General features: G+C 71.1%; 221 protein-coding genes, 1 pseudogene and 1 riboswitch. Of the genes and pseudogenes, 144 read left to right on the forward strand and 78 right to left on the reverse strand.

Translation table 11 applies throughout. From position 1 onward, the window contains the following. Nucleotides 1-113 precede the first annotated feature (113 nt). The gene (locus ABD340_RS39730; protein WP_344596345.1) at nt 114-3,986 is read left to right on the forward strand and encodes a DNA-directed RNA polymerase subunit beta'; all 3,873 of its coding nucleotides are present in this window, start codon (nt 114-116) and stop codon (nt 3,984-3,986) included. Nucleotides 3,987-4,030: 44 nt separating this feature from the next. Here ABD340_RS39730 and ABD340_RS39735 read toward each other — a convergent pair whose 3' ends face one another. Both ABD340_RS39735 and ABD340_RS39740 read right to left on the reverse strand, forming a co-directional pair. Continuing rightward, nucleotides 4,031-5,101: a hypothetical protein gene (locus tag ABD340_RS39735; protein ID WP_344596346.1), complete on the reverse strand. Its 1,071-nt coding sequence runs from the start codon at nt 5,099-5,101 to the stop codon at nt 4,031-4,033. A 45-nt stretch (nt 5,102-5,146) separates the two neighbouring features. Next, on the reverse strand, nt 5,147-5,530 hold the full coding sequence (locus ABD340_RS39740) for an ATP-binding protein (RefSeq protein ID WP_344596348.1): 384 nt from the start codon (nt 5,528-5,530) through the stop codon (nt 5,147-5,149). Between the two features lie 160 nt (nt 5,531-5,690). On the opposite strand from ABD340_RS39740, the gene ABD340_RS39745 reads away from it, so the two are divergent. From ABD340_RS39745 to ABD340_RS39755, 3 genes are read left to right on the forward strand one after another with little or no spacing between them, the layout of a single operon-like run. Further along, nucleotides 5,691-6,503 carry a helix-turn-helix domain-containing protein gene (locus tag ABD340_RS39745; RefSeq protein ID WP_344596350.1) on the forward strand — a complete coding sequence of 271 codons (813 nt, stop codon included), beginning with the start codon at nt 5,691-5,693 and terminating at the stop codon, nt 6,501-6,503. Beyond that, nucleotides 6,494-6,676, forward strand: coding sequence for a DUF397 domain-containing protein (locus ABD340_RS39750; protein WP_344596352.1), 183 nt, complete (start codon nt 6,494-6,496; stop codon nt 6,674-6,676). Before ABD340_RS39745 ends, ABD340_RS39750 begins: the two co-directional genes overlap by 10 nt. A 27-nt stretch (nt 6,677-6,703) precedes the next feature. Continuing rightward, nucleotides 6,704-6,889 (forward strand): DUF397 domain-containing protein, encoded by a 186-nt coding sequence (locus ABD340_RS39755; RefSeq protein ID WP_344596353.1) that lies wholly within the window; start codon nt 6,704-6,706, stop codon nt 6,887-6,889. A gap of 87 nt (nt 6,890-6,976) precedes the next feature. On the opposite strand, the gene ABD340_RS39760 is transcribed toward ABD340_RS39755, so the two are convergent. From ABD340_RS39760 to ABD340_RS39770, 3 genes are all read right to left on the reverse strand, one after another. Further along, nucleotides 6,977-7,831, reverse strand: a complete 855-nt coding sequence (locus ABD340_RS39760) for an immunity 49 family protein (RefSeq protein ID WP_344596355.1) — start codon at nt 7,829-7,831, stop codon at nt 6,977-6,979. A gap of 135 nt (nt 7,832-7,966) precedes the next feature. Then, a complete protein-coding gene (locus tag ABD340_RS39765) occupies nt 7,967-8,140 on the reverse strand; it encodes a hypothetical protein (protein ID WP_344596356.1) in 174 nt (57 codons plus the stop codon). Between the two features lie 29 nt (nt 8,141-8,169). Then, on the reverse strand, nt 8,170-9,360 hold the full coding sequence (locus ABD340_RS39770) for a serine hydrolase domain-containing protein (RefSeq protein WP_344596357.1): 1,191 nt from the start codon (nt 9,358-9,360) through the stop codon (nt 8,170-8,172). A gap of 294 nt (nt 9,361-9,654) precedes the next feature. Between ABD340_RS39770 and ABD340_RS39775 the strand changes: the two genes are divergently transcribed. After that, nucleotides 9,655-9,882, forward strand: a complete 228-nt coding sequence (locus tag ABD340_RS39775; RefSeq protein ID WP_344596359.1) for a hypothetical protein — start codon at nt 9,655-9,657, stop codon at nt 9,880-9,882. 80 nt (nt 9,883-9,962) lie between these two features. Here ABD340_RS39775 and ABD340_RS39780 read toward each other — a convergent pair whose 3' ends face one another. After that, nucleotides 9,963-10,085 (reverse strand): hypothetical protein, encoded by a 123-nt coding sequence (locus tag ABD340_RS39780; RefSeq protein WP_344596360.1) that lies wholly within the window; start codon nt 10,083-10,085, stop codon nt 9,963-9,965. A 65-nt stretch (nt 10,086-10,150) separates the two neighbouring features. Here ABD340_RS39780 and ABD340_RS39785 point away from each other — a divergent pair, with 65 nt between their 5' ends. The 31 genes from ABD340_RS39785 to ABD340_RS39935 all read left to right on the forward strand — a co-directional run bounded on the left by ABD340_RS39785 (nt 10,151) and on the right by ABD340_RS39935 (nt 30,975). After that, on the forward strand, nt 10,151-11,131 hold the full coding sequence (locus ABD340_RS39785; protein WP_344596361.1) for an aldo/keto reductase: 981 nt from the start codon (nt 10,151-10,153) through the stop codon (nt 11,129-11,131). 238 nt (nt 11,132-11,369) lie between these two features. Beyond that, on the forward strand, nt 11,370-12,743 hold the full coding sequence (locus tag ABD340_RS39790) for a hypothetical protein (protein WP_344596363.1): 1,374 nt from the start codon (nt 11,370-11,372) through the stop codon (nt 12,741-12,743). 524 nt (nt 12,744-13,267) lie between these two features. Continuing rightward, nucleotides 13,268-13,642, forward strand: coding sequence for a 30S ribosomal protein S12 (gene rpsL, locus ABD340_RS39795; RefSeq protein WP_117398359.1), 375 nt, complete (start codon nt 13,268-13,270; stop codon nt 13,640-13,642). Further along, a complete protein-coding gene (gene rpsG / locus ABD340_RS39800) occupies nt 13,642-14,112 on the forward strand; it encodes a 30S ribosomal protein S7 (protein WP_344596365.1) in 471 nt (156 codons plus the stop codon). The genes rpsL and rpsG overlap by 1 nt, the downstream gene beginning before the upstream one ends. 43 nt (nt 14,113-14,155) lie before the next feature. Further along, entirely contained in the window at nt 14,156-16,267 is a 2,112-nt protein-coding gene (fusA, locus tag ABD340_RS39805; protein WP_344596367.1) for an elongation factor G, read from the forward strand. Nucleotides 16,268-16,348: 81 nt separating this feature from the next. Further along, on the forward strand, nt 16,349-17,542 hold the full coding sequence (gene tuf / locus ABD340_RS39810) for an elongation factor Tu (RefSeq protein WP_344596369.1): 1,194 nt from the start codon (nt 16,349-16,351) through the stop codon (nt 17,540-17,542). Between the two features lie 100 nt (nt 17,543-17,642). Continuing rightward, complete coding sequence (gene rpsJ, locus ABD340_RS39815; RefSeq protein ID WP_018657599.1) at nt 17,643-17,951, forward strand: 30S ribosomal protein S10; 309 nt, start codon at nt 17,643-17,645, stop codon at nt 17,949-17,951. A gap of 14 nt (nt 17,952-17,965) precedes the next feature. Continuing rightward, entirely contained in the window at nt 17,966-18,616 is a 651-nt protein-coding gene (gene rplC / locus ABD340_RS39820; RefSeq protein ID WP_344596371.1) for a 50S ribosomal protein L3, read from the forward strand. Further along, nucleotides 18,613-19,251, forward strand: coding sequence for a 50S ribosomal protein L4 (rplD, locus tag ABD340_RS39825; RefSeq protein WP_344596372.1), 639 nt, complete (start codon nt 18,613-18,615; stop codon nt 19,249-19,251). Before rplC ends, rplD begins: the two co-directional genes overlap by 4 nt. Continuing rightward, a complete protein-coding gene (rplW, locus tag ABD340_RS39830; protein ID WP_344596374.1) occupies nt 19,248-19,547 on the forward strand; it encodes a 50S ribosomal protein L23 in 300 nt (99 codons plus the stop codon). Before rplD ends, rplW begins: the two co-directional genes overlap by 4 nt. A 43-nt stretch (nt 19,548-19,590) precedes the next feature. After that, entirely contained in the window at nt 19,591-20,424 is an 834-nt protein-coding gene (rplB, locus tag ABD340_RS39835; RefSeq protein ID WP_344596375.1) for a 50S ribosomal protein L2, read from the forward strand. A 12-nt stretch (nt 20,425-20,436) separates the two neighbouring features. Further along, entirely contained in the window at nt 20,437-20,718 is a 282-nt protein-coding gene (rpsS, locus tag ABD340_RS39840) for a 30S ribosomal protein S19 (protein ID WP_344596377.1), read from the forward strand. Between the two features lie 35 nt (nt 20,719-20,753). Continuing rightward, the gene (gene rplV, locus ABD340_RS39845; RefSeq protein WP_344596378.1) at nt 20,754-21,137 is read left to right on the forward strand and encodes a 50S ribosomal protein L22; all 384 of its coding nucleotides are present in this window, start codon (nt 20,754-20,756) and stop codon (nt 21,135-21,137) included. Continuing rightward, the gene (gene rpsC, locus ABD340_RS39850) at nt 21,137-22,003 is read left to right on the forward strand and encodes a 30S ribosomal protein S3 (protein WP_344596379.1); all 867 of its coding nucleotides are present in this window, start codon (nt 21,137-21,139) and stop codon (nt 22,001-22,003) included. The genes rplV and rpsC overlap by 1 nt, the downstream gene beginning before the upstream one ends. An 8-nt stretch (nt 22,004-22,011) precedes the next feature. Then, on the forward strand, nt 22,012-22,431 hold the full coding sequence (gene rplP, locus ABD340_RS39855) for a 50S ribosomal protein L16 (protein ID WP_344596381.1): 420 nt from the start codon (nt 22,012-22,014) through the stop codon (nt 22,429-22,431). Next, nucleotides 22,431-22,688 carry a 50S ribosomal protein L29 gene (gene rpmC, locus ABD340_RS39860; protein ID WP_344596382.1) on the forward strand — a complete coding sequence of 86 codons (258 nt, stop codon included), beginning with the start codon at nt 22,431-22,433 and terminating at the stop codon, nt 22,686-22,688. Before rplP ends, rpmC begins: the two co-directional genes overlap by 1 nt. Further along, nucleotides 22,681-22,953: a 30S ribosomal protein S17 gene (gene rpsQ, locus ABD340_RS39865; protein ID WP_344596384.1), complete on the forward strand. Its 273-nt coding sequence runs from the start codon at nt 22,681-22,683 to the stop codon at nt 22,951-22,953. Before rpmC ends, rpsQ begins: the two co-directional genes overlap by 8 nt. Nucleotides 22,954-23,051: 98 nt before the next feature. Next, nucleotides 23,052-23,420 (forward strand): 50S ribosomal protein L14, encoded by a 369-nt coding sequence (gene rplN, locus ABD340_RS39870; protein WP_344596386.1) that lies wholly within the window; start codon nt 23,052-23,054, stop codon nt 23,418-23,420. Continuing rightward, the gene (gene rplX, locus ABD340_RS39875) at nt 23,420-23,728 is read left to right on the forward strand and encodes a 50S ribosomal protein L24 (RefSeq protein WP_344596388.1); all 309 of its coding nucleotides are present in this window, start codon (nt 23,420-23,422) and stop codon (nt 23,726-23,728) included. The genes rplN and rplX overlap by 1 nt, the downstream gene beginning before the upstream one ends. 1 nt (nt 23,729) lies before the next feature. Continuing rightward, on the forward strand, nt 23,730-24,305 hold the full coding sequence (rplE, locus tag ABD340_RS39880) for a 50S ribosomal protein L5 (RefSeq protein WP_344596390.1): 576 nt from the start codon (nt 23,730-23,732) through the stop codon (nt 24,303-24,305). A gap of 5 nt (nt 24,306-24,310) precedes the next feature. Continuing rightward, nucleotides 24,311-24,496: a type Z 30S ribosomal protein S14 gene (locus ABD340_RS39885; protein ID WP_018657585.1), complete on the forward strand. Its 186-nt coding sequence runs from the start codon at nt 24,311-24,313 to the stop codon at nt 24,494-24,496. Between the two features lie 125 nt (nt 24,497-24,621). Then, complete coding sequence (gene rpsH, locus ABD340_RS39890; protein ID WP_344596391.1) at nt 24,622-25,020, forward strand: 30S ribosomal protein S8; 399 nt, start codon at nt 24,622-24,624, stop codon at nt 25,018-25,020. Between the two features lie 16 nt (nt 25,021-25,036). Then, nucleotides 25,037-25,573, forward strand: a complete 537-nt coding sequence (gene rplF / locus ABD340_RS39895; RefSeq protein WP_344596393.1) for a 50S ribosomal protein L6 — start codon at nt 25,037-25,039, stop codon at nt 25,571-25,573. Nucleotides 25,574-25,575: 2 nt separating this feature from the next. Then, nucleotides 25,576-25,962: a 50S ribosomal protein L18 gene (gene rplR / locus ABD340_RS39900; RefSeq protein WP_344596395.1), complete on the forward strand. Its 387-nt coding sequence runs from the start codon at nt 25,576-25,578 to the stop codon at nt 25,960-25,962. Nucleotides 25,963-25,999: 37 nt separating this feature from the next. Continuing rightward, entirely contained in the window at nt 26,000-26,620 is a 621-nt protein-coding gene (rpsE, locus tag ABD340_RS39905; protein ID WP_425547514.1) for a 30S ribosomal protein S5, read from the forward strand. Next, complete coding sequence (rpmD, locus tag ABD340_RS39910; protein WP_344596397.1) at nt 26,620-26,802, forward strand: 50S ribosomal protein L30; 183 nt, start codon at nt 26,620-26,622, stop codon at nt 26,800-26,802. Before rpsE ends, rpmD begins: the two co-directional genes overlap by 1 nt. Nucleotide 26,803: 1 nt before the next feature. After that, nucleotides 26,804-27,283 carry a 50S ribosomal protein L15 gene (gene rplO / locus ABD340_RS39915; protein WP_344596399.1) on the forward strand — a complete coding sequence of 160 codons (480 nt, stop codon included), beginning with the start codon at nt 26,804-26,806 and terminating at the stop codon, nt 27,281-27,283. Nucleotides 27,284-27,491: 208 nt separating this feature from the next. After that, nucleotides 27,492-28,787: a preprotein translocase subunit SecY gene (gene secY / locus ABD340_RS39920; protein ID WP_344596785.1), complete on the forward strand. Its 1,296-nt coding sequence runs from the start codon at nt 27,492-27,494 to the stop codon at nt 28,785-28,787. Continuing rightward, nucleotides 28,787-29,437, forward strand: a complete 651-nt coding sequence (locus ABD340_RS39925; protein WP_344596400.1) for an adenylate kinase — start codon at nt 28,787-28,789, stop codon at nt 29,435-29,437. Before secY ends, ABD340_RS39925 begins: the two co-directional genes overlap by 1 nt. Before the next feature lie 73 nt (nt 29,438-29,510). Next, nucleotides 29,511-30,326, forward strand: coding sequence for a type I methionyl aminopeptidase (gene map, locus ABD340_RS39930; RefSeq protein ID WP_344596401.1), 816 nt, complete (start codon nt 29,511-29,513; stop codon nt 30,324-30,326). Nucleotides 30,327-30,522: 196 nt separating this feature from the next. Next, the gene (locus ABD340_RS39935) at nt 30,523-30,975 is read left to right on the forward strand and encodes a DUF1707 SHOCT-like domain-containing protein (RefSeq protein WP_344596403.1); all 453 of its coding nucleotides are present in this window, start codon (nt 30,523-30,525) and stop codon (nt 30,973-30,975) included. On the opposite strand, the gene ABD340_RS39940 is transcribed toward ABD340_RS39935, so the two are convergent. Continuing rightward, nucleotides 30,976-31,785, reverse strand: coding sequence for a phosphodiesterase (locus ABD340_RS39940; protein WP_344596404.1), 810 nt, complete (start codon nt 31,783-31,785; stop codon nt 30,976-30,978). It lies immediately after the preceding gene. A gap of 254 nt (nt 31,786-32,039) precedes the next feature. Next, the gene (locus ABD340_RS39945) at nt 32,040-32,597 is read right to left on the reverse strand and encodes a hypothetical protein (RefSeq protein WP_344596405.1); all 558 of its coding nucleotides are present in this window, start codon (nt 32,595-32,597) and stop codon (nt 32,040-32,042) included. Between the two features lie 286 nt (nt 32,598-32,883). Here ABD340_RS39945 and infA point away from each other — a divergent pair, with 286 nt between their 5' ends. From infA to truA, 8 genes are all read left to right on the forward strand, one after another. Beyond that, nucleotides 32,884-33,105, forward strand: coding sequence for a translation initiation factor IF-1 (gene infA, locus ABD340_RS39950; protein WP_197009446.1), 222 nt, complete (start codon nt 32,884-32,886; stop codon nt 33,103-33,105). 75 nt (nt 33,106-33,180) lie between these two features. Then, nucleotides 33,181-33,294, forward strand: coding sequence for a 50S ribosomal protein L36 (gene rpmJ, locus ABD340_RS39955; protein ID WP_021596712.1), 114 nt, complete (start codon nt 33,181-33,183; stop codon nt 33,292-33,294). A 203-nt stretch (nt 33,295-33,497) separates the two neighbouring features. Continuing rightward, complete coding sequence (rpsM, locus tag ABD340_RS39960; protein WP_344596407.1) at nt 33,498-33,878, forward strand: 30S ribosomal protein S13; 381 nt, start codon at nt 33,498-33,500, stop codon at nt 33,876-33,878. A 61-nt stretch (nt 33,879-33,939) separates the two neighbouring features. Continuing rightward, nucleotides 33,940-34,341, forward strand: a complete 402-nt coding sequence (gene rpsK, locus ABD340_RS39965; RefSeq protein ID WP_344596409.1) for a 30S ribosomal protein S11 — start codon at nt 33,940-33,942, stop codon at nt 34,339-34,341. Nucleotides 34,342-34,438: 97 nt separating this feature from the next. Beyond that, nucleotides 34,439-35,065 (forward strand): 30S ribosomal protein S4, encoded by a 627-nt coding sequence (rpsD, locus tag ABD340_RS39970; protein ID WP_344596411.1) that lies wholly within the window; start codon nt 34,439-34,441, stop codon nt 35,063-35,065. A gap of 126 nt (nt 35,066-35,191) precedes the next feature. Next, on the forward strand, nt 35,192-36,205 hold the full coding sequence (locus tag ABD340_RS39975) for a DNA-directed RNA polymerase subunit alpha (RefSeq protein WP_131944806.1): 1,014 nt from the start codon (nt 35,192-35,194) through the stop codon (nt 36,203-36,205). 95 nt (nt 36,206-36,300) lie between these two features. After that, on the forward strand, nt 36,301-36,825 hold the full coding sequence (gene rplQ / locus ABD340_RS39980) for a 50S ribosomal protein L17 (protein ID WP_344596413.1): 525 nt from the start codon (nt 36,301-36,303) through the stop codon (nt 36,823-36,825). A 136-nt stretch (nt 36,826-36,961) separates the two neighbouring features. After that, on the forward strand, nt 36,962-37,849 hold the full coding sequence (gene truA, locus ABD340_RS39985; RefSeq protein ID WP_344596415.1) for a tRNA pseudouridine(38-40) synthase TruA: 888 nt from the start codon (nt 36,962-36,964) through the stop codon (nt 37,847-37,849). A 229-nt stretch (nt 37,850-38,078) separates the two neighbouring features. Here truA and ABD340_RS39990 read toward each other — a convergent pair whose 3' ends face one another. From ABD340_RS39990 to ABD340_RS40000, 3 genes are all read right to left on the reverse strand, one after another. Then, nucleotides 38,079-39,647: a hypothetical protein gene (locus ABD340_RS39990; RefSeq protein ID WP_344596417.1), complete on the reverse strand. Its 1,569-nt coding sequence runs from the start codon at nt 39,645-39,647 to the stop codon at nt 38,079-38,081. Between the two features lie 24 nt (nt 39,648-39,671). After that, nucleotides 39,672-40,889, reverse strand: coding sequence for a hypothetical protein (locus ABD340_RS39995; RefSeq protein WP_344596419.1), 1,218 nt, complete (start codon nt 40,887-40,889; stop codon nt 39,672-39,674). Between the two features lie 117 nt (nt 40,890-41,006). After that, complete coding sequence (locus ABD340_RS40000; RefSeq protein WP_344596420.1) at nt 41,007-42,113, reverse strand: CAP domain-containing protein; 1,107 nt, start codon at nt 42,111-42,113, stop codon at nt 41,007-41,009. 465 nt (nt 42,114-42,578) lie between these two features. Between ABD340_RS40000 and rplM the strand changes: the two genes are divergently transcribed. The 3 genes from rplM (at nt 42,579) to glmM (ending at nt 45,287) form a co-directional block, all read left to right on the forward strand. Continuing rightward, on the forward strand, nt 42,579-43,022 hold the full coding sequence (gene rplM / locus ABD340_RS40005; RefSeq protein ID WP_344596422.1) for a 50S ribosomal protein L13: 444 nt from the start codon (nt 42,579-42,581) through the stop codon (nt 43,020-43,022). 115 nt (nt 43,023-43,137) lie between these two features. After that, a complete protein-coding gene (rpsI, locus tag ABD340_RS40010; protein ID WP_425547515.1) occupies nt 43,138-43,656 on the forward strand; it encodes a 30S ribosomal protein S9 in 519 nt (172 codons plus the stop codon). Between the two features lie 287 nt (nt 43,657-43,943). Next, the gene (gene glmM, locus ABD340_RS40015) at nt 43,944-45,287 is read left to right on the forward strand and encodes a phosphoglucosamine mutase (protein ID WP_344596423.1); all 1,344 of its coding nucleotides are present in this window, start codon (nt 43,944-43,946) and stop codon (nt 45,285-45,287) included. 22 nt (nt 45,288-45,309) lie between these two features. Here the strand turns inward: glmM and ABD340_RS40020 are convergent, their stop codons facing one another. Continuing rightward, nucleotides 45,310-45,627, reverse strand: a complete 318-nt coding sequence (locus tag ABD340_RS40020) for a hypothetical protein (protein ID WP_344596425.1) — start codon at nt 45,625-45,627, stop codon at nt 45,310-45,312. A gap of 19 nt (nt 45,628-45,646) precedes the next feature. Continuing rightward, entirely contained in the window at nt 45,647-46,282 is a 636-nt protein-coding gene (locus tag ABD340_RS40025) for an HNH endonuclease family protein (protein WP_344596427.1), read from the reverse strand. A 65-nt stretch (nt 46,283-46,347) separates the two neighbouring features. On the opposite strand from ABD340_RS40025, the gene ABD340_RS40030 reads away from it, so the two are divergent. From ABD340_RS40030 to ABD340_RS40070, 9 genes are all read left to right on the forward strand, one after another. Beyond that, a complete protein-coding gene (locus ABD340_RS40030; RefSeq protein WP_344596429.1) occupies nt 46,348-47,343 on the forward strand; it encodes a DUF389 domain-containing protein in 996 nt (331 codons plus the stop codon). A 2-nt stretch (nt 47,344-47,345) separates the two neighbouring features. Next, complete coding sequence (locus ABD340_RS40035; RefSeq protein ID WP_344596430.1) at nt 47,346-48,293, forward strand: ABC transporter ATP-binding protein; 948 nt, start codon at nt 47,346-47,348, stop codon at nt 48,291-48,293. Continuing rightward, entirely contained in the window at nt 48,290-49,168 is an 879-nt protein-coding gene (locus tag ABD340_RS40040) for an ABC transporter permease (protein ID WP_344596431.1), read from the forward strand. Before ABD340_RS40035 ends, ABD340_RS40040 begins: the two co-directional genes overlap by 4 nt. Further along, nucleotides 49,165-50,076, forward strand: coding sequence for an ABC transporter ATP-binding protein (locus ABD340_RS40045; RefSeq protein WP_344596433.1), 912 nt, complete (start codon nt 49,165-49,167; stop codon nt 50,074-50,076). The genes ABD340_RS40040 and ABD340_RS40045 overlap by 4 nt, the downstream gene beginning before the upstream one ends. Beyond that, nucleotides 50,073-50,789 (forward strand): ABC transporter permease, encoded by a 717-nt coding sequence (locus ABD340_RS40050; protein WP_344596435.1) that lies wholly within the window; start codon nt 50,073-50,075, stop codon nt 50,787-50,789. Before ABD340_RS40045 ends, ABD340_RS40050 begins: the two co-directional genes overlap by 4 nt. Nucleotides 50,790-50,990: 201 nt before the next feature. Then, entirely contained in the window at nt 50,991-52,349 is a 1,359-nt protein-coding gene (locus tag ABD340_RS40055) for a sulfatase family protein (RefSeq protein ID WP_344596436.1), read from the forward strand. A 61-nt stretch (nt 52,350-52,410) separates the two neighbouring features. Then, the gene (locus tag ABD340_RS40060) at nt 52,411-53,559 is read left to right on the forward strand and encodes a helix-turn-helix domain-containing protein (protein ID WP_344596437.1); all 1,149 of its coding nucleotides are present in this window, start codon (nt 52,411-52,413) and stop codon (nt 53,557-53,559) included. Nucleotides 53,560-53,942: 383 nt separating this feature from the next. After that, nucleotides 53,943-55,115, forward strand: a complete 1,173-nt coding sequence (locus ABD340_RS40065; protein WP_344596438.1) for a methyltransferase domain-containing protein — start codon at nt 53,943-53,945, stop codon at nt 55,113-55,115. After that, nucleotides 55,102-55,488, forward strand: a complete 387-nt coding sequence (locus ABD340_RS40070; RefSeq protein ID WP_344596439.1) for an ATP-binding protein — start codon at nt 55,102-55,104, stop codon at nt 55,486-55,488. Before ABD340_RS40065 ends, ABD340_RS40070 begins: the two co-directional genes overlap by 14 nt. A 1-nt stretch (nt 55,489) precedes the next feature. On the opposite strand, the gene ABD340_RS40075 is transcribed toward ABD340_RS40070, so the two are convergent. The 7 genes from ABD340_RS40075 to coaA are packed head-to-tail and all read right to left on the reverse strand — an operon-like array spanning nt 55,490 to nt 68,431. Further along, nucleotides 55,490-57,718 carry a DUF4132 domain-containing protein gene (locus tag ABD340_RS40075; protein ID WP_344596440.1) on the reverse strand — a complete coding sequence of 743 codons (2,229 nt, stop codon included), beginning with the start codon at nt 57,716-57,718 and terminating at the stop codon, nt 55,490-55,492. Between the two features lie 5 nt (nt 57,719-57,723). Then, a complete protein-coding gene (locus tag ABD340_RS40080) occupies nt 57,724-58,641 on the reverse strand; it encodes a hypothetical protein (protein WP_344596442.1) in 918 nt (305 codons plus the stop codon). Nucleotides 58,642-58,647: 6 nt separating this feature from the next. Then, entirely contained in the window at nt 58,648-60,828 is a 2,181-nt protein-coding gene (locus tag ABD340_RS40085; protein ID WP_344596444.1) for a DUF4132 domain-containing protein, read from the reverse strand. Between the two features lie 6 nt (nt 60,829-60,834). Beyond that, nucleotides 60,835-63,012, reverse strand: a complete 2,178-nt coding sequence (locus tag ABD340_RS40090) for a DUF4132 domain-containing protein (RefSeq protein ID WP_344596446.1) — start codon at nt 63,010-63,012, stop codon at nt 60,835-60,837. A gap of 5 nt (nt 63,013-63,017) precedes the next feature. Next, the gene (locus ABD340_RS40095) at nt 63,018-65,192 is read right to left on the reverse strand and encodes a DUF4132 domain-containing protein (protein ID WP_344596448.1); all 2,175 of its coding nucleotides are present in this window, start codon (nt 65,190-65,192) and stop codon (nt 63,018-63,020) included. Between the two features lie 5 nt (nt 65,193-65,197). Next, nucleotides 65,198-67,414, reverse strand: coding sequence for a DUF4132 domain-containing protein (locus ABD340_RS40100; RefSeq protein WP_344596450.1), 2,217 nt, complete (start codon nt 67,412-67,414; stop codon nt 65,198-65,200). A gap of 57 nt (nt 67,415-67,471) precedes the next feature. After that, on the reverse strand, nt 67,472-68,431 hold the full coding sequence (coaA, locus tag ABD340_RS40105) for a type I pantothenate kinase (protein ID WP_344596452.1): 960 nt from the start codon (nt 68,429-68,431) through the stop codon (nt 67,472-67,474). Between the two features lie 121 nt (nt 68,432-68,552). Here coaA and glmS point away from each other — a divergent pair, with 121 nt between their 5' ends. Next, entirely contained in the window at nt 68,553-70,403 is a 1,851-nt protein-coding gene (gene glmS / locus ABD340_RS40110; protein WP_344596454.1) for a glutamine--fructose-6-phosphate transaminase (isomerizing), read from the forward strand. A gap of 48 nt (nt 70,404-70,451) precedes the next feature. Here the strand turns inward: glmS and ABD340_RS40115 are convergent, their stop codons facing one another. From ABD340_RS40115 to ABD340_RS40125, 3 genes are all read right to left on the reverse strand, one after another. Continuing rightward, entirely contained in the window at nt 70,452-70,658 is a 207-nt protein-coding gene (locus ABD340_RS40115; RefSeq protein WP_344596456.1) for a DUF397 domain-containing protein, read from the reverse strand. Nucleotides 70,659-70,886: 228 nt separating this feature from the next. Beyond that, entirely contained in the window at nt 70,887-71,105 is a 219-nt protein-coding gene (locus ABD340_RS40120; protein WP_344596458.1) for a DUF397 domain-containing protein, read from the reverse strand. Between the two features lie 15 nt (nt 71,106-71,120). After that, a complete protein-coding gene (locus ABD340_RS40125; RefSeq protein WP_344596787.1) occupies nt 71,121-72,011 on the reverse strand; it encodes a helix-turn-helix domain-containing protein in 891 nt (296 codons plus the stop codon). Nucleotides 72,012-72,222: 211 nt separating this feature from the next. Here ABD340_RS40125 and ABD340_RS40130 point away from each other — a divergent pair, with 211 nt between their 5' ends. The 11 genes from ABD340_RS40130 to ABD340_RS40180 all read left to right on the forward strand — a co-directional run bounded on the left by ABD340_RS40130 (nt 72,223) and on the right by ABD340_RS40180 (nt 82,105). Then, nucleotides 72,223-72,576, forward strand: coding sequence for a holo-ACP synthase (locus ABD340_RS40130; RefSeq protein ID WP_344596459.1), 354 nt, complete (start codon nt 72,223-72,225; stop codon nt 72,574-72,576). 53 nt (nt 72,577-72,629) lie between these two features. Next, nucleotides 72,630-74,108 carry an NAD(P)H-hydrate dehydratase gene (locus tag ABD340_RS40135; protein ID WP_344596461.1) on the forward strand — a complete coding sequence of 493 codons (1,479 nt, stop codon included), beginning with the start codon at nt 72,630-72,632 and terminating at the stop codon, nt 74,106-74,108. A gap of 106 nt (nt 74,109-74,214) precedes the next feature. Further along, nucleotides 74,215-75,360, forward strand: coding sequence for an alanine racemase (gene alr / locus ABD340_RS40140; protein ID WP_344596463.1), 1,146 nt, complete (start codon nt 74,215-74,217; stop codon nt 75,358-75,360). Further along, a complete protein-coding gene (locus ABD340_RS40145; RefSeq protein WP_344596465.1) occupies nt 75,353-76,522 on the forward strand; it encodes an alpha/beta fold hydrolase in 1,170 nt (389 codons plus the stop codon). The genes alr and ABD340_RS40145 overlap by 8 nt, the downstream gene beginning before the upstream one ends. 18 nt (nt 76,523-76,540) lie before the next feature. Continuing rightward, nucleotides 76,541-77,038, forward strand: coding sequence for a tRNA (adenosine(37)-N6)-threonylcarbamoyltransferase complex ATPase subunit type 1 TsaE (tsaE, locus tag ABD340_RS40150; protein ID WP_344596467.1), 498 nt, complete (start codon nt 76,541-76,543; stop codon nt 77,036-77,038). A gap of 120 nt (nt 77,039-77,158) precedes the next feature. Continuing rightward, nucleotides 77,159-78,115 carry a hypothetical protein gene (locus ABD340_RS40155; protein ID WP_344596469.1) on the forward strand — a complete coding sequence of 319 codons (957 nt, stop codon included), beginning with the start codon at nt 77,159-77,161 and terminating at the stop codon, nt 78,113-78,115. A gap of 29 nt (nt 78,116-78,144) precedes the next feature. Beyond that, nucleotides 78,145-78,819, forward strand: a complete 675-nt coding sequence (gene tsaB, locus ABD340_RS40160) for a tRNA (adenosine(37)-N6)-threonylcarbamoyltransferase complex dimerization subunit type 1 TsaB (protein WP_344596470.1) — start codon at nt 78,145-78,147, stop codon at nt 78,817-78,819. Further along, a complete protein-coding gene (rimI, locus tag ABD340_RS40165) occupies nt 78,816-79,277 on the forward strand; it encodes a ribosomal protein S18-alanine N-acetyltransferase (RefSeq protein WP_344596472.1) in 462 nt (153 codons plus the stop codon). Before tsaB ends, rimI begins: the two co-directional genes overlap by 4 nt. Further along, nucleotides 79,274-80,296: a tRNA (adenosine(37)-N6)-threonylcarbamoyltransferase complex transferase subunit TsaD gene (gene tsaD / locus ABD340_RS40170; protein ID WP_344596473.1), complete on the forward strand. Its 1,023-nt coding sequence runs from the start codon at nt 79,274-79,276 to the stop codon at nt 80,294-80,296. Before rimI ends, tsaD begins: the two co-directional genes overlap by 4 nt. A 262-nt stretch (nt 80,297-80,558) precedes the next feature. Beyond that, nucleotides 80,559-81,383, forward strand: a complete 825-nt coding sequence (locus tag ABD340_RS40175; RefSeq protein ID WP_344596474.1) for a hypothetical protein — start codon at nt 80,559-80,561, stop codon at nt 81,381-81,383. Beyond that, nucleotides 81,347-82,105 (forward strand): NADP-dependent oxidoreductase, encoded by a 759-nt coding sequence (locus ABD340_RS40180; RefSeq protein WP_344596788.1) that lies wholly within the window; start codon nt 81,347-81,349, stop codon nt 82,103-82,105. The genes ABD340_RS40175 and ABD340_RS40180 overlap by 37 nt, the downstream gene beginning before the upstream one ends. 24 nt (nt 82,106-82,129) lie before the next feature. On the opposite strand, the gene ABD340_RS40185 is transcribed toward ABD340_RS40180, so the two are convergent. The 3 genes from ABD340_RS40185 to ABD340_RS40195 all read right to left on the reverse strand — a co-directional run bounded on the left by ABD340_RS40185 (nt 82,130) and on the right by ABD340_RS40195 (nt 86,029). Next, on the reverse strand, nt 82,130-83,032 hold the full coding sequence (locus tag ABD340_RS40185; RefSeq protein ID WP_344596475.1) for a phosphotransferase family protein: 903 nt from the start codon (nt 83,030-83,032) through the stop codon (nt 82,130-82,132). A 118-nt stretch (nt 83,033-83,150) separates the two neighbouring features. After that, nucleotides 83,151-84,350, reverse strand: coding sequence for a coiled-coil domain-containing protein (locus ABD340_RS40190; protein ID WP_344596477.1), 1,200 nt, complete (start codon nt 84,348-84,350; stop codon nt 83,151-83,153). Nucleotides 84,351-84,793: 443 nt separating this feature from the next. Further along, nucleotides 84,794-86,029 carry a class I SAM-dependent methyltransferase gene (locus tag ABD340_RS40195; protein ID WP_344596478.1) on the reverse strand — a complete coding sequence of 412 codons (1,236 nt, stop codon included), beginning with the start codon at nt 86,027-86,029 and terminating at the stop codon, nt 84,794-84,796. Nucleotides 86,030-86,249: 220 nt separating this feature from the next. Here ABD340_RS40195 and groES point away from each other — a divergent pair, with 220 nt between their 5' ends. From groES to ABD340_RS40215, 4 genes are all read left to right on the forward strand, one after another. Next, nucleotides 86,250-86,558, forward strand: coding sequence for a co-chaperone GroES (gene groES, locus ABD340_RS40200; RefSeq protein WP_425547516.1), 309 nt, complete (start codon nt 86,250-86,252; stop codon nt 86,556-86,558). 103 nt (nt 86,559-86,661) lie between these two features. Next, nucleotides 86,662-88,287 carry a chaperonin GroEL gene (gene groL, locus ABD340_RS40205; RefSeq protein WP_344596479.1) on the forward strand — a complete coding sequence of 542 codons (1,626 nt, stop codon included), beginning with the start codon at nt 86,662-86,664 and terminating at the stop codon, nt 88,285-88,287. A gap of 347 nt (nt 88,288-88,634) precedes the next feature. Continuing rightward, nucleotides 88,635-89,243: a sigma-70 family RNA polymerase sigma factor gene (locus tag ABD340_RS40210; protein ID WP_344596792.1), complete on the forward strand. Its 609-nt coding sequence runs from the start codon at nt 88,635-88,637 to the stop codon at nt 89,241-89,243. A gap of 110 nt (nt 89,244-89,353) precedes the next feature. After that, on the forward strand, nt 89,354-90,154 hold the full coding sequence (locus tag ABD340_RS40215) for a hypothetical protein (RefSeq protein WP_344596480.1): 801 nt from the start codon (nt 89,354-89,356) through the stop codon (nt 90,152-90,154). Between the two features lie 32 nt (nt 90,155-90,186). On the opposite strand, the gene ABD340_RS40220 is transcribed toward ABD340_RS40215, so the two are convergent. Then, the gene (locus ABD340_RS40220; RefSeq protein ID WP_344596481.1) at nt 90,187-90,576 is read right to left on the reverse strand and encodes a DUF5319 domain-containing protein; all 390 of its coding nucleotides are present in this window, start codon (nt 90,574-90,576) and stop codon (nt 90,187-90,189) included. A gap of 363 nt (nt 90,577-90,939) precedes the next feature. On the opposite strand from ABD340_RS40220, the gene guaB reads away from it, so the two are divergent. From guaB to glpD, 3 genes are all read left to right on the forward strand, one after another. Beyond that, on the forward strand, nt 90,940-92,436 hold the full coding sequence (gene guaB / locus ABD340_RS40225; RefSeq protein WP_344596483.1) for an IMP dehydrogenase: 1,497 nt from the start codon (nt 90,940-90,942) through the stop codon (nt 92,434-92,436). A gap of 145 nt (nt 92,437-92,581) precedes the next feature. Next, entirely contained in the window at nt 92,582-93,703 is a 1,122-nt protein-coding gene (locus tag ABD340_RS40230) for a GuaB3 family IMP dehydrogenase-related protein (protein WP_344596485.1), read from the forward strand. A gap of 143 nt (nt 93,704-93,846) precedes the next feature. After that, nucleotides 93,847-95,598 (forward strand): glycerol-3-phosphate dehydrogenase, encoded by a 1,752-nt coding sequence (gene glpD / locus ABD340_RS40235; RefSeq protein WP_344596487.1) that lies wholly within the window; start codon nt 93,847-93,849, stop codon nt 95,596-95,598. A gap of 19 nt (nt 95,599-95,617) precedes the next feature. Here the strand turns inward: glpD and ABD340_RS40240 are convergent, their stop codons facing one another. Beyond that, nucleotides 95,618-96,280, reverse strand: coding sequence for a TetR/AcrR family transcriptional regulator (locus ABD340_RS40240; RefSeq protein WP_344596489.1), 663 nt, complete (start codon nt 96,278-96,280; stop codon nt 95,618-95,620). A gap of 246 nt (nt 96,281-96,526) precedes the next feature. On the opposite strand from ABD340_RS40240, the gene ABD340_RS40245 reads away from it, so the two are divergent. Beyond that, nucleotides 96,527-98,119, forward strand: a complete 1,593-nt coding sequence (locus ABD340_RS40245) for a succinic semialdehyde dehydrogenase (protein ID WP_344596491.1) — start codon at nt 96,527-96,529, stop codon at nt 98,117-98,119. A gap of 12 nt (nt 98,120-98,131) precedes the next feature. Here the strand turns inward: ABD340_RS40245 and ABD340_RS40250 are convergent, their stop codons facing one another. Next, nucleotides 98,132-99,184, reverse strand: a complete 1,053-nt coding sequence (locus tag ABD340_RS40250) for a zinc metalloprotease (RefSeq protein WP_344596493.1) — start codon at nt 99,182-99,184, stop codon at nt 98,132-98,134. 220 nt (nt 99,185-99,404) lie between these two features. Here ABD340_RS40250 and guaA point away from each other — a divergent pair, with 220 nt between their 5' ends. After that, nucleotides 99,405-100,973 carry a glutamine-hydrolyzing GMP synthase gene (gene guaA, locus ABD340_RS40255; RefSeq protein ID WP_344596495.1) on the forward strand — a complete coding sequence of 523 codons (1,569 nt, stop codon included), beginning with the start codon at nt 99,405-99,407 and terminating at the stop codon, nt 100,971-100,973. 60 nt (nt 100,974-101,033) lie between these two features. On the opposite strand, the gene ahpD is transcribed toward guaA, so the two are convergent. From ahpD to ABD340_RS40280, 5 genes are all read right to left on the reverse strand, one after another. Then, nucleotides 101,034-101,576 (reverse strand): alkylhydroperoxidase, AhpD family, encoded by a 543-nt coding sequence (gene ahpD / locus ABD340_RS40260; protein WP_344596496.1) that lies wholly within the window; start codon nt 101,574-101,576, stop codon nt 101,034-101,036. Beyond that, nucleotides 101,573-102,130: a peroxiredoxin gene (locus tag ABD340_RS40265; RefSeq protein WP_344596498.1), complete on the reverse strand. Its 558-nt coding sequence runs from the start codon at nt 102,128-102,130 to the stop codon at nt 101,573-101,575. The genes ahpD and ABD340_RS40265 overlap by 4 nt, the downstream gene beginning before the upstream one ends. Before the next feature lie 196 nt (nt 102,131-102,326). After that, a complete protein-coding gene (locus tag ABD340_RS40270; protein ID WP_344596500.1) occupies nt 102,327-103,112 on the reverse strand; it encodes a protein kinase in 786 nt (261 codons plus the stop codon). A 19-nt stretch (nt 103,113-103,131) separates the two neighbouring features. Further along, on the reverse strand, nt 103,132-103,986 hold the full coding sequence (locus ABD340_RS40275) for a radical SAM/SPASM domain-containing protein (RefSeq protein ID WP_344596501.1): 855 nt from the start codon (nt 103,984-103,986) through the stop codon (nt 103,132-103,134). Between the two features lie 220 nt (nt 103,987-104,206). Then, on the reverse strand, nt 104,207-104,653 hold the full coding sequence (locus ABD340_RS40280; RefSeq protein ID WP_344596502.1) for an ATP-binding protein: 447 nt from the start codon (nt 104,651-104,653) through the stop codon (nt 104,207-104,209). 147 nt (nt 104,654-104,800) lie between these two features. Between ABD340_RS40280 and ABD340_RS40285 the strand changes: the two genes are divergently transcribed. Beyond that, nucleotides 104,801-106,138 carry an NsdA family TPR-like regulatory protein gene (locus ABD340_RS40285; protein ID WP_344596504.1) on the forward strand — a complete coding sequence of 446 codons (1,338 nt, stop codon included), beginning with the start codon at nt 104,801-104,803 and terminating at the stop codon, nt 106,136-106,138. On the opposite strand, the gene cutA is transcribed toward ABD340_RS40285, so the two are convergent. Continuing rightward, nucleotides 106,101-106,436, reverse strand: a complete 336-nt coding sequence (gene cutA / locus ABD340_RS40290) for a divalent-cation tolerance protein CutA (RefSeq protein WP_344596505.1) — start codon at nt 106,434-106,436, stop codon at nt 106,101-106,103. The genes ABD340_RS40285 and cutA overlap by 38 nt on opposite strands. Nucleotides 106,437-106,524: 88 nt before the next feature. On the opposite strand from cutA, the gene ABD340_RS40295 reads away from it, so the two are divergent. Both ABD340_RS40295 and ABD340_RS40300 read left to right on the forward strand, forming a co-directional pair. Continuing rightward, the gene (locus tag ABD340_RS40295; RefSeq protein WP_344596793.1) at nt 106,525-107,445 is read left to right on the forward strand and encodes a LysR substrate-binding domain-containing protein; all 921 of its coding nucleotides are present in this window, start codon (nt 106,525-106,527) and stop codon (nt 107,443-107,445) included. A gap of 86 nt (nt 107,446-107,531) precedes the next feature. Further along, nucleotides 107,532-108,368, forward strand: a complete 837-nt coding sequence (locus tag ABD340_RS40300; RefSeq protein ID WP_344596507.1) for a CDP-alcohol phosphatidyltransferase family protein — start codon at nt 107,532-107,534, stop codon at nt 108,366-108,368. A gap of 15 nt (nt 108,369-108,383) precedes the next feature. On the opposite strand, the gene ABD340_RS40305 is transcribed toward ABD340_RS40300, so the two are convergent. Next, nucleotides 108,384-109,130, reverse strand: coding sequence for a class I SAM-dependent methyltransferase (locus tag ABD340_RS40305; protein ID WP_344596509.1), 747 nt, complete (start codon nt 109,128-109,130; stop codon nt 108,384-108,386). 232 nt (nt 109,131-109,362) lie between these two features. Here ABD340_RS40305 and ABD340_RS40310 point away from each other — a divergent pair, with 232 nt between their 5' ends. Then, nucleotides 109,363-110,844, forward strand: coding sequence for a hypothetical protein (locus ABD340_RS40310; protein ID WP_344596511.1), 1,482 nt, complete (start codon nt 109,363-109,365; stop codon nt 110,842-110,844). Nucleotide 110,845: 1 nt separating this feature from the next. On the opposite strand, the gene ABD340_RS40315 is transcribed toward ABD340_RS40310, so the two are convergent. The 6 genes from ABD340_RS40315 to ABD340_RS40340 all read right to left on the reverse strand — a co-directional run bounded on the left by ABD340_RS40315 (nt 110,846) and on the right by ABD340_RS40340 (nt 116,684). Continuing rightward, a complete protein-coding gene (locus ABD340_RS40315; RefSeq protein ID WP_344596512.1) occupies nt 110,846-111,631 on the reverse strand; it encodes an SRPBCC family protein in 786 nt (261 codons plus the stop codon). Between the two features lie 246 nt (nt 111,632-111,877). Next, nucleotides 111,878-112,735 (reverse strand): FAD binding domain-containing protein, encoded by an 858-nt coding sequence (locus ABD340_RS40320; RefSeq protein WP_344596514.1) that lies wholly within the window; start codon nt 112,733-112,735, stop codon nt 111,878-111,880. Then, the gene (locus ABD340_RS40325) at nt 112,732-115,173 is read right to left on the reverse strand and encodes a xanthine dehydrogenase family protein molybdopterin-binding subunit (protein WP_344596516.1); all 2,442 of its coding nucleotides are present in this window, start codon (nt 115,171-115,173) and stop codon (nt 112,732-112,734) included. Before ABD340_RS40325 ends, ABD340_RS40320 begins: the two co-directional genes overlap by 4 nt. Continuing rightward, entirely contained in the window at nt 115,170-115,664 is a 495-nt protein-coding gene (locus ABD340_RS40330; RefSeq protein ID WP_344596517.1) for a (2Fe-2S)-binding protein, read from the reverse strand. Before ABD340_RS40330 ends, ABD340_RS40325 begins: the two co-directional genes overlap by 4 nt. Nucleotides 115,665-115,824: 160 nt before the next feature. Next, the gene (locus ABD340_RS40335) at nt 115,825-116,538 is read right to left on the reverse strand and encodes a peptidoglycan-binding protein (RefSeq protein ID WP_344596518.1); all 714 of its coding nucleotides are present in this window, start codon (nt 116,536-116,538) and stop codon (nt 115,825-115,827) included. Further along, nucleotides 116,538-116,684, reverse strand: coding sequence for a hypothetical protein (locus ABD340_RS40340; protein ID WP_344596520.1), 147 nt, complete (start codon nt 116,682-116,684; stop codon nt 116,538-116,540). The genes ABD340_RS40335 and ABD340_RS40340 overlap by 1 nt, the downstream gene beginning before the upstream one ends. A gap of 135 nt (nt 116,685-116,819) precedes the next feature. Between ABD340_RS40340 and ABD340_RS40345 the strand changes: the two genes are divergently transcribed. Beyond that, nucleotides 116,820-117,002 carry a hypothetical protein gene (locus tag ABD340_RS40345; protein ID WP_344596522.1) on the forward strand — a complete coding sequence of 61 codons (183 nt, stop codon included), beginning with the start codon at nt 116,820-116,822 and terminating at the stop codon, nt 117,000-117,002. Between the two features lie 277 nt (nt 117,003-117,279). Here the strand turns inward: ABD340_RS40345 and ABD340_RS40350 are convergent, their stop codons facing one another. The 3 genes from ABD340_RS40350 to ABD340_RS40360 all read right to left on the reverse strand — a co-directional run bounded on the left by ABD340_RS40350 (nt 117,280) and on the right by ABD340_RS40360 (nt 121,114). Beyond that, on the reverse strand, nt 117,280-117,834 hold the full coding sequence (locus ABD340_RS40350) for a VOC family protein (protein WP_344596524.1): 555 nt from the start codon (nt 117,832-117,834) through the stop codon (nt 117,280-117,282). 27 nt (nt 117,835-117,861) lie between these two features. Then, on the reverse strand, nt 117,862-119,418 hold the full coding sequence (locus tag ABD340_RS40355; RefSeq protein WP_344596525.1) for a GMC oxidoreductase: 1,557 nt from the start codon (nt 119,416-119,418) through the stop codon (nt 117,862-117,864). 139 nt (nt 119,419-119,557) lie between these two features. Further along, nucleotides 119,558-121,114 carry a PucR family transcriptional regulator gene (locus ABD340_RS40360; RefSeq protein ID WP_344596526.1) on the reverse strand — a complete coding sequence of 519 codons (1,557 nt, stop codon included), beginning with the start codon at nt 121,112-121,114 and terminating at the stop codon, nt 119,558-119,560. A 214-nt stretch (nt 121,115-121,328) separates the two neighbouring features. Here ABD340_RS40360 and hisD point away from each other — a divergent pair, with 214 nt between their 5' ends. Genes hisD through ABD340_RS40380 form a run of 4 tightly spaced genes read left to right on the forward strand, consistent with a single transcriptional unit; the run spans nt 121,329 to nt 126,659 of the window. Then, entirely contained in the window at nt 121,329-122,639 is a 1,311-nt protein-coding gene (gene hisD / locus ABD340_RS40365) for a histidinol dehydrogenase (RefSeq protein ID WP_344596528.1), read from the forward strand. A 21-nt stretch (nt 122,640-122,660) separates the two neighbouring features. Further along, a complete protein-coding gene (locus tag ABD340_RS40370; protein WP_344596530.1) occupies nt 122,661-124,184 on the forward strand; it encodes an APC family permease in 1,524 nt (507 codons plus the stop codon). After that, nucleotides 124,181-124,846 (forward strand): ThuA domain-containing protein, encoded by a 666-nt coding sequence (locus ABD340_RS40375; protein ID WP_344596531.1) that lies wholly within the window; start codon nt 124,181-124,183, stop codon nt 124,844-124,846. The genes ABD340_RS40370 and ABD340_RS40375 overlap by 4 nt, the downstream gene beginning before the upstream one ends. A gap of 25 nt (nt 124,847-124,871) precedes the next feature. After that, complete coding sequence (locus tag ABD340_RS40380) at nt 124,872-126,659, forward strand: thiamine pyrophosphate-binding protein (RefSeq protein WP_344596533.1); 1,788 nt, start codon at nt 124,872-124,874, stop codon at nt 126,657-126,659. A 326-nt stretch (nt 126,660-126,985) separates the two neighbouring features. Here ABD340_RS40380 and ABD340_RS40385 read toward each other — a convergent pair whose 3' ends face one another. Next, on the reverse strand, nt 126,986-127,162 hold the full coding sequence (locus ABD340_RS40385) for a hypothetical protein (RefSeq protein WP_344596535.1): 177 nt from the start codon (nt 127,160-127,162) through the stop codon (nt 126,986-126,988). 798 nt (nt 127,163-127,960) lie between these two features. On the opposite strand from ABD340_RS40385, the gene hemC reads away from it, so the two are divergent. Both hemC and ABD340_RS40395 read left to right on the forward strand, forming a co-directional pair. After that, complete coding sequence (hemC, locus tag ABD340_RS40390; RefSeq protein WP_344596537.1) at nt 127,961-128,971, forward strand: hydroxymethylbilane synthase; 1,011 nt, start codon at nt 127,961-127,963, stop codon at nt 128,969-128,971. 340 nt (nt 128,972-129,311) lie between these two features. Further along, the gene (locus tag ABD340_RS40395) at nt 129,312-129,788 is read left to right on the forward strand and encodes a hypothetical protein (RefSeq protein WP_344596538.1); all 477 of its coding nucleotides are present in this window, start codon (nt 129,312-129,314) and stop codon (nt 129,786-129,788) included. Nucleotides 129,789-130,007: 219 nt separating this feature from the next. Here the strand turns inward: ABD340_RS40395 and ABD340_RS40400 are convergent, their stop codons facing one another. Both ABD340_RS40400 and ABD340_RS40405 read right to left on the reverse strand, forming a co-directional pair. Next, the gene (locus tag ABD340_RS40400) at nt 130,008-130,316 is read right to left on the reverse strand and encodes a hypothetical protein (protein WP_344596540.1); all 309 of its coding nucleotides are present in this window, start codon (nt 130,314-130,316) and stop codon (nt 130,008-130,010) included. A gap of 42 nt (nt 130,317-130,358) precedes the next feature. Continuing rightward, the gene (locus tag ABD340_RS40405; protein ID WP_344596542.1) at nt 130,359-131,888 is read right to left on the reverse strand and encodes an alkaline phosphatase D family protein; all 1,530 of its coding nucleotides are present in this window, start codon (nt 131,886-131,888) and stop codon (nt 130,359-130,361) included. Between the two features lie 256 nt (nt 131,889-132,144). Between ABD340_RS40405 and ABD340_RS40410 the strand changes: the two genes are divergently transcribed. The 6 genes from ABD340_RS40410 to ABD340_RS40435 all read left to right on the forward strand — a co-directional run bounded on the left by ABD340_RS40410 (nt 132,145) and on the right by ABD340_RS40435 (nt 137,788). Then, the gene (locus ABD340_RS40410; RefSeq protein WP_344596544.1) at nt 132,145-132,567 is read left to right on the forward strand and encodes a cupin domain-containing protein; all 423 of its coding nucleotides are present in this window, start codon (nt 132,145-132,147) and stop codon (nt 132,565-132,567) included. Between the two features lie 57 nt (nt 132,568-132,624). Next, a complete protein-coding gene (locus ABD340_RS40415; protein WP_344596546.1) occupies nt 132,625-132,891 on the forward strand; it encodes a hypothetical protein in 267 nt (88 codons plus the stop codon). Next, complete coding sequence (locus ABD340_RS40420) at nt 132,881-134,323, forward strand: sensor histidine kinase (RefSeq protein ID WP_344596548.1); 1,443 nt, start codon at nt 132,881-132,883, stop codon at nt 134,321-134,323. Before ABD340_RS40415 ends, ABD340_RS40420 begins: the two co-directional genes overlap by 11 nt. Beyond that, complete coding sequence (locus ABD340_RS40425) at nt 134,320-134,985, forward strand: response regulator transcription factor (protein ID WP_344596549.1); 666 nt, start codon at nt 134,320-134,322, stop codon at nt 134,983-134,985. Before ABD340_RS40420 ends, ABD340_RS40425 begins: the two co-directional genes overlap by 4 nt. A gap of 140 nt (nt 134,986-135,125) precedes the next feature. Beyond that, complete coding sequence (locus ABD340_RS40430; RefSeq protein WP_344596550.1) at nt 135,126-136,544, forward strand: SLC13 family permease; 1,419 nt, start codon at nt 135,126-135,128, stop codon at nt 136,542-136,544. A 14-nt stretch (nt 136,545-136,558) separates the two neighbouring features. Then, nucleotides 136,559-137,788 (forward strand): glycerate kinase, encoded by a 1,230-nt coding sequence (locus tag ABD340_RS40435; protein WP_344596552.1) that lies wholly within the window; start codon nt 136,559-136,561, stop codon nt 137,786-137,788. A 93-nt stretch (nt 137,789-137,881) separates the two neighbouring features. Here ABD340_RS40435 and ABD340_RS40440 read toward each other — a convergent pair whose 3' ends face one another. Together ABD340_RS40440 and ABD340_RS40445 are read right to left on the reverse strand one after the other, a co-directional pair. Further along, nucleotides 137,882-138,118, reverse strand: a complete 237-nt coding sequence (locus tag ABD340_RS40440) for a hypothetical protein (RefSeq protein WP_344596554.1) — start codon at nt 138,116-138,118, stop codon at nt 137,882-137,884. Then, nucleotides 138,111-139,400, reverse strand: a complete 1,290-nt coding sequence (locus ABD340_RS40445; protein ID WP_344596555.1) for a PspC domain-containing protein — start codon at nt 139,398-139,400, stop codon at nt 138,111-138,113. Before ABD340_RS40445 ends, ABD340_RS40440 begins: the two co-directional genes overlap by 8 nt. Before the next feature lie 145 nt (nt 139,401-139,545). Between ABD340_RS40445 and ABD340_RS40450 the strand changes: the two genes are divergently transcribed. The 3 genes from ABD340_RS40450 (at nt 139,546) to ABD340_RS40460 (ending at nt 141,938) form a co-directional block, all read left to right on the forward strand. Further along, the gene (locus ABD340_RS40450; RefSeq protein WP_344596557.1) at nt 139,546-140,709 is read left to right on the forward strand and encodes an ATP-binding protein; all 1,164 of its coding nucleotides are present in this window, start codon (nt 139,546-139,548) and stop codon (nt 140,707-140,709) included. Then, the gene (locus ABD340_RS40455; RefSeq protein ID WP_344596559.1) at nt 140,706-141,335 is read left to right on the forward strand and encodes a LuxR C-terminal-related transcriptional regulator; all 630 of its coding nucleotides are present in this window, start codon (nt 140,706-140,708) and stop codon (nt 141,333-141,335) included. Before ABD340_RS40450 ends, ABD340_RS40455 begins: the two co-directional genes overlap by 4 nt. Before the next feature lie 69 nt (nt 141,336-141,404). Then, nucleotides 141,405-141,938: a phosphotransferase-like protein gene (locus ABD340_RS40460; RefSeq protein WP_344596561.1), complete on the forward strand. Its 534-nt coding sequence runs from the start codon at nt 141,405-141,407 to the stop codon at nt 141,936-141,938. Between the two features lie 172 nt (nt 141,939-142,110). Here ABD340_RS40460 and ABD340_RS40465 read toward each other — a convergent pair whose 3' ends face one another. Then, complete coding sequence (locus ABD340_RS40465) at nt 142,111-142,794, reverse strand: PIG-L deacetylase family protein (protein WP_344596794.1); 684 nt, start codon at nt 142,792-142,794, stop codon at nt 142,111-142,113. A gap of 154 nt (nt 142,795-142,948) precedes the next feature. Between ABD340_RS40465 and dhaK the strand changes: the two genes are divergently transcribed. From dhaK to dhaM, 3 genes are read left to right on the forward strand one after another with little or no spacing between them, the layout of a single operon-like run. After that, nucleotides 142,949-143,944, forward strand: a complete 996-nt coding sequence (gene dhaK, locus ABD340_RS40470) for a dihydroxyacetone kinase subunit DhaK (protein WP_344596563.1) — start codon at nt 142,949-142,951, stop codon at nt 143,942-143,944. Next, nucleotides 143,941-144,576, forward strand: coding sequence for a dihydroxyacetone kinase subunit DhaL (dhaL, locus tag ABD340_RS40475; protein ID WP_344596565.1), 636 nt, complete (start codon nt 143,941-143,943; stop codon nt 144,574-144,576). The genes dhaK and dhaL overlap by 4 nt, the downstream gene beginning before the upstream one ends. Before the next feature lie 10 nt (nt 144,577-144,586). Beyond that, nucleotides 144,587-144,967 (forward strand): dihydroxyacetone kinase phosphoryl donor subunit DhaM, encoded by a 381-nt coding sequence (gene dhaM / locus ABD340_RS40480; RefSeq protein ID WP_344596566.1) that lies wholly within the window; start codon nt 144,587-144,589, stop codon nt 144,965-144,967. 91 nt (nt 144,968-145,058) lie between these two features. Here dhaM and ABD340_RS40485 read toward each other — a convergent pair whose 3' ends face one another. After that, nucleotides 145,059-145,364 carry a protealysin inhibitor emfourin gene (locus tag ABD340_RS40485; protein WP_344596567.1) on the reverse strand — a complete coding sequence of 102 codons (306 nt, stop codon included), beginning with the start codon at nt 145,362-145,364 and terminating at the stop codon, nt 145,059-145,061. A 112-nt stretch (nt 145,365-145,476) separates the two neighbouring features. After that, nucleotides 145,477-146,940 (reverse strand): gluzincin family metallopeptidase, encoded by a 1,464-nt coding sequence (locus ABD340_RS40490; RefSeq protein ID WP_344596568.1) that lies wholly within the window; start codon nt 146,938-146,940, stop codon nt 145,477-145,479. Between the two features lie 327 nt (nt 146,941-147,267). Between ABD340_RS40490 and pcrA the strand changes: the two genes are divergently transcribed. Beyond that, the gene (gene pcrA / locus ABD340_RS40495) at nt 147,268-149,529 is read left to right on the forward strand and encodes a DNA helicase PcrA (RefSeq protein ID WP_344596569.1); all 2,262 of its coding nucleotides are present in this window, start codon (nt 147,268-147,270) and stop codon (nt 149,527-149,529) included. 11 nt (nt 149,530-149,540) lie between these two features. Here the strand turns inward: pcrA and ABD340_RS40500 are convergent, their stop codons facing one another. Both ABD340_RS40500 and ABD340_RS40505 read right to left on the reverse strand, forming a co-directional pair. Continuing rightward, the gene (locus ABD340_RS40500) at nt 149,541-150,425 is read right to left on the reverse strand and encodes an NAD(P)H-binding protein (protein WP_344596570.1); all 885 of its coding nucleotides are present in this window, start codon (nt 150,423-150,425) and stop codon (nt 149,541-149,543) included. A 15-nt stretch (nt 150,426-150,440) separates the two neighbouring features. Continuing rightward, nucleotides 150,441-151,721 carry an MFS transporter gene (locus ABD340_RS40505; protein ID WP_344596571.1) on the reverse strand — a complete coding sequence of 427 codons (1,281 nt, stop codon included), beginning with the start codon at nt 151,719-151,721 and terminating at the stop codon, nt 150,441-150,443. A gap of 80 nt (nt 151,722-151,801) precedes the next feature. Here ABD340_RS40505 and ABD340_RS40510 point away from each other — a divergent pair, with 80 nt between their 5' ends. Then, nucleotides 151,802-152,701 carry a LysR family transcriptional regulator gene (locus tag ABD340_RS40510; protein ID WP_344596572.1) on the forward strand — a complete coding sequence of 300 codons (900 nt, stop codon included), beginning with the start codon at nt 151,802-151,804 and terminating at the stop codon, nt 152,699-152,701. A gap of 46 nt (nt 152,702-152,747) precedes the next feature. Here the strand turns inward: ABD340_RS40510 and ABD340_RS40515 are convergent, their stop codons facing one another. After that, a complete protein-coding gene (locus tag ABD340_RS40515) occupies nt 152,748-153,641 on the reverse strand; it encodes an NAD(P)-dependent oxidoreductase (RefSeq protein WP_344596574.1) in 894 nt (297 codons plus the stop codon). Nucleotides 153,642-153,762: 121 nt separating this feature from the next. On the opposite strand from ABD340_RS40515, the gene ABD340_RS40520 reads away from it, so the two are divergent. Continuing rightward, complete coding sequence (locus tag ABD340_RS40520) at nt 153,763-154,092, forward strand: winged helix-turn-helix transcriptional regulator (protein WP_344596576.1); 330 nt, start codon at nt 153,763-153,765, stop codon at nt 154,090-154,092. A 13-nt stretch (nt 154,093-154,105) separates the two neighbouring features. Here ABD340_RS40520 and ABD340_RS40525 read toward each other — a convergent pair whose 3' ends face one another. Beyond that, nucleotides 154,106-154,690 (reverse strand): TetR/AcrR family transcriptional regulator, encoded by a 585-nt coding sequence (locus tag ABD340_RS40525; protein WP_344596577.1) that lies wholly within the window; start codon nt 154,688-154,690, stop codon nt 154,106-154,108. 48 nt (nt 154,691-154,738) lie between these two features. Between ABD340_RS40525 and ABD340_RS40530 the strand changes: the two genes are divergently transcribed. Further along, the gene (locus ABD340_RS40530) at nt 154,739-155,287 is read left to right on the forward strand and encodes a GNAT family N-acetyltransferase (RefSeq protein ID WP_344596578.1); all 549 of its coding nucleotides are present in this window, start codon (nt 154,739-154,741) and stop codon (nt 155,285-155,287) included. A gap of 3 nt (nt 155,288-155,290) precedes the next feature. Here ABD340_RS40530 and ABD340_RS40535 read toward each other — a convergent pair whose 3' ends face one another. Both ABD340_RS40535 and ABD340_RS40540 read right to left on the reverse strand, forming a co-directional pair. Next, nucleotides 155,291-156,328 (reverse strand): hypothetical protein, encoded by a 1,038-nt coding sequence (locus tag ABD340_RS40535; RefSeq protein ID WP_344596579.1) that lies wholly within the window; start codon nt 156,326-156,328, stop codon nt 155,291-155,293. An 85-nt stretch (nt 156,329-156,413) separates the two neighbouring features. Then, nucleotides 156,414-157,574 carry a Tm-1-like ATP-binding domain-containing protein gene (locus tag ABD340_RS40540; protein WP_344596580.1) on the reverse strand — a complete coding sequence of 387 codons (1,161 nt, stop codon included), beginning with the start codon at nt 157,572-157,574 and terminating at the stop codon, nt 156,414-156,416. A 190-nt stretch (nt 157,575-157,764) separates the two neighbouring features. On the opposite strand from ABD340_RS40540, the gene ABD340_RS40545 reads away from it, so the two are divergent. Together ABD340_RS40545 and ABD340_RS40550 are read left to right on the forward strand one after the other, a co-directional pair. Next, nucleotides 157,765-158,532, forward strand: a complete 768-nt coding sequence (locus ABD340_RS40545) for a TSUP family transporter (RefSeq protein ID WP_344596581.1) — start codon at nt 157,765-157,767, stop codon at nt 158,530-158,532. 103 nt (nt 158,533-158,635) lie between these two features. After that, complete coding sequence (locus ABD340_RS40550; protein ID WP_344596583.1) at nt 158,636-159,388, forward strand: hypothetical protein; 753 nt, start codon at nt 158,636-158,638, stop codon at nt 159,386-159,388. 165 nt (nt 159,389-159,553) lie between these two features. Here the strand turns inward: ABD340_RS40550 and ABD340_RS40555 are convergent, their stop codons facing one another. Further along, complete coding sequence (locus ABD340_RS40555) at nt 159,554-161,008, reverse strand: glycoside hydrolase family 15 protein (protein WP_344596585.1); 1,455 nt, start codon at nt 161,006-161,008, stop codon at nt 159,554-159,556. 326 nt (nt 161,009-161,334) lie between these two features. Between ABD340_RS40555 and sucC the strand changes: the two genes are divergently transcribed. The 4 genes from sucC to ABD340_RS40575 all read left to right on the forward strand — a co-directional run bounded on the left by sucC (nt 161,335) and on the right by ABD340_RS40575 (nt 165,911). Further along, nucleotides 161,335-162,525, forward strand: a complete 1,191-nt coding sequence (gene sucC, locus ABD340_RS40560) for an ADP-forming succinate--CoA ligase subunit beta (protein WP_344596586.1) — start codon at nt 161,335-161,337, stop codon at nt 162,523-162,525. Between the two features lie 2 nt (nt 162,526-162,527). Beyond that, a complete protein-coding gene (gene sucD / locus ABD340_RS40565; protein WP_344596587.1) occupies nt 162,528-163,415 on the forward strand; it encodes a succinate--CoA ligase subunit alpha in 888 nt (295 codons plus the stop codon). A 96-nt stretch (nt 163,416-163,511) separates the two neighbouring features. Continuing rightward, the gene (locus ABD340_RS40570) at nt 163,512-164,045 is read left to right on the forward strand and encodes a DUF4240 domain-containing protein (protein ID WP_344596589.1); all 534 of its coding nucleotides are present in this window, start codon (nt 163,512-163,514) and stop codon (nt 164,043-164,045) included. A 72-nt stretch (nt 164,046-164,117) separates the two neighbouring features. After that, on the forward strand, nt 164,118-165,911 hold the full coding sequence (locus ABD340_RS40575) for a cell division protein PerM (RefSeq protein WP_344596590.1): 1,794 nt from the start codon (nt 164,118-164,120) through the stop codon (nt 165,909-165,911). 200 nt (nt 165,912-166,111) lie between these two features. On the opposite strand, the gene ABD340_RS40580 is transcribed toward ABD340_RS40575, so the two are convergent. Further along, complete coding sequence (locus ABD340_RS40580; RefSeq protein ID WP_344596591.1) at nt 166,112-166,582, reverse strand: DUF4190 domain-containing protein; 471 nt, start codon at nt 166,580-166,582, stop codon at nt 166,112-166,114. A gap of 167 nt (nt 166,583-166,749) precedes the next feature. Between ABD340_RS40580 and purN the strand changes: the two genes are divergently transcribed. The 4 genes from purN to ABD340_RS40600 all read left to right on the forward strand — a co-directional run bounded on the left by purN (nt 166,750) and on the right by ABD340_RS40600 (nt 170,317). Further along, nucleotides 166,750-167,421, forward strand: a complete 672-nt coding sequence (gene purN, locus ABD340_RS40585; RefSeq protein WP_344596593.1) for a phosphoribosylglycinamide formyltransferase — start codon at nt 166,750-166,752, stop codon at nt 167,419-167,421. Further along, nucleotides 167,402-168,961, forward strand: a complete 1,560-nt coding sequence (gene purH / locus ABD340_RS40590; RefSeq protein ID WP_344596594.1) for a bifunctional phosphoribosylaminoimidazolecarboxamide formyltransferase/IMP cyclohydrolase — start codon at nt 167,402-167,404, stop codon at nt 168,959-168,961. Before purN ends, purH begins: the two co-directional genes overlap by 20 nt. Before the next feature lie 162 nt (nt 168,962-169,123). Further along, the gene (locus tag ABD340_RS40595) at nt 169,124-169,303 is read left to right on the forward strand and encodes a hypothetical protein (RefSeq protein WP_344596596.1); all 180 of its coding nucleotides are present in this window, start codon (nt 169,124-169,126) and stop codon (nt 169,301-169,303) included. 17 nt (nt 169,304-169,320) lie between these two features. After that, nucleotides 169,321-169,406: riboswitch (ZMP/ZTP riboswitch) on the forward strand. Nucleotides 169,407-169,471: 65 nt separating this feature from the next. Next, a complete protein-coding gene (locus tag ABD340_RS40600) occupies nt 169,472-170,317 on the forward strand; it encodes a bifunctional methylenetetrahydrofolate dehydrogenase/methenyltetrahydrofolate cyclohydrolase (RefSeq protein WP_344596597.1) in 846 nt (281 codons plus the stop codon). Nucleotides 170,318-170,417: 100 nt separating this feature from the next. Here ABD340_RS40600 and ABD340_RS40605 read toward each other — a convergent pair whose 3' ends face one another. Further along, nucleotides 170,418-171,137 carry an FHA domain-containing protein gene (locus ABD340_RS40605; RefSeq protein WP_344596599.1) on the reverse strand — a complete coding sequence of 240 codons (720 nt, stop codon included), beginning with the start codon at nt 171,135-171,137 and terminating at the stop codon, nt 170,418-170,420. Nucleotides 171,138-171,405: 268 nt separating this feature from the next. Between ABD340_RS40605 and ABD340_RS40610 the strand changes: the two genes are divergently transcribed. From ABD340_RS40610 to ABD340_RS40630, 5 genes are all read left to right on the forward strand, one after another. Then, a complete protein-coding gene (locus ABD340_RS40610; protein ID WP_344596601.1) occupies nt 171,406-171,867 on the forward strand; it encodes a DUF3017 domain-containing protein in 462 nt (153 codons plus the stop codon). A gap of 94 nt (nt 171,868-171,961) precedes the next feature. Further along, nucleotides 171,962-173,182, forward strand: a complete 1,221-nt coding sequence (locus ABD340_RS40615) for an NADP-dependent isocitrate dehydrogenase (protein WP_344596602.1) — start codon at nt 171,962-171,964, stop codon at nt 173,180-173,182. 273 nt (nt 173,183-173,455) lie between these two features. Continuing rightward, on the forward strand, nt 173,456-174,445 hold the full coding sequence (locus tag ABD340_RS40620; RefSeq protein WP_344596603.1) for a malate dehydrogenase: 990 nt from the start codon (nt 173,456-173,458) through the stop codon (nt 174,443-174,445). 165 nt (nt 174,446-174,610) lie between these two features. Next, nucleotides 174,611-176,395 (forward strand): HSP90 family protein, encoded by a 1,785-nt coding sequence (locus tag ABD340_RS40625; protein WP_344596604.1) that lies wholly within the window; start codon nt 174,611-174,613, stop codon nt 176,393-176,395. Continuing rightward, nucleotides 176,392-179,094 (forward strand): hypothetical protein, encoded by a 2,703-nt coding sequence (locus ABD340_RS40630; protein ID WP_344596605.1) that lies wholly within the window; start codon nt 176,392-176,394, stop codon nt 179,092-179,094. Before ABD340_RS40625 ends, ABD340_RS40630 begins: the two co-directional genes overlap by 4 nt. A gap of 198 nt (nt 179,095-179,292) precedes the next feature. Here the strand turns inward: ABD340_RS40630 and galK are convergent, their stop codons facing one another. Both galK and galE read right to left on the reverse strand, forming a co-directional pair. Continuing rightward, entirely contained in the window at nt 179,293-180,453 is a 1,161-nt protein-coding gene (galK, locus tag ABD340_RS40635) for a galactokinase (RefSeq protein WP_344596607.1), read from the reverse strand. Continuing rightward, nucleotides 180,453-181,427: a UDP-glucose 4-epimerase GalE gene (galE, locus tag ABD340_RS40640; RefSeq protein WP_344596609.1), complete on the reverse strand. Its 975-nt coding sequence runs from the start codon at nt 181,425-181,427 to the stop codon at nt 180,453-180,455. The genes galK and galE overlap by 1 nt, the downstream gene beginning before the upstream one ends. A 140-nt stretch (nt 181,428-181,567) precedes the next feature. On the opposite strand from galE, the gene ABD340_RS40645 reads away from it, so the two are divergent. The 4 genes from ABD340_RS40645 to ABD340_RS40660 all read left to right on the forward strand — a co-directional run bounded on the left by ABD340_RS40645 (nt 181,568) and on the right by ABD340_RS40660 (nt 185,393). Continuing rightward, the gene (locus tag ABD340_RS40645; RefSeq protein WP_344596610.1) at nt 181,568-182,560 is read left to right on the forward strand and encodes a hemolysin family protein; all 993 of its coding nucleotides are present in this window, start codon (nt 181,568-181,570) and stop codon (nt 182,558-182,560) included. Nucleotides 182,561-182,578: 18 nt separating this feature from the next. Then, nucleotides 182,579-183,637, forward strand: coding sequence for a tryptophan--tRNA ligase (trpS, locus tag ABD340_RS40650; RefSeq protein ID WP_344596796.1), 1,059 nt, complete (start codon nt 182,579-182,581; stop codon nt 183,635-183,637). Beyond that, on the forward strand, nt 183,603-184,217 hold the full coding sequence (locus ABD340_RS40655; RefSeq protein WP_344596612.1) for a 2'-5' RNA ligase family protein: 615 nt from the start codon (nt 183,603-183,605) through the stop codon (nt 184,215-184,217). Before trpS ends, ABD340_RS40655 begins: the two co-directional genes overlap by 35 nt. A gap of 72 nt (nt 184,218-184,289) precedes the next feature. Continuing rightward, nucleotides 184,290-185,393: a YihY/virulence factor BrkB family protein gene (locus ABD340_RS40660; protein WP_344596614.1), complete on the forward strand. Its 1,104-nt coding sequence runs from the start codon at nt 184,290-184,292 to the stop codon at nt 185,391-185,393. Here the strand turns inward: ABD340_RS40660 and ABD340_RS40665 are convergent. Then, entirely contained in the window at nt 185,363-185,809 is a 447-nt protein-coding gene (locus ABD340_RS40665) for a nuclear transport factor 2 family protein (protein WP_344596615.1), read from the reverse strand. The genes ABD340_RS40660 and ABD340_RS40665 overlap by 31 nt on opposite strands. 161 nt (nt 185,810-185,970) lie before the next feature. Then, the gene (locus ABD340_RS40670; RefSeq protein ID WP_344596617.1) at nt 185,971-187,275 is read right to left on the reverse strand and encodes a D-alanyl-D-alanine carboxypeptidase family protein; all 1,305 of its coding nucleotides are present in this window, start codon (nt 187,273-187,275) and stop codon (nt 185,971-185,973) included. 529 nt (nt 187,276-187,804) lie between these two features. Between ABD340_RS40670 and ABD340_RS40675 the strand changes: the two genes are divergently transcribed. The 9 genes from ABD340_RS40675 to ABD340_RS40715 all read left to right on the forward strand — a co-directional run bounded on the left by ABD340_RS40675 (nt 187,805) and on the right by ABD340_RS40715 (nt 199,368). Continuing rightward, entirely contained in the window at nt 187,805-188,971 is a 1,167-nt protein-coding gene (locus ABD340_RS40675; RefSeq protein WP_344596618.1) for a glutamate--cysteine ligase, read from the forward strand. Nucleotides 188,972-189,347: 376 nt separating this feature from the next. Then, on the forward strand, nt 189,348-190,595 hold the full coding sequence (locus tag ABD340_RS40680) for a M20 family metallopeptidase (RefSeq protein ID WP_344596798.1): 1,248 nt from the start codon (nt 189,348-189,350) through the stop codon (nt 190,593-190,595). Between the two features lie 230 nt (nt 190,596-190,825). After that, nucleotides 190,826-191,881 (forward strand): BMP family lipoprotein, encoded by a 1,056-nt coding sequence (locus ABD340_RS40685; RefSeq protein ID WP_344596619.1) that lies wholly within the window; start codon nt 190,826-190,828, stop codon nt 191,879-191,881. 148 nt (nt 191,882-192,029) lie between these two features. After that, nucleotides 192,030-193,550 (forward strand): ABC transporter ATP-binding protein, encoded by a 1,521-nt coding sequence (locus ABD340_RS40690; RefSeq protein ID WP_344596800.1) that lies wholly within the window; start codon nt 192,030-192,032, stop codon nt 193,548-193,550. Continuing rightward, a complete protein-coding gene (locus tag ABD340_RS40695) occupies nt 193,547-194,917 on the forward strand; it encodes an ABC transporter permease (protein WP_344596621.1) in 1,371 nt (456 codons plus the stop codon). The genes ABD340_RS40690 and ABD340_RS40695 overlap by 4 nt, the downstream gene beginning before the upstream one ends. Beyond that, the gene (locus ABD340_RS40700; protein ID WP_344596622.1) at nt 194,914-196,272 is read left to right on the forward strand and encodes an ABC transporter permease; all 1,359 of its coding nucleotides are present in this window, start codon (nt 194,914-194,916) and stop codon (nt 196,270-196,272) included. Before ABD340_RS40695 ends, ABD340_RS40700 begins: the two co-directional genes overlap by 4 nt. Next, nucleotides 196,272-196,673, forward strand: a complete 402-nt coding sequence (locus tag ABD340_RS40705) for a cytidine deaminase (RefSeq protein ID WP_344596624.1) — start codon at nt 196,272-196,274, stop codon at nt 196,671-196,673. Before ABD340_RS40700 ends, ABD340_RS40705 begins: the two co-directional genes overlap by 1 nt. Beyond that, nucleotides 196,674-197,951 (forward strand): thymidine phosphorylase, encoded by a 1,278-nt coding sequence (locus ABD340_RS40710; RefSeq protein WP_344596626.1) that lies wholly within the window; start codon nt 196,674-196,676, stop codon nt 197,949-197,951. Nucleotides 197,952-198,192: 241 nt separating this feature from the next. Continuing rightward, the gene (locus ABD340_RS40715) at nt 198,193-199,368 is read left to right on the forward strand and encodes an amidohydrolase (protein WP_344596802.1); all 1,176 of its coding nucleotides are present in this window, start codon (nt 198,193-198,195) and stop codon (nt 199,366-199,368) included. Nucleotides 199,369-199,452: 84 nt separating this feature from the next. Here the strand turns inward: ABD340_RS40715 and ABD340_RS40720 are convergent, their stop codons facing one another. Then, the gene (locus tag ABD340_RS40720) at nt 199,453-200,514 is read right to left on the reverse strand and encodes an SDR family NAD(P)-dependent oxidoreductase (RefSeq protein WP_344596627.1); all 1,062 of its coding nucleotides are present in this window, start codon (nt 200,512-200,514) and stop codon (nt 199,453-199,455) included. An 89-nt stretch (nt 200,515-200,603) separates the two neighbouring features. On the opposite strand from ABD340_RS40720, the gene ABD340_RS40725 reads away from it, so the two are divergent. Continuing rightward, entirely contained in the window at nt 200,604-201,026 is a 423-nt protein-coding gene (locus tag ABD340_RS40725) for a MerR family transcriptional regulator (protein ID WP_344596628.1), read from the forward strand. Between the two features lie 359 nt (nt 201,027-201,385). Here ABD340_RS40725 and ABD340_RS40730 read toward each other — a convergent pair. After that, nucleotides 201,386-201,544 (reverse strand): annotated as a pseudogene (locus tag ABD340_RS40730) (alpha/beta hydrolase); the annotation flags it as partial. 178 nt (nt 201,545-201,722) lie between these two features. Between ABD340_RS40730 and ABD340_RS40735 the strand changes: the two are divergent. The 4 genes from ABD340_RS40735 (at nt 201,723) to ABD340_RS40750 (ending at nt 208,890) form a co-directional block, all read left to right on the forward strand. Continuing rightward, entirely contained in the window at nt 201,723-204,389 is a 2,667-nt protein-coding gene (locus ABD340_RS40735; protein WP_344596629.1) for a helix-turn-helix transcriptional regulator, read from the forward strand. Nucleotides 204,390-204,392: 3 nt separating this feature from the next. After that, complete coding sequence (locus ABD340_RS40740) at nt 204,393-205,271, forward strand: alpha/beta fold hydrolase (RefSeq protein WP_344596631.1); 879 nt, start codon at nt 204,393-204,395, stop codon at nt 205,269-205,271. Nucleotides 205,272-205,390: 119 nt separating this feature from the next. Continuing rightward, a complete protein-coding gene (locus ABD340_RS40745; protein ID WP_344596633.1) occupies nt 205,391-205,780 on the forward strand; it encodes a PPOX class F420-dependent oxidoreductase in 390 nt (129 codons plus the stop codon). Between the two features lie 242 nt (nt 205,781-206,022). Beyond that, entirely contained in the window at nt 206,023-208,890 is a 2,868-nt protein-coding gene (locus ABD340_RS40750) for a hypothetical protein (protein WP_344596634.1), read from the forward strand. A 74-nt stretch (nt 208,891-208,964) separates the two neighbouring features. Here ABD340_RS40750 and ABD340_RS40755 read toward each other — a convergent pair whose 3' ends face one another. Genes ABD340_RS40755 through ABD340_RS40765 form a run of 3 tightly spaced genes read right to left on the reverse strand, consistent with a single transcriptional unit; the run spans nt 208,965 to nt 210,178 of the window. Further along, a complete protein-coding gene (locus ABD340_RS40755) occupies nt 208,965-209,150 on the reverse strand; it encodes a DUF397 domain-containing protein (protein ID WP_344596635.1) in 186 nt (61 codons plus the stop codon). Nucleotides 209,151-209,177: 27 nt separating this feature from the next. After that, complete coding sequence (locus ABD340_RS40760; RefSeq protein ID WP_344596636.1) at nt 209,178-209,366, reverse strand: DUF397 domain-containing protein; 189 nt, start codon at nt 209,364-209,366, stop codon at nt 209,178-209,180. Further along, entirely contained in the window at nt 209,363-210,178 is an 816-nt protein-coding gene (locus ABD340_RS40765; RefSeq protein ID WP_344596638.1) for a Scr1 family TA system antitoxin-like transcriptional regulator, read from the reverse strand. Before ABD340_RS40765 ends, ABD340_RS40760 begins: the two co-directional genes overlap by 4 nt. 191 nt (nt 210,179-210,369) lie before the next feature. Here ABD340_RS40765 and ABD340_RS40770 point away from each other — a divergent pair, with 191 nt between their 5' ends. The 5 genes from ABD340_RS40770 to ABD340_RS40790 all read left to right on the forward strand — a co-directional run bounded on the left by ABD340_RS40770 (nt 210,370) and on the right by ABD340_RS40790 (nt 214,875). Next, nucleotides 210,370-210,771, forward strand: a complete 402-nt coding sequence (locus ABD340_RS40770; protein WP_344596640.1) for an ATP-binding protein — start codon at nt 210,370-210,372, stop codon at nt 210,769-210,771. Between the two features lie 83 nt (nt 210,772-210,854). Next, complete coding sequence (locus ABD340_RS40775) at nt 210,855-211,937, forward strand: adenosine deaminase (RefSeq protein ID WP_344596641.1); 1,083 nt, start codon at nt 210,855-210,857, stop codon at nt 211,935-211,937. A 7-nt stretch (nt 211,938-211,944) separates the two neighbouring features. Then, nucleotides 211,945-212,553 (forward strand): PH domain-containing protein, encoded by a 609-nt coding sequence (locus tag ABD340_RS40780; RefSeq protein WP_344596642.1) that lies wholly within the window; start codon nt 211,945-211,947, stop codon nt 212,551-212,553. Between the two features lie 140 nt (nt 212,554-212,693). Continuing rightward, nucleotides 212,694-213,914: an NAD(P)/FAD-dependent oxidoreductase gene (locus ABD340_RS40785; RefSeq protein WP_344596643.1), complete on the forward strand. Its 1,221-nt coding sequence runs from the start codon at nt 212,694-212,696 to the stop codon at nt 213,912-213,914. Between the two features lie 10 nt (nt 213,915-213,924). Further along, complete coding sequence (locus ABD340_RS40790; protein WP_344596645.1) at nt 213,925-214,875, forward strand: sigma-70 family RNA polymerase sigma factor; 951 nt, start codon at nt 213,925-213,927, stop codon at nt 214,873-214,875. Nucleotides 214,876-214,881: 6 nt separating this feature from the next. Here ABD340_RS40790 and ABD340_RS40795 read toward each other — a convergent pair whose 3' ends face one another. Genes ABD340_RS40795 through ABD340_RS40805 form a run of 3 tightly spaced genes read right to left on the reverse strand, consistent with a single transcriptional unit; the run spans nt 214,882 to nt 218,038 of the window. After that, nucleotides 214,882-216,486 carry a phospho-sugar mutase gene (locus tag ABD340_RS40795; protein ID WP_344596646.1) on the reverse strand — a complete coding sequence of 535 codons (1,605 nt, stop codon included), beginning with the start codon at nt 216,484-216,486 and terminating at the stop codon, nt 214,882-214,884. Between the two features lie 3 nt (nt 216,487-216,489). Next, nucleotides 216,490-217,290 carry a purine-nucleoside phosphorylase gene (locus tag ABD340_RS40800; RefSeq protein WP_344596648.1) on the reverse strand — a complete coding sequence of 267 codons (801 nt, stop codon included), beginning with the start codon at nt 217,288-217,290 and terminating at the stop codon, nt 216,490-216,492. Nucleotides 217,291-217,300: 10 nt separating this feature from the next. Beyond that, nucleotides 217,301-218,038 carry a TetR/AcrR family transcriptional regulator gene (locus tag ABD340_RS40805; RefSeq protein ID WP_344596649.1) on the reverse strand — a complete coding sequence of 246 codons (738 nt, stop codon included), beginning with the start codon at nt 218,036-218,038 and terminating at the stop codon, nt 217,301-217,303. 78 nt (nt 218,039-218,116) lie between these two features. Here ABD340_RS40805 and ABD340_RS40810 point away from each other — a divergent pair, with 78 nt between their 5' ends. After that, entirely contained in the window at nt 218,117-218,428 is a 312-nt protein-coding gene (locus ABD340_RS40810) for a DUF1330 domain-containing protein (RefSeq protein ID WP_344596650.1), read from the forward strand. Between the two features lie 32 nt (nt 218,429-218,460). On the opposite strand, the gene ABD340_RS40815 is transcribed toward ABD340_RS40810, so the two are convergent. Both ABD340_RS40815 and ABD340_RS40820 read right to left on the reverse strand, forming a co-directional pair. After that, nucleotides 218,461-218,835 carry a VOC family protein gene (locus ABD340_RS40815; protein WP_344596652.1) on the reverse strand — a complete coding sequence of 125 codons (375 nt, stop codon included), beginning with the start codon at nt 218,833-218,835 and terminating at the stop codon, nt 218,461-218,463. A gap of 50 nt (nt 218,836-218,885) precedes the next feature. Then, entirely contained in the window at nt 218,886-219,338 is a 453-nt protein-coding gene (locus ABD340_RS40820; protein ID WP_344596653.1) for a gamma-glutamylcyclotransferase, read from the reverse strand. A gap of 107 nt (nt 219,339-219,445) precedes the next feature. Here ABD340_RS40820 and ABD340_RS40825 point away from each other — a divergent pair, with 107 nt between their 5' ends. Continuing rightward, nucleotides 219,446-220,831, forward strand: coding sequence for an NAD(P)H-quinone dehydrogenase (locus ABD340_RS40825; protein WP_344596655.1), 1,386 nt, complete (start codon nt 219,446-219,448; stop codon nt 220,829-220,831). A gap of 170 nt (nt 220,832-221,001) precedes the next feature. On the opposite strand, the gene ABD340_RS40830 is transcribed toward ABD340_RS40825, so the two are convergent. Beyond that, nucleotides 221,002-222,309, reverse strand: a complete 1,308-nt coding sequence (locus ABD340_RS40830; RefSeq protein ID WP_344596656.1) for a hypothetical protein — start codon at nt 222,307-222,309, stop codon at nt 221,002-221,004. 151 nt (nt 222,310-222,460) lie between these two features. After that, nucleotides 222,461-224,224 (reverse strand): acetyl/propionyl/methylcrotonyl-CoA carboxylase subunit alpha, encoded by a 1,764-nt coding sequence (locus ABD340_RS40835; protein ID WP_344596657.1) that lies wholly within the window; start codon nt 224,222-224,224, stop codon nt 222,461-222,463. Nucleotides 224,225-224,352 lie beyond the last annotated feature (128 nt).

The raw sequence follows: 224,352 nt of genomic DNA on the forward strand, positions 1-224,352 counted from the left end.
TGCGCGACACCGACGAGGACGTCTTCCGCGCCGCGGAGGAGCTCGGCATCGACCTGTCCCGGCGTGAGCCGAGCAGTGTCGAAGAGGTCTGATCAACTCAAGGGGAAAAACAGTTGCTTGACGTCAACTTCTTCGACGAGCTTCGCATCGGTCTGGCGACCGCCGACGACATTCGCCAGTGGTCGCACGGTGAGGTGAAGAAGCCGGAGACGATCAACTACCGGACCCTCAAGCCGGAGAAGGACGGGCTCTTCTGCGAGAAGATCTTCGGTCCGACCCGGGACTGGGAGTGCTACTGCGGCAAGTACAAGCGCGTCCGCTTCAAGGGCATCATCTGTGAGCGCTGCGGCGTCGAGGTGACCCGTGCCAAGGTGCGGCGTGAGCGGATGGGCCACATCGAGCTGGCCGCCCCGGTCACCCACATCTGGTACTTCAAGGGCGTACCGTCGCGGCTGGGCTACCTGCTGGACCTGGCCCCGAAGGATCTCGAGAAGATCATCTACTTTGCGGCGTACATGATCACCAGCGTGGACGCGGAGCGGCGCGACCGCGACCTGCCCACGCTGGAGGCGCACATCTCGGTGGAGCGCCAGCAGATCGAGCAGGCCCGCGACGCCCAGGTCGAGGCCCGCCAGCAGAAGCTGGAGTCCGACCTGGCGGAGCTGGAGGAGGCCGGCGCCAAGGCCGACCAGAAGCGCAAGATCCGCGACGGTGCCGAGCGCGAGATGAAGCAGCTGCGCGACCGCGCGCAGCGGGAGCTGGACCGCCTGGAAGAGGTCTGGACCCGCTTCAAGAACCTCAAGGTCCAGGACCTGGAGGGCGACGAGCTGCTCTACCGCGAGATGCGCGACCGCTTCGGCAAGTACTTCGAGGGCGGCATGGGCGCCGCGGCCATCCAGGCGCGGCTGCAGAACTTCGACCTGGACGCCGAGGCCGAGAAGCTCCGCGACATCATCCGCACCGGCAAGGGCCAGAAGAAGGCCCGCGCCCTCAAGCGGCTCAAGGTCGTCTCGGCGTTCCTCAACACCCGCAACAGCCCGCTGGGCATGGTGCTGGACTGCATCCCGGTCATCCCGCCGGACCTGCGCCCGATGGTGCAGCTGGACGGCGGCCGGTTCGCCACCTCCGACCTGAACGACCTGTACCGCCGGGTCATCAACCGGAACAACCGGCTCAAGCGCCTGCTCGACCTGGGCGCTCCCGAGATCATCGTCAACAACGAGAAGCGGATGCTGCAGGAGGCCGTCGACGCGCTGTTCGACAACGGCCGCCGCGGCCGCCCGGTCACCGGGCCGGGCAACCGTCCGCTGAAGTCGCTGTCGGACATGCTCAAGGGCAAGCAGGGCCGGTTCCGGCAGAACCTGCTGGGCAAGCGCGTCGACTACTCCGGCCGTTCGGTCATCGTGGTCGGCCCGCAGCTGAAGCTGCACCAGTGCGGCCTGCCCAAGCAGATGGCGCTGGAGCTGTTCAAGCCGTTCGTGATGAAGCGGCTGGTCGACCTCAACCACGCGCAGAACATCAAGTCCGCCAAGCGCATGGTCGAGCGCGCCCGCCCGGTGGTGTGGGACGTCCTCGAAGAGGTCATCACCGAGCACCCGGTGCTGCTGAACCGGGCGCCGACCCTGCACCGGCTGGGCATCCAGGCGTTCGAGCCGCAGCTGGTCGAGGGCAAGGCCATCCAGATCCACCCGCTGGTCTGCACCGCGTTCAACGCCGACTTCGACGGCGACCAGATGGCGGTGCACCTGCCGCTGTCGGCGGAGGCGCAGGCCGAGGCGCGGATCCTGATGCTGTCCACCAACAACATCCTCAAGCCGTCGGACGGCAAGCCGGTCACCATGCCCACCCAGGACATGGTCATCGGGCTGTACTGGCTGACCACCCTCAAGGAGGGCGCCACGGGCGAGGGCCGCGCGTTCGGCTCGGCGGCCGAGGCGATCATGGCCTACGACCGGGGCGAGCTGGACCTGCAGGCCAAGATCCAGATCCGGCTCAAGGACGTCCCGCCGCCGCGCGACTGGACGGCCCCCGAGGGCTACGAGCCCGGCCGGCCGTACCGGCTGGAGACCACCCTGGGCCGGTCGCTGTTCAACGAGACGCTGCCCGCCGACTTCCCCTTCGTGAACTACGAGGTCGGGAAGAAGCAGCTGTCGGCGATCGTGAACGAGCTGGCCGAGACCTACCCCAAGGTGGAGGTCGCCAACGCGCTGGACGCCCTCAAGAGCACCGGTTTCCACTGGGCCACCCGGTCCGGCGTCACCATCTCGATCGAGGACGTCGTCGTCCCGCCGAACAAGGCCACCATCCTCGGTGACTACGAGCGGCAGGCCGACAAGGTGCAGCGCGAGTTCAACCGCGGTCTGATCACCGACGACGAGCGCAAGCAGGAGCTCATCGAGATCTGGAACAAGGCCACGGCAGAGGTCGCGGTCGACATGGAGAAGGCCTTCCCCCGGACCAACCCGGTCTGGATGATGGTCAACTCCGGCGCCCGCGGCAACCCACTGCAGGTGCGGCAGATCGCCGGTATGCGCGGTCTGGTCTCCAACCCCAAGGGCGAGACCATCCCGCGGCCGATCAAGTCCTCCTTCCGCGAGGGCCTGTCGGTGGTCGAGTACTTCATCTCGACCCACGGCGCCCGGAAGGGCCTGGCCGACACCGCCCTCCGTACCGCCGACTCGGGCTACCTGACCCGGCGGCTGGTGGACGTGGCGCAGGACGTCATCGTCCGCGAGGAGGACTGCGGCACCGACCGCACCATCCCGTTCGAGGTCGCCGACAAGCTGCCGGACGGCACGCTGGTCAAGCCCGCGACCTCGGAGACCAGCCTGGTCGGGCGGACCATCGCCGAGGAGGTCGTGGTCGACGGGACGGTCATCTTCCCGGCCGACACCGACCTGTCCGACTCGGTGGTGTCCCGCCTGGTCGAGGCCGGGGTCGACAAGGTGCGCACCCGCAGCGCCCTGGTCTGCGAGGCCAAGATCGGTGTCTGCGCCGCGTGCTACGGCCGTTCGCTGGCCACCGGCAAGCGGGTGGACGTCGGCGAGGCCGTCGGCATCATCGCCGCGCAGTCCATCGGTGAGCCCGGCACCCAGCTGACCATGCGGACCTTCCACACCGGCGGTGTGGCCGGCGGTGACATCACCCACGGTCTGCCCCGTGTGCAGGAGCTGTTCGAGGCCCGTATCCCCAAGGGTGTGGCGCCGATCAGCGAGGTGGCCGGCCGGGTCAAGATCGACGAGACGGAGAAGACCCGCAAGGTCGTCATCGTCCCGGACGACGGCTCGGACGAGATCGCCTACCAGGTCCCGATGCGGTCGCGCCTCCTGGTGAAGGAGGGCGAGCGGGTCGTGGTCGGCCAGCAGCTCATCGCGGGTGCCATCAACCCGCACGAGGTGCTGCGCATCCTCGGCCCCCGCGCGGTGCAGCTGCACCTGGTGCAGGAGGTCCAGGAGGTCTACCGGTCGCAGGGCGTGTCGATCCACGACAAGCACATCGAGATCATCGTCCGCCAGATGCTGAAGCGGGTGAACATCCTCGAGTCGGGCGACACCGACCTGCTGCCCGGTGACCTCATCGAGCGGCCGATCTTCGAGGGCCGCAACCGCAACGTGGTCGCCGAGGGCGGGGTGCCCGCCGCGGGCCGTCCGGTCCTGATGGGCATCACCAAGGCCTCGCTGGCCACCGAGTCGTGGCTGTCGGCGGCGTCCTTCCAGGAGACCACCCGGGTGCTCACCGAGGCTGCGATGCACGCCAAGAGCGACCCGCTGCTGGGCCTCAAGGAGAACGTCATCATCGGTAAGCTCATCCCGGCCGGTACGGGCATGCCGCAGTACCGCAACGTCCGGGTGGAGCCCACCGAGGAGGCCAAGGCCGCGGTGTACTCCGTCGGCTCGTACGACGACGGCGCCGAGTACGCCTTCGGCCAGGGCTCGGGCGAGGCCGTGCCGCTGGAGGAGTACGACTTCGGCCAGTACAACCGCTAGTAGACGGCAGAGAGGCCCCTTCCGAACGGAAGGGGCCTCTTGCTTTATTTGGGCTTGGGAAGGTCGAGCTTCTCCCGCAGTTCCGCCAACCCTTGTGTGCGTTCGTCGTCTCGGCTGTCCTCGACAAGGGAGTGGAGCACGAGCACCAGTCTGCGCCCGCGCTCGTACCGTTCGTCGCTCCAGGCCTTAAGCCGCTCCAGGCCCGCGTGCACCGGTTCGAATTCCGCAGGGAACAGATTGAAGCCGACGTCGACGAGCGCGGGCCGGCTGACCTCCGTCTGGTAGCGCGCCGACTCGAAAGGCTCCCGCACTACCGTGCCCTCACTGACGCCGCTGTTCTCCATCTGGTCGTAGACGATGTCCAGCCACGTATCGCCTGCCGTCAGCTCGCCGAGCCGAAGGGCGACCCATGGGTGCAGCCCCTTACTCCCGCCCCTGGCCGGGTGGGACTCGCGGTGCGCGTACTGGAGCACACTGCCCGCCCGGTCCTTCTCGCCTTGCCCGATGAGCACATGCCCTTCGAGGTAGCCCGCATAGCCTGCGAACAGGCCGTCGCACATCTCTCGTGCGTCGTTCAGCGGCTCCAGAGCCGCCTCCGGGGCGCCGCTTTGGAGCAGGAGGTTGCCGAGGAGGATGTGGGCGAGGTCCGTGATGCGGAAGCTGTCCTCGGTCTCCGAGTCCTTGTGGACGTCGAGGGCCTGCTCGAATCCGTCCCGAGCCCGATCCAGATCACCGACAAGCTGGGCCGCGAGGCTCCGGATGAGCACTCGCTCGGAGTCCAAGGACGTGTCCGACTTGAAATCCGGGGTGAGCATCACGGCGGCCAATGGGCCCAGCCAAGGGTCTTCTCCCGCGGCCACCTGTTCCAGCCATGTCCGGCAGGCGTCGAGCCCGTTCTCGCCGAGCTCGATGCCCGCCAGCGCCATGGCCGCATGCCCGGACACGCTGGTGCGTCCCGCGCCGGCGAGCACGGTCAGCAGGGCTCTCGCTTCCGGGAGATCACCCGCCCGGTACGCCGCCAGCCCGCGTTCGACCTCGTCCGGCACCGGACTCAGGGGATCAGGAGGAAGCGGAAGGGGCCATCCGTCGGAGCCCAGCAGGGATTGATCGGTCATGCAGCCGCAGCATGCCATGAGCGACCGACACCTGATCGCAGAAGGTCAGAGAAGTGCCCACACGATCTTGCCGCCCTCCGCGATCGGCCGAACGCCCCACTCCCGCACGAGCTCGGACATCAGCAGTAGCCCCCGCCCCGAGGTGGCCTCGGCATTCTCCTCCTGGACGACCGGCATACCGGCCCCTTGGTCCCACACCTCGATCACAACGTGGGTCTCGTCCCGCAAGGCACGGACCACGATGACCCCGGCCCCGTGCTGATAGGCGTTGGTCACCAGCTCCGTGACCACCAGACGAGCGATGTAGTCGTCCGGGTATCCCCACTCGTGGAACCGCTCGGCGACGAACCGCCGCGCCATCGCCGGCGCCCGGTCGGACGGTTCGAGAACGAGGATCGGCACTTCGGGTGCAATGGCCTGCGGGGGCATCGGACACCGCCTTTGACTGAGTCGTTGAATTCCGATGACAGTCAGCCATACGAGATGTACTCTCCGTTACAAAGCCTCAACCGTGGGTGACAAGTTAGGCGTCGCACACCCAGGTCAATTGGGTGTTGGTTGGGCGCCTCTTTGGAGAGAGGATGAGGTCATGGCTCCTCAGCGCAAGCGCGGGACGGTCTCGCCGACGCTGCTCGCCTTCGGCCGCCGATTCCGGCGCCTCCGCGAGGCCAAGAACTGGACGCAGGAATCCGTAGCCCGCCGCGCCAACGGCGGTGGGGGCGTGAAACCGCAGTACATCGGCGCAGTCGAGAACGGCCGCACCCGCTGCTCGCGAGAGTTCGCCGAAACGATGGACAAGGCCCTCGACGCGAACGGCGAACTGCTCGACCTGTACGACGACCTGGTCAAGGACGCCACGTTCCCCACCTGGTTCGACTGGCACACCGTCGAACCCGAAGCGATCATGCTGGAGTCATACCAGCCACTCCTGGTGCATGGGCTGCTCCAGACCCACGCCTACGCATCCGCGCTTCTCAAGAAGACGGACGCCGTCGAGGCCCGGATCAACCGCCAGAGCGTCCTGACCAGGGAGAACCCACCGCCCCCGGACTTCTCGCTGCTCCAGGACGAGATGTCCCTCCACCGGCTCACCGGCAGTCCCGAGATCATGAGGGAACAGCTGGAGCAGCTGATCTACATGGTGGAGCGGGGCACGGTTACCCTGCAGGTCGTCCCCAGCCGAGGGGACCACGATGGCAACAGCGGTGCGTTCAACATCGCTACGCTGGCAGACCGGACCGAGATCGCGTACGCCGACATGGCCGCGCACGGACTCACCATGGACGACCCGGAAGACCTCGCGAACCTCCACAGGACCCTGATGACCGTCCGATCGCTGGCCCTGCCCATGGACCAGTCGATGGACATGATCCGAAAGGTGATACAGGAGAAATGGACCTGACCAACGCCGCATGGCGTAAGTCCAGCTACACCACGTCCAACGGCGGCGACTGCGTGGAGTTGGCCTCTGTCCCGGGGACGGTGGCTGTCCGCGACAGCAAGAACCCGGACGGTCCCAAGCTGGTCGTGCCCCAGCGCGCTTTCGCGGCGCTGCTCTCCCAGCTGAAGCGGTAGCAGGCCGAGCCCTGGACGGTGAAAGACATGGATCTCAGCAAGGCCGCATGGCGTAAGTCCAGCTACACCACATCCAACGGCGGCAACTGCGTGGAGCTGGCCTCTGTCCCGGGGACGGTGGCCGTCCGCGACAGCAAGGACCCAGACGGCCCCAAGCTGGTCGTGAGCCGGGACGGCTTCCGACGCCTCACCGAGGCGATCAAGGGCTCGTAGGTTCGCGCTGCATTGCCGCGTGATGGGACTGGGAGGTTGCCGACGGCCTGTCCGGACGACAGGGCCGGTGCTAGGGACGGAGGCCGCTCAAGAACCGGTCCGGCATCCGGTGATCAGCGTGCGCGGCAGATAGTCGGTCTCGACGGGCGGTTGCCAACCCTCGCGACGGTACGCGAGAGCGGTCAGGGCGATCGGCACGAGGGGAAGCAGAGCACGGGGCCTGCCGAAGGGGTCGGGCACGGTGCCGTACTGGAGCAGCAACTCGGTCAACTCGGCGCCGAAGGCCTCCCGGTCACCGGCGGCCAAGGCGCGCAGGGCGCACAGGGCGGTGCGGTGCGGCAGGTCGAGATACCCCTCTCCCACCTGGGCTCGGGAAAGCGCGGCTTCGATAGCGGCGACCACCGATTCCCTGGACGGCGGGTAGTCGGCGGCGTCGTTCCCCGTGTCCCCGATGACGTACGCCATCAGGCCGTTGACCAGCTCGACGTTGGGCTTGCCTGCCATTCCGCCATCGAGCTCTTTCCGGGCGAAGTGGAATGCCTCCCCATGCCGTTCCGTTCTCTCGGAGAGGACCGCCAGGCAGAAGGCGTCCAGCCACTGGTTGGCGGAGACGGGATCCGGGTCGTGCGGGGTGTCCCACTGGTAGTCGATCCCGAAGTTCGCGTAGTCGAGGAAGACGAAGAAGGTGGTGTTGCCGAAGTAAGCGGCGCACCGCACGCCACCGGCGGCGGCCTCGGCGGCGTTGTCGAGGACCTCCTTGACCTCCGGAGCGTCGAGATCGGGAAGCACGACGGAAAGAGCACCCAGATAATCGAGGAACTCGCCCGAGATTCGCCACCACGCGTAGGTTCCGATCGGTCCGGCCTTCGCCATGGAGTGGCACTCGCCCTCGATTCGCTCGGCGAAGCCGTCACGGGCCGCTGCCAGCACGGCTTCATCCATGCGGCGTCGCTCTATCCGCATCTCTCTCCCTTCTCCAGGTACGTGTTGATCATCTTAGGGAAGGGACGGACACGGGCGGGCGTGGAGCCGGCCTCCATTGGGTAGATCGCCCGCGCGGCCCGCACTGGTGAGCGCTCAGACCGAAACGACGCGAACGGCCTTGCCGCAGAGCTTGGCCATGTCGTCTTCGTCCGAGGTGAGGATGAGGGCCGGTTTGACCGCGTGCAGGGCGGTCGCCGCCACCACTGCTGCAATCGCGTACTTGTGGCCGTGCAAGCCCTGGGCACGCAGCAACTCGATCGCGGCCATGCCGATCTCCTCGCTGACCGGCTCGATCTTCAGCCGCGAGAGGAACCAGCGAAGCCGGTGGACGGGCGGGGGGAACATGCAAGCCACTCCCCCGGCGAGGGCTTGTCAGCCGGGGTTGTGCACAGCGCGGTGTCGACGGCCTTCAGGGCGCGGCGGAAGTCGCTCATGTCTTTGGGCTCGGTGGTGATGGACAAGGTGACGGCGGCACCCGGGCGGCCGCGGCGATCGACGAGCACGCCGGCGAGTGTGGAGTAGCCGTGCATCTGACCGGCATGGCCGACAAGATCGCCGCAGGACAGGTGGTTGGTCTCCAGGCCGAGCCCGTACTCGTCGACGGCACCCCCGGCAGGGACCATGCGACGCATCTCGGCCAGTTCGGCGGGCCGCAGCAGGCGGCCTTGCAGCAGCGCGCTGAAGAACCGGTTGATCTCGACGGGGGTGGACACCATGTCCCCGGCCGCGTCCAGATATCCGGTGTCCTGCTCCGTCACGTCGATGAATTCGGGTGCCCTGACGTAGCCGCGCGGATGCGGCCCCTTGATTCGGTAGGCGGAGGGGTGCGGCGAGTAGGTGTGCCGCAGTTTCAGCGGACGGGCTATCCGGCGATGGACCTCATCACGCCAGCTCCACGCCCCCGTGACCTCCTCGATCAGTTTGCCTAGCAGCAGATAGCCGGTGTTGGTGTACGACCAGGGGGCCGTAGTGGGTTCTTGGGCCAGCGCGTAACGGATCAGCTTGTCCCGGTCGTGGTGCCGGAACCGCTGGTCGGCCCATTCCCGGCCGCCGGATGGCAGCAAGGGCCCGGGATCAGGCAGGTGACTGGTGTGCTGAAGGAGTTGCCGGACGGTGATCTCCCGGCCGTCGCCACCCCGGCCGCGGACCACGCCTGGCAGGTAGGTCTCGACGGGGGAGTCGAGGACGACCTCGCCTTCGCCGACCAGTTGCAGGACAGCGGTCGCGACGAACGCCTTGGTCGTCGAGCCGACGCGCACCTGCCCGTTCGCCGGGACGGGACGGCCGGTGCGCAGGTCACCGGTTCCGCTGCGTACCGTGACGGTCGTGCGGCCGGTCACGGTCATGAGCGCACCGGGAACGCCGACATCGCGTACGACCCCGTCCAGTTCCCGCTGGAGATGATCAGTCGACGCGGATGCGGAAGGGGTGCCGAGACTGCACAGCGCGACCGTGGCCGTGGCCGTGGCAAGCAAGCGGAAAAGCATGTCGACTCCCTTGTCGTGAACTGGAGTTCAGGGTTCTCCTGCCGCAGGGCCTGGCACAGCGGGCCCAGCTCGCCTCTTCGTGGTGTAGCGCGCTCCACCTCGCCAGGTCGGCCGGCCATGCTGATGGGGCACCGGACGCGACGCCAGGAGGCGGTCTCCTCACCGGCCCGAGACGTGACCTGTGCTTTTGGTGGTTTTCTTAACTCTTTAGGGTGCTTTGCCGACGTTGGGTCGGGCAGCATCGCCTTCGTTGGCTTTTGTGCACGACGGGGGAGGAAACGTATGAAGCGGGTCATGACCGGTGTGCTGATCGCTGCGGTCGTCGGGATCGGTGGAGGGGGGACCGCCGCCGCCCAGCCGTCCCACGACGCGAACGCGCGCCAGGGCTGCCGCACCTATTCGAGCGTCACCGAGTGCGGCAAGCTCCAGCTCAACCAGAAGCAGCAGGCGTGCGTGACCTGGGCGGTGCAGCTCGGAATGACCCAACGTCGCGCCGATGTGGAGTGCCACGCCTTCGAGTGACCGACTGCCGCGCCCAAGGGCCCGCCCCACCTCGGGACGGGCTCTTTCGCGATCCCGGTGTCAGTCGGACCGGTCGTCCCCTACGTCTGCGACCAGGTGGTCATGGGTGCGACGTACGCGCTGATGGCGGCGCCGCTGCCGGCGGTGGCGGTGGTGCTCGGTGTTCTGGCGCTGCGGCAGGTGCCGGTGGTGACGGAGATCATCGGGGTGGGGTTGGTGATCGGCGGTGTGGTGCTGCACCGTGGTGGTGAGAGAAATGAGGAGGAACATGGAGCAGATCAGGCTCGGCAGGACGGGGATGAAGGTCTCGCGCGTCTGCCTGGGGATGATGAGCTACGGGGATCCGGAGGACCGCGAGTGGTTCCTGGACGAGGAGGCCGCCGAACCGATCGTCCGGCGCGCGGTCGAGGGCGGGGTGACGTTCTTCGACACCGCCGACATGTACTCGGTCGGCCGGTCGGAGGAGATCACCGGACGGCTGCTGGACAGGCTCTTCAAGCGCCGCGATGACTATGTTCTGGCCACCAAGGTGTACTTCCCGATGGGGGAGGGGCCCAACGACCGGGGCCTGTCGCGCAAGCACGTGCTGTCGGCGATCGACGACTCGCTCCGCCGGCTCGGCACCGACTACGTGGACCTCTACCAGATCCACCGGTGGGACTACGAGACGCCCATCGAGGAGACGATGGAGGCGCTGAACGACGTGGTGCGGGCCGGAAAGGCGCGCTACATCGGGGCGTCCAGCATGTTCGCGTGGCAGTTCGCCAAGGCGCAGCACACGGCCGAGTCCAACGGGTGGTCCAAGTTCGTCTCGATGCAGAACCACTACAACCTGGCCTATAGGGAGGAGGAGCGGGAGATGGTTCCCCTCTGCCTGGACCAGGGTGTGGGCCTCATCCCGTGGAGCCCGCTGGCGCGGGGGCTGCTGGCGGGCAACCGGGAGCGCGGCGGGGAGCGCCGTACCGTCCGGGCCAGTAGCGATGCGATTGCCGATCGCATGTACGAGGAGGCCGACTTTGCGGTGGTGGACGCCGTGCGCGAAGTGGCGGGCGAGCGCGGTGTGCCTCCGGCGCAGGTGGCGTTGGCGTGGCTGCTGGGACGTCCCGGCGTCACGGCGCCGATCGTCGGCGCGACCAAGCTCAAGCATGTGGACGACGCGGTCGCGGCTGAGGGACTTGAGCTGGACGAGAAGGAGGTCGCGCGGCTTGAGGCGCCGTACCGGCCGCATCCGATTCTGGGGCACGAGTGAGAGTTGTGTCCTTTCGGTGATCCGGCGCGCGTTTCGGTGTTCCTAACGTGGCGATGATTTGCGATACCCCCGACGATCGGGGCAGGCTTGGGGACGAAAGTCCCCAGCGTGGCGACCTCGCCGCTCGGGGAGGCGGCAGACGTCCTGGAGACCGCGTTATGCGCCACGGGTCTCCAGGGGGGATGGGCACAAGCCTGGGTGGGAATGCCCAGGACAACGGCGCTGAAGGAGCCCGACGATGACCGAGAGAGACGGCACGCAGGGTCCGCAGTGGCCATTGCCTGACGACAAGGAGACCCCCGCCGGAGAGCAGGGGACGCAGCCGGAGCAGAACGAGCCGCCCACGCGGCCGCGTGGCGACCGGACGGTGGTCTTCGGGGCGCCTCAGCTCGGCGGGCAGGGCGGAGCGGGGCAGCCGCCGGCGCCGCCCGCGCAGCCGCCTCAGGCGCCGCCCCAGTCGCCGATGGGGTCGCCGCCGCCCGAGCCGCCTCGGCAGGAACGGTCCGTCCCGGCCCCTCCGCCGCCCACGATGATCGAACCGATCCAGGTTCCGCTGCCCAAGCCCGAGCCGGAGGGGCCACCGCCGCCGCAGCCGCCCCAGCCTCAGTACGGGGCCCCGCAGGAGCAGCAGCAGTACGGTCAGCCTCCCGCGTACGGGCAGCAGCAGGGTCAGCAGCCGCCCTACGGGCAGCAGACGCCGCCGTTCGGGCAGCCGCCCGCGCAGCCTCCGCACCCCCCGCAGGCGCCGCCCCAGCCGCAGCAACCGCCGCAGACGACCTTCGACCAGCCGCAGCAGCCCGGCTACGGCCCGCCGCCGTTCCAGGGGCAGCAGGGTGGTGCTCCCGACTCGGGCGCGCAGACCGACCAGTTCCCGCAGCAGCCGGCCGAGTCCGAGGCGGGCGCCGACCGCACGCTGATCGTCCCGGGCCCGGGCGCGGGCGGTCCCGGTGGCGAGCAGCCGCCGCCGGCCAGGCCGGTCGTGGACGACCAGGCCACGCTGCACTGGTCGCCGGGCACCGACATCCCGGTCGCGACCGGGCCGGAGCGCAAGCAGCAGGGCCAGGGCGACCACGACCGCACGCTGATGGTGCCGCCGCCCGGCTCGTCCGGGCAGGAGCCCCCGGCGTTCGGCGCCTCGGCCTCGGCCGCGCCGCCGCCGCAGGGCGAGGACGCCCAGTCGACGCAGGCGTTCGACCCCTCGGTGGGAGGCGACGCTCCGGCCAACCCTGAGCAGACCCGCATGGACATCGGCCAGCAGCAGTGGGGCCAGCAGGGGCAGCAGCAGGGGTACGGGCAGCCGCAGCAGGGTTACGGTCAGCAGGGGCAACAGCCCCAGCAGCAGTACGGGCAGCAGTACGGCCAGCAGGGGCAGCAGCCCCAGCAGCAGGGCTACGGCCAGCAGCAGTACGGGCAGCAGCAGCCCCAGCAGCAGGGCCAGTACGGACAGCAGCAGGGGCAGTTCGGGCAGCAGTACGGCCAGCCCACCACCTACGGCGGGGCCGAGGGCGGCTCCACCAAGGGCGGCGGCAACAAGAACCTGATCCTGTACGTCGCCGGGGGAGTGGCCGCCCTGGTCATCCTCGTGGTCCTGTACTTCGCGTTCCTGGCCTGACGTCGCCGGGCAGGGGGGATCAAAGACTCGGTCAGATCTTCCCCAAACCGGTCCGGCTGGGACACAATGCCGACGGGTCTTCCCCCCCATCTGGGCGGGAACACCCGTCGGCATTCGGCCGTTCAGTAGCCGGAAGTACGGTCCCCATGGGCTCCGTGGGCTTGCGCTGGAAGGGGCGCGCACGATAGTGCGTCGCTCGCTTTGCACTTTGGCGCGCAGCTAGGTAATCTTTCCCTTCGTGCCCGCAGTATGCGGGCCGCTCTGCGTGCGCACGGGTCAGGCCGCTTTGGCTGGCGGGCTCCGCGCCGCGCCAAACTCCCCGGCTTGATTCGGCCCTTGGGGGCCGGGCGGTGGTGTGCGGCTCTTCTCAGGGAGAGCGCGACACGCCCGACCGCGTGGGTCGGAGAGAGTCGGGAAACCGGCAGGTCACAGCCACACGAGTGGTGGTGATATGGGCCCCACATGGGTGTGGTCCAGGCAGTAACAAGACTTACCGGCTCGGTACGAGGGAAGACGGAGACGCGGTGCCCACGATCCAGCAGCTGGTCCGAAAGGGCCGCCAGGACAAGGTGACCAAGAACAAGACGCCTGCGCTCAAGGGCAGCCCCCAGCGCCGGGGTGTCTGCACGCGCGTCTACACGACGACGCCAAAGAAGCCGAACTCCGCGCTGCGCAAGGTCGCTCGTGTCCGGCTGTCCAGCGGGATCGAGGTCACGGCCTACATCCCCGGCGTCGGCCACAACCTGCAGGAGCACTCGATCGTGCTCGTGCGCGGCGGCCGTGTGAAGGACCTCCCGGGCGTCCGGTACAAGATCATTCGCGGCACGTTGGACACCCAGGGCGTCCGCAACCGCAAGCAAGGGCGCAGCCACTACGGCGCGAAGAAGGAGAAGAGCTGATGCCGCGCAAAGGCCCCGCCGGCAAGCGACAGCTGATCGCTGACCCGGTCTACAACTCGCCGCTGGTGACCGCGCTGGTCAACAAGATTCTCCTGGACGGCAAGCGCTCGATCGCGCAGAACATCGTCTACGACGCCCTCGAGGGCGCCCGCGAGAAGACCGGCAACGACCCGGTCGTCACGCTCAAGCGCGCGCTCGACAACGTCAAGCCCACCCTTGAGGTGCGCAGCCGCCGCGTCGGTGGCGCCACCTACCAGGTCCCGGTGGAGGTGCGGCCGGCCCGCAGCACCACCCTCGCGCTGCGGTGGCTGGTGGTGTACGCCCGGCAGCGTCGCGAGAAGACCATGACCGAGCGGCTGATGAACGAGCTGCTCGACGCCAGCAACGGCCTCGGCGCCTCGGTCAAGAAGCGCGAGGACACCCACAAGATGGCGGAGTCCAACAAGGCCTTCGCCCACTACCGCTGGTAACCCCGGCGGACACAGGACCCAACACGAGACACGCGAGGACACAGTGGCTACCAAAACCGGTGTAGACCTGGGCAAGGTCCGCAACATCGGGATCATGGCCCATATCGACGCGGGCAAGACCACGACGACCGAGCGGATCCTGTACTACACGGGCATCAGCTACAAGATCGGCGAGGTCCACGACGGCGCCGCGACGATGGACTGGATGGAGCAGGAGCAGGAGCGGGGGATCACCATCACCTCCGCGGCCACCACCTGCGAATGGCCGGTCGAGGACGTCAAGCACACGATCAACATCATCGACACCCCGGGCCACGTCGACTTCACCGTCGAGGTGGAGCGCAACCTGCGGGTGCTCGACGGCGCGGTCGCGGTGTTCGACGGCGTCGCCGGCGTGGAGCCCCAGTCCGAGACCGTGTGGCGCCAGGCCGACCGCTACGGCGTGCCGCGCATGTGCTTCGTCAACAAGCTCGACCGGGTCGGCGCGGAGTTCCACCGCTGCGTCGACATGATCGAGAACCGTCTCAACGCCACGCCGCTGGTGCTGCAGCTGCCGATCGGGGCCGAGGCCGACTTCAAGGGCGTCATCGACCTGGTGACGATGAAGGCCCTGGTCTGGAACGAAGAGGCCAAGCTCGGCGAGATGTACGACACGCTCGACATCCCCGACACCCACGTCGACGCCGCCCGCGAGTGGCACGACAAGCTGGTGGAGACCCTCGCCGAGAACGACGACGAGGTCATGGAGATGTACCTGGAGGGCGAAGAGCCCACCGTGGAGCAGCTCTACGCCGGCATCCGCCGCGCGACGATCGCGGCCAAGCTGACCCCGGTCACCTGCGGCACCGCGTTCAAGAACAAGGGCGTGCAGCCGCTGCTGGACGCGATCGTCCGCTACCTGCCCTCCCCGCTGGACGTCGAGGCCATCGAGGGCCACGCCGTCCGGGACGAGGAGCAGGTGCTGACCCGCAAGCCCAGCGAGGACGAGCCGTTCTCCGCGCTGGCGTTCAAGATCATGAGCGACCCGCACCTGGGCAAGCTGACCTTCATCCGCGTCTACTCGGGCGTGATGGACTCCGGCGCCACCGTGATGAACTCCGTCAAGGAGCGCAAGGAGCGGATCGGCAAGATCTACCGGATGCACGCCAACAAGCGCACCGAGATCGAGCGCGCGGGCGCCGGTGACATCGTCGCGGTGATGGGGCTCAAGCAGACCACCACCGGCGAGACGCTGAGCGACGACAAGAACCCGATCGTGCTGGAGTCGATGAACTTCCCGGCACCGGTCATCCACGTCGCGATCGAGCCGAAGACCAAGGCCGACCAGCAGAAGCTCGGCACCGCGATCCAGCGGCTCGCCGAGGAGGACCCGTCCTTCACGGTCCGTACCGACGAGGACACCGGCCAGACCGTGATCTCCGGCATGGGCGAGCTCCACCTGGAGATCCTCGTCGACCGGATGAAGCGCGAGTTCAAGGTCGACGCCAACGTGGGCAAGCCGCAGGTGGCCTACCGCGAGACGATCAGCAAGAAGGTCCAGAAGGTCGAGTACACCCACAAGAAGCAGACGGGTGGCTCGGGCCAGTTCGGCCGCGTGATCATCGACCTGGAGCCGCTGGGCGGCGGGTCCGACGGTTACGAGTTCGAGAACAAGGTCACCGGTGGCCGCATCCCGCGGGAGTACATCCCGTCGGTCGACGCCGGGTGCCAGGAGGCCGCCGAGTTCGGCGTGCTGGCCGGGTACCCGATGGTGGGCGTCAAGGTCACCCTGCAGGACGGCGCCTACCACGATGTGGACTCCTCGGAGATGGCGTTCAAGGTCGCCGGTTCCATGGCGTTCAAGGAGGCGGCCCGCCGGGCGTCCCCCACGCTGCTGGAGCCGATGATGGCGGTCGAGGTCACCACGCCCGAGGACAACATGGGCGATGTCATCGGCGACCTCAACAGCCGGCGCGGTCAGGTCCAGTCGATGGACGAGCGCTCGGGGATGCGGGTCGTCAAGGCCCTCGTGCCCCTCTCGGAGATGTTCGGCTACGTGGGTGATCTGCGCAGCAAGACCCAGGGCCGGGCTGTTTTCACCATGCAGTTCGACTCCTACGCCGAGGTTCCCGGGAACGTCGCGCAGGAGATCATCGCCAAGGCTCGGGGCGAGTAGCTCCGGGCCTGCCCCAGATCACCAGCCAAACATACGAAGCGGTCGGGATGCCGGCCGAGGAATCGCACCAAGGAGCAACCAGTGGCGAAGGCCAAGTTCGAGCGGACCAAGCCGCACGTGAACATCGGCACCATCGGTCACATCGACCACGGTAAGACGACGCTTACCGCGGCGATTACCAAGGTGCTCCACGACAAGTACCCCGACCTCAACCCCTTCACGCCGTTCGAGGACATCGACAAGGCGCCGGAGGAGCGCGAGCGCGGTATCACGATCTCCATCGCGCACGTGGAGTACCAGACCGAGGCCCGGCACTACGCGCACGTCGACTGCCCCGGTCACGCCGACTACATCAAGAACATGATCACCGGTGCCGCGCAGATGGACGGCGCGATCCTGGTGGTCGCCGCCACCGACGGCCCGATGCCGCAGACCAAGGAGCACGTGCTCCTGGCCCGCCAGGTCGGTGTCCCCTACATCGTCGTCGCGCTGAACAAGTGCGACATGGTCGACGACGAGGAGATCCTGGAGCTGGTCGAGCTCGAGGTCCGCGAGCTGCTGACCGAGTACGAGTTCCCGGGCGACGACGTCCCGGTCGTCCGCGTCTCCGCCTTCCAGGCGCTGCAGGGCGACGAGAAGTGGGGCGAGTCGATCGTCGAGCTGATGAACGCGGTCGACGAGAACGTGCCCGAGCCGGTGCGCGACACCGAGAAGCCGTTCCTGATGCCGATCGAGGACGTCTTCTCGATCACCGGCCGCGGCACCGTGGTGACCGGCCGGATCGAGCGCGGCGTGGTCAACGTCAACGAGACCGTCGACATCATCGGGATCCAGGAGAAGTCGACCTCGACCACCGTCACCGGTGTCGAGATGTTCCGCAAGCTGCTCGACCAGGGCCAGGCCGGTGACAACGTCGGCCTGCTGCTGCGCGGCATCAAGCGCGAGGACGTCGAGCGCGGCCAGTGTGTCATCAAGCCGGGCACCAACACCCCGCACACCGAGTTCGAGGCGCAGGTCTACATCCTGTCCAAGGACGAGGGCGGCCGGCACACGCCGTTCTTCAACAACTACCGCCCGCAGTTCTACTTCCGGACCACCGACGTGACCGGTGTGGTGAACCTCCCTGAGGGCACCGAGATGGTCATGCCGGGCGACAACACCGAGATGCGCGTTGAGCTGATCCAGCCCATCGCCATGGAGGAGGGCCTGAAGTTCGCCATCCGCGAGGGTGGCCGGACCGTGGGCGCGGGTCGCGTCACCAAGATCCTCAAGTAGCACTCCGTCGATGCGGCGGCCTGGCCGCACAACGGCCGGGCCGCCGCATCACGAAAGCAGAAACCCAGCGGCACTACCAGCAAAGGACACCGAGGCCACCATGGCGGGACAGAAGATCCGCATCCGGCTCAAGGCCTACGACCACGAGGTCATCGACACCTCCGCGAAGAAGATCGTTGAGACGGTGACGCGGACGGGCGCCAAGGTCGCGGGCCCGGTGCCGCTGCCGACCGAGAAGAACGTGTACTGCGTCATCCGCTCGCCGCACAAGTACAAGGACTCGCGCGAGCACTTCGAGATGCGCACGCACAAGCGGCTGATCGACATCATCGATCCCACGCCCAAGACGGTCGACTCGCTGATGCGGCTCGACCTTCCGGCCGGCGTTGACATCGAGATCAAGCTCTAAGGGACGCTACCGAGATGAGTACGCAGAGGAAGGGCGTCCTGGGCGAGAAGCTCGGCATGACCCAGGTCTTCGACGATGAGGGCCGGATCGTTCCGGTGACCGTCGTCCAGGCCGGGCCGTGTGTCGTCACCCAGCTCCGCACCCAGGAGAAGGACGGCTACACCGCCGTCCAGATCGGGTACGGGCAGATCGACCCGCGCAAGGTGAACAAGCCGCGCACGGGTCACTTCGAGAAGGCCGGCGTCACGCCGCGCCGCTACCTCGTCGAACTGCGGGCCGACGACACCACCGGGTACGAACTCGGCCAGGAGATCACCGTTGAGGTCTTCGAGTCCGGCCAGAAGATCGACGTGACCGGCACGAGCAAGGGCAAGGGCACCGCGGGCGTCATGAAGCGCCACGGTTTCCGCGGCCTGGGCGCCTCCCACGGCACCCAGCGCAAGCACCGCTCGCCGGGCTCGATCGGCGGCTGCGCGACCCCCGGTCGCGTCTTCAAGGGCCTCCGCATGGCGGGGCGGCACGGCAACGCCCGCACCACCGTGCAGAACCTGACCGTCCACGCCATCGACACCGAGAAGAACCTGCTGCTGATCAAGGGCGCGGTTCCCGGTCCGAACGGCGGCGTGGTGCTGGTCCGCGACGCTGTGAAGGGAGCGGGCAAGTGAGCAAGGTTGACATCGACCTGCCTGCCGAGATCTTCGACGCCAAGACCAGCGTGCCGCTGATCCACCAGGTCGTGGTGGCGCAGCTGGCCGCGGCGCGGCAGGGTACGCACGCCACCAAGACCCGCGGCGAGGTCCGCGGCGGTGGCAAGAAGCCGTACCGGCAGAAGGGCACCGGCCGGGCCCGGCAGGGCTCGACCCGCGCGCCGCAGTTCGCCGGCGGTGGCACGGTGCACGGCCCGCAGCCGCGGGACTACACGCAGAAGACGCCCAAGAAGATGAAGGCCGCCGCACTGCGCGGCGCCCTGTCCGACCGCGCCCGGTACGGCCGGGTGCACGTCGTGGACAACCTCCTCGAGGGCGACACCCCGAAGACGAAGACGGCGCTGAAGGCGCTGCGCACTGTGCTTACCGAAGCGCACGGAGCGGGCACCGAGGCCAAGCGCGTCCTGCTGGTCCTGGACCGCGAGGACGAGCTGACCTGGAAGAGCCTGCGCAACGAGCCCAGCGTGCACGTCATCGTCTCCGACCAGCTCAACACCTACGACGTGCTGATCAACGACGATGTCGTCTTCACGCAGGCGGCCTACGACGAGTTCATCGCGCGTGCGAGCAAGAAGAAGGAGGCGGCGAAGTGAACAAGATCGCCGACCCCCGTGACGTCATCATCGCGCCGGTGGTCTCGGAGAAGAGCTACGGGCTGCTGGACGAGAACAAGTACACCTTCCTCGTCCGCCCCGACGCGAACAAGACGCAGATCAAGCAGGCCGTCGAGGAGGTGTTCAACGTCAAGGTGACGAGCGTGAACACCCTCAACCGGCCCGGCAAGCGGAAGCGGACCCGGTTCGGCTACGGCAAGCGCAAGGACACCAAGCGCGCCATCGTCAGCCTGGCCGAGGGCGAGCGGATCGACATCTTCGGCGGTCCGGCCTGACGGCCGGACGAGTCCGAAGATAAGAAAAGGATGAACGAAAAAGATGGGCATCCGTAACTACAAGCCGACGACCCCGGGTCGTCGCGGCTCCAGCGTGGCCGACTTCGTCGAGGTCACCCGCCGCGAGCCCGAGAAGTCGCTGCTGCGTCCGCTCCCCAAGAAGGGCGGCCGCAACAACCACGGCCGCATCACCACCCGGCACCAGGGCGGGGGGCACAAGCGCGCGTACCGGCTGATCGACTTCCGCCGGCACGACAAGGACGGCGTCCCGGCCAAGGTCGCGCACATCGAGTACGACCCCAACCGCACCGCCCGGATCGCGCTGCTGCACTACGTGGACGGCGAGAAGCGCTACATCCTCGCCCCGCGCGGGCTCAAGCAGGGCGACCGGGTCGAGAACGGGCCGGGCTCGGACATCAAGCCGGGCAACTGCCTGCCGCTGCGCAACATCCCGACCGGTACGGTCGTGCACGCCATCGAGCTGCGGCCCGGCGGCGGCGCCAAGATCGCGCGCAGCGCGGGCGCCGGCGTCCAGCTGCTGGCCAAGGAGGGCAAGTACGCCACGCTGCGCATGCCCTCGGGCGAGATGCGGATGGTGGACGTGCGGTGCCGCGCCACGGTCGGTGAGGTCGGCAACGCCGAGCAGTCCAACATCAGTTGGGGCAAGGCCGGCCGGATGCGCTGGAAGGGCAAGCGCCCCACCGTCCGCGGTGTGGCGATGAACCCGATCGACCACCCGCACGGTGGTGGTGAGGGGAAGACCTCCGGCGGCCGGCACCCGGTGAACCCCAACGGTAAGAAGGAAGGCCGCACTCGCCAGGCCAACAAGTCGAGCGACCGGCTGATCGTCCGTCGTCGCAGCAAGAAGAAGCGGTAGGAGTCGCTCGTCATGCCACGTAGCCTCAAGAAGGGCCCCTTCGTGGACGACCACCTGATGAAGAAGGTGGACGCCCAGAACGAGAAGGGCACCAAGAACGTCATCAAGACGTGGTCGCGGCGCTCCATGATCGTGCCGGAGATGATCGGTCACACGATCGCCGTGCACGACGGCCGCAAGCACGTGCCGGTGTTCATCACCGACGCCATGGTGGGTCACAAGCTCGGCGAGTTCTCGCCGACCCGCACCTTCCGCAGCCACGTCAAGGAAGACCGCCGTAGCCGCCGAGGCTGAGCGGCCGCAGGGATCGTAGGAGAGAGGGAACAGCGATGGAAGCCAGGGCCCAGGCGCGGTTCATCCGCGTCACGCCCAGGAAGGCCCGCCGCGTGGTGGACCTCATCCGCGGCCTGCCGGCCGCGGAGGCTCAGGCGGTGCTGCGGTTCGCCCCCCAGGCTGCTAGCGAGCCTGTGGGCAAGGTGCTGGCGAGTGCCATCGCCAACGCCGAGCACAACTTCAAGCTCGACACTGACACGCTCGTCGTCAGCAAGGCGTACGTGGACGAGGGGCCGACGCTGAAGCGCTTCCGCCCCCGCGCACAGGGCCGGGCGTACCGCATCAACAAGCGCACCAGCCACATCACGGTGATCGTGGAGTCGCGGGACGAGGCTTCGGCGTCCAGTGGTGGCGGCAAGAAGCAGAGGAGGGCCCGGTAGTGGGTCAGAAGATCAACCCGCACGGGTTCCGGCTCGGCATCACCACCGACCACAAGAGCGTGTGGTTCGCCGACAAGCTCTACAAGGACTACGTCAAGGAAGACGTCCAGATCCGGCGCATGCTGCAGAAGGGCATGGACCGGGCGGGCATCTCCAAGGTGGAGATCGAGCGGACCCGTGACCGTGTCGAGGTCAACATCCACACCGCCCGGCCGGGCATCGTCATCGGCCGTCGCGGCGCGGAGGCCGAGCGGCTCCGCGGCGACCTGGAGAAGCTGACCGGCAAGCAGGTGCGGCTGAACATCCTCGAGGTGAAGAACCCCGAGATCGACGCCCAGCTGGTCGCGCAGGGCGTGGCCGAGCAGCTGTCCAGCCGGGTGGCGTTCCGCCGTGCGATGCGCAAGGCGATCCAGTCGGCGATGAAGTCCGGTGCCAAGGGCATCAAGGTCCAGTGCGGCGGGCGCCTGGGCGGGGCGGAGATGTCCCGTTCGGAGTTCTACCGCGAGGGCCAGGTCCCGCTGCACACGCTGCGCGCCGACATCGACTACGGGTTCTACGAGGCCCGTACGACCTTCGGCCGCATCGGCGTCAAGGTGTGGATCTACAAGGGCGAGGCCGCGGCGACCCGCGCCGAGCGCGAGCAGCAGGCCGCGCAGCAGCGCGCCGCCGGCGGTGGCGGCGGCCGTGAGCGCCGCGGCGGCGAGCGTCGTGGCGGCGGTCGCGGTGGTCGTGGCGGCCGCCGCGGTGGCGGTGGCCGCGGCGGCGAGCGCGGCGGCGACCGCGGCGAGCGCGCGCCCAAGCAGCAGCAGAGTTCAGAGCAGCAGGCCCAGGCGACCGAGGCTGCTGCGAGTGGTGAGGGGAGCTGAAGTAGCCGATGCTGATCCCTCGTAAGGTCAAGCACCGTAAGCAGCACCACCCGAAGCGCCGGGGCATGGCCAAGGGCGGCACCAGGGTGACGTTCGGCGAGTACGGCATCCAGGCCGTCGAGGGCGCGTACGTGACCAACCGGCAGATCGAGGCCGCGCGTATCGCGATGACCCGTCACATCAAGCGTGGCGGCAAGGTCTGGATCAACATCTTCCCGGACCGTCCGCTGACCAAGAAGCCCGCCGAGACCCGGATGGGTTCCGGCAAGGGCTCGGTCGAGTGGTGGGTGGCCAACGTGAAGCCGGGCCGCGTGATGTTCGAGATCTCCTACCCGAACGAGCAGATCGCTCGGGAGGCGCTCACCCGCGCGATCCACAAGCTCCCGATGAAGTGCAAGATTGTTAAGCGAGAGTTGGGTGAGTCCTGATGGCCAAGGGTCTTACCGCCGACGATCTGCGGACCGAGCCCGAGGACGTCCTGGTCACCAAGCTGAAGGAGGCGAAGGAGGAGCTGTTCAACCTTCGCTTCCAGGCCGCGACCGGCCAGCTGGAGAGCCACGGGCGGCTGCGTACCGTGAAGCGCGAGATCGCTCGCATCTACACCGTGATGCGGGAGCGCGAGCTCGGCATCGTCACGGTCGCCGAGGAGACGGAAGCCGCGTCCGCGGAGGGCAACGATGACTGAGCAGCAGACCGAGCAGCGGAACACCCGCAAGATCCTTGAGGGTCTGGTGGTGAGCGACAAGATGGACAAGACCGTGGTCGTGTCCGTCGAGGACCGCATCACCCACCGGCGCTACCACAAGGTGATCCGCCGCACGACCAAGTACAAGGCGCACGACGAGGCCAACGAGTGTGGCGTCGGCGACCGCGTCCGTCTCATGGAGACCCGCCCGCTGTCGGCGACCAAGCGCTGGCGCGTGGTGGAGATCCTCGAGAAGGCCAAGTAGGCCTGTAAGGCCCGCGGCGCCCAGCGTCGCAATCGACCGTACTGGTTCCACCAGGCTCTGCCGGAGGCAGAGAACCGGTGTGACGAACAGGAGTCAACGTGATCCAGCAGGAGTCGCGACTCAAAGTCGCCGACAACACGGGTGCGAAGGAGATCCTTTGCATCCGGGTTCTCGGCGGCTCGGGTCGGCGCTACGCGGGAGTCGGCGACATCATCGTCGCGACGGTGAAGGACGCCCTTCCCGGCGCGGGCGTGAAGAAGGGCGACGTCGTCAAGGCGGTTATCGTGCGCACCCGCAAGGAGCGCCGGCGCCCGGACGGCTCCTACATCCGCTTCGACGAGAACGCGGCCGTCCTCATCCGGGACGGCGGCGACCCCCGCGGCACCCGCATCTTCGGCCCGGTGGGCCGTGAGCTGCGCGAGAAGAGGTTCATGAAGATCATCTCGCTCGCTCCGGAGGTGCTGTAATGAAGATCAGGAAGGGCGACGAGGTCGTCGTCATCGCCGGCAAGGACAAGGGCGCGACGGGCAAGGTGCTGCGCACCGACCCGCGCCGCGAGCGCGTCGTCGTCGAGGGCGTCAACCTCATCACCAAGAACATCAAGGCCGACCAGCAGCGTGCGGGCAAGGAGAGCGGCCGGGTGACGGTCGAGGCGCCGCTGCACGTGAGCAACGTCGCGATCGTCGAGGACGGGAAGCCGGTCCGGATCGGATACCGCATCAACGAGGACGGGACCAAGGTCCGGATCTCGCGGCGCAGCGGTAAGGAGATCTGAGATGACCGACACCGTTTCCGAGCGCACCGTTCCGGTGCCGCGGCTCAAGACCCGCTACCGCGAGGAGATCGCGGGCGCGATGCGCGAGCAGTTCGGCTACGCCAATGTCATGCAGATCCCCGGGCTGACCAAGATCGTGGTCAACATGGGGGTCGGCGAGGCCGCCAGGGACGCCAAGGTGATCGAGGGCGCGATCCGCGACCTGTCGGCGATCACCGGCCAGAAGCCGGCGGTGAACCGGGCCCGCAAGTCCATCGCGCAGTTCAAGCTGCGCGAGGGCATGCCGATCGGCGCGCACGTCACGCTGCGCGGCGACCGGATGTGGGAGTTCCTGGACCGGCTGCTGGCCACCGCGCTGCCGCGGATCCGCGACTTCCGCGGGCTGTCGCCCAAGCAGTTCGACGGCAACGGCAACTACACCTTCGGGCTGACCGAGCAGGTCATGTTCCACGAGGTGGACCCGGACAAGATCGACCGCACCCGGGGCATGGACATCACGGTGGTCACCACCGCGAAGACCGACGACGAGGGCCGGGCGCTCCTGAAGCTCCTCGGCTTCCCCTTCAAGGAGAGCTGACCAGAATGGCGAAGAAGTCGCTGATCGCCAAGGCGGCCCGCAAGCCCAAGTTCGGTGTGCGCGCGTACACTCGTTGCTCGCGCTGCGGGCGTCCGCGCTCGGTCTACCGGAAGTTCGGCCTGTGCCGGGTCTGCTTCCGGGAGATGGCCCACCGCGGCGAGCTGCCAGGGATCACCAAGTCCAGCTGGTGACGGCCCGCGTGCCGTCGCCCAGCGAGTAATAACCACCCGGGCGCCTGAGCAAGGCGTCCACGACCGCGCCAAAGGTCCACGGGGACGTACCCGAGGAAACCGTGGCGAGGGAGGGCCTGAAGCCCATGACGATGACCGATCCGATCGCAGACATGCTGACGCGTCTGCGCAACGCGAACTCGGCGTACCACGACTCGGTGTCGATGCCGTACTCGAAGATCAAGGCGCACATCTCCGAGATCCTCCAGCAGGAGGGTTACATCTCGGGCTGGAGCGTGGAGGACGCCGAGGTCGGCAAGAAGCTCGTGATCGAGCTGAAGTTCGGCCCGACCCGGGAGCGTTCGATCGCCGGTATCAAGCGCGTGTCGAAGCCGGGTCTGCGGGTGTACGCCAAGAAGGACAACCTGCCTCGGGTCCTGGGCGGACTGGGCGTCGCGATCATCTCGACGTCGTCCGGCCTCATGACCGATCGGCAGGCCGGCAAGCGTGGCGTGGGCGGGGAAGTCCTCGCCTACGTCTGGTGAGGGGAGGGCACTAGAAATGTCACGTATCGGACGTCTCCCCATCACCGTGCCCAGCGGTGTCGAGGTGAAGATCGACGGCCGGAAGGTCACCGTCAAGGGGCCCAAGGGCGAGCTGAACCACACCGTCGCCGAGCCCATCGAGGTGTCGCAGGACTCGGGCACGGTCACCGTGACCCGGCCGGACGACATCAACGTCAACCGCGCGCTGCACGGGCTCACCCGCACGCTGATCAACAACATGGTGGTCGGCGTCACCGACGGTTACAAGAAGACCCTGGTCATCCAGGGCGTCGGCTACCGCGTGGTGGCCAAGGGCAAGAACCTGGAGTTCTCGCTCGGCTACAGCCACCCGATCACGGTTGAGCCGCCGGAGGGGATCACCTTCACGGTGGAGCGGCCGACCCAGCTGATCGTCGAGGGCATCGACAAGCAGAAGGTCGGCGAGGTCGCCGCCAACATCCGCAAGCTGCGCAAGCCCGACCCCTACAAGGGCAAGGGCGTGCGCTACGAGGGCGAGCAGATCCGGCGCAAGGTTGGAAAGGCTGGTAAGTAGTCATGGCAGGCACCAAGACCCTGGCCGGTAAGGCCACGTCGGCGCGGGCCAAGTCCCGCAAGCGCCGGCACCTGCGGGTCCGCAAGAAGGTCGTGGGCACCGCCGCGCGGCCGCGCCTGGTCGTGACGCGTTCCAGCCGGCACATGTTCGTCCAGGTGATCGACGACACCGCGGGCCACACGCTGGCGTACGCCTCGACCATGGAGGCCGACCTGCGCGCCGACGCCGGCGACAAGACGGCCAAGTCCCGCAAGGTCGGCGAGCTGGTGGCGGCCCGGGCCAAGGAGGCCGGGGTGAGCGCCGTGGTGTTCGACCGCGGCGGCAACAAGTACCACGGCCGCGTGGCCGCCGTCGCCGACGGCGCGCGCGAAGGGGGCCTGGAACTGTGATGGCCCCGACATTCGTCAACGAGAAGAGGAACCACTGATGGCAGCGCAGAGGCGTGGTGGCGGTCAGGGTGGCGACCGTCGCGACGGCCGCCGCGACGACCGTCGTGGTGGCGCCGACAAGGGCCAGTCCTACATCGAGAAGGTCGTGGCGATCAACCGGGTCGCCAAGGTCGTCAAGGGCGGTCGCCGCTTCAGCTTCACCGCCCTGGTGATCGTCGGTGACGGCAACGGCACCGTCGGCGTCGGCTACGGCAAGGCCAAGGAGGTGCCCGCGGCGATCGCCAAGGGCGTCGAGGAGGCCAAGAAGCACTTCTTCAAGGTGCCGCGGATCCAGGGCACCATCCCGCACCTGGTGCAGGCGCGGGACGCGGCGGGCGAGGTCCTGCTGCGCCCGGCCAGCCCCGGTACCGGCGTCATCGCCGGTGGCCCGGTGCGCGCGGTACTGGAGTGCGCGGGCATCCACGACGTGCTGAGCAAGTCGCTGGGCAGCGACAACGCGATCAACATCGTGCACGCGACGATCGCGGGGCTGAAGGCGCTCAAGCGGCCCGAGGAGATCGCGGCCAAGCGCGGCCTGCCGATCGAGGACGTGGCGCCGGCCGCCATGCTGCGGGCGCGCGCCGCCGGCAGCGAGCCGCGGGCGGAGGTGGCCTCCTGATGGCCAAGCTCAAGATCACGCAGACCAAGTCCGTGATCAGCGAGAAGCAGAACCAGCGTGACACGCTGCGCACGCTCGGGCTGAAGAAGATCGGCCAGAGCGTGGTGCGGGACGACCGTCCCGAGGTGCGCGGCATGATCCGGACGGTGAACCACCTGATCACCGTCGAGGAGGTCGACTGACATGGCGGCTGATCTGAGCAAGGCGGAGTCCGCGGAGGGCACCCCGCTGAAGCTGCACGATCTGCGTCCCGCCCCCGGGGCCAACCGCGCCAAGACCCGCAAGGGCCGCGGCGAGGCGTCCAAGGGCAAGACCGCGGGCCGCGGCACCAAGGGCACCAAGGCCCGCGGCACGGTGCCGGTCGGGTTCGAGGGCGGCCAGATGCCCCTGATCCGCCGGGTTCCCAAGCTCAAGGGCTTCAAGAACCCGAACCGGGTCGAGTTCCAGGTGGTGAACCTGGACAAGCTCGCCGAGCTGTACCCGGAGGGCGGCGAGGTGACGGCGGCGGACCTGGCGGCCCGCGGCGCGGTTCGCCGCGGCCGTCCGGTGAAGGTGCTCGGCAGCGGTGAGATCTCGGTGGCGGTGCAGGTGAAGGTGCACGCCTTCTCCGGTTCCGCCAAGGAGAAGATCGCCGCGGCCGGCGGCTCGGCCGAAGAGCTGTAAGCGAAGTAGGACACCCGTTGATGCCGGGGACGCGCCCGCCGTACGCCGGGGACCGCAGGGTCCCGGCGCCGCGCCGCGCGGCCCCGGCATCATCTGCTGTTAGAGTCACAGCGGCGGCGGTGCCCCGTCCCGGGGGCCGCCTTGCCATCCAAGGACCCGAAATCCGCCTCTCGGCGGCCAAGGATTCGCCAGTCGCGCAGGAGGAATGGTGCTGACCGCGTTCGCTCGGGCTTTCCGTACACCGGACCTGCGGAAAAAAATCCTGTTCACGCTGTTCATCATCCTGATCTTCCGGATCGGCTCGGTACTGCCGTCCCCAGGCGTGAACACCGAGGTCCTGCGCAAGACCGCGGAGGCGGCGCGGAACAGCAACCAGCTGTACGGGCTGGTCGACCTGTTCAGCGGCGGTGCGCTGCTGAAGCTGTCGGTGTTCGCGCTGGGCATCATGCCCTACATCACCGCCAGCATCATCTTGCAGCTGCTCACGGTGGTGATCCCGCGGTTGGAGGCCCTCAAGAAGGAGGGCCAGGCCGGCACCACCAAGATCACGCAGTACACCCGGTACCTGACCATCGGGCTGGCGATCCTGCAGGCCACCGGCATCGTGGCGATGGCCAGCACGGGCCAGCTGTTCCAGGGCGTGGCCGGCGGCCAGGACGTGCTCTACAACAACGACATCTTCACGATCATCACGATCGTGGTCTGCATGACGGCCGGCACCTCGGTGATCATGTGGCTGGGCGAGCTGATCACCGATCGCGGTGTCGGCAACGGGATGTCCATCCTGATCTTCACCCAGGTGGTCGCGGTGTTCCCCGGCCAGTTCTGGAACATCTACAAGTCCAAGGGCGGCTTCGTCTTCGCCATCGTGATCCTCGTCGGTCTGGCGATCATGGCCGGTGTGGTGTTCGTCGAGCAGGCGCAGCGGCGGATCCCCGTCCAGTACGCCAAGCGGATGGTGGGCCGCCGGATGTACGGCGGGACCTCCACCTACATTCCGCTGAAGGTCAACCAGGCCGGCATCATCCCGGTGATCTTCGCCTCGTCGCTGCTCTACCTGCCCGTGCTGGCGACCCAGCTGTGGCCCGAGACGAACTGGCTGCAGAAGATGCAGCCGTACCTGGCCCAGGACAACCCCTGGCACATGGGCGTCTTCTTCGCCTTCATCGTCTTCTTCACGTACTTCTATGTGGCCATTACCTTCAACCCCACTGAAGTCGCCGACAACATGAAGAAGTATGGTGGATTCATCCCAGGTATCCGTCCGGGCCGGCCGACCGCCGAGTACCTCGACTTCGTGCTCACCAGGATCACCACCCCTGGCGCGCTCTACCTGGGAATCGTCGCCCTGATCCCGATGGTCGCGTTCGCGCTCATCGGCGCGAGCCAGGACTTCGCGTTCGGGGGGACGAGCATCCTCATCGTCGTCGGCGTCGGACTGGATACCGTGAAGCAGATCGAGAGTCAGCTCCAGCAGCGCAACTACGAGGGCTTCCTCCGGTAGTGCGTATCGTCCTGGTGGGCCCCCCGGGTGCGGGCAAGGGGACGCAGGCCCAGTTCATCGCAACGCATCTGTCCATCCCGAAGATCTCGACAGGTGACATCTTCCGCGCCAACGTCAGCGGCGGCACCGAGTTGGGCCGGCAGGCCAAGAAGTACATGGACCGCGGCGACCTGGTGCCCGACGAGGTCACCATCGCCATGGTCCGCGACCGGCTGGCCGAGGACGACGCCCGCGACGGCTTCCTGCTGGACGGCTTCCCGCGGAACGTCCCGCAGGCCGAGACGCTGAAGAAGATCCTCGCCGAGTGGGACGCCCGCCTGGACATCGTGCTGGAGCTCTTCGTCGACGAGGAAGAGGTGGTCCGGCGGCTGTCGGGCCGCCGCACCTGCGAGAGCTGCGGGCGGATCTGGCACGTCGACTTCGACGACAAGCAGGACGACATCTGCGACGAGTGCGGCGGGCACCTGTTCCAGCGTGACGACGACAAGGAAGAGGTCGTCCGGCACCGCCTGGAGGTCTACCAGGAACAGACCGCCCCCCTCGTGCAGTTCTATGAGGATGAGGGCATTCTCGTCCGGATCGACGCGACCGGGCCGGTCGAGGAGGTCACCCAGCGCGCGCTCGGTGCGCTGCGTCCGCAGGACCGGTGACCCCCGCCGTTCGCGGCCGCGTCCGGGGGCCCATTCCGGGCGGGGCGAGCGGTCGAGGGGACCAGGGGTAGTGATGTTCAAACGGCGCAGGCCGGCGATCCAGGTGAAGACCGCCGAGCAGGTGGAGTCGATGCGTGCGGCCGGGCTGCTGGTCGGCCGCACGCTGGAACTGCTGCGGGAGGCGGTCAAGCCCGGGATCACCACGATGGACCTGGACGTGCTCGCCGAGCAGCACATCCGCGACAACGGCGGCGTCCCGTCGTTCAAGGGCTACCACGGGTTCCCGGCGACGATCTGCGCCTCGGTGAACGAGGAGATCGTGCACGGCATCCCCAGCGCCTCGAAGACGCTGCGGGACGGCGACGTCATCTCCATCGACTGCGGCGCGATCGTGGACGGCTGGCACGGCGACGCGGCCGTCACCGTCCCGGTGGGCGAGGTGGCGCCGAAGCTGACCCGGCTGCTGGAGGTCACCGAGACGTCCCTGTGGCACGGTCTGGCGGCAGGGGTCGCCGGGGCCAGGCTCACGGACATCTCGCACGCGATCGAGTCCTACGTGCGCTCTCAGGGCCGCTACGGCATCGTCGAGGGGTACGGGGGCCACGGCATCGGCACGCGGATGCACATGGACCCGCTGATCCCCAACCACGGGGCGCCCGGGCACGGGCCCGTCCTGGAGGTCGGGATGTGCTTCGCGGTCGAGCCGATGGTGAACCTCGGCACCAAGAACACCCGCGAACTCGACGACGGCTGGACGGTGATCACCACCGACGGCCACCAGTCGGCCCACTTCGAACACACATTCGCCGTGACAGAAGACGGCCCCCGTGTTCTCACGGCTCTTGACGAGGGGGTTGAACGGTTGGGCCCACTTCGAAGCAGCACCTGATGGCCGTGACGGAAGACGGCCCCCGTGTTCTCACGGCTCTTGACGAGGGGGTTGAACGGTTGGGCCCACTTCGAAGCAGCACCTGATGGCCGTGACGGAAGACGGCCCCCGTGTCCTCACGGCTCTTGACGAAGGCCGGGAGTGGTTGCCCAAGCTGGAAGGTAGCAACTCCTCCTGATTTCTGCGAAGGGGCGGCATGACGCCTAACCCTGACATTCGGGCCTCGGACGCCGATCGCGACCGGGTGGCCACGACCCTGCGCGAACACTGCGCCCAGGGCCGGATCACGATGGACGAGCTGCACGAACGGCTGGAGGCGGCGTACGCCGCCAAGACTCTCGGGCAGCTCCAGGAGATCACCTCCGATCTGCCGGAGGAGGATCTGTACGAGCTTCCCGTCCCGGCGGCGCAGCGGACCCCCCAGGGGCAGGTGCCGGCGCGGCGGGAGGCGCCCGGCATGGACCTCTACCGCACCGGAATCGGCGCGATGTGGGGCACGTGGGCGCTGGTCAGCGGGATCAACGTCGCGGTCTGGATGATCATCGCGGTGCTGGGCGACCTGGTGTACCCCTGGTGGCTGTGGGTGGCGGGCCCGTGGGGTGCCGTGCTGCTGGCGGTCACCCTGTTCGGCTCCCGGCGCCGCGACTGACTATTCGACGTCCATGAGCGGGCGGTAGTTGCCGGTCGGGACGAAGTGCGTCGTCGCGTCGCCCGCGTCGCTGATCAGATGCACCGCGAAGCCGGCGGGCTCGCCGGTGACCGCGGCCCGTCCGGGCCGGGTGAGGTCCAGGTAGAGCTGCCGGTACGTGCTGGGGCAGGTGGTGCTCACCCGGCCGGCCAGCATGCCGACCGAGCCGCGGTGCACATGGCCGCTGATCACCCGCACCACCTGGCCGTGCCGTCCGATGATCTCGGCGAAGCCCTCCGGTTCGAGGAACCGCATGTCGTCGACGAAGCGGATCCCGATCGGGTAGGGCGGGTGGTGGGTGGCGACGATCGTGGGCGTGTCGGTCGCCGCGGCCAGGGTGGCGTCGAGCCAGGCCAGCCGGTCGGCGTCCATCGCCCCGTACGGCGAGCCCGGGACGGTGGTGTCGCAGCACACCAGCCGGGTCCCGGCCACGTCGACCGCGTACTGCAGGGGCGTCTGGGGGGCGGCGCCGGCGATGGCCGGGTGGTCGGCGAACGCGGCGCGCATCGCGTCCCGGTCGTCGTGGTTGCCGGGCATCGGGTGGACGGCCATGGGGAGGGGCGACAGCAGCGCGTGCAGCCGGGCGTACTCGGCGGGCAGCCCGGTGTCGGCGAGGTCGCCGGTGAGCACGACGGCGTCCGGGCGCGCCGGCAGCGACAGCAGGCTGGACACCGCGGCGCGTAAGGAACGGACGGGGCCGGAATCGTCGTCCACGGCGCCGCCGCGGCCGGCGGCGATGTGGACGTCGCTGAGCTGAGCGATGATCGCCATTGGTCCCTCCCCCTCCATCATGCACATCGCGCTTTCCGGGACGGAGAGGCGCGGCCGCGGGCCCGTGCGCGGCCGGAGCGGCGGGCGGCCGCCCCGCCGCCCGAGGCCGATTCGATCTTCGCCGTCCCTGGCCGCGCTGTCGATTCGGGGCTTTCGAGGGCAAGATCAACCTATTGTCCGGGACGTCCCGGACGCTCCGGGACACGCTGAGACGCGCCGCGTCCCGCCCGGGCGCGCCGCATTCGCCGGGAGGGTCAGGCCACGTGCTGGATGACCGCCGACAGCGCGGTGGTGACGTCCTCGGCGGCCGGCGCCACGTCCGGGACGACGTCGCGCAGCGCCAGCCAGCCGTTGATCGCCTGCGTGGTGGGACGGGCCTCGCGCAGCTGCGGATCCTCGTGGTCGTACCAGGCGGCCACCTTCGACCAGCGCCACAGCCGGTGGCCGGCCGACGACATCTCCGAGGACGGGAAGCCGCCGGGGCCGCGCGCGCCGGTGATCGCCAGCCGTACCGAGTCGACCGAGCGGCGCACCCGCTCGGCGATGTCCCGGATGGTCAGCAGCGGGTCGGCCTCGACCCGCTGGACCCGCAGCCCGGGCGCGCTGGCCTCCATGTGCTCCACCAGCTCCATGATCGCCGCGGCCAGCGTGGTCCCCTGCCAGGTGCAGGAGGCGTTGCCGGGACGTTCGGCGTGCTGCGGCTCGGTGATGATCGAGACCGTGACGTAGCCATGGGTCCGGTCGAACAGGTCGTCAAGCTCCTCCTCGTAGAGGGGACGACTCAGGATCAGCGCGAAGTCGTAGCTCGGCATGCCGATCCTCCCTGGGCGTCCTTCCTTCCGGAAAGGTACAACGCGCGGGCGCTGTATGCTTGTGCCGGGAGCGGTGTCCGGTGGCCGATCGTGCGACAATTTCACATTCGGTGGCCGGGTGACGTAGACTCCTATGCCGGTCCGCTGTCGGCCGCCTCGGATTCCTGCCCGGACGCTCGTCCCGGCACGGTCGCGGCCGGATTCCCCTGGCGTTCTTCACTTGTGGAGTGCTGTCGTGGGACGTCGCGGGCCGGGTCCAACAGCCGATCAGTGAAGCGCGGAGGACATGCCCAAGAAGGAAGGCGCCATCGAGATCGAGGGCACCGTCATCGAGTCCCTCCCTAACGCCATGTTCCGAGTAGAGCTGGACAACGGGCACAAGGTGCTCGCCCACATCAGCGGCAAGATGCGGATGCACTACATCCGGATCCTGCCGGACGACCGCGTCGTCGTGGAGCTGAGCCCCTACGACCTCTCGCGCGGTCGGATCGTCTACCGCTACAAGTGACCACAGAGTAACCCACTGGGGTTGCCTTCCTCGTGCGTGGCGGCGCGAGGGTGACCCTGAAAACTAGGAGACCCAGTGAAGGTCAAGCCGAGCGTCAAGAAGATCTGCAACAAGTGCCGCGTCATCCGCCGGCACGGCCGGGTCATGGTGATCTGCTCCGACCCGCGCCACAAGCAGCGTCAGGGCTGACGCCCAACTGAATCCAGACGCGCATCGCGATCCTTCACACCAGGCCGTACGGCCGGTCGCGGGCCCGCCGGGCCCATGATCGGGTCGTGCGGCGGCGGCGTGTGAAGGGGAACCCTCGGACGGAGGCCGAGGCCGCCACCCGGGCAGGGTGTTCGCGGGGGCGATGCGCACATACCTCCGCCAAATGAAGGGAACTGCCCGAGATGGCACGCCTGCTCGGCGTCGACCTCCCGCGCGAAAAGCGCGTGGAGATCGCTCTCACCTACATCTTCGGCATCGGCCGTACCCGGGCCCTGGAGACGCTGGCCAACACCGGTGTCAACCCGGACCTGCGGGTGCACCAGCTCGGCGACGACGAGCTGGTCAAGCTGCGCGACTGGATCGAGGCGAACTACAAGACCGAGGGCGACCTGCGCCGCGAGGTCCAGGCCGACATCCGGCGCAAGATCGAGATCGGTTGCTACCAGGGCATCCGGCACCGCCGGGGCCTGCCGGTCCACGGCCAGCGCACGCAGACCAACGCGCGCACCCGCAAGGGCAAGAAGAAGACGGTGGCCGGCAAGAAGAAGGCCGGCAAGAAGTAGCAGTCCGTGCGGCGGGCACCGTCCCGCCCCGGATCGATGACCTCAGGAGTAGAGAGAGCAGATGCCTCCCAAGAGCCGTGTCGGCGCCAAGAAGGTGCGCCGCAAGGAGAAGAAGAACGTCGCTCACGGGCACGCCCACATCAAGAGCACGTTCAACAACACGATCGTTTCGATCACCGACCCCAACGGGAACGTGATCTCCTGGGCCTCCTCCGGCCACGTGGGCTTCAAGGGCTCGCGCAAGTCCACCCCGTACGCCGCCCAGCAGGCCGCCGAGTCGGCGGCCCGCCGTGCCATGGAGCACGGCATGCGCAAGGTCGACGTGTTCGTCAAGGGGCCGGGCTCGGGCCGTGAGACCGCCATCCGGTCGCTGCAGGCGACCGGCCTGGAGGTCGGCTCGATCCAGGACGTCACACCCGTTCCGCACAACGGCTGCCGCCCGCCGAAGCGCCGGAGGGTCTGACCGTCATGACCATTCTGGAATTTGCGCAGGGCGGTACCGCCCGACGCAGTGTCAGCCAGAACCGTCGCCGGGTCTGAGGCAGGGGAGAACTAGAACAATGGCTCGTTACACCGGCGCCGACTGCAAGCTGTGCCGTCGCGAGAAGATGAAGCTGTTCCTCAAGGGCAGCAAGTGCGAGGGGCCCAAGTGCCCCATCGAGATCCGGCCCTACCCGCCGGGTGAGCACGGCCGCGGTCGCCCCAAGGAGACCGAGTACCTGCTCCAGTTGCGCGAGAAGCAGAAGGCCAAGCGCATCTACGGCGTTCTGGAGCGGCAGTTCAGCAACTACTACGTCGAGGCCAACCGCCAGGGCGGCAAGACGGGTGAGAACCTGCTCTCGCTGCTGGAGCGGCGGCTCGACAACGTGGTCTACCGCGCGGGCTTCGCCAAGTCCCGCGACATGGCCCGCCAGCTGATCCGGCACGGCCACCTCCGGGTCAACGGCAAGAAGGTCAACATCCCGTCCTTCCTGGTCGGCGAGACCGACATCGTCGATGTCAAGACCAAGTCCCAGGAGATGACGCCGTTCCAGGTCGCCAAGGCCGAGGCGGGCGACCGCCAGGTCCCGGCGTGGCTGGGCGTCGACGCGGACCGGATGCGGATCTTCGTCCACTCGCTGCCGGTCCGGCAGCAGATCGACGCTCCCGTCCAGGAGCAGCTGATCGTCGAGCTCTACTCCAAGTAAGGGCTCAACGCCGTTCCCCATGGGGTTCCCGGCCCGCGGCAACGCGGGCCGGGGCCCCGGCGGGAACGGGACGTACCATGGAACACGCGGTAGTCAAATAGCGGGCACCGCGGAAAGAAGGCAACCATGCTCATCGCTCAGCGTCCCACCCTCACCGAGGAGCAGGTCGACGAGTACCGGTCGCGGTTCACCATCGAGCCGCTGGAGCCGGGCTTCGGCTACACGATCGGCAACTCGCTCCGCCGCACGCTCCTGTCCTCGATCCCCGGCGCGGCCGTCACCAGCATCCGGATCGAGGGCGTGCTGCACGAGTTCTCCACCGTCCCCGGGGTCAAGGAGGATGTCACCGACATCATCCTGAACCTCAAGGAGCTGGTGGTCTCCTCCGAGCACGACGAGCCCGTGGTGATGTACCTGCGCAAGCAGGGCCCCGGCGAGGTGACCGCGGCCGACATCGCGCCGCCCGCCGGAGTCGAGGTGCACAACCCCGACCTGCACATCGCCACCCTCAACAACAAGGCCAAGCTGGAGATGGAGCTGACGGTCGAGCGCGGCCGCGGCTACGTCTCGGCCGCGCAGAACAAGCAGCCGGGCCAGGAGATCGGCCGGATCCCGATCGACTCCATCTACTCGCCCGTGCTCAAGGTCACCTACAAGGTCGAGGCCACCCGAGTCGAGCAGCGCACCGACTTCGACCGCCTCATCCTGGACGTGGAGACCAAGCAGGCGATGCTGCCGCGCGACGCGGTGGCCTCCGCCGGCAAGACCCTCGTCGAGCTGTTCGGGCTGGCCCGGGAGCTCAACGTCGAGGCCGAGGGCATCGACATGGGCCCGTCCCCGACGGACGCCGCGCTGGCCGCGGACCTGGCGCTGCCCATCGAGGAGCTCAACCTCACGGTGCGCTCCTACAACTGCCTCAAGCGCGAGGGCATCCACTCGGTGGGCGAGCTGGTCGCCCGCAGCGAGCAGGACCTGCTCGACATCCGCAACTTCGGCGCCAAGTCGATCGAGGAAGTCAAGCAGAAGCTCAACGACATGGGCCTGTCGCTGAAGGACTCCCCGCCCGGGTTCGACCCGAGCGCGGCGGCCGACAACTACGGCGACGACGACACCAGCTACGCCGAGACCGAGCAGTACTGAGACATCTCATCCCAGGTTCCGGGGCCGCCCGGCTCCGGAACCTGGATTTCAGCTGACGCCGGTACCTGATACGGCCGGCGCAGGAAGGAACGACCATGCCTCAGCCCACCAAGGGCGCCCGTCTGGGCGGCAGCGCCGCGCACCAGCGGCTCATCCTGGCCAACCTGGCCACGGCGCTGTTCGAGCACGGCCGCGTGACCACCACCGAGGCCAAGGCCCGGCGGGTGCGCCCGCTGGCGGAGAAGCTGATCACCAAGGCCAAGAAGGGCGATCTGCACAACCGCCGCCAGGTGGCCCAGGTGATCCGCGACAAGGCCGTCGTGCACGGGCTCTTCACCGAGATCGCGCCGAGCTTCGAGAACCGTCCCGGCGGCTACACCCGCATCACCAAGCTCGGGCCGCGCAAGGGCGACAACGCCCCGATGGCCGTGATCGAGCTGGTGCAGGAGCAGGTGGCCGCCTCCTCGGGCACCGCCGCCACCGCGGCCCCGGCCGAGCCCGCCGCCCCGGCGGAGGAGGACGAGGTCACGCTCGCCAAGGGCGAGGACGAGGCCCCGGCCGACACCGAGGCCAAGGACGACGCCAAGGACGACGAGGGCGAGGCCACCGAGTCCAAGTGAGGCCTGGCGGGGCGCCACCACCAGGGTGCCCGCCCCGACATGCGCTCGGGCCCGCCGTCCGTTACGGGACGGCGGGCCCGATCTTTGCCACACTGCTTCCCATGGTCGGGACGAAACACGAGGCGACACTCCAGACATGACCGCATTGGTACGACTCCGGCTCGACATCGGCTACGACGGGTCCGATTTCGCCGGATGGGCGCGCCAGCCGAACCAGCGGACCGTCCAGGGCGTCATCGAGGACGCGCTGGCCCGCCTGCTGCGCCTGGACCCGCCGCCGGCGCTCACCGTGGCGGGCCGCACGGACGCGGGCGTGCACGCGCGCGGCCAGGTGGCGCACGTGGTCGTCCCCGTCGCCTCGTACTCGGCGGTGAACGGCACCATGCCGCGCCGCCTGGCGGGCCTGCTGCCCCCGGACGTGCGCGTGTGGCGGGTGTCGGTGGCCCCGGAGGGTTTCGACGCGCGGTTCTCCGCCTTGTCGCGGCGGTACGCCTACAGCGTCTGCGACGACCCCGTGGGCGTGGATCCGCTGCGTCGGCACGACGTGCTGCGGCATCCGCGCCCGCTCGACCTGGGCCGGATGAACGCCGCCGCCGCGCTGCTGGTGGGGGAGCACGACTTCGCCGCGTACTGCCGCAAGCGGGAGGGCGCGACGACGATCCGGCGGCTGCTGCGGTTCGAATGGCACCGCGAGGAGCCCGCCGGGACGCGGGCCCGCGTGGACGGTATGGACGGCCGGGTGCCGCCGGGTATGGCGGCGCGGCGCGGGGTGGCGATCGCCACCGTGGAGGCCGACGCGTTCTGCCACTCCATGGTCCGCGCCCTCGTCGGCGCGATGCTGGTCGTCGGCGACGGGCGGCGCGAGGTGGAGTGGCCCTCGCAGGTCCTCGCGGCGCGCGTCCGCGATTCGGCGGTGAACGTGGCGCCCGCGCACGGCCTGTCGCTGGAGGAGATCCGCTACCCGCAGGACGAGGACCTGGCCCGGCGCGCCCAGGAGACCCGGCGCGTCCGCACGCTCAGTTGATTTCAATCCCGGCCCAGGGTCCTCGCCTGGCGGGCTGTGTTTATTGCAACCCCGGCCCAGGGCGCTCGCCTGGCGGCTCGCACCCTGACCGTGCTTGGTGCGAGCGCGACATCGCTTCGCGATCTGCCCTGTGAGGCTCGCCTCCGGCATCGCCCCACCGGCCAGGTAGCGCGCTCGCGCGGTACCTGAGGCCACGTCGGGACAGGCCCCGGGCCATGCTCCAAGCGATTTAGCGGCGGGCGCGGGCGTCGATCGGGCGCAGCGCGTAGCCGACGAACTGCTCGGCGACCGATTTGAGGGTCTGGTCACCGGACTTGGGCGGCTGGCCGTTGGCGAACGTGGCGTAGGCGTAGGCGATGTACCTGCCCCGGACGGTGCTCGCGGCGTACCCGCCCGCCCGGTCGATGCCGGGGGTCCGGGTTCCCGGCATGGCGCGGAACCACTCGTACCTGCCGGGGTCGCCGGCGCCGTTCACCTTGAGCGCGGCGGGCTTGGCGGGCAGTACAGCGATGCCGGTGGTGAGGGCCAGTGCGCGTTGCTTGTCGAGGAAGGTGACCCGGATGATGCTGTCGCACCGTTCGCGGGTCAGGGCGCGGGCCATGGCGCCGCGCGCGGCGAGCGCGCACTGGTGGTTGACCGAGGCGCGGTCGCGCGAGTAGGTCCTGCCGCCCATGTCGACGCGGGCGGCGGGGAACGCCTCGGTGAGCGCGAGCGGTTTCGGGTCGGTGCGCACGCTGTCGATCGGGACGGGCGCCGCCGGCGGGGGCGGCTGCCCGGCGCCCGGGGCAGGGGATGCCGCGGGGGCTCGTGAGAGGAGCGGGTCGGTCTTGCCGCCGGGCGTCTCGACGGCCTTGGCCCTGCGGCCCTCGCTGTCGTTGCCGGAGCCCGCGACCGCGAAGCCGGCGACCGCGACGAGGATCATGGCCAGCACACCGCCGCCGATCAGCAGGGGCTTGCGCCGTCCGCCGCCGCTGCCGCCCGGCGCCGCGGTCGCGGCTGTGGCCGTGCCTGCGCTGAACGAAGCGATACCGAACGTCTGCTGCTCGGGAGGGGGCTCCGGGGCCTGGCTCTGCGGCTCGGGGGCCATCGCGACGGGGACCGGCGCGGCCAGGGGGGTGGGCGGAGGGCTGGGCGGCGGTGGTTCGTCGCGCGGACGGAACGCCTCCGGCGTCGCGACCGTGACGGGGATCCCGCCGGTGGTGCCCTCCTGGGGCGGCTCGGGCTCCTCGGTTTCGGGCGCGGCGGCCTTCGCCTCCTCCGGCTGGATGACCGGGATGCCGTCGGGGTCGGTGTCGGGGTAGCGGGGGCCGCTCGGTGCGACGATCGGCTCGGCGGGGACGGCCCCGCGCGTGTCGATCTTGGGGATGCCGTGCCCGGCGACCAGCGTCCCCGGGGGCGTACCGGGGAGGGGCTGATCGGTGTCCTGGTCCGGGCCGGTGGTCGGTTCCGGCGGCTCGAAGACGACCGTCCCGTCGTCTTCCTCGGCCTCATCGGGCTCGTCGGCCTCTGCCAGGGGCTCCTGCTCCGGCTCGGCTTCGGGTTCCTGCTCCGGTTCGGGTTCGGCCGTCTCGGCTTCGGGGGCGGTCTCGTCGGCCGAGGCCCACCAGGGCCTCTGCAGGCCGATGGGCAGCCGGATCTCCGCATCGGACGGGGCGGCGGCGGGCTCGCCGCCGCCGCCCTCGGGCCCGTCCCCGGTCACCGGATCGGCCTTGCCGAAACTGGGCGGTGCCGAGGGCGGCGGGGTGGGATCGGTCCCCTCGTCCTCGGCAGGTTCCCAGCCCTCATGAGGTCCAGACATAGCCAGAAAGAGCCCTCATCCAGGTCAGTTGCGGAAGGGTTTGCCCTCGGTCTCCCGGTAGTGCAGTGCGAAGCTCAGATTGCTCCCCCGGATGAGCTGCTGTCCGAAAGTCGAGACGACGGTGTGGTACTTGCTGACGATCTTCTTGCCGTCGGGCCGCTGCACCCAGGTCATCAGCAGGTAGTGGCCGCGCGCCTCGGCGGTGCCCAGCGCCTCCCCCTTGCCGATCTTCGCGCTGAGACCGCTGCCGGGCAGCGGCTGCAGGAAGGCGTCCTTGGCGACGGCGGCCTTCTGCGCCGCCTTGGCGGCGGCCTCGGTCTTGAGGTTGAGCACCCCTACCGTACCGATCAACAGGCCGTCGCCGCGGGCGAACGTGGCACGCAGCGCCTGCGTGCAGCCGCCCTTCGCGACGGCCGCGGTGAGCCGGGCGCCCTTGACGATGCCGGCGCAGCCGCGCTTGGAGTTCACGCCGGTCCGTACGTACTTCTGGCCGCCCGCCTTGAACGACTTCTTGCCGAAGGCCTCGGTGAGCGACAGCGGGCTCGGGTCGGTGGCACGGCTCTTGAGCTTGACCGGGTCGAACGTGGGCGGGGGCGGCGAGGCCTGGACGCTGGGGCTCTGCTTGGGAGTGGCGGCGGCGTTGCCCGCCTTGGCCTTGGAGTCGTCCTTGAGGAGGGAGGACACGCCGAAGCCGCCGCCGATGAGGACGAGCCCGGCCACCGCCGCGCCGCCGATGATCAGCGGCAGGTTGCGCCGCTTGCCGGGCGGCGTGGGGCCGCCGCCGCGCGGGCCGGGGCCCGGGAAGTCCGGGTCGCCGGGGGTGCCGAACGCGTGCGGATCGCCGTACGGGTCGTCGTCGTATCCGCCGGGGGAGTAGGGGCCGCCCGGCGGAGGGCCGTACGGGTCGTTGCCCGGCGGAGGGCCGAACGGGTCGGCGCTCTCGGGGCCCTCGCCGTGCGCCGGGCCCGGTGCCGCGCCGCCGGGCGGCGCACCGCCGGGCGGCGGTCCGAAGGGGCCGGGGCCGCCCTCGGCGGCCGCGGCGGGCCCGAGCCCGCCGGGGCTCGCGGAAGGAGGGGCGGGGGCCGCGAGGGGGCCGCCCGGGGGTGCCCCGAAGGGGGACTCGTTCTTCTGCTCGCTGCCGTACGGTGCCTCTTCGGGCCGGTCCCTGTCGGGGCCGTACGGGGCATGCGGCGACTGATCGTGAGGCCAGCCGCCGGGTTTGCCTTGATCGCCCGGATACATGGCTTGGACCTTACCGTTCCTTCCTCAGGGCTCTGGACCTTGGGAACAACCACCATGACATGGGGATGAAGCAGGCGCGGGTCGTTTCGGAAAGGTCGCTCGCCGGCGGGGACGGTCCTACTGCCAGCCGAAATCCTGCGTCCACCAAGGCCCGCCGGACCCGGCGGCCCTGCCGACGCCGATGGCCCGCAGCTTGCAGTTGAGGATGTTCGCGCGGTGGCCGGGACTCTTCATCCAGCCCTCCACGACGGCGGCCGCGGTGGCGTGCCCCTTGGCGATGTTCTCCGCGCCTGGGCTGGAGTAGCCGGCGGCCTCCATCCGCTGCCACGGGCTGTCGCCGTTGCGCGAGGTGTGGTCGAAGTAGTCGTTGGCCGCCATGTCGGCCGAGTGGCGGCGGGCGGCGGTCATCAGGCGCGTGTCGATGCGCAGCGGGGCGCAGCCCTCCTTGGCGCGCTCCTTGTTGGTGAGCAGCGCGACGGCCGTCTCGGGCACGGTGGAGCCGGCGCCGCCCGCCGCGCCCGTGCCGCTCGGGGCCCTGTCGCCGGGTGATCCGGACTTCGTCGGCTCCGGGTCGGCGGACGGCTTGCCCGTGCCGTTCGGCAGCGCCTTGAGCGGCGGGGGCGTCTCGCTCGGCGTGGGGGCCGGGACGGTCCCGCCGGTGGACCGGCGGGTGCCGAAGTCGGTGCCGGGGGCCGGCGGGGCGGCCTGGTTCGCCGCGGGGTCGGAGGCCGCGGCGGGTTCGGAGCGCAGCTCGGGCAGCACGAGCCGGTCGAGCGCCACGCCCGTGCCCACGGCGAGGACGGAGGCGGTCACGACGGCGAGGGCGGTGGCGACGGGCCTGCGCCGGGAGCGGGACCGGGCCTGGGAGCGCCGCCGCGCCCCGCCCCTGCCGGTACGCCCGGAGAACTCGACCTTGACCAGGCCCTCGGATCGTTGGGGCCGCCGTCGGCGCCGCTCGGGCTCGAAGGTCCTGCTGCGCTCCGGTGGGCGGCCCGCCTGGCCCGGTCCTCCGTCGTCCGCCGCGCCCTCGGTCCCGCGCGAGGGCGGCGACGCCAGGACCTCCTCCCGGTCCGGCCGGGTGAACCAGTCGTTGGACGCCGGTCCGCGGCCCGCGACCAGGCGGTCCTCCGCGGGCTCGGAGGCTCCGGGGCGGTCCGGGCCCCCGCTGTGGTCGGGACGTCCGGAACGATCGGGGTCGGCGGGTGTGCCGGGATTGCGAGGCATCGGCGGGGGCTCCCGGTTCTCGTCGGCAACGGCCGTGAAAGGTCGGGTCCCGCCGCACAATATCCCCATAAGAGCGTGTAAGTCGCTTCGACCCGGGAAACAAACGGGCGTCCCGGCCCACCGCCGACAAGGGGTTCGGGAACGATCACGCAGGGCGACGATCGTTCCCATTCCTCCGGCGTCCTCGCGCCCGGCCCTGTGTCCGCACAGGTGCCCGCGTGCAGGTGCGAGCGGTCACCGGGCGTCGTTTTGACCCGTGCCCGCGCACCTGGGTATTCTGTGCAACTGCTGTATGCGGTGACGCCTGTCCTTCGGGAACGGTCAAGGCCGCGATCTCCGGTGTGCCTTCCGTGCCGTACACGCGCGACGGGCCCCGGCTCCCGGAGCGCCGGGTCGGAATTCAGCCTCTGAACGGCGCGAGCAGGAATCCGCTGAGTAGTCGACAAGGAACGAAGGCCTACCACCGTGCGCACGTATACCCCTAAGCCCGCTGATGTTCAGCGTCAGTGGTACGTCATCGACGCGACCGATGTCGTGCTGGGCCGGCTCGCCAGTCAGGTCGCGCAGCTGCTTCGGGGTAAGCACAAGCCGATCTACGCGCCGCACCTCGACACCGGTGACTTCGTCGTCATCGTGAACGCCGACAAGGTGGCGCTGTCCGGCAACAAGCTTGAGCAGAAGCGAGCCTACCGGCACTCCGGCTACCCGGGCGGTCTGCGCTCGGTGGCCTACGCCGACCTGCTCGCCAAGCACCCCGAGCGGGCCGTCGAGAAGGCGATCAAGGGCATGCTGCCCAAGAACTCCCTCGGCCGGAAGATGTTCGGCAAGGTGAAGGTCTACGCCGGGCCGGACCACCCGCACCAGGCGCAGAAGCCGGTCCCGTTCGAGATCACCCAGATCAAGCAGTAGCAGCCGCACGACCATGCCGCACGAGACCGTGCGGCATCCGGAAGCAGTGGCCGCCGGGGCACCCGAGGAAAGCCGATCGGGCCTGCCGCCCTGGCCAGAAGACCCAAGGAGAACCGTGGACGAGCCCATCGACACCGAGACGCCCGCCGAGGGCGCCGAGTTCGACTCGTACGAAGACGCCCCGTCGGAGTACAGCACCGAGTCCCCCGAGGCCGCCGGCGAAGGCTTCCTGGACCAGCCGGTCGCGACCGGCCCCGCCGCCGGCACCGGCCGCCGCAAGGAGGCCATCGCCCGGGTGCGGATCGTTCCGGGCGAGGGCAAGTGGACCATCAACGGCCGGACCCTCGACCAGTACTTCCCCAACAAGGTCCACCAGCAGATCGTGAACGAGCCGTTCGTGCTGCTGGGCCTGGAGGGCCAGTTCGACGTGCTGTGCCGGATCAACGGCGGCGGCACCACCGGCCAGGCCGGTGCGCTGCGCCTGGGCATCTCCCGCGCGCTGCAGTTCGCCAACATCGACCACCGCCCCGCGCTGAAGAAGGCGGGCTTCCTTACCCGCGACGCGCGGGCCATCGAGCGCAAGAAGGCCGGCCTCAAGAAGGCCCGCAAGGCGCCTCAGTACAGCAAGCGCTGATCGCCGGGCACGAGCCGTCGCACCTGTGCCGCACCGCGCCGCCGGCCCCACCGGGCCGGCGATGCGGGCGCGCCGGGGCGGCGGCTCGTTCGCGTTCACGGGCCCGGTGGAACCGGCGCCGGTACCGGCCCGCAACTGCTTTCATGGGATTCATGGCTCCGTGCCGGATTCCGGGCGTCGACGCCGGGGAGGCACGGAGCGTGTGCGCACTGGATTCGACCGCGCGGAGCGGACCGGCGACACCCCGGACGCGTCCCGCGGTCTTTTGCCGTATCGGGAGTTGAACTGTGGGTCGTCTCTTCGGGACCGATGGCGTGCGCGGGCTCGCCAACCGCGATCTGACCGCGCCGCTGGCCATGGACCTGACCGTCGCCGCGGCGCGGGTCCTCGGCGAGGCCGGCGCGTTCGAGGGACACCGCCCGGTGGCCGTGGTCGGACGCGACCCGCGCGCCTCGGGCGAGTTCCTCGAGGCCGCGGTGGTCGCCGGGCTCGCCAGCGCGGGCGTTGAAGTGCTGCGGCTGGGAGTGCTGCCCACACCCGCCGTCGCCTACCTCACCCAGGCGCTGGACGCCGACCTCGGCGTGATGCTGTCGGCCTCGCACAACCCGGCGCCTGACAACGGCATCAAGTTCTTCGACCGCAGCGGCCACAAACTCGCCGACGAGATCGAGGACAGGATCGAGGCGAGCCTCGGCCAGGAGTGGGAGCCGCCCACCGGAGCCGGCGTCGGCCGCGTCCGGGACGCCCACGGCGCCGTCGAACAGTACGTCGCGCACCTGCTCACCACCGTCCCGGTCTCCCTGGACGGCCTGCGCGTGGTCGTCGACTGCGCCAACGGCGCCTCCTCCGACGTCGCCCCCGAGGCGCTCCGCCGCGCCGGCGCCGACGTCATCACCATCGGCGCCGCGCCCGACGGCCTCAACATCAACTCCGGCTGCGGCTCCACCGACCTGCGGGCGCTCCAGCGGGCCGTCCGCGAACACGGGGCGGACGCCGGCATCGCCAACGACGGCGACGCCGACCGCTGCCTCGCCGTCACCGCGACCGGCGAACCCATCGACGGCGACCAGATCATGGCCATCCTCGCGCTCGACCTCCAGGAGGCCGGCCGGCTCCCCGCCGACACGGTCGTCGCCACCGTCATGTCCAACCTCGGCTTCAAGATCGCCATGCGGGACGCCGGGATCACCGTCGTCGAGACCGCGGTCGGCGACCGGTACGTCCTGGAGGCCATGAAGGACGGCGGCTTCGCCTTCGGCGGCGAGCAGTCCGGCCACGTGATCATGCTGGACCACGCCACCACCGGCGACGGCGTCCTCACCGGCATGCACCTCCTGGCCGCCATCGCCCGCCGCGGCCGCCCGCTGGACGAGCTGGCCAAGGTCATGAACCGGCTGCCCCAGGTGCTCATCAACGTCAAGGGCGTCGACAAGTCCCGCGCCGGCACCTCACCCGAACTGGCCGCGGCCGTCGCCGCCGCCGAAACCGACCTCGGCGACAGCGGCCGCGTCCTCATCCGTCCCAGCGGCACCGAACCCATGGTCCGCGTAATGGTCGAGGCCGCCTCCGAAGAGCAGGCCAAGAGCGTCGCGGAACATCTGGCCGGAGTGGTCAAATCCGCCTTGGGTTAGATAAGCCCCCAGGTCAACCCGGTCAGCTGTCGGTGATGTCCAGGCGGCCTACCTTCAGGTGTTTGATCTCCACCGTTCCGGCCTCCAGGTGGTGGACGACCGCGCGCTTGACGATCAGCTTGCCGATGGCCAGGGCGCCGATGGCCAGGGCGCCCGCGGCCACCGAGCCGATGGCCAGCGAACCGAAGGCGTTGCCCGCGCGCAGCGTGAGGCCGGTGGCCGACGCGCCGGTGACCTGGGCGCCGGTTGCGCGGGCTCCGACGCCGCGTTCGGTGCGGACCCGGGGCCGCTCGTCCTTCGGCTCGTCCTGTGGTTCCTGCTCGTTCGGCTCGCTGCTCATGCGAGCAACCCTATTCCGGTCAGCAGCGGGCGAGGAAGCCGCGAAGGGCGGTGCGGTCGGCGGAGGTGACGGGCAGCCGGTACTCCTTGGCGACCGCGATGTACTTGCCCGCGTAAGCGCACTGGAAGGACTGCCGCGGTTTCCATTCGCCCGGTCCCTGGTCGCTTTTCTGCTGGTTCGGGACGCCCCATACGGCGAGGAGGTTGTCGTGGTCGTTGGCGAAGCGTTCGCGGCGGTCCTCGTCCCATCCGGAGGCGCCCATCCGCCAGGCCAGGGCGAGCGGGTAGACGTGGTCGATCTGCACCTCGGCGGCGTCCGACTTGGAGAAGGTGATCCGCTTGCCGCTGTAGGGGTCCTGGAGCGTCCCGGAGACGACCACGCAGGCACCTCGTTTGCGGACGTCCCGCAGGTCGCGGGCGAGGACGTCGTTGCGCTGGTCGCAGCCGTTGCGGTCGATGTCCTTCCAGCGGGTGCCGAAGCGGTCGCGTTCGTAGCCGCCGCCCGAGCCCTCCGGGGCGACGCGCAGGCCCTCCAGGTCGCCCTTCCCGGTCGCCGGCGCGGACGAGGGCCGGTCCGACCAGCCGAAGTCCACGCTGCAGGCAGAGGCCAGCAGCCCGGCCGCCAGGGCCGCCGCCGCCGTTCGTCGCCACACCATGACCGCACCTCGCTTGACCTTCGTTTAGTGCCCGCTTTGCCGGACTTTACGGCACGATGTGGAGGGTGCTTCATCTGAGAGCGATCGTGCCCGAGGACCGTACCGAGACGGTCTGCGCGGTGCTCGCCGACTGCGCGGGCGCGACCAATGTCGTCGTCGTGCCGGGCGCGGCCCGGTTCCCGCGCGGCGACCTGGTCACCGCCGACCTCGCGCGGGAGGCGGCGAACGAGGTCATCGAGGCGCTGCAGGGCCTCGGCATCGAACGGGACGGCTCGATCTCCCTCGAGCAGCTCGACGTCTCGCTGTCGGTCGGCGCCGAGGTGGCGGAGGAACGCGCCCCCGGGTACGGCGACGACGCGGTGGTGTGGCAGGAACTGGACCGGCGTATCACCAACGACAGCCTGCTGACCTGGTCGTTCGTGGCGTTCCTCGCGCTGGCCACGCAGCTGGCGGGGATCGCCGCGCTGATCGACTCGCCGATCCTGGTGGTCGGCGCGATGGTGCTCGGCCCGGAGTTCGCCGCGGTCGCGGCGATCTGCTACGGCATCCTGCGCGGCCGGATCCGGCAGATCGGCGCCGCGCTGCGCACGCTGGTGATCGGCTTCGCCGTGGCGATCGTGATCACGTACGTGTGCGCGCTGGTCAGCCGGTGGATCGGCGTGATCGAGCTGGACCGGCTGCCGGCCGAGCGGCCGATGACCGCGTTCATCTACAGCCCGGACCGGTGGTCGTTCATCGTGGCGCTGCTGGCGGGCGCGGGCGGCGTGCTGTCGCTGACGGCGGGCAAGTCGTCGGCGCTGGTCGGGGTGTTCATCTCCGTCACGACCGTGCCGGCGGCGGGCAACCTGGCGGTGGCGCTGGCGCTCAAGCAGGGCGACGAGATCTCCGGCTCGCTGCTCCAGCTGGGCGTCAACCTGGCCGGGATGGTCATCGCGGGGACGCTGACGCTGCTGGTGCAGCAGTACGTGTGGCGCCTCGTACTCCGCCGGAGGGGCGGGTCCCCCGGCGGGCGTAATCCCCGAGAGGGACGTGCGGGCGCCGGGCAGGGACTAGGTTCGTAACCATGCCGATCATCGCCACCGAAGGCCTGACGATGCGGTTCCCCCGGGTGACCGCGCTGGACGCCCTCACCGTGGCCGTGGAGCCGGGCGTCGTCGGCCTGGTCGGCGCCAACGGGGCGGGCAAGTCCACGCTCATCAAGATCCTGCTCGGGCTGCTGCCGCCGACCTCCGGCCGCGGCGCCGTCCTGGGCCTGGACATCGCCCGGGAGGGCGCGCGGATCCGGGAGCGGGTCGGGTTCATGCCCGAGTACGAGTGCCTGCCGCCGGACGTGTCGGCCACCGAGTTCGTCGTCCACATGGCCCGGATGTGCGGGCTGCCGCCCACCGCCGCCCGCGAGCGCGCCGCCGACACGCTGCGGCACGTGGGGCTGTACGAGGAGCGCTACCGGCCGATCGGCGGCTACTCGACCGGGATGCGGCAGCGGGTCAAGCTGGCGCAGGCCCTCGTCCACGACCCGGAGCTGGTGTTCCTGGACGAGCCGACCAACGGCCTCGACCCGGCCGGCCGGGACGAGATGCTGGAGCTGATCCGGCGGATCGGCACCGAGTTCGGCATCAGCGTGCTGGTCACCTCGCACCTGCTGGGCGAACTGGAACGGGTCTGCGACCACGTCGTCATCATCGACGGCGGCAAGCTGCTGCGCTCGCAGGCGGTCGAGGCGTACACGACCGAGAGCGGAGTGCTGACGGTCGAGGTGGAGGACGGGCGCGACGTGCTCGGGCGGCACCTGCACGACGCGGGCGTGTCCGTCCGTCCCGAGGGCCGCTTCCTGCTGATCGACATCGCGGGGGAGGAGACCTTCGACCTCATCCGCGACGCGGTCGCCGACCTGGAGCTGCGGCTGATCCGGATGGAGCAGCGCCGGCACCGCATCGAAGAGGTCTTCGCGACCGGCCCGCCCGGCCAGGAGGCGCCAGCGGGGCCCGCACCGGAGGGGGCCGTCCGATGAGCACGAGCACGATCCACGACATCGGCTACCGCCACTACGAGGGCCGCAGGCTGGGCCGGGCGTACGTGATGCGGTCGCTGTACGTGCACAACCTGCGCGCCGCGTACGGCCTGGGCCGTCCCGCGCGGGCGAAGGTGATGCCGTTCCTGCTGGTCGCGATCATGCTGCTGCCCGCCGCGGGCTCGGTGGCGGTGTACGCGATCTCCAAGGAGGCGGACACGCTGCTCCGCTACTCCTCCTACGCGCCCACCCTCCAGGTCATCATCGCGATCTTCGTGGCGACGCAGGCGCCGGTGCTGGCGTCGCGGGAGCTACGGTTCCACGTCGTCCCGATGTACTTCTCCCGCCCGGTCGGCCATCTGGACTTCGTCCTGGCCAAGCAGGCGGCGATGGCGACCGCGCTGCTGGCGCTGATGGCCGCACCGGTCACGGTCCTGTACGTCGGCGGCCTGGTGACCCGCATCCCCCACTCCGGCCAGCATCTGCAGGACTACCTCACCTCGCTGCTGGGCTGCGTGCTGTTCGCGCTGGTGCTGGCCGCGATCGGGCTGGTCGTGGCCGCGTTCACGCCGCGCCGCGGGTTCGGGGTCGCGGCTGTCATCGCGATCTTCATGTTCACCAGCACCTTCGTCCTGACCGTCCAAGGGCTGGCGGAGATGCGGACGAACTACTCGCTGGCCGGCTGGGCCGGGCTGTTCACGCCGTTCAACCTGGTGGACATCGTCCAGGTGCGGCTCCTGGGCGCGAAAAGCTCCTCGGTCGGCATCGCGCCCGCCCCGCTCGGCGGGGTGCTGGCGCTGGCGCTGTGCGCGGCGCTGATCGCCGGGGCGACCGCGATCCTCTACCGCCGCTACCGGAAGGCCGGCCTGTCGTGAGCGAGCTGAGGCTGGAGAAGGTGTCCCGCTGGTACGGGAACGTGGTCGCGGTCAACGGCGTGTCGATGACCATCGGGCCGGGCGTGACCGGGCTGCTGGGCCCCAACGGCGCGGGCAAGTCCACGCTGATCCACATGATGGGCGGGTTCCTGGCGCCCTCGTCCGGCACGGTCACCCTGGACGGCGCGCCGATGTGGCGCAACCCGGAGGTCTACCGCGGCCTGGGACTCGTCCCGGAGCGGGAGGCCGCCTACGACTTCCTGACCGGTGACCAGTTCATCCTCGCGATGGCCAAGCTGCACAAGCTGCCCGACCCGGGCGCGGCGGCGCGGCGGGCGATCGGCCTGGTGGAGATGGACTACGCCGCCGACCGTCCCATCGGCAACTACTCCAAGGGCATGAAGCAGCGGATCAAGATGGCGTCGGCGCTGGTGCACGACCCGCCGGTGCTGCTGCTGGACGAGCCGTTCAACGGCATGGACCCGCGGCAGCGGCTCCAGCTGATGGACCTGATCCGCCGGATGGCCGCCGAGGGCCGCACGATCCTGTTCAGCTCGCACATCCTGGAGGAGGTGGAGCGGCTCGCCGAGCACATCGAGGTGATCGTGGCGGGCCGGCACGCCGCCTCCGGCGACTTCCGCAAGATCCGGCGGTTGATGACCGACCGCCCGCACATCTTCATGGTCCGGTCCGGCGACGACCGGCGGCTCGCCGCGGCGATCATCGCGGACGGCTCGGCGCGCAGCGTCCAGCTCACCGACAAGGGGCTGCGCGTGGAGGCCGTCGACTTCCAGCGCTTCACCTGGCTGCTCCCGCGCGTCGCCCGCGACGCCGACGTCCGCCTGTGGGAGGTCTCGCCGTCCGACGAGTCCCTGGAAAGCGTCTTCTCCTACCTGGTGGCACGATGAACCCGACCATCGCGATGATCACGTTCCGGTCGATGCTGGGGCGGCGGCGGGCGCTGCTGCTGCTGGTGCTCCCGGCGGCGCTGGTGTTCCTGGCGGCGGCGCTGCGGATGATCGGTGAGAACGATCTGGACGTGTCCGAGAACGTCCTGCAGCGGTTCGGGCTGGCGACGCTGCTGCCGCTGCTGGCGCTGATCGCGGGCACCGGGGTGATCGGCCCGGAGATCGACGACGGCCAGCTCATGTACGTGCTGACCAAGCCGATCCCGCGCCAGGTGATCGTGCTGACCAAGCTGGCGGTCGCGATCGTGCTGGTCGCGGCGTTCGCGGCGGTGCCGACGCTGCTGGCCGGGCTGCTGCTGTCCGGGACGGCCGAGGGCATGGCCCCGGCGTTCACCGTGGGCGTCGTGGTCGGGGGGATCGCCTACAGCGCGGTGTTCGTGGCGCTGGCGGTGGCGAGCCGCAACGCCGTCACGATCGGGCTGCTGTACGCGCTGGTGTGGGAGACGCTGCTGGGCAACTTCGCGCCCGGCGCCAAGTCCGCGTCGATCCAGCAGTGGGCGCTGTCGGTCACCGACGCGCTGACCGGCGCCTCGTACGTGCGGTCGACCGTCGACCTGGGCGTCGCCGTCCCCCTCCTGGTGGCGGTGACGGTGGCCGGCACCCTGCTGGCCGTCGTCCGGCTGCGTTCCCTGTCGGTCGCCAGTGCCGAGTGACCCCCTCTGATCAGCGCCGGTACGCCGGCGTCTGAACGTCCTGCCGCGCGACGGCGGCAGCCACCCCCTTTGAGCACCGGACCTCCCGCCCCGCGGATAACACCGGGGAAACGCACCGGCGGGTTGCATTGGCGTTACGGATCTTCGAACGCCACGGGGGTGGAGTCGATGGTAGGTGGAGTAAGCAGAAGAGGAGTCCTCTTGGGCGCGGCGGCAGGACCGCTGCTGGGGGGCCGCGCCGTACAGGCCTGGGAACGGCCCTTCCGTGCCGAGGTGCGCGAGGGACGCACCGAGCGGCCGAACGTACTGGTCATCCTGGGCGACGATCTCGGCTGGGCGGACCTGAGCTGCTACGGCGCGCCGCACATCCGTACGCCCGTCCTGGACCGTCTCGCCGGCGAGGGGGTGCGGTTCACCGACGGCTACTCGGCCGCGGCCGTGTGCTCGCCCACCCGGTTCGCGCTCTACACCGGCCGCTACCCGGGCCGGTTGCCGGGCGGGCTGGCGGAGCCGATCGGCGGGGCGAACGAGCGCGACGGCATCCCGCCCGACCATCCAACGCTGGCCTCGCTGCTCAAGGGCGCCGGCTACGCCACCGCGATGTTCGGCAAGTGGCACTGTGGCCACCTGCCGTGGTTCAGTCCCGTCAAGTCGGGCTGGGACACCTTCTTCGGCAACCTGTCGGGCGCCGTCGACTACTACTCCAAGGTCGGCCTGAGCGGCGACCGGGACCTGTACGAGGGCGAGGTTCCGGCGGAGTCCCTGGGCTACTACACCGACACCATCGCCGACCGGGCCGCCGCGTTCGTCAAGGAGCACCGCGACCGGCCGTGGCTGCTGAACCTCAACTTCACGGCCCCGCACTGGCCGTGGGAGGCGCCCGGCGACCAGGAGGTGAGCAAGGAGATCACCGAAGCGCTGAAGAACGGTGAGCAGGAAGCGCTGTACCACAAGGACGGCGGCTCGATCCCCACGTACCGCACCATGGTGCAGACCATGGACGCCGCCATCGGCCGCGTGCTGGAGGCCGTGCGCGCCAGCGGGCGGGAGAACGACACACTCGTGCTGTTCGCCAGCGACAACGGCGGCGAACGCTGGTCCTACCTGTGGCCGCTGAGCGGAGGGAAGGGACGGCTCGACGAGGGCGGGATCCGGGTGCCCACCATCCTGCGCTGGCCCGCCCGCATCCGTCCCGGCCAGGTCAGCGACGTCCCCGTGATCACCCACGACTGGACCGCGACCATCCTGGACGCGGCCGGGGTGGAACCGGCGGCGGCCTACCCGCTGGACGGCCGGAGCCTGGCCCCCTACCTGCTGGAAGGCGGTGAACCACCGAAGGCGCCCCTGTTCTGGCGCACCAGGACCTCCCGAGCGCTCCGTAGCGGCAACTGGAAGTACCTGCGCGCCGAAGGCGGCGCCGAAAGCCTCCACGACGTGGCCGCCGACCCGCGCGAGCGAGCGAACCGAGCCGAAGACGAGCAGAAAACCCTCAACAGGCTCCGCTCCGACTGGGAAGCGATCAACAAGGACCTGCTGCCCTACCCGGAGTCACGCCGCTGACAAGTCGACCGAGCAGGCCGTTCCCAGGGACGGCCTGCTCGATGCGATGCACACTGGGGGGATGGACCTCTCGAAGCAACTTCAGAGTGTTCGCAAGCGGCGCGGTCTGACCCAGCGGGAGCTGGCTGAGTTGTCCGGGGTGTCGCTCTCCCTGATTCGCAAGCTGGAACAGGGAGAGCGGGACGACACCCGCCTGGAGACCCTCCGCAAACTCGCCAAGGCCCTGCAGGTGTCCACCGCTGACCTGATCACGAGCGTGGAACCGGAGGAGCTTTCTTCGGAGGACTGGGTCCCGCTGCGGGACGCTCTGTTCAAGAAGACCCGGCAGACCGCGGAGGCCCCGACCGTGAACGGTGTGCGGCAGGCGCTCATGGCGTCGATGCCGCTGTTCTCGAACGACCGGTATTCCGAGCTGGCTCGTGTCCTTCCGCCGCTCCTTCGCGACGCCGACGCGCTAGGGATCGAGGGCCGCGGGGTGCGTGCCCGGCTGCTGCACCATGTGGGGTGGTTGCTGACGCAGACTCGGCAGTTCGAGGCGGCGGACGCGGCGTTGCGGCGCGCCCTGGACGAGTCTTCCGACAGGCTGGACGCCGCGGCGGTGGTGAACACCCGTTGCTGGCTGTTGATGCGGCAGGCGGACGTCGGCGGCGCGGTCAACCTCGCCACGCGGTGGGCCGACGAGATCGAGCCCCGGATCTCCCGGGCCACGATGGCCGAGTTGTCGGCCTGGGGCTGGCTGTTGATCCGGCTGAGCACGGCGGCGGTCAGGAACAACGCGCCCGGCGACGCGGAGGACGCACTGCGGCTGGCGCGTTCGTCCGCCGTCGCCATGGGCGCGGAGTACTCGCCGGACGGCGATTTTTTGCGTGCGTTCGGCCCGCTGACCGTGGCGATGAAGCGAGCCGAGAACGCCATGGTCGAGGACAGGCCCGATCAGGTGATCACCATGGCGGAGAAGATCCCCGTGAGGGATCTGCGTCCGACATCGAACAATCGGAATCGACACCTTCTCGATGTGGCTAAGGCGCGGGTCCAGCTCCGGCAGTACGCGCAGGCGTTCGACGTGCTGCAGGGGGTGCGCCACAGCGCTCCGGAATGGATCGTGAATCAGCGTTATGCGAGGGACATCATGCGCGCGATCGTCGCCAAGCGAAGGACCCTTTCGCCTGAAATGCGGGAATTTGCTGGATTTGTACGTCTGGATTTCTGACCTGGACGAACAGCGCCCCTGGGTACTTCGGCCCAGCGCTTCTTCGAAGTGTCAATGACAATGGTCGAGGCTGCCTCTTAACTTCCTTGTCATGAACGTGGTTCTCGGGGATCTTCGCCATATCACGGTGATGCTCATCGGCTATGGCGCGGCACGCATGGCGTTCGGTGCCCTGCTGGGGCTTGTCGTCGGCCCGTCGGTCGTCCGTCTCCTCCGCGTTCGCAGGCCCTCCAAGGGCCTCCATCGTCGGCAGGGAAGGGAGCGGGAGCGTGGGCAGGCACGATGAGAAGAAGGAGGGCGACGGCAAGTGGGACAGGCCGGTTCCGCCAAAGGATCCGAAGAACCCGCCCGGGGGCGGTAAGCACGAGAAGGGCGGCAAGTAGGTGGCGGGGGTTTCCGGCCGGTTGGCCGAGCTCATGGCCGAGTTGGAAGGCTCGGGAGACCTGGCGCCGGAATGGGCCGGGGCGTTCAAGGCGGTGCCCCGGCACCTGTTCCTCCCGTCCACGGTCTGGATCGAGGACGGTGACAGGCTCGTTCCCGTTCAGCGGGAGGACGACCCGGAGGCGTGGCTGGACCTCTGCTACGCCAACGACTTCGTGATCACGCAGGTGGACGACGGTGAGCCGGTCGGCCCGGGACTGATGGGCGCAGAGATCACCAGCTCGTCCAGCCGGCCGGACGTGGTGGCGCTCATGCTCGCCGCGCTCGATGCCGAGCCGGGCATGGACGTCCTGGAGATCGGCACGGGAACCGGGTGGAACGCCGCGCTCCTGGCCGAGCGCCTGGGCGCCGCGAACGTCACCACCGTCGAGCTGGATCCGCAGGTCGCAGAGCATGCGCATGGTGCGCTGAGGGAGGCGGGCTACAAGGTCGTCGCGGTCACCGGCGACGGGGCGCTGGGATACGCGCCCGGCGCGCCCTACGACCGGGTCATCGCGACTGCGGGCGTCCAGCGCGTGCCTTATGCGTGGGTGGAGCAGACCCGTCCGGGCGGCCGGATCCTGGTGCCGTGGCTGACCGACTTCCATAACGGTGCGCTGGTCGCCCTGACCGTCTCCGGGGACGGCACCGCGACGGGACATGTCGTCGGCAATGTGGCGTTCATGCCGCTGCGCGCCCAGCGGGGAAGGCGCGCCTCGTTGGCCCGGGACGTCCGGGCGGTCGCCCAGGCGCGGCGGTCGGTCACGGACTTGCACCCGTACGGCGTGATGGGCGAGTACGACGCGTCCCTCGCCGTCGGGCTCAAGGTCCGGCGCTGCAAGCTCGTGGTGGAGCACCACGGCGAAGAGGGCGAGTACACGGTGTGGCTCATCGATCCCTGGTCGGGATCGTGGGCGAGCCTTCGGCACGTCCCGGGCGCGGCATGCTTTGAGGTGCGGCAACTGGGCTTCCGGAACCTGTGGGACGAGGTGGAGGCGGCGCACCGCTGGTGGACGGGCCTGGGAAGCCCGGCCGCCGCACGCTGGGGCCTCACGGTGACCGGCGAGGGCCAGCAGGTCTGGCTCGACACGCCGGAGAACCCGCTCACCGGAGGACGACCCGGTGAGCGTCAATGAGAAGGCGGTCAGGCTGCCGGGAATGCCCGTCCAGGTGGCGGCCGCGCGGCGATTCGTCGCCGAGGCGCTGGGGGACGGGCATCCCTGCCGCGCGGACGCGATGCTCCTCACCTCGGAGACCGGCACCAACGCGATCGCGCACTCGTCCAGCGGGCGGCCCGGCGGGTCGTTTCTGCTGACCGTCCGCTGGACGGACGAGTGGGCGCGGGTGGCGCTCGCAGATCAGGGTGCGGCCGGGGCGCCGTGCCTGCGGAGGGCGGGGCTCGGCGAGTCGTCCGGGCGCGGCCTCGCTCTGCTGGACGGCCTCGCCGAGCGGTGGGGATTCAGCCGGTGTTCCTCCGGGGCGACCGAAGTGTGGTTCGTCGTCATCTGAATCAGGCGGTCTCGGTGAGGCGGGTCAGTTCGGCGAGGATCTCGGAGGTGGTCACCGGGTCGAGTTCACCGAACGGATGGCGCTTGCCGGAGTAGCGGCCCGTGAACAGGGAGACGTGCCGGATCTCCTGTTCGGCGTACTCGTCGGGGTCGATGACGCGGATCCCCGGCTCGAACTGGACCATGAGGTGCCGGTCGTCGGGGGTCATGAGCATGACCTGGCGGCGGAAGCCGCCGGTCTCCTTCTCGCCCAGCTCCCAGCCCCGGGACGTCATGCCGAGGATCCGGCCGAAGTGGACGGTGCGGCCCTCGAAGCGTGCCAGGCCGGTGCTCTTTCGCTCGTCGTCGGTGAGCGTGTGCACAGGACGGGCCAGCTGCGGGAACGGCTGGAGGATCTCGTAGTCGGCGAAGACCTGCCCCCAGGCCGCCACCGCCGTCTCGCTCAAGAGCAGCGGGTGCGGCAGCGTGACCTGGGCATCGCCCGGAAGGGAGTGCAGTTCCTTGTCGTCGGCGTCGGCGAGGGTGCGGTCCTCGGCCACGCGGAAGGGGACGAGTCGCCCGTTCAGCTCGGTGCCCCAGACCAGGCGGCGGGCGATGTGCCACAGGAGGGGGTGGTCGATGAAGAGGGAGCGGAAGTCGGCCGTGCTCCAGGAGCGTCCGGTGACCATCGCGTTCTCGAGGCCTTTGATCTGGTCGGCGGCGACCGTCCGGACCTCCTTCTTGAGGTCGGCGAAGCGCTTGTAGGCGGCGGGCGCGAGCGTGTCGTCGTCCTTGACGCCCGGCTTGGGGAGGGTCTTGCGGAGCTTGCCCGCGTCGTCGGTCACGTGCGGCTTGAGCTGCTCGTCGAACCCGACGCGGAAGGTGCACGGGCCGTAGTCGAGGGTCATGCCGCCCCCGGCGTCCAGGCCGAAGTCCGGGACGAGCCGGTCGGCGAGCTGCTCGGGGGTCAGCCCGCGCTCCTTGGCGATGCGGTTGAGGGCCCACTGGGCCTCCTGCCTCATCCGCTTCTGGTCCGCGGCCTTGTTCGCGAGCCGGTGCAGGTGCCGCAGCGCGGAGTCGCTTCCGAGGCGGGTGAACAGGGACAGCAGGTTGAACCCGCCGATGTCATAGACGTAGCCCTTCGACCAGCGGGCCATGATGGGGGCGAGACGGTCCGCGGTCGCGTCGTTGCCGAAGCGGACCAGCGCGTACTGGACGGCCCTGGACGACATGGACCTGTGCGGGAGGTCAGCCTCGTACAGCGCCCAGGCGAAATCGGCCAGCGAGTCCGGATCGAACAGGCCGATCACCCGCTCGACCCCCGGGTACGGGTCCCACGGCTTCGAGAAGGTGAGCATCGTGAGCAGATGGCGGGTCGCCGAGTCCGGCAGGGCCTGCTCCCGGCCGGACAGCAGGATCCGCGGCAGCCGCGCCGGGTCGAACGCCTCGGGCATCGCCGGGAGCGGGTCGGGGTAGACGTCCAGGCCGTCGGTGCGGAGCACGGCCATCGCCGCCGCGGCCTCGTCGCCGTAGTGCCGGGCCGCCCGCACCACGGTGTCGTGGCCGTGCTCTTGGGCGACGAGGCGGAGGGCGTCCTCGGCGCGCTTGCGCTTGGGACCGGGCTTGCGCAGGGCGTCCGGGACGGCCAGCCGCGCCGCGGCCTCCCCGTGCAGCTTGAACCAGATCTCCGCGCGGTCGCCGTTCGGGTAGACACCGAAATGCTTGATCATCAGCTGGGCGACGTCCGCGTCCAGGAACGGGTCGAGCCAGTAGAAGGCACGCGCGTTCTTCGCGGCGTGGATCGCGAGAGGGTAGGCCTTCATCTCGTAACGGGCCGCGGCGTACTCCAGCGCCTCGGAGGTGCCGTAGGGGCCGAACTCACTCCAGTAGCGCTCATCGGCCAGCAGCGCCTCCGCGTGCTTGGCCGGGGCCTGCACGATCAGGCCGATCGCCTGAGAGCGACGCTGCTTGGCGTCCAGCTCCGTCAGGGCCCTGCCGCTGGAGAAGGTTTCGGCCACCTCGTCCCAGTCGGTGTCCTCAGGGAGGGGCTCCCACTGGCAATTCTTCGAGTACGGGGCTTCCAGCCACTCCTCGCGCAGGCCGGGGCCCCACGTCATGGCGGTCGGCTCTTTGGGGGCCTTCAGCTTGAGCACCACCGGTTCCTTGCTCGCGGCCCACGGTGGTGCGACGAGCAGGTCGGGGAGGGAGCTTTCGGGGGCTTCCTGGACGCGGGTTTCGGGGGTGTTCGGCATTTCTCCTAGTTTCCGGTGAGGTCGGCGAGGATCTCGGAGGCGACCACCGGGTCGAGCTCCCCGAAGGGGCTCCGGTCGTCGCGGTCGAAGAGATCCCTTCTCAGCTCGACGCATCTGATCGTCTGCACGGGCTCGGACGCGGGGTCGCGCAGCACGATCCCCGGGCTGAACTCCAGCCCGACGACCTGCTTCGCGGCGACCTCGCGCCCGATGATCCAGCGGCGCCCGCCGTGGCGTGCCGCGGCCTCGGCGACGGTGGCGTGGCCGTGCGAGCGGACGAGTTCGCGGAGCATCCTCTCCGCGAACTCGCGCTCGTGGCCGGGCTCGCCCAGCGCGTACGGCAGGAGGAACGGCGCCGCGGCCGGGCCGTGCGTCCTGAGCCAGGTCCAGGGGGTGGAGTGCCCTCGGTCCGCCCACTTGGGGTCGGAGAACCCGACCATCAGCCCGGCCACCTCCGCGTCCAGGAAGGGGGCCAGGGCACGCATCGTTTCGTGTTCGTCGGCGCGGGCGGCGTGCAGCGCCAGTGGGTGCGCGGCCAGTTCGTGGCGGGCGACGATGGCCCGGACGTGCTTCGGGCCGAGATCGTCCCAGTAACGCCGGTCTTCCAGCGCCTCGGCGGCGAGGTCGTCTGGGCCGTGCACCAGCAGGCGGGTGTAGAGGGTCGCGCGTCCATTGGCCGTTAGGTCGGTCAGGGGCTTGCCGCTGCGGATCCGTTCCGCCGTGGCGTTCCAGTCGTGGCCCTTGCCGGACGGCTCGGCCGGGGCGTCCTGCAGGAAGGACTTCCGCGTGCCCTCCGGCAAGGACACGACGGTCGGGGCGTCAGGCGGCTCCAGCCCTTTGAGGACGACCGGTTCCCAGGTCCAGGGCGGGTGGACCAGAAGCGGTGGCAGGGAGCTCACCGGGGCGTCCTGGACGTTCGACATCTCTTCCTAGTTTCCGTTCGTGAGGTCGGTGAGGTCGGCGAGGAGCTCCGACGCGGCCAGCGGGTCCAGGCTCCCGAAGGGTTCCCCGACCAGGCCTTTCGGCCCGAACTTGAGGTGTTCGACCTGGTCGATCTTCTGCGTGGGGGCGGAATCGGAGATCTTGCGGGCGATGCCGGGCCCGAACCGGACCTCGGTGTACCTTCCCTCGACGACAGGGGTCTGGAGCACCGTGCGGTTGTAGGACGCGCCGCGGCCCGTCTTGAGGCTCCAGTCTCCCTGGGCCAGGCGGGTGACGGCCGCGGTCGGCACCTCGGCGCCTTCGAACCGGGTCAGGCGGCTGGCCGCCTGCTCCTCCTCGCTGAGGCGGTGGACGGGCCGTCCCAGCTGGGGGAAGGGCTGGACGATCTCATAGTCCGCGAACACCTGGCCCCATGCGCCCAGCGCCGCGTCCAGGCGCACCGGATGGGCGAGGGCGATCCGGGCGGCGGGGGAGAGGACGAACTCTTTGTCGTCGATGTCGGCGAGGGAGCGGTCCTCGGCGATTCGGAACGCGGTGGCGGTCCCGTCGTGCTCGGCGATCCACACCAGGCGCCGCGCGAAGTGCCGCAGGAGCGGATGGTCGACGTAAAGGGCGCGGAACTCCTCCAGCGGCCAGTCGCGCCCGGTCAGCATCGCCTCGTGCAGCCGCTTGCGCTGCTCCGTGGCGATGGCCCGGACGCCCTTCTTCAGCTCGGTGAAACGCTGGTGGGCCGGGACGGCGATCTCGGCGTCGTCCTTGGGCCCGGGTTTGGGGAGCGACTTGCGGTGCTTGCCGGCATCGTCGATGACGTACGGCCTGAGCTGCTCGTCGAATCCGACGCGGAAGCGGCGGGCGCCGTAGTCGAGGGTCATGGCGCCCTCTGCGTCCAGCCCGAAGTCCGGGACCAGGCGGTCGAGGAGCCGCGCGGCCGTCGTGCCGCGGGTCCGCGCGGCACGTTCCAGGGCGTACTGCGCCTCTTCTCGGACGTTCTTGCTGGGGTGCGGATTGTCCGCGATCCGGTGCAGCGTGCGCAGTGCGGTGTCGCTGCCGATCGCCACGAACACGTTGAGGGCGTTGCGCGCCGCCCGCGGCCCGGCCCACCAGGACTCCCAGCCGGCGATGACCTCGGCGAGCCGCCGGGCGGTCTCGCCGTCGCCCAGGCGGCCCAGCGCGTACTGGATCCCGTCGGGCGCCCACGAATACCTGGCCGAATATTTGGTGAGGTCGACGGTGAGGTACAGCGCCCAGGCGAACTCCGCGAGCGAACCCGGGTCGCACACCTCGATGACCTGCTCGACGAACGAGTGCGGCCGGCCGGGCTTGGAGAGCAGCAGCAGCGCGGTGAGGTTCCGGGTCGCGGAAGCGGGCAGGGCCGCGTCCCGCCCGCGCAACAGGACCTGCGGCAGCTCTTCGGGAGCCCGGTTTCCGCCGGTCTTCGGCATGGACGCGGGGTACCGCAGCATCTCCATGGCCCTGACGGCCTCGGCGCCGTAGGGCGGCGCCGCCTGGAGGACGGCGTCGTCACCAAAGTCGGCGATGATCGTGCGGAGCAGGGACTCCGCACCGGTGCGCAGCGGACCGGGCCGGCCGAGCGCGTACGGGACGAGCAGCGGCGCGGCGGCCGCCCCATGCGTTCTCACCCACTCCCGCCCGACGCTGTCGCCGCCCGCGTCCTTCGCGACCATCACCTTCGCCGCGTCCGCGCTGAGGAACGCTTTGAGGGGGCGAGCCGAGTCGGGGTCCTCCCGCGCGGCGATGTGCAGCGCGAGGGGATAGGCCTTCAGCTCGTGCCGGACGACGACCCCGCCGAGCACCTGGAGGTCGGTGAACTCGTCCCAGTAGCGCCGGTCCTCCAGCAACTCGTGCGCGAGTTCCTCCGGTCCGTGCAGCAGCAGGCCCGCGTACAGGGGACCGCGGCCTTTGCCCGTGAGCTCGGTCAGGGCCCGCCCGCTGCGGAACCGTTCGGCGACGGCCTCCCAGTCGGCGTCCTTGCGGCCGCGCGAGCTCGCCTCTTCCTGGAGTCTCTCTCGCAGGTACGAATTCCAGGACACCGAGACGGGCGCCTGAGGTGCTTCCAGGTCCTCTCGGACGACCGGTTCCCAAGTCCAGGGCGGGTCGAGGAGGAGCGGTGGCAGGGAGTTTTCCGGGGCGTCCTGGACGTTCGACATCTCTTCCTAGTTTCCGGTCGTGGTGGTGAGGTCGGTGAGGTCGGTGAGGAGCTCGGACGCGACCACCGGGTCAAGGCTCCCGAGGGGGAGCGATTCCCTCCTGTAGGTGTTCGCGCCGACCTTGACGTGTTCGACCTTGTCGATCCGTTGGATGAGGGCGGGGTTCGGGCGCTTGGCGATGCCGGGCCCGAACCGGACCTCGACGCACCTGCCCATACCGTCGAAGGGGTACACGAGCAGATCGCGGTCTTGCCATCCATCGGGGCCCACCTTGAGGCTCCAATCTCCCCGGGCCAGGCGGGTGAATGCCTCGGTCGGCACCTCGGCGCCCTCGAATCGGGTCAGGCGACTGGTCGCCTGCTCTTCCTCGCTGAGGCGGTGGACGGGCCGTCCCAGCTGGGGGAAGGGCTGGACGATCTCGTAGTCCGCGAACAGCTGTGCCCACGCGTGCAGGGCGTCGTCCAGGCGCACCGGGTGGGGGAGGGTGATCCGGGCGGCGGGGGAGAGGACGAACTCCTTGTCGTCGACGTCGGCGAAGGAGCGGTCCTCGGCGATCCGGAACTCGGTGGCGGTCCCGCCCTGCTCGGCGGTCCACACCAGGCGCCGGGCGAAGTGCCGCAGCAGCGGATGGTCGACGTAGACGGCCCGGAACTCCTCCAGCGGCCAGTCGCGCCCGGTCAGCATCGCCTGGTGCAGCCGTTTGTGCTGTTCCGTGGCGATGGCCCGGACAGCCTTCTTCAGCTCGGTGAAGCGCCGGTGGGCCGGGACGGCGACCTCGGCGTCATCCTTGGGGCCGGGTTTGGGGAGCGACTTGCGGTGCTTGCCGGTGCCGTCGATGACGTACGGATTGAGCTGCTCGTCGAATCCGACGCGGAAGTTCCGGGGGCCGTAGTCGAGGGTCATGGCGCCGTCGGCGTCCAGCCCCAAGTCCGGGACCAGCCGGTCGAGGAGCCGCGCGGTCGTCAGGCCGCGCGCCTGGGCGGCGCGTTTCAGGGCGTGCTGCGCCTCCTCCCGGATGCTCTTGCTGGGGTGCGGTTTTTGCGCGATCCGGTGCAGCGTGCGCAGCGCGGTGTCGCTGCCGATCGCCACGAACACCTCGAGGGCGTTGCGCGCCGCCAGCGGTCCGGGCCACGCGGGCTCCCAGCCGGCGATGACCTCGGCGAGCCGCCGGACGGTCTCGTCGTCGCCCAGGCGGCCCAGCGCGTACTTGATGCCCTCCGGCGCCCACGAGTACGGGCTCGGTTCGGCGGTGATGCAGAGCGCCCAGGCGAACTCCGCGAGCGAACCCGGGTCGCACAGTTCGATGACCTGCTCGACGAACGAGTGCAGCGGGCCGGGCTTGGAGAGCAGCAGCAGCGCGGTGAGGTTCCGGGTCGCGGAGGCGGGCAGGGCCGCGTCCCGCCCGCGCAACAGGACTTGCGGCAGCCGTTCGGGGGCGTAGGGCTTCGGCATGGACGCGGGGTACCGCAGCATCTCCATGGCCCTGACGGCCTCGGCGCCGTAGGCCCGCCCCGCCTGGAGGACGGCGTCGTCACCGTGGTCCGCGATGATCGTTCGGAGCATCGCCTCCGCGGCGGTGCGCCGCGGACCGGGCCGGTCGAGCGCGAAGGGGACCAGCAGCGACGCCGCGGCGGCCCCGTGCGTGGCCGCCCAGTCCCGCCCGACGGTGTCGCCGCCTACCTCCTTCGCGACCATCACCTCCGCCGCGTCCGCGCTGAGGAACGGTTTGAGGAAAAGAGCCGAGTCGGGGTCCTCCCGCGTGGCGATGTGCAGCGCGAGGGGATAGGCCTTCAGTTCGTGCCGGACGACGACCCCGCCGAGAGCCTGGAGGTCGGTGAACTCGTCCCAGTAGCGCCGGTCCTCCAGGAGTTCGTGCGCGAGTTCCTCCGGCCCGTACAGCAGCAGGCTCGCATACAGGTAGCTTCGGTTCTTCGCATTGAGCTCGGACAGTGCCCGGCCGCTGCGGAACCGCTCGGCCACCGCCGCCCAGTCGGCGTCCTTGCGGCCAAGGAACTTCGCCTCCTTCTCGAAGCGGATGCGCAGGTACATGTCCCAGGTCACCGAGACGGGCGCCTGAGACGGTTCCAGGCCCTCCAGGACGATCGGCTCCCAAGCCCAAGGCGGGTCGACCAGAATGGCGGGAAGGGACTCGGCAAGAGCTTCCTCGATGCGGGGTTCCTGCATTGCTCCTACTGCGCGGTCAGGTCGGTGAGGTCGGCGAGGATCTCGGACGCGGCCACCGGGTCCAGGTTCCCGAAGGGGTCCCCGACGATGCCGTTCGCTCCGATCTCGATGTGTTCGACCCGGTCGATCCTCTGCGTGAGGGCGGAATCGGAGATCTTGCGACCGATACCGGGCCCGAACCGGACCTCGACGAGGTGGCCGCCGCCCTCGGGGCGGTACACGAGCCGCGTGCGGTTGTGGAAATCGCCGTAGGCCGTCTTGAGGGTCCAGTCCCCTTGGGCCAGACGGGTGAGGCCCGCGGTCGGCACCTCGGCGCCGTCGAACCGGGTCAGGCGGTCGGTCGCGCGCTCTTCCTCGCTGAGGCGGTGGACGGGCCGTCCCAGCTGGGGGAAGGGCTGGACGATCTCGTAGTCCGCGAACAGCTGTGCCCACGCGTGCAGGGCGTCGTCCAGGCGCACCGGGTGGGGGAGGGTGATCGCGGCGGCGGGGGAGGGGACGAACTCTTTGTCGTCGATGTCGGCGAGGGAGCGGTCCTCGGCGATTCGGAACGCGGTGGCGGTTCCGTCGTGCTCGGCGATCCACACCAGGCGCCGCGCGAGGTGCCTCAGCAGCGGATGGTCGACGTAGAGGGCGCGGAACTCCTCCATCGGCCAGTCGCGCCCGGTCAGCATGGCCCGGTGCAGCCGCTTGCGCTGCTCCGCGGCGATGGCCCGGACGCCCTTCCTCAGCTCGGCGAAACTTTGGTGGGCCGGGACGGCGAGCTCGGCGTCGTCCTTGGGACCGGGTTTGGGGAGCGACTTGCGGTGCTTGCCGGTGCCGTCGATGACGTAGGGCTTGAGCTGCTCGTCGAACCCGATGCGGAAGTTCCGGGGGCCGTAGTCGAGGGTCATGGTGCCCTCGGCGTCCAGCCCGAAGTCCGGGACCAGCCGGTCGCGGAGCCGGTCGAGGAGTCGCGCCACCGTCAGCCCGCGGGCCTCCGCGGCGCGCAGGCGGGCGTACACAGCCTGCTCCCAGACGTTCTTGCTGGGGTGCGGATCGTCCACGATCCGGTTCAGCGCGCGCAGCGCGGCGTCGCTGCCGATCGCCACGAGCACGTCAAGGGCGGTGCGCGCTGCCACCGGCCCGGGGCACGAGGACTCCCAGCCAACGATGACCTCCGCGACCCGCCGGACGGTCTCGTCGTCGCCCAGGCGGCCCAGCGCGAACTGGACGTCCTCCGGCACCAACCCGTCCCGGCTCAGTTCGGTGGTGTCGTACAGCGCCCAGGCGAACTCCGCGAGCGAACCCGGGTCGCACAGCTCGATGACGTCCTCGACGAACGAGTGCGGCCGGCCGGGCTTGGAAAGCAGCAGCAGCGCGGTGAGGTTCCGGGTCGCGGAGGCGGGCAGGGCCGCGTCCCGCCCGCGCAACAGGACTTGCGGCAGCCCCTCGGGGGCGCAGGGCTTCGGCATGGACGCGGGGTACCGCAGCATCTCCATGGCCCTGACGGCCTCGGCGCCGTAGGCCCGCCCCGCCTGGAGGACGGCGTCGTCACCGTGGTCCGCGATGATCGTGCGGAGCAGTGTCTCCGCGCCGGTGCGCAGCGGGCCGGGCCGGTCGAGCGCGTACGGGACGAGCAGCGGGGCGGCGGCGGCCCCGTGCGTTCTCGCCCAGGAAGGCCCGACGCTGCCCCCCGCCTCTTTCGCGACCAGCACCTCCGCCACGTCCGCGCTGAGGAACGCTTCGAGGGGGCGAGCCGAGTCCGGGACCTCTCTCCTGGCGACGTGCAGCGCGAGAGGATACGCCTTCAGCTCGTGCCGGACGACGATCCCGCCCAGCGCCTGGAGGTCGGTGAACTCGTCCCAGTAGCGCCGGTCCTCCAGGAGTTCGTGCGCGAGTTGCTCCGGCCCGTACAGCAACAGGCCCGCGTACAAGGGACCGCGGCCCTTGGCCGTGAGCTCGGTCAGCGCCCGGCCGCTGCGGAACCGCTCGGCCACCGCCGCCCAGTCGGCCTTCTTGCGGCCGCGCGAGGACGCCTCCTGCTCGAGGTGGTCGCGCCGGGACTCGCCCCAGGAGACCGCGACGGGCACCTGGGGCGGTTCCACGCCCTCCACGACGATCGGCTCCCAGCCCCAGGGCGGGGCGACCAGAAGGGCCGGAAGGGACTCTTCCGGGGCCTCTTCGATGCGGGCTTGCTGCATTGCTCCTACTGCGCGGTCAGGTCGGTCAGCACGGCGAGGACCTCGGACGCGGTCACGGGGTCGAGCTCGCCGAAGGTGCGGCCCACCGTCGACCCGTACGCGTACGAACTCGTTGCGATCACGACCTCACGGAGTTCCTGTTCGGGGAAGATGTCGATCGCGCCGACCGCGATGCCCGGGTTGAGATCGATGACGATGTACCGCTTCTCGGCGACGCGCAGCGAGATGCCGTGCTCGACGCCGCCGTCCTGCGGGGCGCCGCGCTCCCAGCCGTGCCGGGTCAGCCCCAGCACCTTGCCGGTCGGGACGGTCACGCCCTCGAACCGGGCCAGCCGCCCGGCGCCGCGCTCGGCGTCGGTGAGCGCGTGCACGGCCCGGCCGAGCTGCGGGAACGGCTGGGTGATCTCGTAGTCGGCGAACACCTCCGACCAGGCCGCCAGTTCCTCGCCCAGGTGCAGCGGGTGCGCGATCCCGATCTCGGCGGACGGGGACGGCGTGAAGGCCGCGTCCTCGACATCGGCGAACGTGCGGTCCTCGGCGATCCGGAACGAGCGGCCGTCGGCCAGCCACACCAGCCGGCGGGCGATGTGCCAGATCAGCGGGTGCCCGGCGAAGTAGGCCTGGAACTCCTCCGGCGTCCAGCGGCGCCCGGTGACCATGGCGGTCTCCAGGCGCTGGATCTGGTCGGCGGCGATCGTGCGGACGTCCTTCTTCAGCGCGCCGAACCGCTGGTGGGCGGCGGGGGCCAGCTCGGCGTCGTCCTTGGCGCCCGGCTTGGGCAGCGCCTTGCGGAGCTTGCCGGAGTCGTCCGCGATCTGCGGCCTGAGCTGCTCGTCGAACGAGATCCGGAAGGTGCGCGGGCCGTAGTCGAGCGTCATGCCGCCCTCGGCGTCCAGCCCGAAGTCCGGGACGAGCCGGTCGGCGAGCTGCTCGGTGGTCAGCCCGCGGGCCTCCGCCACCCTGTCGATCGCCAGCCGGGCCTCGGCCTTGAGGCCGTTGAACTTCACCTTCCGCGCGATGCCGTTCAGGTGGATCAGCGCCACGTCGGTGCCGATCGCGGTCAGCACCTCCAGCCCCCGCACCGCCTTGGCATGCCCCGCCTGGCCCGGCCAGGCCCGGATGACCGGTGTGACGCGCCGGACGGTCTCGTCGTCGCCCAGCCGGCCCAGCTGCGACAGCACCCAGGGGTTGCGGGACGGCTCGCCCGCCTTCCGCCACGCCTCGAAGATCGCCCAGGAGAACTCGGCGAGCGAACCGGGCGTGCAGAGCTCGAAGACCTCCCGCAGGTCCTCGTCCGCCGACAGCGCCATGAGCGACACCAGGTTGCCGGTCGCGGTGACCGGCAGCGCCTTGCCGTCCTCGCGCAGCACCGGCCGGGGCAGCTTGGCCGGGCGGAGCCAGGGCAGCTTCGGGGGCTTGGACGGGCCCTCGGCGGGCTTCTTGTGGACGTCGGCGACCGGCGCCCCCGCGCGCAGCGCCTCCGCGACGATCTCCGCGGCCTCGTCGCCGTGCACCCTCGCCGCCTCGACGACCGCGTCCCCGCCGTGCTGTTCGGCCACGAGCACCAGCGCGGCGGTGGCCTTCCTGCGGGCCGGGCGGCTCTTGCCCACCGCGTCCGGCACCAGGAACGGAACCGTCGCCAGGCCGTGGTTGCCGAAGTAGTCGCGGGTGTACTTCTGTGCCGTCTTCAGGCGGAACATCCAGTCGGCCATCAGGGCCACGACCTGCGCGTCGAGGAAGGGCAGGAGCGCCTCACCCGAGGCCGCCACGCTCTCCGCGACACCGTGCAGCACGGTGTCGCGGGCGTCCAGCCCGAACCGTGCCACGATCGGCTTGAGGGTGCGCGAGTGGTACGGCCCTATGTACCTGGGGCGCCAGTCGGACACCAGCGGGCGCAACTGCTCCTCGGGCCCCCTGGCGAACATGGCGCCCGCGGTCGGCGCGTACATGCTGGGCGGATCGGCCAGATACTGCTCTAGGCGCTCGTCCCAGTTCTCGCCGCCCCAGGTGTAGACGCCCGTCGCGGCCCACTGCTCCTGCTGCCCCGGTGCCCAGGCGATCGCCAGGCCGGACGGCGGCTCCAGGCCCGCCACGATCCGGAGCTCGGGCTCCTTCGGCTTGGCGGGCTTGGGCTCGCGCGCCGCCCGCTCCCACGGCGGATCCGCCAGGATCCGCGGGAGTGCCTCAAGGGGAGCCTCGTCGATCGCCGTATCGGTGCTCATGTCGCGCAACCGTAAGGCAGGCCTGCGACAGACCACCGTAAATTCGATCCAAAACGTTCAGATGCGTCGAAGCCGGACTCTCTGGATGTCGTGCTCGCGGCCCTTGTACAGGACGAGGGTGGCGCGGGCGCGGGTCGGCAGGATGTTGGACACCAGGTTGATCTCGTTGACGTCCCGCCACACCCCCTGCGCGAACGCGGTCGTCTCGTCCTCGTCCAGCTCGTGCGCGTACTTGTGGAAGAACGAGCGCGGATCGGTGAACGCGGTGCGGCGCAGGGCGAGCAGCCGTTCGATGTACCACTGGCGGATGTCCTCGACCCGGGCGTCCACGTAGATCGAGAAGTCGAAGAAGTCCGCCACGCCGAGCGCCCCCGCCGGCGGGGCCTGGAGCACGTTCAGCCCCTCGACGATCAGGATGTCGGGCCGCCGCACCGTCTGGGTCGCGCCCGGGACGATGTCGTACTCCAGGTGCGAGTAGACCGGGATCGTGTGCTCCGCGGCCCCCGCCTTGATCGCCGACACGAACCGCACCAGCGCCCGCCGGTCGTACGACTCGGGGAAACCTTTCCGGTCCATGATCCCGCGGTCGGTCAGCACCGCGTTCGAGTACAGGAAGCTGTCGGTGGTGACCAGTTCCACGGTGGGATGCTCGGGCCAGCGCGCCAGCAGCGTCCGCAGCAGCCGGGACGTGGTCGACTTGCCCACCGCCACGCTGCCCGCCACGCCGATGATGAACGGGGTCGGCGGCACCGCCTCGCCCAGGAACCCGCCGACGGTGTCGCGCAGCAGCCCCTCGCCCTGGAAGAACAGGTTCAGCAGCCGGGACAGCGGGAGGTAGACCTCCTCGACCTCGGTGATGTCGATCGGGTCGCGCAGCCCGCGCAGCGCGTCCAGCTCGCCCGGTGTCAGGGGCAGCGGAGTGTTCTCGCGCAGCGCCCGCCAGGCGTCGCGAGTCAGTTCCACGTAGGGGCTGGGGATGCTCGGAGGACTAGGCACGCCGTCCCATCCGCTCGTCATGGGTGAACTGTGTCACAGGTCACGGGTGTAACCGGCGTTTCACCGGGCGTCCACGCTATAGCCACGCTTCCACGCCACTCGCTGGTGGGTCCACGGAAGGCGAGCTAATAGGCTTGCCGTCATGTGCGGAATCGTTGGGTACGTCGGCCCCAAGCCGGCACTGGACGTCGTGGTCGAAGGGCTGGCGCGGCTGGAGTACCGCGGCTACGACTCGGCCGGGGTCGCCGTCCTGGCCGACGGGCGGCTGGGGACGGCCAAGCGCGCGGGCAAGCTGGTCAACCTGCGCAACGCGCTGGCGGACGAGCCGCCGCCCGCCGGGACGCTGGGCATGGGCCACACCCGGTGGGCGACGCACGGGCCGCCGAACGACCGCAACGCGCACCCGCACACCGACTGCTCCGGCACGATCGCGGTGATCCACAACGGGATCATCGAGAACTTCGCCGCGCTGCGGGCCGAACTGGAGGAGCGCGGCCACAAGCTGAACTCCGACACCGACACCGAGTCGGTCGCCCACCTGCTGGAGGACGAGCTCGCCGCGGTCGGCGACGGCGGCCTGGCGGAGGCAATGCGCCGGGTCTGCGGGCGGCTCGAAGGGGCGTTCACGCTGGTGGCGGTGCACGCCGGCGACCCCGACCTGGTGGTCGGCGCCCGCCGCAACTCGCCGCTGGTGGTCGGGGTCGGCAAGGGCGAGAACTTCCTGGCCAGCGATGTGGCCGCGTTCATCGCCCACACCCGCGACGCGATCGAGCTGGGCCAGGACCAGGTGGTCGAGCTGCGCGCGGACGGGGTGCGGGTCACCGACTTCGAGGGCCGCCCCGCCGAGGTGCGGGAGTACCACGTCGACTGGGACGTGTCGGCCGCGGAGAAGGGCGGCTTCGACTACTTCATGCTCAAGGAGATCGCCGAGCAGCCGCGGGCGGTCGCCGACACGCTGCTCGGCCGGGTCGGCGCCGACGGCCGGCTCACGCTGGACGAGATGCGCATCTCCGACCAGGAGCTGCGCGAGGTCGACAAGATCATCATCGTGGCGTGCGGCACGTCCTACCACGCCGGGCTGATCGCCAAGTACGCCATCGAGCACTGGGCCGGGCTGCCCTGCGAGGTGGAGCTGGCCAGCGAGTTCCGCTACCGGGACCCGATCCTGAGCCGCAGCACGCTGGTCATCGCGATCTCCCAGTCCGGCGAGACGATGGACGCGCTGATGGCGGTGCGGCACGCCCGCGAGCAGCACGCCAAGCTGCTGGGCATCTGCAACGTCAACGGCTCGACGCTGCCGCGCGAGTGCGACGGCGTGCTGTACACGCACGCGGGCCCGGAGATCGCGGTCGCCTCGACCAAGGCGTTCCTGACCCAGCTGGTGGCCGTGTACCTGATCGCGCTCTACCTGGCGCAGGTGCGGGGCACCAAGTGGGGCGACGAGGTGTTCGCCATGGTCCAGCTGCTGGCGCAGATGCCGGACAAGGTCGACAAGGTGCTGGAGACCATGGAGCCGGTCCGGGAGCTGGCCCGGTCGCTGGCGGGCGAGCGGTGCGTGCTGTTCCTGGGACGGCACGTGGGCTTCCCGGTGGCGCTGGAGGGCGCGCTCAAGCTCAAGGAGCTGGCCTACATGCACGCCGAGGGCTTCGCGGCGGGCGAGCTGAAGCACGGTCCGATCGCGCTGATCGAGGAGGGCCTGCCGGTCGTGGTGGTGGTCCCGCCGCGGGCCCGGGACGTGCTGCACGACAAGATCGTGTCCAACATCCAGGAGATCCGCGCCCGCGGCGCCCGCACCATCGTGATCGCCGAGGACGGCGACTCGTCGGTGGAGCCGTACGCCGACACGCTGATCCCGGTGCCGGCAGTGCCGACACTGCTGCAGCCCCTGGTGACCACCGTGCCGCTCCAGGTGTTCGCCTGCGAGCTGGCCACCGCCAAGGGCCACGACGTCGACCAGCCCCGGAACCTGGCCAAGTCCGTCACCGTGGAGTGAGAATTCCACCATTTCGGACTTTTATTTGTCCGGTCGTCCCGGTGAAAGTTACGTGTCGTTTTTCACCTTCATGACAAGGTCGCGCCAAGCCGCCGGGGTGAGGCACAGGAAGGGCTCGTCCGGCACCGTTCCGTCCCGCACGGCGATGGCCCGGCCGGCCGGCGCGGCCATTGCGGCCACGTCGACGCAGCCATTGCTGGCCTGGCAGCGGCGGCTGCGCCGCCAGTGGATCCGGGTCGCTCCGTCGGGTCGCATGCGACCTCCTCGATGGGGCCGGCCCGGGTGGCCGGCGCGAGTCGTATCCACCCGCCATTAAAGGTCAACAGGCGGCTCACCATCACGCCACCGCATAGTGGCGTGCTGTGGCGGCGTCCATGGCGGCGAGGACACGGTGCCGTCAAGGGAAGATAAACGGGCACAACGGATATATCCAGATATGATGAGGGGCCCTGCCTTCCCGGCCGGGCCCCTCATCGCGTGTCCTCAGAGGGACAGGTCAAGATCTCCGAGCTTGATCCGGTCGGTGAACGCGCGCCATTCCCGGGACGAGAACAGCAGGACCGGACTGGCGTCGCCGTGCTTGGCGTCCCGGGCGGCGATCGCCCGTGCGGACGCCATGGCGGCGATTTCGACGCAAGTGCCGTTGGCTGCGCAACGGCTGCTCTTGCGCCAGGAGATCGGACGGTTTTCAGCGGAGGCCACGCGACATCCTTTAGTTCAGAGACCGCGGTCTGGTATATGTTCCTGCCATGCGTCGAGAACCCTGGCGATGAAGTCTCGGGATTCGGCAGGACCCAGCGCCGCCTCGGCCAGTCTGTCGTGGGCGAGCCGGTAGAGATGCGTGGTCACCTCGTCCTCGAAATGGCTCACCGCCAGACTCTCGGTGTGCACGATATCGGGGAACGTGACGTCATGCGAACTCGCGAACTCAAGGAGTGTGAAAGAGCCTTCCATGAGTGGGTGTGGTGCGTTTAGCGGGAAGATCTGCAGGCGTATATTGGGCAACTGCATTACCCTGATCAAATGGTGCATCTGTTGCACCATGACCGAATTATCCCCGACCAGTCGCCAGAGCGCCGATTCGTCGATCACGATCCACAGCTCCACCGAATGGGCCTGCCGGCTCAGGATTCCCTGGCGGCGCATGCGCACCTCGACCCGGCGGTCGATCTCCCGCGGCGGGGTCGCGGCGATCGTGTTCCAGCCCGACACCACCTCGCGCGCGTACGCCCCGGTCTGCAGCAGCCCGGGGATGGTGTGCGTCTCCCACTGCCGGATCAGGCCGGCCTCGTCCTCCATCGCGATGTAGTCGGGGTAGCCGCCGATCAGGTCGCGGTACTCCTCCCACCAGCCGCGCTCGGCGGCGTCGTGCGCCAGCGCGATGATCTCGTCGCGGCGGACCCCTCCGACGTCGTACAGGTCCAGCAGCAGCCGGACGTCGGAGATCTTGGCTCCGGTGCGGGCGTTCTCGATCCGGCTGACCTTGGCGGTCGACCAGCTCAGCCGGTCGGCCACCTCGTCCCCGGTCATCGGGACCTGCTCGCGCAACCTGCGCAGTTCGGCGGCGAGCCGGCGCTGGCGGACGGAAGGACGTGGGGATGCGCTCATCGCGGCGGCCTCTCCTGCCCGACTCCGGCGGGGATTCTCAAGTTCGGATGGGGGATTTTGCGCACAGGGAAAACCGTAACTTGCACGGCAAGCTGCGCGCACTCGTCTTTCGATCAAAGGCCCACTGTATTCCGCGGGCCGTTCCGGCAGTTCCGTCCGGACGACGTCGTGGAATTCTCAGCCACCGGGAGCGGCGTGGGAACCTGGACCGGTGATCGTGGGAGTGGGCATCGACGTGGTCGACATCACCCGTTTCGAACGGTCCCTGGAGCGCACTCCGGGGCTGCGGGAACGGCTGTTCACCGAGGTGGAGCGGGACATGGCCGGGCGGTCGCTGGCGGCCCGGTTCGCGGCCAAGGAGGCGCTGGCCAAGGCGCTGGGCGCACCCCGCGGCCTGTTGTGGACCGATGCCGAGATCGGCCGGGCCGAAGACGGGCGCCCCGTCCTGCGGGTGGCCGGGACGGTCGCCGCCGCGGCCGCCGAACGCGGCGTCGCCCGCTGGCACCTGTCGCTCAGCCACGACGGCGGCATCGCCACCGCGGTCGTGATCGCCGAATCGGAGTGAGCCGCCCGCGGGCCGGGGATCGTCCAGGGGAGCGAACTGGGGATGGGGTGCGGATGAGGTACGCGCACGAGGTCGGGAAGGTGCGGACGGCCGAGCGGGCGCTGATGGCCAGGCTCCCGGAGGGGGCGCTGATGCAGCGGGCCGCCGCCGGGCTCGCGGCCGTCTGCGCCGGGCTGCTCGACCGGGTGTACGGGGCGGACGTCGTACTGCTGGTGGGCGGCGGCGACAACGGCGGCGACGCCCTGTACGCGGGCGCCCGGCTGGCGCGCCGGGGCGCCAGGGTCACGGCCGTCCGGGCGGGCGCCAGGCTGCACGAGGGCGGGCTCGGCGCGCTGCGGGCGGCCGGCGGGCGGCTGGCCGGGCCGGACGGCGCGGCGGCCGGGCTCGTCGACGGCGCCGACCTGATCGTCGACGGGCTCACCGGGATCGGCGGCACCGGCGGGCTGCGCGAGCCGCACGCCACCCTGGCCGGGCTCGCGTCCGCGTCCCCCGCGACCGTGGTGGCCTGCGACGTGCCCAGCGGGGTGGACGCCGGCACGGGACGGGTCGACGGCGCCGCCGTCCGGGCCGACGTGACCGTCACGTTCGGCACCCACAAGCCCGGCCTGCTGATCGACCCGGGCGCGGCGCACTGCGGCGTGGTGGAACTGGTGGACATCGGGCTCGGCCCCGACCTGCCCGACCCGGACGTGGTGGCGGCCCGGCCCGAGGACGTCCGGCCGCCGGAGCCGCTCCCCGAGTCCGACAAGTACCGGCGCGGCGTGGTCGGCATCCTCGCGGGCGGGGAGGAGTTCACCGGGGCCGCCGTGCTGTGCGCGGGCGGGGCCGTGCACGGGGGAGCGGGCATGGTGCGGTTCGCGTCCGTGCCGCACGCGGTCGAGCTCGTCCGGCACCGCTGGCCCGAGGCCGTCACGACCGTCATCGAGCCGAAGCCGGAGGAGCTGGAGCGGGTCGGGCGCGTCCAGGCGTGGGTCGTCGGCCCCGGCCTGGGGACGGGGGAGGAGGCCGAGGCCCTGGTCCGGGCGGTGCTCGGCACCGACCTGCCGGTCCTGGTGGACGCCGACGGGCTGACCGTCCTGGCGCGCCGCCGTGACCTGCTGCGCCGTCCCGCGCCGACGCTGCTGACCCCGCACGCGGGCGAGCTGGCCCGGCTGATCGGCGCCGACCGGGAGGCGATCGAGGCGCGGCGGCTGGAGCACGTGCGCCAGGCCGCCGCCGAGCTGCAGGTGACCGTGCTGCTCAAGGGGTCGACGACGCTGGTCGCCGAGGAGGGCCGCCCGGTGCGGGTCAACCCGACCGGGACGCCCAGGCTGGCCACGGCCGGGACCGGGGACGTGCTGTCCGGCCTGGTCGGGGCGCTGCTGGCCGGAGGCATGCCCGCGCTCGACGCGGGCGCGTCCGGGGCGTACCTGCACGGGCTGGCCGCCCGGATCGCCGCGGCGGGACCGGCCGAGGAGTGGGAGGGGGAGGCGCCGATCAGCGCCCACGACGTGATCACCGCGCTCCCCGCCGCCTTCCGCGCGCTCGGCTAGGGGCGAACCTCATAGCGGGCGGCGACGTCCAAATGGGTGGAATACCGCATTTGAGCAGGCAGGTTCATGGTCCATTAGGGCCGCGGGGACGGCACACTGGGTAAGCATGAGGAGTCCAGCGGAGGCACGCGTCGATCTCGACGCCATCAGCGGCAACGTCGCCTTGCTGCGTGAGCGCGCCGGCGGCGCCGAGGTCATGGCGATGGTGAAGGCCGAGGCCTACGGCCACGGGCTGGTGCCCGCGGCCCGCGCCGCGGTGGCCGGCGGCGCGTCCTGGCTGGGCGTCGCCAAGCTCGCCGAGGCGCTGCGGCTGCGCGCGGCCGGGGTGACCGGAGTGCGCACGCTGGTGTGCGTCGGCGTGCCGGGCGAGCCGTACGAGGACGCCGTCGCGGGCGACATCGACCTGACCGCGGGGGCGCCCTGGCTGGTCGAGGAGATCGCCGCCGCCGCGGAACGGGCCGGCCGCCCCGCGCGGGTGCACCTCAAGGCCGACACCGGCATGTCCCGGGGCGGTGCGTGGGGCGAGGAGTGGCCGCCGCTGGTGGAGGCCGCGCTGGCCGCCGAGGCCGCCGGGACGCTGCGCGTGGTGGGGCTGATGTCGCACTTCGCCTGCGCGGACGAGCCGGGCCATCCGTCGATCGCGCGGCAGCTGGCCGTCTTCACCGAGATGGTCGAGTACGCGGAGAAGGCCGGGGTCAGGCCGGAGGTCCGGCACCTGTCCAACTCCGCCGCCGCGCTCACCCTGCCCGAGGCCCGGTTCGACCTCGTCCGGCCCGGCATCGCCACCTACGGGCTGACGCCGGTGCCGCATCTGGGCGGTTTCGGGCTGCGGCCCGCGATGACCTTGGTCGCCGACACGGCCCTGATCAAGCGGGTCCCCGGCGGCAGCGGCGTGTCGTACGGGCACACCTACGTCACCGAACGGGAGACGAACCTGGCCGTCGTACCCGCCGGTTATGGCGACGGGATCCCCCGCCACGGGTCCAATCTGCTGGAGGTGCTCGCGGGCGGCCGGCGGCGGCGGATCGCGGGCCGGGTGTGCATGGACCAGTTCGTCATCGACCTGGGGGACGACGAGCTCGCCGCCGGGGACGAGATCATCCTGTTCGGCCCCGGGGACCGGGGCGAGCCCACCGCCCAGGAGTGGGCGGACGCGCTGGGAACGATCTCGTATGAGATCGTCACCCGCATCGGGTCGAGGGTCCCCCGGGTGTATTCGGGGAGTGCCGCCGGAGGGAGCGTGCATGGCTAGCAGTCGCAGGCGCAGGATCGGCGTCGTCGGAGCGGTCGCGGGCATCGGCGCCGCGGGCGTGGGCGCCGCCGTGGGGCTGCGCCGGCTGGCGGTGGGACGGGTCAGGCTGCGCCCCGACCCGGACGCCGACGAGCCGTTCGGCGAGCTGCGCGGCCGGCCGCTGACCGTCCTGGCCGACGACGGGGTGCCCCTGCACGTGGAGATCGACGGCCCCGACGACGCCCCGCTGACACTGGTGTTCAGCCACGGTTACACGCTCAACCAGGACGCCTGGCACTTCCAGCGCCGCGACCTGCCCCGGCTGCGGCCCGGCGAGGCCCGTCCGCGGCTGGTGTTCTGGGACCAGCGCAGCCACGGGCGGTCCGGGCGCAGCAAGCCGACGCACGCCACGATCGACCAGACCGGGAGCGACCTGTACGCGGTGCTGCGGGCCACGGTCCGGCCGGGCGCGCCGGTCGTCCTGATCGGTCACTCGATGGGCGGGATGTCGGTCATGGCGCTGGCCGACCGGCACCCGGAGCTCTTCGACGGCGCCGCGCGCGCCGCGTCCGGCAAGGGGCGGAAGGCCGGCAAGGGCAAGAGCGCGAAACCGGAAGCGGACGGCGGGCCGCGCGTGGTCGGGGTCGCGCTGATGAACACCTCCTGCGGCGACCTCGGCCAGATGACGCTGGGGCTGCCGCTCGTCCTGGCCAAGGTGCTGCGCCCGCTGGCGCCCGGCACGCTGCGCGGCCTCGGCCGCCAGGCCGACCTGGTCGACCGGGCCCGCGCCCTCGGCGCCGACCTGGCGTTCATCGTCACCCGGCACATGGCCTTCGCCGACAAGTACGTGAGCCCCACCGTGGTCGACTTCCTGGAGCAGATGATCAGGGCCACCCCGATCGACGTGATCGCCGAGTTCTACCCGGAGCTGATCGCGCACGACAAGGCGGCGGCGCTGGAGGCCATCGGCCGGGTGCCGGTACTGGTGCTGTCCGGCGGCGAGGACCGGCTGACCCCGTGCGAGCACGGCCGGAGCATCGCCGACACGCTGCCCGACGCCGAGTACGTCGAGGTGGGCGAGGCCGGGCACGTGCTGCCGCTGGAGTATCCGGGCGTGGTGACCGGCGGGGTGCGCCGGCTGATCGACCGGGTCCGGCTGGACCGCGAGGAACGCACGGCCTGATCGGAGATGGGCGTCGAGATGAGCGGAGAGCAGAGCGTGGAGGTCGTCCCGGAGGTCGACGTGGACGTGCCCACGGCGGCCGACATGCGCCGGCTGGGGCTGCGGCTGGCCGGCCTGCTGCGGGCCGGCGACCTGCTCGTCCTCACCGGTGCCCTGGGGGCGGGCAAGACCACGATGGCGCAGGGCATCGGCGAGGGGCTGAAGGTGCGCGGGCCGATCACCTCGCCCACCTTCGTCATCGCCCGGGTGCATCCCGCGCTGGCCGGCGGGCCGGCGCTGGTGCACGTGGACGCCTACCGGCTGGGCGGCTTCGCGGAACTGGACGATCTCGACCTGGACGCCTCGGCGGAGGAGTCGGTGACGATCGTGGAATGGGGCGAGGGGCTCGCCGAGGGCCTTGCCGACGCCCGGCTGGAAGTGATCATTTCTCGTTCCGAGGGCCCGTCGGAGCGCCGCGCCGTAAAGATCGTCGGGGTGGGCGCGCGGTGGGCCGGGTTGGCCGCGCTACTCACTTGACGCGAGAATCTCCCGTGTTTTCCGTTCACAGCGAGCAGTCACTTCACGGCGAGATGTCATAGTCTTTGCCGAAAGAACCTCACCTTCACGACATATCAGCTTTCCCTCGGGAGGGTTCCGGTGAGTGGTGACCATCGCGGCGGGGGCACCGACGGCGGCTGGGGCATGGCGAGCGGCGGTTACGGATACGGAACGCCCGACGCCGGAGAGTACGACCCGCGCAGCGGCGAGCACCGCACGGTGAGCGGCGGCTCCTACGGCTCCCCCAGCGCCGACTACGGCTCGCGCAGCGGCGAGCACCGGCGCGAACAGCAGCCGCCCGGCCAAAGGTCCCCGGGCAGCGGCGGCTACCGCGCCGGCAGCGGCAGCCACCGCATCGTCCGCGACCGCAGAACCGGCCGGCGGCGCCTCGCCATGGTCCTCGCCGGCGTGGTCGCCGGCGTCGGCGCCTGCGTCCTGGCCGCCTTCATCATCCTCGGCGAGGTCGGCGCGGGCGACGACCGGGACGCCGGCCAGGTCGTGGGCAGCGGCGCGACGGAGAACGCCCCGATGGCCAAGGCCGAACGCTCCCTGGTGCCCGACGCCTGCGAGCTGCTCGACAAGAAGATCGCCGACCGGCTCGCGCCCAACGCCGACCGCACCCAGGCCGACAACTACCAGAGCAGCGACCGGCAGAACCAGTGCGTCTGGGGCGCCTACACCGGAGACCGCAAACGGCAGCTCACCGTCGAACTGCGCGCCCTCGAAGGGGCACAGGGCCAGACCCCCACCGACACCGCCCGCGGCACCTTCGAGACCGAGCGCAAGGCCGACGAATCCGGCAAGGCCCTCCTGGCCGGGCAGCGGCTCACCGACAAGGCCCCGCTGGAAGGCGTCGGCAACGACGGCTACGTCGTCTACAGCGTGGACGAGGGCCAGGGCTCCGGCGAGGCGATCGCCAACGTCCGCGTGCTGAACGTCCTGGTGACCATCCACTACTCCGGCGGCAACGACGGCAAGCCGCTCGGCGCCGACGGCACCATGAACGGCGCCACCGAGGCCGCCAAGAGCGTCGTCGAAGCCCTCAACGCCACCTGACGGGCTCGCACGCAGTAACCTTTCAACCCGTGCTGGTCTTGGCTTTTGACACCGCGACGGCCGCGATCACCGTCGCGCTGTACGAGTGGTCCCCAGGTGAGCGTGTGCGCCGCCGCGGCTCGGTGGAGAACATCGACCGGCGCAGACACACCGAGCTGCTCACCCCCTCCATCGCCGAGGTGATGGCCGAGGCCGGCGCCGCGCCCGGCGACCTCAGCGCCATCGCCGTGGGCGTCGGCCCCGGCCCCTACACCGGCCTGCGCGTCGGACTCGTCACCGCCCGGGCCATGGGGGAGGCGCTGCGGATCCCCGTCCACGGCGTCTGCACGCTCGACGTGATCGCCTGGGCGTCGCGGCGCACCGAGCCCTTCGCCGTCGCCACCGACGCCCGCCGCAAAGAGGTCTACTGGGCCCGCTACGAAACGGCCCGCCAACGATCCGACGGCCCCTCCGTCACCCCGCCCGCCGAGGTCCCCGACGACCTCCCCGTCATCGGCGAGGGCGTCGCGCTCTACCCCGACGTCCTCGGCCGTCCCGACCACGAGCCCGAACCGCTGCTCCCCTCCGCCGGCGCCCTCGCCGAACTCGTCGTCGCCCGCCTCTCCGGCGCCCCCGGCCCCGAACTACTGCCGCCCGAACCCCTCTACCTGCGCCGTCCCGACGCCAGAGAGCCCGGCCCGCGCAAGAAGGTGACCCCGCGATGAGCGCGGTCCTCCGGCCGATGACCGCCGACGACCTGCCCGCCGTCCTCCAACTGGAGCGGACCCTCTTCCCCGAGGACGCCTGGACGGAGGAGATGCTCCTTGGCGAACTGTCCGACCAGCCCCGCACCCGCCACTACGTCGTCGCCGAAGACCCCGGCGGCGGCCTCGTCGGCTACGCCGGCCTCGCCGCCGCGGGCGGGCAGGCCGACGTGCAGACCATCGGCGTCCAGCCCCACCGGCAGGGCACCGGCGTCGGCGCCGCCCTGCTCACCGAACTCCTCGACGAGGCCGGACGGCGCGGCAGCCACGAGGTCTTCCTGGAAGTCCGCGCCGACAACGACCGCGCCCGCCACCTCTACGAACGCTTCGGCTTCGAACGGGTAGGCATCCGAAAGCGCTACTACCAGCCGTCCGGCGTCGACGCCATCGTGATGCGCCGCAAGCGGGAGGAATCATGATCAGAGACTCCGAACCCCTCGTCCTGGGGATCGAGACCTCCTGCGACGAGACCGGCGTCGGCATCGTCCGCGGCCACACCCTGCTCGCCGACGCCATCGCCTCCAGCGTCGACGAACACGCCAGGTTCGGCGGCGTCGTCCCCGAGGTCGCCTCCCGCGCCCACCTGGAGGCCATGACGCCCACCGTCGAACGCGCCCTCGCCGACGCCGGCGCCGCGTTCGGCGACATCGACGCCTTCGCCGTCACCGCCGGCCCCGGCCTCCCCGGCGCCCTCATGGTCGGCGTCGCCGCCGCCAAGGCCTACGCGCTCTCCCTCGGCAAACCGCTGTACGGCGTCAACCACCTCGCCGCCCACGTCGCCGTCGACCAGCTCGAACACGGCCCGCTGCCCAAACCCTGCGTCGCCATGCTCGTCTCCGGCGGGCACTCCTCGCTGCTGCTCGTCCCCGACATCACCGGCGACGTCCGCTCCCTGGGCACCACCGTCGACGACGCCGCCGGCGAGGCCTTCGACAAGGTCGCCCGCGTCCTCGACCTCGGCTTCCCCGGCGGCCCCGTCATCGACCGCCGCGCCCGCGACGGCGACCCCGCCGCCATCGGCTTCCCTCGCGGCAAGTTCGACGACGGCACCTACGACTTCTCCTTCTCCGGCCTCAAGACCGCCGTCGCCCGCTGGGTCGAGGCCAAGGAACGCGCCGGCGAACCCGTCCCCGTAGCCGACGTCGCCGCCTCCTTCCAGGAAGCCGTCGTCGACGTCCTCACCCACAAGGCCATCAAGGTCTGCCACGCCAACGGCGTCAAAGACCTCCTGATCGGCGGCGGCGTAGCCGCCAACTCCCGCCTGCGCGCCCTGGCCAAGGAACGCTGCGACGCCGCAGGCATACGCCTTCGCGTCCCCCGCCCCAAGCTCTGCACCGACAACGGCGCCATGATCGCCGCCCTGGGCTCCGAACTCCTAGCCGCAGGCAGACCACCCTCAGAGCTGGACCTACCAGCAGACTCAAGCCTGCCGCTGTAATTCTGGGAGCGCCCCCCAGACCCCACCCCGGGACGCGCACCTCCTACGCTCGCTGGCGCTCGCTCCGGAGGCACCCGCCCCTTGGCAGGGGGCTCCGCCCCCCGCACCCCCCGGCTGAGGGCTCCGCCCCCTTGCACCCATTACTGACGGGCTGGGGTGGCCGTCAGCGGTCGTGTCCGCCGTTACGGATCTCGACAGGAAAACCGCAGGACCGTCCCCTACCGTTGGGGGCGGTCCTTGCTGATGGGGGAAGAGGGATCGGATGGCCGTCGAACGCATCCATTGGGAAGACCTACCGGCGCGGGCACGGTGGGAGGTGGAGACCAAGACCGGCACCGTGTACTCGACCGAAACGGTCTCCGAGGGCCTGAACTCGGCAATCGCCGCGATCTTGACCACCGAGACCGGACGCGTCTTCGTCAAGGGACTCCACCGTGACTATCCCCGCCGGTGGACACAAGACCGAGAAGCCGCGATCAACTCTGCGATCAGCCACCTGTCACCCCGCCTGCTGTGGCGGGTCGAGGACGAATGGGACCTGTTGGGGTTCGAGGTCGTCGACGGACGTCACGCCGACTACACGCCCGGATCGGCCGACCTGCCGCTCTTGGTCTCGACCATGGCCGACCTGGGCAAGGTCCCGTGTCCAGACCTTCCTGTGAAGCTCGCCGAGCAGCGATGGGAGTCCTATGTCTCCGATCCCGCGTACGTCCGGCTCTTCGAAGGCGATCGACTGCTCCACACCGACTACAACCCCGTGAACGTCTTGATCAGCGACGGCCGCGCGTTGCTGATCGACTGGGCGTGGCCGACCAGGGGCGCCGGCTGGATCGATCCCGCGTGCCTGATCATCCGTTTGATCGCCGGCGGGCATACCGCCGCCCAAGCCGAGGTTGTCGTGCACGCACACGCCTTCCGCGGGCTGCGCGCATCCACTCCTATGGAGGTCCCGAGGTCATCCGCCACGAGGAGGTGCCGCTGCCGTCGCCCGGCCCCGGCGAGGTGCTTATCCGCGTCGCCGCGACCTCGTTCAACCCGTCGGAGGTGGGGGTGCGTCTGGGGCTGCTGCAGGATGTGCTGCCGGTAACGTTGCCGTGCACCCTGGGTGTGGACGTTTCCGGCACGATCGTGTCCCTCGGCCCTGGGGTGACCGGGAGGGCCGTGGGCGACCGAGTGGTCGGCCGTCTGGACGGAGGCAGCGGGGCCACCGCCGAATACGCGACCGCCCCGGTGGACGTCCTGGTCGCGGCTCCGCGCACCATCCCGCTCGCCGATGCCGCGGCGCTCCCCGTCGCCGGGCTGACCGCCTGGCAGGCGGTGTTCGAGCACGCGGAGGTGACCGAAGGCCGGCGCGTGCTGGTCAACGGGGCCGGCGGAGGGGTCGGCGGATTCGCCGTCCAGCTGGCCAAACGCGCGGGCGCCACCGTGATCGCCACAGCAGGCCCTCGCAGCGCCGCCGCGGTCCGCGCCTCCGGCGCCGACCAGATCGTCGACTACACCGCCGAGCCCCTGCCGGGCGGGGTGGACATCGTGCTCAACCTCGTCCCTCTCGCCGCGGATGCCGCTGCCGGACTGGTGTCACTCCTGCGGCCGGGCGGTACGGCGGTGTCCGTCACCACGCCGCTACCCGGCGGCGCGCATTTCGTGGCCAGCAACGACCCCTCCCAGCTCGCGCGGCTCGTCTCCCTGGTCGACGCCGGCGACCTGACCGTCGACATCGCCGAATCCCACCCGCTGACAGAACTAGCCTCGATCCACCGCAGAAGTGAGAACGGCCAGACCCGAGGAAAGATCACCCTTACGCCCTGAAGGGGGACAGCAGCCCCTCCACCATTACAAGAGAGCGGCCAGGTAGTCCTCCAATAGGGGGACGGTGGGCTCGTCTAGGGTGCGGGTGCCGTTTTCTGGGAGCAGGTCCAGGACGCAGCGGACGTCCCAGTACGGGTCGTGTGGGTAGCCGCCGGAGACCTGGTCGAAGGCTGAGGTGAAGCGTTCGGCGGCGGCGGGGCCGTAGCGCAGTGCCACGTTCAGGCGCATGTGTGCGATGTCTACGGCGATCGGGCCGTAGGAGGCGTCGGACCAGTCGACGACGCCGGTCAGCCTGCCGTACGACCACAGGGTGTTGTCGGGGTGGTAGTCGCGGTGGATGAACCGGGACGGCGCGTCCGGCCAGGGGCCTGCGGCTACCTCGAAGGCCCGTTCCCACAGTTCGGGGCGTAGGGCGTGCCTCGGGGCGGCGCGCTGGTCCAGGTGGTTGTACGGCACGTACGGCGGCATCGTGGACGCGCCGCCCAGGGCGTGCACCGACAGCAGCGCGGCGGCCAGCTGGATGAGGTATTCGGGCAGGTCGTCCGGGGCGGGGCGGGGTGGGTGGCCGACCAGGCGGGTGATCAGGAGTGCGGGTGCGTCGCAGTAGGCTCCGGCGGGGTCGGCGGCGACCAGCGACGGTGTGGGGAGCTGGCAGCCCGCCAGCAGTGCCAGCGCCGCGATCTCGCGTTCGGGGGAGAAGTCGGCCTGGCGGGGCGCGGCGGCCGCCCAGCGGCGCAGGACGAGCCGGTGCGCGGAACCGGAGCGGCTCTCCACCAGCAGGGCGTGGTTGGCGTGCGCCGAACCGCCGGCGAGCGGGCGGACCATCCGCACCTCGGCGCCCTGGCCGAGGCAGTCCTCCACCCAGCGCAGGGTGGCGCGGCTGGGCGGGGAGCCGGTCTGGAGGCAGGGAGCCGATGCGTGGGTCACGAGTTCCATGAAAACGGATGCCGGTGGGTATTGGCAGTGATTTTGCGAAGACGGAACGTAACAAAGTGCACGTCACAATGTGCGGGCCGGCCGGTGCCCCGGCCGGCCCCGGGGTGCGTCAGTCCTTGCCGTCGCGGCGGGGACGGAGCAGGGCCTCGGCCAGGGCGAGCATGGTCTCCTCCAGCGTGGAAAGGCGCTTGAGGACGTCCTCGTGGACGGTGGTGACCTGCTTGGTCACCGCCTCCTGCACGGTCTCGGCGCGGCGGCCCACCTCGTCCTGGACGACGCCTACCCTGCGGTTGACGTCGTCGTGGATGACGCCGACCTGCTTGACGACGCCGGCCTCGATGTCGTCGATCCGCCGGGAGACGTCGTCGGCCTGCCGGGTGAACTCCTCGTGCGCGGTCTTGGCGAGCTGCTCCATGGTGGCCTCGATCTCGGCGCGGTCCGGGCGGGCGCGCAGCTCGTCGATCAGCGGGTCCACGGCGTCGGCCAGCCGCTTCTCCAGGGCGTCGAAGCGGTGGCCCTGGTCGTACACGGGGCGCTGCACCAGCTCGGTGATCATGGTGTGCAGCGAGTCCAGCCGGCCGTCCAGCTTGCCCGACAAGCCCTCGAGGCGGCCGTCGAGCCCGTCCAGGCGGCCGCCGACGCCCTCCACCCGGCCGTTGACGGCCTCCAGGCCCTGCTCCACCCGCTCGGCCATCTCGCCCAGCGACTGGTCGACCCGGGTGGTGACGCCGTTGATCGAGTGCTCCAGCAGCTCGGCCCGGTGTCCCATCTCGGCCAGCGACTTGTCGAGCCGGTTGAAGCGGACCGAGGCGGCCTCCATGCTGCCCTGGAGGCGGTCCAGCCGCTTGGCCACCTCGTCCAGGCGGCGATCCGCGCGCTGCGCCGCGTCGGTGACCTCCCGGGAGGTGTCGATCATGGTCTGGATGCGGGTGAGGCCCTCGTCGACGTTCTCCGCCACCACCCCGACGTCGGCCCACAGCGCCGGCAGTTCGGAGACCGGCTTGACCCGCTCACCGACCGACTCGATGTGCTCGGCCAGCCCTTCGGCCCACTCAGGGGGTCGGCCGAACAGCTCCTCGACCTGGCCGCGGACGCCGTCAAGCTGTCCGGTGAGGCCGCCCAGGCCGCCTTCCCGCACCTCGCGGAGCAGCCACTCCATGCCTTCCAGCCGCTGGCGTATCTCGTCCAGGATCTGGCCCTGGGAGCGCTGCTCGTAGACGTGGTCCTGCGCCGCCCGGGCGAGCAGCTCCCTCATCCGATCCGAAACCGGCTGACCTCCCGTCTGCAGGAAGTTGTGATTCGTTTCCACAGCTGCTCCTTCGTGTGCCGGCGCGGATAAATGGCGCACGGCAATGAAATCCTGAGCCGCCAACTGTAGTGCGTTCGGCGGGTCCGGATAACGGGGGACGTGGACATTGCGAGTTCTGTGTCCGACCCTTGTCATCGGGGTTTGGACGATTCTCCCCAGTCGGATATTGTCCAAATCCTCGGGAAAATCAGGAGAAGGGGGTGAACGGGGCGCCGATGTGGCCACGGATAAGGGCCCCGCGCGGGCCGGGACGGCTCGTCCGGAGCCCGGAAGGCCCGGCAATGCGATCTTCTATTCGGTCGTTCCGGCGGTTGTTTCCGGCCCGGCCGGGCAATACCGCGAAGTGCTGATGATTTGCTCAGCTGTGGTATGGCGCTTGGCGTTCTTCTCCGGACGAAGATCTTCGGTGCGGAATTGTGATCGACAGCGCGCCGGACTGGCCTTCAGCGCACCGGTGTCGCCAGTAGCGCGATCGGATCGCGGCCGACCCGGGTCAGCACGAGGGTGAGCTCGCCGCCCTCCTTCCGGCGGCCGAAGCCCAGGTCGCGCCGGAGCCGGTCGATGTCGACGGCCGAGCCGCGCTTCTTGATCGTGAGGATGCCGGTGCCGCGCCGCCGCAGCTCGGCGCGCAGCCGCTTCACCGAGAAGGGCAGCACGTCCTCGATCTCGTAGCCGGCGGCGAACGGGGTCGCGGCCCGCGTGTCGGAGGTGATGTAGGCGATCCGGGGGTCGGCGAGCCAGCCGCCGACCTCGCCGGCCGCCTCGGCGACCAGGTGGGCGCGGATGACCGCGCCGTCGGGCTCGTACAGGAAGCGCCCCCAGGGGCGGACGGGCGGCTCGGCCGGTTCGGGCGCCGGGGTCAGCGTGATCGTTTCGCCCGCGGAGGTGAGGAGGGTGGCGCGGCGCCGGGCGTCCCCGGCCAGCCCGCCCAGCCAGAGCGCGGCCTCCTTCACCTCGCCCGCCACCGAGATCCACTCGGCCTCCACCGGGACGCCGGCGAGGGGCGCGCCGGTGCCGCCGTCCCAGACGGCCTCGTACGGGATGCCGGGCGCCACCTTGACGCAGGCCGCCGGGGCGCGGGCGGCCAGGTCCATCACCCGGTCCAGGGGCGGCTCGTACGAGCGGGGGTCGAAGACGCGGCCCCGGACGGTGCGGCGGCCGGGATCGGCGAAGACCGCCCCGTACCCGGCGGGGTCGGCGTCGAGCGCGTCGCCCCGCCGCACAGTTGCCTTCCCGGCCAGGCCGAGCGCCGCCAGGTTGGCCCGCGCCACCTCGGCGGTCAGCGGGTCCAGCTCGACGCCCTCGCCGGGGACGCCCGCCCGCGCCCGGGCGATCAGGTCGGCGCCGATGCCGCAGCCGAGGTCGAGGACCGGATGAACATCGGACGAAGATCCGGCGAAGCGGCGGGCCCGGTGGGCCGCGACGACGGCCCGGGTGGCCTGCTCCAGCCCGGCCTGGGTGAAGTACATGCGGTCGGCGTCCGCGCCGAACTTGGCGCGGGCGCGCGCCCGCAGCCGCGCCTGCGTCAGCGCGGCGGGCACCAGGCCGGCCGGATGCTCCTCGCGCAGCCGCGTGGCGGTGGCCAGCAGGCCGCTCTCGGACAGGTCCGAGCGGGCGGCCGCGCCGAGCACGGCCTGGCCCGCGGGAGTCAGCAGGTCAATGAACGCCTGGAGGTCCATAGGCTGGACGTTAGCGGTGGCCCGGGGTGTCCGTGTTGACGGGCAACGGGTCACGGAATAGTCTCCATGACTGGCACTCTCGATGTGAGAGTGCCAACCACAGCGACAAGGTCGGTCTGGCACCCGCGACGACAGGCCGGTCCAGGGTCGCCTCTTCTGTCACATGTGCCGGTCGGCCCACCATGGCCGGCCGAGGACCAATCGAAGGGGAGGTCAGATCGTGACGACCGCCACCAAGGTTGTTCTCAAGCCGCTCGAGGACCGCATCGTCGTCCAGCCGCTTGAGGCCGAGACCACCACCGCGTCGGGCCTGGTCATTCCCGACACGGCCAAGGAGAAGCCCCAGGAGGGGACCGTCCTGGCCGTGGGCCCGGGTCGCGTCGACGACAAGGGCGACCGTGTGCCGCTCGACGTGAGCGTGGGCGACGTGGTGCTCTACAGCAAGTACGGCGGCACCGAGGTCAAGTACAACAACGAGGAGTACCTCGTCCTCTCGGCCCGCGACGTGCTCGCGGTCATCGAGAAGTAATCACCGCGAACGTGATGCACCGCCCCGGTCCGGCCCGCTAGCAGGGGCAAGGCCGGGGCGGCTCGCGTCCGGTGCCGTACGTATAGGGAGTGGAGTTTCCCGCATGGCGAAGATCCTGGAGTTCGACGAGGACGCGCGCCGGGCGCTTGAGCGCGGCGTCAACGCTCTCGCTGACGCCGTCAAGGTGACGATCGGCCCGCGCGGCCGCAACGTCGTCATCGACAAGAAGTTCGGCGCGCCGACGATCACCAACGACGGCGTGACCATCGCCCGCGAGGTGGAGCTGGAGGACCCCTACGAGAACCTGGGGGCCCAGCTCGCCAAGGAAGTGGCGACCAAGACCAACGACATCGCCGGTGACGGCACCACCACCGCCACCGTGCTGGCCCAGGCGATGGTCCGCGAGGGCCTGCGCAACGTGGCCGCCGGCGCCTCGCCGCTGTCCCTCAAGCGGGGCATCGACGCGGCCGCGCAGTACGTGTCCGACCAGCTCCTGAAGTCGGCCCGCGAGGTCGGCGAGAAGGGCGAGATCGCGCACGTCGCGACGATCTCCGCGCAGGACGCCCAGATCGGCGACCTGATCGCGGAGGCGTTCGACAAGGTCGGCAAGGACGGCGTGATCACCGTCGAGGAGGCCCACACCTTCGGCCTGGAGCTGGAGTTCACCGAGGGCCTGCAGTTCGACAAGGGCTACCTGTCGCCGCACATGGTCACCGACCCCGAGCGCATGGAGGCCGTCCTGGAGGACGCCTACGTGCTGATCGTGGACGGCAAGATCTCCAACGTGCAGGAGTTCCTGCCGCTGGCCGAGAAGGTCGCCCAGACCAAGAAGCCGCTGCTGGTGGTGGCCGAGGACGTCGAGGGCGAGGCGCTGGCGCTGCTGGTGGCCAACAAGATCCGCGGCACCTTCACCTCGGTCGCGGTCAAGGCCCCCGGCTTCGGCGACCGCCGCAAGGCGATGCTGGGCGACATGGCCACCCTGACCGGCGGCCAGGTCGTCAGCGAGGCCATCGGGCTCAAGCTCGACGGCATCGGCCTGGAGGAGCTCGGCCGGGCCCGCCGGATCACCGTCACCAAGGACGCCACCACGCTCGTGGACGGCGCCGGTGACCAGAAGGAGATCGCGGCCCGGGTCGGCCAGATCAAGGTCGAGATCGAGAACAGCGACTCCGACTGGGACCGCGAGAAGCTGCAGGAGCGGCTGGCCAAGCTGGCCGGCGGCGTCTGCGTGCTGCGGGTCGGCGCGGCCACCGAGGTCGAGCTGAAGGAGAAGAAGCACCGCCTGGAGGACGCCATCTCGGCGACCCGCGCGGCGATCGAGGAGGGCATCGTCTCCGGCGGCGGCAGCGCGCTGGTGCACGTGGCCGGCGGGAACTTCGACGCCCTCGGGCTGTCGGGCGACGAGGCCACCGGTGCCGAGGCGGTCCGCCGCGCGCTGGTGGAGCCGCTCCGCTGGATCTCCGAGAACGCCGGCCAGGAGGGCTACGTGGTGGTCTCCAAGGTCCGCGAGCTCGACGCCGGGCACGGCTACAACGCCGCCACCGGCGAGTACGGCGACCTGATCGCGCAGGGCGTCATCGACCCGGTGAAGGTGACCCGCAGCGCGGTCACCAACGCCGCCTCGATCGCGGGCATGCTGCTCTCGACCGAGGCCCTGGTGGTCGAGAAGCCGGAGGAGGCCGAGGAGCCCGCCGGCGGTCACGGCCACGGTCACGGCCACGGCCACTGACCGAGCAGCCGACCGAGCCGCGGCGCGCGCCGCGCGCGACGATCGTGCGGGGGAGGCCCCGGTCCGTGCGTTCCAGTGCGGACCGGGGCCTTCCTTTCGGCTGCGGGCAACACGGAAAGTAACGAATCGGTCTTTCTGGGCTACGAATCTCGCACGGTGTGGAGTCGTCCGACCGCGATGCGTAGTATCTGGGCTTCCGTCCCCACACTGTGACCATTCCGTTGTCTTCGACAGTGGAGACACGCCCGAGTGCGCTGGGCATCATGCTCAACGTGACCGAGGGATTCTTCGTAGGGACCACGACCGCGCACGCTGTCGAGCCCTCGGAGGGTCCGGCCCCTCCGACGCTGCGCGACACCGCCCGCGGGACGCGGGCGGCGCGCCCGGCCAGAGCCGACGAAGGCGACCTCAAGGAGCTCACGACACTCGCCGTCCAGGGCGATCCCGGCGCCATCGAGGTGCTGATCGCGCATGTCCGGCCGATGGTCGTCCGGTACTGCCGGGCCCGGCTCGGCCGGGTGTCTGGGCAGTACCACATCGCCGACGACGTGGCGCAGGAGGTCTGCATCGCGGTGCTGTCGGCGCTGCCCCGCTACCGCGACATGGGACGGCCGTTCGCCTCCTTCGTCTTCGGCATCGCCGCGCACAAGATCGCCGACGCGCTGCGCAGCGCGGTCCGGGCGGCCGTCCCGACCGAGGATCTCCCCGACGGGCCGGACGACCGGCCCGGCCCGGAGGAGACCGTGGTGCGCTACATCGAGGCGCAGCGCGCCCGGGACCTGCTGACCCGGCTGCCCGAGAACCAGCGCGAGCTGGTGCTGCTGAGGGTGGTCGCGGGTCTCTCCGCCGAGGAGACCGGTAATGTACTGGGCATGTCCGCGGGAGCGGTGCGCGTCGCGCAGCACCGGGCGCTGGCCCGCCTCCGGGCGATGGCCAGAGAGGAGTCGATCGCTTGACGGAACGGAGCCAGGGCGCCCCGGATCCGGACGAGTCGGTCAGACCCCCCGCACCTCCGACCCACGGTGCCCCCTTTTCCCAGGCCGCGGCCCCGGCCCCCGGTGTCTCCATGATGACCGGCGCGGTGCCGCCCACGGCCGATCTCGGTGCGGTCCGCCGCACCGACGCCATCATCGACGCGCTGGGCGGACGGCGCGCGGGCGAGCCCGACGATCCCGCCGTGCGGCTGCTGCGGGCCCTGATCAGCGACGTGGACGAGCAGGCGCCCGCGCACCAGGCGCAGCCGCCGTCGGCCGACGGCCAGGGCGCCGAGGGGGACCGCCCCAAGCCGCCCTCCGGCCCGCGCCGCCGCGGCCCCCGGACGATCGTCGCCCTCGGCGTGGCCGGGGCGGTGCTGGCCAGCACCGGGGTCGCGGCGGCGGGCGGCGGGGCGGTCGAGCACTCCGCGCTGGGGCCGGGTTCGGTCGGCAGCGCCAAGGACGCCGGCAAGGAGGCCGGCAAGGACGCCGCCAAGAGCGGTCCCGAGGCCGCCGAGGCCGAGAGGCCGGCCAGGCCCGCGCCGCTCGTCCCGGTGACCGTCGCCGGGCCGGTGCCGCGCGTCCCCGCGCAGGCCGGCGGGGACGAGGAGCGGCGGCGCCGTGCCGCGGCCGTCCGGGCGAAGGAGCGGACCAAGGACCTGCCCACCCTTGCCCCCGTCCCGCGCCCGCGCGCGACCGGAACGGCCGGAACGGGCGGCTGGCAGGGACCGGACGGCACGCAGGGACCGGACGGCCGGCAGCCTCCTGCCGGCGTGCCGGAGCAGGAGCCCTCGGCCGACGCCACGGAAGGCCCGGACCGGACGCAGCAGCGCCTGGACGAGATGCGCGAGCACTTCCGGCGGATGGGCTTCGATCTCGACGGCCGCGGCTGAGACCGGCCCCCGGGCACCCGGCGCCAGGGGGCTCAGGGCGTGTCGCGGCCTTCCTCGCTGTCGATCACACCGTCGACGTAGCCGCGGGCGTACTCCCAGCTGACGTAGTCGACGGGATCGGGGGACAGCGCGGGCTCGTGCACCCGCGGCAGGCCCTGGTCGAGCAGGTGACGCAGGTTGCCGTGCAGGAGGTCCCAGTCGATGTAGTGCGGCTTGCCGCAGTCGCCGCAGTCGACCGTGAGGCCGCGCACGCCCAGCGGTTCCAGCAGGGCGCGAAAGACCTCCAGATCGGCGAGGTCGGCCAGCACGTCCTCGCGCTCGGCCACGCTGAGCGGAGCGACCTCCTCGCCCGGGTCGCCTAGCGAGGCGGCCGGGTCTTCCGGGTCGCCGGCGAATGGGTCGAGCGGGGCATCGTCGTGCACCCCTCCACGCTACTGCCACGCCCCCCGTCCGGTGCACCCCCCGATTTCATCTGGACGCGAAACGTCCTCTTGCCGACCGGCGTCCCGGAGCGCCGACACGCCGGGACGGCCGGGCGTGGCGCGCTCCGCCGGGAGGCCCCGCGGCCCCGGAGTCCGGCGGGGAATGGTTCGGCAGGCTCCGGGAATGCCGGGGTAAAGAAGCGCGTTGCGGGATGTCACCAAGACCACGCACCGCGGACCGCGAAGCGCGGTACGGGCGGCGGGCCAGGTCCTACCATGGAACAAGGCCGTCGTGACCTGGCCGTACACCCGCACACCGAACGCCGGCGACGCTGATGCCGATGCCGGCAGGGGAAGGTAGTCATGAATCCCGCCGCCGAGCCCGCCAGGATCATCCCGCAGGGCCTGACCTTCGACGACGTGCTGCTGCTTCCGGGCTATTCGGACCTGCAGCCGGGCGAGGCCGACACCACCACCCGGCTGACCCGCGAGATCAACCTGCGCATCCCGCTGGTGTCGGCGGCCATGGACACCGTCACCGAGGCCCGTACCGCGGTCGCGATGGCCCGCCAGGGCGGCATCGGCGTGCTGCACCGCAACCTGCCGGTGGAGGAGCAGGCCGCCGAGGCCGACCGGGTGAAGCGCTCCGAGGCCGGGATGATCACCAATCCGGTGACCTGCCTGCCCGACGCGACGCTGGCCGACGTCGAGGAGCTGTGCGCCCGCTACCGGATCTCCGGCGTGCCGGTCACCGACGTCCGCGGCGTGCTGGTCGGCATCGTCACCAACCGCGACATGCGGTTCGAGTCGGATCTGTCCCGCCCGGTGCGCGAGGTCATGACCCCGATGCCGCTGGTCACCGCCCCGGTGGAGGTCGCCCGCGAGGACGCCTTCGCGCTGCTGGCCGGCAACAAGATCGAGAAGCTGCCGCTGGTGGACGGCGAGGGCCGGCTGCGCGGGCTGATCACGGTCAAGGACTTCACCAAGAGCGAGCAGTACCCCGCCTCCACCAAGGACGCCGACGGCCGGCTGCTGGTGGCCGCGGCGGTGGGCGTCGGCGGGGACGCGATCGACCGCGCCCGGGCGCTGATCGAGGCGGGCACCGACGTGATCATGGTCGATACCGCGCACGGCCATTCCAAGGGCGTCGCCGACACCATCGCCGCGATCAAGGCCGGCTCGGGGGTTCAGGTGGTCGGCGGCAACGTGGCCACCTACGCGGGCGCCAAGGCGCTGGCCGAGGCGGGCGCGGACGCCGTCAAGGTCGGGGTCGGCCCCGGCTCGATCTGCACCACCCGGGTGGTCGCGGGCGTCGGCGTGCCGCAGATCACCGCGATCTCCGAGGCGGCCCGGGCCGCCCGGGAGGCGGGCATCCCGGTGATCGGCGACGGCGGCCTGCAGTACTCGGGCGACATCGCCAAGGCCATCGTCGCCGGCGCCGACACGGTGATGCTGGGCAGCCTGCTGGCCGGGATCGAGGAGTCGCCCGGCGAGCTGATCTTTGTCCACGGCAAGCAGTACAAGTCGTACCGGGGGATGGGCTCGCTGGGCGCGATGCGCAACCGCGAGCGCGGCGGCTCGTTCTCCAAGGACCGGTACGCGCAGGCCGACGTGTCCAGCGAGGAGAAGCTGATCCCCGAGGGCGTGGAGGGCCAGGTGCCCTACCGGGGCCCGCTGGCGAACGTGGCGCACCAGCTGGTCGGCGGCCTGCACCAGTCGATGTGGTACGCGGGCACCCGCACCGTCCCCGAGCTCCAGGAGCGCGGCCAGCTGGTGCAGATCACCGCGGCCGGCCTGAAGGAGAGCCACCCGCACGACATCCAGATGACCGTCGAGGCGCCGAACTACCAGGGCCGCTGAGCGCGCCGATCCGCTCCCGGCCCCGGTTCAGGGGCGGCCGGGCGGACGGGATGGCCTGCGGGGATGGGTAAACTCACCGGGGCTTGTTCTCCGCTGATGGGAACATTCCCGCACGTTCAGGTCGGGCCGGGAAAGAGGAAGCGCAGTGGCTGCTGAGGTTGAGATCGGCCGGGGGAAGAGCGGGCGCCGGGCCTACGCCTTCGACGAGATCGGGATCGTCCCGTCGCGCCGCACCCGCGACCCCGAGGAGGTCAGCGTCGCCTGGCAGATCGACGCCTACCGGTTCGAGATGCCGCTGGTCGTGGCGCCGATGGACAGCGTGGTCAGCCCGGAGATGGCGATCGCCGTCGGGCGGCTGGGCGGGCTGGCGGTGCTCGACCTGGAAGGGCTGTGGACCCGCTACGACAACCCCGACTCGCTGCTGGCCGAGATCGCCGCGCTGGACGACGTCCGCGCCACCCGCCGGCTCCAGGAGATCTACGCCCAGCCGATCAGGGAGGAGCTGATCGGGCGGCGGATCGAGGAGATCCGGGCGGCCGGGGTGACGGTCGCGGCCCGGCTGTCGCCGCAGCGCACCGCGCAGTTCCACAAGGCCGTGATCGACGCCGGGGTGGACCTGTTCGTGATCCGCGGCACCACGGTGTCGGCCGAGCACGTCTCCGGCCGGGCCGAGCCGCTCAACCTCAAGCAGTTCATCTACGACCTGGACGTGCCGGTGATCGTCGGGGGCTGCTCGACGTACACCGCGGCGCTGCACCTGATGCGGACCGGCGCGGCCGGGGTGCTGGTCGGGTTCGGCGGCGGGTCCGGGCACACCACCCGCACCGTGCTGGGCGTGGCGGTGCCGATGGCCACCGCGGTCGCCGACGTGGCGGCGGCGCGCCGCGACTACCTGGACGAGTCCGGCGGCCGGTACGTGCACGTGATCGCCGACGGCGGGATGACCAACAGCGGCGACATCGCCAAGGCGTTCGCCTGCGGGTCCGACGCGGTGATGGTCGGCTCGGTGTTCGCCCGTACCGCCGAGGCGCCCGGCCGCGGCTACCACTGGGGCAGCGAGGCGCACCACGGCGACGTGCCCCGCGGCACCCGGATCGACCTGGGCACCATCGGCACCATGGAGCAGATCCTCTACGGCCCCTCGCACGTGGCGGACGGCTCGATGAACCTCATCGGCGCGCTCCGCCGGGCGATGGCCACATCCGGGTACACCGAGCTCAAGGAGTTCCAGCGGGTGCAGGTCGTCGTCGCGCCGACCGTCCACTGATCCCTGCCCGGGCCCGCGGATTGTGGGGCGTCTCACCGCCTTTCCGTCGTGATCAAGGTGGAATGGGGCGATATCGGGGTGGCGGCATCCCTACTGTTGGGTAGGTACCTTTCGGACACCCACACCGCACAGGGGGAATCGCGATGACGGGATCACCGGTGACCGGACTGGGCAGCTCGCGCCTGGGGCCGGCCGAGCGTGCGGGCGCCCTCGACCAGATGGCCCGCGAGGAGTTCGACGTCGTCGTGGTCGGGGCGGGGATCGTCGGCGCGGGCGCCGCGCTGGACGCCGCCACCCGCGGCCTGTCGGTGGCGGTCGTGGAGGCCCGCGACTTCGCCTCCGGGACGTCCTCGCGGTCCTCCAAGCTGATCCACGGCGGGTTGCGGTACCTGGAGCAGTACAACTTCGACCTGGTGCGGGAGGCGCTGACCGAGCGGGCGCTGCTGCTGCAGATCGCGCCCCACTTGGTCAAGCCCGTGTCGTTCCTGCTGCCGACGACCCACCGGGTGTGGGAGCGCGCCTACTTCGGCGCCGGGGTCGCCCTGTACGACGCGCTGGCCTTGCGGATGGGCAGCTCGCGCGGTGTCCCGCCGCACCGGCATCTGACCCGCCGCGGCGCGCTGAAGCTGGCCCCCTCGCTGCGCAAGGACTCCTTCATCGGGGCCATCCAGTACTGGGACGCCCAGGTCGACGACGCCCGCTACGTGATGACGGTGCTGCGCACGGCCGCCGAATACGGGGCCCGCATCGCGTCCCGCACCCAGTGCGTGGGGTTCCTGCGGGAGGGCGAGCGGGTCACCGGGGTGCGGATCCGCGACCTGGAGGCCGGGACGACCGCCGAGGTGCGCGCCAAGCAGGTCGTCAACGCCACGGGCGTGTGGACGGACGACATCCAGGAGCTGGTGGGCGGACGCGGGCAGATCCACGTCCGGGCGTCCAAGGGCATCCACCTGGTGGTGCCCAAGGACCGCATCCACTCCTCGACGGGCATCATCCTGCGCACCGAGAAGTCGGTGCTGTTCGTCATCCCGTGGGGGCGGCACTGGATCATCGGCACCACCGACACGGCCTGGGACCTGGACAAGGCGCACCCGGCCGCGTCCCGCGCCGACATCGAGTACGTGCTGGAGCACGTCAACGCGGTGCTCAACACCCCGCTCACGCACGACGACGTCGAGGGCGTGTACGCGGGCCTGCGTCCGCTGCTGATGGGGGAGACCGAGGAGACCTCGCAGCTGTCCCGCGAGCACGTGGTGGCGCATCCCGTCCCGGGCCTGGTGCTGGTCGCGGGCGGGAAGTACACCACCTACCGGGTGATGGCCAAGGACGCGATCGACGCGGTCGCGCACGGCCTGGACGGCAAGGTCGCCGAGTCGTGCACCCACGACATCGCGCTGGTCGGCGGCGAGGGCTTCCGGGCGATGTGGAACTCGCGGTACCGGCTGGCGTCGGTGTCGGGGCTGCACGTGGCGCGGATCGAGCACCTGCTGTCGCGGTACGGGGTCCTGGTGGACGACCTGCTGGAGCTGATCGCCGAGCAGCCCGACCTGGGCAAGCCGCTGTCCGGAGCCGACGACTACCTGCGCGCCGAGGTCGTGTACGCGGCCTCGCACGAGGGCGCGCGGCACATCAACGACGTGCTGGCCCGCCGCACCCGGATCTCGATCGAGACCTGGGACCGCGGGCTCGGGGTCGTCCAGGAGGCGGCCGACCTGCTGGCACCGGTGCTCGGCTGGTCGAAGAAGCAGCGCGACCGGGAGATCGAGTACTACCGGAAGCGCGTCGAGGCCGAGCGCGACTCGCAGAGCCAGGACGGCGACCAGGAGGCCGACGCGCGGCGCCGCGGGGCGCCTGACATCGTCCCCATGAGCGCGCCGTCCGGCGCCACCCCGTAGAGCGGGGCGGGGCGGCGGCTCAGGCGAGGGCTTTGCCGAGGACGAGGCGCATGCCGTGCGAGTACAGTTCGGCGGGCACCCGGTCGGGGTCGACCAGGTGCTGCATGGCCAGGCCGAAGTCGAGCGCCAGGGCCAGCGCGGCCCGGTCGGGGGCGGCGATGCCGTCCACCTCGTGCAGGTGCTCGGCCAGGCCGGCGCGGCGTTCGGCGTACCAGCCGGAGATCCGCGCGCCGGCGGCGTCGTCGCGCATGCCGTACAGCCAGAACTCGACGAGCAGCAGCGCGAGCAGCCGGGCGCCCTCACCGGAGATGCGGTGCGCGTAGGCGTGCCCGGCGCGCTCGAACCGATCCTCGGGGGAGCCGCCGGACTCGCCGAGTTCGGCGTAGGTCTCGGTGCCGAGCCCGGCGCTCGTCCAGCGTTCGAGCAGCGCCAGCAGCAGGTCGGTCTTGCCGGTGAAGTTGGAGTAAACGGCGCCCTTGGTCAGCCCCGCCGCGGAGGCGATGTCGTCCAGCGAGGCGCCGTGGATGCCGTGTTCGGCCCAGAGTTGCTGGGCGGCGCCGAGCAGGGCCGTCCTGGTGCGCTCGCGGCGTTCTTGCCGGCCCGTGCCGCTGCCCGTGCTGCCGCTGGTGTTCCTCTTGCCGCCCTCGTCCGGGTCGGCGCCCCTGTACTGGGCGTCGATCATGGAATCGCCTTTCTCGCACGGGGACGGCCGGGCCGGGGCGGGGCGGCGGCGGACACCCCGGACCGGCCGATCCCACACCGCTCGGTCCATTCGCGTTTCCGTTCACCTTCCGGAATACACCGGAAGGGGGCGGTCGGTCCGCGAGTTGTGGAAATCCGCCCGGTGCCGCGTCCTCGGAAAAGGTTGTTGACCTGCGAATATTACTTGCGGGTAGCCAGATATGGCCGCGGGTCTTAGTCTGCTCGCATGGCATCCCCGACCGTTCCCGCCCCAGGCGCGGCGGCGCATCGGCTCCCCCTCCCCCTGATCGAGCGGCTGACGTCCCACATCGTCGCGGGCGGCGCCCCGGGCGGCCCGGAATCCGCCACCATCCCCACCCCGTTCACCGGCGAGGACCTCGCCACCGTCCCGCTGTCCGGCGCCGACGACGTGCGGCGCGCCCACGAACGCGCCCGGGAGGCCCAGCGCGCCTGGGCGAGGCTCCCGGCGAGCGAGCGCGCCAAGCCCTTCCTGCGCCTGTCCGACGCCCTCGTCGACCGGCGCGACGAGATCCTGGACATCATCCAGATCGAGACCGGCAAGGCCCGCCGGCACGCGCTGGAGGAGTTCCTCGACGTCGCGCTTTGCTCGCTGTACTACGCGCGCCGCGCCCCCGGCCTGCTCAAGCCCAAGCGGCGGCAGGGCATGGCGCCGGGCCTCACCCGCGTCCAGGAACTGCGCCACCCGAAGGGCGTCGTCGCCCTGATCGCGCCCTGGAACTACCCGTTCGCGCTCGGCGCGAGCGACATCGCCCCCGCGCTGATGGCCGGGAACGCCGTGATCCACAAGCCGGACACCCAGACCTGCCTGTCCAGCCTGTGGGTGCTGGACCTGCTGGTCTCGCTCGGGCTGCCGCGCCACCTATGGCAGATCGTGGTCGGCGAGCCCGCCGAGATCGGCGACCCGCTGATCGAGCAGGCCGACTACGTCTCGTTCACCGGTTCCACCCGCGGCGGCCGCGCCATCGCCGAGAAGGTCGCGCCCCGCCTGGTGGGCTACTCGCTGGAACTGGGCGGCAAGAACCCGATGATCGTGCTGGACGACGCCGACGTCGAGCGCACCGCCCGCGGCGCGCTGCGCGCCTGCTTCACCAACGCCGGCCAGTTGTGCATCTCCATCGAGCGGATGTACGTGCACGCCGACGTCTACGACCGGTTCGTGCCGCGCTTCGCCGAGCTGGCGCGGAACATGCGGCTCGGCGCCGACCTCGACTTCGCCGTCGAGATGGGCTCGCTGACCTACCCGCGCCAGCTGGAGGCGGTCACCAGGCACGTCGACCAGGCCGTCGCGGCGGGCGCGACCGTGCTGGCCGGCGGCAAGGCCCGGCCCGACCTCGGCCCGCTGTTCTACGAGCCGACCGTCCTCACCGACGTGACCGGCGACATGGACCTGTGCGCGAACGAGACGTTCGGCCCCGTCGTCGCGATCTACAAGGTCGCCGGCGAGGAGGAGGCCGTCGAGCGCGCCAACGACACCGAGTACGGCCTCAACGCGTCCGTCTGGACCAGGAACGCCGCGCGCGGCCGCCGGGTCGCCGCCCGGATCAAGGCGGGGACGGTCAACGTCAACGACGGCTTCGGTGCCGCGTTCGCCTCCTACGACGCGCCCATGGGCGGGATGAAGCAGTCCGGGGTGGGCCGCCGGCACGGCGCGGAGGGGCTGTTGCGGTTCACCGAGCCGCAGACCATCGCCAGCCAGCACCTCGCCGACCTGGAACCGCCCGGCTCGCTGTCGTACGCGAGGTTCGCCGACTTCATGACCGCCGGCATCAAGACCATGAAGCGGCTGCGCCTCAAATAGCGGCGGTCGCGTTCACCGCGCGGACGAGGTGCGGTAGGCCTTCCAGCTGAGGTGCATCCGGTCGGCCTGGCCCTTGGTGAACTCGTGCATGCAGGTGTCGAAGCCGTAGTCCATGAAGTTGTTGACGGGATCCATCCCGGTGGCCGGGCAGGTGTCCTTGCCCGAGGGGCAGCCGTTGGTGGGGTCGCGCTCGGCCGGAGTGTCGCCCACGCGGTCGCCGGCACCGGCGCAGCCGTCCTGGAAGGTGTGGTAGAGGCCGAGCCAGTGCCCGATCTCATGGGTCGCGGTGTGGCCGAGGTTGAAGTTCTCGATCGGGCCGCCCGGCAGGCTGTCGGGGTGCAGCACCACGCCGTCGATCTTGGGCTCGGTCTTGTACTTCCAGGGGAAGGAGGACCAGCCGAGCATGTCATCGCCCATGTTGGCGCTGTAGAGGTTGAGCGTGCCCGCGCCGCCCTTGTGGAGCTTGGGCTTGAACGTTTTCTCGTGGCGCATCGGGTCGCTGTACCAGGAGGAGTTGTTCGTACGGGTCACACCGCTCAGCGAGAAGGTGAAACCCGTCCTGGCGCCCCGTCCCGAGTTCCCGCCGTGCACCTCGTTCAGCACCTGGATCTGGCGCCGGATCTTGTCGTCCGACAGGTTGCCGGACGTGCCGTTGTGCAGGACGTGGAAGTACACCGGGACCTTGACGGTCGCCGCCGTGCGACGACGGGCGGCGGGGGACGGCGCGGACGCCCCCGGCCGCCACAGGCCGAGGCGGGTGAGCACGCCGCGCAGGTCGCGTTCGACGGCCGCGGCCTCGGCCGGGGTGAGGTCGTTGCGGCCCTGTTCGCGCCCGTGCCCCTGTTCGTGCGCTTCCACATGCCCGTGCGCGTCCGCGTCGTGATCGTGATCGTGCGGGCGGAGCCGCGCGCCGGACGGCGGGCAGCCGGGAGCGGCGGCCAGTTGCCGTGCCGCTGGGACACGGGCGTGTGCGGGGGCCTGCGGGGGCGCCTGGACGGTGGCCGTGCCGGCCGGTACGGCGGGCACGAGCGCGGCGATGAGCGTGACGGCGGCGAACGGCTTCACGGCACTCCCCGGGAGTCGAACGAACACGTAGTGTCACTGATTGGTATCAGAACGAATCGGCCCTGCGGCGGTCGACGGCCCAGATATGGGCAGAACGTTACTGAATAGACACAATGCGTGACCATCGGGCGGCCCCTCGCCTGCCCGGGGGCCGCGCATCGTCGCAGGCAGCGGGCGCCCATAGACTGGAAGGCCTCCACCCATGGAAAGGCGTTGCTTGGTGGCCGTAGACCAGTCCTTCGACACCGTCCTCGTCGTCGACTTCGGCGCGCAGTACGCGCAGCTGATCGCGCGCCGGGTCCGCGAGTGCCATGTGTACAGCGAGATCGTGCCGTCCACGATGCCGGCGGCCGAGATGCTCGCCAGGCGGCCGAAGGCCATCATCCTGTCCGGCGGCCCCGCCTCGGTCTACGAGGAGGGCGCCCCCGTCGCGCCCGACGGCCTGTTCGACCTCGGCGTCCCCACGTTCGGCATCTGCTACGGGCACCAGGTGATGGCGCAGGCGCTCGGCGGCACGGTGGAGAACTCCGACGTCGCCGAGTACGGCGCCGCCACGATCCGCGTGACCGCCCCCGGCACGCTGTTCGCGGGCCTGCCGGCCGAGCAGGCGGTGTGGATGTCGCACCGCGACTTCGTGAGCAGTGCCCCGGCGGGCTTCCAGGTCACCGCTCGCACCGAGGTGACCCCGGTGGCGGGCATGGAGGACCCCGACCGCGGCTTCTACGGGGTGCAGTTCCACCCCGAGGTGCTGCACACCGAGCACGGCATGGAGATCCTGCGCCGGTTCCTGTACGAGGGCGCGGGCTGCCGTCCCGGCTGGACCATGGTCAACATCGCAGAGGAGTCGATCGACGCGGTGCGCGCCCGGGTCGGCGACAAGCGCGCGATCTGCGCGCTGTCGGGCGGCGTCGACTCGGCGGTGGCGGGGGCGCTGGTGCAGCGCGCCATCGGCGACCAGCTCACCTGCGTGTTCGTCGACCACGGGCTGCTGCGCAAGGGCGAGGCCGAGCAGGTCGAGAAGGACTTCGTCGCCGCGACCGGCGTCAACCTGCACGTGGTGGACGCGCAGGAGCGCTTCCTGGCCGCGCTGGACGGGGTGACCGATCCGGAGGCCAAGCGTAAGATCATCGGCCGCGAGTTCATCCGCGTCTTCGAGGAGGCGGCGCGCGCGGTCGTCGGCGAGGCGGCCGCCGAGCCGGTGGAGTTCCTGGTGCAGGGAACGCTCTACCCGGACGTGGTCGAGTCCGGCGGCGGCACCGGCGCGGCCAACATCAAGTCCCACCACAACGTGGGCGGGCTCCCCGACGACCTGCGGTTCGAGCTGGTGGAGCCGCTGCGGTCGCTGTTCAAGGACGAGGTGCGGGCGCTGGGCGAGCAGCTCGGCCTGCCCGCCGAGATCGTGTGGCGGCAGCCGTTCCCGGGGCCCGGCCTGGGCATCCGGATCATCGGCGCGGTCTCCCGGGAGCGGCTCGACATCCTGCGCGAGGCCGACGCGATCGCCCGGGAGGAGCTGACCCGGGCGGGCCTCGACCGCGACATCTGGCAGTTCCCGGTGGTGCTGCTGGCCGACGTCCGGTCGGTCGGAGTGCAGGGCGACGGCCGCACCTACGGCCACCCGGTGGTGCTGCGCCCGGTGACCAGCGAGGACGCGATGACGGCCGACTGGGCGCGGCTGCCGTACGAGGTGCTGCAGAAGATCTCCACCCGGATCACCAACGAGGTCACCGAGATCAACCGGGTGGTGGTGGACATCACCAGCAAGCCCCCCGGCACCATCGAGTGGGAGTAACCGGCGAAAGGCCCGGGTGATCTCTCACCCGGGCCTCCGCGTGCCTCGGCCGCCGGTGTCTCAGACCCCGGCCGGGGCGAGCACGGCCTCGGCGTCGAGCGTGGCGGCGGTGGCGTTGACCACCGCGGCGACGCGCAGCGCCTCCTGGACCAGCTCGCGGGACAGGCCGCCCTCGCGCAGCACCTTCTCGTGCGACTCCAGGCAGCGTCCGCACCCGTTGATCGCCGACACCGCCAGGCACCACAGCTCGAAGTCGAGCTTCGCCACGCCGGGCTTCCCGATCACCGACATGCGGAGCTTCGCGGGCAGGGTGGCGTAGGCGTCGTCGCCGATCAGGTGGGTGGCGCGGTAGTAGACGTTGTTCATCGCCATGATCGACGCGGCAGCCTTGGCCGCCTCGAACGCCTCGGCGGACAGGTTGTCGCCCGCCTCCTCGGCCAGCTCGGAGATGACCCGGGCGCTGCGGGTGGCCAGCGCGCAGGCCAGGACGGTGCCCCAGAGCTGCTGGTCGGTCAGCTGGGAGGTGCCGGTGACCGAGCCCAGGTTGAGCTTGGTGTCCTTGGCGTAGCCCGGCAGGGCGCTCTTCAGGGCGTCGACGCTCACTGCGTCCCGCCGGCCATCAGCTTGGCGGCGTCCAGGGTGTCCTCGCCCTTGTTCCAGTTGCAGGGGCAGAGCTCGTCGCTCTGCAGGGCGTCCAGGACCCGCAGGACCTCCTTGACGTTCCGGCCCACCGAGCCGGCCGTCACCATGGCGAACTGGATCTCGTTGTTCGGGTCGACGATGAAGGTGGCGCGCTGCGCGACGCCGTCCGCGGTCAGGATGCCCAGGTCCGCGCTGAGCTCCCGCTTGAGGTCCGAAAGCATCGGGAACGGCAGCTCGCGCAGGTCGGGGTGGTCCTTGCGCCAGGCGAAGTGGACGAACTCGTTGTCCACCGAGGCGCCCAGCACCTGGGCGTCGCGGTCGGCGAAGTCCTCGTTCAGCCGGCCGAACTCGGCGATCTCGGTCGGACAGATGAAGGTGAAGTCCTTCGGCCAGAAAAATACTACTTTCCAACCCTCATAGGTTTTGTGGTTGATCGTCTCGAAGGCCTTGTCGGGGTCGAGTGAAACGCAAGCAGTCAGCTCGAACTCAGGGAACTGGTCACCGACAGTAAGCACGTAGGCTCCTTGATCTCTGTATGAGTTGACACCCTCTGGGGTGGGAAGCGACCGGCGCGGCCGATGGGACGGCGGGGGCCGGCGGCGCAGTCAGGTTGCCGCAGGTGGCCCGAAATGAGAAATCGATCCATCGCTTCACAGCGATAGGAGTTTGCTATCAGTAGACCGGCGGTCGCCCAGCTCAGAGGGTGAACGCCTAACCGAGGCCCCTGTAAGCCGTCCACTTCCGAGCAGCCACAGCCATCGTCTTCATCCACCGCCTGTTGGGACTACGGCCAGACAGGTCGTCCCACATGCGTTGGTTGGCCAACGCGAAGGCGTCGATTGCGGGTGGGGCGGCATCCACCCATGCCGTGCAGCCAGAGGCCCACGACTCAGCCGAGTCTGCGGTGTGGCCCTCGGCAATCAAGTGGAGCGCGAAGAGTGCCGGCTCGATGAACGCCGCCCCACGGGTAGGCCACGCCCAGTCCACCACCCACAGCGCATCCCCGATCATCAGGTTGCAGATGTTGATATCAGCGTGGAGCAGCGCGTCACCCCGGAAGCGCTCCACGTCCTGAGGATCGGCGTATCGGTCCCAGCGGGTCTCTGTCCAGCCGTGGGCGATCTCCGGCAAGGGAAGATCGGCGAGCTGGTTGAGCGAATCGACGATAGCCGGGAGGTCTGCCGAGGACGGCCCGAAGTCCGCTGGACGCCCCTCAACGACCTCGAACCCGAGCGCCATCCAGTCGTCGTCCTCGGCCTGCCAGAGGACGGCAGGGGAGAGCGGGTGGACGTGAGGGTTGATGAGCCCTTCCCGGACCAGAGAGTCGCGGCGACCGCCCGGCCTGTTGCGCACCGCCTTGACGAAGAACGGCCCCTTCTCGCACTCCACCAGCGCCGTCAGGTCCGACATGGCTCCCAGCTCAGACGGCTTGATCTCAACCACGTCGCCGGTGTGCCGGCGGATCAGGGGCGTGAGCTCTGGTCCGGGAGGGCTCATGGGAGAGGAGATCCGTCCTTCAGGTCCTCGGGCTGCACCCACCGCTGGGGTGTCCAGGACTGCACTCCCCATCGGGATCACAGTCGAGCGACCGAGACGCGGCCTGGATGGATGCGTTGGCCTCGGCCATGGCGGTGCCGTTGAGGATAGTGGCCACGTCGCTGTCATGGACGTTGCCGACGCGCAGCCAGTGCGCCATGACGCAGGGAGAAACTGCTCCGTTCGGGCCGATGGCTGCCCGCCCGGTACCGCACTGTCCGCAGAGCTGGGATATGTCGGGTGCCTGTCCCTGGGAGCCCCGCCCGAATGCTCGGATCCGGTCCGTGTGGATACGCGCCACCCCCAGGGAGTTCAGGTCGTTCCTGGCCTCCTTCACCCGCTGAGAGTCCGCGATGTCGACGATGCCGACACGGATCGGGATGCCGTCCTCTACGGCTCTCCGAATGTTCTCGCGCGTCCGCTGGTGGCTCCGACGGCCAGTGATCGCGTTGTGCCGGTCGGGGTCGTCGGAGTAGTAGGAGGTGGCGAGCGAGACGCCGTCCTGCCCGAAGAGCCCCCACCACTCGTCGGGGATCCGGACCAGGTTGCTGAAGAGTTCCACTCGCAGGCCGAGTCTCAGCGCCTCACGGACCAGGCGAGGACCGTCCGGATGCATGGTGGGCTCGCCTCCGATGAAGCGGACCTCACCGGCGCCGATCGCGGCGACTTGGTTGATGACCCTGATCCAGTCCTCTCGGCTCATGGTGCCGTGGTCACCGTCCGGTCCGGAGGAGTTGTAGCAGTGCGAGCACTGGAGTTGGCACTTCCTGGTGAGGTCGATTGAGACGTAGGGAGGGATGACTTGTGTCGACGAGGATTCGATTACCGCTGTCACTTCTCAGTCCCTTCGATTTGGTCGGGCCGTGAGCTCCCGTCCCTGTTGAGCCAGTTCTCCTGACTCCAGAGAGGGCCCTCAAATGAAGCAATTTCTCTGGGCTATGGCCGGATGAATCACCTCCTTGTCGGGAGTTGGGCCCAAACCCTGGGGCCACCGCTTGGACGAACCTCCGGGCAGCGTGATTCCTCGGGTTTGAAAAGTCCCTATCCGAAGGCGTTCATCTGAGGACCGCCCACACGCACTTCCACGTTCTGCGGATCTCGTCGGTCCTCAGGACGTAGCCCCACTCTTTGGCGAGGTGGGCGACGATGTGAAGTCCCCGACCCTGCTCCGCGATGGAGCCGGGAGACAGCACGAGCGGGATCTCGTCCGGGAAGGCATCCCAGACCTCGACGGCCGGGTGGCCGTCGTTCTCATGCACCTGGAATCGCACCCTGCTCTGGGCGACGTAATCGCGAGACAGGTGGCTGAGCCGGTTATCGGTCAGGTGCAGGGCGTTGGTGACCAACTCGCTGACGATGAGTTGGGCATTTTCTACCAATTCGGGATAACCCAGGTCTTTTAGAGCCCTGGCGGCAGCTCGTCGCGCGCGACTGACCTCGGAGCGGTCGACTGTCAGGCTCAACTCAAGGTGAGGCGGTCTGATGGCTGTCACGGATGTCATCGCCTGTCCTCGTAGTCGGGGGGTTGGATTTCGCTTCGTCTCAGCAAGAATCCGCTACACACGACGCCCTTGCCAGGGGACAATGATGGACGTAGGCGGACGTGAGCGGATGCCGACCAGGTGAGCGATCGGATGGGGGTTGCTCCGATGAGCGATGATGGAAGCCGGATGGAGCTGGCGGAAAAGATCCGGCTGCTCCGAAAGCGGAAAATTTGGTCACAACGCTTCTTGGTGAAGGAGATGCGAGATGTCGCAACTCCAAGCGAGCGCGCACAGCTGTCATCGATCGACTCGATGACCCGGCGGGTGCGTGCTCATCAGCGTGGTGAGCCGGTCGGCACGGTCTACGCCGAGCTGTACCGGCGTCTCCTCGCCAAGTACTCCGAGGTGTTCGAGTCCCCGCTCGTGGCCAGCACGGAAGACCTCGTTGATCCGCTTGTACTGGCCTGGACAGTAGGAAGGCTCAACCAGCGCGTGGACCGACGAACATTGCTGCAACTCGCCGCGGTAGCGGTGGCGGGCCCTGCGGCACTTGAACCTGCTGAGCGCTTGATGAGGGCGCTCACCGGCCCCAACCGTCCCGACAGCGAGACTGTCAAGCACCTGGAAGATCGAACCAGAGGCCTCCATCGGCTCGAAGAACATTGGCCCGCCAAGAAGCTCTATCCCTCCCTGCTGATCCACATCGGGGAGATCAGCGCCCTATTGGAAACGAACCGGTCCGAGGAGTTGCGACAGCGCCTTGCCGTGACGGCTGCCGAGTCGGCTGTGCTCGCTTCCTGGTTTGCATGGGAGTTGGGAGACGGCGCGCGGGCCGAGGAACAAGCCCGTCTCGTCGGAATCGCTGCCAAACAGGCGGATGACGTAGCTTCCGCGGCTTGCATGACTGGCTACCAGACCTATATGACCGGCGGAAACCATCGTGTCGGCGTGAATCTGGCTTCCACTGCCGTCGATCGTCTTGGAGACGGTGATCCAGCGACCCGAGCATGGCTTCTTGCTCGAAAAGGAGAGGAGTCGGCCCTTCTTGGAGACAAGCGGGGTGCTTTGGCGGCTATCAGAGAGGCCGAAGAGGTCTATGAAGGCGCGAACATCAACGTTCGCCCCTGGACCTGCTTCCTCGACCGGGCGAGATTTGCTTCCATGACTCTCTCGGTGTACTCCCGTATCGGCGAGGAGGAACGAGCCATGGAGGCAAGTGATCGAGTAGCGGCCTCCATGGGGCCCAACACGGAGATCAAGAAGCTCTGCGTCGTACAGGCGGACATGGCTTTGGCCCATTTTAGGCTCGGAGACGTCTCCGAGGCTGTTCGGTACGCCCGATCGTCGCTTGAGGCGACCACAGCCATGGCGGCCCCACTGGGATGGGGCCGCCTAGACCATGTCGTGGGCGAGCTCTCCGGCTCGAAGGCCCAGTCAGCCGGCCAATTCCGAATCGAGTACGCCGCTACTCGTCCGAAGACGGAGCCGCCGTCTCTTCTTTGATCCACGTCAGGTAGTCACCGAGACCCCCGACGATCGGCACGGCAACGATCTCGGGGGTGTCGTATGAGTGGTTGGCCTTGATATTGGCCACCAGTTCGTCGAGACGCTCATCGGTCGTCTTCATGATGACGAGGAACTCTTCGTCGTGCTCCAGTTTGCCCTGCCACCAGTAGGTGGACGTGATCGGGGCACTGATCTGAGCACAGGCGGCGAATCGTCCCTCGACCGCAGCTTGGACTACCTTCTCAGCTTCCTCACGGCTGCCCGCCGTGACGTGGACTTCGAGGCTCTGGGTCATGCCCCGACCCTACTTCTACGGTCTCGGTCGGCGCGGGTATCGTGAAATGAGAAATCGATCTATCGCTTCACAGTGATAGGAGTTTGCTATCAGTAGACCGACGGTCGCCCAGCTCAAGGCGTTTCTGGCCCTTGCCGAACATCTGCATTTCCGGGACGCCGCCGCCGCGTTGCGGATGAGCCAACCGGCGCTGTCCGGAGCCGTGGCGGCCCTCGAGGAGACATTGAACACACGCCTCGTCGAGCGCACCACCCGCCGGGTGCTGCTCACCCCCGCGGGGGAGCGGGTCGCGCGCCGCGCGGAACGGGTGCTGGCCGAGCTCGACCGGCTGGTCGAGGAGGTCAGAGCGGTCGGCGGGCCCCTCGTCGGGCCGCTCAGGCTGGGCGTCATCCCGACCGTGGCGCCCTACCTGCTCCCTGTCGTGCTGCCCCGGCTGGCCGCCGAGTTCCCCGAACTGGAGCTCACCGTGCACGAGGAGCAGACCGACCAGATCGTCGCCGAGCTGCTCGCCGGACGCCTCGACGTCGTCGTGATCGCGCTGCCCGCCCCGCTACCCGGGGTGACCGAACTAACCCTGTACGACGAGGACTTCATCCTGGTCGCCCCCGACTCCTACGACCTGGGCGATGACCTCCCGCGCGCCGCACTGAACGAACTCGATGTGATCCTTCTCAACGAAGGGCACTGCCTGCGCGACCAGGCCCTCGACGTCTGCCGCCAGGTCGGCGCGCGGGCCGTGGCGGCGACCTACGCCACCAGCCTCGCCACGCTAGTCCAGCTCGTCTCGGGCGGGCTGGGGGTGACGCTCGTCCCCGAGACGGCGCTGCCCGTGGAGACGCGGCGCGCGCCCAACCTGCGGCTGCACCGCTTCGCGCCGCCCGCGCCGTCCCGCCGCATCGGGATCGGGTACCGCACGACCTCGCCCCGCGCGGCGGAGTTCGACGTTCTCGCCGCCAGTGTCCGCGACGCCGTCGCGACCGACGCGGCCACCGCGGTGCGCGTCCATTGAGGGGCGCGTCAAGTCTGGGTCACGCGGTGGTCTGATGATCGCTATCTGCTCCTGGACGGTCGCGGCGGGTCACCATGCTGGCTCGCATGCCCACGTTCTCGCTGCGAGATGTCCGCGCCACCTGCAAGGAACGCGACGCGTGGTGGACGGTGCTCCTGGTCGATCCGCTCGCGATCCGGCTGACCCGGCTGCTGGCCGCGCGCACGGCCGTCACGCCGGGCCAGATCACCGTGGTCGCCTTCGCGCTCGGGCTCGGCGCGGCGGGCTGCTTCGTCCAGGGCACGCCGGGCTGGCTCGCGCTGGGCGCGCTGCTGTACCACGCGGGCTTCGTCCTGGACTGCTGCGACGGCAAGATCGCCAGGCTGAAGGGGCTGGGCACGCCGTTCGGCGCCTGGCTGGACTTCATGCTCGACCGGGTGCGGGACGGCGCCTGCGCGATGGCCCTCGCCCACGGCCTCTACACGGTCACCGGCCAGGCCGCCTACTGGGGGATGGCCTGCGCGATCCTCGCTCTCGACATGTTCCGCTACCTGAACGGCGCCCAGATTGCCAAGGCGCGCCGCGCGATGCGCGAGCTGGAGGCGGAGCTGGGCGCGGCGCTTCAGAGGACGCCGCCCGAGGTCGGGACCGTGCCCCGCCGCGGGGACGGTGCCGCCGCCCGTCTCCGGCACGTCTACGCGCGCGTCCGCGACTTCCTGCTGCGGCACCGGATCCGCATGCACCTGGTCAGCGGCATCGAGTTCCAGATGGCCGCCTTCATCGTCGGGCCGCTCACCGGGTTCGTCCTCCCGGTCGTCGCCGTCGCGGGCCTGATGCTGCTGCTGTTCGAGATCGCGCTCATCGTGCGGTTCTGCCATGCGGTGCGGCGGTTCGTGCCGGAACCGCTCGCGGCGGCCAGGTCCGCCTCCGCCCCCGCCGCGTAGCGGAAGGGGCGCCGCTCAGGACGCGGACGCGCCGGGACGTCGCGCGCGGGCGAAGAGGGTCACGCCGGGCCGCGACTTGAGGGGCAGGTAGCGCTCCATGACGGTGACCAGGTGCAGCGCCTCGTTCAGGAGCGGGTGCAGGTGCGCCAGGTCCTCGCAGTGCGGGGAACGGTGGCGGAGCAGCCGGACGAGCGGACGCAGTAGAACGTTCCAGCCCCACAGCGCGTCCACCACCAGGCCCGCCTCCTCGAGGAGGTCGGTGAGCGCGCGGCGGGAGTAGCGGCGGACGCGTCCGAGCGCGACGTCGTACGCCGACCACAGGGCCATGTCGCAGGGCACGGCGACCAGCGCGGCGCCGCCCGGCCGCAGCACCCTGGCCATCTCGGCGGCGGCGGCGCGGTCGTCCTCCACGTGCTCCAGGACGTTCAGCGCCAGGGCCAGGTCCAGTTCCCCGGACGGCAGCGGCAGGAAGCAGGCGTCGCCGTGGCAGGCGTTGATGCCCTGGGCGAGGCAGAGGTCCACCGCGGTCGGGGAGTTGTCGATGGCGATGGCCCGCCAGCCGTGGTCCTTCAGGACGCGGGTGTTGCCGCCGCCCGCCGCCCCGATGTCGACCGCCCGCCCCGGGATACCCGCCCGGCCGGGGGCGCCGGCCCCCGCCGCCGCGGCACGGCACAGTTCCCGGGCGAGGATGGCGCGGCGTTCGAGGTACCACCAATTGTCGTCCTCGACCTCGACGATCCGCTGAAGCTCGATGGTGTCCACGGCACCAGCCGACGGCATCGCGGCCTACCGCCGCCACCGGCGACGCCGCCCGCGTCCCGATTGTGACCTGGCCTTTTCCTGCGTTTCGCCTCGACGGGCCAGTGCCGGCGCATGAATCGATCAGGACGGGTAGGTGCTGTTGGGGAGGAGTTCACCGGTTTCGTCCGGTAGTGCGGGTTGGTGTGGGGGGAGGCGGCGCCTTGTGCAGGCGCAAGGGACGATGGACCACGCGGTGACGTCGCACACGGCCGCGTACAGCAGAGCGGACCTGGTCGTCCACAGGATGTGGAAACTGGCCGTCGCGCACGGGCTGTTCGGGACGGCCCTGCTACTGGCGCTGGGACTGCGCGTCCTGGCGATCGCCGGTTATCCGACCGCGTTGTGGTTCGGCGACTCGGTCGGATACCTGCGCAGCGCGCTGCACCTGGAACCTTCACCGACCCGGCCCAGCGGCTACTCGGTCATGTTGCGCGTGCTGGAGCCATTCCACAGCTTCGTCGCGGTCGTGACCGTCCAGCACCTCATCGGGCTCGCAACGGGCGTGATGCTGTACGCCCTTGTGTGGCGCCACGCACGCGCCGCCAAACGGCGTGCGTGGGTGCCAGGGGCGCTCGGCACAGCCGTGGCACTGCCCGTCCTGTTCGACGCGTACCAGATCGAGCTGGAACATCTGCTCCTGTCCGACACCCTCTTCACCTTCCTCGTCGTGGCGGCGGTCGTCGTTCTGTTGTGGCGGCCCAACCCGACATGGCGAGCCGCAGCATTTGCAGGGGCACTGCTGGGGCTGGCGTCAGCGACGCGTGCGATCGGGCTGCCGCTGCTGGCGGTCGTCCTGCTGTGGCTGTTCCTGCGGCGCAAGGGCTTCCGGGACGCCATCGTCCCGGCCGTGGCGGTCGCGGTGGCCTTCGCCATACCGGTGGGCCTCTACATGACCTGGTACCACCGAGCACACGGCGAGTTCGCGATGACGGAGACGGAGAAGACCTTCCTGTACGGGCGAACCGCGGACTTCGCCGACTGCTCGATCATCAAGCCCCGCCCAGAGTTGCAAGGGTTCTGCCCCCGCACATCCCCGAAGAACGTGTCGCCGCCCTACGCGGCCCTGTGGACGGACCAGTCGCCGTTCGCCCGCATCGGGGGCGGCAAGGTCGGCGGCAACGAGAAGGCGGGCGAATTCGCCATCGCCGCCATCCGCGCACAGCCGGACGACTACGCGCGCGTCGTCCTACGCGACACCCTGCGTGCGTTCTACTTGCAGCGGACCGTCCACCCGTCGCCTTGGACGTTCCAGAAGTACGAGTTCCCCGCCAAAGAACAGTCCCTGAGTAAGAGGCAGGCCAAGGTGGCCAGCCCCTACGCCCGCACCGACGGGCGACCCGTCGCCGAACCCTATGCGGGCTGGATGCGGACCTACCAGGACTGGGTCCACCTGCCCGGCATCGGCCTGGGCGCGCTGCTACTGGCCGCCGCGACCGGGGTCGTGCTCCGCCGGGGCCCGCGTCGGCGCGTGCTGCTGCCCTGGATGATGTCGGCCGCGCTACTGGTCGTCCCGGCCGCCACCGCCGACTTCGACTACCGGTACGTGCTGCCGGCGGTCCCGCTGGGCGCGCTCGCGGCCGGGCTCGCGTACCTGCCCGGGCGCCGCGCCAACCGGCCCGTCCCCGAAAGGAAGGCCGCCGAACGACCGCCGCCCGCCCTGGTCGAGGCCCGCTGAATCAGCTGCCGCGGCGCCGGCGCACCAGGAAACGGATCGCCAGCAGCAGGACCACGACGGCGCCCAGCGCGGGCAGGGCCCGCTTGGCCACCGACGGGCCCGCCACCTCCAGAAGGTCGATCGCGTCGTCCGCCTCGTCGCCCTTGTCGCGCCGGATCGGCGCCACCACCGGTCCCGAAGCGGTCGTCTCCATCGGGCTCGCCTCGCGCTGCCGCGGCACCCTCGGCCGGATCGGCTCCACGTTGTCCGGCTGCTCCGTGTCGGTCGGCCGCTGCTCGACGGCGGGCTGCTCGACGGCGGACGCCTCCGCCGTGCCCGCCGCCGGTGCCGTCGCCGGCCCCGACGGGTTCTCCAGCTCCTCGGCCAGCGCCGTCGCGAAACGGGAGATGAGCTTGGCGCCGACCTCCGACAGGATGTTGCGGCCGAACTGCGCCGGCCGGCCCGTCACGTTGAGCTTGGTGTGCACCGCCACACGCGTCGTGCCGCCCTCGTCGTGCAACCGCGACACCACGGTCGCGGAGGCGGTGCCCGAACCACGGGCCTCCTTGGCGGCGGCCTCCAGCGTGACCGCGCGGGCGGACTCGTCGGCCGCGGTGATGCGCGCCGTCCCCCGATAGGTGATGGTCATCGCGCCGACCTTCACCTTCAGGCGGCCCGCGTACTCCTCGCCGTCGACCGAATCGAGCGTCGCGCCCGGCATGCAGGCCGCCACCCGCTCCACGTCGAGCAGCACCGACCAGGCCTGATCCACCGGCACGGGAACGGTGAATTCGTGGTCGAGCTCCATGTTTTGGGGATCCTTCTCATCCGGGGGGCTTGTTCGTGACCTTACGACCGTCATCATGTTCACCGCCAGACACCCCCCGGCGACCAATGCCTCTCGCAAAGCGAGACACCGTCCACCGAGAGGTGAAATCCCACGCCCCGGCCGCAAGGCCGGCGGAATGGGCGCGGTGGCCGGAGTGCGGCCGGCGGGTCGCGCCCGGCGGCGCCGTTGCTCCATGCCGCACTCCGGGCCGCACTCCGGCCACCGTCAGACGGCCGCGGCGGCGGTCAGCGCGCGGGCGGTGAGCACTTTCGCCAGATGCGTCCGGTACTCCGCCGAACCATGCAGGTCGGTCGGCGGCGCCGTACCATCGGCGGCGCCCTCGGCCGCGGAGCGGAACGAGTCGGCGGAGACCGTGCGGCCCGCGATGAACTCCTCCACCGCGCTCGCCCGCACCGGAACGGGACCCATGTTGGTCAGCGCGACCCGGGCGTCCTCGATCGCGCCGCGCTCGCGCCGCACCGCGCACGCCACCCCGACGACCGCCCACGCCTGCGCCGTCCGATGGAATTTCTCGTAGTGGACGCCCCAGCCCGCGCCGAGCTTGGGCACGCGCACGCCCACCATCACCTCGTCCGGCTCCAGCGCCGAGGTCATCCAGTCGACGAAGAAGTCCCGCGCCGGGATCTCCCGCTCGCCGCGCACCGAGCGCACCAGGAACACCGCGTCCAGCGCCAGCGCCACCGCGGGCAGGTCGCCGGCCGGATCGGCGTGCGCCAGCGACCCGCCGAACGTGCCGCGATGCCGCACCGCCGGATCGGCCACCGTCGCCGTGGCCGCGGCGATCAGCGGCGCGTGCTCGTTCACCAGCGGATCGCGGACCACCTGGTGATGGGTGGCCATCGCGCCGATGACCAGCGCGTCGCCGTCGTCCCGGATCTCCCGCAGCGCGTCGATCCGGTCCAGATCGATCAGCGCCTCCGGATAGGCCAGCCGCAACCGCAGCAGCGGCATCAGGCTCTGCCCGCCGGCCAGCGCCTTGGCGTCCTCGCCCGCGTCCGCCAGCGCCGCCACCGCTTCGTCCAGCGACGCGGGACGCACATACTCGAACCGCGCGGGAATCACCGCGCACCTCCCTCGACCGAACCCAGCCCGCCGCCCGCGCCGGGCGCCGTCCCCGGCGGGGGCGCATCGCCGCCCGCCGCCTCGCGCAACGCGCGCCAGACCCGTTCCGGCGAGCACGGCATCGGGACGTCGCGCACGCCGTACGGCCGCAGCGCGTCCACGATCGCGTTCACCACCGCCGGGGTCGAGGCGATCGTGCCCGCCTCCCCGACGCCCTTCACCCCGAGCGGGTTGGACGTCGCCGGGGTCTCGGTGCGGTCGGTGGTGAAGTCGGGCAGATCCGCCGCCGACGGCACCAGGTAGTCGGCCATCGTTGTGGTCGTCAGGTTGCCCTCCGCGTCGTACACCGCCTCCTCGTACAGGGCCTGCGCGATGCCCTGCGCCAGCCCGCCGTGCACCTGGCCCTCGACGATCAGCGGGTTGACGACCTTGCCGACGTCGTCGACCGCCACGTACGAGCGCAGCCGCACCATCCCGGTCTCGGTGTCGACCTCGGCCGCGCACAGGTGGGTGCCGTGCGGGAACGAGAAGTTCTCCGGGTCGAACGTCGAGTCGGCGTCCAGCGACGGCTCCACCCCGTCCGGCAGGTCGTGCGCCGCGAACGCCGCCGTCGCGACCTCCTGCAGCGTGCGGCCCTCGTCGGCCACGCCCCGCACGCTGAACCGGCCGCCGCTGAACTCCAGGTCCTGCTCGGCGGCCTCCAGCAGGTGCGCCGCGACCTTCCGGGCCTTGTCGATCACCTTGTCGCACGCGCCGTACAGCGCGATGCCGCCCACCGCCAGCGAACGCGACCCGTAGGTGTCCATGCCCTTCGGCGACACCGCGGTGTCACCGTGCAGCACCTTCACGTCCTCGAACGGCACCCCGAGCCGGTCCGCGGTGATCTGCGCCCATGCCGTCGCATGACCCTGCCCGTGCGGCGACGAACCCGTCACCACCTCGACCTTGCCGGACGGCAGCACCCGCACCGACGCGTGCTCCCAGCCGCCCGCGCCGTACGACAGCGACCCCAGCACCCGCGACGGCGCCAGCCCGCACATCTCGGTGAACGTGGACACCCCGACGCCCAGCTGCACCGGATCGCGGCGCTCGCGGCGGTCGGCCTGCTCGGCGCGCAGCTTGTCGTACTCGAACAGCGCCAGCGCCTTCTCGGTCGCCGCCTCGTAGTTGCCCGAGTCGTAGGTCAGGCCCGCGATCGTCTCGTACGGGAACTCGCCGTGCCCGATCCAGTTGCGGCGCCGCACCTCGATCGGGTCGAGGCCCAGCTCGTCGGCCAGCTCGTCCATCAGCCGCTCGATGGCGTAGGTCGCCTCGGGCCGGCCCGCGCCCCGGTACGCGTCCGTGGGCGTCTTCGTGGTGAAGATCCCCGTGCACGCGAACGAGTAGGCGTCCATCTTGTAGATGCCGTTGAACATGAACGCGCCCAGGATCGGGATGCCCGGCGTCACCAGCATCAGGTACGCGCCCATGTCGGCCAGCAGGTCGACCTTGAGCCCGCGGATCCGGCCGTCGCGCTCGGCCGCCAGCGTCAGCCGCTGGATCTGGTCGCGGCCGTGGTGGACGGTCATGTTGCCCTCGCTGCGCGACTCGGTCCACTTGACCGGACGGCCCAGCCGCCGCGCCAGCAGCAGGCACAGCACCTCCTCCCCGTACACCTGGAGCTTGGAGCCGAACCCGCCGCCGACGTCGGGCGCGACCACCCGGATCCGGTGCTCGGGGATCTCGGTGACGGCCGACAGCATCAGCCGCAGGATGTGCGGGATCTGCGTCGCCGAGTACACCGTGAACTCGTCTGTGCCTATTTCACCGCCCGAACCTGCCTCTGGGATGCACAGCACCGCGCGCGGCTCCATCGCGGTCGGGATCAGCCGCTGCTGGACGTAGCGGCGCTCGATCACCACCGGCGCGTCCCGCAGCGCCGCGTCGATGTCGCCGTTCTCGAAAACCCAGCGGTAGCTCTCGTTGGTGCCGAGCGAGGTGTGCACCAGCCCGTCGTCGCCGCGCTGCGCCCGCTCCATGTCGACGACCGCGGGCAGCGCCGCGTAGTCGACGTCGATCTCCTCCAGCGCGTCGACGGCGGTGTAAAGGTCGCGGGCCACCACGCACGCCACCGGCTCGCCGACGTAGCGGACCTCGTCCACCGCCAGCGGCGGATGGTCCGGGTGCTTCATGTCCTCGGTGACCGGCCAGGCGCACGGCAGGAGCCCCTGCTCGGCGGCGAGGTCCGCGCCGGTGAACACCGCCACCACGCCGGGACGGTCGCGCGCCTGCCCGACGTCGACGCCCTCGATCCGCGCGTGCGCGTGCGGGCTGCGCAGGAACGCCACGTGCAGCGTGCCCGGCGGCTGGATGTTGTCGGTCCACCGGGTGCGGCCGGTGATGAGCCGGGCGTCCTCGGTGCGCCGCCGCGGCGCGCCGACCTCGGGGGGCGCGGTCATGAGCTCACCTCCCGCCCGGCGGCCTGGCCGCGCATCTCGGTCGCCGCGCTCCGCACGGCCCGGACGATGTTCTGGTAGCCGGTGCACCGGCACAGATTGCCTTCGAGGCCCTCCCGGATCTCCCCGTCCGAGGGGTCGGGGTTCTCGCGCAGCAGGTCGATCGAGGCCAGGATCATCCCGGGCGTGCAGTAGCCGCACTGCAGCGCGTGCTCCTCATGGAACGCCCGCTGCATCGGGTGGCGTTCGCCGTCGAGGCCGAGGCCCTCGATCGTGGTGATCTGCCTGCCGTCCACCTGGACGGCGAGCACGGAGCAGCTCTTCACGCTCATCCCGTCGAGCAGGACGGTGCAGGCTCCGCAGTTGGTGGTGTCGCAGCCGATCGGGGTGCCGACCTTGCCCAGCCGCTCGCGCAGGTAGTGGACGAGCAGGAGGCGCGGTTCGACGTCGTCCTCGTACGTCGTGCCGTCGACCTCGACCTTGATTCGTGGCATTCGTTCTCCCAGGGACGTCTCGGGGTGGGCTGGCAGGGAGAGACGTCCCTGGGGGCGGAGCACGCTGGCCGGGCCACGGCATCGGGGCCACCTCCGGGGGAGGAGGGCGGACGACCCTACGAACCTATGCCGATGTTGAATTGTGGACTAGTCCCTAATCTCAGTGAACTCGTAGCAGCACGGGCCAGGTCTGCGGTCCGACGATCCCGTCGACCTCGATCCTGCCCCAGGTCTGCACCGCCCGGACGGCCTCCTCGACCTTGGCGTCGAACGGGCCTTCCACCGCGCCGATCTCCGGATGCATGCGCGCCAGCAGCAGCGCCCGCAGCGTCTGCACATGCTCGCCCGTCGCGCCCTGTTGCAGCTCCGGCAGCTTCTTCACGATCTCCTCCGTCCAGTGCCCCGTGCCGTAGGCGGGCCGCCCGTACCCGGCGATCACCGCGGACGCCCGCACCCGCCGCTTGCACGCGTCGTCGGTGTTGCCCTCGATCGTCTGGACCCGGCCCCCGCCCAGGGCCTTCTCCACGACGCCGACGTGGTCGATGGCGCCGACGGCGTTGGAGGTGCCCCAGTCGAAGAACACGATGTCGCCGGGCTTGGCCTTGTCGACGTTCACGATCGTCCCCGTGAACCACCGGCCGATCTCCTGGAAGTCCTGCGCGTGCCACACGGTGTACGCCCGGTCCCCGCCGGGCAGCACCGCCTCGGCGTTGCCGGACCGCCGCGCCCAGTAGGTGATGGCCATGTCGCACCACGCCGCCTCCAGGTACTCGTCCCCGTGCCGCTGGGCGTAGTCAAGGGTGATGATGTTGGGCCGCCCCGACAACCCGAGCGACTTGCGGGCTTCGGCGAGCATCCCGGCAGCCGTCCCCATCAGGACTCCTCGTCCTCGCCGCGGTAGATCCCGTCGGGGTCGGGGTCCCCGTACAGGCTCTGGAGGACCTGTTCCTCGTCCTCTTCCGTGGCTCTGTGGACGTCGGGATGAACGTCGACCTGATCCATCTCAGCGGGCAAGCTCACTGCGCCTCCGGGGGGTCGGCCGGTCACGGCATAGCAAAGAGTAGCGAGCCAACTACCAAGAGTGCAATAGGTGCTGGTAGTAGCCACATCCGGCCGCCGGGTACTCCAGCCCGGCCTCTCGCGCGTTCAACAGGCATGCGGCCCGCTACCGCCCGCCTCCACCGGCCGGGTTTCCTGATCTACTACGTGTTCGAGGACGCCCCGGCCCTCCGCCGGCACCCGCTCCTGACCGCCACCGTGCGAACCGCCACCGTCCTGGCGGTTCTGGCCCTGGTCACCCTCCTGAGCCTCACCCTCGGCCCGGCCTTCCGGTCCTGACCCGTGCGATCTCCGGAATATTTGCTCTCCATGGGAGCAAGCGAAAGTTTCGGAACTAGCCCCCGGAAGCCGACGGCGTTAAATTAGTAATTGGCCTGTGGGACGAGCGAGGGAGCCGGACCCGAGAACCTCCGAGAGGAGGAACGAGGGAAAGGCTGAGAGGCCGGAAGCCGAGAGGCGGAAGGCGACCCCTAGCACCTGATCCGGACAATGCCGGCGCAGGGAGAGCGCCTCACAGGTCACTCTTGTGCGCGCGGGCCCGGCTCGCCGGCCGCCGCTATCGCCAGGACTCGGCGGGCGGGGCCATGGCGGCGCCGGGCAGGCCGGCGTAGAAGTCACCCCTGGGGCAGGAGGTGAGTTCCATATGCATGCCCCAAGGGGTGAGGAAGTAGAACCAGCGCTGGCCCGCGACCGGTGAGTCCAGGGCGACGCCGTTCGGGCCGTCCATCATCACTACGCCGGGAATGGACGCGACATAGGCGTGGGCCGCGTTGATGTCGTCGACGTACAGCGCCAGGTGGTGGCCGCCTATGTCGCTGTTGCGCGGCGGTGTCTCCCGCCGCTGCGGCGCCTCGTACTCGAAGAGCTCCAGATTCGTGTGCCGGCCCAGGCGGACCATCGCCAGCCGGCACCGGGCCTTCGGGTCGACGTTCAGCCTCCGGGCCATCTCATCGCCCTGACCGGAGAACGGGCCGTCATGGAAGACCAGTTCGCCGCCGAAGTGATCCACGAAGAAGGCCACCGCGGCGTCCAGATCGGGCACGGTGAACGCGACGTGATCCACGCTGCGCAGGGTGGGGACGCCCCCGGAAGGCTGGGCGGAGGTGGGCATGATGGCTCCGTTCTCGATGGGCGGGCGTCAGGCTGTGAGGTGCTCCGCGGCGGCCACCCGCAGGGCGAGGGCGGCGACGGTCAGCGCCGGATTGACCGCGGCCGAGGAGGGGAACGGCGAACTGTCCACGATCCAGAGGTTCTCCACATCGTGGGCGCGGCACAGCGGATCGACGACGCTGTCGGCGCCGTCGGTTCCCATCCGCGCCGTGCCGCACTGGTGCGAGGTCGCCTCGATGCCCAGTTCCTGGTGCAGGACGACCGGGTAGCCGGCACGGCGGGCCACCCGCTTCATCCGGGCCACCAGCTCGTGATGCGCCGAGCGGTTGGTGGGCCGGTAGGACAGGACGATCCGGCCCTTGGAGTCGAGCCGCACCCGGTTGCCGGCCATGGGAAGGTCCTCGGTCTGCAGGAAGAGGTCGAGGGTGCGGTGCGTCACCGCGTCCAGGATCGGCAGGGGCACCGCCTTCCGCGCGTTCTTGACGTGCGGTCCCCGGAGCTTGCCCAGCCCCTGCACGTTGCCGAGCGGGAAGCGGTTGTCCGGGCCCGCCGAATACCAGTCGTTGATGCCGAGCGTCTTGTGGAAGCCGTCCTCGTTGGTTCGGCGCGGATCGGCGGCCAGGAAGAACGAGGTGATGTGCCGCATGAAGTTGCGGCCGACCTGGCCGGACGCGTTCGCCAGCCCGTGCGGGTGGGCGTCGGACTCCGACCGCAGCAGCAGGGCCGCGGTGTTGGCCGCACCCGCCGAGACGACGAAGCGCCCGGCCCGGACGGTGATCGTCCGGCCGCCGTGGACGACCCTGGCCGAGGTCACCCGGCGGCCTCCGAGGTCGGTCTCCAGCCGCGTGACCTCGGCCAGGGTGAGCAGCCGCACGGTCGGTGAGGCGATCGCGGGTCGCACGGCCGCCACGTCGGCGTCGCCCTTGGCGTCGACCAGGCACGGGAACGCGTCGCAGGTGGGGCAGAGCACGCACGCTCCGCCTTCGCGGACGTCGACCGCCTGCGGCAGCGCGAAGGGGTGCAGTCCCTGGGAGCGCGCGGAGTCGGCGAACGCGGCGACGGCGGGCACGTGCGGGAGCGGTGGGAAGGGGAAGTCGGAGGATCGCCACGGGTCGGTCGGGTCGTCGCCCTTGAGCCCGTGGACGAAGAACATGCGCTCGGCCTCGGCGTAGTGGGGTTCCAGATCCTCATAGCTCAGCGGCCAGGCCGGTGAGACGCCGTCGGGGTGCTCGACCTCGCCGAAGTCGTGCTCGCGCAGCCGGGGCAGGGTGGCGCCGTACAGCTTGGTGCTGCCGCCCACGTAGTGGTAGTTGCCCGGGACGAAGGGCACGCCCTTGTCGTCGTACCAGGGCGGGGAGTTCTTGTAGCGCCCCTGCATGTGCACGGCCCTGGGCGACCAGTTGGCGGCCTCGCGCGGCAGGAAGTCGCCCTGCTCGATGATGAGGATACGGGCGCCGGAATCGCGGAGTGCGTAGGCCAGGGTGCCGCCGCCCATGCCGGAGCCGACGATCACCATGTCGCACTCCAGGTCGTCCGGCGGATTCGTTACCACCTGCGGTCGATCCGGGCCGAACACGTCATCCATTCCAGCTCCTAGAGAAGTTTGTCCCGGTTCACACAGTAGGAGGGGCCGGTGGGCCGTAGGAGGGGCATTCTGTGCAGCGTCATCCTGAGTCCGTGCACAGTGCGTGCATGATGCGGCCGGGGCCGGTGCCCGGCCGGGGTCAGTTCGCGGTGTTCGGTCGTTGCAGGAGATCGAGCCCGCGTACGGCCAGTAGCAGCCGCTGCCGTACCTCCGGCTCGTCCAGGGACACGCCCAGTAGCGAGTTGAGCCGTTCCAGGCGGTAGTAGAGAGTCCTGCGCTGCACGTAGAGCGTCTCGGCGGCCCGCGATTTGTTGCCGTCGTGGTCCAGGTAGGCCCGGAGCGTGGGCAGCAGCCTGTTCGCCGAGCCCGCGTCGTGCCGCAGCACCGGGCCCAGCTCGTCCTCCACGTAGCCGGCCAGTTCCGGGCCCTGCGCCAGTACGATCAGCAGCCGCAGCACGCCGAGGTCGTCGAAGCGGCGCACCGTGGGGGCGGTGCCGCGGTCGGCGGCGGCGCCCGCGCCACGGGCCTGCTGCACGGCGGCGTGCAGGCGCGGCGCGTCGACGACCCGGCTGAGACCGGCGCGCACCCGGTGCCCGGTCAGCACGTCGGCGACCCGCTGCTCCGCGGCGGCGGCGGGCAGCCCGACCACCGCCAGCGCGTGCTCGCCGATGTCGGCGACGACCGCGGGAAAGCCGGCGCCGCGCAGCGCCGTGTCCAGATCCTGCTCGCCGAACGGGCCGTCGGTGCCGTTCTTGTCCACCACGGTCACCACCAGCTTGCGGCCGCGCAGGTCGCGGCCCAGCCGCAGGGCCTCGGTGACGAAGTCCTCGCCGGACAGGTCGCCGAGCATCAGGCGGTTGACCAGCGCGCCCTGCCGCTGGGCGGAGCGCGCGCCGCTGGCCCGCTCGCCCAGCAGCGTGATCGCCACGGCGGCGGCCGTCCGCTCCAGCGCGTACAGCCCGGGACCGGTCAGCTCGGCGGTGCCGTGCAGGACGTGCAGCCAGCCCCAGCGCTCGCCGCGCAGCACCACGGCCCGGCGGGCGCACTCGGCCGGCTCGGGGCCTTCGGACGCGGACTCGTGCAGCACCCGGGAATGGGCGTTCCACTCGGAGACGACGCGGTCGGACATCGGGGTCCGGCCCGAGTAGGCCAGCACCTGGTGCGTCATGTCCTCCAGCACCACGGGGTGACCGATGCGGTGGGCGAGCTCGCCGGTCAGCGACAGGTGGTCGGCGCCGTCCAGCAGCAGGTTCATGAACGCCTGGCTGACGGCCTCCTCCGCGGTCAGCTCCTGGAGCCGCATCTCGACCAGCGTCTCGTGCACCAGCGCCGACACCTCGGCGAACGGGATCTCCTCGCGCAGCCCCACCAGCGGCAGGCCCTGCCGCTCGGCCTCCTCGATCACGGCCGGCGGCATCGCGTCGAAGGCCCGCCCGGCCAGCTCGACGACCAGCACCGTGGCGCCCGCGGAGGAGATCCGCCGGACGTAGTCGCGCTGCTCGCGGGCGTCGCGCCCGATGCCGAGCCCGGCGGTGAGCAGCATCTCGCCGCCGGACAGGAAGCGCGCGATATCGGGGATCTCGCCCGCGTGCACCCAGCGGACGGCGCGGTGCAGGTTCCGCTCGCCGGCCAGCACCCGGGCGCCCGCCCGCCTGAAGATCGGCAGATCCAGAACCGCCTTGACCGTCGGCCCCATCGCCCCCGTCCCGCCCGGAACCCGGCCGCCGCACGCCGGGCCTGTTTCACACAATGCGCAGAAATGTCGTGAATCGCTGCGCGTCCTGAGTCTGCCAGTGGCCGCTTCCGAATGGCAAGACTTGGCCGATATCACAACCGCATGTTCGGTTTCGCTCCGGTCGGTGGCGACCGAAACAACGGCGTCCCTACATGTTCTACGAGGAGACCTTCCAGTGCTCACCACGCTCAAGGCCGCGTCCGGCCCGGGCCCGGCGGCCGGCACCGATCCGCGGGTCGCCGAGACCGTCGCGCGGGTCATCGCGGACGTCCGGGCCGGTGGCGACGAGGCGGTCCGCCGCCACTCCCGCGCGTTCGACTCGTGGGCGCCCGACTCGTTCCGGCTCGGCCCCGACCGGGTCGCGGCGATCGTGTCGGCGCTGCCGGAGACCGTGCTGGACGACCTGCGCTTCGCCCAGCGGCAGGTGCGCGACTTCGCCCGCGCCCAGCGCGACTCCATCACCGACTTCGAGGTCGAGACGCTGCCCGGCGTCGTCCTCGGGCAGCGCTCCCTCCCGGTCGAGGCCTCGGGCGCCTACGTACCGGGCGGGCGCTACCCGCTCACCGCCTCGGCCCACATGACCGTGCTCACCGCGAAGGTCGCCGGCGTGGAACGCGTCGCGGCCACCACGCCCCCGCTCGGCGACGGCCCGCCGCCCATCAGCGTGGCCGCGATGCACCTGGCGGGCGCCGACGAGATCTACGTGCTCGGCGGCGTGCAGGCCGTGGCGGCGCTGGCGCTCGGCACCGAGACGATCGACCCGGTGCACCTGATCACCGGACCGGGCAACGCCTACGTCGCCGAGGCGAAACGGCAGCTGTTCGGCGAGGTCGGCATCGATCTGTTCGCCGGTCCCACCGAGACCCTCGTCGTGGCCGACGAGACCGCCGACCCGTTCCTGGTCGCCGTGGACCTGCTCAGCCAGGCCGAGCACGGCCCCGATTCCCCCGCCGTGCTCATCACCACCTCCGAGGAGGTGGGAAGGCGCGTCCTGGCCCACATCGAGGAACTGCTGCCCGGCCTGCCGACCGGCCCGGTCGCCGGCGCGGCCTGGCGCGACCACGGCGAAGTGCACGTGACGGCGGACCTGGACGCCGCCTACACGCTGGCCGACACCTACGCCAGCGAGCACGTGCAGATCCTCACCGCCGAGCCGCGGGCCGCGCTGGAGCGGATGCGCCACTACGGCGCGCTGTTCCTCGGCGAGGGCACCTGCGTCCCCTACGGAGACAAGGTCATCGGCACCAACCACGTCCTGCCCACCCGGGGCGCGGCCCGGTACACCGGCGGGCTCTGGGTCGGCAAGTTCCTCAGGACCGTCACCTACCAGGAGGTGCGCGACCCCGCCTCCAGCGCCTACCTCGGCGAGATCTGCGGCCGGACGTCCCGGCTGGAGAACTTCGAGGGGCACGCCCGTTCGGGCGATCTGCGCTCCGCCAAGTTCGGCGAGCGCACGCTCACCTGGACCGACCGGGCCGTCAAGTGATCGAACGAAAAGGATGAGGACATGTCGATGACGGGTGAACGGGCCGATCACGGGTCCGCCGACGACAGCCACCTTGCCGCCCTCGGCTACGAGCAGAAGTTCGACCGCGAGATGAGCCTGTGGGCCAACTTCGCGCTGGGCTTCCTCTACCTGTCCCCGCTGGTCGGGGTCATCGCGCTGTTCGCGATGGGGCTGACGGCCGCCGGGCCGCCCGCCATGTTCTGGATCGTCGTCGTCGCCGCGGGCCAGTTCCTGGTCGCGCTGGTCTTCGGCGAGATCGTCGCGCAGTACCCGCTGGCCGGCGGGCTCTACCAGTGGGGGCGGCGCCTGTGGAGCGGCCGCTACGCGTGGATCCTGTCCTGGATCTACATCTGCGGCGTCGTCATCGGCATCACCTCGACCGCGCTGTTCAGCGCCGACTTCGTGGCCGGCCTGCTGTTCGGCACGGCCGCCGAGCCCGGCCCCACGTCCTCGCCCGGATCGCGGCTGCTGATCGCGGTCGCCGTCACCGCGGTGGCGCTGCTGCTCAACGTCACCGGCACCAGGACGCTCGCCCGCATCTCCAAGATCGGCCTGGCCGCCGAGCTGATCGGGGTGCTGGCCGTCGGGCTCTACCTGCTGGCCTTCGAGCGGCACCAGCCGTTCTCGGTCCTGTTCGACACCATGGGCACCGGCGGCGGCGAAGGCTACCTCGGCGCGTTCCTGGGCGCCTCCCTTGTCGGGCTGCTGCTGTTCTACGGCTTCGAGGCGTGCGGTGAGGTCGCCGAGGAGGTCCCCGACCCGGCCCGCCGCATCCCCCGCGCCATGCAGCTCACCGTGCTGGTCGGCGGCGGGTCGGCGCTGCTGTCGTTCGCCGGGTACGTGCTGGCCGCGCCCGACCTGCCGGCCATCGTGGCCGGCGACGTCGGCGCGCCGATCCCGGCCATCCTGCAGAACTCGCTCGGCACGTTCGGCACCAAGGCGTTCCTGGTGGTCGCGCTGACCTCGTTCCTGGCCTGCGTGATGGGCCAGCAGGCCGCGGCGAGCCGGCTGGTGTTCTCCTTCGCCCGCGACCGGATGTTCCCGGGCAGCCAGTGGTTCTCCCGCGTGCACAAGACCCGCAAGGTCCCGCTGAACGCGCTGGTGGCGGTCAACGTCCCGCCGCTCGCCCTGTACGTCTTCGTGTTCTACTCGCCCGACTCGCTCTTCCGGATCGCCGCCTTCCAGATGCTCGCCGGGTACGTCGCGTTCCAGATGGTCGTGCTGGCCGCCCTGCGGATGCGGATGCGCGGCTGGCGACCGGCCGGGGCGTGGAGCCTGGGCCGGGCCGGGCTGCCGGTGACCGTCGGCGCGCTCGCGTACGGCGTTGTGGCGATCATCCTGCTGGCCAGGCCCACCGGCGAGGGCGACCTGCCCTTCTACGACCGCTGGATCGCGCTGATCGGATTCGCCGTCGTCGTCCTGGTCGGGCTGGCCTACCTGTTCGCCGCCAGGCCCGGGGCCGGCTCCACCGCGCCGGAGGGCGACGCGATCGAGATCGCCGCCAAGCTCCGGGGGCCGCGATGAGACGCGTGCTCTACCTGTACGGGGGATGGCCCGGGCACCGGCCGTACGAGATCGCCGACTGGGCGCGGCCCCTGTTCACCGGGCAGGGCCTGGAGGTCGAGGAGACGCAGGACGTCTTCCGGCTGGACGGCGACCTGACCGGCTACGACCTGATCGCGCTGAACTGGAACAACGCGCTCACCACCGAGGGCCTGTCGGCCGCCCAGGAGGACGGCCTGCTGACCGCGGTCGAGCGCGGCACCGGGGTCGTGGCCTGGCACGGCGCGGCGGCCGCGTTCCGGGCGAGCCTGCGCTACCACCTCCTGCTCGGCGGCAGCTTCGCCGAGCATCCCGCGGGCGAGGGCGTGCGGTACCCGTACACCGTGCGGATCACCGATCGCGATCACGAGATCACCCGAGGAGTCGGCGACTTCGCCGTGGCCTCCGAGCAGTACTACATGCTCGTCGACCCCAACAACCACGTCCTGGCCGAGACCGAGTTCACCGGCGAGCACCTGCCCTGGCTGGACGGCCACCGGATGCCGCAGGCGTGGACGCGGCGCTGGGGCGCCGGCCGGGTGTTCTACAGCGCCGTCGGCCACACCGTCGACGACCTGACCGGCCCGGACGTGACGAGGCTGGTCGAGCAGGGCATCGCCTGGGCCGCGCGGCGCGGGGCCTGACACGCGAACGTTCGAAAGGAAGATCGTGCCGAAACTGACCGGCGGACAGATCATCGCGCGGACCCTCCGCGCCTACGGCGTCGACCATGTGGCCGGTATCCCCGGACACGGCATCTGGTCGGTCACCGACGCCTTCCTGGACGACGCGTCCAGGATCCCGTTCCACCAGGTGTTCCACGAGCAGAGCGCGGTGCATCTGGCCGACGGCTACTACCGGGTGACGGGGCGGCCGATGGCCGCGGTGGCCTCGATCGGCGCAGGCGCCAGCAACACCGTGATCGGGCTGGCCACCGCGTTCAGCGACTCCACCAGCGTGCTGGTCATCACCGGCGGCCCGCCCACCCACATGCGGGGCCACGGGCTGCTCCAGGAGCTGGACCGCAACAACGCCAACGACTTCCCCAAGGCCGCCGAGGCGGTGTCGAAGCGGCACTGGGTGGCGACGCGGGTGGAGGAGCTGCCGTTCATCCTGCACCGGTCGTTCAACTCGATGCTCACCGGCAGGCCGGGGCCTGTGCACGTCGAGGTGCCGATGGACGTGCAGGCCGAAAGCGCCGAGGTCGCCCTGCACGACCTGGCCGCGCGCCTCCCTGTGGGCGTCCCGTACCCCGACCCGGGGGCGGTCGAGCGCGCCGCGCGGGTGCTGCACGGCGCCCGCCGCCCGGTCCTCGTCGTCGGCGGCGGGGCCATCACCGCGGACGCGTCCGGGGAGGTGCTGGCGCTGGCCGAACGCTGGCAGGTCCCTGTCGTCACCACCTGGAACGGCAAGGGCGCCTTCCCCGAGGACCACGCGCTGTTCGCCGGAAGCGTCGGCCAGACCGGGACGATACCCGGCAACGCCATCGCCGCGTCCGCCGACGTCGTGGTCGCGGTGGGCTGCCGGTTCACCGACTGGTCGGCCTCCAGCTACGCCAAGGGCGTCAGCTTCTCGATCCCGCCCGCCAAGCTGATCCACATCGATATCGACCCGCACGAGATCGGCAAGAACTACCCGGCCGAGGTGGGGATCGTGGCGGACGCCGGCCGCGCGCTCCAGGCCGTCGCCGACTCGCTGCCGGAGACCGCCCCGGACCGTTCCGGCTACCTCGACGAGCTCGCCACGCTGCAGCGCGAGTGGGAGGTGCGGCTCGCCGAACGCCGCGACAGCGACCGTTTCCCGTTCACCTCGCAGCGCCCCCTCGGCGCACTGCGCAAGGCGCTGCCACGGGACGCGATCATCGTGGTGGGGTCCGGCAACACCCAGGGCGCGGTCAAGCAGACGTTCCCGGTGTACGAGCCGCGCACGCACCTGACCTCGGGCGGGTTCTCGTCCATGGGGTGGGCGGTGCCGGCCGCCATCGGCGCCAAGCTCGGCCGCCCGGACCGGCACGTCGTGTGCGTGCTGGGCGACGGCGACTTCCTGATGACCGCGCAGGAGATCGCGCTGTGCGTGACCGGCGACATCCCGGTCGTCTTCGTCGTGCAGAACAACAGCGGCTACATGTCCATCCGCGGCGGCCAGCGCAAGCTCACCTCCCGGCACATCGGCACCGAGTTCAACCGTCCGGACGGCGAGCCGTACAGCCCCGACTTCGCGGCGCTCGGCAAGGCGTTCGGGCTGCGCTCGTGGCGCGTGGAGCGTCCCGGCGAACTGGAGCCCACGCTGCGCGAGGCCATCGGGTCCGGGGCGCCCGCCCTCGTCGAGGTCCCGACCGACCGGGACGCGGCGGGCCCGTGGACACCGGGATGGTGGGACTTCCCGGTCCCCGCCTACATCACCGACGAGCGCCAGGAGGAGTACCGCCGCATCCGAGCCGACGAACAGCACCTCTGACGAGCCCCGACGGCCACCTCGCGGGGAGGAACTGTTCTTTGCGGTCCTACACGACCTTCGCGCCGTTCTCAATCAGGCCGGGCTGGTGGCAAGGAGCAGCCGAAGCACAAGATCTTCCCAGCGGAGTCCGAGTTGTAGCGGCCCAGTGAGACGCTCATGCCCTGTCCGACCGTGGAGGCCTGGCGTTTGGGCTGGTGGACGGCCATCGACCTGCCCAAATTGCTGTGGCGGGCGCAAGCTGAAGCGCGTCGCAGAACCGGTCCCGGTCCCGCCGCGAGGCGGGACCGGGACCGGTCAGGGGTTGGGCCGGCAGCCGTTCCGGACCGCTAGCCTTCGACGATCCGCCTGACGGTCTCCTCCGCCGTGCCGGTCGGCACACCGTCCCGCGCGGCCTCGCCCAGGCGCTGCGAGGCGGGCTTGTCGGCAGGCTGGCTGTCCTTGGACTTGTCGTCGGACTTGGCGTACTTGAAGCTGTTCGTGATGGAAAACGGCTCGTTGCTCATGATTCGGTCCATTCGTTGAGGTGTTCCTGCGGTTCTGACCCGAGCAGTAGCTACTGTTCGAGCATGTCGCCCTGTGTCAAGCGGCTAGGCGTGACATCGCGTTCGTCTGCTGAATCAGTTCCGGCCCGGTTCGGCCCGCCCTCGGTTTCGTGCACACCTCAAGACCTCGGATGAAGTACTCCGAGACGGAGTACGCATGCAGACTAAGAAAGCCCAGGTCAGCCCCAGGGCTTCCGCGATCTTGACGACGATGTCTCGCCGGGCCCAGAGACGGCCCGGGACGTCGGCCGGTGTCTCGTGATCAGCATGTGCGATGGACGGCCTCATGTGAGGGGGGCGGGAGGCCGGTGCACGCCTAGTGTGCGCCGAGAAGTCCGTGTCGACGAGGAGCACCTATTCCCGATCAAAGCCCCGGCCGTGCGCTATCTTCAACTCGAAGCGCATGTACGCCAGATGCCTGCAGAGTCGCCTAAATCATCTCCATTCCGATCAATTCCGGCCCGGCGTTATATCTGAACTGGATGGAATGAGGAGACTTCAGCTCAAGACGTGTAGCCCGGATTCCCGTTCCCTGGCTCAGTCGGTGTGCACTGCTGCCGGTACGCCTCTTGCAGTTCGGCGGCTTCGGGCACCTGTCTGGACTTCACAGCGGCGATGACCTCAGCGGCGCGCCAATAATTCGATGGCACCAGCCGACCACTGGTGACCGCCTCAATCGCCATGTGCGCCCGCCTCGTCCGGTTGGTCGGCGACAGGCCAACCACCGACCCACCGGCAACGACCAAGGACCCCGACCACATGACGATCATGCCGAACACGTCCGCGCAGGTCCCGGCGGCGGCCGAGCAGTACTTTGGCGCCAAGCTTCCGGACCGGCCGTTGCGGCTCGGCTGCCGTCGATCCCATCTCGCCCGCGCCTACGCCGCACGGGTCATGGCCGCCCTGAGCCGGATCGCGCCCGGCCTGGAGATCGAGCTCGTTGAGATCACCACCTCCGCAGACCGGCACAAGGGTGACCTGTCCAAGCTGGGCGGCAAGGGCCTGTTCATGAAGGAGATCGACGAGGCGCTGAGCCTTGGGCAGATCGACATGGCGATGCACTGCATGAAAGACGTGCCCGGTGACGTCCCGCTGCCCGATGGGCTGGTGTTCGCCGCCTACCTGGAGCGCGACGACGTGCGCGACTGCGTGGTCTGGCGTGAGGGCTCCAAGTACGCCGGCATCGACGACCTTCCGCCCGGCACCGCGATCGGCACATCCGCCGTCCGACGCAAGGCCCAGATCCTCCGGCACCGGCCCGACCTCCAGGTCGAACGGTTCCGCGGGAACGTCGTCCCGAGGATCACCAGGCTGGACGAATCCGATCGCCTGGAGGGGATCGTCCTGTCGCGTGGAGGCCTGGTCCATGTTGGTATGGACCATCGGATCGGACAGGTGTTCAGCCGGGAGGAGATGTGCCCGGCCGTCGGCGCCGGTGTCGTCGGTGTCCAGTGCCGCAAGGCTGACGAGGGCATGGTGGAGCTGCTCCAGCTCATCGACCACGAAGAGACCCGCATTCACGTCACCGCGGAACGCACGATGCTTCACGGGTTGCAGGGCCACTGCAACTCCCCGATCGCCGGGCACTGCCACACCACCGAAGACGGGCAACTGTCCCTGCGCGGCATGGTGTTCACCCGGGAGGGCGCGCACTTCGCCTACGCACAGGAATGGGATTCGCGTACCCGAGCGTACGAGCTCGGCGTCTACGTGGCCGCGACGCTGGCACGCAAGGGTGCCCGGGACATCATCGCCGGAATTCCGCACTGACCTGGGCACGACAAGGCGCCCGTTCGTGGGAGGGGGCCGGGGCACCTGGTGTCACGACCGGTCGCGACCCGTAGGGCGATGCTGCCGGTGCGGCCGCTCGTACGCCGGGGCGTTGGCCGAGCCGAGAAGCGTGCTTACGATCGCTAGACCCTGGCGTTCGGCGACCCACCACGCCATGCACCGATGCACAGGGCCTTCGGTGAGACGCACTCATAGTAAGCATCGCATGTCACTTTGCGACATGAACGTGGCCACTCGGCCTGGATGGCCTCAGAGGTAACCAGGGAAATCTCACTGAGAGTAGTCAAATGACTGCTTTAGGCAACAACCGGGAGGATGCATGGCCACCGACCCGATCCTCAGCACCGACCCGATCGTCTCCATCTCCGCCAACGTCTGGACCGGCGGCGACCACACCGACGGCACCCTGGGCAACGCCATCCCCGACAGCAAGGTGTTCCTGGGCATCGCCGGCCGCGAGTTCCGCCTGGCCCGCGCAGACATCGACGACTTCCAGCAGTACAGCAGCAACCTCTACATCTTCGGCGACGGCCACAACGTCGAGCGGCCCGAGTGGAACGACCCCCGCGACCCCCAACGCACCCTCGGCGACCTGCACAACAGGCCCGTGTACATCCGCTTCGAGGGCGCGCGCGCCAACAGCGCAGCCGACCTGGACGACTGGCACCTCGAGCGCGTCGACGTGACCGTCACCGCGGCCAGCGGCGCCACGGTTTCCTACTCGGCCCTGGTCGGGGAGCCCACCATCTGGCTCGGCGACGAGTCCGGCTGCTTCCAGCACCTCGACCGCCAGTAGTCCGGTTCATACACGCCTGCGCCGGAGCACTCAAGACGGTCCCCCCGGCGCAGGCGTATGCAGGACAACTGCCTCGATATCGCGGGTCGCCGTGCGCGTGTCGATCTGCCGCAAAGCGGAGGATGTACGGGACCGTCAGGCCCCAGGTTGCGCCGAGCCTGGGCCTTTTGGACGGCGTCCAGTGGGCCGAGTTCACTTCTGGACGAGGCGGGCGGTGGCTCAGTTTGCGGGTGGTGCTTGCGGGGTCGACTGGGGTTGCTGCGGGGGAGCCGGGGTCTGGTAGGCGGGGGTTCGGGCGCCGGTCAGGCCTAGGGCGAGCATGATGCGGCCCACCTTCGGCCACTTCTGCTCGATCGCGCGGGCCGCGGCGTAGTAGGTGGCGGTCACGAACCCGACCGCGACAGTGGTGGCCATCGCGCTGGTGTCGTCGTCCAGGACGATGCCCGCCTTCGTGGCCAGCCAGGTGAGCGCCGCGCCGACGGCGACCGGGACCCAGGTGCGGATGAGGCTCACGACATAGTCGTTCATAAGACCCCATGGTCGCCGCTCGGCAGCGGCTGTGTAGTGGTTCTAACGGATGGGGCGCAGTGACTTGGAGTAGAGGGTGTTGCCGTCGATGTCGCGGAGGCGGGCGGTGAACTCGCCTGAGGCGGCGTCGATGGCGGCCTCGCCGAAGAACTGGTAGCCCTCGGCGGGGGAGGTGTTGGCGCGCGGGGGCGTCTTGCGGAAGGCCAACTGCGGGCCGAAGGTCCCTTCGAGGTTGTTCGGGCCGAAGGCGCCGGCGTTCAGGGGGCCGGTGACGAACTCCCAGAACGGGTCGAAGTCCTTGAACGCGGCCTTGGCCGGGTCGTAGTAGTGCGCCGCCGTGTAGTGGACGTCCGCCGTCAGCCACACCATGTTGCGGACCTTGTGCTTCTTGGCGTACGAGAGCAGGTCGGCGATTTCTCGTTCGCGGCCCAGGGGAGCCCCGTTGTCGCCCTGGGAGATGCCTTCCTGGGCGGCTGAGCCGTCCGGGACGATGAGGCCGATGGGGAGGTCGGCGGCCATGACCTTCCAGGTGGCCGTGGAGCGGCGCAGTTCGCGCTTGAGCCAGGCGAGTTGCTCGGCGCCCAGGACGCCGTTGGTCTGGGACGCGGAGTTGTTTGGGCCGTTCGGGTCCTTGTGGGTGCGCATGTCGAGGACGAAGACGTCCAGCATGGGGCCGTAGGAGAGACGGCGGTAGAGGCGGTCCCCCTTGGTGGGGGTGTACTCGAACATGGCCCGGCGTGCGCGGGCGGCGAGCACGTCCACGCGCTTCTCGGTGTACTGCGGCAGGTCGAGGATCTCGCCCGGGTACCAGTTGTTGGTGACCTCGTGGTCGTCCCACTGGTAGATCATCGGGACGCGGGCGTTGAAGGCGCGCAGGTTGGCGTCGTGCAGGTTGTACCGGAACTGCCCGCGGTACTCGGCGAGCGTCTCGGCGACCTTGGTCTTCTCCGGGGTGACGAGGTTGCGCCAGGTCCGGCCGTCGGGCAGCGCGACGGTCTCGGCGAGGGGGCCGTCGGCGTACACCAGGTCGCCGCTGCACAGGAAGAAGTCGGGGTCGACGGCGCCCATGGCCTTGAAGATGCGGTAGCCGCCCAGTTCGGTGTTGATGCCCCAGCCCTGCCCGGCCAGGTCGCCCGACCAGACGAAGCCGATGTCGGCGCGGTGCGTGGGCGCGGTGCGGAGCCGTCCCGTGACGGCCTCGGACAGCAGCGAGCCGTCGGCCAGCCGCACCCGGTAGTGCAGTTCGCGTCCGGCGGGCAGGCCGCGCAGGAACGTCTTGCCGGTCAGGTCGGTGTCGGGCGTCAGGACGGGCCCGGGGATCCGCTTGAGGTCCTTGAAGTCGGGGCGCCCGCTCACCTCGACGATCATCCGCGCGGGACGGTCGGACCGGGCCCACACGACGGCCTCGTGGGCGGTGACGTCGCCGGTCTGGACGCCGTGGGTCAGCTGGGGGCGGCCGGCGCGGACCAGCCCGGGGGAGGCGGCGGCCGCGCCGCCGCCGAGCAGGCCGCCCAGGGCCGCTCCGCCCGCGGCGAGGCCGCCTCGGAGGACGCTCCGTCGGTCAGGCATCATCGGCGTCTCCGTTCTCGGGGTGAGTTGCGGTCGCATGCTCGCCGAGACCGGTGGCTGACGCGTGAACACCGGACATATCGGGCCCTTCTTCTGATCGACTTGACAACGCCCGTTGACCAAGGTCTCCTTGGTGTCGTGCCAGCGCGAATCTCTCTTGGTTGCCCCGTGGCCCTCCGCCGCGTGGCCAGCGCGCTGTGTCGTCCTTCGTGTCGTTGAGCCAGTTCGTTCGCTTTCCGGCTTCCGAAGGACCTTCCGCATGGTTCCCGATATCACGATGCGCGGCCAGGACGACCCGCACGGCCGTGCCCTCGTCCGGCGTCCCCCGACGGTGGGGCAGCTGGCCGCCCGTATTCACGCGCTGAGCGCCAGTCCCGGCGACTGGTGGCATCTGGTCAGGTTCGAGACCGGCCCGGTGCGGGTGCCGCTGGAGGAGGCCGACGGCGTCCGGCTGTGGCTGATCACCTGGCCGCCCGGGCACCGCACCGACGTGCACGACCACGAGGTCAGCACGCTGATCGCGGGTGAGCTGGCCGAGGTGCGGATCACTCCGGACGGGGTGGTGCGGCGCCCGCTGCGCGCCAACCGGGTGCGCGTGCACGGCGGTGGACGTACGCACGAGCTGACCAATCCGGGTCCCGCGTACGCCATCACCCTGCACGGCGGCCTCGCCTGCGGATGAAGAAATCCTCATCCTGGGCTCATCCGGGGTTTCCCGCCGCACGGCAGCCTCGACGGCATGAGCAGCAGCATCGTGCAGCGGGTCGCGGTCATCGGGGCGATCGTGGCGGTCCCGCTGGGGATCGCGGGTATCAGCCAGGCCCTCTCGGACTCGCCGGGCGAGCCGGACGTCCCGGCGCAGGTCCGGGTCGGGGACGGCGGCGGCCCCCGGTCGACCGGCCCGCCGAGCCCGAGCCGCACGCCGACGAAGGCGCCCTCGCTCGTTCCCGCTCCGCCGCCGGTGTACGACGACGACATCGGGGACGACGACGCGGATGACGGCTGACCGTCCCGGCGTCTCGGCCCGGATGCGGATCCTGCTGTGGCTGGTGGCGGTCATGGCGGTCGCGCTGGGCTCGGTCGGGCTGGTCGTGCGGGCCGTCCTGATCGCCGAGGTCGAGGGGGACGGCAACCAGCTCCTGGAGCAGGAGGCCCGGGAGTTCCAGCGGTTCGCCCGCGTGGGCCGCGATCCCGACACCGGGCGCCCGTTCGCGGACGCGGGCCGGCTGCTGTTCACCCATCTGAGCCGCCAGCACGCCGACGACGACGAGATCCTGCTCGGCGTGATGTCGGACGGGCGGATCCTGCGGCAGGACCGCGAGGGCCCGTACAACCTCCCTGACGACGCGGCCGTCATGCGCCGCATCCTGGCCGCGCCCGGTCCCTCGGGCCGGACGGGCAGCCCGGCGGGGGAGATCCGCTGGGCCAAGGTGGAGACGGCGGCGGCGGGCGGCGGGCGGCCCGCCACGTTCGTCATCGCCTATTTCATCGAGCGGGACTTCGCCGAGGTGGGCCGGATGATGCGGGTGATGGGCGGGGTCTCGGGCGCCGCGCTGCTGTGCGGGGCCGGGATCGGCTGGATCGTGTCGGGACGGATCCTGGCCCCGGTGCGGCTGGTCCGCCGCACCGCCGCCGAGATCACCGAGCAGGATCTGGCGCGCCGCATCCCGGTGCGGCGCCGCGACGACGTGGGCGAGCTGGCGGCCACGTTCAACGCGATGCTGGACCGGCTGGACCGGGCGTTCGCGACGCAGCGGCGGTTCGTCGACGACGCCGGGCACGAGCTGCGCACCCCGATCACGATCGTGCGCGGCCATCTGGAGCTGATGGGCGACGATCCGGTCGAGCGCGAGGAGACGGTGCGGCTGGTCACCGACGAGCTGGACCGGATGAGCCGCATCGTGGAGGACCTGCTGCTGCTGGCGAAGGCGGAGCGGCCCGACTTCGTCCAGCTCCAGTGGGTCCCGGTGACCGAGCTGACCAGCGACATCTACGCGAAGGTGCGGGCGCTGGGCGACCGCGAGTGGGTGCTGGACGGGATAGGCGAGGGCGACGCGCGGGTCGATCCGCAGCGGGTGACGCAGGCGGTGGCGCAGCTGGCGCACAACGCCGTCCAGCACACGCGGCCGGGCGACGTGGTGCGGGTCGGGTCGGCTCTGGACGACGCGTGCGTGCGGCTCTGGGTCGCCGACTCGGGACCGGGCGTGCATCCCGATGACGCGGACCGCATCTTCGAGCGGTTCGCGCACGGGACTGCGACGACGGCGTCCGGCGGGCGGCGGCCGCGTACCGGGGCGGGGCTGGGCCTGGCGATCGTGCGGGCGATCGCCGCCGGGCACGGCGGGACGGTACGCCTGGGCGGGACGCACGGCGAGGGCGCGACATTCGAGCTCGACCTGCCGAGGGCGGGCCGGGGCGACGGCGGGAGGGGCGGTTGAGCAGGATCCTGATCGTGGAGGACGAGCACCGGATCGCCACGTTCATCGAGAAGGGGCTGCGGGCCAACGGGTTCAGCACGTCGGTGGCCGAGGACGGCGAGGCGGCGCTGGCGCAGGCGTTCGGCCGCGGCTTCGACCTGATCCTGCTGGACATCGGGCTGCCGGGCCGGGACGGGTTCACCGTGCTGCGGGCGCTGCGCGAGGCCCAGGTTTCCACGCCGGTGATCGTGCTGACGGCGCGCGACTCCGTCCAGGACACGGTGGCGGGACTGGAGGGCGGCGCGGACGACTGGATGACCAAGCCGTTCCGGTTCGAGGAGCTGCTGGCGCGGGTGCGGCTGCGGTTGCGCGGGCCGGGGCGGGCGCCGGAGGCGACGCTGCTGCGGTCGGGGTCGGGGGACCTCACCCTGGACCTGCGGACGCGGCGGGCCCGCGCGGGGGACCGGACGGTCGACCTGACGGCGCGCGAGTTCGTCCTGCTGGAGCTGTTCCTGCGCCATCCCGGGCAGGTGCTGTCGCGCGAGCAGATCCTCTCGCACGTGTGGGGGTACGACTTCGATCCCGGTTCGAACATCGTGGACGTGTACGTGCGGGCGCTGCGCAAGAAGCTCGGGGACGGGTGCGTGGAGACCGTGCGGGGGATGGGCTACCGGCTGCCCTGACCGCCGGTGGATGAAGACGGCCTCATGTGCCGTTCATGATCGGCTCACCGCCCTCTCGCAGGATCGACATATCAGGTTGAACCGGGCGATTTGCGGGGGCTGGCGGAGCGGTGCGAACAGCGGTCGATGAGACGCGCACGGTGGTCAGGTACGGACTGCTCGCCGCCGCGGCCGGCACGGTCTGCGCGGCCGTCGCGTTCGGGATCGACGGGCTCGGCACGTCCGGGCGCGTCACGCTCGCCGTCTTCGCGGTCGCGACGCTGCTGTGGATGTTCAGTCCGATCGACGACACCTACGTCGCGCTGGCGGGCGGCCTGGTGCTGGTCACGGCCGGAGCGCTGGAGGCCGACGTGCTGTTCGGCAGCCTCGGCGACCCGACCATCTGGCTGCTGATCTGCGCGTTCGTGCTGGCCGCCGGGGTGACCCGGACCGGGCTCGCCACCCGCGCGGCGGCGTTCTTCGTCTCGGGCGCGCGGACCGTGCGGCAGCTCGCCCACCTCACCGCCGCCGCGCTGGTCGCGAGCGCGTTCGCGATCCCCGCCACCTCGGGACGGGCGGCGCTGGCGCTGCCGGTCTTCCTCGCGCTGGCGGCCGCGCTGCGCGAGCGGCACCGGGTCGTCCTGGCGCTCGCGCTGATCTTCCCGGCGGTGATCCTGCTGTCGGCCGTCGCCACCCTGATCGGCGCCGGCGCGCACCTCATCACGGCCGAGATGCTGGCCCGGGCCACCGGGGAGCGGATCGGCTTCGTCCGGTGGCTGCTGCTGGGCGCGCCGCTCGCGATCGTCTCGTCCCACCTGGCCACCGAGGTCGTCCTGCTGATGACCACGACCCGCGAGGACCGCCGCCGTCCCGTGTCGATCCGGGCCGAGGAGATCGGCGCGGCCGCCGGGACGCGCGTCACCGGCCGGCTCACCGACCAGCAGGCGCGGTCGGCGGCGCTGCTCGCGGTGGTGGTCGTGCTGTGGTGCAGCGAGCCGCTGCACGGCGTGCCGCCCCCAGTGGTCGCGCTGGTCGGCGCGGTCGTCGGCTGCTCGCCGTGGCTCGGCACGGTGCGGCTGGGCGAGGCGCTGAAGACCGTCCCGTGGTCGATGCTGCTGTTCATGGCCGCGACGATGGCCATGGGTGCGGCGCTGACGTCGTCGGGCGCCGCGGCCTGGATCACCGGCGGCCTCTTCGGCGGCCGGGGCGGGGGCGGCCCGCCGCCCGCCTGGCTGTTCCTCGGCGGCGTGATCGCCGTCAGCCTCCTGGCGCACCTGGTGCTGCAGTCGAGATCGGCGCGGTCGAGCGTGCTGGTGCCGCTGGTCATGACGGCCGCCCTGGGCGCGGGGATCTCACCGGCCGCGGCGGCCTTCGCGTCCACCGCGGCGGCCGGGTTCTGCCTCACGCTGCCCTCGTCGGCGAAGCCGGTCGCGCTGTTCCACCGGATCGAGGGCGTCGACACGTACACGCCGCGCGACCTGCTGCGGGTCTCGGCGGTGCTGGCGCCGCTGACCGCCGTGCTGGTGCTGGCCTTCGCGCTGTACGCGTGGCCGCTCCTCGGCCTGCCCATCACCCGCTGAGCAAGGAGTGTCCGTTGCGGATCGTCATCGCCCCTAGCGGGTTCAAGGAGTCGCTGAGCGCCGACCAGGTGGCGGCCGGGATCGCCCGCGGGGTGCGCCGGGTCGTCCCGGGCGCCGCCGTCGACCCGCTGCCGCTGGTCGACGGCGGCGAGGGCTCGGCGGCCGCGCTGGCCCGCACGACCGGCGGGTGGATCGTGCCGCGCGTCACCATGGGCCCGGTCGGACGGCCGGTGGAGTCGCACTACGCGATCATGGGCGGGCCGGGGCCGCGGACGGCGGTGGTGGAGATGGCGGCGACGGCGGGGCTGCGGCTCGTCCCGCCGGACGCGCGCGATCCGGGCCGGACGACCACCGCCGGAGTGGGCGAGCTGATCGCCGCGGCGCTGGACGGCGGTGCCCGCCGGATCCTGGTCGGCTGCGGAGACTCGGGAACCTCGGACGGCGGCGCGGGGGCGTTGCGGGCCCTCGGCGCCCGGCTGCTGGACGCGGCGGGGAACGACCTCCCGCCGGGCGGGGCCGCGCTGTCCCGGCTGGACCGGATCGACGTCGCCGGGCTCGATCCGCGCCTGGCCCGCACCGAACTCCTGGTCGCCTGCAACCCCTGGAACGTGTTGTGCGGAGAGCACGGCGTGGCACGCGTCTACGGGCCGCAGAAGGGTGCGACCCCCGCACAGGCGGAGGCGCTCGACCGGGCCCTGCACCGCTGGGCCGGCGTCCTGGAACGGGACCTGGGCGTGCCCGCCGGGCTCGATCTGCGCACCGGGCCGGGCACCGGGGCCTCGGGCGGGCTCGGCGCGGGCCTGGCCGCCGTCGGCGCCCGGCTGCTGCCGCGCTTCGAGGTGCTCCTGGAGCACGTGGACCTGGACGGGCTGCTCGCCCGCGCCGATCTGGTGATCACCGCCGAGGGGGCGATCGACCGGCAGACCTCGCGCGGCAAGATCCCCGCCGAGGTGGCGCGGCGGGCCAAGCGGTACGGCAAGCCGGTCCTGGCCCTGGCCGGGACGATCGGCCCGGACGCCCACCTGGTCTACGGCAGCGGGATCGACGCGTTCGCCGGGATCCTCCCCGCCCCGGTGGACCTCGCGGAGGCGATGTCCCGGGGCGAGGAGTTCCTGGCCGACGGCGCCGAACGCGCCCTGCGCATGGTGCTCCTGGGCACCGCGCTCACGCGGTGGCGGGCTCGGGGGCCTTCCGCTCCCCGGCGGGCGCGGACGCGGCGGTCGGCTCGGCGGGGACGGCGTTGAAGACGTCCTCGTCCAGCAGCTTCTCGGAACGGGCCACCAGCACCGGGACGGTGAGCTGCCCGGCCACGTTCAGCGCCGTCCGGGCGGAAATATTCAGTGCCGGCGCGACCGGGTCGCCACCCGGACGATCCCCACCACGCCCAGTCCGACCAGCAGCGCCGGGCCCAGCATCCGCGGGTCCGCGACCGGATCGCCGGACAGCGCCGCGGCGATGAAGATCCCGGCGACCGCGAGGAAGAACAGCCCGGTCACCGCGGACCCGGGATCGAACCCGCGCCGTCCCCGGCCCTCCGCGGGGCGGGCGTCGTCGGTGCGTTCCGGTTCAGACACGGGTCACCTGCACATCGCTCAGCCTGCCGCGGATCCGCAGCGCGATCACGGGCGGATTCCGCACCTCCGGGGGCTCGGGCTCCAGCACCTCGTTCGCGCGGGCGCCGGGGCCGCCGATCGTCCGGCCCGCCAGCGCCAGATCGCCCAGCGTCACCCTGGCGTCGATCTCCACCCGGGCGCTCCGCGGCAGCGTGATGTCGAGTTCGCCGAAGGTGATCTGCGCGTTGACGGTGATCCGCTGCCCCGGCTTCAGAGGCAGCGCGGTGAGGTCGAGCCGCCCGCTTCCCGCCGCGATCTTGTACTCCTGCTGGGTGCCGGCGATGTCCATGGGCCGCCACTCCACCTCCCCGTAGCGGGCGTCCCGGGGCGCCTCCGCGGCCACCGACGTGGTCAGCAGCGCGCAGGTCAGGACGGTGCCCATGGTGGCCAGCCCGTGCGCCCGGAACCAGCCGCCCATCAGCAGCCCGCACCCCACGACGGCCAGCGCGGACGCCGTCACCAGCATCGCCCACTGCGGTCCGGGGTAGGTCTGCGCCACCGGCCACACCGCGGCCGCGACCGCCAATCCGGCCAGCAGGGTGATGGACGTCAGCGCCGGACGCCGTTTCCCGACCTTCTGCGCGGGCGGGCCCCCGGCCCGGCACTGCGGCGCCTTTTCCTTCGGCGAGGCCTCGGCAGGCGTGTCCGCGGGACGGCTCAGCGCGGCGAGATCGATCATCCCCTCGGGCAACCGGCCCCCGCCCCCGTCCGAGTCCTTCTCGAGCGAGACGGACCCGCCGGCCCGTCCCCGCGTCGCCGCCGGCCGCTCCGGCTCCAGCGGGAAACCGTGCAGCCGCTCCGGGAACGCCCGCGCGACCGCGCCCAGATCCACGCCGCGGGCGTGCGCGACCAGCATGACCAGCCCGGTCACCGTCACCGTCGCGACCACGGCCGTCGGCGGCTTCGGCCCCAGCAGGCCGTTCCCCATCAGGCTGATCGCCACCGCCGCGCACAGCAGCGCGCCGAGGATCGACAGCGTCCCGGCGGCGTCGAACCGGCGCCGGAACAGCTGCTCCAGCAGCGCCGGCCGGTCCGGCGCGGCGGGCATGAACAGCGCCGCGGCCACGTACAGCAGGATCCCCTGCCCGTTCGCCAGCACCAGGATCGCGAAGCCGATCCGGAACACCACGGGGTCGATGCCCGTGTGCCGTCCCAGGCCGGTGCACACCCCGGCCAGTACGCGGCCCTCGGTTTCGCGGGACAGCCGCGAGCGGGGGCCGGGCGCGTTCTGCTCGTCCGCCATGGTCCCCATCGTCGCGCCCGGCCACCCGCGCGCGGTATCCGGGACGCCCCTGACCCGCCCCTGAGGAAAACCGCAACCTGATCAGGGCAGCGCCCTGATGCGGCCCTGGCCGGGCGATGTGACGATCGTTAACGTGGGGAGTGCGATGGTGAGCGAGAAGGCGGCGCCGGCACGGCTGGAGCGGCACGGCGAAGGCCGGCTGCTCGCCGGGGTGTGCCGCGGCCTGGCGATCCATCTCGGCGTCGACGTCGTCTACGTGCGCGGCGCGTTCGTGCTGCTCACCCTGGCCAGCGGTCTGGGCGTGATGGCCTACATCGCGTTCTGGACGCTGGTGCCGATGCCCGCGTCCGAGAAGGCGCCGTCCCGGCGGGCCGGCACCGACTGGGGCCAGCTGCTGGCCTACACGGCGGTGGCCGCCGGTCTGACCGCCCTGACCTGGGGCGCGGGGTTCGAGCAGGTGGCGCTGTGGCCGTTCGTCGTGGTCGGGGTCGGCGCCTCCATCCTCTGGCAGCAGGCCGATCGCGACCAGCGGCAGCGCTGGGTCGTCCCGCTGCGGCAGAAGTGGCTGCGCAGCGTGCTGGGCATGCTGCTGGTCGTCGGCGGGATCGGCGGGTTCGTGGCGCAGCGGGTGGACGTGGCGCAGGCCCGCTCCGTGATCATCGCGATGCTGATCATCCTGACCGGGGTGGCGGTGATCGTGACCCCGTGGGTGGTGCGGCTCTGGCAGGACCTGGACGCCGAGCGGCACGAGCGGATCCGCTCCCAGGAGCGCGCCGAGCTGGCCGCGCACGTCCACGACTCCGTCCTGCACACCCTCACGCTGATCCAGCGGAACGCGCACGATTCCCGCGAGGTGCAGCGGCTCGCCCGGTCCCAGGAGCGCACCCTGCGGACCTGGCTGTACCAGCCGCGCGCCGACCCGGACCAGACCCTCGCGGCCGCGATCCGGCAGATCGCCGGCGAGGTCGAGGACGACCACGGCGTGCCGATCGAGGTGGTGTGCGTCGGCGACACCGAGCTGGACGAGCGGCTCGGCGCCGCCCTGCAGGCCGCCCGCGAGGCGATGGTGAACGCCGCCAAGTACGCCGAGGCCCCGTCGGTCTCGGTGTACGCCGAGGTCGAGGGCGACGACGTGGCCGTCTTCGTCCGCGACCGGGGCAAGGGCTTCGACCTGGAGCAGATCCCGGCGGACCGGATGGGCGTGCGAGGGTCCATCATCGGACGTATGGAGCGCAACGGCGGGACCGCCAGGATCCGCACCGCGCCCGGCGAGGGCACCGAGGTACGACTGGAGATCAAAAAGACATGAACACCGTGGTGCTGGTCGACGATCACCAGATGTTCCGGACCGGGGTGAAGGCCGAGCTGGGCGACGGGGTGGAGATCGTCGGTGAGGCGGGCGACGTCGACGAGGCGGTGGCGGTGATCCGCGACCGGAAGCCGGACGTGGTCCTGCTGGACGTGCACCTGCCCGGCGGCGGGGGCATCGAGGTGCTGCGCCGCCTGCACGGCTCGGTGCCGTCCCGGTTCCTGGCGCTGTCGGTGTCGGACGCCGCCGAGGACGTGATCGGCGTCGTCCGGGGCGGCGCGCGCGGCTACGTCACCAAGACGATCTCCGGTCCGGAGCTGACCGACGCGATCGCCCGGGTGGCCGAGGGCGACGCGGTCTTCTCGCCCCGCCTGGCGGGTTTCGTCCTGGACGCGTTCGCCGCCAGCGACGTCCCCGCCGTCGACCCGGAGCTGGACCAGCTGACCCAGCGCGAGCGCGAGGTGCTGCGGCTGATCGCGCGGGGTTACGCGTACAAGGAGATCGCCAAGGAGCTGTTCATCTCGGTCAAGACGGTCGAGACGCACGTGTCGAGCGTGCTGCGCAAGCTGCAGCTGTCCAACCGGCACGAACTCTCCCGCTGGGCCGCCGCCCGCCGCCTCGTCTGATTGGAGAGTGCGGACGGCGGCCGGATGTGCCACTGTGATCGTAAATGTCGCTAATGTTCGCTGGGGAAAATGGACGGTAACGCAGCACGGGTCTTCTTCATCACCGGCGTGCAGGCGGCCGGGAAGTCCACGGTGGCCCAGGCGCTGGCCGAACGGCTGCCGCGGTCGGCGCACGTCCGGGGCGACGCTTTCCGCCGCTTCATCGTGGGCGGACGCGCCGACATGAGCCCCGACCCCACCAAGGAGGCCCTGGCCCAGTTGCGGCTGCGCTACCGCCTGGCGGCCGATGCCGTCGACACCTACGCCGAGGCCGGTTTCGACGTCGTGCTCCAGGACGTGGTGCTCGGCGACATGCTTCCTTGGGTCGCGGCCCAGATCCGTACGCGGCCTCTATACGTGGTGGTGCTGGCCCCGCAGCCGAAGGTCGTCGCCGAGAGAGAGATGGCGCGGCCCAAGCGCGCTTACGGCGCGTTCACCGTCGACGACCTCGACGAGGTGCTGCGCCAGACCACTCCGCGGATCGGCCTCTGGCTGGACACCTCGGACCAGACCGTAGAGGAGACCGTGAACGAGATCCTGGAACGCGCCGTCCCCCACGACTGAACGTCTCGGCAGTTGCCTCAGTCGCCGCGCGAGTGCGCTACCTGGCCGGTGAGGCGACGCCGGAGGCGAGCTTCACCGGGCAGATCGCGAAGCGATGTCGCGCTCGCACCAAACCCGGTCAGGGTGCGAGCCGCCAGGCGAGCACTCTGGGCCGGGATTGAAATAAACACAGTCAGGTGGTATTGACCACCAGGAACGCCTCCGCCAACCGCCCCTCCGGCAGCCCCGCCGCCGCCGCGTTGGACCCCAGCCAGGCCCGCACCATCTCCTCCAGCCCGTCGCCCAGGTGCGCGGTCTGGCTCGCGTGCGCCTTGAGCGCCGCGAGCTTGCGCGGCAGGAACTCGGTCACGTCCACGTAATGGTCGGCGGACGGGCCGCCGCTCAGCCAGACCTCGCGCGCCGTCCACGCCGCCAGGCCCTCCTCGGCCAGCAGCTCCGGGAAGGCGTACGGGTTGCGCGCGTCCGGATAGACGGCGTCCAGCGTCGCCGACCCGACCGCCCGATGATCGGGATGGCTCGGGTAGATCCGCTGGTAGTTGCGTTCCGGGCTGGAGGTCACCACCCGGTCCGGACGCACCTGCCGGATCACCCGGGCGATGTCGCGGCGCAGGTCCAGGGTCGCCTCCACCCGGCCGTCCGAGTAGCCGAGGAACCGCACGTCGGTCACGCCCACGGACTTGGCCGCCGCGCGCTGCTCGTCCCGCCGCAACTCGGCCATCTCCGCGCGGGTGATGCCGTCGTCGAAGCCGCCCGCGTCGCCGTCGGTGACCATCAGGTAGACGACCTCGACGCCCTGCCCGGTCCATCCCGCGATCGAGCCGGCGCTGCTGAAGTCGACATCGTCGGGGTGCGCCATCACGGCCAGCACCCGCTGAATCTCGCTGTCGTCGAGAACGCTAGTCACGCCTCCAGCCTAAGCGCTCCCCGCCAATCCTGATCTTCGGCCGGCGGGCCCCGAACCCGTGCGGCCGGGCCTGGGACGGGAGCCCGTCCGGGGGTACAGCTGAGACATGCGCAAACTCATCAACGCCCCGGCGGACGTGGTGGCCGACGCGCTGCGCGGGCTGGCCGCCGCCCACCCCTCGCTGCGGGTCGACCCGGACGAGCGGATCATCGTGCGGGCGGACGCGCCCCGCACCGGCAAGGCGGCCCTGGTGTCGGGCGGCGGTTCCGGCCACGAGCCGCTGCACGGCGGGTTCGTCGGGTACGGGATGCTCGACGCCGCCGTCCCCGGCGAGGTGTTCACCAGCCCCGTCCCCGACCAGATCCTCGCCGCCACCATGGCCGTGCACGGCGGCGCCGGCGTCCTGCACGTGGTCAAGAACTACACCGGCGACGTCCTGAACTTCCGGATGGCAGCCGAACTGGCCGAGGACGAGGACATCGAGGTCGTCCCGGTGGTGGTGAACGACGATGTCGCGGTGGAGGACAGCACCTTCACCGCCGGCCGCCGCGGCACCGGCGCCACCCTGTTCGTGGAGAAGATCGCCGGCGCGCTGGCCGAGGAGGGCGCCGACCTGGCGGCCGTCGCCGCAGTGGCCCGGGAGGTCAACGAGCGCAGCCGCTCCTTCGGCGTGGCGCTGTCGCCGTGCACCGTGCCCGCCGCCGGGCAGCCGACCTTCGAGCTGGGCGAGGACGAGATCGAGCTGGGCATCGGCATCCACGGCGAGCCGGGCCGGGAGCGCGCCAAGGCCATGCCCGCCGCCGAGGTCGTGGACGCCGCGCTCACCGCCATCGACGCCGACATGCCGCTGGCCGGCTCGGAACTGCTCGTGCTGGTGAACGGCATGGGCGGCACCCCGCTGATCGAGCAGTACGTCGCCTACGCGGCGGTGGCCGACTGGCTCGCCGGGCACGGCGCGACCGCCGTGCGGCCCCTGGTCGGCCCGTACGTGACGAGCCTGGAGATGGCGGGCTGCATGGTCTCGGTGTGCCGCCTCACGCCCGAGCTGACCCGGCTGTGGGACGCGCCCGTCGAGACCCCGGGGCTGCGGTGGGGCCGATGACCGGTCTGGACTCGGCGGCGGCCGCGGGGTGGATCCGGCGCGCCGCCGAACTGGTCTCCGCCGACGTCGAACGGCTCACCCGGCTGGACGCCGCCATCGGCGACGGGGACCACGGCCACAACCTCGACCGCGGCTTCACCGCCGCCGTCGCCGCGCTTCCGGAGCCGGGCACCGCCACCCCGGGCAGGACGCTGATCGCCGCGGGCCGCGCGATCGTGTCCAAGACCGGCGGCGCGTCCGGCCCCCTGTACGGCACCGCGCTGCGCCGCGCGGGCAAGGCGTTCGGGGACGCCGGCGAAGTGGACGCGGGCACGCTCGGCGCCGCGCTGCGGGCCGCGCTGGACGGGGTGCAAGAGCTCGGCCAGGCCGCCGAGGGCGACAAGACGATCGTGGACGCGCTCGCCCCCGCCGCCGCCGCGTACGGGACCGCGCTGGAGGGCGGCGGCGACCTGGTGACCTGCGTGCAGGCCGCCGTCGCGGCCGCCGAGAAGGGCGCCGAGGCGACGGTGCCGATGCAGGCCCGCAAAGGACGGGCCAGCTACCTGGGGGCGCGCAGCGCCGGGCACCTCGACCCCGGCGCCGCGTCCACCGTCGTCATCCTGCGCGCGCTGGCCGACACGGTGAATAAATGAGGGGGATCTGATGGTCGGGATCGTGGTGGTCGCCCACAGCAGGATGTTGGCGGAGGGCGTCGCCGAACTGGCCCGCGCGATGGGCGTCGGCAAGGCGGTGGTCGAGCCCGCCGGCGGCGACTCCGAAGGCGGCCTCGGCACCAGCGTCGAGCTGGTCGAACGGGCCCTGGAGCTGGCTCAGGAAGGGGACGGGGTGGTGCTGCTGGCCGATCTGGGCAGCTCGGTGCTCACCGCCAAGCTGGTGATCGACGAGGCGGAGGGCGATGTCGTGCTGGCCGACGCGCCGCTGGTCGAAGGCGCCGTCGCCGCCGCGTCGATGGCCGCGACCGGCGCCGACCTGGGCGCCGTGGTGGGCGCCGCCGAATCCGCCTACGACCACCGCAAGAGCTGACCCCTGGGCCGCCGCGCGGGAAAGCCACGTCCCGGTCGGTTGCGGGGTGCGGAACCGTCCGACCGGGACGTGGGGCCTGCCCTGAACCGTCCTACCCGGCGGAACCGCGGAGCAGGACGTCCAGCGGATCTTGCAGCGCGGCCCCCTCCGCGGAGGGGTCGCCGCGGATGTCGAACACGTCGGGGGCGGCGCCGCCCGGCTCGCTCACCGAGATCCGGTAGCCGGGCAGATCGGCGCCGATCTCGCCCATCGGACCGCGCACCCGCGCCTCGCTGAACGACTCCACGGCCTCCCGCACCCTGGCCGCCTCCTTCTCCGGCAGCTCCGCGGTGTCGTAGTCCGCCACCACGGTCGCCCCGCCGGCGAAACCGCCGACGCGCTCCACCGTCACACGCATACCGCCCTCGCCTTCTTCGCCGTCCTGGACGGGCCACCCCATCGTGCCCGCTCACGGGCGCGGGGAACGGGAGGAGTCCCGTTCCCCGCACTGGGCGTGCGTACCGCGCGTGCTACTTCGAGAAGGCCCGGCGCAGCTCGGCCATCTGGTCGGCGAGGATGTCGTCGTCGTCCAGCGGGCCCCCCTTGCTGAGCTTCTCCGGGTCGATGACCTTGTACTCGGGCATCTGCATGGTGCCGCAGCAGCCCCTCCGGTTCTGCTCGGCGCGCAGGCTCGCCGACTTCTCGTCGCGGATCTGGACCTCGGTGACGTCGCTGCCGTCCCCGGTGTACTCGGGGTTGGCCAGGTCGACGCGCCCGCTCATCAGGTCCTGCAGCTCGGGCGCCGCGACCGTGGTGATCTCGCGTACCGCGAACCGGTTCCGGATGAAGGTCCGGTAGATCGCCGGCTCGCGGTCCTCGGCGGACAGCTGCAGCATCTTGTTCGCCACGTCGACGAACTTGGCGCCGATCGGCGGGGACCCGATGATCGCCCTCAGCAGCAGGTTGCAGAGCCGGTGGGCCACCTCGATGAGCAGCACCGTCGGGTCCTTGGAGTCGATCTGGCGGCGGAGCTCGAAGGCGTAGATGTCGGCGAGGATGTCGTAGATCGCGCCGGTGAACACCTGCGAGATGTCGTGCACCTCGTTGCCGACCTGGCTGAGCTTGAGGTCGTTGTCGGCGTTGCGCAGGCCGTAGTCGCGGCCCAGCCCCTTGCCGAACTCCTCGGCCACCGCCGACAGGAAGTTCTTGTCGTGCAGGTTGGCGCGGGTGATCGCGACCAGCGCCTCGGCCTGGTCGGGCTGGGCGAGGGTGAGGAAGACGGCGGTCAGGTCGCCGAAGGCCTCGTGCAGCCCGCCGGTCTGCGGCGGGTTGCCCGCGCTCAGCCAGCCGGGCTTGAGCCCGTCCAGGATCGCGTGCCCCATCTCGTGCGCGACGATGTCGAGGGACCGGCAGGTGAAGATCGGCTGGGGCTGGCCCGTCGGCGTGAAGAAGAAGAACTTCAGGACCTTGCCCGTGCGGCTGTAGAAGGCGTTGCGGTCGACGCCCGCGCGCGGGTGCACGGTGATCCGCTCGGTGTTGCCGCCGGTGTTCCAGGCGAACCGGATCGGGCCGCCGAGGTGGCGCTCGTACATGGTCAGCGTCTGGCGCGCCACGGCGAACGTGTGCGCGCAGTCGAACTGCGGCGAGTTCACCGGGAAGACGAAGTCGCCGTTGATGTTGCGGGCGACCGGTGTGATGCCGTCGAGCTGGGTCGTGATGCGGGTGTCGGTCGGGCCGTTCAGGACGACGCTGGGGATGAAGCTCACCCGGACGCCCAGCTGGGGGACCGACGGGTCCTGCTTGTAGATCAGGAAGCGGTGGCCGGTCACTTCCGGCACCGGGACTGGAACGGACTGCGGAGCGGGCGTCGCGGCCGCTCCCTCCATGCGGACGAGCTGCGGGATCTCCTCCTCCCGCGCCGGGGGGACGCTGACGCGCGCGCTTGCCTGCTCGAGTTCGTGCTGGCGCAGGATGTCCTGCTGGTGGATCGTCATCGATGCACCTTTCATGTCCGTATGTAAGTGCCTAGTGACGCTTTGCGACCTGCGTAGACGTCAAGAATCCCAGTCGAGATGGCTGGTGCATGTCCCAAAGATCGACGTCGAAGCCGATGCCGAAGCCGTACCCCTCCGCCCGGCCCACATTCCGCCGGTCAGAAAGATCAGTCAACCCTGGGTCCGACTGTGGGCGATCCTTTGTCCGCATCCGGACCGGCGGCCGCCGATCGCCGGTCCCGGCGCCCGGACGGGGTGCGCATCACTTGCCCGGACGACCCCGGAGCCGCCAACAAGAACCGGTGGCGGGCCGTAGACTCGCACGTGATGTCGAAGACCGAAGTCCACTCCCTGCTCGACGGCCTCAACCCGCAGCAGCGCGACGCCGTCGTGCACTCCGGCGGGCCGCTGCTGATCGTCGCCGGTGCCGGCTCGGGCAAGACCCGGGTGCTCACCCACCGGATCGCCCACCTGCTGAGCGAACGGGACGTCCACCCCGGCCAGATCCTGGCGATCACCTTCACCAACAAGGCCGCCGCCGAGATGAAGGAGCGGGTGGACGCGCTGGTCGGCCCCCGGTCCCGCGCGATGTGGGTGATGACCTTCCACTCCGCGTGCGTGCGGATCCTGCGCCGCGAGGCCAAGCGGCTGGGCTTCCCGTCCGGCTTCTCGATCTACGACCAGGCGGACGCGCAGCGCCTGATGGCACTGGTCTGCCGCGAGCTCGACCTCGACCCCAAGCGCTACCCGCCCAAATCGTTCTCCGCCCAGGTCAGCAATCTCAAGAACGAGCTGATCGACTACGAGACGTGCAAGGACCGGGCCTCCACCCACATGGAGCAGACGCTCGCCGAGGCCTACGAGATGTACCAGGCCCGGCTGCAGCAGGCCGGCGCGATGGACTTCGACGACCTGATCATGCTGACGGTCAACCTGCTCCAGGCCTTCCCGGAGGCCGCCGAGCACTACCGGCGCCGGTTCCGGCACGTGCTGGTCGACGAGTACCAGGACACCAACCACGCCCAGTACGAGCTGGTCCGCGAGCTGACCGCCCCGGTCGACGGGGTGGGCGCCGCCGAGCTGTGCGTGGTGGGCGACGCCGACCAGTCGATCTACGCCTTCCGGGGCGCCACGATCCGCAACATCCTGGAGTTCGAGCGCGACTACCCGCAGGCCACCACCATCCTGCTGGAGCAGAACTACCGCTCCACCCAGACGATCCTGTCGGCCGCCAACGCGGTGATCGAGCGCAACGCCGACCGCAAGCCCAAGAAGCTCTGGTCCGACCAGGGCGAGGGCGACAAGATCATCGGCTATGTCGCCGACAACGAGCACGACGAGGCCGCGTTCGTCGCGCAGGAGGTCGATCGGCTCACCGACGACGGCGCGGTCCGTCCCGGCGATGTCGCGGTGTTCTACCGCACCAACGCGCAGTCCCGTGTGTTCGAAGAGGTCTTCATCCGGGTCGGGCTGCCCTACAAGGTCGTCGGCGGCGTCCGGTTCTACGAGCGCAAGGAGGTCCGCGACCTGCTGGCCTACCTGCGCGTCCTGGGCAACCCGGAGGACACCGTCTCGCTGCGCCGGATCCTGAACGTCCCCAAGCGCGGCATCGGCGACCGCGCCGAGGCGTGCGTGGAGGCGTACGCGGCACGGGAGCGGATCTCGTTCTGGCAGGCGCTGCGGCGCCCCGAGGACGTCCCGGGCATGGCCACCCGCTCGATCAACGCCGTCCGCGAATTCGTCGCCCTCCTCGACGACCTGCGCGCCTCCGCCCAGTCCCTGACGCCCGCCGATCTGGTCGACCAGGTCCTGACCAAGAGCGGGTACGTCGCCGAACTGCAGGCGTCCAAGGACCCGCAGGACGAGACCCGCATCGAGAACCTGCAGGAGTTCGAGGCCGTCGCCCGCGAGTTCGAAGAGCGGCTGGACGGCGAATCGGCCGAGGGCCGCCTGGTCGAGTTCCTGGAGCAGGTGGCCCTGGTCGCCGACGCCGACTCCATCCCGGGCGGCCCCAAGGGCAACCCCGTCCCGCCCGGCGAGCAGCCGGACGAGACCGAGCAGGGCGTCGTCACGCTGATGACCTTGCACACCGCCAAGGGCCTGGAGTTCCCGGTCGTCTTCCTCACCGGCATGGAGGACGGCGTCTTCCCGCACCTGCGGGCCATGAGCAACCCCAAGGAGCTCGAAGAGGAGCGCCGGCTCGCCTACGTCGGCATCACCCGGGCCCGGCAGCGGCTCTACCTGACCCGGGCCACCATGCGCAGCTCGTGGGGCGCCCCGCAGGTCAACCCGGCGTCCCGTTTCCTGGCCGAGGTCCCGGACAGGCTGATGAAGTGGGAACGCGAGGCGTCGTCCTCCTCGTCCCCGGCCATGTCGCGGATGGCCGCCCGGCCCGGCGTGCGTTCCCCGGGCAACCGGCCCATTCCCACGCTCTCGGCGGGCGACAAGGTCACCCACGACTCGTTCGGCCTGGGCACCGTGGTCACCGTCGACGGCGCCGGCGACCGCGCCGCCGCCAGCATCGACTTCGGCGGCGAGTACGGGGTCAAGCGCCTGGTCCTCCGCTACGCCCCGGTGGAGAAGCTCTGACCGTCGGCGTTTCAGCTGTCGCCGGCTGAGGTGAATGCCGCGGCGTGGTCGCGGACGAAGTCGGCGACGTCGCGCGGGGGGCGGCCGAGAAGGTCCGCGACCGTATCGGTGGTGAAGTCTCCCCAGCCGGAGACATATGCCTGCGCGTACTCCTCGAGCATGTCGACGGTCCATTTCGGAACGCCGGAGCCGAGCAGTGTCTTGCGCTTGGCGTCGTCGCTGACCGGCAGGTATGTGATGGAGCCGCCGAGAGCGAGCCCCAGTTGGTCGGCGACCTCGTCGAACGTCAGCGAGCGCGGGCCGGTGAGCGTGTAGGTCTCGCCGTGGTGGCGATCCGGGTCGTCGAGGAGCACGCTGGCGGCGCACTCGGCGATGTCGCGTACGTCGATCATGCCGATCCCCGTCGAGGCCATGTTCAGCGAGAACGTGCCGGTGGCGGAGATGTCGCCCGCCTCGTTCAGCAGGTTCTGCATGAACCAGTGTGGACGCAGGATCGTCCAGCGCAGGCCGCACCGTTCGGTCTCCCGGTCGGACAGCGCGTGCAGCCTGCCGCTGCGGTTCGGCGCGTGGTGTGCCGCGCCGACGACCGACAAGCGCACGATGCGCTCCACACCGGCCTGGCGTGCGGCCCACACGGCGTTCATGTTGTTCTCGGGAGCGCGCGGGCCGTTCGGGGTGAGCAGCCATACGTCCTGCACGTCCTCGAAGGCCGGCGGGAGTGACCGGGCGTCATCGAGGTCGCCGATGACGACCTCGGCGTTCCGCTCGCGCGGGCCGTCCGCTTTGGACTCGTCGCGGACGAGGGCACGAAGGTTCACATCGGCCCCTTCCAGCGCGTTCATCAGCGGGGTGGACACGGTTCCGGTGGCTCCGGTGATCAGCACGGTGCGCGACACGTTCAGCTCCTTGGATCAGTTGGTCGAGGTGGTCGAGGTGGTCGAGGTGGTCGGTGTCGGGCCGAGGCCTTGGTGAACTGAGATCTCCGGGCGCTTCGCCGCGGCCCGGTCGACGGTGATGCGTTCCAGGAGCCAGAGTGCGACGGACCCCGCCGAGAGGGTGCCGCCCAGGACGCACACGCCGGTCCAGCCGCCGTGCACCCAGACCACCGAAGTCAGCGCGGAGCCCGCCGCGCCGCCGACGAAAAAGGAGGTCAGGAAGGCGGAGTTGATCCGGTTGCGGGCTTCGGGCCGGAGCGCGTAGAGGACGTTCTGGTTGCTGTTGAGCACCGCCTGATGCGCCAGGTCCAGCACGAGCACGCCGGCGAGCAGCCAGACCAGCGAGCGCGCCCCGGCGGCGATCGGCAGCCAGGACGCCATGAGCAGGAGCGTCCCCGCGCCGGTCACCGCCTGCACGTACCCGCGGTCGGCCAGCCGCCCCGCCACCGTGGCGGTGAGCGCACCAGCGGCGCCGACCAGGCCGAAGAGGCCGATGGTCGACTCCGACCAGCCGTACGGCGGCCGCACCAGCAGGAAGGCCAGCGCCGTCCACAGCACGCTGAACGAAGCCATGTCCAGGGCGGCGATACCCGCCCGCCACCGCAGCAGCGGCTCGTACCGGAACATCGCCACCGTCGAGCGCAGCAGGCCAGGGTAGGACAGGCGTCGGCCGTCGCCGCCCAGCCGGGGCAGGAAGACACGCAGCAGCACGGCCATCAGTGCCATCAGGACCGCGTTCGCCCAGTAGACCGTCCGCCACCCGCCCAGCTCCGACAATGCTCCGGACGCGGTGCGCGCCAGCAACAGGCCGAGCATCAGCCCGGTCATCACCGTGCCGACCACCCGGCCACGCTCGGCCGGGTCCGCCAGCGTCACCGCGAAGGGCACCACGACTTGCGCTCCGACCGAGGTCAGCGCGGTCAGGGCTGTACTGGCCAAGAGCACTGTGCCGTTGGCCGCGGTGGCCGACACCAGCAGGAACACCGCGGTCGCCGCGTAGAGCGACACGGCGAGCCGCCGCCGCTCCACCAGGTCGCCGAGCGGCACCAGCAGGATCAGCCCCAATGCGTACCCGCCCTGCGCGGCCGTCACTACCAGCGCCGCAAGCGAGGGTCCAAGCCCCAGTTCCCGGCCGATCAGGTCGAGCAGCGGCTGCGCGAAGTAGTTGCCCGCGACCGCCAACCCGGTCGCCACCGACATGAGCAGGAGCAGCCCGCGCGACAGTCCGCCGTCCGGAAGGGGTTTCGTCGTCATCATGCGCCCAGCCTCGGCGATGAACGATCAATGAGTCCAACACATGTTTGTCATTGACAACGATCGCGTATGACGATTGATCCATGGAGCTTCAGCAGATGCGCTATGTCGTCGCCGTCGCGGAGACGAGCAACTTCACCCGCGCCGCCGAACAGTGCCTGGTCGTCCAGTCCGCGCTGAGTCACCAGATCGCCCGGCTGGAACGTGAGCTGGGCGCCAAGCTGTTCGACCGCACCAGCCGCCGCGTCCGGCTGACCCCGGCCGGCGAGGCGTTCCTCCCCGCGGCCCGCCAGGCTCTCGACGCCGCCGAACGAGCCCGCGCCGAGGTGGCGGCCGCCGGCGGCGAGATCCGCGGCCGGCTCGCCATCGGCGCCATCCCCACCGTCGCGGCGGTCGACCTTCCGACCGCGCTGAAACAATTCCACCTGCGGCATCGGCAGGTGCGGATCAGCCTTCGCTCGGGCGCGAGCGAGGAGCTGATCGAACGGGTGCGGCAGGGCACTCTGGACGCCGCGTTCCTGGGGCTTCCATTGGGCGTACGGCCCAAGGGCGTCCGCGGCCGCGAACTGGCGCGCGGTGACCTCGTCGCCGTGGTCGCGCCCGACCATCCGCTGGCGGACGAAGAAGACGTGGACCTGCGCCGACTGTCGGACGAACCGTTCGTCGACTTCCCCGCGGGCAGCGCCGCGCGGGCCCAGTCCGACGATGCCTTCGCAGCGGCCGGAGTCCGGCGCGAGGTCGCCTTCGAAGTGACGAGCGTGGACTTCATCGCTCGCCTGATCCGGCAGGGCCTGGGCATCGGGATGCTGCCCGCCGCCTTCGTGTCCGAACTCCCCGATCTGCCCGTCCTCCGGCTTCGCGACGCTCCCGCCCGCGTGGAGCACCTCATCTGGAGTCGCTTCCCGCCGTCCCCCGCCGCCGCGGCCTTCCTGTCCGCGCTGGGCGTCTCGGCAGCGGAATCCTCCCTACCGCCGAGCACATGACGGGACGGCTCGGCCGCCATCGCCCGCCGAGCCGTCCGGCCAGTGGTCAGGCGGCCCGGTGGCGCGGCTTTCTCAGCACCTCCACCAGGGCCGAGACGCTGTGCTCTCGGCGGCCGTCGGCCACGGCCCGTTCGATGAGCCCGTACAGGGGCTCCAGCCAGGAGTGGTCGACGCCCGATGCCGCGCCGAACCGGCGCTCGTCGTCCAGCGCCTCGTGGAAGATCCGGATGGACGAGGCCGGCTCGGTGTAGTCGCCGCTGTCGATCTCTTTCGCGAGGACCGGCAGGATGGAGCAGATCATCTCCAGCCATTTCACGCTGTACGGGACCAGCGTGCCCGCTTCGCGGCCGCGCGCCGTGACGAGCGCCGCGCCCTGGAGGAAACCGACGAGCACGGGCAGCAGCGTGGCGCCGACGGCCGTCTCGTACAGGGCGGCGAGGTCGGGTTCGGCGCCGAGGTGGACGGTCCGGCCGCCCAGCGCCCGCAGCGTCGCCTCGTGCTCGTCGAACACGGTCCTGTCGCCGCTGTAGTACAGCAGCGTGTCCGGTCCGCCCACGGCGGCGGGCACGTCCTTGACCGCGCCGTCCAGGAAGCGGGCGCCCTGCCCGGCCGCCCAGGCGGCCGTCTCGGCGGCGCGGTCGGGGGTGCCGCTGTTGAGGGTGACCAGGGTGCGTCCGGCCAGTGCGGCGCCGTCCGGCCCGAGGGCCCGCAGGGTGATGTCGTACGTGGTGAGGCAGGCGATGATCAGCGGGCCCACGGTGAGGGCGTCCCTGATCGACTTCGCGTGGCGGGCGCCCTTGGCGACGAGCGGTGCGGCCTTGTCCGCGGTCCGGTTCCAGACGGTGACGGGGTGCCCGGCTTTGATGAACGCCTCGGCCAGCGCCGTGCCCATCGAGCCGAGCCCGAGGACGGTCACGGGGGTGCGATTGTTGCCGGTCATGACGCTCCAGTTCGGATTGAGCGGTTCGGGGATGCGGACCCCATGCTGCGGCGTTCACTGACAATCGATCAAGTACCTACAATTTCTTCGGGTACTGACGATTTTGTTCGTGGAGGGCGGAATGAAGAGGCGGTCGTACACGTGCGGGCTGGATGCCGCCATCGCCGTCATGGGCGGCAAATGGAAGGGGCTGATCCTTTTCGCGCTGCACGAGGGGCCGGTGCGGTTCGGGCAGCTGCGGAGGGCGGTCCCGGGCATCAGCGAGCGGGTGCTGATCCTCCAGCTACGGGAGATGGAGGCCAGCGGCCTGGTGCACCGGGAGGTGTATCACCAGGTGCCGCCGAAGGTGGAGTACTCGCTCACCGATTTCGGGCAGTCGCTGAACACCGCGCTCGGTCCGCTGGGCGAGTGGGGCGAGGAGCACATCGACCGTATCGAGGCCCTGCCCTGAGGGGGCGCGTGCTTCAGGCGGCGAGTCCGCGGAGGAAGCGGTCGAGGAGCGCGGTCTGCCGGGACGGGGGGAAGGCGGCGGGGTCGAAGAGGGCCTGCAGGACGAGGCCGTGGGCGAAGGCCGCGGCCGTGGCGACGGTGTCGTCGATGTCGGTTTCGGGTGGGAGTTCGCCCCGGTCGACGGCCGCTTCGACGTGCGGGCGGAGGCGGGCGCGCCAGCCTTCGTAGCGGGCGGTCTCGCGGGTGAACAGCTCCGGGTCGCCGAGCGAGCCGTCCCATGAGCCGACCCAGACGCGGTTCATCGCGGTGGCGTCGGGGGTGAGCGGGAGGACGTCCAGGAGCGCGGCGCGGAGGGCGGCGAGGCCGGGGGCGGCGGCGCGCCGGGCGCGGGCGGCGGTGCGCTCCTCGGCGATGTCGAGGGCGTGCGAGACCAGGGCCTTCTTGCTGGGGAAGTAGTGCGTGAGCAGGCCGGTGGAGGCGTCCATCTCGGCGGCCACGGCGCGCAGGGTCAGGCCGCCGAAGCCGCGTTCCGCCAGCACCCGCCAGACGGCCTCGGACACGTCGCGGCGGCGGGCATCGTGATCACCTCGTGCGGGCATTCCGCTAGTGTACGTAACAAACGTTGGGTATGCACGCAGGGAGGTCTCATGCTCACTGTCCAGTTGGCGGAGGGGGTCGAGTTCCGGACGCTGGAGCCGTGGCAGTCGGCGGAGTTCGCGGACCACGCGGAACGGGTGCGGGAGGACATCTCGCCGTGGATCCCGTGGGCCGCCACCGTGACCGACGCCGCGTCCGCCCGGGAGATCCTCGTCTCGTACGCCCAGCGGGCCGCCGCCGACGACGGGCGCATGTACGGCATCTGGATCGACGGCGTGCTCCAGGGCGGGACGGTCTTCCGGAAGTTCGACCCGGTGCTCCTCAATTGCGAGATCGGCGTCTGGATGGGGGCGGCGGGACAGGGGCGCGGGCTTATCACGAAGGCCGCCCGCCACATGCTGAGATGGGCGTTCGAAACGCGTGGAATGGCGCGCGTGGAATGGCAGTGCGATCCGGAGAACCAGCGCAGCATCGCGGTGGCCGAACGGCTGGGAATGACCTGCGAAGGCACCCTCCTGAAGGCGTTCGTGATGAACGGTCAACGCCGTGACGTCATGATCTGGTCGCTGCTCGCCAACGAATGGGAACGATCCACCTGAGTCTCAGCCGGACGGTGTTCCCCGGCGCACCAGCGCGAAGCCCAGGACGGCGGCCAGCAGGACGACGACCACGCCCAGGTGCACGAGCCAGAGCGCCGCGGTGCCCGCGTTCACCTCGCCGGGCTTGAGGATCGCGGTGGTCCAGCGCGTCCGGTCCCAGACCATTCGCACGTCCGTGGGATGTGCCGGATTCCTGGTCGTGGCCTCGTGCTCGAGTACTTCGCCCGGGCAGAGGTAGTAGTCGGTTTTGGAGAGGGCGTTGAATCCACCGCTTTCCCACTTGTCGGGGATGAGGCGGCAGGTCTGCTGCTCGCCCGCGATGGTCAGCCAGACCGCTCTTGAACTCCGGTCATTGTTGTTGGTGGCGAAGAAGAGCAGCGCGATCGCGACGAGCGCGATGTTGAGAAGTGCCGGCGTCCGGTAGGTGTTGCACGTCAGGCAGACGATGAGCAGGCCGAGGACGGCGAGCGACAGCACCACCGCCGCCCTGGTGACGCCCGGGTAGGTCATGAACGCGACGGCGTTGCCGGCCAGGAGCACCGGAATGACCAGGGTGAGGACGTTCGCCAGTGGCGGCGCGATCGCGCGGTTCGAGCCCATCAGGGATCCGCGCATGTAGAGACCCCCGCCGGTGATTCCGGCCGAGAAGATCGCGTTCCACAGACTGCCCTCGCTGTCGCGCACGCACAGCACGCCCAGGCTCCACCCGAAGGTGGCGATCCCGTACCAGACGAGGAACGAGGCCAGCCGCCGGGCCTTCGTGAACGCCGCGGCCCCGGGCTTGAACTTCTGGAAATCCGATCCGACCACCGCCATGAACACCACGAGGGCGCCGAGCGCGCTCAGCGTCGCGCCGACGCCCGACCACTCCAGCGGGGACAGGACGAACACGGTGCCCAGCACGTGCGCGAAGAAGCTGGGGGCCAGGCAGCCGTAGGCGGTGCTGAGTTCGGCATCGGCGTCGAACCCCTTCTTTTTCTTCTTCGCCCGGGTCGCGCTGGTGTCCGCCCCGGAGGGCTTGGCCTGGTCTGCCGGTGGCAAGGGATCTCCCTGTGTTCGGGGGGCAGGGCGATCAAAAACTGTGCAGCACGACCGTGCGCGACCGCAAGGCCACGGAGGGGTTGTTTCAGGAGGCCGCCGCGCGTGCTTGGAAGCCGGTGAGGATCGTGTGCAGATGATCGGCCATGGCCCGTCCGAACACCGGGTCGTTGAGGTCGGTGTCGACTTCGTGGATTTCCACAAGTGAGCCGGCGAGACCGTCCCGCACGGCGTCGAAGAGGGCGGCGTCGGCGGCGGGGTCGTGGAACGGGCCGCCGGGCGCGCTCAGCGTGGACAGGCCGCGCAGCGGGAGGTACACGGCGGTGGGGGCGGCGGCGTCGCGGAGCGCGGCCGCGACCCGGTGGCCCAGCTCGCCGCTCTCGGCCGGGGTGGTGCGGACCATGGTCGCCGACGTGTGCGTGTGGACGCGCCGCCCGGCCAGACGGTCGGGCGCACTGGAGTCGAACCGGGCCATGTCGAGCCCGCCGGGGCTGACGACCTGCGGGACGCCGTTGCGCGCCGCCGCCTCCAGGCGTCCGGCCGCCGGCCCGCCGCCGAGCAGCTCGGTGGACAGCTCCAGGAGGGTGGCGTCCAGCGCGGCGGTGAGCAGGCCGCCGGCGGCCATCGCCTCGTACGAGCGGCCGCCGGCGAACACCAGGACCTCGTAGCCGAGGATGCCCAGCAGCTCGCGCGCCGCGCTGACGCCCGGGCCGGTGACGCCGGCCAGGGTGGCTCCGACGATGGGGCCGTCGGCGGTGGCGGCCGGACGGCCCGCGGCGTACCCGGTGGCCATCCCGGCGATCGCGGCGGCGGCGTTGGCCAGCACCCGCGAGGAGATCCGGTCGATGCCCGCGATGTCCACGACGCTGTACATGACGGTGAGGTCGGCGCCGCCGATGTAGGGCGAGACGTCGCCGGAGCTGGAGATCATCAGCTTGGGCACACCGACCGGCAGCTCCCGCATCGCGGCGGCGGAGACGTGGCCGCCGATCGCCAGGACGCCGTGCAGCCGTCCGCCGCGGAAGAGCCGGCGGACGACCGCGGCGGCCCCGCGTCCCATGCCGTCGGGGCCGGTACCGCCGGCCCGGGCGACCTCCTCGCGCGGCACGTCGGGATGCACCACCGGCTCGTCCCGTACGCCGACGTCCACCAGGACGACCTCGGCGCCCAGCGATTTGAGGCGGTCGCGGATCCACGCGTACTCCAGGCCCTGGACGTCCAACATACCGATCAGTACGACAACTGGCATATGAGCACTGTTGGCGGCCGCGGGCGGGCCGGACAATCGACGGCGTCGCCCCAGTTATCTGGCGTCGCGGCGTCTCGGGCTAACCCGGACAGAAGGTGTGAACATCCCGCAGGGTAGTTTTAAGCTCCGTGCGGCCGATTGACTCCTTACGTGCCGCCACCTCACGTCACTCTGCCCCCCGGAGCCCCACTTGGACGTAGAGCAGGTTCTCCTGCTGCTCTTGGCCGCGCTGGCGGCCGGATGGGTCGACGCGGTCGTCGGCGGGGGAGGGCTCATCCAGCTCCCCGCGCTGATGCTGCTCAACCCGACCGCGCCGGTCGCGAGCGCGCTGGCGACCAACAAGATCGCCTCGATCGCGGGCACGTCGTCGGCCGCCGTCGCGTACCTGCGCAAGGCCAAGCCGGACCTGGAGGTCGCGCTGCCAGGGGCGGGAGTGGCGGTGGCGTGCTCGGCGGGCGGCGCGCTGTGCGCCGCCGCGATCTCCTCGGAGGTGCTCAAGCCGGTCATCATGGTGGTCCTGCTGGCGGTGGCCGCCATCGTGGTGCTCAAGCCCGACCTGGGCCGCGTCCCCAAGATGGTGCTGCGCACCCGGCGCCGGGTGGGCGCTGCGGTGCTGGTCCCGGGCGTGCTGATCGCCTTCTACGACGGACTGGTCGGGCCGGGCACCGGAACGTTCCTCGTGATCACCTTCACCACCCTGCTGGGCACCGACTTCGTCAACGCCTCCGCCAACGCCAAGATCATCAACACCGCCACCAACCTGGGCGCGCTGCTGGTGTTCGCCGCACAGGGCCAGGTGCTGTGGGCGATCGGACTGGCGATGGCCGTCTGCAACATCGTCGGCGCCCAGATGGGCGCCCGCATGGCGATCAACCGCGGCGCCGGCTTCGTCCGCGCGGTCCTGCTCTGCGTCGTGACCGCCCTGGTCATCAAACTCGGCTACGAGCAATTCACCTGAGCCGCGCCCAGGCGACCTTTTAGGCGGCGCCCAGCAAGCGCCCACCAAAGAGGGGCGAGGCATTCACTTTCGTCCAGTGCGAGACCGGGACAGCGCCCGCAGGATGATCACTGTGCTGAGTGTCCTCACCAAGTCCTCCTCTGACCATGCCGACGACGGCGGCTTCCTCTCCTTGATCCACCGGTTGGGCGGCGCCTCCATGCTCATCTCGCCGCTGCTGCTGCTGGTCGGGGAGTCGCTGCGGATCCAGGCCGACCTCCTCTCGCCCGACGGGCCGTCCACCGGGTTCGCCTATCCCGGGCAACTGGCCGCCTACCAGGACCACCCGGCGCTCATGACGGCGTCGTACGTCGTCTTCGCGCTCGGCTGGTTCGCCCTGTGGCCGGCGTTCCTCTCGCTTGCCGCCCTCATCGGCAGGACGAGGCCCGGGTGGGGACTGCTAGGAGGCGCGTCCGCCCTCATCGGGCTCATCGCCTTGGCCTTCTATGAGGGCATCAACCATCTCGCCTTCCGGCTGGTGGACCACCAAGGATTGGCCACCGCCACCGCCACCGTCGGCGACGCCTACGCCTCCCCGAACCTCGCGTACGCGCTGACCGCCGCGTACAACCTCGGCTGGATCGTCCTGGCGATCGGCGCCTACCTCTCCCGCACCCTTGGCCTGTGGCAGTCCCTCTGCCTCGCCCCGATGACCCTGCACGCCACCGGAGTGCTCAAGGCGGGCGAACCACACGGCATCGCCTTCATCCTGGTCCTCCTGGTCGCGTTCGTCCCGCTGGGCCTCACCCTGGTACGCGGCGCGGTTCCGGCCCTCCGTGCGGCGCCTCGCGGATCGGGAGCCGACGCCGGTACGTGACGCACCGCCACGCCCATCCCGGCAGGCCAAAGCGGAATCCCTCGGCCGGTTGTCGTCCCAGCCCATCGGGTAGAAGACCGCGCGTCCCCGCATCCTGTCCGGGCGGATCGGCCGCCTCCTCCAGGGTGGGGATCCGCTCGCCGGTCAGCGCGGGTGCCCCTGGGCTTAATGTCCGGTCGGGGTGGGGAGGGGGCGTTCCAGGGCGGAAAGGGTCAGCAGGACCAGTGAGGCCGTCCAGCCGAGCGGGGCGACCGAGGCCGGGTTCCCGCGCTCGTCGACCTTTTCGGGCAGCACGCCCAGGGAGGTTCGGTGAGCGGCGAGCCAATCGAGGTGGCTCACTGCCTCGCCCGGACGGCCCGAGGCGGCCGCCGTCAGCGCGAACAGCGCCGTCTCCGGAGTCCAGGCGACCCCGGGGTTGCCGGACCATTTCTCGCCGGGCAGGACGCCGCCGTTCGGCAGTCTGGTTCGCTGGAGGGCGTTGGCGACGGCGTCGGTTACGCCCGGGTCGGCCGGGGCGAACGGGGGCGCGATGAATGTCACAGATGTGTCCATGAGGCCGCCGCGGACGGGTGAGCGCGGGTAGCCGTAGGGCGTGAACTGGCGTGTGACGGCCTCGGACACTCGTTGTGCGGCGCGTTCCCAGCCCGCGGCCTTGTGGTGCTGCCCGACCCCCAGCGCGAGGGACGCCGCCGAACGCAGCCCTGCGAGTACGGGGCCGACGACGCCCAGAGTCGGGCGCCGGGGGTCTTCCTCGGTGTCGGGCTTGCGTTCCCAGTAGTCGGAGGACGGCGGGGGCAGTCCCTCCGCGTCCAGGGACTTGGCCAGGCGGTCGGCGGACCGTACGACCATCGGCCACAGTTCGGGCAGTTCCGCTGCGGCGGCGGGGGCGCGGTCACGGAACAGCCAGCTCGCCCACAGCATCCACCCCAGCGAGTCGAGTTGAGGCTCGCGGCCATCGGCGACGGCGGTCCCGTCAGGGTGGTAGCGGGCCGCCCACTGGCCGTCCTCGTCCTGGACGCGGGCCATGAAGCTTAGGATGCGCTGGGCCTCCGACTCGTGCCCCGTCATGGTGAACGCCGCCGCCGTGAACGCCGAGTCGCGCGGCCACGTGTAGTGCCAGGCGCCGTACCAGGACGCCAGGGAGGCCCCGTTGGGACGGGTCAGGAGCCGCAGGTCGAGCAGCGCGCGCTTGGCCATCTCCTCGTAGACCCGCCGGCTGTCGTCCGGGACGGTCTTCCCGCCGTTGGGGACGAGGCCGCCGTCGAGCCAGATGTTGTCGGACAGCACCGCCGCCTCCACCTGGGGGTCGGACCCCTCCACCGTGATGGTCGTGCCGGTTCCGAAGGGGACGAGCCGGACCCTGCCGTCCTTGAGCCGCAGGACGGAGCTGCCGGGGATGTAGGAGGCGCCCGCCGCGTTCTCCACGGAGATCGGGACGCCGGCGAACGGCCAGCCGCCCCCTCCGACCAGCCCGGGGCTGGCGAAGCCGGGGCCGCCCTGTCCGGGGAAGGTGGTGGCACCGCAGGTGCCCACCAGGGCGGCCACGAGCAGGAGCGCGGCCGTACGCCGGACCTTCTTGAGCGTGGCCCCCCTGGGCGGCCCGATCCGGTCTACGGCCAACGGCGTGCCTCCCCCTCATCACCCTGCCTTCAGGCAGTCACCCTGCCTTCCCGCAAGGCGGAAGATAAGTACATCAACCGCCACTAAAGGGATCATCCTCCTCAAGGAGCAAACCCGATATCCTCCTTAAGGTTCATACCCCCATACATCCTCGGCCTATCGGAGTGCAGGGCCCAGACGCTTCGGGCGGCCCCGGAGGCATCAGCACGGAACTGGGGAGACTAGGCTGCATCGACGGAGCGGACCGCCGGGTGGCCAGGCCGCACGGGCAGCCGAGCCACCACAATTGAGCGGTCATTGTCTGTCGATCCGTTAAGGACGCCCTCGTGGACCTGTTCGAACACCAGGCGAAGGAACTCTTCGCCGAGTACGGGGTACCGGTGCCCACCGGCAAGGTCGCCCATACTCCCCAGGAAGCCCGGGCCATCGCGGAAGAGCTGTTCACCGCGGGAAGCTCGAAGGTCGTCGTCAAGGCCCAGGTCCTCACCGGGGGCCGGGGCAAGGCCGGCGGCGTGAAGCTGGCCGACGACGCCGCCGAGGCCGAGGCCCTCGCCGGCCAGATCCTCGGCATGGACATCAAGGGCCACACGGTCCACAAGGTGCTGATCGAGCAGGGCAGCGCGATCGCGGAGGAGTACTACTTCTCCTTCCTGCTCGACCGCGCCAACCGCACCTTCCTGTCGATCTGCTCCGCCGAGGGCGGCATGGAGATCGAGGAGGTCGCCGAGACCAACCCCGACGCCGTCGCCAAGGTGGCCGTCTCCGGGCTGGACGGCGTCGACCGCGCCAAGGCCCGCGCGATCGCCGAGGCCGGCCGGCTGCCGGAGCAGGCGCGCGAAGGCGCCGCCGAGCTGATCGAGCGGCTGTGGGCGGTGTTCTCCGACGAGGACGCCACCCTGGTCGAGGTCAACCCCCTCATCCTCACCGCCGACGGGCGCGTCATGGCGCTGGACGGCAAGGTCACCCTCGACGACAACGCCGCGTTCCGGCAGGAGTCGCACGAGGCCCTCGAGGACAAGGCCGCCGCCGACCCCCTGGAGGCGCGGGCCAAGGAGAAGGACCTCAACTACGTCAAGCTCGACGGCAGCGTCGGGATCATCGGCAACGGCGCGGGCCTGGTCATGTCCACCCTGGACGTGGTCGCCTACGCGGGCGAGGAGTTCGGCGGGCAGAAGCCGGCCAACTTCCTCGACATCGGCGGCGGCGCGTCCGCCGAGGTGATGGCCAACGGCCTGGAGATCGTCCTGTCGGACGCCGACGTCAAGTCGGTGTTCGTCAACGTCTTCGGCGGCATCACCGCCTGCGACGCGGTCGCCAACGGCATCGTGAGCGCGTACAAGCTGCTGGACGAGCGCGGCGAGAGCGTCGACCGGAAGCTGGTGGTCCGGCTCGACGGCAACAACGCCGAGCTCGGCCGCAAGATCCTGTCCGACGCGGCGCTGCCCGGCGTCGAGCAGGTCGACACCATGGACGACGCGGCCAAGCGTGCCGCCGAACTCGCTGCGGCAGGTGCATGACAATGGCCATCTGGCTGACCGAGAACAGCAAGATCATCGTGCAGGGCATGACCGGCTCGGAGGGTATGAAGCACTCCCGCCGCATGCTCGCCTCCGGCGCCGCGGTCGTCGGCGGCGTCAACGCCCGCAAGGCCGGGCAGAGCGTCGACTTCGACGGCACCACCCTCCCGGTGTTCGGCACCGTCGCCGAGGCGATGGAGCGCACCGGCGCCGACGTGTCGGTGGTGTTCGTCCCGCCGAAGTTCACCAAGGACGCCGTGGTCGAGGCCGTCGACGCGGAGATCCCGCTCTGCGTCGTGATCACCGAGGGCATCCCGGTGCACGACACCGCCTACTTCTGGGCCTACGCCGAGCGCAAGGGCGGCAAGACCCGCATCATCGGCCCCAACTGCCCCGGCATCGCCTCCCCGGGCGCCTCCAACGCCGGCATCATCCCCGCCGACATCACCACCCCCGGCCGGATCGGGCTGGTGTCCAAGTCCGGCACGCTGACGTACCAGATGATGTACGAGCTGCGCGACATCGGCTTCTCCACCTGCGTCGGCATCGGCGGCGACCCGGTCATCGGCACCACCCACATCGACGCCCTGAAGGCGTTCCAGGACGACCCCGGCACCGACGCGATCGTGATGATCGGTGAGATCGGCGGCGACGCCGAGGAGCGCGCCGCGGCCTACATCGAGGAGCACGTCACCAAGCCGGTCGTCGGCTACGTGGCCGGGTTCACCGCCCCCGAGGGCAAGACGATGGGCCACGCGGGCGCCATCGTCTCCGGATCGGCCGGCACCGCCCAGGCCAAGAAGGAGGCGCTGGAGAAGGTCGGCGTCCGGGTCGGCAAGACCCCGAGCGAGACGGCCCGCCTGATGCGCGACATCATGAAGAACCTCTGACCTGAGCTCAGAGTCCGAAAAGACGCCCGAGCCGTTCGTCCGGCGGCCCGGGCGTCTTTCGTTTCCTGTCGGACGGGGCTGGCATGCTCGGCCCCTGTGGATAGACAAGACTTCTGGCACCTCATCGACCAGGCCCGCGAGGGCGCCCCCGACGACCGTGCCATCGCCGAGCGGGCCACCGCGCTGCTCGCGGTGCGGCCGCGCGAGGACATCCTCGCCTTCCAGCAGCTCTTCTGGGACCTGATGTCCGAGTCGTACCGCGAGCCGCTCTGGGGCGCCGCCTACACGATCAACGGCGGCTGCTCCGACGACGGGTTCGACTACTTCCGCGGCTGGCTGATCGGCCAGGGGCGCGCGACGTTCGAGAGCGCGGTCGCCGACCCCGACTCGCTCGCCGGGAACCCCGTCGTCCAGGAGGCCGCCAAGGACTTCATGGAGCTCGACAACGAGTCCATGCTGGGCATCGCCTACGGCGCCTACCGGACGGCCCAGGGCGAGGAGATGCCGCACGACGCGTACACGATCAAGCACTCCGATCCCGGCCCCGGCTGGGATTTCGACGACCGTGAGGAGACAAGGCGCCACCTTCCCCGCCTAACCGCGCTCTACGACGTCCACTACGCCCGCTGATCACCGACGACAAAGACGACACGCCGGACGGGCGGGCCGCCGGGGCGCGGCCGGGGTGCCAGCATGGAACGCGTGAACGACGCTAGCCCTGGACAGCGGGGGAGATCGGAGCCGGCGAGGGCGGCCGCGGCCCGCTCCTCTGAGGACGACGGCGGCGACCGGGGAGACCGGGGCGGCGGAGCGCCGCGCCCGCTGTACGTCACCGGTCTGGTCGGCGCGCTGTGGTGCATCGGCATCGGGCTCGCCGTGCTCACCACGATCACGCTGCTCGGCTGGATCGCCGCGCCCCGCACCGCCCTCGGCCCAGGGCTGCCCGGGGTGTTCCGCACCGCGGTCAACCTGTGGCTGGTGTCCCATCACGCCGGGTTCTCGGTCCCCCAGGGCCGCGTGGGGCTGCTGCCCCTCGGCCTGATCGTCCTGCCCGGGGCCCTGCTCTACCGCAGCGGCGGCTGGATGATCCGGGCCGCCGGGGTGCCCGGCCGTCCCCGGATCGGCGTGGTGCACGTCGCGGTCGCGCTGGCCGCGCCCTACGCCGCCCTGGCCGGGCTGCTCGCGCTGGCCGCCACCTCGCCCGCCGTCCGCCCGTCCGCGTGGCAGGCGCTGGTCGCCGCGTTCGTCGTCGCGCTGGGCGCGGGAGCGCTCGGCGCCGCCCGCGCCCTGGTCGCCGCGCGCGGCCGGCGGGTCCGCTCCGGCCTGGGCGCCCTGCTGCGGCTGCTGCCCGAACGCCCCCGCTCGCTGGTGATCGGCGTCGCCGGGGCCACCGCCGTCCTGCTCGGCTCGGGCGCGGTACTGGTCGGTGCCTCTCTGGCGCTGCACATCCCGCAGGCCACGGAGCTGTACGACGCGCTCGCCCCCGGCGCCGTCGGAGGGCTCCTGCTCCTGCTGCTGCAGCTGGCCTTCCTGCCGAACGGGGTCATCTGGGGCATGGCGTACGCGATCGGCCCCGGCTTCTCGGTCGGCGCCGGCACCGGGGTCTCGCCCTCCGGCATCTTCATCGACGTCGTCCCGCTGTTCCCGCCGCTGGCCGCGCTGCCCGAGCCTGGCCCGGCCCCGCTGGTCTCACTGGTCGCGCTGGCCGGCCCGTTCCTCGCGGGGGCCGTGGGCGGCGTGCTGACCGTCCGCGCCCTGCCGAGCCCCCTGTACGAGGCCGCGCCGCTCTGGGGCTTCACCTCCGGCGCCCTGACCGGGGCCGTCGCGGCCGGGCTGAGCGCCCTGGCGGGCGGCCCGCTGGGCGGCGGACGGCTGGCGACCATGGGCCCGTCGCCGTGGCAGGTCGGCCTGCTGGCGGCCCTGGAGGTCGGCATCTCCGCCGCCATCGCGGCCTGGCTGGCCAACTGGCGGGCGCTCCGCCGCGCCGAGGCGGCGGGCGACGAGGAGGAGCGGCCACGGTCGCGGACCCGCAAGGAGCGCGCCCCCAGGCGGCGGGCCGCCGAGAAGCGGGAGCGGCGGCGCGAGGAGAGGACCACCTCCCAGCCCGCGCCGGCGGCGGAGCCCGCCGGACCGTCCCGGCCCGAGCCCATCCTCGCCGCGCCCGTCCCGGGCCCCGAGCCCGTCCAGCGGCCTGCGGCGCCCGCGCGCAAGCCCGCGCCGTTCGACGACGGCGCGCTGGAGTTCGAGGAGGCCGAGCCCGTCCTCGGGCCGCGCAAGCACGCCAAGGCTCCCAGGCGCCCCGCCGAGCCCGTACCGGCGGACGGGCCCGAAGAGCCCGCCCACGACACGCGCTGGGCCGCCGAGGAGGAAGAACCCGTCGCCGACGAGCCCGAACCCGCTCCGCGCAAGGTCCCCGCGCCCCGCGAGGACGTCGAGCGCATCGAGACCCGAGGCGGCGCCATCTACGTCCTCAGGGACGACCCCGAAGATGACTGACCGGCGACCGGAACGGAGCGCCAGCGGAGTGGAGGGCGTCGGTCAGTCTGCTTTTGCCGGGGGGCTGGGGGGTCGTCCCCCCGAAATTGACTGACCGGCGACCGGAACGGAGCGCCAGCGGAGTGGAGGGCGTCGGTCAGTCTGCTTTTGCCGGGGGGCTGGGGGGTCGTCCCCCCGAAATTGACTGACCGGCGCCCCGCTCAGAACATGTCGCCGTAGCGGGACATGCTGCCCTCCGGCAGGTTCAGCTTCTTCTCGATCTCGGAGAAGTAGCGGTCGCGGCAGTGGGTCTCGTCGGTCTTGGTGTTGGCCGAGCCCAGGCACTCCTGGTAGCCGCTCAGCTGCGGCCACAGCAGCGCCGTCACCGCGAGCCAGAAGCTCGCCATCGCCAGCCCGACCGCGCCCAGCACGATCCCGCCGATCGCGCCCGGCGCCGCGGTCTTCTCCCGTACGGCCTGCTTGCGCGCCTTGATCCCCACCACCAGCGCGGCGATGCCCAGCACCAGCCCCACCGGGAAGAAGAAGGGGGTCAGGACCAGCGCGCCGCCGCCGAGCCACAGTGCGCGCCGCCCCGCGCGACCGGCGTCGCCGCCCTGCCCCGCGGGCCCGCCGGTGGCGGGGGCGGTGTCCCGGCCGATCCCGCCGTCGCCGTGGTCCGGCTGCTCACTCAACGTTCCGTCCTCCTGATGCCGACCTCTGGTGCGGATGCCGCCGCGTCGAACAGGGCCGATAGTCTTTACACGGCCCGGTCACGCCGCCGTGCCCGGACCGTGCCCGGTCCGCCCATCGTCGGCCCGCCGCGGGTCCGACGTCCACCAGCACCGTCCACCAAGGAGTCATGGTGTCCGCCCGGCTCGTCGTCCTCGTCTCCGGCGCGGGGACCAACCTACAGGCGCTGCTCGACGCGTGCGCGGATCCAGCCTACGGTGCCGAAGTGGTTGCCGTGGGTGCCGACCGCGACGGCACCGGCGGGGTGGCCCGCGCCGAACGCGCCGGACTGCCCGCCTTCACCGTCCGGATCCCCGACTTCGCCGACCGCGCCGCGTGGGACGTCGCGCTCACCGAGGCGATCGCCGCGCACGAGCCCGATCTGGTGGTCTCCGCCGGATTCATGAAGATCCTCGGCCCGGTGTTCCTGGCCCGGTTCGGCGGCCGCACCATCAACACCCATCCCGCGCTGCTGCCGTCCTTCGCGGGCGCGCACGCGGTGCGGGACGCCCTGGCGTACGGGGTCAAGCTCACGGGCTGTACGGTGCACTTCGTCGACGAAGGCGTGGACACCGGACCCGTCATCGCCCAGGAGGCCGTGCCCGTTCGCTGGCACGACGACGAAGACTCCCTGCACGAGCGCATCAAGCAGGTGGAGCGCCGGCTCATGGTCGAGGTCGTGGGGCGCCTGGCCCGCGACGGCTGGACCGCCGAGGGCCGGCGGGTCTCCATGAAGTGCAGGACCTGCAACACGTCCGCAGACGATGAGGGGAGCACGGCCGGTGAGCCGACTGGCGATTAGGCGCGCGCTGATCAGCGTTTACGACAAGACCGGGCTGGAGGAGCTGGCCCGGGGCCTGCACGAGGCCGGTGTGGAGATCGTCTCCACCGGTTCCACGGCGGGCCGGATCGCCGCCGCCGGGATCCCGGTGATGAAGGTGGAGAAGCTCACCGGGTTCCCCGAGTGCCTGGACGGCCGGGTCAAGACCCTGCACCCCAAGGTGCACGCCGGGCTGCTGGCCGACCGGCGCAAGGACGACCACCTCCAGCAGCTCGACGACCTCGGCGTCGAGCCGTTCGATCTGGCGGTGGTGAACCTCTACCCGTTCTCCGAGACGGTCGCCTCCGGTGCCGGGCCCGACGAGTGCGTCGAGCAGATCGACATCGGCGGGCCCACCATGGTGCGCGCCGCCGCCAAGAACCACGCCAGCGTGTCGGTCGTCGTCGACCCCGCCTCCTACCCGGCGGTGCTCGCGGCCGTCCAGGCGGGGGGCTTCACCCTGGACGAGCGGCGCCGGCTCGCGGCCCGCGCGTTCGCGCACACCGCCGCCTACGACGTCGCCGTGGCCTCCTGGTTCGCCGACGGGTACGCCCCCGACGAGGTCGCCGCCGAGGCGGCGTGGCCCGACTTCCTGGGCTCGGTCTGGGAGCGGTCGGCCGTCCTGCGGTACGGGGAGAACCCGCACCAGCGCGCCGCGCTCTACGGCGACGACACCGGCGGGCTGGCGGGCGCCGAGCAGCTGCACGGCAAGGAGATGTCCTACAACAACTACGTGGACGCCGACGCGGCCCGCCGCGCCGCCTACGACTTCGCCGACCCGGCCGTCGCGATCATCAAGCACGCCAACCCGTGCGGCATCGCGATCGGCGCCGACGTGGCCGAGGCGCACCGCAAGGCGCACGCCTGCGACCCGGTGTCGGCCTACGGCGGCGTGATCGCGGTGAACCGCTCGGTGACCGCGGCGATGGCCGAGCAGGTCGCCGACATCTTCACCGAGGTGATCGTGGCGCCCGGCTTCGAGGACGCGGCGCTGGAGATCCTCACCCGCAAGAAGAACATCCGGCTGCTGCGCTGCCCGGAGGGGCCGGCGAACCCGGTGGAGTTCCGCCGCATCGACGGCGGCGTGCTGCTGCAGACGGTCGACCGGGTGGACGAGGCGGGCGACGACCCGTCCGGCTGGGAGCTCAAGACCGGCACGCCCGCCGACGAGGCCACGCTGCGCGATCTGGCGTTCGCGTGGAAGGCGTGCCGCTCGGTGAAGTCGAACGCGATCCTGCTGGCCGCCGACGGCGCCACGGTCGGCGTCGGCATGGGCCAGGTGAACCGGGTCGACTCCGCCCGGCTGGCGGTCTCGCGGGCCGGGGACGAGCGGGCCGCCGCCGCGGTCGGCGCGTCCGACGCCTTCTTCCCGTTCCCGGACGGGCTGGAGGTGCTGACCAGGGCGGGGGTGCGGGCGATCGTCGAACCGGGCGGCTCGATCCGCGACGACGATGTGATCGCCGCCGCGGAGAAGGCCGGGATCACCCTGTACTTCACCGGCGTCCGGCACTTCTTCCACTGATCCTCCGCCGATCCTCTCGGGTCCGGCGCGTTCCGGCGCACCGGACCCGAGGGTGATTTGGCCGATCATGGGCGTTTTTACCTTTTATGGTTGGTAGCCTCGGCCGGGTCGCGCACCCCCTCCGCCCAGCCTCGGCGCGACCCTCGCTGATGGAGCCCGTGCATGGACGTCCTTTTGACCCTGCTGCTGTCGAGCGTGACGCGGACCGCCTCGCTGCTCGCCGAATCCCGCCACGTGATCGGCATCGCCGCCGCCCTGTGCGCCGCCCTCCTGGCCGCCCACCTCGGCTGGCACGGAACCGACCGCCTGCTGTCCTGGCGCGAACGCCCTGACGAGGACTAGAAGAGACGTCGGTAGACTGGCCGGGACGTGACTGGCGCGATCAAGGTGGACTCGACCACCGGGGAGCGAAGCAGTCCGGACACCGCGCGCCTGGGTGGCCGGCACCGAGCCGGGACCGGGCACCCCCGCCCGGACGAGGCTCCCGGCCAGATCAGCGCGGAGGTACGGATGACGGCACAGATCCTGGACGGCAAGGCCACCGCGGCGGAGATCCGCGCCGATCTCAAGGTGCGGGTCGAGGCGCTGCGCGAGCGCGGCGTGACCGTCGGCCTGGGCACCGTCCTGGTCGGCGACGACCCGGGCAGCACCGCCTACGTCAACATGAAGCACCGCGACTGCGCCGAGGTCGGCATCGAGAGCATCCGCCGCGACCTGCCCGCCGGCGCCACCCAGGACGACGTGGAACGGGCGGTCGCCGAACTGAACGACGACCCCGCCTGCACCGGCTACCTCGTCCAGCTGCCGCTCCCCAAGGGCCTGGACGAGCAGCGCGTGCTCGAACGCATCGACCCGCTCAAGGACGCCGACGGACTGCACCCGATCAGCCTCGGGCGGCTCGTCCTGATGCAGCCCGCGCCGCTGCCGTGCACCCCCAAGGGCATCGTCGCCCTGCTGCGCCGCTTCGAGGTCCCGGTCCGCGGCGCCGAGATCACGGTGATCGGCCGCGGCGTGACCGTCGGCCGCCCGCTCGGGCTGCTCCTCACCCGGCGCAGCGAGAACGCCACCGTGACGCTCTGCCACACCGGCACCCGCGACCTGGCCGCGCACACCCGCGCCGCCGACATCATCGTGGCCGCCGCCGGCGTCCCCGGCCTGATCACCGCGGACATGGTCAAGCCCGGAGCCGCCGTCCTGGACGTCGGCGTCTCCCGCGTCGACGGCAAGCTCGCCGGGGACGTCGCCGCCGACGTCCACGACGTGGCCGGCTGGGTCGCGCCCAACCCGGGCGGCGTCGGCCCCATGACCCGCGCGATGCTGCTGTCCAACGTCGTCGAGGCCGCCGAGGCCGCCTGACACCCGTACGGGGCCGCCGGCCGGCGGCCCCGTACGGGTGGCGTGGCGATCGCCCCTGGCACAGCGCTACCCGGGACGGGGCGATCGCACGATCACTTCATCAGCTCGCCCGGCGCCCCGCCGCGGCCGCCTGGCGGCTCGCCGCGGTGACATGGCCCGGGGCGTGCGGCCCCGGGCGGCGGACTTCCGGGCCTCTGCTCCGACCCGCGTCGATCGGACGGTTCTGCTGCGGCACGTGCACCGGCGGCAGTGGGCGGACCAGGCCCATCGCGATGACCTCGTTGGCGAGCCGGGTGCGCCGGTTGGCGCCCTCGGGGATGCGGAACTTCTGGTAGAGCCGCAGCAGGTGCTGCTTGACGGCCGCCTCGGTGACGACCAGGTCGGCGGCGATCTCCCGCGCGGTGGCGGGTGCGACGAACGCCTCGTCCGACAGCGCCGGCCGGCACAGCGAGGTCAGCACGTCGACCTCGCGTCGGGTGAGCTCCGGAGCCACGGCGCGCCGCAACTCGACGTCGGGATCGACCTCCTCACGGGGGATGCCCCCCATCCGGCAGCGCGCCGTGCCGAAGCTGACGACGTCGCCGTCCTCCAGGACCCGGCGGGCGATCGGGCGGCCATTGACACGTGTCCCGTTGCGGGACAGTCCCATGTCGACGACGTAGACGTACGGGCCGCGACGAACGATCTCTGCGTGCAAACGGGACACACTCGGGTCGTCGAGGCGGATGTCCACTCCCCGCCCTCGGCCGACCGTCGTGACGTCGGGGCGCAGCGGCACCACCAGCCCGCTGTCCTCGATCCGCATGAACGGCCCCTCCACGGCAGTCCTCCCAGCTAGTTAGCGACCCCTGTCTGGCGGGTTACCCGGCCGCGTACCCGTCACACCCTCCTACTGGCCGGTAGGACCGATGCCACAAGGCATGTGGCGTCCATCGGGACGCTCTGGGCCTCATCCGTCACGGTTTCGGCGTGAAGAGGTTGCGGCGGAAGACGTAAAGGTGAGAGAAATCTCCCGTCAAGGCGGCCCCTTCCCGGGCAGATGTGAGGGGGCGCCACGGGAGGGGCCGGAACCGGCTACGGTCGGTCCCATGAGCACCGAGTTGCGCCGGCGGCGGCGCAGGCCGCCCAAGGGGCGCGGCGCCGGGCCGCACTGGCTGGGCCAGCTGCCCTACCTGATCGTCCTGTGCGGCGTGGCGGCCGGGCTCGTGCTGTGCTTCTTCCACTACTTCCGCAAGGGCTCGGTGCTGATCGCCGCGGCGCTGCTGTTCGGCGCCCTGGCCCGGCTGCTCCTCCCGGAGGCCCAGCTCGGCATGCTGGCGGTCCGGAGCCGCTCGATCGACTGCTGGACGCTGGTGTTCCTCGGCGAGGCGGTCGCGTTCGTGGCGCTGAGCGTCCCGCCCATGAACAAGACGGGGCTGGCCGTCGCCGCGGCGTTCGGAATGCTGATCGCCGTGGTGTTCGTCGTGCGCGGAGCGCGGTTCCTCCTGGCGAACCGGGGGAGTCCGCGCGGCGGTCCGGGGGACGCGCCCCCCGGGGTCAAGCCAGGGTAGAGGCCAGGTCTAGACCTCCCGGCGCTCTCGGATAGCCTTCGCAGTTGAGCCTTACAAGGACTGCTGGCCGGTGTAGGAAAGGGACAGCAACAGCATGCCCAAGATCAAAGTAGCGGGCCCCGTCGTCGAGCTCGACGGCGACGAGATGACCCGGATCATCTGGAAATTCATCAAGGACCAGTTGATCCTGCCGTACCTCGATGTCGACCTGAAGTACTACGACCTCGGGATGGAGCATCGGGACGCCACCGACGACCAGGTGACGATCGACGCCGCCAACGCCATCAAGCAGCACGGCGTCGGCGTCAAGTGCGCGACGATCACCCCGGACGAGGCACGCGTTGAGGAGTTCGGCCTCAAGAAGATGTGGCGTTCCCCCAATGGAACGATCCGCAACATCCTCGGCGGCGTGGTGTTCCGCGAGCCGATCGTGGCCTCCAACATCCCCCGGCTGGTGCCCGGCTGGACCAAGCCGATCATCATCGGCCGCCACGCGCACGGCGACCAGTACCGCGCCACCGACTTCGTCGTCCCGGGCCCGGGCACGGTGACCATCACCTACACGCCCGACGAGGGCAGCGGTGAGCCGATGGAGTTCGAGGTCGCCCGCTTCCCCGGCGGCGGCGTCGCGCTGGGCATGTACAACTTCGACGAGTCGATCCGCGACTTCGCCCGGACCACCATGCGGTACGCGCTCGACCGCGAGATGCCGCTGTACATGTCGACGAAGAACACGATCCTCAAGGCCTACGACGGCCGGTTCAAGGACCTCTTCCAGGAGATCTTCGACACCGAGTTCAAGGCCGACTTCGAGGCCAAGGGCCTGACCTACGAGCACCGCCTCATCGACGACATGGTCGCCGCCGCGCTCAAGTGGGACGGCGGCTTCGTCTGGGCCGCCAAGAACTACGACGGCGACGTGCAGTCCGACACCCTCGCCCAGGGCTTCGGCTCGCTCGGCCTGATGACCTCCGTGCTGATGACCCCGGACGGCAAGACCGTCGAGGCCGAGGCCGCGCACGGCACGGTGACCCGCCACTACCGGCAGCACCAGCAGGGCAAGCCGACCTCCACCAACCCGATCGCGTCCATCTTCGCCTGGACCCGGGGCCTGGAGCACCGCGGCAAGCTCGACAACACCCCCGCTGTGACGGATTTCGCTCGCAAGCTCGAGCAGGTCTGCGTCGAGACGGTCGAGGGCGGCCAGATGACCAAGGATCTGGCCCTGCTCGTCGGCCCTGAGACCGAGTGGCTGACCACGCAGGGGTTCCTGGAGGCCCTCGACACCAACCTCCAGAAGAAGATCAACGGCTGATCTTCCCGACTCCGGCACGAGCGGAGAGCACATGCGTGCGAAGGCCGTCCCGGTGATCCCGGGGCGGCCTTCGGTGTGTTCGGGACGGGGTCCGGGGAGGTGCGCCATGCCGGGTGGTGCACCTGGGCGTACCGGCGGGCGCGGTGCGCGATAGCCTGGCGGAGAAATATCTCGACGGCGAGAGAATCCCGCGTGGGGCCCCTCTCGGGCGGTCGGGTTCGAGAACGAAGGATGGCCGCCTGAGCCCGTCCGGTCACAGGAGAAGAAGAGGCAATGAGCCGTACCCCAGTCACCGTCACCGTCACCGGCGCCGCCGGCCAGATCGGCTACGCGCTGCTCTTCCGTATCGCGTCCGGCCAGCTGCTGGGCGCCGACACCCCGGTACGCCTGCGCCTGCTGGAGATTCCGCAGGCGGTCAAGGCCGCCGAGGGCACCGCCATGGAGTTGGACGACTGCGCCTTCCCGCTGCTGGCGGGGGTCGACATCTTCGACGACGCCGCCAAGGCGTTCGAGGGCGCCAACGTCGCGCTGCTGGTCGGTGCCCGGCCCCGGACCAAGGGGATGGAGCGCGGTGACCTGCTGGAGGCCAACGGCGGCATCTTCAAGCCGCAGGGCGAGGCGATCAACGCCGGTGCCGCCGACGACATCAAGGTCCTGGTGGTGGGCAACCCGGCCAACACCAACGCGCTGATCGCGCAGCAGCACGCCCCGGACGTCCCGGCCGTGCGGTTCACCGCGATGACCCGGCTCGACCACAACCGGGCGCTGGCGCAGCTGTCGAAGAAGGCGGGCGTGTCGGTCTCCGAGATCAGGAAGCTGACGATCTGGGGCAACCACTCCGCCACCCAGTACCCGGACGTGTTCCACGCCGAGATCGCCGGGAAGAACGCCGCCGAGACGGTCAACGACCAGGCGTGGCTGGAGAACGACTTCATCCCGACGGTGGCCAAGCGGGGCGCGGCGATCATCGAGGCGCGCGGCGCGTCGTCGGCCGCGTCCGCCGCCTCGGCCGCGATCGACCACGTGCACACCTGGGTGAACGGCACCGCGGACGGCGACTGGACGTCCATGGCGGTGGTGTCGGACGGTTCGTACGGGGTGCCGGAGGGGCTGATCTCCTCGTTCCCGGTGACGACCCGGAACGGCGAGTGGGAGATCGTCCAGGGGCTGGAGATCGACGACTTCTCGCGGGCGCGGATCGACGCCTCGGTCAACGAGCTGTCCGAGGAGCGCGACGCGGTTCGCAAGCTGGGCCTCATCTGACGTCCGCTCCCTGACGAGCCCCGGACCGCGCGGTCCGGGGCTCGCGGCATCTGGGGGCAAATCGGTGCGTGACCGTCGCCGGTCGCTACTAGGCTGACTGGCCGGTTCGCAACCGCCGTCCGCGCGCGGGCGCGGCGACACGGGGGCGGGTGAAGGGACGGCAGGGTGGAACAGGCGTTTCAGGTAGATCTTCGCGGTGTGGTGGACCTGCTCAGCAGGCATCTTTACTCCAGCCCGCGGGTCTACCTGCGGGAGTTGCTGCAGAACGCGGTGGACGCGATCACCGCGGCGGACGGCGTGCCCGGGACGGTGCGGATCGAGACCCTCGGTGGCGGCGGGCTGCGCGTCCACGATGACGGGATCGGCCTCACCGAGGAGGAGGTGCACCGGCTGCTGGCCACCATCGGCCGCTCGTCCAAGCGGGACGAGCTGGGTTTCGCCCGGCACGACTTCCTCGGCCAGTTCGGGATCGGGCTGCTGTCGGGGTTCCTGGTGGCGGACGAGATCGAGGTGGTGACCCGGTCGGCGCGCGCGGACGCCCCGGAGGCGGCGGTCCGCTGGACGGGGTACGCCGATGGCCGCTACCGGGTGGAGCCGGGGGAGCGGGAGGCGCCCGGGACGACGGTCACGCTGCGCCCGCGTCCCGGTTCGGCGGAGTTGCTGGACCCGGAGATCGTGGCGGAGCTGGCGCGGACGTACGGGTCGCTGCTGCCGGTCGAGCTGACCGTGGACGGTGCGCCGGTCACGGGGGAGGGCCCGCCGTGGCGGGCGGCGCACGCCGATCCGGCGCGCCGCCGCCGCGCCCTGGACGCCTACTGCCGTGATCTGTTCGGGTTCGAGCCGTTCGACGTGATCGATCTGGACGTCCCGGAGGCGGGGCTGACGGGTGTGGCGTTCGTGCTGCCGCAGCCGGTGTCGCCGACCGCGCGCGGCGCGCACCGGGTGTATTTGAAGCGGATGCTGCTGGCCGAGAACGTCGAGGGTCTGCTGCCGGAGTGGGCGTTCTTCGTGCGGTGCGTGGTGGACGCGGGTGAGCTGCGTCCGACCGCGAGCCGGGAGGCGCTGTACGAGGACGAGCTGCTGGAGTCGGCCCGGCAGGCGCTGGGGGAGCGGCTGCGGCAGTGGCTGGTGCGGTTGTCGGAGACCGATCCGGCCCGGCTGCGCGGGTTCCTGCGGTTGCATCAGCTGGGCGTGAAGGCGATGGCGCTGCACGACGACGACATGCTGCGGATCGTGCACCGGTGGCTGGAGTTCGAGACCTCGGCCGGGCCGATGACGCTGGCGGAGTTCCGGCGGCGGCATTCCGATGCCCGGTTTGTGACGAGCGTGGAGGAGTTCCGGCGGCTGTCGGCGGTGGCGGGCGCGCAGGGCGTCGGGCTGGTCAACGGCGGTTACGTGCACGACACCGAGATCATCGAACGGCTGGCGGCGATCGATCCGGACGCGGCGCTGCGCCCGCTGGATCCGGCGGAGCTGACCACGCATTTCGGGGTGCTGGATCCGGCGGCGGAGCTTGCGCTGCGGCCGTTCCTGGCGGCGGCGCAGCGGGCGGTCGAGCGGCTGGGCTGCGAGGTGGTGATCCGCGACTTCGATCCGGCGTCGCTGCCCGCGCTGTACTTGACCAGCCGTGCCGCGCAGCATCGGGCGGAGCTGACCGAGGCCCGGGAGATGGCCGACGATCTGTGGTCGGACGTGCTGGGCGCGCTGAACGGCGCGGTGGCGGCGGACCGTCCGCAGCTGGTGCTCAACCACCGCAACCCGCTGGCCCGGAGGGCGACGGCGTTGACCGAGGAAGGGCTGATCGAGTTGGCGGTGCAGGGTTTGTACGGGCAGGCGTTGCTGTACGGGCAGCATCCGCTGCGTCCAGCCGACACGGCGGCGTTGAACCGCTCGTTCCTGGGATTGCTGGAATGGGCCATGCACGGCGACTCTTCAGGGGAGGGCAAGTGAGCCTTGAGCAGGTCCAGGAGCTGATGGAGCGGGCGTACTCCCTGCCCTACGGCGAGGCGCGGACGGTGGTGACGGAGGAGGCGCTGCGCCGCGCGGAGGAGACCGGCGATCCGGGGTTGGCGTTCCAGGTCCGGATGGAGCTGGGCAGCGCGTACCAGTTCGGCGGTGAGCCGATCAAGACGTTCACCACGTTCAGCCGGTGCCTGTCGGAGTACGACGCCGATCCGGCGGGGCTGGGCGAGATGGCCGAGCACCGGCTGCTGTGGCAGTTCAAGTGGATCGTGCATTCGCTGACGCTGTTCCCTGAGGTTCCGTTGGACCAGACCCGGTCGGTGCTGGACGACATGGACCGCCGCTACAAAATGGGCGGCAAGAGCCTCCAGGCGGTGTACGGCAGGCGTGCGCGGGTGGCGCAGCATCTCGGCAACGGAGAGGCCGCCGAGCGCTGGTTCGCGATGTGGCACACCACGCCGTCCGACGAGCTGTCGGACTGCGCGGGCTGCGATCCGACCGGCAAGGCCGAGCTGCTCGCCTGGCGGGACCGGGACGACGAGGCCCTCGCCGTGGCCGAGCCGGTGCTGAGCGAGCAGCTGAACTGCGCCGAGCAGCCGCAGTCGATCCTGACGACGCTGCTGCCGGTGTTCGTGCGGGCGGGCCGGCTTGAGGAGGCCCGCAACGCGCATCTGCGGGCATACCGGCTGATCCGGTCGCGGCTGAACGAGCTGGGCTACATCGGCGAGCACGTGGAGTTCTGCGCGCGGACGGGCAACGAGGCGCGCGGGCTGGAGATCGTCCAGCGGCATCTGGGGTGGCTGGACAAGGCGCCGAGCCCGTACGCCGACATGCGGTTCTCCGCGTCGGCGGCGCTGCTGCTGCGGCGGGTGGAGGAGGCCGGGCACGGCGAGTTGACGATCTCCCGTCCGGCGGCCGAGGGCGAGGCGGCGGAGGTCGCCGTCGGTGAGCTGCGGGTGGAGCTGGCGCGGCGTGCGGAGGAGCTGGCGGCCCGGTTCGACGCCCGCAACGGCAGCGAGTACCAGAGCGGTCTGATCCGGGAGCTGCTGGACGCCGAGCCGATGGTCGACCAGCTGCCACTGTCGCGGTACGACCGCCGTCCCGCGGCGGCGGTGCCCGCGGCCGTCCCGGAGGCGCCGGCCGCAGAGCCCGACTACGCGGAGCTCGATGATCTCGACGCGCTGCTGGGCGTCGGCGACGAGGAGTGGTCGGCCGGCCGGCTGGAGCGCGCGATCCCGGCGTGGCGGCGCTACGACGAGCTGGCGGCGGCCGCCGAGCCGACCGTCCTGCAGCGGGCGCGGCGCCTCGACGGGCGCGGTGCGGAGCTGATCGCGGCGGACGACGTCGAGGCGGCGACGGCCGAGTGGGAGCGGGCCGCCGAGCTGTTCGCCGAGGCGGACGATCTGGTGTCGCGGCATGCCGTGCTCGGCCGGATCGGAGCCGTCCGGGCCGGTCAGGGCCGGTTCGAGGAGGGGAAGCCGCTGCTGGAGGCGGCCGTCGCCTACCTGGACGAGCACGCCGCGGGCACCAGGCGGCTGTTCGTCGCGAGGATGCGGCTGGCCGCCCTTCTGCTGAACGCGGGCCGGCCCGATGACGCGCTGGCGGCGTTGGAGCCGCTCACCCCGGAGACGCGGGGCGACGCGGGCGATCTGGGGCTGGTCCGTGCCAACGCGCTGATCGGCAAGGGCGACGCCGAGGCGGCGATCCCGGTTCTGCGCGACGCCCTTGAGGCGCTTCAGGAGAACAACGACCCGTCGCAGCTGGCGGAGGCGTCGCTGCTGCTGGCCAAGCTGCTGGTGCACCAGAGCCATCAGGACGCCGAGGTCCTGGACGAGGCGATGACGGTCTTCGACGAGGCCGTCTCGCACGCCCGGTCCGCCGGCCCGTGGATGACCGCGGCCGCGCATGCCGAGCGCGGGAGCGCGCTGCTGGGGCTGGACCGTCCGGCGGACGCGGTCCCCGACGCGGAGGAGGCCGTCGCCGGGTTCACCGCCGCCGGAGCCGCGCCGCAGGCGGCCTACGCGCGCCTCGACCTCGCCAACGCCTACTACGCGACCGGACGGTACCTGGAGGCCGCCGAGACCGCCGAGGAGGCGCTGCCGCAGCTGGCCGCGTTCGACGACGCGCAGGCGTACCGGCGGATCCGGCTGGTGCTGGCGCACGCGCAGTGGGAACTGGGCGAGGAGCAGGCGGCCGAGCTGTTCATCGAGCTGGCGGCGGAGGAGCGGGAGACCGATCCGGCGTCGGCGGGCCGGCTGGTGGAGCTGGCGGGCGAGGTGCTGACCCGCCTGGACAAGGACGCCCTGGCCGCCGAGCGGTTCGTGGAGTCCGCCGAGATCTTCGCCGCCGCCGGGGACCCGTACGGCGTCGTCCGCACCCGCAGGCAGGCCGGGCTGTGCCTGCTGTGGAGCGGCCGTCCGCAGGAGGGCCTGGCGGAGATGGAGCGAGCCCGGGGCGCCCTAGCCGAGCTGCCCGCCGACAACCCGGCGGCGCGCACGTGGGAGGCGTCGCGGGTGTCGTACGACGAGTCCCGGGTGTTGGCCGAGCTGGGGCGTTTCGACGACGCGCTCGGACGGGTCGGCGAGGCGGTCGCGGGCTTCACCGAGCTGGAGGAGAAGGACGCCGCGGAGACCGCGACCCGCCTCCGCACCGACATCGAGGCCGCCATAGAGCAGTCCGGCTCCTAGGGCCTTAGGCGGGCCTCAGGTGCCGCGCGAGCGCGCTGCCTGGCCGGTGAGGCAAAGCCGAAGGCGAGCCTCACCGGCCAGATCGCGAAGCGATGTCGCGCTCGCCCCAAGCACGGTCAGGGTACGAGCCGCCAGGCGAGTGCCCTGGGCCGGGGTTGAATTAACACAGCCCGCCAGGCGAGTGCCCTGGGCCGGGATTTAATTAACACAGCGTCGCGCCCCGGGTGAGGGGACGGCGTCGAGGAAGTCGGGCTCGGTGAGGCCGCGTTCCCGGTAGGCGGCGACGATCGCGTCCTGGACCGCGCCGGCGCGGTCGGCCGCCGCCAGCACGATCACCGAGCCGCCGAACCCGCCGCCGACCATCCGCCCGCCCCGGGCCCCGGCCCGCAGCGCCGCCTCGACCGTGAGGTCGGCCTCCGGCCAGGAGATCTCGTACTGGTCGCGCAGGGACAGGTGGGAGGCCGTCAGCAGCGCGCCCAGCTCCGTCTCCGCGCCGGCCCGCAGCAGCCCGACCACCGCCTCCACCCGGTGGTTCTCGGTCACCACGTGCTGGACGCGGCGGCGCAGCACCGGATCGGGCAGCCGGTCCAGCGCGGCGGCGAGATCGGTCACATCGCGCAGCGCCGGGACGTCCAGCAGCGCCGCGGCCCGCTCGCATTCGGCGCGCCGCCGCCCGTAGTCGCCGTCGGTCAGCGTGTGCCGGGCGTTGGTGTTGACCACCAGCAGCGTCAGGTCCTTGCCGGGCAGGTCGAGGGGGACCTGCGCGGACAGCCCGCTGCGGCAGTCGAGCATCAGCGCGTGCCCGGCGGTGCACAGCAGGGACGCCGACTGGTCCATGATCCCGCAGGGCATGCCGACGTACTCGTTCTCGGCCCGCTGCGCCACCCGGGCCAGTCCGGCCCGGTCGGCGTCGATCCCGTACAGCTCGCACAGCGCCAGCGCGGTCGCGCACTCCAGCGCCGCCGACGACGACAGGCCCGCGCCCTGCGGAAGGTCGGAGTCGAACAGGAGAGAGGCGCCGCCCGTGCCGAGCTCGCGCAAGAGCGCCGCGACGCCGAAGGGGTAGGCCGCCCAGCGCCGCGGCTCCGTCCAGCCGTCGATCGTCTTGGGCCCGGCGCCGTCGAGGGCGACGGAGACGCCGGCATCGGCGACTTGGAGGGACCGCATCTCCAGGACGCCGTCGTCGCGTCGTGCCGCCGCGACCGTGACCCCGCGGGCCAGCGCGAACGGCAGTACGAAACCGTCGTTGTAGTCGGTGTGCTCGCCGATCAGGTTGATCCGCCCGGGCGCGTGCCACACGCCCTCGGGCGCCCGCCGGTAGGCCTCGGTGAACGCCGCCGCCAGGGACGTGGCGTCCATCAGCGGGACTGCCGGACGAACGTCCAGGCGTCCTCGACCATGGCGCGCAGGTCGCGCTCGGGCTTCCAGCCCAGCGCGGACTTGATCTTCTCCGCGGACGCGACCAGCACCGCCGGGTCGCCGGCGCGGCGCGGGCTCACCTCGGCCGGGATCGGATGCCCGGTCACCGTGCGGCATACCTCGATCACATCGCGTACCGAGAAGCCGCTGCCGTTGCCCAGGTTGAAGATCTGGTGGACGCCCGGCTCGCACGCCTCCAGCGCCAGCAGGTGCGCCGCGCCCAGGTCGACGACGTGGATGTAGTCGCGTACGCAGGTGCCGTCGGCCGTCGGGTAGTCCTCGCCGAACAGGCTGACCGACTCCCGCTCGCCCAGCGCGACCTTCAGCACGTTGGGGATCAGGTGGGTCTCCACCGTGTGCCGCTCGCCCTGGGACGGGCCGCCGTCCGCGGCGAGCCTGGCGCCGGCGACGTTGAAGTAGCGCAGCGAGACGCCGCCGATCCCGAACATCCGCGCGTACTCGGCGAGCGCGGTGTCGATCGCCAGCTTGGACGCGCCGTAGGGGTTGGTCGGCCGGGTCGGGTCGGTCTCCAGGATCGGCGTGGACTCCGGCTCCCCGTACGTCGCCGCCGTCGAGGAGAACACGATCCTCGAAACGCCCTCCGCCCGCATCGCCTCCAGCAGCGCCAGCGACTCGCCGAGGTTCTTGTCCCAGTACAGGCCCGGCTTCTGCACCGACTCGCCGACCAGGGACTTGGCCGCGAAGTGCAGCACCGCGTCGAAGCCGCCCTCGCCCAGGACCGCGGCCGCCTCGTCCCGCAGCGTGCCGCGCACCAGCCGGGCGCCGTCCGGGACCGCGTCCTCGTGCCCGGTGGACAGGTCGTCCAGCACCACCACCTCGTGCCCCGCGTCCAGGAGCTGGGCGGAGACGACGCTGCCGATGTAACCGGCGCCTCCGGTGACGAGCAGCTTCACGAAAAGACCTCCCGGTCGGTTGGGCGTAGGACGCCGCCCAGGCTATCGGCAACACCGGCCGGACAGGCCCCAACCGGTAGCCTGGCAGGCGTCGCCGCCCCTCGGCTGGCAGGAACGCCCGGAGGAAGCCGACACCGGCCATGGACGATCGCACCCGGCGCCGCGCCGCCGCGCCCGCGCGGGCGCTGGCGGGCCTGCTGGCCCGTGCCGCCGGCCTGGTCGCGCGCGCCGCCGGAGCCGATCCCGGCGCGCTCCGCGAGGAGATCACCGCCGAGCGGGTGCGCGCCCTGGTCGCGGCCAACACCCACCTCACCGCCGACGAGCGGGCGCTGATCGAGGAGGTCTTCGCCGCCGGGAAGCGCCCGCTGCGCGAGGTGCTGGTGCCGCGCACCGAGGTGGAGTTCCTGGACGCGGCGCTGCCGCTCGCGGCCGCCGCGCGGATCGCCGCCGCCGGCCCGCACTCCCGGTTCCCGGTGTGCCGCGACTCCCACGACGAGGTGATCGGATTCGTGCACATCCGCGACCTGCTCGTCCAGGACCCGGCCGATCAGGCCGTGCCGGTGGCGGAGCTGGTGCGGCCGGTGCTCTACCTGCCCGCGTCCCAGCGGGTGCTGCCCGTGCTGTCGGAGATGCGCCGGGGCGGCCACCACCTGGCCATCGTCATGGACGAGTACGGAGGCACTGCCGGAATCGTCACCCTGGAGGACCTGGTCGAGGAACTCATCGGCGACATCCGCGACGAATATGATGTCCAGGACGCGCAAGCGCAACGTCTGCACGGTGGGGTGGTAGAGGTCGACGGTCTGCTCAACCTCGACGACTTCGCCGCCGAGACCGGCGTCCGCCTGCCCGCCGGCCCCTACGAGACGGTCGCCGGGCATGTCATGGCCGCGCTCGGCCGGATCCCCGCCGCCGGGGACGCCGTCGACGCCCCGGGATGCCGGCTGGCGGTCGTCCGCATGGAGGGCCGCCGGGTCGCCCGCGTGCGCGTGGTGCCGCAGCGGCCACGGCCGGTGGCCGGTGCCGGTCCGAACGCCGCCGGGGCCGGCGCCGTCCCAACCGCTGACGGCGTTTCCGGGGCGGCCGTCCCGGAAGGTGCCCCCACCAGTGACATCGCCTCGACCGAGGCCTGAGAGAATCGATCCGTGACCATGTCCGAAGCGCCCAGCCCGGCCGGCACCGCGACCCCGCGCGTGCTCTCCGGCATCCAGCCGACCGCCGACTCCTTCCACCTCGGCAACTACCTGGGCGCGCTGCGGCAGTGGGTCGCCCTTCAGGACTCCCACCAGGCGTTCTACTGCGTGGTCGACCTGCACGCGATCACCGTGGAGCACGACCCGGAGACGCTGCGCCGCCGTACCCGGGTCGCGGTCGCCCAGCTGCTGGCGATGGGCCTGGACCCCGAGCGCGCCACCGTGTTCGTGCAGAGCCAGGTCCCCGAGCACGCCGAGCTGGCCTGGATCCTGGGCTGCATCACCGGGTTCGGCGAGGCCGGGCGGATGACCCAGTTCAAGGACAAGTCGTCCAAGCAGGGCACGAGCGGCACCACGGTCGGGCTGTTCACCTACCCGATCCTGCAGGCCGCCGACATCCTGCTCTACAGCCCCGAGCCGGGCCCCGGCGAGCGGGTCCTCCAGGTGCCGGTCGGCGAGGACCAGCGCCAGCACCTGGAGCTGACCCGCACGCTGGCGCAGCGGTTCAACCACCGCTTCGGCGAGACCTTCGTGCCGCCCGGGGCCTACATCCCCGAGACCGCGGCGAAGATCACCGACCTGCAGGAGCCGACCGCCAAGATGAGCAAGTCGGCCTCCTCCCCGCAGGGCATCATCGACGTGCTGGAGGAGCCCGGCCCGATGCGCAAGAAGATCATGCGCGCGGTCACCGACACGGGCACCGAGGTGCGCTTCGACGAGGAGAACAAGGCGGGCATCGCCAACCTGCTGCGGATCTTCTCCGCGCTGGAGGGCGTCCCGATCGAGGATCTGGAGCGCCGGTACGAGGGCGCCGGGTACGGCCGGTTCAAGAAGGAGCTCGCCGCGCTGGTGGTCGACACCTTCACCCCGATCCGCGAGCGGACGCTGAAGCTGCTGGACGATCAGGAGCAGCTGGACCGCGTCCTGGCCGAGGGCGCCGACCGCGCGGGCGCGGTGGCCAGGGGCACCATGGAGGTCGTGCGTGATCGGGTTGGATTCGCGGGACGTGGCCTCTGACCGCGGCGGAGAGCCCGCGCGCGTGATCGGGGTCGCGATCCCGATCCCGGACCCGTACGGTCCCCAGCTGCAGCGCATGCGGGCCGCCCTCGGCGATCCGATGGCGCACGCGATCCCGACCCACATCACGCTGCTGCCGCCCACCGAGGTGCGCGGCGGCCCGGCGGCGGTGGCCGAGATCGAGGACCACCTGAGTTCGGTCGCGGCCACCGAACGGCCGTTCGGGATCAGGCTGCGCGGCACCGCCACGTTCCGGCCCGTCTCCCCGGTGGTGTTCATCGCGCTCGCCGAGGGCATCGGCGACTGCGAGCGGCTGCAGAGCCGGGTGCTGGCCGGGCCGCCTGGGCGCGAGCTGGAGTTCCCGTACCACCCGCACGTGACGGTCGCGCACCACCTGCCCGAGGAGGTCATGGACAGGGCCTACAAGGACCTCGCGGGCTACGAGGCGGCGTTCGAGGTGCGCGGGTTCTCGCTGTACGAGCATGGCGCGGACGGCGTGTGGCGGCCCCGGCGGCACTTCGGGTTCGCCGCCGTCCCGCCGTCCGCGCCCCCGGCGGGCGCCGCCCCCGCCGCCGGCTGATCCCCGCGCCGCGGGTGATGGGACGATCACGAGGCGGAGCATCGTCCGGCGCTTTCGGGGTAAAGGGCGTACATGCGCCAGATGATCGGCAGGTTCCTCGGCCGGTTCCAGGCGGCGGGCGGGGCCGGGGCGCGCAGGGTGCGCGCCGGACGGGCCCGCTGGCCGTGGTTCGACCATCTGGGCCGCGCGTACCGGCGCTACCAGGACTGCCGCGGCGACAGGCTGGCCGCCGCGCTGACCTCCTACGCCTTCCTGTCGTTCTTCCCGCTGCTGGCGCTGGCGTACGCGCTGCTCGGCTACCTGGTCGGGGTGAGCGAACCGGCCCGCGACTACTTCGTGCACGCGGTCGACGGGCTGCTGCCCGGCCTGTCGGAGCGGCTCCAGGTCGAGCAGATCGCCCGGTCCAAGACCGCGGTCGGCCTGGTCGGCCTGGCCGCGCTGCTGGTGACCGGGCTGGGCTGCGTCCAGATGCTGCGCGAGGCGCTACGCGTGATCTGGCGGAACCCGGCGCAGCCGGGCGGCAACTTCCTGACGAGCCGGCTCCGGGACGCCGGCGTCCTGCTGTTCCTGGGCGGGATGCTGATCGCCGGGGTGGCCGTGTCCACGGTGACGACGACGGCGACGCAGACGGTGCTGGGCTGGCTCGGCTGGGAGGGCGTCACCGGAGCGGGCGTCGCGCTGCGGCTGCTGTCGCTGGCGGTGGCGATCTTCGTCGACGCGGTGGTGTTCCTGGTGCTGTTCTCCCGGCTGTCGGGCACCCGGGCGCCGTGGCGGACGATCTACCGCGGCGCGCTGTTCGGCGCGCTGGGCTTCGAGCTGCTCAAGCAGGCCGCGGCGCTGCTGCTGGGCCGGGTCACCGGCAACCCGGTGTACGCCTCGTTCGCCGTGCTGGTCGGGCTGATGATCTGGATCAACATCGTGTCGCGGTTCCTGCTGTTCGTGGCGGCCTGGACGGCGACCCGCCGGGCCGTCCTCGGCGCCGACGCCCCGGACGTGGACACGCCTGACGTGGACGCCCCGAATGGAGGCCCGGACGGAGCCTCGGCCGGGGCCGCCCCCGAAGCGCACGAGGCGCCCGAGGCGGACGAGGCGCACCGGCGGCAGCGCGCGCCGGATCGGAAGTCGCGTGATCACGGCGTGCCCGGTCAGGACCAGAAGGCGTCGTCGGCGTACTGATCCTCGGCCAGCGTGCGGATCTCGGTGATCCGCCCGTCCTCGATCCGGAAAACGTTCACCGCGCGGCCGTCCAGCACCTTGCCGGGACGCTCGGCGTAGGTGTGGACGAGCGCGACGGCGTAGTCGTCGCCCGCCATGACCGCGTACGGTTCGGACCGGAACGTGCCGCCCGACAGCTCGAACACCCGGACGTAGAAGCCGAGCACCTCCGTGGGCGTGCGGTACTCGCCGCACAGCGGGCCGCGGCCGAGCACGCGGTGCACGACCCGTTCGTGCAGCAGGGAGCGGATGATCTCCATGTCGCCCTTGGCGAAGGCGATGTAGCCGTCGCGGATCAGGATCGTGTTGGGGTGCTCTCCCGCACCCGGGGACGCGTGGACTCCGCCCGGGGGCGCGTGGACGTTGTGAGTGGACACGGCGGTTCCCTCCACAGCGGCACCGGCCCGCCGTCCAGGCGGCGACGCGGTGACCGGCGCCAGTCACGAGGGTAAGTCCGCGACCGGAGCCGCCACCAGTGAGGAGGGCCTTACCCTCCAGTCTTACCGCTGGTCAGGGAGGGGTGCGTGCCCGATCGCGGTCAGCGTTCGTCGGCGCCGACGGGCTCCGGCGGGGTGTCGTCCGGCTCCGGCGGGACGTCGTCCGACGCTTCGGCGCGGCGGCGCCGCATGTCCAGCACCAGCACCCCTCCGGCGACGCCCACGGCCGCCGCGCCCCCGGCGACGAGCAGCCCCCAGCCGCCGGCGGAGTCGTCGCCGGTCACCGGGTTGGTGGGCAGCAGCTTGTGGGCGTTCGGGGCGTGCTTCTTCGGCGGGTTCAGGTCGCCGGGCGGCACCAGCGTGCCCACCGGCTGCACCTTGCCGGACGCCGCGAAGCCCCAGTCGAGCAGCTCGGCCGCCGGCCGCGTCGGCTGCTCGTCGGCCCGCATCAGGGAGATCACGATGGTGCGGCCGCCGCGCTCGGCCGCCGCCACGAACGTCTGCCGGGACGCGACCGTGTAGCCGTTCTTGCCGCCGATCATGCCCTTGTACGCCTGGGACTGCCCCGGGAGCATCCGGTTGTGGGTGTGGATCGGGTACCCGCCGGTCTTCTTGCCCCGCTTGCGCTCCTTCTTGGTGGGCGGCGCGGGGAAGTCGTGGTCGATGGTCTCGGTGTACTTGCGGAAGTCGGGGACCTTCAGGCCCTCGCGCAGGATCAGCGCGAGGTCGTAGGCCGAGGTGTGCTGGGTCTTGACGGTCAGCCCGAGGTCCTTGTCCAGGCCGTTGGGGGAGCCGGCGAGGGTGTCGTGGGCGTTGATCCGGCGGGCCTCGGCGTTCATGTCGGCCAGGGTCTTCTGGACGCCGCCGTTGGCCTGCGACAGGCCCAGCGCGGCGTCGTTCGCCGACATCATCATCAGCGCGTAGAACATGTCGGAGACCTTGTACTGCATCTTCGTGGTCATGCCGACCTTGGTGCCCTCGACGTCGCAGGTGGCCTGCGTGGGGCGAACCAGCTGCGCCGGGTTCAGCTTGCGGACCAGGGCGAGCGTGGTGAGCGTCTTGATGGTGCTGGCGGGCAGGTACTGGCCGTGCGGGTCCTTGGCGGCCAGCACCTGGCCGCTGCCGGCGTCGGCGATCAGCCACGAGGAGGCGCCGATCTTCGGTGCGGCGGGCACCCCGGCCGCCTGGTTGACGATCACGCCCTTGCCGCCGAGCCTCGCCCCGCCGACCGGTTCCTTCGGCTTGGCGGGATCGGGTGCCCGCCCCGCGCCGGGAAGGCGGCCCGGGAGACCGCCCGGGACGCCGTCCGGCGCGGCGTGCGCGGCCGGTGCGTCCAGCGGCGCGGTGAGGGACGCGGTGACGAGCGGCACGGCGAGTGCGGCCGCGGACCGTCCTGAACGCCTCATGACCGTACCTTCGAGGACTGTGCAGTTGAGGACTGTGCCGGCAGTGGCTGTGCTCGCAAGCTTCCGCTCCTCGTTCCGGTCGCCCCGCTCCAGCAGAGTAGAAGACTAGCGACGTACCCGGAAGAACGGGCATCCCGTTGATCGAACCGCGCGTCATGGCGCGCGGTCGCCGTGCGGCTCGCCGCTCGGCGGCGATCATCCCCCGGCCGGCGCACGCTGACACGTTCCGACATGACTCCATTACTCGGAGTTGTCATATCGATTTCCGGACGGGCGGACTAGTCTGTTTGAGTCACGTCGTGCTGGTTGTTTGATGACCGAAAAGGGTGACAGGGCGTGATCGTCGCCCGTCCGGACGAGTCAAATGATCCGCATAGGGCATGGTTTCCCGATGGGTGGCGGGCACTGGGCGCCATCATGGTGGCGACCCCCCGGCCTGGAGCCGAGTTGTTCAGGCTTAGGGACCCGCTGGCTGAATTGCGCCACGTGCCACGCATCGACCTGCGAGGATTGTGGACGGAGGTTGGCCGTGGCCATTGACTTCAACCCATCGCGCGGTGCGACGCTGGGCGTGGAGTGGGAACTCCAGCTCATCGACGCGCAGACGCGGCACCTGCGGCAGGACGCCCGCGAGGTGCTGGCCGCCCTGCCGTCGCTGAGCGAGGGCGGGGACAACCCCAAGATCCGGCACGAGCTGATGGAGTCCACGGTCGAGATCGTGACCGACATCTGCCACACCGTCGGGCAGGCCAAGGACGACCTGGCCGCCACCGTGGCCGAGCTGCGCACCGCCGCCGCCGCGCGCGGGATCACGCTGGCCTGCACGGGCACCCATCCGATCAGCGACTGGCGGGACGCGGTCATGGCGCCCGTCCAGCGCTACGCCGACCTGCTCGAGCAGATGCAATGGCTGGCCCGCCGGATCCAGACCTTCGGCGTGCACGTGCACGTCGGCGTGTCCGACGTGCACAAGGCGATCCCGATCGTCAACGCGCTGTCGGCCTATCTGCCGCACTTCCTCGCCCTCACCGCGTCCAGCCCGTACTGGAGCGGCAACGACACCGGCCTGGCCTCCAGCCGCGCGGTGGTCTTCGGCCAGCTGCCCACCGCGGGGCCGCCCCACCTGCTGGACGACTGGGCGGCCTTCGAGGATTACATGGACACCTTGCTGCGTGCGGGTACCATCCGGAGCATCAAGGAGGTGTGGTGGGACATCCGCCCGCATCCTGATTTCGGCACCGTCGAGATCCGGATGTTCGACGGCATCCCCACCATGCGGGAGCTGGGCATGGCCGCGGCACTCTGCCAGAGCCTGGTCACGCTCTTCGAACAGCAGCTCGACCGCGGCTACACGCTGCCGCGGCCGGCCGCCTGGGTGGTACGCGACAACAAATGGCGCGCCACCAGGTACGGGCTCGACGCCATCGTCATCACCGACGACGCGGGCAGCACCGCCCCGCTCCGCGACGATCTCTACGAGCTGATCCGGGAGCTGGAGCCGGTCGCCGACCGGCTCGGCTGCGCCGAGGAGCTCAAGGTCGCCACCGAGGTACTGGAGTACGGGGCGCCGTACGAGCGCCAGCGCGCGATCCGCGCCGAGGGCGGCACCGTGTCGGACCTGGTCGACGCGGCGATCATGGAGTTCGAGCAGGACAGATTCGTCACTTTCGGGGAGGTCGCCCATGCCGGGACCTGAGGATCCCGGGCCCGCCGATCCGGCGCGGCGCGGCGACCAGGGCCAGGCCCCGGGACGCGGCGGGCGCGACGGCGACCGGCCGGGGGCGCGGCCGGCCGATCCGGCGGGCAGGCCGCCGGATTCCGGGCCCGCGGGCGCCGGAACCTCAAACGATCAGACCAACGGGCGGACGCCGTTCGGCGCCGCCTTCGCTCAGGGGGCGCAGATGACCCAACCGGGACCCGGGGTGATGCCCGGCCTTGAAGCACCCACCGCTCCGGCGGTGGCGCAGGCGGAAGACCAGAGCATGGCGGGCGGCGGCGCCGCGGACCCGGGGGCGGCCGGCCCGGCCGGCGTCCCGGACCGGTCGCGCCCGCCCGCGCGGAACGTCCCGGCCATGCTGGGCGGGGCGGCGCTGCAACTCCAGCTCGACGCGTTCCTGACCGACCACGAGGACGCGCTCATCGCGTTCCGCCGCGACCTGCACATGCACCCGGAGCTGGGGTACGCCGAGCACCGCACCACCCAGCGGATCGTCGAGCGGCTGGCGGCGGCGGGGCTGCGGCCGCGGGTCCTGCCGCAGGGCACCGGCCTGATCTGCGACGTGGGCCCCGAGGACGGCCCCACGATCGCGCTGCGGGCCGACATCGACGCGCTGCCGCTGCAGGACGAGAAGGAGGGCGTGCCCTACCGCTCGACCGTCCCGGGCGTGGCGCACGCATGCGGCCACGACGTCCACACCACGATGGTGCTGGGCGCGGGACTGTTCCTGGCGCAGCAGGCCCGCGCGGGGCTGCTGCCGGGGCGGGTGCGGCTGCTGTTCCAGCCCGCCGAGGAGACCCCTGGCGGGGCGCTGGACGTCATGGCGGCCGGGGGCATCGCCGGGGTCGACCGGGCGTTCGCGCTGCACTGCGACCCGCGCGTCGAGGTCGGCCATCTGGGATTGCGGACCGGCCCCATCACGGCGGCCTGCGACAAGGTCTACGTGAAGGTCACCGGTCCGGGCGGGCACACCGCGCGCCCGCACCTGACCGCCGACCTGGTGTACGCGCTGGCCAAGATCGTGACCGAGCTGCCGTCGGCGCTGTCCCGGCGGGTCGACCCGCGCTCCAGCCTGTCGCTGGTGTGGGGCCGGGTGTCGGCGGGGTCGGTGGCCAACGCGATCCCCGACGACGGCATCGCCGAGGGCACCGTCCGCTGCCTGGACGACGAGGCCTGGCACCGGGCGCCGGAGATGATGAAGTCGCTGCTCCAGTCGGTGGCGGCGGCCTACGACGTGGAGGCGTCGCTGGAGTACGTGCGCGGCGTGCCGCCCACGGTGAACGAGGCCGACAGCGTGCAGATGTTCCGGGACGCGGCCGCGCAGGTGCTGGGCGAGGACGCCGCGGTGCCCACGCCGCAGAGCCTGGGCGGCGAGGACTTCGGCTGGTACCTGGAGTCGATCCCGGGCGCGCTGGCCCGGCTGGGCGTGCGGGCCCCCGGCTCGTCCGGCGAGTACGACCTGCACCGCGGCGACTTCGACGTCGACGAGAGCTGCATCGCGGTCGGCGTGCGGGTGCTGACCGCCACTGCCCTGACCGCGCTGTGGGACGGCGGCCGTCCGGGCGACGCCGAGACGACCGTGGAAGGCGCCGCCCTGGCCTGACCCCGTCCCCCGCGGGCTGCTTTCTCCCCTTCCTCCCGCCTCACGGTCCCCCGCGGCTTCCTCCCTGGAAGCGCCGCATCTTTCCGGGATCAGTGTCCGTGTCCTGACCTGTGGTGATCTATTCCTACGCCTTGGTAACGGACGCGTTGCGAAACGATGCAGCGTGGGCGTTATCCGTGTTTTGCGGGGTAGCGTCCGATCGATTTCAGGGGAACGGAAGGAGCGCTGTCTTGCGCCGTGGAATGAAGATCTCGCTCGTCACTCTGACGGGCGCAGCGCTGACCCTCAGTGCTGCCGGGTGCGGCGGCAAGAAGGCCTCCGATTCGGAGGGCGGGGGCGGCAAGAAGTCGCTGAAGGTCGGGCTGGCCTTCGACATCGGCGGCCGCGGCGACCAGTCGTTCAACGACTCGGCCGCGGCCGGCCTGGACCGGGTGAAGAGCACCCTGAACATCACAACGGAAGAGATCTCCGCAAAACCCGACGAACCGGACGCCGATAAGGAATCCCGGCTGCGGCTGCTGGCCAACAAGGGCTACAACCCGGTGATCGGTGTCGGCTTCGCCTACACCAACGCGGTCAACAAGATCGCCAAGGATTTCCCCGACACCAGGTTCCTGGTGATCGACGCGGACCAGTGCAAAGTGCAGGGCGCCAACGTGCTGGGCGCCTGCTTCGCCGAGAACCAGGGCTCGTTCCTGGTCGGCGCCGCCGCCGCGCTGAAGTCCAAGAGCAACACCATCGGGTTCATCGGCGGTGTGAACGTGCCGCTGATCCAGAGCTTCCAGGCCGGGTACGAGGCGGGCGCCAAGCACGCCAAGCCGGGCATCAAGATCCTGCCGGCCAAGTACCTGACCCAGCCGCCCAACTTCGACGGCTTCAAGAACCCGGCGCTGGGCACCGAGGCCGCCAAGGGCCAGCTGGACGGGGGCGCGGACGTGATCTACCACGCCGCGGGCGGCGCCGGCATCGGCGTGATCAAGACCGTCGGCGCGGACAAGAAGTGGGTCATCGGCGTCGACTCCGACCAGTACAACCTGCCCGCGGTGGCCGAGGCCAAGGACCACATCCTGACCTCGATGGTCAAGCGGGTGGACCTGGCCGTCTTCGACTTCGTCAAGTCGGTCAGCGACAGCACCTTCAAGCCCGGCACGAAGAAGTACGACCTGACCAACGACGGCGTCGGCTACGCCACCTCGGGCAACAAGGTGGACGACGTCAAGGCCAAGCTCGACGGCTACAAGGCCGACATCGTGGCCGGCAAGATCCAGGTCCCGTCCAAGCCCTGACCGGACGTCCGGGCCGCGCGGCCGTGCCCGCCCCCGGCGCTCCCTCCCCGGAGGGCGCCGGGGACGCGTGCATTCGCCGGCGCTCCGGCACTACGATCCGGCGGCGGACGCCGACAGCCAGTCAGGAGGGGCACTCGTGCCTGAGGAGATGCCGGCCGTACGGCTGACATCGATCACCAAGCGCTTTCCGGGCGTGGTGGCCAACCGCGACGTCGATCTCACCATCGAGCGCGGCGAGGTGCACGCGCTGTGCGGGGAGAACGGCGCCGGCAAGTCCACGCTGATGAAGATCCTGTACGGGATGCAGCGGCCGGACGAGGGCACCATCGAGATCGACGGGAAGCGGGTGGTGTTCCGCACTCCCGCCGACGCGATCGCCTGCGGCGTCGGGATGGTCCACCAGCACTTCAAGCTGGCCGACAACCTGACCGTCCTGGAGAACGTGATCCTGGGCGCCGAACCCCGCCGCGGCGGGCGGATCGACTTCGCCCGCGCCCGGACGCGGATCAAGGAGATGTCGGAGCGGTACGGCCTGCGCGTCGACCCCGACGTGCTGGTGGAGTCGCTGGGCGTGGGCGACCGGCAGCGGGTGGAGATCCTCAAGGTGCTCTACCGGGGCGCCCGGGTGCTGATCCTGGACGAGCCCACCGCGGTGCTGGTGCCGCAGGAGGTCGACGAGCTGTTCGGCAACCTGCAGGAGCTGCGCGCCCAGGGCCTCACCGTGCTGTTCATCTCGCACAAGCTGGACGAGGTCCTGTCGGTGGCCGACAGCATCTCGGTGCTGCGCCGCGGCACCACGGTCGCGACCCGGCTCGACCCGCGCGAGGTGACCTCGCGGCGGCTGGCCGAGCTGATGGTCGGGTCGGAGCTGCCGACGCCGGAGCTGCGCGAGTCCACCGTCACCGAGGACGTCCAGCTCCAGGTGAGCGGCCTGACCGTGCTCACCTCCGAGGGCCGTCCCGTGGTGGACGAGGTGTCGCTGCGCATCCGGCGCGGCGAGATCGTCGGGCTGGCCGGGGTGGAGGGCAACGGGCAGAGCGAGCTGATCGAGACGATCATGGGGATCCGTTCCGCGGACGCCGGGACGATCACCTACGGCGGCGACGACATCACGCACTGGCCGACGCGCCGCCGCCGCGAGGCCGGGATCGCCTACATCCCCGAGGACCGGCACCGGCACGGGCTGATCCTGGAGGGGGCGCTCTGGGAGAACCGGATGCTGGGGCACCAGACGCGGCGTCCCAACGTCCGGGGCCCGTGGGTGGACCGGCGGGGCGCGCGCCGCGACACGACCCGGATCGTGCGCGAGTACGACGTCCGCACCCCGGGCATCGACGTGCCCGCCGCCGCGCTGTCGGGCGGCAACCAGCAGAAGCTGATCGTGGGACGTGAGATGTCCGGCGATCCGCACCTGCTGATCGCGGCGCATCCGACCCGCGGCATCGATGTCGGCGCGCAGGCCGCCATCTGGGAGTACCTGCGCCAGGCCCGCGCCGCCGGGCTGGCCGTCCTGCTGATCAGCGCCGATCTCGAGGAACTCATCGGTATGTCGGACACCCTGCACGTGATCCTGCGCGGCCGCCTGGTCGCCGAGGTCGATCCGGGCACGGTCACCCCCGAGCAACTGGGCTCGGCGATGACCGGCGCGGTGGACGGGGCGGACACGTGAGCGAGCGCGAGGACGTCCCCGAGAAGGTCGACACCCCGGAACCGGCCGCGGTACCCGCCTGGAAGGCCGTCCTGCAAGGGCTGGGGCCGAGCGGGCTGGGGCTGCGGATCGGGGCGCCGGTGCTGGCGCTGCTGATCTCGCTGCTGATCACGATGGGGCTGCTCCGGGTGACCGGCGCGGACCCGTTCAGCTCGATCACCAGCATGATCGACTACGGGACCACCGACAACTCGATCGTCGACATCCTCAACCGTGCCACCCGCTACTACCTGTCCGCGGTCGCGGTGGCGATCGGGTTCCGGATGGCGCTGCTGAACATCGGCGTGGACGGCCAGTACCGGCTGGCGGCGATGCTGTCGGCGGCGCTGGGCGGCGCGCTGACGCTGCCCGCCCCGATCGGCCAGTTCCTGGTGATCGTGGCGGCGATGCTGATCGGCGGGCTGTGGGCCGCGATCGCGGGCGTGCTCAAGGTCACCCGCGGGGTCAGCGAGGTGCTGTCCACGATCATGCTGAACGCGATCGCGACCGGCCTGATCGCCTACCTGCTGAACGACCAGCGGCTGGCCGAGGTCCGTCCGGGCAGCAACAACGTCGCGACCGCGCCGGTCCCGGAATCGGGCCGGGTGGGCCCGTTCAACGACGTGCTGACCGCGCTGTTCTCCGGGCCCGGGCTGATCGTGCTGCTGATCGCCGGCGCCGCTCTGATCTTCTACTCCGCGCACCGCCGATCCGGGGACGGCCAGGGCGCGGGACTGGTCCGGGGCGCGGTGGGCGCGGTGCTGTTCATGGTGGTCACCGCCCTGGTGGTCGCGCCGGTGCTCTCCGACCTGCCCGGCCAGGTGTACGGGCTGCTGCCGATGGCGGTCGTGGTCGGGGTGGTGTTCTGGGTGGTCGTCAACCACACCCGGTTCGGCTTCGACCTGCGGGTCTCCGGGCTGTCGCCGACCGCGGCGCAGGCCAGCGGGGTCAGCGCGCGCCGCATGATCGTCATCACCATGGTGGCGTCCGGCGCGGTCGCGGGCCTGATCGGGATGCCCGAGCTGCTGGGCGCGTCCTACGAGTACTCGCTGAACTTCCCGGCCGGGCTGGGCTTCACCGGGATCACGGTGGCGCTGCTGGGCCGCAACCATCCGGCCGGGATCGCGCTGGCGGCGCTGCTGTTCGCCTTCCTCGACCAGACCTCCGACGTGCTCCAGGAGGTCGACGTGCCCAAGGAGATCGTCGGGGTGATGCAGGGCGTGGTCGTGCTGACCGTCGTCATCGTCTACGAGCTGGTCCGGCGCTGGGAGATCCGGCTGCAGCAGCGGACCGTGGCCGACGAGCTCGCCACCGGACACGACCTCGCCGCCAAGGGGGCCGCCTCATGAGCAGTGTGACCACCGCGGCCGAGACCAAGGTCAAGGCACTCGGCCGGAAACGGCGGCTGCGCTGGCCGCACTACCTGCTGCTGGCGGCGGCGCTGCTGGTGCTGCTGTCGCTGGTCCGGGTGCTCACCGGCGCGGACGACGTCACCTCCGGCGGCACGGTCAGCGCGTCGCTGCGGCTGGCGGTGCCGATCTTCCTGGCCGGGCTCGGCGGGCTCTGGTCGGAACGCTCGGGGATCATCAACATCGGCCTCGAAGGCATGATGATCCTCGGCACCTGGACCGGGGCCTGGGCCGGCTTCCAGTGGGGTCCGTGGGCCGGCGTGCTGGCAGGGATCATCGGCGGCGCGCTGGGCGGGCTGCTGCACGGGGTCGCGACCATCTCGTTCGGCGTCGACCACATCGTCTCCGGTGTCGCGATCAACATCCTGGGACTGGGCCTGACCCAGTTCCTGGCCGGGCTGATCTTCAACACCGGCGAGGCGAAGGCGCTGGGCGGCGGCCCCCGGCAGTCGCCGCCGGTGGAACCGATCGGGACGCTCACCGCGCCCGTCCTGTCCGGCGGCGAGATCTTCGGGTGGAAGAGCCCCGACGTGCTGGGCCCGCTGGAACGGCACCACTGGTTCCTGGTGTCGGACGTGGCCGGGATCCTGCGCGGCCTCACCACCGGCATGTCGCTGCTGACCCTGCTGGCGCTGCTGCTGATCCCGCTCAGCTTCTTCGTGCTGTGGCGGACGGCGTTCGGCCTGCGGGTGCGCTCGTGCGGCGAGGACCCGTACGCGGCCGAGTCGCTCGGCGTGAACGTGTACCGGATGAAGTACGCGGCCGTGATGATCTCCGGGGCGCTGTCCGGGCTGGGCGGCGCGTTCCTGGTCACCGTGGCGTCCCCGGTCTACCAGGACGGCCAGACCGGCGGCCGCGGCTTCATCGGCCTGGCCGCGATGATCTTCGGTAACTGGCGGCCCGGCGGGATGGCCGCCGGCTCCCTGCTGTTCGGCTACACCGACGCGATGAACGTGCGCGGCGGCGGCGAGGCGGTGCACGCGCTGCTGCTGTTCGTGACCGTGATCCTGGTCGCGGTGGCGGGCTGGCAGCTCTCCCGCGGCACCCGGCTGCGCCCGCAGGTCACCACCGACCTGGACCGGCGGCACGTCCGCAACGCCTTCCTGGGCGCGGCGCTGGCCGCGGCCGCCGCGGCCGGTCTGCTGGTCTGGTTCCTGCTCAGCGACACGGTCCCGGGCGAGCTGGTGTCGTTCACCCCGCACCTGACCACCCTGCTGGTCCTGGCGCTGGCCAGCCAGCGCCTGCGGATGCCCGCGAGCAACGGCCAGCGGTACCGGCGAGGAGAAGCACGCTGATGGAGATCGACTGGGAGGCCCTGCGAGCGGCGGCCCGCGCGGCCATGGGCCGTGCGTACGCGCCGTACTCCGACTTCCAGGTGGGCGCGGCCGGGCTCACCGGCGACGGGCGGATCGTCACCGGCTGCAACATCGAGAACGCCTCGTACGGCGTCGGCCTGTGCGCCGAGTGCAGCCTGATCAGCGCCCTGTACGGGGAGGGCGCCCCAGGACGTCCGCGCCTGCTCGCGGTCGCCGTCGTGGACCGCAACGGCACGGCGCTGATGCCGTGCGGCCGCTGCCGCCAGCTGCTGTACGAGCACGGCGGCCCGGACATGCTGCTGGAGACCGTCAGCGGCATCCGCCCCATGTCGGAGGTGCTGCCGGACGCCTTCGGCCCGGACGACCTGAGGAGCCGCTGAGTGGACGCCATCGATGTCATCCGCGCCAAGCGGGACGGCGGCGAGCTGACGCCCGGGCAGATCGACTGGGCGGTCGCCGCGTACACCCGCGGGGAGATCGCCGAGGAGCAGATGTCGGCCCTGGCGATGGCGATCCTGCTGAACGGGATGAGCCGCCCAGAAGTCTCCCGCTGGACCCAGGCGATGATCGGCTCCGGTGACCGGATGGACTGGTCGGCGCTGGACCGTCCCACCACCGACAAGCACTCCACCGGCGGCGTCGGCGACAAGATCACCCTGCCGCTGGCGCCGGTCGTCGCGGCGTGCGGCGCGGCCGTTCCGCAGCTGTCGGGCCGCGGCCTCGGCCACACCGGCGGCACCCTCGACAAGCTGGAGTCGATCCCGGGCTGGCGGGCGTCGCTGAGCACCACGGAGATGCTGGACGTCCTGAAGACCACCGGCGCAGTGGTGTGCGCGGCCGGCAGCGGCCTGGCCCCCGCCGACCGCAAGCTGTACGCCCTGCGCGACGTCACCGGCACGGTCGAGTCGATCCCGCTGATCGCGTCCTCGATCATGTCCAAGAAGATCGCCGAGGGCACGGGGGCGCTCGTCCTGGACGTCAAGGTCGGCTCGGGCGCGTTCATGAAGACGCCCCGGGACGCCCGCGAGCTGGCCGAGACCATGGTCGGCATCGGCACCGACCACGGCGTCCGCACGGTCGCCCTCCTCACCGCGATGGACCGCCCGCTGGGCAACGCGGTCGGCAACGCGGTCGAGGTCGCCGAGTCCATCGAGGTCCTCTCCGGCGGCGGCCCGCCCGACGTCGTCGACCTCACGATCGCCCTGGCCCGCGAGATGCTCGCCGCCGCCGGCCTGGACGGCAAGGACCCGGCCGACGTGCTCCAGGACGGCTCGGCCATGGACGTGTGGCGCCGCATGATCAGCGCCCAAGGCGGCGACCCGCACGCCCCGCTGCCGGTCGCGCGCGAGTCGTACGAGCTCACCGCCCCGTCCGCGGGCGTCGTCACCCGCCTGGACGCCTTCGGCGTCGGCGTGGCCGCCTGGCGGCTGGGCGCGGGCCGGGCCCGCAAGGAGGACCCGGTGTCGTTCGGCGCCGGGATCATCTGCCACGCCAATCCGGGCGACAAGGTCGCCGAGGGCGCGCCGCTGCTCTCCCTGTACGCCGACGACGTCTCCCGCTTCCCCCGTGCCTTGGAGGCCCTCGAAGGCGCAATCGAGATCGTCGATGAGGGCGTCCCCGACCTGGACCCCCTCATCCTCGACCGCGTCTCGGCCTGACCGAGGCCGAGCGCGCCGCTGCGAGGACGGGCCCACGCTCGTCCAGGAGTGGAACGCCATCCGTTAGGCCACCGGCCAGACCGTGATCGGCTTGCCGTCGGCGGTGCGACCGGCGGCCGCCACGCGCGCTCACGCGGATGCGTGTCGAGGCGGTCTCTGGACGGTCCTCCTTGTCGTGGTGATCAGACAGGACGCCACGGAACGCAAACAGAGGAGGAGACTCATGTCCACCATCAGCGGCATGGGCGAGGCTGGCCGTGAACCGGACTTCCTGCACCGAGGGGGCGAGGCACTGATCGACTTCCGTCGGGACCTCCATGCCCACCCCGAAACCGGGTACCAGGAATTTCGCACCACCGAGCGCATCCGCGCCCGGCTGGCCGCGGCCGGTCTAGAGCCGAAGATCCTGCCCGGGGGCACCGGGCTGATCTGCGACATCGGTCCCAACCGAGGACCGGTGGTGGCGCTTCGGGCCGACATCGATGCCCTGCCCATGCCAGACGAGAAGAACGTGGTGTACCGCTCAACCGTCCCTGGTGTCGCGCACGCCTGCGGACATGACGTGCACACCACCATCCTGCTGGGCTTGGGATTATCCCTGGCTCCGCAGGCCGCAGAACTCACGGGACGAGTACGGCTGCTGTTCCAGCCCGCCGAGGAGGTCCCCGGTGGCGCCAGGGACGTGATCGAAGCCGGCGGCATCGAGGGTGTGGAGCGCGTCTTCGCGCTGCACTGCGACCCGTCGATCGAGGTCCGCCAGGTGGGCCTGGTCACCGGTCCGATCACGGCGTCATCCGACAAGGTCCAGGTGAAGGTCACCGGACCGGGCGGGCACACTGCGCGGCCGCACCAGAGCGTCGATCTGGTGCAGACGGTGGCCACGTTGGCGACCGATCTGCCCGCGGCATTGTCGCGGCGAATCGATCCTCGCTCCAGCCACGTGCTGGTCTGGGGACGGCTCTCGGCCGGATCGGCGGCCAACGTCATCCCCGGCGAGGGAGAGCTGGAGGGAACACTGCGCTGCCAGAGCAACGAGACACGAAGCCAGGCTGAGCAGATCCTCCGGGACCTGGTGCCCCTGGTCGCCAAGGCCTACAAGGCCGAGGCGGACCTGACCTATGTGCGCGGCGTGCCGCCCACGGTCAACGATGAAGCCAGCATCCAGATCTTCCGTGAGGCCACTGAACGGGCGCTGGGTAAGGCCGCGGCCGTCCCTACCATGCAGAGCATGGGCGGGGAGGACTTCGGTCTCTACCTGGAGTCGATCCCGGGCGCCTACGTTCGGCTGGGCGTGCGCACTCCGGGTTCGAGGAAGAAGTGCGACCTGCATCGCGGCGATTTCGACGTCGACGAGGGCTGCATCCCCGTAGGCGTCCAGCTGCTGCGGGCCGTGGCTCTGACGGCGCTCGGCCAGTGACGGTCAGATAGGAAGGGCGCCGCGCATCCCCCGGGATACCCGGGAGGTGCGCGGCGTTTCCTACGCTTCACCGAGGGCCTCAAGTCACCTGCCTCGTAGCGGTTGGGCGACCGGAGCGGCGGCGTGGTACTGGCGGATGAGCCAGGTGCCGCCGATCTGTTCGGCGGTGACGGAGATCCGCAGCGGCGTCGTCTCACCAGTGGGCGCGGTGCAGGTGACGTCTGCGAACCCGGTCACGATGTTCTCCGACAGCAGTTTGCCTTCGAGCACCTCGACCTTGGCCGTGGTGCCCTCGGGGACGTTCTCGTAGTACCTGCGGATCTGCGCGGTGCCGGCGACCAGTTGCGGGTTGCGGCCCTGGAAGAGTGCGTCATCGGTGAACAGCGAGCTGAGGTCGCCGGCGCGATGGTCGTTGAACGCGGCTTGCCAGCTACTGAACAGCGAGGCGATCACCGCGCTTGCCCGGCCGTCGGTCACCGGGGCACCGTCGGTGGCTCGACCGGTGTGCACGATCTCCCGTTCCCGTAGCGACCGTGGCTGGAGGTGCAGCCGCCAGTAGTGTTCGGCGATGTCGTCCGGGTCGAAATCCGTCCCCGGGGCGACCGGGCCGGCGACCGTCACCGTGGCCACGTGGACACCCGACGGCCCGTACTGCTGATCGAGCAGTGCCACCAGGGTCCGTACGCCCGCCTTGCCGAGCGACAGCGACACGTACTGCCGCTTCGGCTCCGGCATTCCGCCGGTGACGATGAACGTACCGCTACCATGCCGCGCCATGGCTGGCATGACGTGCGCGGCGGCGGTGAGGGCGCCGACCACATTGACCGCCCATGCGTTCAGGTGAGCACGGACGGACAGCTCGCCTGGCGAGTCGGCCTGGATGATGGCGGCGTTGTAGACCACGACGTCCGGCGGGCCGAGCCGGTCGGCCGCCGCGTCGAGACTGGCCCTCAGTGCTGTCTCGTCGGTGCTGTCGGCCGTCAGCGGAACGACCGGTACGCCGAGGGAACCGACCGACTCGGCGATGTCCCGGACCACCGCGTTGGTGCGGGCCACGAGGGCGACCGGCAGGCCCTCGCGAGCGAACCGTAGTGCGACCGACCGCCCGATGCCCGGTCCAGCCCCGATGATTACCGCTCCCGACATTGCGCGCTCCTCTGCTCTGGCCGCGTCCGACGGGAGAAAACTAAGGTTTCACATCAATGTGAAGGTCAATAGCGGATGAGGATGGTCGCATGCGGATCGGTGTCCTGGCCGGTAGGACCGGAGTGAGCCAGCGCCTGCTGCGCTACTACGAGGAGCAGCGGTTGCTCCGGCCGACCCGGCTGGCCAACGGCTATCGCGAGTACACCGAGTCGGACGTTGTCGCGGTGTCCCACATCCGCTCCCTGCTCGCCGCAGGTCTGCCCACATCCGTCATCGCGCAGGTGCTGCATTGCGTACACGACGACCGCGGGCATCTGGTCCCATCACCGTGTCCCGGAATGGTGGATCACCTGGAACGGGAACGCTCCCGTATCGCCGACACGATCGCCCAGCTGAAGACCGCCCAAGAGGCGCTCGACAGCATGCTCACCGCCGTGCCGGACCGCCTCGAAGTGCCCGGGAACCGGGGCGGGGGGCGCCGCAGGGCAGTGGACGACCGCTCGTCGACGTGACGTTGTTGCGCGCGATCAGGGCAGGTCTGCGCACACCAGGCCACCTGGGGTGAGGTGGAGACGGAGGGCGGGCTGATCGCTCATGGGGGTGTTATTCAGTGGCGGGCGTCGTCGTTCCGGCCCTACCGTCGGAGGCTATCCGTTGATCACCGGCCGCCTCCGGGTGGACGCTGGCCGGCGACGATTCCGGCCTGCGATCGCCCGCGGGAATGATCATGGTTCTTGCGGATGGACTCGCCCGTCCTGCCCAACACCGAGTGGATCCCAGCGGTGGCGGCAAGGGCGGCGGCCATCGTCGAAGGCACCTCCCTCACCGCCGTCGCCGTTCCTCTAGGGGGCGAGCAGGCGGCGCAGCCGTTCAGCTGTGCCGCGACCGCCTGCCGCGAGATGGCGGCGTCCGGGGCCATGCCCCCGAAGCCGTGGAAACCGCCCGGCCACACGTGCAGTTCGGCGACCCCGCCGGCCTGCCAGATCCGGCTGGCGTAGGTCACGTCCTCGTCCCGGAACGTCTCGGCCGAGCGCCGGCCGATGGCCGGGGACTCTGACCTTTCCGGAGACGGATCAGAGGTGACCCCCTCGTCCGCACAGCGAGACCGTCGTCCCACCTGAACACAGGTGGGAGGCCGCGATGCCCGAATCCCTGGAGCCTCTCCCGAACTGTGAGAGCAGCGTGGAGGCCTCCTACAGTGGGTGTTCGTGCTTTACGGCAGAGCTGCGGAGATCAGCGCACTCGACGAGGTGATCGCGCGGGCGCGCGACGGTTCCGGCGGCGCGGTGGTGCTGCGGGGCGAGGCGGGCGCGGGCAAGACCGCCCTGCTCGACGCGGCGGCCGCGCGAGGCGGCGCGATGCGCGTGTTGCGGACCACCGGCATCGAGCCCGAGTCCGACCTCGCGTTCGCGGCGCTGCACCAGGTGCTGTGGCCGGTGACAGGCTCGCTCGTCGCCCTGCCCGAACCGCAGCGCGACGCTGTGAGCGCGGCCCTGGGGCTTGCCGCGTCCAGTGCCGGGGATCGGTTCCTGCTGGGCGCCGGCGTGCTCTCGCTGCTGGCCGAGGCCGCCGCGCCGGACGGGCTGATCTGCGTGGTCGACGACTTCCAGTGGGTCGACCGGGCCTCGGCCGACGCGCTGCTGTTCGCCGCCAGGCGGCTGAAGACGGTACGGATCGCGATGTTGTTCGCCGTGCGCGGGGACGTTCCGGTCAAGGGCGTGCCGCTGACAGTGGACGTGCGCGGCCTGCCCGAGTCCGCGGCGGCCGAGCTGTTGGAGTCCCGCCACGGTGTGCTGCCCGCTCATGTGGCACGGGAGCTCGTCACGCTGACCCGCGCGAACCCGCTCGCCCTGGGCGAGATCGCCGCTCGCCTGACGCCCGCGCAGCTCGCCGGGCGCGAACCGCTGCCCGACCCGCTGCCCGGTGGTGCCCGGCTCTTCGGCGATCGGGTGGCCGCCTTGTCCGACCCTGCTCGGCTGGTCGCCCTTGTCGCCGCTGTGGAGGCTGACCTCGACCAGCTCCTGCGCGCCTCCGACCGGTTGTCCGCCGAGCAAGCGCGGGTGGCGTTGGCTGAGCTGGAGGAGACCGGGCTGGCCGAGGTGTCGGGCACGAGCGTGCGCTTCCGTCATCCGCTCATCCGGTCGGCGGTGCACGAGGCGGCCGCCCCCGCCGATGTCCGCCGGGTGCATGCCGTCTTGGCGGAGCTGACCGAGGGCGACCGCCGAGCCTGGCACCTGGCCGGAGCCGTCCTGGGGCAGGACGAGCGGGTCGCCGCCGAGCTGGTGGCCGCCGCGGAGCGGGCGCGCGACCGCGGCGGGTTCGGCGCCGCCGCCGCGGCTCTGGCCCAGGCCGCCGAGCTGACCCCGGAGCCGCGTGCCCGTGCCGTCCGACTGAAGGACGCCGCCGTCGCGGCCTGGCTCGGCGGCCGCCCGGGACAGGCGGAGTCACTGCTGGCCGAGGCGCGCGAGCAGGCCGATGGGGACGCCGTCCTCGCCATGGAGATCGCCCAGCTCCGGGGCCGGTTCGAGCTGAACTCGGGCAACGCCGCCGAGGCCGTACGGATCCTGGCGGCGGGCGACAGCCTGGAGATGCTGGCCGACGCCGTTGAGGCGGCCTCATACGTCGGCGACACGACGGCCATTGTCGAGCTCGGCCGGAGGGCCGCGGCGCACCCCGAGGGGTACTTGCGGGACACCGTCGCAGGGATCGGCCTGACGCTGGACGGCGACGCTGCCGGGCCGCGCCTGCTGCGGCGGGCGCTGGCGCGGACCGGCGAGCTGAAGGACGCGGCCGGGTACCTGTGGGCGGCGGCCGCGGCCAGCTACCTGGGCGAGTCAGACCTGGCCAACGAGATGACCGGCCGGGCCGGGCGGGTGGCCAGGGTTTCGGGAATGGCCGGGCAGTTGCCCGTGGTGCTGGAATTCGTGGCGACCGCCGAGCGCATCGCCGGGCGGCTGGCAAGCAGCCATGCCGTCTCCGCGGAAGGCCTGGAGCTGGCCCGCGAGGCCGGATACGAGAACACGGTGGCCGCGCACCTGGCCAACCTGGCGGCGCTGGCGGCGCTGCGGGGCGAGGAGGAGTCCTGCGAGCGGCACGCCCGCGAGGCACTGGCCATCGCCGTCCCCCATCGGGTGGGTTTGCGGGCAGGGGTGGCCGCGTACGCGCTGGCGCTGCTCGACCTGTGCCTGGGCCGCTACACGGCGGCGCACGACCGCTTCACGGCCATCGCCGCGGCGGGACCGGGCGCCGGGCATCCGACCGTGGTGTGGCGGACGGCGCCGGACCGCGTCGAGGCCGCGGTGGGCGCGGGCGACGAGGCGGCCGCGCGGGCGACGCTGGCCGCGTATGAGCGGTGGTCGGCGCACGCCGCGACGGCCGAGTCGCGTGCGCTGCTGGCCCGCTGCCGGGGCCTGGCCGACTCGTCCGAGGACGCCTTCGGCGAGGCGCTGCGGCTGCACACCAACCCGTTCGAGGCGGCCAGGACCGCTCTGCTGCTGGGTGAGCGCCTGCGTCGCGCGCAGCGGCCGGGGGAGGCGCGGGCGCATCTGCGGATGGCGTGGGAGACGTTCGAGCAGGCGGGCGCGCGGCCGTGGGCGCGGCGCGCGCAGGACGAGCTGCGGGCGGCCGGCGAGAGCGGGCAGGCCCCGCCCGCGGCCGTGCTCGACGCGCTGACCCCGCAGGAGCTGCGCATCGCGACCCTGGTCGCCGACGGGTTGTCGAGCAAGGAGATCGCTGCCCGGCTCTTCCTGAGCCCGCGCACGGTCGAGTACCACCTGTACAAGATCTATCCGAAGCTGGGCATCGGCTCCCGTACGGAACTGGCGCGGCTAGTAGTTCTACAGAAGGCGCCCGCAGGGGGAGACGACAAGCTTTGAGGCATGCGAAACGTGAACATCTGGAGTGAAGAGTTCGGCGCCGAGACCGACACGCCCATCCTGCTGATCATGGGTTCGATGTCGCAGGGCGTCCTGTGGCCGGACGAGTTCGTCGGTCGCCTGACCGCCGGAGGCCGGCGGGTGATCCGGTACGACCACCGTGACACGGGGATGTCGGACACCGTCGACTTCGCGGCGGAGCCGTACACGTGGGACGACATCAAGAACGACGTCTACCGCGTGATGGACGCCCACGGTCTGGAGAGCGCGCACCTGGTCGGCCACTCGGCGGGCGGGCTGCTCGGCCAGTTCGTCGCCGTGGAGCGGCCGGAGCGGGTGCGGTCGCTGACCGTCATCGGCTCCTCGCCGCTCGGCGGCGGCGAGGGCCAGGTGATCATGCGGGCCTTGCTGGGGCAGCCGCAGCCCGAGGGCGGCCTGCCGGAGCCGACGCCGGAGTTCGTGGCCTTCTACCAGGCGCTGATGGCCGCCCCGCCGGCGGCGGACCGGCGCGCACGGATCGAGGCCATGATCGATGAGCAGCGCCTGCTGCACGGCACCGGGCTGCCGTTCGACGAGGACGCGGCGCGCCGGCTGCAGGAGCGGATCTACGACCGGGCCCGCGATTTGTCGGCGGCGGCCAACCACCGGCTGGCCGCGATGGCCAAGCCCGAGTTCGAGCCGGTGGGGGTGCTGCACCGGGTGAAGGCGCCCACGCTGGTCATCGAGGGCGGTCACGAGCCGGCCAAGCCGGGCCACGGCGCGATCATCGCCGAGCGGATCCCGGGGGCGCGGCTGATGATCGTGGCGGGCCTGGGGCACACGCTGCCGCCCGAGGCGCACGAGGAGCTGACCGCCGCCATCCTCGCGCACACAGCCGAGTGACGCGCGCCTGCGGAGCAAGGGCATCGAGCACTGGGCCGGCCCCGGATGAAGCGTCCGAGGTGGCTCAACACTGAGTACGGTGGGGCAGGCGTGCCGCAACCGCCACCACAGGAGCGAATATGGTCTTCACCCAAGCCGAACTCGACTACCTGGCCACGCAGCACATCGGGCGGCTGGCCACCGTCTCGCCCGACGGGCAGGTGCAGAACAACCCGACCAATTTCTTCCTCGATGCCGGCGCCGGCACGATCGTCATCGGCGGGGGCGCGCTGGGCGGGACGAAGAAGTTCCGGAACGTCCAGCAGGGCAGCACGGTCGCGTTCGTCGTGGACGACCTGGCGACGATCGACCCCTGGGCGCCCCGGGGCATCGAGATCCGGGGGAAGGCGGCGGCGCTGACCGACCACGAGCCGCCCGTGCCCGGCATGTCCCGGGAGATCATCAGGATCACCCCCACCAAGATCGTCTCGTGGGGGCTGGACGGGTCGCGAGCGAGCCGTACGGTCTGAGCTACGACGGCGGTACGGCGTGCACCGTCGAAGCCCGGGGCGCCGTCAGTTGGGCTGCCCGGCAGCGAAGACCGTTGGCATGGAGAGCGTCCATGGACCGCGCGACCGGTCCGAGGTCTGGGAAGGGCGCCTCGACCTTGACCGCGCCGCGGCCCTGTACCTGGAGCTGACCGGGAACCGTACGGAGCGTCCCGGAAGTCATAATCGGCGGACATGATCGCCGATGGCTGGAGCAGCACCCCGTGACGACCCCCTCCCCGCACCAAGCCGACCTGGCGGCGCTGGCCGCGAGCGCCGCCGCCGACCCGCGCAAGGCCAAGTCGGGCGTGAACAAACTGGCCAAGCCGCTGCCCGCCGCCGACCTGCCGCCGTTCTTCGAGCAGGCGTGCCGGGAGTTCGGCGCGGCCGGGGACGGTGAGCTGGCGGAGTGGGCGTTCAGCGAGGCGCGCAAGGTCGAGAAGAAGCATCCCAGCCTGCGCGACCTGGACCGGCTGCACGCGGTGTTCCTTGAGTTCACGCCGACGGGCGCCGTCGCACCGGGGGCGCTGCGCGACCACGTCAAGCTGATGGCCGGGGAACTGTCCGCCGATGAGGCGCACAACCGCTTCTGGGAGATTCTGGAGGCGTCCTTCGCCGCAGGGCTCGTCCCGTACGCGCGCGTCTTCCCCGACCTGCTGGGCCTGGCCAAAGCCGCCGGAGTCAAGAAGAAGGACGGGGAGGCGAGGCTGACCGAACGGCTCCTGCGCACCGGCGTCCTTCCGGCCGCGTCGCACGCGATCTGGAGGGCCGCCCGCAGGCCGCTCGGCCGGATCGCCGCCGCCGACCGTCCCCTGCTGGACCTGCTGTTGGCCGCCGAGCCGGACGAGGACGCGCAGGACGCCGACCTCGCCGCCGAGATCCGCCAGTACTGGCTGGAGGCGCTGGCCGAGGCGGACGCCGGCGCGCACGTACCGCCGGCGTGGTTCTTCACCGTCGCCCGCCGCTGCGCGCCCGAGGTGCTGCTGCGGCTCGTCGACCAGGCCGGCGACCGTCTCGCCGAGCCCGAACCATCCGCCGCCTCCGTCCTGGACGATCCGGCGGTGCCGCCGCCGGGCGGTTCGGTGTACGTCCCGCGGCCCAAGAACGCGTCCCTCTGGAATCGCGTGCAGGCGCCGAACTGGCGTGCCGGAACCGACTTCGCGGAGCTGACCGGCGCATTGGAGGCCGGCCCCGAGGAACGGCACGCGTTCGTGGTCCAGGTGGACCTGTTCGTTCAGGACCTGGGCTATTACTCCAACTTGGACTACCCGGCCATCCTGCGCGCCTTCTGCTCGGTTCCCGCGCTGCGGGACCTGCTCCGGGAGCTGGTCGAGGGGTGGAAGGCCCAATCGGCATCCGGGTCGCTGCCCGAGCTCGACCACGCCCTGACGAGGCTGGTCCCGCTGGCAGAGGCCGGCTACGCCGACCTGGAGCCGGGATTCGCCACCGGAATGCGGCTCGCCGACCCGCTGGAGGCCCTGCTGGCGACCGTGCGCGGCGGCCTGCCGTCCGAACTCGCCCGCCCCCGCCACAGCGCGGCGCACGCTCCGAACGCACAAGTCCTCCAGCACGGCGCGTTCCTCACCTACACCTGGAACAACGGCGCCTCCGATGTCATCGGTCCCGCCGGTCCCGTCGAGCAGCTCAGGGGCCCGAAGCCGGAGCGGGGCATCGGCACCTGGTACGACGGCGAGAACGCCTACTTCTCCCGCCGGGTGAACGGCGCCTGGCAGACCTTCCGGGTGGAGAACGACATCACCGGGCCCGTCCTGACCATGGAGCAGGACACCTGGCGGAGCCGGCCCCACAGCCCCGCCTCCGCGGAGGTCGCCTTCCCCGGAACCCCCGGCCCCGCCCGCGTCACCTATTCGCGGGGCGGGATCACCGTGACCGCCCACGACGGGACGGTCACGGCGCTGCTGCCCTACACCGCCGGGCAGTCGCTCCGCGATGCCCTGCCCCTCCCACCGCCCGGCTGGTGGCCCCTCATGGCGCCCGCCGACCCGGACGGCTCGGCGGCGCTGCGCGAATTCACACGCGAGGCGGCCGCACGGCTGCTGGACGCCGCGCTCACCGGGCCGCAGACCGCCGTCGAAACCATCCCGTCGCAGGTCACCGCGGTCCGGCTGCGTCAGGAGATCGTCCAGTCCGCCCTCTCCGCCGTCCAGTGCGTGTACCGCCTCGTCCGGTTGCGCGACGTCCTCGGCATGGAGCCGCGGCCCGGGCTGCCGGACGTGCTGCGGACCCGCCCCGACCTCCCGGTCGCGCGTTCGCTGCACCTGGTCACAAGGTTCCGGCGGCTGGCCGAGCTCATGGAGGAGGCGGCGGCGCGGCCGCGCGGGGAACGCGGCCACCCGATCGCCGTCGCCGGTGACCTGGCCACCTTTCCATCGCGCGACTTCGGGCAGCTCGGCCTGCTCGCGCTGAACGCCGCCCGGCCCTGGCGGACGGCCCGCGGCCGCGCCTCGCAGCTGGAGATCCTGCACGCGTGGGCGAACACCCCGCTGGGCGACGGCAGCGGCCGCTGGCGCCGCCTCGCCCTGTCGTGGACGGCCGACCACCCGCACACCCGCGACCTGGAGCTGTGGCGCACCCCGAACGGCGCCCTGATCTTCGGCCACCACTACTACCGCCCGGACTGGTCGGAGACCCTCGAATACTCCCCCGACGGCGCGTTCGGGCCCGTCGACATGCCGGACTGGCAGATCAAGGACCGTCCGGTGCCGCAGGGCTGGGGCGGCGCCGACCGGATCGCCGAGCTCGGCCGGCTGCTGGACGAGCGCGGCCCCGTCCCGCAGAATCCGGACTGGGCCCACCAACTGGCCGAGGCTGCCGGGATCGCGCTCATCGACGCCGCAACGATCTGCTTCGGCCAGTGGTCCCGCCACGACCCCGCAGAGATCCCCAAGGAGATCCGCGCGCTCTTCGTCGACCCGGACTCGCCCCGCAAATGCGCGACGTGGACGATGTCGTATCCCGACATGGACGCCGTGGGCGCACCCCTCATGCCCGACGACCCGGCCGCGCTCTGGGACCGCGGCCCCGACATCGACCGCGCCGCCGCCGTCCATCGGGAACGGGCGGAGCCGTAGGCGACAGCTGCCATGTCGGCTTATTTACAGCGAAGAACCCCCGGCCGCAGTCGGGGGTTCTCGTCTGTCCGGTCCTACTTGTCGAGCTGTCCAGCCTTGACGCGCGCCACACCCGCCAGGACCTCGGGGTTGACGGTCAGGCGCCCGGCCGCGGGCGCCTTGGAGTCCCTGATGCCGATGCCTTCGTCGAGGGTGGCCAGCTCGATGCACTCTCCGCTGGTACCTCCTTCGGACCGGCTGCTCTTGCGCCACTGGGTCATCCGTAGCCCTCCATGTTTGACATGGGACTATAGGTCGAGCTTGCCGTCCTTGACCTGGCCAACGAGGGCGGCGAAGTCTGCGAATTCGACGGTGAGATGTCCTTCATCGGGGGCCCTGGAGTCCCTGATGCCGACGCCCTGGGGGAGGGTGGCCAACTCTACGCAGTCCGTTCCCTGTGTGGCCCCGCTGTAGCTGGACTTGCGCCACTGCGTCATCTGTAGCTCTCCATGGTTTGACGGATGAGGTCGAGGCTCTGTCCTCTCGGCAGGGCATCCGCCCCGATTCGGTCGAACCGTACCCGACGTTCCGTCACTTCATTGGGGTCCAGCGTGGTCCTTCCTCCTCCGCACGCTTCCATGTAGGTCACGTCGCCCTCTTGCACTGTGATCACTTTGAAGGACCCCTCCAGAGCGACATGAGCACCCACGGATCTTGGTAGGACGCGCACAGTCACGTTCGTGAGCTCGTCGAGTTCGAGGAGCTTGGTCAACTGCTCCCGCATCACGGTTGTCCCACCTACAGGCCAATCTAGGACGTTCTGGCTCATGATTACCCATAGCTCCGGCCTGTTCTGCTTGGTGAGTACCGCCTGCCGTTCCATGCGGCGCTGTGTCCATGCCTCTACATCGTCGGCCCGGCCCGCGGTCAGCAGCGCGCGAGCGTAGTCGGGAGTCTGCAGCAGCCCCGGAATGACCTGAGCCTCGTAGATCTTGATGACGCTGGCTCTCTGCTCGTAGATGACGTGTGCCCGGAACCAATCGGGATCGTGACCAGCGCGGGCGTATCGAACCATCCTTTGAAAGTGTTCACCTAGGCAAAAATGCTGGTCAATGGCCTTTGCGTGCCGGTCGTTCATTCGATGCGTGGGGCGACCATGCTCGACGTTCGATACGTAGGGCTTGTTGCATCCCATGATCTCAGCCATGGCAGAGAGCGACAGCTCCTCACGCTCACGCCAAAAACGCAGCTCGGCAGCTATCCAGTGCCAGATGTCGTTGTCCAGGTCCAAGGATTCCACTGCTGCCATGAGCGACTTCCGATCGGTATCGGACCGTATCGATTCCGCGGTGATACGCGACAAGGTACTCGCTCTCAGTTCACTCTGTGTCGTGGATCGCAGACATTCCGTAGGGAGGCTGGGAGATGACGGCAACGACGGCGGCGAGTGATCGCGTTCTAACCTGTGCGGGGCTCCCCTCCAGGAGTTTTCCGGGCACCATGCGGCAGCACCTGGAGCAGCGCCTCGGCCTGCTGGGGCTGCTCGACCGCCTGCCGGCCGAGCTGATCGACGATCTGCACCTGAGCGTCTCCGAACTGGTCACCAACGCGTGTGCGGCCACTCCCGATCAAGAGATCACCTTCAAGGCCGTGTTCGAGGACCGATCCATCTGGGTCGGGGTGTGGGACGCAAGTGACGAGGAGCCCACCCCGAGGCGACTCCAGCCGCTCTCGCTCGAGGATCTCCAGCCCGATGCCCGCGCGCTGGACGAGGGGCACCAGTCCGGCGACATCGGGGGTCTGGGCCTTCAGATCGTCATGGCCCTCACCGAGGACCGGAGCGTCGACCGGACCCACCCCGGGAAATGGGTTTGGGCACGGTTCCCCATGGGGTGCTCCTGATGCCGGTCGTCTACCAGGGAAGGTGCGATTCGTCGGCGAGTGTTGCCGACGTGCCGAGGGTGTGCGGCGGGTAGATTCCCTGGATGAACGATCGTCCGTCGCTTGACGACATCCGGCGCGCGCCCAAGGTCCTGCTGCACGACCACCTGGACGGCGGGCTGCGTCCAGAGACCATCGTGGATCTCGCGCGGGACGGCGGCTACGGCGATCTGCCGACGACCGACCCCGGCGGTCTGCGCACCTGGTTCGCCGAGGCGTCCGACTCCGGCTCCCTGGAGCGCTACCTGGAGACGTTCTCGCACACCGTCGGCGTCATGCAGTCGGTCGAAGCGCTGACCCGGGTGGCGTACGAGTGCGCCGAGGACCTGGCCGCCGACGGCGTGGTGTACGCGGAGGTCCGCTACGCGCCCGAGCAGCACACCACCACGGGACTCACCCTGGAGCAGGTCATCGAGGCCGTCCTGGACGGGTTCGAGCGGGGCGGACGCGAGCACGGGATCAGGATCGGCACGCTCGTCACCGCGATGCGGCACCAGGCGCGCAGCATGGAGATCGCCGAGCTGGCCGTCCGGTACCGGGACGCCGGCGTGGTCGGGTTCGACATCGCGGGCGCCGAGGCCGGGTACCCGCCCACCCGCCACCTGGACGCCTTCGAGTACCTCCAGCGCGAGAACGCCCACTTCACCATCCACGCGGGCGAGGCGTTCGGGCTGCCGTCGATCTGGCAGGCCATCCAGTGGTGCGGCGCGGACCGGCTCGGCCACGGCGTCCGGATCATCGACGACATCACCGAGGACGAGGACGGCGTCCCCGAGCTTGGCCGGCTGGCCGCCTACGTGCGGGACAAGCGGATTCCGCTGGAGATGTGCCCGACGTCCAACATCCAGACCGGCGCGGCCAAGTCGATCGCCGAGCACCCGATCGGGCTGCTGCGGCGGCTGAGCTTCCGGGTCACCGTCAACACCGACAACCGGCTGATGAGCGGGACCACGCCGTCCCGGGAGTTCGCCAAGCTGGTGGAGGCGTTCGACTACGGCTGGGACGACCTCCAGTGGTTCACCGTGAACGCGATGAAGTCGGCCTTCATCGGCTTCACCGAACGCCTGGAGTTGATCAACGGGGTGATCAAGCCGGGGTTCGTCGAGCTGCGCGGGGACCGGGCATGATGCGGGGATGACCCCGCTGCTGACGATCCGGTCCACCGCCGCTCGGGTGGGCGCATGGGCGTGGATGGCCTTCGCCGCGCTCAACCTCATGGACATCGCCGTGCGCGGCCGCGACATGGCCTCGGTGGTCATGGCCGCCCTGCTGCTGCTCGGCTGCGGCCTCGCCTACGTGATGGGGCTGCGTCCCGCCGTGGTCGCCGACGAGGGCGGGCTGACCGTGCGGAACCCGCTGCGCGAGGCGCGGGTGCCGTGGCCGGCCGCGCGCGAGATCGCGGGGACGCACGCGCTGACGTTCCGGTTCGCGGCGGAGGGCGGCGAGCGCACGGTGAAGGCGTGGGTGCTGCAGACCTCGCCGCGTGCCCAGGCGAAGGCGGAGGCGCGGGCCCGCCGGTCCAACCGGGACATGCCCGCGGAGAAGCTGAAGGGCCGCACGCCGACGGCGTACGCGGCCCAGCAGCTCAACGAGATCGCCGACCGGCACCGTCCCAAGGGCAAGGCCGCCACCAAGACCGACACGGAGACCGGGACGCTGGGCTGGTCGCGGCCCGCGGTCGCCGCGTTGGCCGTCCCGGGCGCGCTGGTGGTCGTGGCCGGGATCCTCGCCCTGGTGATGTAGGGGTGGCGAAGCGGACGGCTTCGGCGTCGCGGGCTCCGCTCCTGCCGCTCTGTGACCCATGCCACATGTAGTTCCTGTCAGCAATCGGGACGCTGTTCCGCTCAACCCACCGAGAGCAAGCGAACCGACAGGAGCGACACATGAAGCACCGCATCCTCGTCCTCGGCGCCGGCTATGCCGGGGCCTACGTGGCCGGGACCCTGGCCCGCCGGCTGTCCCCGGCGGACACCGAGATCACCGTGGTCAACGCCGTGCCGGACTTCGTCCAGCGGCTGCGGCTGCACCAGCTCGCGGCCGGCCAGCAGATCGGGACTCCGAAGCTCGCCGACGTCTTCGCGGGCACGGGGATACTGCTGCGCCTGGCCCGTGTCACCGCCGTCGACCCTGAGCGCCAGGTCGTCGCCGTGGCCGACGCCGGGGGCGGCGGCGAGCTCGGCTACGACACGCTTGTCTACGCGCTCGGCAGCCACGTCGCCGACCACGGCGTCCCCGGCGCGGCCGAGCACGCCTTCAACGTCGCCGCCAGGCCCTCGGCGCTGCGCCTGCGCGAGCGCCTGGACAGCCTGGACGGGCGAGCCGAAGGCGGGAGTGTGCTGGTCGTCGGCGACGGGTTGACCGGCATCGAGACCGCCACCGAGATCGCCGAATCCCGGCCCGGCCTGTCGGTGACGCTGGTCGCCCGCGGCGAGCTCGGCGCTCCGCTCTCCGCCGGAGCCCGCCGCCACCTGCGCCAGGCCTGCGACCGGCTGGGCCTCACCGTCCTGGAGCACACCAGCGTCGAATCCGTCGAGGCGACGCGGGTGCTGTGCGCCGACGGCACCGCCCTGGCGTCCGACGCGACCGTGTGGACGGCCGGGTTCGCGGTCAGCCCCATCGCCGCCGCCGGCGGGCTGGAGGTCACCGAGAACGGTCGGATCGTCGTCGATCGCACCATGCGGTCTGTCTCGCACCCGAACGTCTACGCCGTCGGCGACAGCGTCCACGCCATCGGCGACAACGGCCGGCCGCTGCCGATGTCCTGCGCGTCGGCCGGCTACACCGGCATGCAGGCGATCGCCGCGATCGTGGGACGCCTGACCGGCCGCACGATCCCCCAGACCAAGCTGGAGTACGTGGCCAACCACATCAGCCTCGGGCGGCGGGACGGGATCCTGCAGCTGGTCGACGACCAAGCGCAGGCGAAGCCGAAGTACATGGGCGGCCGGAAGGCCGCGCGGATCAAGGCGGCCATCCTCAGGACCTCGCTGTGGGCCGCCTCGCACCCGACCTTCGGCCTGCCCAAGCGCAAGCGCCGCCTGGCCGCCGCCCCGGACACCTCCCGCGAACACGTCCGCCGAGAAGGCGGTCGCGTTGCCGCCTAGGGTGGTCCGCGTGGACAGCGCCGCCGCCGATCGCTTCGACACCGGTCGGTTCGAGGCCAGCCGGAGCCGGCTGGCCTCGCTGGCGTACCGGCTGCTGGGCTCCGCCGCCGACGCCGAAGACGCCGTGCAGGACGCGTTCCTGCACTGGCAGGCCGCCGACCGGCAGCTGATCAGGGTGCCGGAGGCATGGCTGACCAAGGTCGTCACCAACCTGTGCCTGGACCGGCTCCGCTCCGCACAGGCCCGCCGCGAACGCACCGTCGGCGACTGGCTGCCCGAACCGCTCCTCGACGGCGACCCGATGCTCGGCCCGGCCGACACTTTCGAGCAGCGCGAATCGGTCTCCCTGGCCGTGCTGACTCTCATGGAGCGACTGTCACCCCTCGAGCGGGCCGTCTACCTGCTGCGCGAAGCGTTCTCCCACAGCCACGCCGAGATCGCCGAGATCCTCGACATCACCGAGTCCGCGAGCCAGCAGCACCTCCACCGGGCCCGGCGCCGCATCACCGCCGCGCGCCGCGCCGGCGAAGCCGACCCGGCGTCCGCCCGCAGGATCGTCGAGGAATTCCTCGCCGCCGCCTCCTCCGGCCGCACCGAACGGCTGGTGGCGCTGCTCACCGACGACGCGACCGCGATCTCCGACGGCGCCGGCGTGGCCGAGAAGCTGCTGCGGTACGACACTCCGCAGCGCATCGCCGCCGTCGTACGGGCCGGCTTCAAACCCACACCCGCGAAACGGCGGTTCGTCGGTGGCACGCCCGCCGTCCACTACGCGCTCGTCAACGGTTCCCCGGCCATCCTCGTCGTGCTCGGCGACCGGGTCGTCGGCGCCGTGACGTTCGACATCACAGGTGGCAAGATCGCAACCGTGCGCGGCATCGCCGCCCCGACCCGCCTCGCCCGCCTCACCGAAGGCTGGCGGCAGCACGAACCGGACACGCCGCTCATCGCCCGGTGGTGAACGCTTTCAGGGAAGGGCGAGGGCGGCGGAGAGCGCTTCGCGGAGCGCGTCGAGATCCTCCTGGGCTTGCGCGCGGGCGGCGGCGGGGTCCTCGTCCGCTGGGCGGACGACCTCCAGGTAGCACTTGAGCTTGCGCTCGGTGCCCGACGGCCGCACGACGATCCGCGCGGGCCCGGCGAGCCGGAGCCGCAGCCCTTCGGTGGGCGGCAGCCCGTCCACGCCCTCGGCGAGGTCCTCGAAGCGCTCCACCGCCCGGCCCGCCAGCTCGGCCGGGGGCGCGGCACGGAGACGGGCGAGGGCCTCGGGGATCAGCGCCAGATCCTCGACCCGCAGGGACAGCTGCGCGGTCGCGTGCAGGCCGTACCGGCGGGCCTGGTCGTCCAGGAGGTCGGTGAGCGTCCGGCCGTCCCGCGCGGCCTCGGCGGCCAGGGCGGCGACGGCCAGCGCGGCGCCGATGCCGTCCTTGTCGCGGACGACACCGCCGACGCTGTGGCCGAGCGCCTCCTCGTACCCGTAGACGATCCCCTCGCCCGCCTTCATGATCCACTTGAAGCCGGTGAGGGTGCGGGCCGAGCGGGCGCCGTGCGCCGCCGCGATCGCGGCCAGCAGCGACGAGGAGACGATGGTCGTGACGACCAGCCGGTCGCCCGCGGTGTGCCGCAGCACGTGCTCGGCCAGCAGCCCGCCGACCTCGTCGCCGGTCAGCTGCCGCCAGCCCGGCCCGTCCGGGACGGCCACCGCGCAGCGGTCCGCGTCCGGATCGTTCGCGATCACCAGGTCCGCGCCGGAGTCCGAGGCCAGCCCGAGGACCAGGTCCATCGCGCCCGGCTCCTCGGGATTGGGGAACGCGACCGTCGGGAAGTCCGGGTCGGGCTCGGCCTGCTCCGGGACGACCGCCGGCGCCGGGAAACCGGCCCGCTCGAAGGCGCTCAGCAGCACGTCCCGGCCCACCCCGTGCAGGGGCGTATATGCGGTCGCCACCTCGCGGGCGTCGCCCAGCGGAAGGCCGGAGAGCGCCCGCAGGTACGCCTCGACGATCTCCTCGCCGAGGACGGTCCAGTCCTTGCCGAGCGGCAGCCCGTCCACCCGGCCGACCGCGTCGATCGCCGCCGAGATCTCCGCGTCCAGCGGCGGGACGATCTGCGCCCCATCGCCCCAGTACACCTTGTAGCCGTTGTCGCGGGGCGGGTTGTGGCTGGCGGTCACCATCACGCCCGCCGCCGCGCCCAGATGCCGGACGGCGAACGCCAGCACGGGCGTGGGCAGCGGACGGGGGAGCAGCCAGGCGCTCAGGCCCGCGCCCGTCACGACCGCCGCCGTGTCGAGCGCGAACCGCTCCGAACCGTGCCGCGCGTCGTAGCCGATCACCACGCCGCCCCCGCCGTCCTGGCGGAGCCGGGCCGCCAGACCGGCGGCGGCGCGCATCACCGTCACCCGGTTCATCCGGTTGGGGCCCGCGCCGAGCTCGCCGCGCAGGCCCGCCGTCCCGAATTCCAGCCGCGCCCCGAAACGGTCGGCCAGCGCCGCCTCGTCCCCGGACGCCAGGATCCCGCGCAACTCCGCGACGGTCTCCGGGTCGGGGTCCTGGGCCAGCCACTCCTCCGGATCCATCGCTCAGACCTTGGAGGCGAGGGTGGCCAGCAGCCCGCCCATCCGCTCGGCGGCGGCGCGTCCGGCGGCCAGCACCTCCTCGTGGTCGAGCGGCCCCTCCGCCAGACCGGCGGCGACATTGGTCACCAGGGAGACGCCCAGCACCTCCGCGCCGCCCTGCCGCGCCGCGATCGCCTCCAGCACCGTCGACATGCCCACCAGGTCGGCGCCCAGCGTGCGCAGCATCCGGATCTCGGCCGGGGTCTCGAACGACGGGCCGGGCAGCGCCGCGTACACGCCCTCGTCCAGCGTCGGGTCCACCTCGCGGGCCAGCGCCCGCAGCCGCCGCGAGTACACCTCGGTCAGATCCAGGAACGCCGGCCCGGTCAGCGGATTCGCGCCGGTCAGGTTGAGATGGTCGGAGATCAGCACCGGATCGCCCACCTTCTGCCGCTCCGGCCGCAGCCCGCCCGCCGCGTTCGTCAGCACCACCGCGCGCACCCCGGCCGCCAGCGCGGTCCGGACGCCGTGCACCGCCGCCTCCACCCCGAGCCCCTCGTACAAGTGCGTGCGGCCCAGGAGGACCAGCGCGTTGCGTCCGCCCACCCGCACGGCCCGCAGCCGTCCGGCGTGCCCCTCCACCGCGGGCGGCGCGAACCCCGGCAGGTCGGTCACCGGGAGCTCCGCCTCCGGATCGCCGAGCGCGTCCGCCGCGGGGACCCAGCCCGACCCCATCACCAGGGCCACATCAAAGGACTCGAAGGACGTGCGGGCGCGCAGCCGCTCCGCCGCGTCCCGAGCCAGCGCAAAAGCGTCGTTGCTCACCAGGACGACCTTACCGGCCGATGACCTTCGGGGGCGGAACCTGATCCAGGCCCAGTGACCTGACCAGGTCGAGCATCTCGGCGCGGTGCAGGGCGGCCGGGTTGCCCGCGACGGGGTGGATGTGGCCGTCGATCTCCAGCGCCACCAGGCCGTGCATCCGGCCCCAGACGCGCAGCGCGAGCGCCGCCGCGGCGGGCGGCACGTCCGGCAGGTCCGCCTGGATCTTCGCGACGTAGTCCGGGTGGAGGTCGGACCAGGAGGCGTCCTCGGGCTGGAGGTGCCGCGCGTGCGGCCATGCGGCGGCCACCAGGCGGGTCAGTTCGCGGCACACGCGGCGTGCCGTCTGGTCGACCGGCCCGTCCTCGGGGGGCTGGTAGCCGGGGATGGGGTGGCCGTAGAAGAGCCGGAAGCTCTCCGGGTGGGCCAGCGCCCATTCCCTCAGGGCCTGACCCCACGCCAGCAGCCTGCCGCCGGGGTCGGTGTCGGGCACGGCGTCGCTGGCGGTCTCCAGCGACTCCGCGAGCGAGGCGGCGATTCCGCTGATCAGTGCCGTGATCAGGTCGTCCCGGGTAGCGAAGTAGCTGTAGATCGCGCGCGCCGTCATCCCCATCTCGCGGGCGATGCCGCGCAGCGAGATCGCTCCGGGCCCGCCTTCCGCCAGCTGCCGCAACGCGATGGCCTTGATCTCCCGGCCCGTCTCCACCCGCAGCCGCTCCCGGCGGCTCATCACACCCGCGTCGATGCCCACCTTGAACAGGTTACAGGGGTGCAATAGTCTCTGCCGTGTCATTAGTACACGCCGTGTCCAAAGGAATCGGAGCGTCCCATGCCCGCTTACGTGATCGTCAACGTCGACGTGCTCGACGAGGAGGCCGGCCTGGCCTACGCGCCCGTGGCCCAGAAGTCCATCCTCGACCACGGCGGCCGTTACCTGGTCGCAGGCCCCACGCCCGAGCCCGTCGAAGGCACCTGGGACTCCTCCCGGTTCCTGGTCATCGAGTTCCCCGACATGGACCGGATCCGGGAGTGGTACGACTCCCCCGAGTACCGGCGGGCCCGGGAGATACGAGAGGACAAGGTTCGGGTGGGGATGCTGTTCGCCGAGGGCGCGCCGCCCGAGGGCTTCTCCCTCCCCTAGCCGCGCCGCCGCTCGCCGTGCGGCGGTCGTGCTCAGGTCAGGCGGGCTCGCAGGAGGCAGAATTCGTTGCCCTCGGGGTCGGCCAGGCAATGCCAGCTCTCTTGGCCGGTCTGGCCGATGTCGACCGGGCGTGCGCCGGCGGCCAGCAGGCGCTCGAGCTCGGCGTCCTGGTCGCGGTCGGTGGCGTTGACGTCGATGTGCAGCGGCAGCTTGCCCGTCTTGGGCTCGGTGCTGGGGCTGAAGACCAGGGTCGGCTGCAAGCCGCCGAACCCTTCTGGCGGCCCGATCTCCACCGCGCCGTCGTCGTCGGTGCTCAGCACACCGAACCCCAGCACCTCGCACCAGAACGCCGCCAGCGTCTGCGGATCCCGGCAATCGATCACCAGCTCGGAAATGCGAGAGGCCATGATCGACACCCTAGGGGGAGAGGCGGGGCGAAAAGCCACCGCGTGAGAAGTTAATCGCCGATCGACTTGCAGGGGCGGTTGCGGAGGTCCTTCACGTAGTCGTCCGGCGCCCCGGCGGCCTCCGCCGCGTCGGCCAGGATCCCCAGATAACGCGCCGAGGGCAGCCCGCCCTCGTAGTCGTCCAGGACGTACAGCCAGCACAGCACGTCCTCCTCCAGGGTGGAGACCCGCACCCGGATCTTCCGGTAGACGCCGAGGGCCGCGCCCTCCCAGGCGTCCAGCTCGGTCTCGTCCCAGGCCGGGACGTCGTACAGCACGACGAACACCTGCTCGCCGCCGTCCTCGACCAGCGTCGCCAGGGCGCCGTCCCAGCCCACGTCCTGGCCGCCGAAGGTCAGTCGCCAGCCCGCGAGCCAGCCGGTGCCGCGCATGGGCGAATGCGGTGCCCGGGCAGCCATCTGCTCGGGATCCATGTTGGAGGCGTACGCCGCGTACAGTGCCACGGTCGCCAAGCGTACGTCAGCGACCCCGCCTCGCGGGGACCTCCCCGGGCGCGCCGCGAGCCGGACCCCTGGTCGGGTCACCCCCGGGAGTGAGAAACAATGGGGGCGTGACCCGCATCGTGATCATAGGAGGAGGCCCGGGCGGCTACGAGGCCGCGCTCGTCGCGGCACAGCTCGGCGCCGACGTGACCGTGGTCGAGCGCGACGGACCCGGCGGCGCCTGCGTGCTCACCGACTGCGTGCCGTCCAAGACGCTCATCGCGACCTCGACCCGGATGGCGGTGATGTCGGAGTCGGAAGGGCTGGGCGTGCGCTTCAACGGCGGCCCGGACGGCATCGTCGGCGGCCTGGAGGTCGACCTGCCCACCGTCAACAAGCGGGTGAAGGACCTGGCCCGGGCCCAGTCGTTCGACGTCGCCGAACGGCTCGCCTACGAGGAGGTCAAGATCGTCCGGGGTGCGGCGCGGCTGGACGAGCCGCACGTCGTCTCGGTCGGCGACCGCCGCATCGTGGCCGACGTCGTGCTGATCGCCACCGGCGCCACCCCGCGCGTGCTGCCCGGCTCCGAACCCGACGGCGAGCGCATCCTCAACTGGCGCCAGCTGTACGACCTGCCCGAACTGCCCGAAGAGCTGATCGTGGTCGGCTCCGGCGTGACCGGCGCCGAACTGGCCGGCGCGTACCTGTCCCTCGGCTCCCGGGTCACCCTGGTCTCCTCGCGCGACCGGATCCTCCCCACCGAGGACGCCGACGCCGCCGCGGTTCTCCAGGAGGTCTTCCTGCGCCGCGGGATGAACGTCATGTCGCGGTCCCGGGCGGCCGGCGTGGAGCGCTCCGGCGACGGTGTGATCGTCACCCTGGAGGACGGCCGCAAGGTCGAGGGCTCGCACTGCCTCATGACCGTCGGCATGGAGCCCAACACCCGCGGCATGGGCCTGGAGAAGACCGGCGTCAAGCTCGACTCCCGCGGCTTCGTCGAGGTCGACAAGGTCTCCCGCACCAGCGTCCCGCACATCTACGCCTCCGGCGACTGCACCGGCATCCTCATGCTCGCCTCCGTCGCGGGCATGCAGGGCCGCATCGCCATGTGGCACGCCCTGGGCGAGGCCGTCCAGCCGCTCAAGCTCGGCTGGGTCGCCTCGAACATCTTCACCGACCCGGAGGTCGCCTCCGTCGGCGTGACGCAGAAGATGGTCGACCTGGGCGAAGTGAACGCCCGCACTGTCATGCTTCCGCTGTTCAGCAACGCCCGCGCCAAGATGCAGGGCTTCGAGGACGGCTTCGTCAAGCTGTTCTGCCGCCCGTCCACCGGCATCGTCCTGGGCGGCGTCATCGTCGCCCCCCGGGCAAGCGAACTGATTTTGGGCGTCTCGGTGGCCGTACAGCAGCACCTGACCGTGGACCAGCTGGCCCAGACCTTCGCCGTCTACCCGTCCTTGTCGGGCAGCATCACGGAGGCGTCCAGAAGGCTCATGGCCGAACACGCCTTCTAGCCGGACTGCGTGCGATCTCCGGCTGGAGGCAGGAACCCAGCGCGTCCCGGGCCCACCGCGATGGGCCCGGGACACCGGGCAGACCGTCGGGGTGCAGGGTTGTCCCCCTGCCGGGGCGTGGGGCCGCCCACCCCGCGCGGGCGGTGTGGGGGGCGCCCCTCCACATTGACTTAGAAGCCGCCGAAGTCTCCGCCGCCTCCGAAGTCGCCTCCGCCGAAGTCCCAGCCGCCGCCTACGTCGCCGCCGTCGCCGCCGAAGCCGCTCATGTCGCCTCCGCCGTAGCCGCCGTAGCCGCCGCTCATCATGGAGCCGAGCATGGTGCCGATCATCATGCCGCTGAGCAGGTCGAGGCCGCCGTACGAGGCGTAGTAGCCGCCCGCGTAGGGGGCGTACGCCGGGCCCGCGTCGTAGTAAGGGCGGCGGCCGTCGCCGTACGGGACCATTCGCACGTCGGGGTCCTGGCCCTTGAGGACGTGCTGCGCGTCCGTCTCGCATGCGGGGACGGAACGGGCGACGCCGCCCGGGGGTGCCCACGTGACGTCCTGTGCGGACGGGCCGTGCTGCGGGTTGAAGAAGCACGGCGCGCGCCGCTCGGGGACCGGCTCGCCGGCGAGGCGGGCGCGGGTGGCGGTCATGTGGTAACGGCCGTTCTCCAGGGCCGTGGTGACGTTCTCCATGTCGGACGGCCTGGCGGCCCGTTCGGTCGCCGTCTTGGCCTCGTCGTAGGAGTTCATGGCCCGCTCGTAGTCGTGGCGGGTGTCGGGGTCGAGGTCGTGGTCCATGACGTTGAGGTCGAGTTCGGCGATGTCCTCGCCGAGCAGGGTCACGTCCTCCTCGACGCCCTGCTTCAGGTCGGCCATCTGCTGGGCCTCGCGCTCGCGCCGGCGCCTGCCGGCGACGAGGAACGCGCCGAACGCACCGGCCATGATCACGATGACCAGGCCCAGCGTGACGAAGCCGCCGATCATGCCGGAGCGGGCCTTGTCGTCGGCCTGCCGCTCGGCCTGGTCGGAGAAGGCCGCCAGCCGCGTCTGGACGTTGCCGCTGCCCGGCGCGGACTGGGAGATCAGCCGGTTGATCTCCTTGACGTCGAACATCTTGGAGATGCCGGTCATGCGGGAGCCGTCCGCGGTGATCGCGACGTAGGTGTCGCCCTTGTTCACGCGGTCCTTGACGGCGACGAGCATCCGGCCCATGTCCTGCTGGCCGACGCCGTTGCGGACCACGACGGCGCGGATGTCGGCGTCGGAGTTGCGGTCGAGGGACGCCTTGACGGCGTTCTGGTCGAGGGACGCCTGGGGCCGGGCCGCCTCGGTGACGTACAGCCGGGAGTTGCTGAGGCCGTTGGCGATGGTGGAGGGGTTGTCGTCCGCCTGGGCGGGTGCGGCGAAGCCGAACAGCAGCATCAGGACGGCGGCCGCGGCCGCCGCCAGTGCGCCGCGGCGTAGCGCCCGCTGCGGCCGGGGTTCGGTGTTCATGATGAAAGTCTGCCTCCTCACCTGGTAGACGAGCAGGCCTCACAGACCGTTCCGGTTATTTGTGGCATACCCGTTTTAAAGCGCCACAATTGCCCCAAATATGACGAAGCGCACGCCCCTGGTCTAGGGACGTGCGCTTCGCCGGACGGCGTCAGGCGTCCTTGATCTCGCAGATGACGGCGCCGTTGGAGACGGTCTGGCCCACCTCGGCCGACAGCGCGGTGACCGTGCCCGCCTTGTGCGCGTTCAGCGGCTGCTCCATCTTCATCGCCTCCAGGACGACGATCGGGTCGCCGGCCGCCACCGTCCCGCCCTCCTCGGCGACCAGCTTGACGATCGTGCCCTGCATCGGGCTGACCAGCGCGTCCCCCGACGCCTGCGCCTTGCCGCCCTTCTTGCCGGCGCGCCGCTTCGCGGGGGCCCCGGCGGCGCCGGGGGCCGCGGAGGCGCCCAGGCCCGCGGGCAGCACGACCTCGAGCCGCTTGCCGCCGACCTCGACGGTGACCCGCTCGCGCTCGCCCGCCTCCTCGTCCTCGGCCACCCCGCCCTCGTACGGAGGCAGCGTGTTGTCGAACTCGGTCTCGATCCACCGGGTGTGGACGGAGAACGGCTCGGCCTCGTCGTCGGGGACGAAGGCCGGGTCGTTCAGCACGGCCTGGTGGAACGGGAGGACGGTCGGCATCCCCTCCACCGCGAACTCGGCGAGGGCGCGCCGTGAGCGCTCGACGGCCTGGCGGCGGGTGGCGCCCGTCACGACCAGCTTGGCGATCATCGAGTCGAACTGCTGCGGGATGGTCTGCCCCTCCACGCAGCCGGTGTCCAGCCGCACGCCCGGCCCGGACGGCGGCTGCCAGGCGGTCAGCGTCCCCACCGCGGGCAGGAAGTTGCGGCCCGGGTCCTCGGCGTTGATCCGGAACTCGATCGAGTGGCCGCGCAGCACCGGGTCGCCGTACCCCAGCTCCTCGCCGTCGGCGATCCGGAACATCTCCCGCACCAGGTCGATGCCCGCGACCTCCTCGGTCACGGGGTGCTCCACCTGCAGCCGGGTGTTGACCTCCAGGAACGAGATGGTGCCGTCCTGGCCCACCAGGAACTCGCACGTCCCGGCGCCCACGTACCCGGCCTCCTTCAGGATGGCCTTGGACGAGCTGTAGAGCAGCTCGACCTGCTCCCCGTTCAGGAACGGAGCCGGAGCCTCCTCGACCAGCTTCTGGTGGCGGCGCTGCAGCGAGCAGTCACGGGTGGAGACGACCACCACGTTGCCGTGCTTGTCGGCCAGGCACTGCGTCTCCACGTGCCGGGGACGGTCCAGGTAGCGTTCCACGAAGCACTCGCCGCGCCCGAACGCCGACACGGCCTCGCGCACGGCCGACTCGTACATGTCGGCGACCTCGTCCAGCGTGCGGGCCACCTTCAGGCCGCGCCCGCCGCCGCCGAACGCCGCCTTGATCGCGATCGGCAGCCCGTGCTCCTCGGCGAACGCCACGACCTCCTCGGCCCCCGACACCGGGTCCTTGGTGCCGGCCACCAGCGGCGCGCCCACCTTCTGCGCGATGTGCCGGGCCTGCACCTTGTCGCCCAGCGCGGTGATCGCCGCGGGCGGCGGGCCGATCCAGGTCAGCCCGGCGGCCTCGACCGCGGTGGCGAAATCGGCGTTCTCGGCCAGGAAGCCGTACCCCGGGTGCACCGCGTCCGCGCCGGCGTCGACCGCGATCTTCAGGATCTTGTCGATGTCCAGGTAGCTGTCGGCGGCCGTCTGGCCGCCCAGCGCGTGCGCCTCGTCGGCGACCCGAACGTGCAGTGCGTCCAGGTCCGGCTCGGCGTACACCGCGACACTGGCGAGCCCCGCGTCGCGACAGGCACGGGCTATACGGACCGCGATCTCACCGCGGTTGGCGATCAGGACCTTGCGCACGTGGGTCTCCTCCCTAACCTCGCACGCGCAGTCTAGATAATCGCGCTCCCGCATTTCGGTAAGGGGTTGCTCGAAGCGACCGAGCCGCCGTTCCCGGGTTCGGCGGCCGGGTCCGGCCATACGGGTTC

It is taken from the genome of Actinomadura vinacea, from assembly GCF_039532545.1.
Lineage (GTDB): Bacteria > Actinomycetota > Actinomycetes > Streptosporangiales > Streptosporangiaceae > Spirillospora > Spirillospora vinacea.

What these genes read in the sequence shown, in the direction of transcription:
- ABD340_RS39735 (WP_344596346.1), bottom strand. Translation starts at nt 5,101, where the DNA reads ATGACCGATCAATCCCTGCTGGGCTCCGACGGATGGCCCCTTCCGCTT.
- ABD340_RS39740 (WP_344596348.1), bottom strand. Translation starts at nt 5,530, where the DNA reads ATGCCCCCGCAGGCCATTGCACCCGAAGTGCCGATCCTCGTTCTCGAA.
- ABD340_RS39745 (WP_344596350.1), top strand. Translation starts at nt 5,691, where the DNA reads ATGGCTCCTCAGCGCAAGCGCGGGACGGTCTCGCCGACGCTGCTCGCC.
- ABD340_RS39750 (WP_344596352.1), top strand. Translation starts at nt 6,494, where the DNA reads ATGGACCTGACCAACGCCGCATGGCGTAAGTCCAGCTACACCACGTCC.
- ABD340_RS39755 (WP_344596353.1), top strand. Translation starts at nt 6,704, where the DNA reads ATGGATCTCAGCAAGGCCGCATGGCGTAAGTCCAGCTACACCACATCC.
- ABD340_RS39760 (WP_344596355.1), bottom strand. Translation starts at nt 7,831, where the DNA reads ATGGATGAAGCCGTGCTGGCAGCGGCCCGTGACGGCTTCGCCGAGCGA.
- ABD340_RS39765 (WP_344596356.1), bottom strand. Translation starts at nt 8,140, where the DNA reads ATGGCCGCGATCGAGTTGCTGCGTGCCCAGGGCTTGCACGGCCACAAG.
- ABD340_RS39770 (WP_344596357.1), bottom strand. Translation starts at nt 9,360, where the DNA reads ATGCTTTTCCGCTTGCTTGCCACGGCCACGGCCACGGTCGCGCTGTGC.
- ABD340_RS39775 (WP_344596359.1), top strand. Translation starts at nt 9,655, where the DNA reads ATGACCGGTGTGCTGATCGCTGCGGTCGTCGGGATCGGTGGAGGGGGG.
- ABD340_RS39780 (WP_344596360.1), bottom strand. Translation starts at nt 10,085, where the DNA reads ATGATCTCCGTCACCACCGGCACCTGCCGCAGCGCCAGAACACCGAGC.
- ABD340_RS39785 (WP_344596361.1), top strand. Translation starts at nt 10,151, where the DNA reads ATGGAGCAGATCAGGCTCGGCAGGACGGGGATGAAGGTCTCGCGCGTC.
- ABD340_RS39790 (WP_344596363.1), top strand. Translation starts at nt 11,370, where the DNA reads ATGACCGAGAGAGACGGCACGCAGGGTCCGCAGTGGCCATTGCCTGAC.
- rpsG (WP_344596365.1), top strand. Translation starts at nt 13,642, where the DNA reads ATGCCGCGCAAAGGCCCCGCCGGCAAGCGACAGCTGATCGCTGACCCG.
- rpsJ (WP_018657599.1), top strand. Translation starts at nt 17,643, where the DNA reads ATGGCGGGACAGAAGATCCGCATCCGGCTCAAGGCCTACGACCACGAG.
- rplC (WP_344596371.1), top strand. Translation starts at nt 17,966, where the DNA reads ATGAGTACGCAGAGGAAGGGCGTCCTGGGCGAGAAGCTCGGCATGACC.
- rplB (WP_344596375.1), top strand. Translation starts at nt 19,591, where the DNA reads ATGGGCATCCGTAACTACAAGCCGACGACCCCGGGTCGTCGCGGCTCC.
- rpsS (WP_344596377.1), top strand. Translation starts at nt 20,437, where the DNA reads ATGCCACGTAGCCTCAAGAAGGGCCCCTTCGTGGACGACCACCTGATG.
- rplV (WP_344596378.1), top strand. Translation starts at nt 20,754, where the DNA reads ATGGAAGCCAGGGCCCAGGCGCGGTTCATCCGCGTCACGCCCAGGAAG.
- rplP (WP_344596381.1), top strand. Translation starts at nt 22,012, where the DNA reads ATGCTGATCCCTCGTAAGGTCAAGCACCGTAAGCAGCACCACCCGAAG.
- rpmC (WP_344596382.1), top strand. Translation starts at nt 22,431, where the DNA reads ATGGCCAAGGGTCTTACCGCCGACGATCTGCGGACCGAGCCCGAGGAC.
- rpsQ (WP_344596384.1), top strand. Translation starts at nt 22,681, where the DNA reads ATGACTGAGCAGCAGACCGAGCAGCGGAACACCCGCAAGATCCTTGAG.
- rplX (WP_344596388.1), top strand. Translation starts at nt 23,420, where the DNA reads ATGAAGATCAGGAAGGGCGACGAGGTCGTCGTCATCGCCGGCAAGGAC.
- rplE (WP_344596390.1), top strand. Translation starts at nt 23,730, where the DNA reads ATGACCGACACCGTTTCCGAGCGCACCGTTCCGGTGCCGCGGCTCAAG.
- ABD340_RS39885 (WP_018657585.1), top strand. Translation starts at nt 24,311, where the DNA reads ATGGCGAAGAAGTCGCTGATCGCCAAGGCGGCCCGCAAGCCCAAGTTC.
- rpsH (WP_344596391.1), top strand. Translation starts at nt 24,622, where the DNA reads ATGACGATGACCGATCCGATCGCAGACATGCTGACGCGTCTGCGCAAC.
- rplF (WP_344596393.1), top strand. Translation starts at nt 25,037, where the DNA reads ATGTCACGTATCGGACGTCTCCCCATCACCGTGCCCAGCGGTGTCGAG.
- rplR (WP_344596395.1), top strand. Translation starts at nt 25,576, where the DNA reads ATGGCAGGCACCAAGACCCTGGCCGGTAAGGCCACGTCGGCGCGGGCC.
- rpsE (WP_425547514.1), top strand. Translation starts at nt 26,000, where the DNA reads ATGGCAGCGCAGAGGCGTGGTGGCGGTCAGGGTGGCGACCGTCGCGAC.
- rpmD (WP_344596397.1), top strand. Translation starts at nt 26,620, where the DNA reads ATGGCCAAGCTCAAGATCACGCAGACCAAGTCCGTGATCAGCGAGAAG.
- rplO (WP_344596399.1), top strand. Translation starts at nt 26,804, where the DNA reads ATGGCGGCTGATCTGAGCAAGGCGGAGTCCGCGGAGGGCACCCCGCTG.
- map (WP_344596401.1), top strand. Translation starts at nt 29,511, where the DNA reads ATGTTCAAACGGCGCAGGCCGGCGATCCAGGTGAAGACCGCCGAGCAG.
- ABD340_RS39935 (WP_344596403.1), top strand. Translation starts at nt 30,523, where the DNA reads ATGACGCCTAACCCTGACATTCGGGCCTCGGACGCCGATCGCGACCGG.
- ABD340_RS39940 (WP_344596404.1), bottom strand. Translation starts at nt 31,785, where the DNA reads ATGGCGATCATCGCTCAGCTCAGCGACGTCCACATCGCCGCCGGCCGC.
- ABD340_RS39945 (WP_344596405.1), bottom strand. Translation starts at nt 32,597, where the DNA reads ATGCCGAGCTACGACTTCGCGCTGATCCTGAGTCGTCCCCTCTACGAG.
- infA (WP_197009446.1), top strand. Translation starts at nt 32,884, where the DNA reads ATGCCCAAGAAGGAAGGCGCCATCGAGATCGAGGGCACCGTCATCGAG.
- rpsM (WP_344596407.1), top strand. Translation starts at nt 33,498, where the DNA reads ATGGCACGCCTGCTCGGCGTCGACCTCCCGCGCGAAAAGCGCGTGGAG.
- rpsK (WP_344596409.1), top strand. Translation starts at nt 33,940, where the DNA reads ATGCCTCCCAAGAGCCGTGTCGGCGCCAAGAAGGTGCGCCGCAAGGAG.
- rpsD (WP_344596411.1), top strand. Translation starts at nt 34,439, where the DNA reads ATGGCTCGTTACACCGGCGCCGACTGCAAGCTGTGCCGTCGCGAGAAG.
- ABD340_RS39975 (WP_131944806.1), top strand. Translation starts at nt 35,192, where the DNA reads ATGCTCATCGCTCAGCGTCCCACCCTCACCGAGGAGCAGGTCGACGAG.
- rplQ (WP_344596413.1), top strand. Translation starts at nt 36,301, where the DNA reads ATGCCTCAGCCCACCAAGGGCGCCCGTCTGGGCGGCAGCGCCGCGCAC.
- truA (WP_344596415.1), top strand. Translation starts at nt 36,962, where the DNA reads ATGACCGCATTGGTACGACTCCGGCTCGACATCGGCTACGACGGGTCC.
- ABD340_RS39990 (WP_344596417.1), bottom strand. Translation starts at nt 39,647, where the DNA reads ATGTCTGGACCTCATGAGGGCTGGGAACCTGCCGAGGACGAGGGGACC.
- ABD340_RS39995 (WP_344596419.1), bottom strand. Translation starts at nt 40,889, where the DNA reads ATGTATCCGGGCGATCAAGGCAAACCCGGCGGCTGGCCTCACGATCAG.
- ABD340_RS40000 (WP_344596420.1), bottom strand. Translation starts at nt 42,113, where the DNA reads ATGCCTCGCAATCCCGGCACACCCGCCGACCCCGATCGTTCCGGACGT.
- ABD340_RS40020 (WP_344596425.1), bottom strand. Translation starts at nt 45,627, where the DNA reads ATGAGCAGCGAGCCGAACGAGCAGGAACCACAGGACGAGCCGAAGGAC.
- ABD340_RS40025 (WP_344596427.1), bottom strand. Translation starts at nt 46,282, where the DNA reads ATGGTGTGGCGACGAACGGCGGCGGCGGCCCTGGCGGCCGGGCTGCTG.
- ABD340_RS40035 (WP_344596430.1), top strand. Translation starts at nt 47,346, where the DNA reads ATGCCGATCATCGCCACCGAAGGCCTGACGATGCGGTTCCCCCGGGTG.
- ABD340_RS40040 (WP_344596431.1), top strand. Translation starts at nt 48,290, where the DNA reads ATGAGCACGAGCACGATCCACGACATCGGCTACCGCCACTACGAGGGC.
- ABD340_RS40050 (WP_344596435.1), top strand. Translation starts at nt 50,073, where the DNA reads ATGAACCCGACCATCGCGATGATCACGTTCCGGTCGATGCTGGGGCGG.
- ABD340_RS40060 (WP_344596437.1), top strand. Translation starts at nt 52,411, where the DNA reads ATGGACCTCTCGAAGCAACTTCAGAGTGTTCGCAAGCGGCGCGGTCTG.
- ABD340_RS40075 (WP_344596440.1), bottom strand. Translation starts at nt 57,718, where the DNA reads ATGCCGAACACCCCCGAAACCCGCGTCCAGGAAGCCCCCGAAAGCTCC.
- ABD340_RS40080 (WP_344596442.1), bottom strand. Translation starts at nt 58,641, where the DNA reads ATGTCGAACGTCCAGGACGCCCCGGTGAGCTCCCTGCCACCGCTTCTG.
- ABD340_RS40085 (WP_344596444.1), bottom strand. Translation starts at nt 60,828, where the DNA reads ATGTCGAACGTCCAGGACGCCCCGGAAAACTCCCTGCCACCGCTCCTC.
- ABD340_RS40090 (WP_344596446.1), bottom strand. Translation starts at nt 63,012, where the DNA reads ATGCAGGAACCCCGCATCGAGGAAGCTCTTGCCGAGTCCCTTCCCGCC.
- ABD340_RS40095 (WP_344596448.1), bottom strand. Translation starts at nt 65,192, where the DNA reads ATGCAGCAAGCCCGCATCGAAGAGGCCCCGGAAGAGTCCCTTCCGGCC.
- ABD340_RS40100 (WP_344596450.1), bottom strand. Translation starts at nt 67,414, where the DNA reads ATGAGCACCGATACGGCGATCGACGAGGCTCCCCTTGAGGCACTCCCG.
- coaA (WP_344596452.1), bottom strand. Translation starts at nt 68,431, where the DNA reads ATGACGAGCGGATGGGACGGCGTGCCTAGTCCTCCGAGCATCCCCAGC.
- glmS (WP_344596454.1), top strand. Translation starts at nt 68,553, where the DNA reads ATGTGCGGAATCGTTGGGTACGTCGGCCCCAAGCCGGCACTGGACGTC.
- ABD340_RS40115 (WP_344596456.1), bottom strand. Translation starts at nt 70,658, where the DNA reads ATGCGACCCGACGGAGCGACCCGGATCCACTGGCGGCGCAGCCGCCGC.
- ABD340_RS40125 (WP_344596787.1), bottom strand. Translation starts at nt 72,011, where the DNA reads ATGAGCGCATCCCCACGTCCTTCCGTCCGCCAGCGCCGGCTCGCCGCC.
- ABD340_RS40135 (WP_344596461.1), top strand. Translation starts at nt 72,630, where the DNA reads ATGAGGTACGCGCACGAGGTCGGGAAGGTGCGGACGGCCGAGCGGGCG.
- alr (WP_344596463.1), top strand. Translation starts at nt 74,215, where the DNA reads ATGAGGAGTCCAGCGGAGGCACGCGTCGATCTCGACGCCATCAGCGGC.
- ABD340_RS40145 (WP_344596465.1), top strand. Translation starts at nt 75,353, where the DNA reads ATGGCTAGCAGTCGCAGGCGCAGGATCGGCGTCGTCGGAGCGGTCGCG.
- tsaE (WP_344596467.1), top strand. Translation starts at nt 76,541, where the DNA reads ATGAGCGGAGAGCAGAGCGTGGAGGTCGTCCCGGAGGTCGACGTGGAC.
- rimI (WP_344596472.1), top strand. Translation starts at nt 78,816, where the DNA reads ATGAGCGCGGTCCTCCGGCCGATGACCGCCGACGACCTGCCCGCCGTC.
- tsaD (WP_344596473.1), top strand. Translation starts at nt 79,274, where the DNA reads ATGATCAGAGACTCCGAACCCCTCGTCCTGGGGATCGAGACCTCCTGC.
- ABD340_RS40175 (WP_344596474.1), top strand. Translation starts at nt 80,559, where the DNA reads ATGGCCGTCGAACGCATCCATTGGGAAGACCTACCGGCGCGGGCACGG.
- ABD340_RS40195 (WP_344596478.1), bottom strand. Translation starts at nt 86,029, where the DNA reads ATGGACCTCCAGGCGTTCATTGACCTGCTGACTCCCGCGGGCCAGGCC.
- groL (WP_344596479.1), top strand. Translation starts at nt 86,662, where the DNA reads ATGGCGAAGATCCTGGAGTTCGACGAGGACGCGCGCCGGGCGCTTGAG.
- ABD340_RS40215 (WP_344596480.1), top strand. Translation starts at nt 89,354, where the DNA reads ATGATGACCGGCGCGGTGCCGCCCACGGCCGATCTCGGTGCGGTCCGC.
- guaB (WP_344596483.1), top strand. Translation starts at nt 90,940, where the DNA reads ATGAATCCCGCCGCCGAGCCCGCCAGGATCATCCCGCAGGGCCTGACC.
- glpD (WP_344596487.1), top strand. Translation starts at nt 93,847, where the DNA reads ATGACGGGATCACCGGTGACCGGACTGGGCAGCTCGCGCCTGGGGCCG.
- ABD340_RS40240 (WP_344596489.1), bottom strand. Translation starts at nt 96,280, where the DNA reads ATGATCGACGCCCAGTACAGGGGCGCCGACCCGGACGAGGGCGGCAAG.
- ABD340_RS40245 (WP_344596491.1), top strand. Translation starts at nt 96,527, where the DNA reads ATGGCATCCCCGACCGTTCCCGCCCCAGGCGCGGCGGCGCATCGGCTC.
- ABD340_RS40270 (WP_344596500.1), bottom strand. Translation starts at nt 103,112, where the DNA reads ATGAGCCCTCCCGGACCAGAGCTCACGCCCCTGATCCGCCGGCACACC.
- ABD340_RS40280 (WP_344596502.1), bottom strand. Translation starts at nt 104,653, where the DNA reads ATGACATCCGTGACAGCCATCAGACCGCCTCACCTTGAGTTGAGCCTG.
- ABD340_RS40285 (WP_344596504.1), top strand. Translation starts at nt 104,801, where the DNA reads ATGAGCGATGATGGAAGCCGGATGGAGCTGGCGGAAAAGATCCGGCTG.
- cutA (WP_344596505.1), bottom strand. Translation starts at nt 106,436, where the DNA reads ATGACCCAGAGCCTCGAAGTCCACGTCACGGCGGGCAGCCGTGAGGAA.
- ABD340_RS40300 (WP_344596507.1), top strand. Translation starts at nt 107,532, where the DNA reads ATGCCCACGTTCTCGCTGCGAGATGTCCGCGCCACCTGCAAGGAACGC.
- ABD340_RS40315 (WP_344596512.1), bottom strand. Translation starts at nt 111,631, where the DNA reads ATGGAGCTCGACCACGAATTCACCGTTCCCGTGCCGGTGGATCAGGCC.
- ABD340_RS40325 (WP_344596516.1), bottom strand. Translation starts at nt 115,173, where the DNA reads ATGACCGCGCCCCCCGAGGTCGGCGCGCCGCGGCGGCGCACCGAGGAC.
- ABD340_RS40330 (WP_344596517.1), bottom strand. Translation starts at nt 115,664, where the DNA reads ATGCCACGAATCAAGGTCGAGGTCGACGGCACGACGTACGAGGACGAC.
- ABD340_RS40335 (WP_344596518.1), bottom strand. Translation starts at nt 116,538, where the DNA reads ATGGGGACGGCTGCCGGGATGCTCGCCGAAGCCCGCAAGTCGCTCGGG.
- ABD340_RS40345 (WP_344596522.1), top strand. Translation starts at nt 116,820, where the DNA reads ATGCGGCCCGCTACCGCCCGCCTCCACCGGCCGGGTTTCCTGATCTAC.
- ABD340_RS40350 (WP_344596524.1), bottom strand. Translation starts at nt 117,834, where the DNA reads ATGCCCACCTCCGCCCAGCCTTCCGGGGGCGTCCCCACCCTGCGCAGC.
- ABD340_RS40355 (WP_344596525.1), bottom strand. Translation starts at nt 119,418, where the DNA reads ATGGATGACGTGTTCGGCCCGGATCGACCGCAGGTGGTAACGAATCCG.
- ABD340_RS40360 (WP_344596526.1), bottom strand. Translation starts at nt 121,114, where the DNA reads ATGGGGCCGACGGTCAAGGCGGTTCTGGATCTGCCGATCTTCAGGCGG.
- ABD340_RS40370 (WP_344596530.1), top strand. Translation starts at nt 122,661, where the DNA reads ATGTCGATGACGGGTGAACGGGCCGATCACGGGTCCGCCGACGACAGC.
- ABD340_RS40375 (WP_344596531.1), top strand. Translation starts at nt 124,181, where the DNA reads ATGAGACGCGTGCTCTACCTGTACGGGGGATGGCCCGGGCACCGGCCG.
- ABD340_RS40385 (WP_344596535.1), bottom strand. Translation starts at nt 127,162, where the DNA reads ATGAGCAACGAGCCGTTTTCCATCACGAACAGCTTCAAGTACGCCAAG.
- hemC (WP_344596537.1), top strand. Translation starts at nt 127,961, where the DNA reads ATGACGATCATGCCGAACACGTCCGCGCAGGTCCCGGCGGCGGCCGAG.
- ABD340_RS40395 (WP_344596538.1), top strand. Translation starts at nt 129,312, where the DNA reads ATGGCCACCGACCCGATCCTCAGCACCGACCCGATCGTCTCCATCTCC.
- ABD340_RS40400 (WP_344596540.1), bottom strand. Translation starts at nt 130,316, where the DNA reads ATGAACGACTATGTCGTGAGCCTCATCCGCACCTGGGTCCCGGTCGCC.
- ABD340_RS40405 (WP_344596542.1), bottom strand. Translation starts at nt 131,888, where the DNA reads ATGATGCCTGACCGACGGAGCGTCCTCCGAGGCGGCCTCGCCGCGGGC.
- ABD340_RS40410 (WP_344596544.1), top strand. Translation starts at nt 132,145, where the DNA reads ATGGTTCCCGATATCACGATGCGCGGCCAGGACGACCCGCACGGCCGT.
- ABD340_RS40415 (WP_344596546.1), top strand. Translation starts at nt 132,625, where the DNA reads ATGAGCAGCAGCATCGTGCAGCGGGTCGCGGTCATCGGGGCGATCGTG.
- ABD340_RS40420 (WP_344596548.1), top strand. Translation starts at nt 132,881, where the DNA reads ATGACGGCTGACCGTCCCGGCGTCTCGGCCCGGATGCGGATCCTGCTG.
- ABD340_RS40445 (WP_344596555.1), bottom strand. Translation starts at nt 139,400, where the DNA reads ATGGCGGACGAGCAGAACGCGCCCGGCCCCCGCTCGCGGCTGTCCCGC.
- ABD340_RS40450 (WP_344596557.1), top strand. Translation starts at nt 139,546, where the DNA reads ATGGTGAGCGAGAAGGCGGCGCCGGCACGGCTGGAGCGGCACGGCGAA.
- ABD340_RS40455 (WP_344596559.1), top strand. Translation starts at nt 140,706, where the DNA reads ATGAACACCGTGGTGCTGGTCGACGATCACCAGATGTTCCGGACCGGG.
- ABD340_RS40460 (WP_344596561.1), top strand. Translation starts at nt 141,405, where the DNA reads ATGGACGGTAACGCAGCACGGGTCTTCTTCATCACCGGCGTGCAGGCG.
- ABD340_RS40465 (WP_344596794.1), bottom strand. Translation starts at nt 142,794, where the DNA reads ATGGCGCACCCCGACGATGTCGACTTCAGCAGCGCCGGCTCGATCGCG.
- dhaK (WP_344596563.1), top strand. Translation starts at nt 142,949, where the DNA reads ATGCGCAAACTCATCAACGCCCCGGCGGACGTGGTGGCCGACGCGCTG.
- dhaL (WP_344596565.1), top strand. Translation starts at nt 143,941, where the DNA reads ATGACCGGTCTGGACTCGGCGGCGGCCGCGGGGTGGATCCGGCGCGCC.
- dhaM (WP_344596566.1), top strand. Translation starts at nt 144,587, where the DNA reads ATGGTCGGGATCGTGGTGGTCGCCCACAGCAGGATGTTGGCGGAGGGC.
- ABD340_RS40485 (WP_344596567.1), bottom strand. Translation starts at nt 145,364, where the DNA reads ATGCGTGTGACGGTGGAGCGCGTCGGCGGTTTCGCCGGCGGGGCGACC.
- ABD340_RS40490 (WP_344596568.1), bottom strand. Translation starts at nt 146,940, where the DNA reads ATGACGATCCACCAGCAGGACATCCTGCGCCAGCACGAACTCGAGCAG.
- pcrA (WP_344596569.1), top strand. Translation starts at nt 147,268, where the DNA reads ATGTCGAAGACCGAAGTCCACTCCCTGCTCGACGGCCTCAACCCGCAG.
- ABD340_RS40505 (WP_344596571.1), bottom strand. Translation starts at nt 151,721, where the DNA reads ATGATGACGACGAAACCCCTTCCGGACGGCGGACTGTCGCGCGGGCTG.
- ABD340_RS40510 (WP_344596572.1), top strand. Translation starts at nt 151,802, where the DNA reads ATGGAGCTTCAGCAGATGCGCTATGTCGTCGCCGTCGCGGAGACGAGC.
- ABD340_RS40515 (WP_344596574.1), bottom strand. Translation starts at nt 153,641, where the DNA reads ATGACCGGCAACAATCGCACCCCCGTGACCGTCCTCGGGCTCGGCTCG.
- ABD340_RS40520 (WP_344596576.1), top strand. Translation starts at nt 153,763, where the DNA reads ATGAAGAGGCGGTCGTACACGTGCGGGCTGGATGCCGCCATCGCCGTC.
- ABD340_RS40525 (WP_344596577.1), bottom strand. Translation starts at nt 154,690, where the DNA reads ATGCCCGCACGAGGTGATCACGATGCCCGCCGCCGCGACGTGTCCGAG.
- ABD340_RS40530 (WP_344596578.1), top strand. Translation starts at nt 154,739, where the DNA reads ATGCTCACTGTCCAGTTGGCGGAGGGGGTCGAGTTCCGGACGCTGGAG.
- ABD340_RS40540 (WP_344596580.1), bottom strand. Translation starts at nt 157,574, where the DNA reads ATGCCAGTTGTCGTACTGATCGGTATGTTGGACGTCCAGGGCCTGGAG.
- ABD340_RS40550 (WP_344596583.1), top strand. Translation starts at nt 158,636, where the DNA reads ATGATCACTGTGCTGAGTGTCCTCACCAAGTCCTCCTCTGACCATGCC.
- sucD (WP_344596587.1), top strand. Translation starts at nt 162,528, where the DNA reads ATGGCCATCTGGCTGACCGAGAACAGCAAGATCATCGTGCAGGGCATG.
- purN (WP_344596593.1), top strand. Translation starts at nt 166,750, where the DNA reads ATGGTGTCCGCCCGGCTCGTCGTCCTCGTCTCCGGCGCGGGGACCAAC.
- ABD340_RS40595 (WP_344596596.1), top strand. Translation starts at nt 169,124, where the DNA reads ATGGACGTCCTTTTGACCCTGCTGCTGTCGAGCGTGACGCGGACCGCC.
- ABD340_RS40600 (WP_344596597.1), top strand. Translation starts at nt 169,472, where the DNA reads ATGACGGCACAGATCCTGGACGGCAAGGCCACCGCGGCGGAGATCCGC.
- ABD340_RS40610 (WP_344596601.1), top strand. Translation starts at nt 171,406, where the DNA reads ATGAGCACCGAGTTGCGCCGGCGGCGGCGCAGGCCGCCCAAGGGGCGC.
- ABD340_RS40615 (WP_344596602.1), top strand. Translation starts at nt 171,962, where the DNA reads ATGCCCAAGATCAAAGTAGCGGGCCCCGTCGTCGAGCTCGACGGCGAC.
- ABD340_RS40620 (WP_344596603.1), top strand. Translation starts at nt 173,456, where the DNA reads ATGAGCCGTACCCCAGTCACCGTCACCGTCACCGGCGCCGCCGGCCAG.
- galK (WP_344596607.1), bottom strand. Translation starts at nt 180,453, where the DNA reads ATGGACGCCACGTCCCTGGCGGCGGCGTTCACCGAGGCCTACCGGCGG.
- ABD340_RS40645 (WP_344596610.1), top strand. Translation starts at nt 181,568, where the DNA reads ATGGACGATCGCACCCGGCGCCGCGCCGCCGCGCCCGCGCGGGCGCTG.
- trpS (WP_344596796.1), top strand. Translation starts at nt 182,579, where the DNA reads ATGTCCGAAGCGCCCAGCCCGGCCGGCACCGCGACCCCGCGCGTGCTC.
- ABD340_RS40660 (WP_344596614.1), top strand. Translation starts at nt 184,290, where the DNA reads ATGCGCCAGATGATCGGCAGGTTCCTCGGCCGGTTCCAGGCGGCGGGC.
- ABD340_RS40670 (WP_344596617.1), bottom strand. Translation starts at nt 187,275, where the DNA reads ATGAGGCGTTCAGGACGGTCCGCGGCCGCACTCGCCGTGCCGCTCGTC.
- ABD340_RS40680 (WP_344596798.1), top strand. Translation starts at nt 189,348, where the DNA reads ATGCTGGGCGGGGCGGCGCTGCAACTCCAGCTCGACGCGTTCCTGACC.
- ABD340_RS40690 (WP_344596800.1), top strand. Translation starts at nt 192,030, where the DNA reads ATGCCGGCCGTACGGCTGACATCGATCACCAAGCGCTTTCCGGGCGTG.
- ABD340_RS40700 (WP_344596622.1), top strand. Translation starts at nt 194,914, where the DNA reads ATGAGCAGTGTGACCACCGCGGCCGAGACCAAGGTCAAGGCACTCGGC.
- ABD340_RS40705 (WP_344596624.1), top strand. Translation starts at nt 196,272, where the DNA reads ATGGAGATCGACTGGGAGGCCCTGCGAGCGGCGGCCCGCGCGGCCATG.
- ABD340_RS40715 (WP_344596802.1), top strand. Translation starts at nt 198,193, where the DNA reads ATGGGCGAGGCTGGCCGTGAACCGGACTTCCTGCACCGAGGGGGCGAG.
- ABD340_RS40720 (WP_344596627.1), bottom strand. Translation starts at nt 200,514, where the DNA reads ATGTCGGGAGCGGTAATCATCGGGGCTGGACCGGGCATCGGGCGGTCG.
- ABD340_RS40725 (WP_344596628.1), top strand. Translation starts at nt 200,604, where the DNA reads ATGCGGATCGGTGTCCTGGCCGGTAGGACCGGAGTGAGCCAGCGCCTG.
- ABD340_RS40740 (WP_344596631.1), top strand. Translation starts at nt 204,393, where the DNA reads ATGCGAAACGTGAACATCTGGAGTGAAGAGTTCGGCGCCGAGACCGAC.
- ABD340_RS40745 (WP_344596633.1), top strand. Translation starts at nt 205,391, where the DNA reads ATGGTCTTCACCCAAGCCGAACTCGACTACCTGGCCACGCAGCACATC.
- ABD340_RS40755 (WP_344596635.1), bottom strand. Translation starts at nt 209,150, where the DNA reads ATGACCCAGTGGCGCAAGAGCAGCCGGTCCGAAGGAGGTACCAGCGGA.
- ABD340_RS40760 (WP_344596636.1), bottom strand. Translation starts at nt 209,366, where the DNA reads ATGACGCAGTGGCGCAAGTCCAGCTACAGCGGGGCCACACAGGGAACG.
- ABD340_RS40765 (WP_344596638.1), bottom strand. Translation starts at nt 210,178, where the DNA reads ATGGCAGCAGTGGAATCCTTGGACCTGGACAACGACATCTGGCACTGG.
- ABD340_RS40770 (WP_344596640.1), top strand. Translation starts at nt 210,370, where the DNA reads ATGCGGCAGCACCTGGAGCAGCGCCTCGGCCTGCTGGGGCTGCTCGAC.
- ABD340_RS40775 (WP_344596641.1), top strand. Translation starts at nt 210,855, where the DNA reads ATGAACGATCGTCCGTCGCTTGACGACATCCGGCGCGCGCCCAAGGTC.
- ABD340_RS40780 (WP_344596642.1), top strand. Translation starts at nt 211,945, where the DNA reads ATGACCCCGCTGCTGACGATCCGGTCCACCGCCGCTCGGGTGGGCGCA.
- ABD340_RS40785 (WP_344596643.1), top strand. Translation starts at nt 212,694, where the DNA reads ATGAAGCACCGCATCCTCGTCCTCGGCGCCGGCTATGCCGGGGCCTAC.
- ABD340_RS40795 (WP_344596646.1), bottom strand. Translation starts at nt 216,486, where the DNA reads ATGGATCCGGAGGAGTGGCTGGCCCAGGACCCCGACCCGGAGACCGTC.
- ABD340_RS40810 (WP_344596650.1), top strand. Translation starts at nt 218,117, where the DNA reads ATGCCCGCTTACGTGATCGTCAACGTCGACGTGCTCGACGAGGAGGCC.
- ABD340_RS40815 (WP_344596652.1), bottom strand. Translation starts at nt 218,835, where the DNA reads ATGGCCTCTCGCATTTCCGAGCTGGTGATCGATTGCCGGGATCCGCAG.
- ABD340_RS40830 (WP_344596656.1), bottom strand. Translation starts at nt 222,309, where the DNA reads ATGAACACCGAACCCCGGCCGCAGCGGGCGCTACGCCGCGGCGCACTG.